The 179,126-nt window shown below is 57.8% G+C and carries 153 protein-coding genes, 2 tRNA genes and 4 pseudogenes; 73 read left to right on the top strand and 86 right to left on the bottom strand.

The window, feature by feature from the left end:
• The 8 genes from ALO80_RS09875 to ALO80_RS09840 all read right to left on the bottom strand — a co-directional run.
• A partial coding sequence (locus tag ALO80_RS09875) for an efflux RND transporter permease subunit (protein ID WP_144434213.1) occupies positions 1-1,651 on the bottom strand: 1,651 nt, incomplete at its 3' end.
• Complete coding sequence (locus tag ALO80_RS09870) at positions 1,648-4,758, bottom strand: MdtB/MuxB family multidrug efflux RND transporter permease subunit (protein ID WP_055008867.1); 3,111 nt, start codon at positions 4,756-4,758, stop codon at positions 1,648-1,650. The genes ALO80_RS09870 and ALO80_RS09875, both read right to left, overlap by 4 nt.
• Positions 4,755-6,056 (bottom strand): MdtA/MuxA family multidrug efflux RND transporter periplasmic adaptor subunit, encoded by a 1,302-nt coding sequence (locus ALO80_RS09865; protein ID WP_055008866.1) that lies wholly within the window; start codon positions 6,054-6,056, stop codon positions 4,755-4,757. Before ALO80_RS09865 ends, ALO80_RS09870 begins: the two co-directional genes overlap by 4 nt.
• 152 nt (positions 6,057-6,208) lie before the next feature.
• Positions 6,209-6,709, bottom strand: coding sequence for a thiol peroxidase (gene tpx, locus ALO80_RS09860; protein WP_054988700.1), 501 nt, complete (start codon positions 6,707-6,709; stop codon positions 6,209-6,211).
• 91 nt (positions 6,710-6,800) lie between these two features.
• Positions 6,801-7,718 (bottom strand): LysR family transcriptional regulator, encoded by a 918-nt coding sequence (locus tag ALO80_RS09855; protein WP_055008865.1) that lies wholly within the window; start codon positions 7,716-7,718, stop codon positions 6,801-6,803.
• 106 nt (positions 7,719-7,824) lie between these two features.
• Positions 7,825-11,505 (bottom strand): translocation/assembly module TamB domain-containing protein, encoded by a 3,681-nt coding sequence (locus tag ALO80_RS09850; protein WP_055008864.1) that lies wholly within the window; start codon positions 11,503-11,505, stop codon positions 7,825-7,827.
• Between the two features lie 5 nt (positions 11,506-11,510).
• Positions 11,511-13,235 (bottom strand): autotransporter assembly complex protein TamA, encoded by a 1,725-nt coding sequence (locus ALO80_RS09845; protein WP_055008863.1) that lies wholly within the window; start codon positions 13,233-13,235, stop codon positions 11,511-11,513.
• A 59-nt stretch (positions 13,236-13,294) separates the two neighbouring features.
• A complete protein-coding gene (locus ALO80_RS09840) occupies positions 13,295-13,966 on the bottom strand; it encodes a GNAT family N-acetyltransferase (RefSeq protein ID WP_054988704.1) in 672 nt (223 codons plus the stop codon).
• A 191-nt stretch (positions 13,967-14,157) separates the two neighbouring features.
• On the opposite strand from ALO80_RS09840, the gene xthA reads away from it, so the two are divergent.
• Together xthA and ALO80_RS09830 are read left to right on the top strand one after the other, a co-directional pair.
• Positions 14,158-14,970 carry an exodeoxyribonuclease III gene (xthA, locus tag ALO80_RS09835; protein WP_055008862.1) on the top strand — a complete coding sequence of 271 codons (813 nt, stop codon included), beginning with the start codon at positions 14,158-14,160 and terminating at the stop codon, positions 14,968-14,970.
• A gap of 119 nt (positions 14,971-15,089) precedes the next feature.
• The gene (locus ALO80_RS09830; protein WP_055008861.1) at positions 15,090-16,433 is read left to right on the top strand and encodes a substrate-binding domain-containing protein; all 1,344 of its coding nucleotides are present in this window, start codon (positions 15,090-15,092) and stop codon (positions 16,431-16,433) included.
• A 12-nt stretch (positions 16,434-16,445) separates the two neighbouring features.
• Here ALO80_RS09830 and ALO80_RS09825 read toward each other — a convergent pair whose 3' ends face one another.
• On the bottom strand, positions 16,446-17,675 hold the full coding sequence (locus ALO80_RS09825; RefSeq protein WP_055008860.1) for an acyl-CoA dehydrogenase: 1,230 nt from the start codon (positions 17,673-17,675) through the stop codon (positions 16,446-16,448).
• A 182-nt stretch (positions 17,676-17,857) separates the two neighbouring features.
• Here ALO80_RS09825 and ALO80_RS09820 point away from each other — a divergent pair, with 182 nt between their 5' ends.
• The 3 genes from ALO80_RS09820 (at position 17,858) to ALO80_RS09810 (ending at position 20,279) form a co-directional block, all read left to right on the top strand.
• Complete coding sequence (locus ALO80_RS09820; RefSeq protein ID WP_055008859.1) at positions 17,858-18,787, top strand: LysR family transcriptional regulator; 930 nt, start codon at positions 17,858-17,860, stop codon at positions 18,785-18,787.
• 165 nt (positions 18,788-18,952) lie between these two features.
• Positions 18,953-19,345: a MerR family transcriptional regulator gene (locus ALO80_RS09815; protein ID WP_055008858.1), complete on the top strand. Its 393-nt coding sequence runs from the start codon at positions 18,953-18,955 to the stop codon at positions 19,343-19,345.
• A 34-nt stretch (positions 19,346-19,379) separates the two neighbouring features.
• Entirely contained in the window at positions 19,380-20,279 is a 900-nt protein-coding gene (locus ALO80_RS09810; protein ID WP_055008857.1) for a hydroxymethylglutaryl-CoA lyase, read from the top strand.
• 284 nt (positions 20,280-20,563) lie between these two features.
• Here ALO80_RS09810 and ALO80_RS31590 read toward each other — a convergent pair.
• Positions 20,564-20,826 (bottom strand): annotated as a pseudogene (locus tag ALO80_RS31590) (hypothetical protein).
• Between the two features lie 230 nt (positions 20,827-21,056).
• Here ALO80_RS31590 and ALO80_RS09805 point away from each other — a divergent pair.
• From ALO80_RS09805 to ALO80_RS09790, 4 genes are read left to right on the top strand one after another with little or no spacing between them, the layout of a single operon-like run.
• Positions 21,057-22,220, top strand: a complete 1,164-nt coding sequence (locus ALO80_RS09805; RefSeq protein WP_054988711.1) for an isovaleryl-CoA dehydrogenase — start codon at positions 21,057-21,059, stop codon at positions 22,218-22,220.
• Positions 22,221-22,233: 13 nt separating this feature from the next.
• Complete coding sequence (locus ALO80_RS09800) at positions 22,234-23,841, top strand: carboxyl transferase domain-containing protein (protein WP_055008856.1); 1,608 nt, start codon at positions 22,234-22,236, stop codon at positions 23,839-23,841.
• Positions 23,842-23,855: 14 nt separating this feature from the next.
• Positions 23,856-24,716, top strand: a complete 861-nt coding sequence (locus tag ALO80_RS09795; protein ID WP_055008875.1) for a gamma-carboxygeranoyl-CoA hydratase — start codon at positions 23,856-23,858, stop codon at positions 24,714-24,716.
• Positions 24,713-26,662 carry an acetyl/propionyl/methylcrotonyl-CoA carboxylase subunit alpha gene (locus tag ALO80_RS09790; protein ID WP_055008855.1) on the top strand — a complete coding sequence of 650 codons (1,950 nt, stop codon included), beginning with the start codon at positions 24,713-24,715 and terminating at the stop codon, positions 26,660-26,662. The genes ALO80_RS09795 and ALO80_RS09790 overlap by 4 nt, the downstream gene beginning before the upstream one ends.
• Before the next feature lie 69 nt (positions 26,663-26,731).
• On the opposite strand, the gene nfuA is transcribed toward ALO80_RS09790, so the two are convergent.
• The 3 genes from nfuA to ALO80_RS09775 form a co-directional block, all read right to left on the bottom strand.
• Positions 26,732-27,325 (bottom strand): Fe-S biogenesis protein NfuA, encoded by a 594-nt coding sequence (nfuA, locus tag ALO80_RS09785; RefSeq protein WP_054988714.1) that lies wholly within the window; start codon positions 27,323-27,325, stop codon positions 26,732-26,734.
• Positions 27,326-27,395: 70 nt separating this feature from the next.
• Positions 27,396-28,418 carry an acyltransferase family protein gene (locus ALO80_RS09780; protein WP_054988715.1) on the bottom strand — a complete coding sequence of 341 codons (1,023 nt, stop codon included), beginning with the start codon at positions 28,416-28,418 and terminating at the stop codon, positions 27,396-27,398.
• A gap of 180 nt (positions 28,419-28,598) precedes the next feature.
• A complete protein-coding gene (locus ALO80_RS09775; RefSeq protein ID WP_055008854.1) occupies positions 28,599-30,905 on the bottom strand; it encodes a fatty acid cis/trans isomerase in 2,307 nt (768 codons plus the stop codon).
• A 157-nt stretch (positions 30,906-31,062) separates the two neighbouring features.
• Between ALO80_RS09775 and metH the strand changes: the two genes are divergently transcribed.
• Positions 31,063-34,782, top strand: a complete 3,720-nt coding sequence (gene metH / locus ALO80_RS09770; protein WP_055008853.1) for a methionine synthase — start codon at positions 31,063-31,065, stop codon at positions 34,780-34,782.
• Between the two features lie 11 nt (positions 34,783-34,793).
• Here metH and ALO80_RS09765 read toward each other — a convergent pair whose 3' ends face one another.
• On the bottom strand, positions 34,794-35,894 hold the full coding sequence (locus ALO80_RS09765) for an ABC transporter substrate-binding protein (protein WP_055008852.1): 1,101 nt from the start codon (positions 35,892-35,894) through the stop codon (positions 34,794-34,796).
• Between the two features lie 547 nt (positions 35,895-36,441).
• On the opposite strand from ALO80_RS09765, the gene ALO80_RS09760 reads away from it, so the two are divergent.
• Together ALO80_RS09760 and ALO80_RS09755 are read left to right on the top strand one after the other, a co-directional pair.
• Entirely contained in the window at positions 36,442-38,100 is a 1,659-nt protein-coding gene (locus ALO80_RS09760; RefSeq protein ID WP_055008851.1) for a nitrite/sulfite reductase, read from the top strand.
• The gene (locus tag ALO80_RS09755; protein WP_054988720.1) at positions 38,084-38,578 is read left to right on the top strand and encodes a DUF934 domain-containing protein; all 495 of its coding nucleotides are present in this window, start codon (positions 38,084-38,086) and stop codon (positions 38,576-38,578) included. Before ALO80_RS09760 ends, ALO80_RS09755 begins: the two co-directional genes overlap by 17 nt.
• 165 nt (positions 38,579-38,743) lie before the next feature.
• Here the strand turns inward: ALO80_RS09755 and sohB are convergent, their stop codons facing one another.
• The gene (gene sohB, locus ALO80_RS09750) at positions 38,744-39,766 is read right to left on the bottom strand and encodes a protease SohB (RefSeq protein ID WP_055008850.1); all 1,023 of its coding nucleotides are present in this window, start codon (positions 39,764-39,766) and stop codon (positions 38,744-38,746) included.
• 205 nt (positions 39,767-39,971) lie between these two features.
• Here sohB and ALO80_RS09745 point away from each other — a divergent pair, with 205 nt between their 5' ends.
• The 6 genes from ALO80_RS09745 (at position 39,972) to ALO80_RS09720 (ending at position 45,244) form a co-directional block, all read left to right on the top strand.
• Positions 39,972-40,682 carry a histidine phosphatase family protein gene (locus ALO80_RS09745; protein WP_055008849.1) on the top strand — a complete coding sequence of 237 codons (711 nt, stop codon included), beginning with the start codon at positions 39,972-39,974 and terminating at the stop codon, positions 40,680-40,682.
• 55 nt (positions 40,683-40,737) lie between these two features.
• Complete coding sequence (locus tag ALO80_RS09740; protein WP_055008848.1) at positions 40,738-41,055, top strand: SCP2 sterol-binding domain-containing protein; 318 nt, start codon at positions 40,738-40,740, stop codon at positions 41,053-41,055.
• Positions 41,056-41,258: 203 nt separating this feature from the next.
• Complete coding sequence (locus ALO80_RS09735) at positions 41,259-42,326, top strand: phosphotransferase family protein (RefSeq protein ID WP_055008847.1); 1,068 nt, start codon at positions 41,259-41,261, stop codon at positions 42,324-42,326.
• Positions 42,327-42,353: 27 nt separating this feature from the next.
• On the top strand, positions 42,354-43,121 hold the full coding sequence (locus ALO80_RS09730) for an SDR family oxidoreductase (protein WP_055008846.1): 768 nt from the start codon (positions 42,354-42,356) through the stop codon (positions 43,119-43,121).
• Positions 43,122-43,224: 103 nt separating this feature from the next.
• Positions 43,225-44,373 carry a Gfo/Idh/MocA family protein gene (locus ALO80_RS09725; RefSeq protein ID WP_055008845.1) on the top strand — a complete coding sequence of 383 codons (1,149 nt, stop codon included), beginning with the start codon at positions 43,225-43,227 and terminating at the stop codon, positions 44,371-44,373.
• A 91-nt stretch (positions 44,374-44,464) separates the two neighbouring features.
• Positions 44,465-45,244 (top strand): TSUP family transporter, encoded by a 780-nt coding sequence (locus tag ALO80_RS09720; protein WP_055008844.1) that lies wholly within the window; start codon positions 44,465-44,467, stop codon positions 45,242-45,244.
• On the opposite strand, the gene nudC is transcribed toward ALO80_RS09720, so the two are convergent.
• Both nudC and ALO80_RS09710 read right to left on the bottom strand, forming a co-directional pair.
• The gene (nudC, locus tag ALO80_RS09715; protein WP_055006334.1) at positions 45,212-46,048 is read right to left on the bottom strand and encodes an NAD(+) diphosphatase; all 837 of its coding nucleotides are present in this window, start codon (positions 46,046-46,048) and stop codon (positions 45,212-45,214) included. The genes ALO80_RS09720 and nudC overlap by 33 nt on opposite strands.
• 39 nt (positions 46,049-46,087) lie before the next feature.
• Positions 46,088-46,900, bottom strand: coding sequence for a crotonase/enoyl-CoA hydratase family protein (locus tag ALO80_RS09710; RefSeq protein WP_055008843.1), 813 nt, complete (start codon positions 46,898-46,900; stop codon positions 46,088-46,090).
• A 219-nt stretch (positions 46,901-47,119) separates the two neighbouring features.
• On the opposite strand from ALO80_RS09710, the gene ALO80_RS09705 reads away from it, so the two are divergent.
• The gene (locus ALO80_RS09705; protein ID WP_055008842.1) at positions 47,120-48,604 is read left to right on the top strand and encodes an ATPase domain-containing protein; all 1,485 of its coding nucleotides are present in this window, start codon (positions 47,120-47,122) and stop codon (positions 48,602-48,604) included.
• Positions 48,601-50,631, top strand: a complete 2,031-nt coding sequence (locus ALO80_RS09700; protein ID WP_055008841.1) for a response regulator — start codon at positions 48,601-48,603, stop codon at positions 50,629-50,631. The genes ALO80_RS09705 and ALO80_RS09700 overlap by 4 nt, the downstream gene beginning before the upstream one ends.
• Positions 50,632-50,699: 68 nt before the next feature.
• Here ALO80_RS09700 and ALO80_RS09695 read toward each other — a convergent pair whose 3' ends face one another.
• The 5 genes from ALO80_RS09695 to ALO80_RS09675 all read right to left on the bottom strand — a co-directional run bounded on the left by ALO80_RS09695 (position 50,700) and on the right by ALO80_RS09675 (position 57,372).
• Positions 50,700-51,077 (bottom strand): response regulator, encoded by a 378-nt coding sequence (locus ALO80_RS09695; protein ID WP_055008840.1) that lies wholly within the window; start codon positions 51,075-51,077, stop codon positions 50,700-50,702.
• A gap of 122 nt (positions 51,078-51,199) precedes the next feature.
• Positions 51,200-52,381 carry a hybrid sensor histidine kinase/response regulator gene (locus ALO80_RS09690; RefSeq protein ID WP_055008839.1) on the bottom strand — a complete coding sequence of 394 codons (1,182 nt, stop codon included), beginning with the start codon at positions 52,379-52,381 and terminating at the stop codon, positions 51,200-51,202.
• Positions 52,375-52,989 (bottom strand): chemotaxis protein CheB, encoded by a 615-nt coding sequence (locus ALO80_RS09685; protein WP_055008838.1) that lies wholly within the window; start codon positions 52,987-52,989, stop codon positions 52,375-52,377. The genes ALO80_RS09690 and ALO80_RS09685 overlap by 7 nt, the downstream gene beginning before the upstream one ends.
• Positions 52,986-53,807 (bottom strand): CheR family methyltransferase, encoded by an 822-nt coding sequence (locus tag ALO80_RS09680; RefSeq protein ID WP_055008837.1) that lies wholly within the window; start codon positions 53,805-53,807, stop codon positions 52,986-52,988. Before ALO80_RS09680 ends, ALO80_RS09685 begins: the two co-directional genes overlap by 4 nt.
• 49 nt (positions 53,808-53,856) lie before the next feature.
• A complete protein-coding gene (locus ALO80_RS09675; RefSeq protein WP_055008836.1) occupies positions 53,857-57,372 on the bottom strand; it encodes a response regulator in 3,516 nt (1,171 codons plus the stop codon).
• A 332-nt stretch (positions 57,373-57,704) separates the two neighbouring features.
• On the opposite strand from ALO80_RS09675, the gene ALO80_RS09670 reads away from it, so the two are divergent.
• Both ALO80_RS09670 and ALO80_RS09665 read left to right on the top strand, forming a co-directional pair.
• The gene (locus tag ALO80_RS09670) at positions 57,705-58,076 is read left to right on the top strand and encodes a response regulator (RefSeq protein WP_054986015.1); all 372 of its coding nucleotides are present in this window, start codon (positions 57,705-57,707) and stop codon (positions 58,074-58,076) included.
• On the top strand, positions 58,069-59,403 hold the full coding sequence (locus tag ALO80_RS09665; RefSeq protein ID WP_055008874.1) for a glycosyltransferase: 1,335 nt from the start codon (positions 58,069-58,071) through the stop codon (positions 59,401-59,403). The genes ALO80_RS09670 and ALO80_RS09665 overlap by 8 nt, the downstream gene beginning before the upstream one ends.
• Here the strand turns inward: ALO80_RS09665 and cobF are convergent.
• The gene (cobF, locus tag ALO80_RS09660; protein WP_055008835.1) at positions 59,400-60,158 is read right to left on the bottom strand and encodes a precorrin-6A synthase (deacetylating); all 759 of its coding nucleotides are present in this window, start codon (positions 60,156-60,158) and stop codon (positions 59,400-59,402) included. The genes ALO80_RS09665 and cobF overlap by 4 nt on opposite strands.
• Positions 60,159-60,285: 127 nt before the next feature.
• Here cobF and ALO80_RS09655 point away from each other — a divergent pair, with 127 nt between their 5' ends.
• The 8 genes from ALO80_RS09655 (at position 60,286) to ALO80_RS09620 (ending at position 69,705) form a co-directional block, all read left to right on the top strand.
• Positions 60,286-61,191, top strand: coding sequence for an AraC family transcriptional regulator (locus ALO80_RS09655; protein ID WP_055008873.1), 906 nt, complete (start codon positions 60,286-60,288; stop codon positions 61,189-61,191).
• Positions 61,192-61,431: 240 nt separating this feature from the next.
• Positions 61,432-62,754: an ABC transporter substrate-binding protein gene (locus ALO80_RS09650; protein WP_055008834.1), complete on the top strand. Its 1,323-nt coding sequence runs from the start codon at positions 61,432-61,434 to the stop codon at positions 62,752-62,754.
• A 75-nt stretch (positions 62,755-62,829) separates the two neighbouring features.
• On the top strand, positions 62,830-63,762 hold the full coding sequence (locus ALO80_RS09645; protein ID WP_055008833.1) for a carbohydrate ABC transporter permease: 933 nt from the start codon (positions 62,830-62,832) through the stop codon (positions 63,760-63,762).
• 10 nt (positions 63,763-63,772) lie between these two features.
• Entirely contained in the window at positions 63,773-64,606 is an 834-nt protein-coding gene (locus ALO80_RS09640; protein ID WP_055008832.1) for a carbohydrate ABC transporter permease, read from the top strand.
• Positions 64,607-64,637: 31 nt separating this feature from the next.
• Positions 64,638-65,744, top strand: coding sequence for an ABC transporter ATP-binding protein (locus ALO80_RS09635; protein ID WP_054986011.1), 1,107 nt, complete (start codon positions 64,638-64,640; stop codon positions 65,742-65,744).
• Between the two features lie 17 nt (positions 65,745-65,761).
• A complete protein-coding gene (locus tag ALO80_RS09630; protein WP_055008831.1) occupies positions 65,762-67,243 on the top strand; it encodes a mannitol dehydrogenase family protein in 1,482 nt (493 codons plus the stop codon).
• 9 nt (positions 67,244-67,252) lie between these two features.
• A complete protein-coding gene (xylB, locus tag ALO80_RS09625) occupies positions 67,253-68,734 on the top strand; it encodes a xylulokinase (RefSeq protein WP_055008830.1) in 1,482 nt (493 codons plus the stop codon).
• Positions 68,735-68,757: 23 nt separating this feature from the next.
• Positions 68,758-69,705 (top strand): carbohydrate kinase family protein, encoded by a 948-nt coding sequence (locus tag ALO80_RS09620; RefSeq protein ID WP_055008829.1) that lies wholly within the window; start codon positions 68,758-68,760, stop codon positions 69,703-69,705.
• Between the two features lie 203 nt (positions 69,706-69,908).
• Here ALO80_RS09620 and ALO80_RS09615 read toward each other — a convergent pair whose 3' ends face one another.
• On the bottom strand, positions 69,909-70,463 hold the full coding sequence (locus tag ALO80_RS09615; RefSeq protein ID WP_055008828.1) for a hypothetical protein: 555 nt from the start codon (positions 70,461-70,463) through the stop codon (positions 69,909-69,911).
• Between the two features lie 178 nt (positions 70,464-70,641).
• Positions 70,642-73,524: a bifunctional diguanylate cyclase/phosphodiesterase gene (locus tag ALO80_RS09610; RefSeq protein ID WP_055008827.1), complete on the bottom strand. Its 2,883-nt coding sequence runs from the start codon at positions 73,522-73,524 to the stop codon at positions 70,642-70,644.
• A 502-nt stretch (positions 73,525-74,026) separates the two neighbouring features.
• Between ALO80_RS09610 and tspO the strand changes: the two genes are divergently transcribed.
• A complete protein-coding gene (gene tspO / locus ALO80_RS09605; RefSeq protein WP_055008826.1) occupies positions 74,027-74,467 on the top strand; it encodes a tryptophan-rich sensory protein TspO in 441 nt (146 codons plus the stop codon).
• Between the two features lie 40 nt (positions 74,468-74,507).
• Here the strand turns inward: tspO and ALO80_RS09600 are convergent, their stop codons facing one another.
• From ALO80_RS09600 to ALO80_RS09590, 3 genes are all read right to left on the bottom strand, one after another.
• Positions 74,508-75,686, bottom strand: coding sequence for a DUF2252 domain-containing protein (locus ALO80_RS09600; protein ID WP_055008825.1), 1,179 nt, complete (start codon positions 75,684-75,686; stop codon positions 74,508-74,510).
• 99 nt (positions 75,687-75,785) lie between these two features.
• Positions 75,786-76,634: an SDR family oxidoreductase gene (locus ALO80_RS09595; protein ID WP_055008824.1), complete on the bottom strand. Its 849-nt coding sequence runs from the start codon at positions 76,632-76,634 to the stop codon at positions 75,786-75,788.
• Positions 76,631-78,043, bottom strand: a complete 1,413-nt coding sequence (locus ALO80_RS09590) for a flavin-containing monooxygenase (protein ID WP_055008823.1) — start codon at positions 78,041-78,043, stop codon at positions 76,631-76,633. The genes ALO80_RS09595 and ALO80_RS09590 overlap by 4 nt, the downstream gene beginning before the upstream one ends.
• Positions 78,044-78,263: 220 nt before the next feature.
• On the opposite strand from ALO80_RS09590, the gene ALO80_RS09585 reads away from it, so the two are divergent.
• From ALO80_RS09585 to ALO80_RS09575, 3 genes are all read left to right on the top strand, one after another.
• A complete protein-coding gene (locus ALO80_RS09585) occupies positions 78,264-79,331 on the top strand; it encodes an AraC family transcriptional regulator (RefSeq protein WP_055008822.1) in 1,068 nt (355 codons plus the stop codon).
• 146 nt (positions 79,332-79,477) lie between these two features.
• Positions 79,478-80,551 carry an NAD-dependent epimerase/dehydratase family protein gene (locus tag ALO80_RS09580; protein WP_055008821.1) on the top strand — a complete coding sequence of 358 codons (1,074 nt, stop codon included), beginning with the start codon at positions 79,478-79,480 and terminating at the stop codon, positions 80,549-80,551.
• A gap of 80 nt (positions 80,552-80,631) precedes the next feature.
• Positions 80,632-81,525: a LysR substrate-binding domain-containing protein gene (locus ALO80_RS09575; RefSeq protein ID WP_054986002.1), complete on the top strand. Its 894-nt coding sequence runs from the start codon at positions 80,632-80,634 to the stop codon at positions 81,523-81,525.
• On the opposite strand, the gene ALO80_RS09570 is transcribed toward ALO80_RS09575, so the two are convergent.
• From ALO80_RS09570 to ALO80_RS09555, 4 genes are read right to left on the bottom strand one after another with little or no spacing between them, the layout of a single operon-like run.
• Entirely contained in the window at positions 81,498-82,724 is a 1,227-nt protein-coding gene (locus ALO80_RS09570; protein WP_055008820.1) for an aminotransferase class III-fold pyridoxal phosphate-dependent enzyme, read from the bottom strand. The genes ALO80_RS09575 and ALO80_RS09570 overlap by 28 nt on opposite strands.
• Before the next feature lie 25 nt (positions 82,725-82,749).
• Positions 82,750-84,036: a TRAP transporter large permease gene (locus tag ALO80_RS09565; RefSeq protein WP_055008819.1), complete on the bottom strand. Its 1,287-nt coding sequence runs from the start codon at positions 84,034-84,036 to the stop codon at positions 82,750-82,752.
• A complete protein-coding gene (locus ALO80_RS09560; RefSeq protein ID WP_055008818.1) occupies positions 84,033-84,527 on the bottom strand; it encodes a TRAP transporter small permease in 495 nt (164 codons plus the stop codon). The genes ALO80_RS09565 and ALO80_RS09560 overlap by 4 nt, the downstream gene beginning before the upstream one ends.
• Positions 84,528-84,532: 5 nt before the next feature.
• Complete coding sequence (locus tag ALO80_RS09555) at positions 84,533-85,525, bottom strand: TRAP transporter substrate-binding protein (RefSeq protein ID WP_055008817.1); 993 nt, start codon at positions 85,523-85,525, stop codon at positions 84,533-84,535.
• Positions 85,526-86,107: 582 nt separating this feature from the next.
• On the opposite strand from ALO80_RS09555, the gene ALO80_RS09550 reads away from it, so the two are divergent.
• Positions 86,108-86,470 (top strand): NUDIX hydrolase, encoded by a 363-nt coding sequence (locus ALO80_RS09550; RefSeq protein WP_054985997.1) that lies wholly within the window; start codon positions 86,108-86,110, stop codon positions 86,468-86,470.
• Between the two features lie 125 nt (positions 86,471-86,595).
• A complete protein-coding gene (locus ALO80_RS09545; protein WP_055008816.1) occupies positions 86,596-87,657 on the top strand; it encodes an SDR family oxidoreductase in 1,062 nt (353 codons plus the stop codon).
• A 135-nt stretch (positions 87,658-87,792) separates the two neighbouring features.
• Here ALO80_RS09545 and ALO80_RS09540 read toward each other — a convergent pair.
• Both ALO80_RS09540 and ALO80_RS09535 read right to left on the bottom strand, forming a co-directional pair.
• A tRNA-Val gene (locus tag ALO80_RS09540) sits at positions 87,793-87,869 on the bottom strand.
• 167 nt (positions 87,870-88,036) lie between these two features.
• Positions 88,037-88,113 (bottom strand) — tRNA-Val (locus ALO80_RS09535).
• A gap of 181 nt (positions 88,114-88,294) precedes the next feature.
• Here ALO80_RS09535 and ALO80_RS09530 point away from each other — a divergent pair.
• A complete protein-coding gene (locus ALO80_RS09530; protein ID WP_054985994.1) occupies positions 88,295-89,578 on the top strand; it encodes an NAD(P)/FAD-dependent oxidoreductase in 1,284 nt (427 codons plus the stop codon).
• A 56-nt stretch (positions 89,579-89,634) separates the two neighbouring features.
• Here the strand turns inward: ALO80_RS09530 and ALO80_RS09525 are convergent, their stop codons facing one another.
• Complete coding sequence (locus tag ALO80_RS09525) at positions 89,635-90,330, bottom strand: hypothetical protein (protein WP_055008815.1); 696 nt, start codon at positions 90,328-90,330, stop codon at positions 89,635-89,637.
• Positions 90,331-90,550: 220 nt separating this feature from the next.
• Here ALO80_RS09525 and ALO80_RS31585 point away from each other — a divergent pair, with 220 nt between their 5' ends.
• Positions 90,551-90,718 (top strand): hypothetical protein, encoded by a 168-nt coding sequence (locus tag ALO80_RS31585; protein WP_162839039.1) that lies wholly within the window; start codon positions 90,551-90,553, stop codon positions 90,716-90,718.
• 120 nt (positions 90,719-90,838) lie between these two features.
• Here ALO80_RS31585 and ALO80_RS09520 read toward each other — a convergent pair whose 3' ends face one another.
• Both ALO80_RS09520 and ALO80_RS09515 read right to left on the bottom strand, forming a co-directional pair.
• Positions 90,839-91,597, bottom strand: coding sequence for a TerC family protein (locus tag ALO80_RS09520; RefSeq protein ID WP_055008814.1), 759 nt, complete (start codon positions 91,595-91,597; stop codon positions 90,839-90,841).
• Positions 91,598-91,631: 34 nt separating this feature from the next.
• Positions 91,632-91,874, bottom strand: coding sequence for a hypothetical protein (locus tag ALO80_RS09515; protein ID WP_055008813.1), 243 nt, complete (start codon positions 91,872-91,874; stop codon positions 91,632-91,634).
• A 132-nt stretch (positions 91,875-92,006) separates the two neighbouring features.
• Here ALO80_RS09515 and nhaR point away from each other — a divergent pair, with 132 nt between their 5' ends.
• Entirely contained in the window at positions 92,007-92,915 is a 909-nt protein-coding gene (gene nhaR, locus ALO80_RS09510; protein WP_055008812.1) for a transcriptional activator NhaR, read from the top strand.
• A 3-nt stretch (positions 92,916-92,918) separates the two neighbouring features.
• Here the strand turns inward: nhaR and ALO80_RS09505 are convergent, their stop codons facing one another.
• Positions 92,919-94,073 carry an MFS transporter gene (locus ALO80_RS09505; protein ID WP_055008811.1) on the bottom strand — a complete coding sequence of 385 codons (1,155 nt, stop codon included), beginning with the start codon at positions 94,071-94,073 and terminating at the stop codon, positions 92,919-92,921.
• A 300-nt stretch (positions 94,074-94,373) separates the two neighbouring features.
• On the bottom strand, positions 94,374-94,883 hold the full coding sequence (locus ALO80_RS09500; protein ID WP_054985987.1) for a DUF1993 domain-containing protein: 510 nt from the start codon (positions 94,881-94,883) through the stop codon (positions 94,374-94,376).
• A 154-nt stretch (positions 94,884-95,037) separates the two neighbouring features.
• Between ALO80_RS09500 and ALO80_RS09495 the strand changes: the two genes are divergently transcribed.
• Positions 95,038-95,703, top strand: coding sequence for a YceH family protein (locus ALO80_RS09495; RefSeq protein WP_055008810.1), 666 nt, complete (start codon positions 95,038-95,040; stop codon positions 95,701-95,703).
• Positions 95,704-95,748: 45 nt separating this feature from the next.
• On the opposite strand, the gene ALO80_RS09490 is transcribed toward ALO80_RS09495, so the two are convergent.
• Positions 95,749-96,564 (bottom strand): shikimate 5-dehydrogenase, encoded by an 816-nt coding sequence (locus ALO80_RS09490; protein WP_054985985.1) that lies wholly within the window; start codon positions 96,562-96,564, stop codon positions 95,749-95,751.
• Positions 96,565-96,785: 221 nt separating this feature from the next.
• On the opposite strand from ALO80_RS09490, the gene ALO80_RS09485 reads away from it, so the two are divergent.
• Together ALO80_RS09485 and ALO80_RS09480 are read left to right on the top strand one after the other, a co-directional pair.
• Positions 96,786-97,142 (top strand): hypothetical protein, encoded by a 357-nt coding sequence (locus ALO80_RS09485; protein WP_003410180.1) that lies wholly within the window; start codon positions 96,786-96,788, stop codon positions 97,140-97,142.
• A 172-nt stretch (positions 97,143-97,314) separates the two neighbouring features.
• A complete protein-coding gene (locus ALO80_RS09480; RefSeq protein ID WP_055008809.1) occupies positions 97,315-97,497 on the top strand; it encodes a hypothetical protein in 183 nt (60 codons plus the stop codon).
• Between the two features lie 97 nt (positions 97,498-97,594).
• On the opposite strand, the gene ALO80_RS09475 is transcribed toward ALO80_RS09480, so the two are convergent.
• Complete coding sequence (locus tag ALO80_RS09475; RefSeq protein ID WP_055008808.1) at positions 97,595-98,155, bottom strand: hypothetical protein; 561 nt, start codon at positions 98,153-98,155, stop codon at positions 97,595-97,597.
• A gap of 267 nt (positions 98,156-98,422) precedes the next feature.
• Here ALO80_RS09475 and pbpG point away from each other — a divergent pair, with 267 nt between their 5' ends.
• Positions 98,423-99,358, top strand: coding sequence for a D-alanyl-D-alanine endopeptidase (gene pbpG, locus ALO80_RS09470; RefSeq protein ID WP_162491471.1), 936 nt, complete (start codon positions 98,423-98,425; stop codon positions 99,356-99,358).
• A 68-nt stretch (positions 99,359-99,426) separates the two neighbouring features.
• Here pbpG and ALO80_RS09465 read toward each other — a convergent pair whose 3' ends face one another.
• From ALO80_RS09465 to ALO80_RS09445, 5 genes are all read right to left on the bottom strand, one after another.
• On the bottom strand, positions 99,427-100,857 hold the full coding sequence (locus tag ALO80_RS09465; protein WP_055008807.1) for an NAD-dependent succinate-semialdehyde dehydrogenase: 1,431 nt from the start codon (positions 100,855-100,857) through the stop codon (positions 99,427-99,429).
• A gap of 38 nt (positions 100,858-100,895) precedes the next feature.
• Positions 100,896-101,291 carry a low affinity iron permease family protein gene (locus ALO80_RS09460; protein WP_055008806.1) on the bottom strand — a complete coding sequence of 132 codons (396 nt, stop codon included), beginning with the start codon at positions 101,289-101,291 and terminating at the stop codon, positions 100,896-100,898.
• A 159-nt stretch (positions 101,292-101,450) separates the two neighbouring features.
• Complete coding sequence (locus ALO80_RS09455) at positions 101,451-102,404, bottom strand: lytic transglycosylase domain-containing protein (protein ID WP_083493218.1); 954 nt, start codon at positions 102,402-102,404, stop codon at positions 101,451-101,453.
• A gap of 201 nt (positions 102,405-102,605) precedes the next feature.
• Positions 102,606-103,466, bottom strand: coding sequence for a glucose 1-dehydrogenase (locus ALO80_RS09450; RefSeq protein WP_055008804.1), 861 nt, complete (start codon positions 103,464-103,466; stop codon positions 102,606-102,608).
• A 119-nt stretch (positions 103,467-103,585) separates the two neighbouring features.
• Positions 103,586-104,725 carry a glutathione-independent formaldehyde dehydrogenase gene (locus tag ALO80_RS09445; RefSeq protein WP_055008803.1) on the bottom strand — a complete coding sequence of 380 codons (1,140 nt, stop codon included), beginning with the start codon at positions 104,723-104,725 and terminating at the stop codon, positions 103,586-103,588.
• Positions 104,726-104,996: 271 nt separating this feature from the next.
• Here ALO80_RS09445 and ALO80_RS09440 point away from each other — a divergent pair, with 271 nt between their 5' ends.
• The 6 genes from ALO80_RS09440 to ALO80_RS09415 all read left to right on the top strand — a co-directional run bounded on the left by ALO80_RS09440 (position 104,997) and on the right by ALO80_RS09415 (position 109,958).
• Complete coding sequence (locus ALO80_RS09440) at positions 104,997-105,587, top strand: amino acid synthesis family protein (protein ID WP_054984826.1); 591 nt, start codon at positions 104,997-104,999, stop codon at positions 105,585-105,587.
• Positions 105,588-105,639: 52 nt separating this feature from the next.
• Complete coding sequence (locus tag ALO80_RS09435; protein WP_055008802.1) at positions 105,640-106,488, top strand: alpha/beta fold hydrolase; 849 nt, start codon at positions 105,640-105,642, stop codon at positions 106,486-106,488.
• On the top strand, positions 106,485-107,966 hold the full coding sequence (locus tag ALO80_RS09430) for an aldehyde dehydrogenase (protein WP_055008801.1): 1,482 nt from the start codon (positions 106,485-106,487) through the stop codon (positions 107,964-107,966). The genes ALO80_RS09435 and ALO80_RS09430 overlap by 4 nt, the downstream gene beginning before the upstream one ends.
• Before the next feature lie 13 nt (positions 107,967-107,979).
• Positions 107,980-108,465: a flavin reductase family protein gene (locus ALO80_RS09425; protein WP_054984829.1), complete on the top strand. Its 486-nt coding sequence runs from the start codon at positions 107,980-107,982 to the stop codon at positions 108,463-108,465.
• A 175-nt stretch (positions 108,466-108,640) separates the two neighbouring features.
• Complete coding sequence (locus tag ALO80_RS09420) at positions 108,641-109,393, top strand: GntR family transcriptional regulator (protein ID WP_054984830.1); 753 nt, start codon at positions 108,641-108,643, stop codon at positions 109,391-109,393.
• A gap of 1 nt (position 109,394) precedes the next feature.
• On the top strand, positions 109,395-109,958 hold the full coding sequence (locus ALO80_RS09415) for an NUDIX hydrolase (RefSeq protein ID WP_055008800.1): 564 nt from the start codon (positions 109,395-109,397) through the stop codon (positions 109,956-109,958).
• 70 nt (positions 109,959-110,028) lie between these two features.
• Here the strand turns inward: ALO80_RS09415 and ALO80_RS09410 are convergent, their stop codons facing one another.
• Positions 110,029-110,319 carry a DUF1330 domain-containing protein gene (locus tag ALO80_RS09410; RefSeq protein ID WP_055006822.1) on the bottom strand — a complete coding sequence of 97 codons (291 nt, stop codon included), beginning with the start codon at positions 110,317-110,319 and terminating at the stop codon, positions 110,029-110,031.
• Between the two features lie 94 nt (positions 110,320-110,413).
• Between ALO80_RS09410 and ribBA the strand changes: the two genes are divergently transcribed.
• The 5 genes from ribBA to ALO80_RS09385 all read left to right on the top strand — a co-directional run bounded on the left by ribBA (position 110,414) and on the right by ALO80_RS09385 (position 115,753).
• Positions 110,414-111,523: a bifunctional 3,4-dihydroxy-2-butanone-4-phosphate synthase/GTP cyclohydrolase II gene (ribBA, locus tag ALO80_RS09405; protein ID WP_055008799.1), complete on the top strand. Its 1,110-nt coding sequence runs from the start codon at positions 110,414-110,416 to the stop codon at positions 111,521-111,523.
• 290 nt (positions 111,524-111,813) lie between these two features.
• Positions 111,814-112,839, top strand: coding sequence for an ABC transporter substrate-binding protein (locus tag ALO80_RS09400; protein ID WP_055008798.1), 1,026 nt, complete (start codon positions 111,814-111,816; stop codon positions 112,837-112,839).
• Positions 112,824-113,780 carry an ABC transporter permease gene (locus ALO80_RS09395; RefSeq protein WP_083493217.1) on the top strand — a complete coding sequence of 319 codons (957 nt, stop codon included), beginning with the start codon at positions 112,824-112,826 and terminating at the stop codon, positions 113,778-113,780. Before ALO80_RS09400 ends, ALO80_RS09395 begins: the two co-directional genes overlap by 16 nt.
• A gap of 6 nt (positions 113,781-113,786) precedes the next feature.
• The gene (locus ALO80_RS09390; protein WP_055006819.1) at positions 113,787-114,602 is read left to right on the top strand and encodes an ABC transporter permease; all 816 of its coding nucleotides are present in this window, start codon (positions 113,787-113,789) and stop codon (positions 114,600-114,602) included.
• Positions 114,599-115,753 (top strand): ABC transporter ATP-binding protein, encoded by a 1,155-nt coding sequence (locus ALO80_RS09385; RefSeq protein ID WP_055008796.1) that lies wholly within the window; start codon positions 114,599-114,601, stop codon positions 115,751-115,753. The genes ALO80_RS09390 and ALO80_RS09385 overlap by 4 nt, the downstream gene beginning before the upstream one ends.
• 16 nt (positions 115,754-115,769) lie before the next feature.
• Here the strand turns inward: ALO80_RS09385 and ALO80_RS09380 are convergent, their stop codons facing one another.
• Complete coding sequence (locus ALO80_RS09380) at positions 115,770-116,684, bottom strand: LysR substrate-binding domain-containing protein (protein WP_055006817.1); 915 nt, start codon at positions 116,682-116,684, stop codon at positions 115,770-115,772.
• A 97-nt stretch (positions 116,685-116,781) separates the two neighbouring features.
• Here ALO80_RS09380 and ALO80_RS09375 point away from each other — a divergent pair, with 97 nt between their 5' ends.
• Entirely contained in the window at positions 116,782-117,876 is a 1,095-nt protein-coding gene (locus ALO80_RS09375; RefSeq protein ID WP_055008795.1) for a tartrate dehydrogenase, read from the top strand.
• Between the two features lie 16 nt (positions 117,877-117,892).
• Here the strand turns inward: ALO80_RS09375 and ptrR are convergent, their stop codons facing one another.
• Entirely contained in the window at positions 117,893-118,768 is an 876-nt protein-coding gene (gene ptrR, locus ALO80_RS09370) for a putrescine utilization regulator PtrR (RefSeq protein WP_055008794.1), read from the bottom strand.
• A gap of 102 nt (positions 118,769-118,870) precedes the next feature.
• On the opposite strand from ptrR, the gene ALO80_RS09365 reads away from it, so the two are divergent.
• The gene (locus ALO80_RS09365) at positions 118,871-120,262 is read left to right on the top strand and encodes an aldehyde dehydrogenase family protein (protein ID WP_055008793.1); all 1,392 of its coding nucleotides are present in this window, start codon (positions 118,871-118,873) and stop codon (positions 120,260-120,262) included.
• A gap of 143 nt (positions 120,263-120,405) precedes the next feature.
• Here ALO80_RS09365 and ALO80_RS09360 read toward each other — a convergent pair whose 3' ends face one another.
• Positions 120,406-120,990, bottom strand: coding sequence for a flavin reductase family protein (locus ALO80_RS09360; RefSeq protein WP_054984842.1), 585 nt, complete (start codon positions 120,988-120,990; stop codon positions 120,406-120,408).
• Between the two features lie 126 nt (positions 120,991-121,116).
• Here ALO80_RS09360 and ALO80_RS09355 point away from each other — a divergent pair, with 126 nt between their 5' ends.
• Positions 121,117-121,740: a nucleotidyltransferase family protein gene (locus tag ALO80_RS09355; RefSeq protein ID WP_055008792.1), complete on the top strand. Its 624-nt coding sequence runs from the start codon at positions 121,117-121,119 to the stop codon at positions 121,738-121,740.
• On the opposite strand, the gene ALO80_RS09350 is transcribed toward ALO80_RS09355, so the two are convergent.
• From ALO80_RS09350 to ALO80_RS09335, 4 genes are read right to left on the bottom strand one after another with little or no spacing between them, the layout of a single operon-like run.
• The gene (locus ALO80_RS09350; protein WP_055008791.1) at positions 121,721-122,689 is read right to left on the bottom strand and encodes an XdhC family protein; all 969 of its coding nucleotides are present in this window, start codon (positions 122,687-122,689) and stop codon (positions 121,721-121,723) included. The two genes, ALO80_RS09355 and ALO80_RS09350, sit on opposite strands and share 20 nt — an antisense overlap.
• A gap of 2 nt (positions 122,690-122,691) precedes the next feature.
• Positions 122,692-124,908: a xanthine dehydrogenase family protein molybdopterin-binding subunit gene (locus tag ALO80_RS09345; RefSeq protein WP_055008790.1), complete on the bottom strand. Its 2,217-nt coding sequence runs from the start codon at positions 124,906-124,908 to the stop codon at positions 122,692-122,694.
• 9 nt (positions 124,909-124,917) lie between these two features.
• On the bottom strand, positions 124,918-125,901 hold the full coding sequence (locus tag ALO80_RS09340; protein WP_055008789.1) for an FAD binding domain-containing protein: 984 nt from the start codon (positions 125,899-125,901) through the stop codon (positions 124,918-124,920).
• On the bottom strand, positions 125,901-126,572 hold the full coding sequence (locus ALO80_RS09335) for a (2Fe-2S)-binding protein (RefSeq protein ID WP_055008788.1): 672 nt from the start codon (positions 126,570-126,572) through the stop codon (positions 125,901-125,903). The genes ALO80_RS09340 and ALO80_RS09335 overlap by 1 nt, the downstream gene beginning before the upstream one ends.
• Before the next feature lie 901 nt (positions 126,573-127,473).
• Between ALO80_RS09335 and mqo the strand changes: the two genes are divergently transcribed.
• Positions 127,474-129,111: a malate dehydrogenase (quinone) gene (mqo, locus tag ALO80_RS09330; protein WP_055008872.1), complete on the top strand. Its 1,638-nt coding sequence runs from the start codon at positions 127,474-127,476 to the stop codon at positions 129,109-129,111.
• Between the two features lie 159 nt (positions 129,112-129,270).
• On the opposite strand, the gene ALO80_RS09325 is transcribed toward mqo, so the two are convergent.
• Positions 129,271-130,131, bottom strand: coding sequence for a CAP domain-containing protein (locus ALO80_RS09325; protein ID WP_055008787.1), 861 nt, complete (start codon positions 130,129-130,131; stop codon positions 129,271-129,273).
• A 111-nt stretch (positions 130,132-130,242) separates the two neighbouring features.
• Positions 130,243-130,485, bottom strand: coding sequence for a hypothetical protein (locus ALO80_RS09320; protein WP_055008786.1), 243 nt, complete (start codon positions 130,483-130,485; stop codon positions 130,243-130,245).
• Positions 130,486-130,688: 203 nt separating this feature from the next.
• Here ALO80_RS09320 and ALO80_RS09315 point away from each other — a divergent pair, with 203 nt between their 5' ends.
• Positions 130,689-132,005, top strand: a complete 1,317-nt coding sequence (locus ALO80_RS09315) for an APC family permease (RefSeq protein WP_055008785.1) — start codon at positions 130,689-130,691, stop codon at positions 132,003-132,005.
• A 236-nt stretch (positions 132,006-132,241) separates the two neighbouring features.
• Positions 132,242-132,484, top strand: coding sequence for a hypothetical protein (locus tag ALO80_RS09310; RefSeq protein WP_055008871.1), 243 nt, complete (start codon positions 132,242-132,244; stop codon positions 132,482-132,484).
• A gap of 126 nt (positions 132,485-132,610) precedes the next feature.
• On the opposite strand, the gene dctA is transcribed toward ALO80_RS09310, so the two are convergent.
• The gene (gene dctA / locus ALO80_RS09305; RefSeq protein WP_055008870.1) at positions 132,611-133,912 is read right to left on the bottom strand and encodes a C4-dicarboxylate transporter DctA; all 1,302 of its coding nucleotides are present in this window, start codon (positions 133,910-133,912) and stop codon (positions 132,611-132,613) included.
• A gap of 75 nt (positions 133,913-133,987) precedes the next feature.
• Positions 133,988-135,343 (bottom strand): class-II fumarase/aspartase family protein, encoded by a 1,356-nt coding sequence (locus ALO80_RS09300; RefSeq protein WP_055008784.1) that lies wholly within the window; start codon positions 135,341-135,343, stop codon positions 133,988-133,990.
• Positions 135,344-135,460: 117 nt separating this feature from the next.
• Here ALO80_RS09300 and ALO80_RS09295 point away from each other — a divergent pair, with 117 nt between their 5' ends.
• Complete coding sequence (locus ALO80_RS09295) at positions 135,461-136,204, top strand: GntR family transcriptional regulator (protein ID WP_054984852.1); 744 nt, start codon at positions 135,461-135,463, stop codon at positions 136,202-136,204.
• 38 nt (positions 136,205-136,242) lie between these two features.
• Here ALO80_RS09295 and araH read toward each other — a convergent pair whose 3' ends face one another.
• The 4 genes from araH to ALO80_RS09275 all read right to left on the bottom strand — a co-directional run bounded on the left by araH (position 136,243) and on the right by ALO80_RS09275 (position 140,902).
• A complete protein-coding gene (gene araH / locus ALO80_RS09290) occupies positions 136,243-137,208 on the bottom strand; it encodes an L-arabinose ABC transporter permease AraH (protein WP_055008783.1) in 966 nt (321 codons plus the stop codon).
• Positions 137,209-137,249: 41 nt separating this feature from the next.
• Positions 137,250-138,773 (bottom strand): L-arabinose ABC transporter ATP-binding protein AraG, encoded by a 1,524-nt coding sequence (araG, locus tag ALO80_RS09285; protein WP_055008782.1) that lies wholly within the window; start codon positions 138,771-138,773, stop codon positions 137,250-137,252.
• 55 nt (positions 138,774-138,828) lie between these two features.
• A complete protein-coding gene (locus tag ALO80_RS09280; RefSeq protein ID WP_055008781.1) occupies positions 138,829-139,842 on the bottom strand; it encodes a substrate-binding domain-containing protein in 1,014 nt (337 codons plus the stop codon).
• A gap of 187 nt (positions 139,843-140,029) precedes the next feature.
• Entirely contained in the window at positions 140,030-140,902 is an 873-nt protein-coding gene (locus tag ALO80_RS09275; RefSeq protein ID WP_055008780.1) for an SMP-30/gluconolactonase/LRE family protein, read from the bottom strand.
• A 260-nt stretch (positions 140,903-141,162) separates the two neighbouring features.
• Here ALO80_RS09275 and ALO80_RS09270 point away from each other — a divergent pair, with 260 nt between their 5' ends.
• A complete protein-coding gene (locus tag ALO80_RS09270; RefSeq protein WP_055008779.1) occupies positions 141,163-142,311 on the top strand; it encodes an aldose epimerase family protein in 1,149 nt (382 codons plus the stop codon).
• A gap of 51 nt (positions 142,312-142,362) precedes the next feature.
• Here ALO80_RS09270 and ALO80_RS09265 read toward each other — a convergent pair whose 3' ends face one another.
• From ALO80_RS09265 to ALO80_RS31285, 4 genes are read right to left on the bottom strand one after another with little or no spacing between them, the layout of a single operon-like run.
• A complete protein-coding gene (locus ALO80_RS09265) occupies positions 142,363-143,259 on the bottom strand; it encodes a metal ABC transporter substrate-binding protein (RefSeq protein ID WP_055008778.1) in 897 nt (298 codons plus the stop codon).
• A gap of 11 nt (positions 143,260-143,270) precedes the next feature.
• Positions 143,271-144,140: a metal ABC transporter permease gene (locus ALO80_RS09260; RefSeq protein ID WP_055008777.1), complete on the bottom strand. Its 870-nt coding sequence runs from the start codon at positions 144,138-144,140 to the stop codon at positions 143,271-143,273.
• Entirely contained in the window at positions 144,140-144,886 is a 747-nt protein-coding gene (gene aztA, locus ALO80_RS09255; protein WP_055008776.1) for a zinc ABC transporter ATP-binding protein AztA, read from the bottom strand. Before aztA ends, ALO80_RS09260 begins: the two co-directional genes overlap by 1 nt.
• Positions 144,883-145,029, bottom strand: coding sequence for a hypothetical protein (locus ALO80_RS31285; protein WP_159420668.1), 147 nt, complete (start codon positions 145,027-145,029; stop codon positions 144,883-144,885). Before ALO80_RS31285 ends, aztA begins: the two co-directional genes overlap by 4 nt.
• A gap of 144 nt (positions 145,030-145,173) precedes the next feature.
• Between ALO80_RS31285 and ALO80_RS31980 the strand changes: the two are divergent.
• From ALO80_RS31980 to ALO80_RS09245, 3 genes and pseudogenes are all read left to right on the top strand, one after another.
• Positions 145,174-145,368 (top strand): annotated as a pseudogene (locus tag ALO80_RS31980) (hypothetical protein); the annotation flags it as partial.
• Between the two features lie 71 nt (positions 145,369-145,439).
• Positions 145,440-146,660, top strand: coding sequence for a putative DNA modification/repair radical SAM protein (locus ALO80_RS09250; RefSeq protein ID WP_055006804.1), 1,221 nt, complete (start codon positions 145,440-145,442; stop codon positions 146,658-146,660).
• Complete coding sequence (locus tag ALO80_RS09245; protein WP_055008775.1) at positions 146,657-147,496, top strand: TIGR03915 family putative DNA repair protein; 840 nt, start codon at positions 146,657-146,659, stop codon at positions 147,494-147,496. Before ALO80_RS09250 ends, ALO80_RS09245 begins: the two co-directional genes overlap by 4 nt.
• 54 nt (positions 147,497-147,550) lie before the next feature.
• Here ALO80_RS09245 and ALO80_RS09240 read toward each other — a convergent pair whose 3' ends face one another.
• Positions 147,551-148,393: a PhzF family phenazine biosynthesis protein gene (locus ALO80_RS09240; RefSeq protein ID WP_055008774.1), complete on the bottom strand. Its 843-nt coding sequence runs from the start codon at positions 148,391-148,393 to the stop codon at positions 147,551-147,553.
• Between the two features lie 178 nt (positions 148,394-148,571).
• Here ALO80_RS09240 and ALO80_RS09235 point away from each other — a divergent pair, with 178 nt between their 5' ends.
• Positions 148,572-149,417: an NAD-dependent protein deacetylase gene (locus ALO80_RS09235; protein WP_055008773.1), complete on the top strand. Its 846-nt coding sequence runs from the start codon at positions 148,572-148,574 to the stop codon at positions 149,415-149,417.
• Here ALO80_RS09235 and ALO80_RS09230 read toward each other — a convergent pair.
• Positions 149,414-151,777 carry a DNA polymerase II gene (locus ALO80_RS09230; protein WP_055008772.1) on the bottom strand — a complete coding sequence of 788 codons (2,364 nt, stop codon included), beginning with the start codon at positions 151,775-151,777 and terminating at the stop codon, positions 149,414-149,416. The genes ALO80_RS09235 and ALO80_RS09230 overlap by 4 nt on opposite strands.
• A gap of 223 nt (positions 151,778-152,000) precedes the next feature.
• Here ALO80_RS09230 and ALO80_RS09225 point away from each other — a divergent pair, with 223 nt between their 5' ends.
• Positions 152,001-152,441, top strand: a complete 441-nt coding sequence (locus ALO80_RS09225; RefSeq protein WP_054984870.1) for a CBS domain-containing protein — start codon at positions 152,001-152,003, stop codon at positions 152,439-152,441.
• A 53-nt stretch (positions 152,442-152,494) separates the two neighbouring features.
• Here ALO80_RS09225 and ALO80_RS09220 read toward each other — a convergent pair whose 3' ends face one another.
• Both ALO80_RS09220 and ALO80_RS09215 read right to left on the bottom strand, forming a co-directional pair.
• Positions 152,495-153,040 carry a DUF4174 domain-containing protein gene (locus ALO80_RS09220; protein WP_054984871.1) on the bottom strand — a complete coding sequence of 182 codons (546 nt, stop codon included), beginning with the start codon at positions 153,038-153,040 and terminating at the stop codon, positions 152,495-152,497.
• A gap of 124 nt (positions 153,041-153,164) precedes the next feature.
• Positions 153,165-154,367, bottom strand: coding sequence for an aspartate aminotransferase family protein (locus ALO80_RS09215; protein ID WP_055008771.1), 1,203 nt, complete (start codon positions 154,365-154,367; stop codon positions 153,165-153,167).
• A gap of 103 nt (positions 154,368-154,470) precedes the next feature.
• Between ALO80_RS09215 and ALO80_RS09210 the strand changes: the two genes are divergently transcribed.
• On the top strand, positions 154,471-155,376 hold the full coding sequence (locus tag ALO80_RS09210) for a LysR family transcriptional regulator (protein WP_055008770.1): 906 nt from the start codon (positions 154,471-154,473) through the stop codon (positions 155,374-155,376).
• Positions 155,377-155,457: 81 nt separating this feature from the next.
• On the opposite strand, the pseudogene ALO80_RS32505 reads toward ALO80_RS09210, so the two are convergent.
• Together ALO80_RS32505 and ALO80_RS32500 are read right to left on the bottom strand one after the other, a co-directional pair.
• Positions 155,458-156,057, bottom strand: a pseudogene (locus ALO80_RS32505) (methyl-accepting chemotaxis protein); the annotation flags it as partial.
• Positions 156,058-156,312: 255 nt separating this feature from the next.
• Positions 156,313-157,350: pseudogene (locus tag ALO80_RS32500) on the bottom strand (methyl-accepting chemotaxis protein); the annotation flags it as partial.
• A gap of 232 nt (positions 157,351-157,582) precedes the next feature.
• On the opposite strand from ALO80_RS32500, the gene ALO80_RS09200 reads away from it, so the two are divergent.
• Positions 157,583-158,086 (top strand): GAF domain-containing protein, encoded by a 504-nt coding sequence (locus tag ALO80_RS09200; RefSeq protein ID WP_055008768.1) that lies wholly within the window; start codon positions 157,583-157,585, stop codon positions 158,084-158,086.
• Positions 158,087-158,479: 393 nt separating this feature from the next.
• Entirely contained in the window at positions 158,480-159,019 is a 540-nt protein-coding gene (locus tag ALO80_RS09195; protein WP_055008767.1) for a BRO-N domain-containing protein, read from the top strand.
• Positions 159,020-159,084: 65 nt separating this feature from the next.
• Here the strand turns inward: ALO80_RS09195 and ALO80_RS09190 are convergent, their stop codons facing one another.
• Positions 159,085-159,321: a hypothetical protein gene (locus tag ALO80_RS09190; protein ID WP_055008766.1), complete on the bottom strand. Its 237-nt coding sequence runs from the start codon at positions 159,319-159,321 to the stop codon at positions 159,085-159,087.
• A 92-nt stretch (positions 159,322-159,413) separates the two neighbouring features.
• Positions 159,414-160,253, bottom strand: a complete 840-nt coding sequence (locus ALO80_RS09185) for a TauD/TfdA dioxygenase family protein (protein WP_055008869.1) — start codon at positions 160,251-160,253, stop codon at positions 159,414-159,416.
• Positions 160,254-160,444: 191 nt separating this feature from the next.
• Between ALO80_RS09185 and ALO80_RS09180 the strand changes: the two genes are divergently transcribed.
• The 3 genes from ALO80_RS09180 to ALO80_RS09170 all read left to right on the top strand — a co-directional run bounded on the left by ALO80_RS09180 (position 160,445) and on the right by ALO80_RS09170 (position 162,355).
• Entirely contained in the window at positions 160,445-160,948 is a 504-nt protein-coding gene (locus ALO80_RS09180) for a GNAT family N-acetyltransferase (RefSeq protein ID WP_055008868.1), read from the top strand.
• Positions 160,949-161,237: 289 nt separating this feature from the next.
• The gene (locus ALO80_RS09175) at positions 161,238-161,819 is read left to right on the top strand and encodes an ATP phosphoribosyltransferase regulatory subunit (protein WP_055008765.1); all 582 of its coding nucleotides are present in this window, start codon (positions 161,238-161,240) and stop codon (positions 161,817-161,819) included.
• A gap of 77 nt (positions 161,820-161,896) precedes the next feature.
• Positions 161,897-162,355 carry a metallophosphoesterase family protein gene (locus ALO80_RS09170; protein WP_055008764.1) on the top strand — a complete coding sequence of 153 codons (459 nt, stop codon included), beginning with the start codon at positions 161,897-161,899 and terminating at the stop codon, positions 162,353-162,355.
• A gap of 43 nt (positions 162,356-162,398) precedes the next feature.
• On the opposite strand, the gene tssM is transcribed toward ALO80_RS09170, so the two are convergent.
• The 12 genes from tssM to ALO80_RS09110 form a co-directional block, all read right to left on the bottom strand.
• Positions 162,399-165,893 carry a type VI secretion system membrane subunit TssM gene (gene tssM / locus ALO80_RS09165; RefSeq protein ID WP_055008763.1) on the bottom strand — a complete coding sequence of 1,165 codons (3,495 nt, stop codon included), beginning with the start codon at positions 165,891-165,893 and terminating at the stop codon, positions 162,399-162,401.
• Between the two features lie 13 nt (positions 165,894-165,906).
• On the bottom strand, positions 165,907-166,770 hold the full coding sequence (icmH, locus tag ALO80_RS09160) for a type IVB secretion system protein IcmH/DotU (protein ID WP_055008762.1): 864 nt from the start codon (positions 166,768-166,770) through the stop codon (positions 165,907-165,909).
• An 8-nt stretch (positions 166,771-166,778) separates the two neighbouring features.
• Positions 166,779-168,110: a type VI secretion system baseplate subunit TssK gene (tssK, locus tag ALO80_RS09155; protein WP_055008761.1), complete on the bottom strand. Its 1,332-nt coding sequence runs from the start codon at positions 168,108-168,110 to the stop codon at positions 166,779-166,781.
• Entirely contained in the window at positions 168,107-168,616 is a 510-nt protein-coding gene (gene tssJ, locus ALO80_RS09150; RefSeq protein WP_055008760.1) for a type VI secretion system lipoprotein TssJ, read from the bottom strand. Before tssJ ends, tssK begins: the two co-directional genes overlap by 4 nt.
• 344 nt (positions 168,617-168,960) lie before the next feature.
• Positions 168,961-170,490 (bottom strand): sigma 54-interacting transcriptional regulator, encoded by a 1,530-nt coding sequence (locus tag ALO80_RS09145; protein WP_055008759.1) that lies wholly within the window; start codon positions 170,488-170,490, stop codon positions 168,961-168,963.
• 1 nt (position 170,491) lies between these two features.
• Entirely contained in the window at positions 170,492-173,086 is a 2,595-nt protein-coding gene (tssH, locus tag ALO80_RS09140) for a type VI secretion system ATPase TssH (protein WP_055008758.1), read from the bottom strand.
• On the bottom strand, positions 173,083-174,102 hold the full coding sequence (gene tssG / locus ALO80_RS09135) for a type VI secretion system baseplate subunit TssG (RefSeq protein WP_055008757.1): 1,020 nt from the start codon (positions 174,100-174,102) through the stop codon (positions 173,083-173,085). Before tssG ends, tssH begins: the two co-directional genes overlap by 4 nt.
• Positions 174,066-175,853 carry a type VI secretion system baseplate subunit TssF gene (tssF, locus tag ALO80_RS09130; RefSeq protein ID WP_055008756.1) on the bottom strand — a complete coding sequence of 596 codons (1,788 nt, stop codon included), beginning with the start codon at positions 175,851-175,853 and terminating at the stop codon, positions 174,066-174,068. Before tssF ends, tssG begins: the two co-directional genes overlap by 37 nt.
• A gap of 87 nt (positions 175,854-175,940) precedes the next feature.
• Positions 175,941-176,348 (bottom strand): type VI secretion system baseplate subunit TssE, encoded by a 408-nt coding sequence (gene tssE, locus ALO80_RS09125; protein WP_055008755.1) that lies wholly within the window; start codon positions 176,346-176,348, stop codon positions 175,941-175,943.
• A gap of 8 nt (positions 176,349-176,356) precedes the next feature.
• Entirely contained in the window at positions 176,357-177,832 is a 1,476-nt protein-coding gene (gene tssC, locus ALO80_RS09120; protein WP_055008754.1) for a type VI secretion system contractile sheath large subunit, read from the bottom strand.
• Positions 177,833-177,855: 23 nt separating this feature from the next.
• Complete coding sequence (gene tssB / locus ALO80_RS09115; RefSeq protein WP_055008753.1) at positions 177,856-178,362, bottom strand: type VI secretion system contractile sheath small subunit; 507 nt, start codon at positions 178,360-178,362, stop codon at positions 177,856-177,858.
• 36 nt (positions 178,363-178,398) lie between these two features.
• Positions 178,399-179,126 (bottom strand): type VI secretion system domain-containing protein (locus ALO80_RS09110; protein ID WP_174518945.1); only part of this gene is annotated, 728 nt, incomplete at its 5' end.

Below are 179,126 nucleotides of genomic sequence, written 5' to 3'. Positions count from 1 at the left end.
TCTTGGGCACGACCACATACAGCGCAATATTCACTACAACGGTGATCAGCAGGCTGAGCAGCGTCAGCCGCCGGTGCCGCATGACCCAGCCAAGCGAGCGGTCATAACCGGCGACCATGCGATCATTGATCCGCTCGCTCCAGCGCTGAAAGGCGTTCTCCCCGCTGGCTTCGCGTGGTTTCAGCCAGCGCGCGCACAACATAGGGGTCAGGGTCAGGGATACGATCAGCGAAACGACGATCGCCACCGACAAGGTAATGGAGAACTCGCGAAACAGGCTTTCGACCAACCCTCCCATGAACAGGATGGAAATGAACACCGCTACCAGCGAGACGTTCATCGACAACAGCGTGAACCCCACCTCTTTGGCACCAAGAAAGGCTGCCTTCATTGGGTCCAGACCGTTGTGAATATGCCGGGAGATGTTTTCCAGCACCACGATCGCATCGTCCACCACCAGCCCGGTGGCAAGAATCAGTGCCATCAGCGACAAATTGTTCAGGGAAAAGCCGAACAGGTGCATGATCGCAAATGTGCCTACCAGCGAGACAGGAACCGCCAGCGTGGGGATCAGCGACGCGCGAAAACTGCCGAGAAACAGGAACACCACCATCACCACCAGCACCACGGCAATCAGCAGGGTCATTTCTGCTTCGTGCAGCGTTGCCTTGATCACCGGGGAACGGTCCATCGCAACATTAAGGCTAACGCTGGCGGGCAGCACCGCTCGCAGCGCCGGCAACTGCGCCTTGATCTGCGCCACGGTTTCAATGATGTTAGCGCCCGCCTGCCGGTTGACGACCAGCAAGACCGCACGATCATTGTTGTAAAAGCCACTGTTGTAGCGGTCCTCTACGGCATCACTGACTTTCGCGACATCCTTGAGGCGCAAGGTCGCCCCGTCCTTGTAGCGAATGATCAGTGGCGCATAATCCTTGGCCGTTTCCAGCTGGTCGTTGGCCTGAACCTGCCAGTTATGCTGATCGTCCTCGACGAAGCCCTTCGGTCGTCGAACGTTCGCACCCGTGATCGCGGTACGCACATCGTCAAGCGATACGCCGTACTGCGACAGCATCTGTGGTTCCAGCTCGATACGCACCGCAGGCAGCGAGCTGCCGCCGATCTGCACTTCACCGACCCCGGAAACCTGTGAAAGGCTTTGCGACAGAATGGTGGACGCCAGATCGTAAAGCTGACCTTTTTCCAGCACCGTCGAGGTCATCGACAGCACCATGATCGGTGCCTGGGACGGGTTGACCTTCTTGTAGGTCGGCATGCTGCGCATGCCGCTGGGCAACAGGTTGCGCGAGGCATTGATGGCCGCCTGCACTTCCCGCGCCGCGCCATTGATATCGCGATCCAGATCGAACTGCAGAATGATCCGCGTCGTACCCTGGCTTGAATTGCTGGTCATGGTGTTGATACCGGCGATACTGCCCAGAGATCGCTCCAGTGGCGTTGCCACAGTGGAGGCCATGACCTCGGGGCTGGCCCCCGCCAGACTGGCGGACACCACAATTACCGGAAAATCCATGTTCGGCAGGGGCGCGACCGGTAATAAACGGAAGCTGACAGCGCCCAGCAGCATGATCGCCAGACTCAGCAGAACGGTCGCAACCGGGCGACGGATAAAAGGCGCCGACAGATTCATGCGTCAGCCCGCTCCAGTCGGTCCGGGTCGGCAGGCTTGCGCCTCCAGCGACGGCCAAGCCGGTCGAAATACAGGTAGATGACCGGTGTGGTGAACAGCGTAAGGACCTGACTGACCAGCAAGCCGCCGACCATTACCAGCCCGAGAGGTTGCCGTAGTTCAGCGCCGGAGCCGCTGGCGAGCATCAGCGGGATGGCACCAAACAGTGCCGCCAGGGTGGTCATCAGAATCGGCCGGAAGCGCAGCAGAGCCGCTTCGTAGATCGCCGTTTCCGGCGCTACACCCCGGTTGCGCTCGGCATCCAGCGCAAAATCGATCATCATGATCGCGTTCTTCTTGACGATGCCGATCAGCAGAATAATGCCGATGATCGCAATCATGCCCAGATCGTTGCCGCTGATCAGCAAGGCCAGCAATGCGCCTACCGCCGCCGACGGCAGCGTCGAGAGAATGGTGATCGGGTGGATATAGCTCTCATAGAGCACGCCCAGGACGATGTACATGGTCACCACGGCCGCCAGAATCAGCAGCAGCGTGCTGGACAACGATGCCTGAAATGCCTCGGCAGCGCCCTGGAACTGGGTTTGCACGCCAATCGGCATGCCGATCTCCTGCTCAACCTGCTCGATCACCTGCACGGCGTTGCCCAACGCGATCCCGGGCGCGAGGTTGAACGACATCATTACCGCCGGAAACTGCCCGAGATGAGCAATGGCCAGCTGTGCCTGGCGCTGTTCGACGCGCGCCAGACTCGACAGTTTTACCTGCGCGCCGTCGGTGGTCTTGACATGAATCTGGTCGAGCGCGGCAGGACCGAGTTCACTGCCGGACGCTGCCTGCAGGACTACACGATACTGGCTGGCCTGCGTATAGATAGTGGAGATCTGCCGTTGCCCGAAAGCGTCGTACAGAGCATCGGTAATATTCGCAACCGTGACCCCTACCCGACTGGCCGCATCACGATCAATGTTCAGATAGACCTGTAAGCCCTTGTCCTGCAGGTCGCTGGCGACATCCGTCAATTCGGGCCGTTTGCCGAGCGCTTCCACCAATCTCTCGCTCCACAGCGCCAGCAACTCGGCATCAGGCGAGGACATGCTGAACTGATACTGAGTGCGACTGACCCGGTCTTCAATGGTCAGGTCCTGCACCGGCTGCATGAACAGACGGATCCCCGAGAGTTTGTCGACCTCGGGCTGCAGGCGCTGGATCACCTCGGGCGCGGTGATATCGCGCTCCCCGTGAGGCTTGAGATTAATCAGAAGACGCCCGCTATTGAGCGTTGCATTATCGCCGTCGACGCCGATATAGGAAGACAGGCTGACCACCGCAGGGTCCTTGAGAATGATATCGGCAAGCGCTTGCTGACGCTGGCTCATGGCAGCAAACGAAACTGACTGTGGCGCTTCCGAAATACCCTGGATCACACCGGTGTCCTGCACAGGAAAGAAGCCCTTGGGTACAACGATGTACAGCAGCACAGTCAACGCCAGAGTGGCCAGTGCGACCAGCAGGGTCAGAGGCTGATGCTTGAGCACCCAGCGCAACCTGCCTGCGTAGATATCGATCAGCCAGTCAATCCAGGCACCGCTGGCACGGTAGAAACGGCTCTGCTCTTCTTCCTTCGGCTCGCGCTTGAGCAACCGCGCGCACATCATCGGCGTCAGGGTCAGCGATACCACCAGCGATATCAGTATCGCGACCGCCAGAGTGATGGCGAACTCACGAAACAGCCGTCCGACCACATCAGCCATGAACAGCAGCGGGATCAGTACCGCAATCAGGGACAAGGTAAGGGAAATCAGGGTGAAACCGATCTGTTTTGCGCCCTTGAGTGCCGCCTGCAAGGGGGTTTCGCCCTCCTCGATATGCCGGGAGATATTTTCCAGCATCACGATGGCGTCATCGACGACGAAGCCGGTCGCGATGGTCATGGCCATCAGCGTCAGGTTGTTCACCGAGAAGCCCGCCAGGTACATGATGCCAAACGTGCCTACCAGCGACAGTGGAACGGCAATCGAAGGAATGATCGTTGCACTGAAGCGACGCAGGAACAGAAACGTGACCAGCACCACCAGAACGATCGCGATCAGCAACTCGTGCTGAACATCGGTCACCGAGGCGCGGATCGTCTGCGTGCGATCCGTCAGCACCACCACATCAAGACCGGCCGGGAGGTTTTCGGTGATCCCCGGCAGCAGAGCCTTGATCCGGTCGACCACATCAATCACGTTGGCACCCGGCTGACGCTGAATATTCAGCAGCACAGCCTGACTGCGGTTGGCCCACGCCGCCAGCCGCTCGTTTTCAGCCCCGTCGACGATTTCGGCCACATCCTTCAGGCGCAAGGGGGCCCCGTCCTTGTAGGCCAGAATCAGGTTGGCGTATTCCTCCGGAGACTTCAGTTGATCGTTGGCATCCAGCATGGAAACCCGGGTCGGCCCGTCGAAGTTGCCCTTGGGCTGGTTGACGTTGGACGCGCCGATCAGCGTTCGTACATCGGACAGATTAAGGCTGTTGGCGGCCAGCGCCTCCGGATTGACCTTGATACGGACCGCCTGACGCTGCCCGCCGGCAATGCTGACCATGCCGACGCCGCTGATCTGCGAGATCTTCTGCGCCATGCGCGTATCGACCAGATCATTGAGCTTGGGCAACAACATTGTTTTCGAGGTGATGGCGAGGGTCAGAACCGGTGTATCGGCGGGGTTGACCTTGTTGTAGACCGGTGGCGCCGGGAGGTCGGTCGGCAGCAGATTGGTGGCGGCGTTGATCGCCGCCTGCACCTGCTGTTCAGCCACATCCATATTGATATCGAGGCTGAGACGCAGCGTAATGACCGATGCGCCGCCCGAGCTGGTCGAAGCCATCTGGGTCAGGCCGGGCATCTGTCCGAATTGACGCTCGAGAGGGGCAGTGACGGAGCTGGTCATGACCTGCGGGCTGGCACCGGGGTAAAGCGTCATCACACGGATGGTCGGATAATCGACCTGAGGCAGCGCCGAGACCGGCAGCAAGGTGTAGGCAATCAGACCCGCCAGGACAATTGCCAGCATACTCAGTGTGGTGGCAACCGGACGCAGGATGAACAGACGCGACATGTTCATACGTTTGGTTTTTCCACCTTGCCGAGTGCTGCCGACTTGTCGGTCTTGCTGTCAGGCTTGCCTTGCAGTTTCTGAACCGGGCCTGCCGGCACATCCTTGCTGTCGTTGACGACCTCGACTTCAGCACCGTCGCGCAGGCGATCGGTGCCTTCAAGCACCACCCGCTCGCCTGCTGCGAGCCCTTCGGTGATGACTGTTGACGTCTCGTCGCTCGGACCGGTCTTCAACAGCTTGAGCTTGACCTTCTTGTCCCCGTCCAGCACATAGACAAAGGTCCCGTCGGTGCCGAACTGAACTGCGGCGGTAGGTACCAGCGTCGCCTGTTTCAGCGTATCGGCGCGCAGACGCACATTGACGAACTGGTTGGGGAACAGGATCTCGTCACCGTTATCGAAACGAGCCTTGAACTTCAGGGTGCCGGTCGTCACGTCGATCTGGTTATCGAGACTGGCAAGTACACCGGCAGCCTGCATTTTCGTATCGCCACGGTCCCAGGCTTCGACCGGCAGCTTGTCGCCGGTGCGATAGCGGGAAATGACTTTGGACAGGTCTTTCTCCGGCAGCGTGAAGGCGACCGAAATGGGTTGGGTCTGGGTGATCACCACCAAGGCGGTTGTGTCGTTGGCGGCAACCAGATTGCCGACGTCCAGCTGTTTGAGGCCGACACGACCGGCAATCGGGGCGCGGATGCGGGTGAAATCCAGACTCAGCCGGGCATCAGCCACGGCCGCCTGATTGGTCTTGATCGTGCCCTTGTACTGATTGACCAGCGATTCGGCCGTGTCGAGGGTCTGTTTTGCAATACTGTCCTCTGCATACAATCCACGGTAGCGCTGCACGTCGAGCTGGGCATTCTTGAGCAGCGCCTGATTGGTGGCCAGCGTACCTTCGGCCTGCTGCAATGCCACCTGATAGCTGCGCGGATCGATTTCAGCCAGCAGATCACCGGCCTTGACCATCTGCCCTTCCTGGAAATAAAGCTTGACCAGCTCTCCCGCCACCCGGCTGCGCACATTGATGGTGTTCATCGCCGTCACAGTGCCAAGCGCCTTGTAATAGATCGGAAAATCGCCTTCGGTTGCCGGGGCCACTCGCACCGGGACAGCGACAGCCGATCCACCGAAGCCTGGCCGCGCCATGCCGCCCGCGCCAGGCTTCCTGCCCTCGGAGCCTTTCCCAGGGGTGGACGCAGGCCAGAGCCACCAGCACAGGGCAACAATGACCAACAGGATCAACAAACTGATCAACCAGCGACGGGATTTACGAGAGCCAGACGATTGCATGAATAAATCAACCATTACAGGTGGGGGCTTGTTCAGAAGGCTGAACAATAAGCACAGATGCGTTACAAGCAAAGCGCCTTTACCAAGCGCTTACTTTTGATAAACGTATGAAGCACAGACAAAAAAACGGCCTGAGCGGACTCAGGCCGTCGAAGTGTTGCGGGAAGTTACTTCAACACAGCCAATGCCGCGTCGTAGTCGGGTTCTTGAGCGATCTCTGCGACCAGTTCGCTGTGCAGCACATTGTCGTTTTCGTCCAGAACAACCACTGCACGGGCAGTCAGACCTTTCAGCGGACCGTCTGCAATTGCAACCCCATAATTCTTACTGAAGTCGGCACTGCGGAAAGAAGAAAGGTTCTTGACGTTCTCAAGACCTTCGGAGCCGCAGAAGCGCGCCTGGGCAAACGGCAGGTCAGCGGAGATGCACAGCACGACGGCATTGCTCAGCTCGTTTGCCTGGGCGTTGAATTTACGTACCGACGTTGCACAGGTCGGCGTGTCGACGCTAGGGAAAATGTTCAGTACCTTGCGCTTGCCAGCGAAATCCGCCAGGGTCTTGTCGGCAAGACCTTCGCCCACCAGCGTGAAGGCGTGTGCCTTGCTGCCGACTTCAGGCAGGTTGCCATCGACCTGAACGGGGCCGCCTTTGAGGGTCACTTGAGCCATGAAACACGTTCCTTTTTGAAATGAATAAAAGAGTTCGGAAGTTAAACACGAAAGTGTGCCGGAGCCTATATCGGATAATTCCGAATTTTTCTCAGGAAACCAGTCTGTCCCTGATATCAGGGTGGGCACATAATTCCACCAGCCAATCGACGAATACCCTGACCCGCCGCGACAACTGTCGATGAGGCGGGTAAAGCGCCGTCAGCGGTAAAGGCGGCGGACGATGCGCGCGTAATACTTCGATCAGTACTCCGCTGCGCAATTGCGCGGCGACATGATAACGCGGCACCTGTATCAGGCCGAAACCTGCCTCGCAAGCCGCCACATAACCATCGGCACTGTTGACGGAAATAGAACAGGCCAACGCGTGATCAACCTGAACGCCGTCGGCCATGAACTCCAGACCATAACGTTTGCCGGTACTGGTCGAAAAATATTCGATTACCTGATGTTGCGTCAGGTCCGGCAGGTTCAGCGGCGTCCCATATTGCTGCAGATATTCGCGACTGGCACAGGTGATCTGGGTCAGATTGCCCAACGGTCTTGCGACCAGCATTTCGTCCAGAGCTGCTCCAGCGCGCAATACACAGTCCACGCCCTCGCGGATCAGATCGACAGGCCTGTCACTCATGCCGATTTCCAGCCTGATTTGTGGGTAGCGCCGGGCAAATTCGGGCAAGGCAGGAATCACGATCATGCGCCCCAGACTGACCGGCAGGTCGATGCGCAACAACCCCCTGGGCTCAGCGCCCGCCGCAGAGAAGGAGGCTTCGGCGTCATCCAGATCGGCCAGCAGGCTTACGCAACGCTGATAGTAGGCACGGCCGTCAGGCGTGGTATTCACCTGGCGCGTGGTGCGTTGCAAGAGTTGCACACCCAAATGAGCTTCCAGCTGTTTGATCAGCATCGTCACTGATGCACGGGGCATGTGCAGGCTTTCGGCCGCTTTGGCGAAACCGCCCAGCTCGACGATACGGGTGAAGACGCGCATGGCGTTGAATCGGTCCATGATTACCGGCAGCCTGATAGAGAGGGTAGCGTGTGAAGGGTCACACTGTTTTGGCAGGGTAAACCGGTTGACACAGGCCAGTGCCATGACAGCGGCTGGCCCGTGCTCAGAAGTCCCTTTTATAGAAAATATCCAGCGAACTGGCAACACCGCTTGCCGCCTCAAGGTACACACGCTTGCTGAGCAGATAGCGCAACGCAATGGTATTGGCCGGTTCAAATACACCGACACCATAGCGCAGACTGAGCTTCTCGGTGATCTTGCCGCTGGCAACCACATTGGTCTTGTCACCGGTGCCCGAGGTGTCCAGTTCGAAGTCCTTAATACCCAGATTGTCCGCGAGCTTTCCGGTTGTGGAAGAGCTGCCTGCAACGCCCAGCGCCAGCGCGGCCTGGGCGACCATGTTATTGTCTTCGCCCGAAGTGCTCAGCGGCCTGCCCATGACCAGATAGGACAGCGCCTGCTCCTGGCTCATCGCGGGCTCGGAAAACACTTCGGTGGCAGGCTGCTCGGCACTGCCGGTCAGACGAATACCCGCGATTACGTCATCTGTCTGCCGAATCGCTTCAATATCCAGATAGGGCTGGTCAACCGGGCCTGCAAACAGCAGGCGTGCCTTGCGGATGGTAAGCCGTTGGCCATAGGCACGGTAACGCCCGTCATTGAGGTTCAGCTCGCCACGGGTGTCCAGATTGTCACCAATGTGTACGCGACCCACCAGGTTGGCGGTGAGCCCGAAACCGCTGAAAGCAAGTTTTTCCTGGCCGACTTCAACATTTACATCCATCGCCACGGCCAGCGGTGGTGCGCCCTCCTCGGTCTGCTGCCCGACGATCACCGTATCGCCTGACAACTTGACGGTGGAAGGCGGCAGCTCACGTACGGTGATTGTGCCCTTGGGCACCAGCACTTTGCCGGACACGGCCAATCGTTCTCCCTGCATGGAGATTTTCAGATCAGGTGCAATTTCCACAGCAACATAGGGCTCGACATTGATGGGCAGTCGCGCGCCCTTGAGGCTCACGTCGACGCTCGGACTCTGCCCCCAGGCCGCTTGGCCGCCTATGCTTCCCTGCCCGTTATCGCCACTTTTCCAGCCACCGTTGAGTTGTACGCTCTCTCCGGCGATAAGCGCCTGAACCTTGAGGTCATGCAGCTCCATCGGCAACTCGGCCCCTGCCACTTCACCGCCTTCCAGCGTCACGCTGCCGTTGACCAGAGGCGCGAGCAGGCTGCCTGACAATCGACCGTTACCGTTCAGGCGTCCGTTGAGTTTCTGCACCATTGGTGCAAATGGCCGGGCTGCCGAGATGTCCAGCCCGGAAAGGCTGAAGTCGCCTGAAAGGGGCTTGTCTTTGCCCAAAGGATCGATCTGCGCGTTGAGCAGCAACCGCCCCAACTTGCCACCCTCGAAGTTCAGACGCGTGTCGATACGTCTTGGTGTCAGAGAGGTGTCGAGCTTGAACGTCTGGTACGGGAAGTCCAGCCACTGCGCGTTATTGCGTACGCGCAGAGTGCCGCCTCCGGCATCGATCGTGACCTTGCCACTGGGGCCTGCTGCCGGAATGTCGAGCTGAACATCGGCGTTCAGCGCACCTTTCCAGGCAAAATCCCTGGGCATCCATTGCCCCAGACTGTCGAGCGGGAAATTCTTCAGTTGATAACGCAGGCGTGGTTCTGGCATCAGCCGCTGATCGCCACCGCACAAGCTGGCCGAACCGGACAGCCAGCAATGTGCGCCGAAGTCGAGCCTGCCGTCAGCCAGGCGCTCGATCTTCGCTGGTTGCTGCAAGCGCCAGTTCTGCCCGCCGCTCTGCACCGAACCACTGGCCAGCCGACCCCGCCAGTCGCCTTTGTCCAGCCCCCCGTCCAGCCCGATGGCAAGCTTGAGCAGCGGTCCTTGCAGGTCCAGTTTCAACTGTTGCGTCTTGAGCGTCCCCTGGCCGTCCACCAGCAAGGTCCCAAGCCCGGTGTCGCCGACTTGAATACTGACGCCCTTGAGGTTGACGGTGGCACGTTGCGATTGATCCAGCCGGGCATTGAGCGACAGGGTTTGCAGGCGATTATCCTGCAACGCGAGCTGACTGCCCTGTAACGCCAGTTGCCCTTGAGGTGCCTGCAGCGTTCCGTTCAGATCCAGGCGACCTTTGACCTGTCCCTGCAAACGTGGCCAGAGTTGAGCCAGACGCGGCAGATCGAGATCCAGCTGCCCTTTGAGACGCTCCTGCAAATTGCCAGCGCCCTGAATCCGGTTGTCGCCCAAACGCATGTTCAGGTTGCTGAGGCTCCATTGCTGATCACCACCCTCGGCCTTGGCTTGCAGCAGCGCAGGCTGTCCACGCAGACGCCCTTTAAGGTCGAGGTCAGCAGTGAGTTCGAGCCGCTCGTTGATGAGTTGCCCCCTGCTGCGCAAGGGTCCCGCGAGTGTACCGGGCAATTCAGCGACCCAGAATGAGGGGTCCAGCGCGCTCAGATCCAGGGCCGTGTCCCAGCCAATGCCGTTGGCGAATTGCAGATTCAGAAAACCGCTGGCCTTGCCCTGCCCTGCAACCAGTTCCAATTGCGGCAGGTGGATTTCCTGCAGGTTGCCGCTGAAGGGGCTGACCAGCGTGAATGCACCGGCGGGCCCTTCGAGGCTGGCGTTGAAATTGCCGAGGTAATGACCGTCGGTATAGGAAATTTCGCCCTTGAATGCATGCAACGAGACCTGCGGTTCGGATTCCACGGGATAAAGACGCTGCCAGGGAAAATCCAGCCAGTCGATGCTTGCATCAGCCGAGAAGCCATTCTGCCAATTCAACGTGCCATTTACCGCCAGACGCTGTTGGTCATTGGCGCTGAGATCAAGCGCAGCGATGCTCGCACCATTGGCGTCGGCGCTGCCCCGCAAGGACAACGCCACGGGGCCTTTCTCTGCAGGCAGGCTGGCGGAGCCGTTGATCCGGTAACCCGAGTCGAGATTGCCCTCGGCAGTCAGCAGCAAGTGATCGAGTTGCAAGGTGTCGGGCAATGCAGCGCTGGGCTTGAAGCGTTCGGCAGTCAGTTTCAGTCGCGCGGGCACATGCTCAGCCAGCGGTTGCAGCTCGCCAGTCAGCAGCCCGGGCAGGTAGCCGCTACTGTCAGCCTTGAGTTGCAGGGTCTTGAGCACATCCCCCTGAATATCCAGCGCCAGCGTCCAGGGCTGGCCGTCCTGTGGCGGAAGTTGCAGTTGCCCGCCAATGCTCAGCGGCCAGTCGCCTTCGGGCTTCAGCAGGCCCTTGAGGTCCAGCACCAGCGCATCGCGCTGCAGGTGCGCGCTATCGATCTGCAAGCCTTCCGAGGTCCAGTGCGCCGTCAGCTTGAGATCGCGCAACTGTTCAACGCCGTCCAGTTGCAAACTGCCCAGCTGTATATCACCCAGTTGCAGAGCCAGCGGCAGTTTGAGGGCTGGCAAATTGACAGGGCCGCTATCGCTTGGCGCATCGCTCGGAGGGAAACGCAGCAGTACCTGTGCCGCATGCAAGCGATCGATACACAGGGCCATTTTCAGCAGGCAGGCGGGGGTCCAGGCGAAATCGACAGATTGCATCTCCACACGGTCTGCGCCTTGCTGCCATACCAGCCGCTCTGCACTCCACTGCCCGCCCAGACGTCCCTGAAAGTTTTCCAGGTGTACGCCTGGCACACGTGCCAGCGCCCACTGGCTGCCAGCCTGGGTTCCCAGCACCAGGCTGACGCCGACAAGCGCCAGCAGCAGTAATGCGATCAGGCTCGATCCGGCAACCTTCAGGCTGCGCTTGATGTTCATCCTGTTCACAGCTCCGGCCCCATCGAGAAATGCAGGCGAATCCCGCCGTCGTCGTCCAGCGCGTGCGCCAGATCAAGACGCAAGGGGCCTACGGGAGAAACCCAACGTACCCCGAACCCGACTCCGGTCTTCAGATCCGGCTTGTCCAGATTGTTGAACGAGTTGCCCTGATCAATAAAAGTCGCCAGACGCCATTTGTCCGCGATGGAATACTGGTACTCGACACTCCCGGCAAACATGTAACGTCCACCGATGCGGTCGCCGTCGGAATTGGTCGGTGACAGCTTCTGATAGTCGTAGCCGCGAACGCTTTGATCGCCACCGGCAAAAAAACGCAGCGATGGGGGGATCGCGGTGTAACCGTCAGTAAGGTTGCCACCAAACTGCACGCGGCCCAGAAGACGGTGGTTCTGCGCGACTGTCGTCAGCCCCTTGAGCAACACGTTGGCATGCACCAGGTTGGCGTCCGATAACATGCCTTCCTTTGCCACTTGGGTGTCGAACTGCAAGCGGTAGCCCTGGTGGGGGTCGATACGGTTATCGCTGCGCAGGTACGAGTAACTGATACCGGGCATCAGCAGGGTACTGAGGCCCGAATCGTCACCCAGCCGGTATTCTTCGCGTTGCCATTTCAAGGATATGACCCGTTCCCACCCGCTGGGCAGCTTGCTGTGCCATTCAGGCCCGGCAGTCAGCAGCTTGCTGAGGCTGTCGGTGCCGGCAATCTCTTCATATTGATAGCCCCCGGCATAACGCAATTTATCGGTCAGGGGCGGATCGAGCGGCACGTCGTACCACAATCCGATGTTCTGCCGTGGCGCGGATATCTCCGATTCGAATCCATAGCTGTGACCCTGCGGATTGGCCCAGTGGCGGGTCCAGTTGGCCTTGCCACGCGGGCCGACATCGGTCGAATAGCCCAGCCCCAGCCCCATGGTGCGCGGTTTGCGGGTCTCAAGCTGGACGGTCACCGGAATAATCCGGTTTTCGGCTGCCGTAGGGGCGGCATCGACCCGTACACCTTCGAAATAACCACTGCCCTGCATGGCCTGGGTCAGTTCGGCGATGAGCTGTGAATCGTAAGGTGTATTTTCCTTGAACGGCACCATGCGCTTGAGCAGGTCATCATCGAAGGGGGCATCGCCGCTGAACATGACCTTGCCCAGTGAGTAGCGCGGGCCGCTGTCATACACGAGCTCAATGTCGGCAACCCCGGCCCTGGGGTCGATCGCCAGGCGCAGGCTGGTGAAGTGGCCACTGAAGAAACCGTAGCGTGATGCCTGATTCTGGATCAGCCGCTTGGCATCTTCATAATTGCCGTGATTGAGCACCGCGCCGGTTTTCAGCGCATCGCTCCTGGGCACACGGAAAGCCTTCAGCGACGCTGCAGGTCCTTCGACCCGAATCACCACGTTACGCAAATGGACGGGCTCGCCCGGCTGGATATTGATCACCAGACGTAGCGGGTCTCCGTCTTTTATTTCGCTGTCGATCTGCGCCTGATAATAGCCGAGCGCCTGAGCTGCCTTTTCCGCTTGCTGCTCGGCACCCAGGCTGTAGTTGCGCAATGCCTGAACGTCACGCTCACCCAAATCCCCCACATACCCTTCGACGTTGGTTTTGAGTTCCGGGTTGGCGGGCTTGATCCTGACGTCAAGGAGAGCCTGCGCAAGCGCCGCTGCACTCATCGTCATCAGGAACAGGCTGCTGAATAGTCTGAAAAGCTTCATGGGCGTAGATGCTAACACGATCGACGGGCTGCACTGGAAGCCCACGAATTGTCGAATATTCAGACCGTTACATCAGGCACCGGCAGTGAAACCTGAGGGTTCGGATGAAAAAACACATGCTCTCGGACCGGGCCTACGGCAATCTCGCCGATTTCCTCGTAACCCTGTCGCTTATAGAACTCAAGATAGCGAGGATTACCCGTGTCTACGACGATGCCTTGGGACTGTTCGTCTACTGCGCACCAATCGTGCAGAGCCCCCAGCAGTTGCTCACTCAAATCCTGCCCCAGCTTCTGTCCCTGAAATTCCGGGTCGAGCCCTATCAATGGCAGCACATGCACGGTTTCGGAAGGTACACAGGCGAGCACCGCGTTGTAATAAGCAAGGTAGCGCTGAGTGCAGCCCAGACCGGTATCCATCACCATGCGCAGGCGCCAGGCCCAGCTTTCTGTGACCCCAAGGCGACGCTGAGGTGGCGCGATCAGTGCCACGCCAACCAGCCGATCATCCAGAAACAGACCAAGCGCCGGTTGATTTTGCAGGAAGTGTTGTTTGACCAGTTGGCGAATGGTCGCCAATACGCGTTGCTCATATCCCTCGCGCTCGGCATTGAACAGATAGGCGAAGGTCGGATCGTGCCGATAGGCCCTGAACAGCAAGGAGCGGGTTTCACGGGAATAACCACTGTCGAGTTGGCGAATTTCACCCGTGATGGCAGCAGGTAGGGACATAAAGGGCCTCGTGTTAACGGAACTGCGTCTGGCGCAGCAGTTTTGGCAAGCAGGCTTTCGAGTGATGGCACTTGATAACAGTTCCAACGATTTGTGCGGGCACGCAGCCGGGCAGTGTCGGACATGGTGCTGGTCCTGAAACGACAGGTCAGCTAGCATCGCTGTTTGTTTTTGCTCAGGACCGCTGTTTTATGAAAATCGTCTCGTTCAACATCAATGGTCTGCGCGCTCGACCTCATCAGTTGGCGGCATTGATCGACAAACACCAGCCGGACGTGATCGGTCTTCAGGAAACCAAGGTTTCGGACGAGCAATTTCCACTCGCGGACGTCGAAGCGCTGGGCTATCACGTGCACTTTCATGGCCAGAAAGGCCATTACGGCGTTGCCCTGCTGTCGCGCAATCCGCCAATAACCCTGCACAAGGGGTTCGAGGGCGACGACGAGGAATCCCAGAAACGCTTCATATGGGGTACTTACGCTGACAGCAATGGCCAGCCGGTAACCATCATGAATGGCTACTTTCCGCAGGGCGAGAGCCGCGATCACCCCACCAAATTCCCGGCAAAACAGCGTTTTTACGAGAACCTGCAAACGCTGCTCGAAAGCCGCTTCAGCAACGACCAGCCGCTGATCGTCATGGGCGACGTGAACATCTCACCGCAGGACTGCGATATCGCCATCGGTGCCGACAATGCCAAACGCTGGCTGAAAACCGGCAAGTGCAGCTTCCTCCCGGAAGAGCGCGAGTGGATGGAGCGCTTGAAAAACTGGGGCCTTGTCGACAGCTTTCGTTACCTTTACCCGGAGGTCATCGACAGGTTCAGCTGGTTCGACTACCGCAGCCGGGGCTTTGAAGACGAGCCCAAACGCGGGCTGCGCATTGATTTGATCATGACTTCTACCGGTCTGCAGCCGCGCATCAAGGCGGCCGGCGTGGACTACGACTTGCGCGGTATGGAAAAGCCATCGGACCATGCGCCGATCTGGCTGGAGTTGAACTGAGCAGGCACCCTGTCGCGCGATCCAGAATCGGGTCGCACGCAGCGGTCGAGCAATCGTCATGTTCCTGCAACCTTTCTGTCTTATTCTCCCGCAACCTCCCGTGACTCATGGTGACGCCGATGTTGCGCGCTTTGCTAACGGCGCTGACCCTGTCGAGCGCTACCCTGCCCGCCATTGTACTGGCGGCACTGCCAGTGCCTGCTGGCGAGATACCTGCCTTGCGCATTCAAGGCTCCAACACCATCAATGCCCGGTTAGGTCCCGCGCTGGTTGAAGGATTGATGCGTCAGCAAGGCCTGCAATCGGTACAGACTCTTGCTGGCAACGTCATCAATGAACAGCGTGTCGTGGGCACAACTGCAGCCGGGCAAACGGTCAGCGTCGAGATCGCCGCACACGGATCAGGTACCGGATTTGCTGCATTGAAAGCAGGCAACGCCGATATCGCGGCCTCTTCCAGACCGATCAAGGATCAGGAAGCCAAGGATTTGGCAGACCTTGGCGATCTGAAAAGCGCAGCAAGCGAGCAGACCATTGCCATTGATGGCGTTGCCGTGATTCTGCATCCCGGCAATTCCGTGAGACAGCTGGATACACTTCAACTGGCGCGTATTTTCAGCGGGGAAGTCAGGAACTGGAGCGAAGTGGGCGGCAATCCGGGTGTGATTCATCTTTATGTGCGTGATGAAAAGTCTGGCACCTACGAAACGTTCAAGGAGCTGGTACTGACCAAGTACGGCAAGATTCTGTCTGGCGCAGCCGCGCGCTTCGAATCCAGCGAACAGCTCTCTGACGAGGTGAGCAAGGATATCAATGGCATTGGCTTCACCGGACTGCCTTCCGTCAGGCATGCCAGAGCGGTGGCCATTGCCGATGGCGATTCCAGGCCCATGCTGCCGACCGTGAGCCTGATTGCCACCGAGGACTACCCGCTGTCGCGACGACTGTATTTTTATGTGCCCGCCTCGGCTCATCAGCGCTGGGCCCAGGCGCTTGTGCGTTTCGCGCAGAGCGCCGGGGGTCAGGACATCGTGGCGCAGAGTGGTTTCGTCGCACAGACTGTGCAGGCACTCAAGGTGCAGCCTACCGCACAAATGCCCGCGGATTATCAGGCGCTGGCGCGCAAGGCCGAACGCCTGTCAGTCAACTTTCGCTTTGCCCAAGGCAGTGCGAGGCTGGACAACAAGGCGCAGCAGGACCTCAAACGGGTAGCGGAGTACCTCAAGGCCAGCGACAAGCTCAATCAGCATGTGACGCTGGTCGGCTTTGGCGACGCCAAGAGTGACCCGGCACGCGCAGCCCTGCTCTCAAGGCTGCGCGCCATGGCCGTGCGTCGAGAACTGCTGAAAAGCGGCGTCACGTTCCGCGACATCGTTGGCATGGGTGACGAAATGCCAGTAGCCACCAATGATATCGACGACGGGCGCATCAAGAACCGCCGGGTCGAGGTCTGGGTGCAGTGACCGGCTAGCAGTTCAGGTCCGGCTACGCACCCCGTCAGCTGGCAGGTACTTGCCCAGCTCATACTTGCCGACTGCAGCCCGATGCACTTCATCGGGGCCATCTGCCAGGCGCAGTGTGCGTTGCATGGCGTACATATAGGCCAAGGGGAAGTCATTGGAAACACCCGCCCCGCCGTGTATCTGAATCGCCCGGTCTATGACCTTCAACGCCACGTTCGGCGCGACGACCTTGATCTGCGCGATTTCACTCCGGGCGACCTTGTTGCCAGCCGTGTCCATCATGTAAGCCGCTTTCAAAGTCAGCAGGCGGGCCATGTCGATCTCCATGCGGGAGTCGGCAATCCTGTCGATGTTGCCGCCCAGCTGCGCCAGCGGTTTGCCAAAAGCAACCCGGTCGACAGAGCGTCTGCACATCAACTCGAGCGCCCGCTCGGCCATGCCGATGGAGCGCATGCAGTGATGGATGCGGCCTGGGCCCAGCCGCCCTTGAGCGATTTCAAAGCCCCGCCCCTCACCCAGCAATACGTTTTCAAAAGGTACCCTGACGTTATCGAACAGCACTTCTGCATGCCCGTGTGGTGCGTCGTCGTAGCCGAACACCGGTAGCGGTCTGACGATCTTCACACCCGGCGTGTCGACCGGGACCAGAATCATCGAGTGCTGCTGATGACGCGGCGCATCGGGATTGGTCAGGCCCATGAAAATCAGGATTTTACAGCGCGGGTCGCAGGCACCGGATGTCCACCATTTGCGCCCGTTGATCACCCATTCGTCGCTTTCACGCTCGGCACGTGCAGCCATATTGGTGGCGTCCGATGAAGCGACTTCAGGTTCGGTCATGGCAAAGGCGGAACGAATCTCGCCGCGCAACAGCGGCTCCAGCCATCGCGCTTTCTGCTCCTCACTGGCGTAGCGAACCAATACCTCCATGTTTCCGGTGTCCGGCGCCGAGCAATTGAACGGCTCGGGACCGAGCAGCGAACGCCCCATGATCTCCGCCAGCGGCGCATATTCCAGATTGCTCAGCCCGGCGCCAAGGCCGGACTCCGGCAAAAACAGATTCCACAGACCCTCCGCTCTGGCACGCGCCTTGAGTTCTTCCATGATCGCAGTGGGCTGCCAGCGGTCCCCTTCGGCCACTTGCTGATCGAAAATCGGCTCGGCTGGGTACACGTAGGCGTCCATGAACGCTGTAACGCGCTCACGCAGGGCCTGCACCTTCGGGGAATACGCAAAATCCATGGGCCACTACCTTCTCGATCAGGGTGTCGAATTCATCAGCCTGATGCTAGAGAAACACCGTACATTTATCTAATCTATTCTCGGCGTGTATAAACATTCATAACCGATATATGATCCACCATCGTTGCGGCATCCCAGCCTGCCGAACAGCGAATCACAATAACAGCACGAGGCGCCCATCAATGAACCTGAGCAAGGTCGATCTCAATCTTTTCATTGTCTTCGACGCCATCTACACCGAAGCCAATCTGACCCGCGCCGGGCAGATCGTCGGCATTACCCAGCCTGCGGTATCCAACGCTCTGGCGCGGTTGCGAGAAACCTTCAATGACCCGCTGTTTGTGCGCACAGCACAGGGCATGGTGCCGACACCCATGGCGCAAAACATTATTGGCCCGGTGCGCAACGCGCTTTCGTTGCTCAGGGTGTCGGTGCAGGAAAGCCGTATATTCAACCCGCTGCAGGCCAACAAGAACTACCGCATCAGCATGACCGATCTGACCGAAGCGGTAATCCTGCCGGTGCTTTTCCAGCGGCTGCGACGCCTTGCGCCCGCCGTCACTATCGAGAGTTTTCTGTCCAAACGCAGGGAAACCACCAAGGAGCTGGCGGCCGGTCGCCTCGACTTCGCCGTGGATGCGCCGCTCAATACCGACCCGCAGGTCCGGCATGTCAAGCTGATGGAAGATCGCTATGTGTGCGGCATGCGCAAGGCTCATCCTCTGGCCAACAAAGTCACCCTGACACTGGATGATTATCTGAGCCAGGCGCACATTCATATTTCCAGTCGCCGCAGCGGGCTCGGCCACGTGGACCTGGCGCTCGGCAAAATGGGCATCCAGCGCAGAATCGCGTTGCGCTCGCAGCATTACCTGATGGCCACGCAAGTATTGCAGCAAACCGACATGGTCATGACAGTGCCGGAACGCTTCGCCCGGCGTAACGACTTGCACTATGTCTACCTGCCGGTCAACGATGTTCCTTCGGTCGAAACCCACCTGTACTGGCATGAAAGCACTGATCAGGATCCGGCCAATCGCTGGATGCGCGAGCAGATCATCGAGCTCTCACAACGGGTAGTAGCACAGGAACACAACCTTGAAAAAGCATGAAATAAAGACCACAAGATTATGTTTTTAAAGTAGTTATTTCTAAATATTAAAGTGCTTTCGAGCCGCATGGGCGCGACCAGACGCGCCCCTTCACCATGACTTCTGCTTGACGCTTACGTAAAGCAACCTTTAGGTTTAGTGCCATGTACTCCGCCGAGCGATGCCATGAGCAGTCAGACCTACAGTATCTCCGAGCTCGCCCGAGAGCTGGACATCACCACACGCGCGATCCGCTTTTACGAGGAGCAAGGCATGCTCAGCCCTGAGCGCAAGGGAATGGAGCGTATCTACACCGCCCGTGACAAAGTCACTCTGAAATTGATCCTGCGCGGCAAGCGCATCGGCTTTTCACTGGCTGAATGCAAGGAACTGATCTCGCTTTATGACCCTGCCGGCGGCAACCAGAAACAGTTGCAGACCATGCTCGGCAAGATCGCGGAGCGACGCGAGCAGCTTGAACAGCAGTTGCTGGATATCCGGCAGATGCAACTGGAGCTGGACACCGCTGAAGAGCGCTGTCGGGCTGAACTGGATAAGACTATTGCCACTGCTCACTGACCTCGTCCGCACTGACTGACTATAAGGCGCTGCCATGGTTTTTCCGCAAAAGGTGAATATCGTTGAGGTCGGTCCGCGTGACGGCCTGCAGAATGAAGCGCAACCCATCAGTGTCGACGACAAGGTGCGGCTGGTGGATGACCTCACATCTGCCGGCATGGGCCACATAGAAGTCGGCAGCTTTGTTTCGCCCAGATGGGTGCCACAGATGGCTGGCTCCGCCCAGGTTTTTGAACGGATCCAGCGCCGTGAACGCGTGATCTACTCGGCCCTGACACCTAATCTGCGCGGGTTCGAGGATGCACTGGCGGCGGGTGTGAGAGAGGTCGCAGTGTTTGCGGCGGCGACCGAAGGGTTCTCCCAACGTAATCTCAACTGTTCGATCAGCGAAAGTCTGGAGCGCTTTGCGCCCATCATGGCCGCGGCGCAGATGCATGGCGTGCAGGTCAGGGGTTACGTGTCGTGTGTGCTGGGCTGCCCTTACGAAGGCAATGTCTCGCCTCGACAAGTCGCTGTCGTCGCCAACGAGCTGCACGCAATGGGTTGCTATGAAGTCTCGCTGGGCGACACCATCGGTACCGGTACGCCGCAAGCGACCCGGGCACTGTTCGACGCTGTCGCTGCGCAGATCCCGCGCGGCAGGCTTGCCGGACACTTCCACGATACCTATGGCCAGGCGTTGGTGAACATCTACGCAAGCCTTGAGGAAGGCATCCAGGTCTTCGACAGTTCCGTCGCGGGCCTCGGCGGCTGTCCTTACGCCAAGGGTGCGAGCGGCAACGTTGCCACGGAGGATGTGCTGTACATGTTGCACGGTATGGGCATCGAAACCGGTGTTGATCTGGAACAGGTCATTGCGGCGGGCCAGCGCATCTGCGACGTGCTGCAACGCGACAATGGCTCGCGCGTGGCCAGGGCTCGGCTGTCAGCGTAAGGAATGTCACCTGTCGGTAACAGGGTGCGACAACTTGTCACAGAGTGTTACCCTGCCGCGCAGCACATCGAGACAAACGGGTAACACAGAAACACTCGACGACAGAATCAAATGGCCCGCTGCACTGGAAAAACGCTCAGCCCCCCGGCTTTACGGGAGGATTTAAAAACTGGCACGGGTCCTGCTATATCCCTTGTACAACAAAAATAAAAACACGCAGCAACCCAATAAAAACAACACGTACCGGCTCTGACATAACAAGAACAACACGGACAGAGACGTAGCTAACAGATTTTTTTGGAGTGGACAGCTTTTCAGAATTACGTGCAGTGATTGCAGGTCGTTCGCAGCCAGACAGAGAACAATAAAACTGCCCTCAGGCAGCTCCAGAACTGGCTGGATCAATACGATGAAAGTCTGATCAGCGCTCAAAAAAATACGTTTGCTCTTGGTCCCGCCTGCGGACCGCTCGAGAAAAGAGGTAAAGGGTCAGGTCGCCAAAAACAACAACAGGCCTCCCGAAAAACAATAAAGAGCATAGCAAGATACCTTGAAGGGGAGCCCAGGCTCCCCTTCGTGCTTTCCGCCAGCCAGACGCTCCCTGATTCCTTCGCCCCTCCCCCTGCCAGGCAGTCCTCGATCGTTTTGCGCATGCCTTGGCGTCAACGTTGACAGCTTAATCCGACAGGTTTACGTTAACGTAAAGGTCATGGCTTGTTCGCCCTCTATGCGCCTTCAAGAACAAACGCCACCCAAGAACAAAAAAAGGAACGCTCCATGAGTTACCCCAGCCTGAACTTCGCCTTGGGCGAAACCATCGACATGTTGCGCGACCAGCTGCAATCCTTCGTTGCCGCAGAACTTGCCCCACGTGCTGCGCAAATCGACAAGGACAACTTGTTCCCCGTCGACATGTGGCGCAAATTCGGCGAATTGGGCGTTTTGGGGATCACCGTCAGCGAGGAATACGGTGGCGCGGGTCTGGGTTATCTTGCGCACGTCGTGGCAATGGAAGAAATCAGCCGCGGCTCTGCATCCGTAGCGCTTTCCTACGGTGCCCACTCAAACCTGTGCGTGAACCAGATCAACCGTAACGGCACCCCGGCTCAGAAAGCCAGATACCTGCCGAAACTGATCAGCGGCGAGCACATCGGCGCACTGGCCATGAGCGAACCCAATGCAGGCTCGGATGTGGTGTCGATGAAGCTGCGCGCCGACAAGCGCGGTGATCGCTACCTGCTCAACGGCAGCAAGACCTGGATCACCAACGGGCCCGACGCCAATACCTATGTGATCTACGCCAAGACCGACCTGGAAAAGGCTGCGCATGGTATCAGTGCGTTCATCGTCGAGCGGGACTGGAAAGGTTTCTCGCGCGGAAACAAGTTCGACAAGCTGGGCATGCGCGGCTCTAACACCTGTGAGCTGTTTTTCGACGATGTCGAGGTACCCGAAGAAAATCTGCTCGGCGTACTCGATGGTGGTGTCCGAGTCCTGATGAGCGGTCTCGACTACGAACGTGTCGTGCTCTCCGGCGGGCCGACCGGGATCATGCAGGCCTGCATGGACGTGGTGGTGCCCTACATCCATGACCGCAAACAGTTCGGCCAGAGCATCGGCGAGTTTCAGTTGATTCAGGGCAAGGTCGCCGACATGTACACCCAGCTCAATGCCAGTCGGGCCTACCTGTACGCAGTCGCCCAGGCCTGCGATCGTGGCGAGACCACACGCAAGGACGCAGCGGGCGTTATCCTCTACAGCGCTGAACGCGCTACGCAGATGGCGCTGGATACCATCCAGATTCTGGGCGGCAATGGCTACATCAATGAGTTCCCGGCGGGACGGCTGTTGCGTGACGCCAAACTCTACGAGATCGGCGCAGGCACCAGCGAAATCCGGCGCATGCTCATCGGTCGCGAACTGTTCAACGAAACCCGCTGATTGTGGAGCTGCCATGACTATTCTGCAGACCCGAATCAACGCCCGCTCGCCGGAATTTGCCCTTAACCGCGCTACGCTGCTCAAGCAGGTCGAAGAGCTCCGCACGCTGCTGAGCAAAGTCCGGCAAGGCGGCGGCCTCAAGGCCCAAGAGCGTCACACGTCACGTGGCAAGTTGCTGCCCCGCGAGCGTATCAACCAACTGCTGGATACCGGATCACCGTTTCTGGAAATAGGCCAGCTCGCCGCGCATGAGGTGTATGGCGAAGAGGTTCCGGCGGCCGGAGTGATTGCCGGTATTGGCCGTGTCGAAGGCGTCGAGTGCATGATCATCGCCAATGACGCAACGGTCAAAGGTGGCTCCTATTACCCACTCACTGTCAAAAAGCATCTGCGCGCGCAAACCATTGCCCAGCAAAACCGCTTGCCCTGCATCTACCTGGTTGACTCCGGTGGCGCCAACCTGCCCCGCCAGGACGAAGTTTTTCCGGATCGCGAGCACTTCGGGCGAATTTTCTTCAATCAGGCCAACATGAGCGCGCTAGGCATTCCGCAGATCGCTGTGGTCATGGGCTCCTGCACTGCGGGCGGTGCCTATGTTCCGGCGATGGCCGACGAGGCGATCATGGTGCGTCAGCAGGCGACCATCTTTCTGGCAGGTCCGCCACTGGTGAAAGCGGCGACCGGAGAAGTTGTCAGCGCTGAAGATTTGGGCGGTGCCGATGTGCATTGCCGCACCTCTGGCGTTGCCGACCACTATGCCGACAACGATGCGCATGCACTGGCGTTGGCACGCCGCAGCATTGCCAACCTCAACTGGCACAAGCAGGGTCGGTTGAACGCCGCGCCCTGCACAGCGCCGCTGTACGAGGCTGAGGAGCTTTATGGCATCATTCCGGCCGACACAAAACAGCCGTTTGACGTGAGGGAAGTCATCGCGCGTCTTGTGGACGGTTCAGTGCTGGATGAGTTCAAGGCGCTATTCGGCACCACGCTGGTCTGTGGCTTCGCCCGCCTGCATGGCTACCCGATCGCGATTCTGGCAAACAATGGCATTCTATTCGCAGAGGCGGCGCAGAAAGGTGCGCACTTCATCGAACTGGCCTGCCAAAGGGGAGTTCCGCTGCTGTTTCTGCAGAACATCACCGGCTTCATGGTCGGCCAGAAGTATGAAGCCGGCGGTATCGCCAAGCATGGAGCCAAGCTGGTGACGGCGGTGGCCTGCGCGAAAGTGCCGAAATTCACGGTGATCATCGGGGGCAGTTTCGGCGCAGGCAATTACGGCATGTGTGGCCGCGCCTATGATCCGCGCTTTCTGTGGATGTGGCCCAATGCGCGAATCGGCGTGATGGGCGGCGAGCAGGCGGCCGGCGTGCTGGTGCAGGTCAAATGCGAGCAGGCAGAACGTGCCGGCCAGGCGTTCAGCGCCGAACAGCAGGCCGGGTTGAAGCAGCCGATTCTCGATCAGTACGAGCATCAGGGACACCCTTATTACTCCAGTGCCCGCCTGTGGGACGACGGGGTCATCGACCCGGCACAAACCCGCGACGTTCTCGCGCTTGCCCTCTCCGCCTCGCTCAATGCGCCTATCGAACCTACCACTTTCGGCCTGTTCCGGATGTGAGCCGGGAAATGACCATGACTTCGACTTCATTCGCGACCCTTGAACTGATCATCGACCCGCGCGGCTTTGCCACGTTGTGGCTGAACCGACCGGACAAAAACAATGCCTTCAACGCGCAGATGATCCGCGAGCTGATTCTTGCGCTGGAGCGGGTACAAGCGGATGTCAGCCTGCGCTTCCTGCTGTTGCGTGGGCATGGCAGGCATTTCAGTGCCGGTGCCGATCTGGCGTGGATGCAGCAGGCAGCAGACCTGGACTACAACACCAACCTGGACGATGCACGCGAACTGGCAGAACTGATGTACAGCCTCGCCAGGCTGAAAATTCCGACGCTTGCGGTGGTACAAGGCGCGGCATTCGGCGGCGCACTGGGCCTGATCAGTTGCTGCGACATGGCTATCGCTGCGGTGGATGCGCAGTTCTGCCTGTCGGAAGTGCGCATTGGCCTGGCACCAGCGGTTATCAGTCCGTTTGTGGTGCAGGCCATCGGCGAGCGTGCGACGCGACGCTATGCCCTGACTGCAGAGCGTTTCGACGGTCAGCGAGCACAGCAGATAGGTCTGATCGCCGAGTGCTACCCGGCCGCCGAATTGCAAGCCCGCGCCCAGGACTGGATCGACAATCTGCTGCTCAACAGCCCGCAGGCCATGCAGGTCAGCAAGGAGCTGTTGCGTGAAGTCGGCAGCGGCGAACTGACACCCGCATTGCGTCGCTACTGTGAAAGCGCCATCGCCCGTATCCGCACCAGTGCCGAAGGTCAGGAAGGCCTGCGTGCGTTCCTGCAGAAACGCACGCCCGGCTGGCAGGCAGGCGACGATCAACCTGTCGCAGAGCCCGCAGCCCGAAAAGCCTCCCAGAAGGACTCGCAATCATGAGCACGCCCGAGCTGACTTCATTACTGATCGCCAATCGTGGTGAAATTGCCTGTCGCATCATGCGGACCGCGAAAAACATGGGGCTGACCACGGTCGCCGTGCACAGCGCCATCGACCGGAACGCGCGTCATAGCCGCGAAGCCGACATTTGCGTCAACCTGGGGGGCAGCAAGGCTGCAGAGAGCTACCTGGCGATCGACAAGCTTATCGACGCCGCCAAGGCTAGCGGCGCGCAAGCGATCCACCCTGGCTATGGTTTTTTGTCCGAAAATGCCGACTTCGCGCGCGCTATTGAAGAGGCCGGGTTGATCTTCCTCGGGCCGCCCGCCTCTGCCATTGACGCCATGGGCAGCAAATCCGCAGCCAAGTCGTTGATGGAACAGGCAGGTGTGCCGTTGGTGCCTGGCTATCACGGGGATGAACAAGACATCGAGACGTTCCGCGCCGCCGCCGAGCGCATCGGTTACCCGGTGCTGTTGAAAGCCACGGCAGGTGGCGGTGGCAAAGGCATGAAGGTGGTTGAACACACCGGCGAACTGGCCGAAGCGCTGGCCTCCGCTCAGCGGGAGGCGCTCTCCTCGTTCGGTGATGGGCGGATGCTGGTAGAGAAATACGTACTCACTCCACGTCATGTCGAGATTCAGGTATTTGCCGACCGCCACGGTCACTGTCTCTACCTGAATGAACGCGACTGCTCGATTCAGCGTCGACACCAGAAAGTCGTTGAAGAAGCGCCAGCACCCGGTCTGACACCGCAATTGCGCAAGGCAATGGGTGACGCGGCGGTCAAGGCTGCTCAGGCCATCGGCTATGTAGGTGCAGGCACGGTAGAGTTCCTGCTGGATGCACGCGGCGAGTTTTTCTTCATGGAGATGAATACGCGCCTGCAAGTGGAACACCCGGTGACCGAGTACATCACCGGACTGGACCTGGTCGAATGGCAGATCAGAGTCGCCAGAGGTGAGCCGCTGCCCATTACCCAAGAGCAAGTGCCGCTGATTGGTCACGCCATCGAAGTCCGGCTGTATGCCGAAGACCCGGCCAATGACTTTCTGCCAGCAACCGGCACGCTGACGCTCTACAAAGAGCCTGTACCCGGCCTCGGCAGGCGTGTGGACAGCGGCGTTGCCGAGGGCGATAGCATTTCACCCTTCTATGATCCTATGCTCGGCAAGCTGATTGCGTGGGGCGAAAACCGTGAACAAGCGCGCCTTCGCCTGTTGGGCATGCTGGATGAGTTCGCTGTGGGTGGTGTCAGGACCAACCTGGCGTTCCTGCGCAGAATCATCGCCGATCCAGCGTTTGCTGCCGCCGAACTGGATACCGGCTTCATCCCTCGCCATCAGACTGCATTGTTGCCGCCAGCCAGCGAGCTGTGCGCAACGTTCTGGCAGGCCGCTGCCGAGGCCTATCGCCAGAGTGAACCGGCACGAATCGATCAGGCCGATGTGCACTCGCCCTGGGCCGTTGCCACAGGCTTTCGTGCCGGACTGCCTGCGGAAACAGATCTGCAACTGAACTGCAACGGCCAGACGCGAAGCGTCTGCTTGCGCGACAGTAGCGCCCCGCTGTTCAAGCTCGTCGGCGAGCATCTGCATGTCGAGCACGACGGAACGCGCCGCACACATCTGGCGATACGTCGTGGCGATACGCTTTATCTAGCCTGGCAAGGCGATCTGTACACCGTCAGCAGGCTGGACTCCATTGCTCAGACAGATGCCGCTGAGGGTCAGCACGGCGGTCTGAAAGCGCCGATGAATGGCGGCATCGTGCGTGTGCTGGTTGAAGTGGGCCAGGCGGTCGAGTGCGGAGCGCAACTGGTGGTGCTGGAAGCCATGAAGATGGAACACAGCATCCGCGCAGCCAGGGCCGGCGTGATTTCAGCGCTCTACTGCCGCGAGGGTGAAATGGTCACAGAAGGCGCAGTGCTGGTGGAGATGGACTGACATCCGCTGGCTGCCGAACATGAAAACGCCCTGAACAATCAGGGCGCTTTTTATGCAACAGGGACCCGCTTAGTAATAAGCGTTTTCTTTCTGCGTGTGGTCTGTGACATCGCGAACGCCGGACAGCTCGGGAATGCGCTCAAGCAACGTGCGCTCGATGCCTTCCTTCAGCGTGACGTCAGCCTGACCGCAGCCCTGGCAACCGCCACCGAACTGCAGGACGGCAATATTCCTGGTTTCTTCTTCAACCACATCGATCAGTGTCACCTGACCACCATGGCTGGCAAGGCCCGGATTGATCTCGGTTTGCAGATAATAGTTGATGCGCTCATTGATCGGGCTGTCGGCATTGACCATAGGCACTTTGGCATTGGGTGCCTTGATGGTCAGCTGGCCGCCCATGCGATCAGTGGCATAGTCAACCACGGCATCATCCAGAAAGGCTTCACTGAAACCATCGATCCAGGCAGTGAAGCTTTTCAGGCCGATGGCCTTGTCTTCCGGCTTTTCTTCACCCGGCTTGCAGTAAGCGATGCAGGTTTCGGCGTACTGAGTGCCGGGCTGGGTGATAAATACCCGGATGCCTATGCCCGGGGTATTCTGCTTTTCCAGCAGATCGGCCAGATAATCGTGGGCGGCATCGGTAATAGTGATAGCGGTCATGAAAATTCCTCGCAGACGTGCCAGCAGTTTACGCCAATCGGCCGCGTCACACAAAGTCCCAGTATTTTTGTCAGGTTAATGCTTGCGCGCGACTGAGCGTTCGACGTCCATCCAGCCAGCCCTTCATCCGACGATAGAGGCCTTTCTCGATCCACTCATAACTGACCCAGGCACCGATGGCGATGATCGGAACGCAGAACGCGAAGACCACATAGGGGCTGAGCCCAAAGCGTTGCGCCATCAGCAAGCCGCCGTACAGCACCAGCACGTGCAGCAGGTAGACAGAATAAGAACAGTCCCCCAGCACCTTGAGCAGACGATTGCCCTGGAAATAAGGCTCCAGCGAGATACACGACAACACAATCAAGGCGCTGGGCAGGCCCCAGTTGAGCAGGCGCTGCTCGTTGGTCAGGTGGTTGATCGCATACAGCCCTACCGCAATACCCGCCAGCGGCAGCCATCGCGCCTGCCTGATCCAGCCACGGCGATAGAGAATGCCAATGCCGATACCCAGCAGGAATTCGTAAATGATGTCATTGCCGTAGAACCGGCTGATCAATCCGGCACGGGCCAGAACCTCGCTGACGGCAAACAGTGCGGCAGCAATGATCAGTGGTCGATGACGTTGCCGAAAAAGAAACACCATCGAGAACAGAAGGTAGAAAAACATTTCATAATTGAGCGTCCAGCCGACGTTGAGCGTCGGATACAGCCCGTAGCCTCCGGGATTTTCGGACGGAATAAACACCAGTGACAGGAGGAAGTTCTGCCAGCCGATCACCTGGTGCGGGAGCATCGGTGCAGCGATCAGCAACAGCAACGCCATGGCGGCGGTGTACAGCCAGTAAGCGGGAACAATGCGAATCAGGCGATGCAGAATGAACCGCCGTGCAGGCATATCACTGTTCTGCGTAGACAAAAAGATAACCAGACCGCTGATGACAAAAAAGATATCGACCCCGACCGCGCCTTTTGACACAAAGAACTGGCCCACCGGGCCACTGGCCTTGAAATCGAAAAAAATCTGCATGAAGTGATGGCACACCACGACCCACGCTGCGAACGCCCGTAGGGCCTGAACTGAAATCAACATCACAAGAAACCTCTACTGCCTGACTTTCAATCATCGACGGTTCGACGGACCGGTCGATGACGCGCACCATTTCGGACCACTGTTTCAAAAAAAAGGTCGCCCAAGATACGTTTCGTTCAGGAAGTAACGATGGCTGCAGGCCATGTTCCACGTGGGGTCTGCGGCGCAAGCCCCCTGTTTTCAGAGGTTTTCGTAGCGATTCATATCCAGTACACCTGCTTCGCGTGGTTCAGTTTCCTGAATATAGCGGTTCAGATCGTGAAAATAGGTCCAGAACAGCGGATGAGTCCGGCGCACGCCCCAGCGCTGCACGATTTGCTCGAAGCTCGTCTGATCCTTGCTTTGCTCCATGGCATCGACAAAAGCAGACACCTGGGCGACCGGAATGTTGAATATGAAGTTCGGGTAGCTGCTGAGTACCCCAGGATAGACAGTCAGTGTGTCCAGACCCGGTATATAGCGATACGACTCGCCCAGCAGAAACGCCACGTTGCTGTGCGCGCGGTTACGCAGCATGCTGTAGATCAAACGCTTGCCGTTACTGCCCTCGATGCGCAACATGCTCGCTTCCGGCAATTGATCGATGACTTTCAGGCCCGCCGCCGGGCGTGACGTCAAACGGCTAAGCACCTGCTCAGCCTGGGCAAAGCCGCGGTCGAGGTCCGGACGCGAGCAATACGCCCCGCTACAGCGATTGATCGGATCCGGCGCGGCGTTCAGGCTGCCCGCACGCTCGATCAGTTTGAACGCAAAGTCGCGCTGCGGTGCCTTTTCATCGAGCTTGATACCGCTCGGCGTATCGTCATCGATCTTCTGGTAATCCAGCCACATCTTGATCTTGCCGCCATCCTGGTAAAGATCGTCGAGCATGCCTTCACGCAGATCGGCAGGCATCAGGCGCAGGAAGTTGATTTCAGCACCGTTGCGAATCAGGTCGAAATACAACCGCGTCTGGGCTTGATGCGACACGTTGCCATAGACGTCGAAGTTCACTGCCAACTGGTAATAGGTGCGCTCCAGCAGCGGGAAGTCGAACAACCACATGGAGTGCGGCACATCGCCAATCAGGCCTTTATTGACAGACGCACTGTCGAAATGACGGAAAACAGTCAGCAAGGCGTTGTCATTGCCAGCCCACAGCGTACTCCACCCCGGCGCGGGCATTTTCGCGTAGTTATCGCGACGCAGGTCTTCATACTGGTTGCGCCGGTCCCGATAAGACAGCCACAGGCTGAGCACGCTGCCAACGTCGTCGTTCTGACCTGGCATGGCCAGCAAAGGCGTCGCCTGCCCACGATAGCTAGCATCGGTGATATACCGGTCGCGCGACGGGTCCTGAAACAACACCCAGAACTGATCACGAATCACATCGGTCGCAATCTGCCCGCGACAGACCGGCCCGCGAATGAAGGTGCGGACAAAGTACTCAGCGTTATCGAGCATGAACTGATAACGCGCCGCTGCTGGAATCGCTTCGAAGGTCAGAAACGGATTGGCCCGATGACCCGGCCCGTAGCCCGGCAAGGCGTTGACTTTCCAGTCGCTGCCATAGAACAACTGCCTGACCCTCCCCAGCTTCTGCGGGCTCATGGCATAGGTAATGTGAGTCTTGTGAACGATCACACCCTGTACGGGGACGAGTCGGTAATAGACGTCACTGCCCGGATCGTCGTCGGGACGCCGGGTCGCGATCAGATCGACAGGTTTGCCGCTTGGAGTACGCGAGCGTACCCACTGGAAAAAATGCCCCGCTTCACCGTCTTCGAAATAGATATGCGCCAGAAACAGGTGCTCGAACAGCCAGCGGCCGACCAGTGCCTGGTTCGCGCCTGGCTGATTGAGCAGCGCCTCCCAGGCATTGATTTGCGCCGTCTCGGCAACGCTCGGAGTAATGGCCTGTTGCTCGACTGGCGCACCGGCAGCCAGCCAGCGCTGCAGCGCCTGGTATTCGGCGTCGGTAAGGCCGGCCACGGCCAGCGGCATGCCTTGTTGCGCATGAGCAGCAGCATAGGCGTCGAATTCGCCGGGCAACGGACAGACATTTTCGCGATTGATACCCAGTGCAATCTCATTCGGGATTTTGCTGTTGGCAGGCAACGGCGCGCTACGCCCGAGATCAATCATGCGCGCCATCAGTGCTGCCTGGCTGCCCTGAGCCTCCAGCACTGAGTAGAAGCCCTTACCGCGCCATGCATCGGTATCACGTGCGTCGTAAAACAGCCGGGTCGGCGCCACCGCCTCACTGCGTTCGCCCTGATACACCGGGGTTTTGCTCGCACCACGGCTCACGCCCTCTCCACTGCCCAGATTCAGTTGGCAGGGAGCATCGTTGCAGGCATGGCAAGCTACGCATTTCTGGGTGAGGATCGGCTGAATATCCTTTACATAGGAGATGGCCGGGGGTGCAGGTGTAGCGGAGGGTGTCTGGGCCTGGGCAGCACAGCAGATAAAAAGCAAGATGACACTTGCCAACAAACGGTGCGGCATATCCCGTAGGCCCTGATATTAAAATGGCACAATTCTACTCGGGCCTCATCGCGATCAACATGAATGATTTTCATGCAAAAGGCGCAACACCACCAAAACCTTTCCGGTTTGCTATCATCCCGTCCTTTAAAGTATCGACCTTCTCAAGGTAGCCCCCATGTCTGACCGCAGCGCCCGCCATCAAGCCTTTCTCACTGCTCTGAAACAGAGGATCCTGATCCTCGATGGCGGCATGGGCACCATGATCCAGAGCTACAGGCTCGAAGAGCAAGACTACCGCGGCAAGCGCTTTGCTGACTGGCCGAGCGATGTCAAAGGCAACAACGACCTGTTGATCCTGACTCGCCCCGACGTGATAGGCGCCATTGAGAAGGCTTACCTGGATGCCGGTGCCGACATCCTCGAAACCAACACTTTCAACGCTACTCAGGTGTCTCAGGCCGACTACGGAATGGAGTCGATCGTCTATGAGCTGAACGTCGAAGGCGCACGCCTGGCACGCAGGGTCGCCGACGCCAAGACCCTGGAGACACCGGACAAGCCTCGCTTCGTCGCCGGCGTGCTCGGCCCTACCAGTCGCACGTGCTCACTGTCGCCGGACGTCAATAACCCTGGGTATCGCAACGTCACGTTCGACGAACTGGTCGAAAACTACACCGAAGCCACCAAAGGACTGATCGAGGGCGGTGCCGACCTGATCCTGATCGAAACCATTTTCGACACCCTCAACGCCAAGGCGGCGATCTTCGCCGTGCAAGGAGTGTTCGAAGAGCTGGGCTTCGAACTGCCGATCATGATTTCCGGCACCATTACCGACGCCTCGGGGCGGACCCTCTCGGGACAGACCACCGAAGCCTTCTGGAACTCGATCAGCCACGCCAAACCGGTTTCAGTCGGTCTTAACTGCGCATTGGGGGCCAGTGAGCTGCGCCCTTACCTGCAGGAACTGGCCAACAAGGCCAATACACATGTTTCCGCACACCCCAACGCCGGCCTGCCGAACGCCTTCGGCGAATACGACGAACTGCCGAGCCAGACGGCCAAGATCATCGAAGAGTTCGCTCAGAGCGGTTTTCTGAACATTGTCGGCGGTTGCTGCGGCACGACTCCGGCGCATATCAAGGCGATTGCCGAAGCGGTCTCGGGCTATGCACCGCGCGAAATTCCTGACATTCCCAAGGCATGCCGCCTGTCAGGCCTTGAGCCGTTTACGATTGATCGCCAGTCGCTGTTCGTCAACGTCGGCGAGCGGACCAATATCACCGGTTCTGCGCGCTTTGCCCGCCTGATCCGTGAAGACAACTACACCGAGGCGCTGGAAGTCGCCCTGCAGCAGGTCGAAGCCGGGGCTCAGGTGATCGACATCAACATGGATGAAGGGATGCTCGACTCGAAGAAGGCCATGGTGACCTTCCTCAACCTGATCGCAGGCGAGCCGGATATTTCCCGCGTACCGATCATGATCGACTCCTCGAAGTGGGAAGTAATCGAAGCAGGCCTCAAGTGCATCCAGGGCAAAGGCATCGTCAACTCCATCAGCATGAAGGAAGGCGTCGAGCAGTTCATACATCACGCCCGCCTGTGCAAGCGTTATGGAGCCGCCGTGGTGGTGATGGCCTTTGATGAGCAGGGTCAGGCCGACACTGAAGCGCGCAAAAAGGAAATCTGCAAGCACTCCTACGACATACTGGTCAACGAAGTGGGTTTCCCGCCGGAAGACATTATCTTCGACCCGAACATCTTCGCCATTGCCACAGGGATCGAAGAACACAACAACTATGCCGTGGACTTCATCAACGCCTGCGCTTACATCCGTGACGAGCTGCCGTATGCCCTGACCTCGGGCGGCGTGTCCAACGTTTCGTTCTCGTTCCGCGGTAACAACCCGGTGCGCGAGGCGATCCACTCGGTATTCCTGCTGCACGCGATCCGCAATGGCCTGAGCATGGGTATCGTCAACGCCGGACAGCTGGAAATCTATGACCAGATCCCTGCCGAGCTGCGTGACTGCGTCGAAGACGTGGTGCTCAACCGCAATGCCGAAGGCACGGATGCGTTACTGGCGATTGCCGACAAGTTCAAAGGCGATGGCAGCATCAAGGAAGCCGAAACCGAAGAATGGCGCAGCTGGCCGGTGAATCAGCGGCTGGAACATGCGCTGGTCAAGGGCATCACCACACACATCGTTCAGGACACCGAAGAGTCGCGCCTGGCATTCAGCCGCCCCATCGAGGTGATTGAGGGCCCGCTGATGTCGGGTATGAACGTGGTCGGCGACCTGTTCGGCGCAGGCAAGATGTTCCTGCCCCAGGTAGTGAAATCCGCGCGGGTCATGAAGCAGGCGGTCGCGCACCTGATTCCGTTCATCGAACTGGAAAAAGGCGACAAACCCGAAGCCAAGGGCAAGATCCTTATGGCGACGGTCAAGGGCGACGTGCACGACATCGGCAAGAACATCGTCGGTGTGGTGCTGGGCTGTAACGGTTATGACATCGTCGACCTTGGCGTGATGGTTCCTGCCGAGAAGATCCTCCAGGTGGCTCGCGACGAAAAGTGCGACATCATCGGGCTGTCCGGTCTGATCACACCGTCGCTGGACGAAATGGTTCATGTCGCCCGGGAAATGCAGCGTCAGGACTTCCATCTGCCCCTGATGATCGGCGGCGCAACGACTTCAAAGGCACACACGGCGGTCAAGATCGAGCCTAAATACAGCAACGATGCGGTCATTTACGTCACCGATGCGTCGCGTGCGGTAGGCGTCGCGACCCAGTTGCTATCGAAAGAACTGAAGCCGGCCTTCATCGAAAAGACCCGCCTGGAATACGTCGAAGTACGTGAGCGTACCTCGGCACGCAGTGCGCGCACCGAGCGCTTGAGCTACGGCGCAGCGGTGGCGAAAAAGCCCCGGTTCGACTGGGAAAACTACACCCCTGCCCGACCGACGTTCACCGGAACCCGCGTTCTGCAGGACATCGACCTGAACGTCCTGGCGCACTACATCGACTGGACACCGTTCTTCATCTCCTGGGACCTGGCCGGCAAATACCCGCGCATTCTCACCGACGAAGTGGTCGGAGAAGCAGCCACCGCACTTTATGCAGACGCCACGCAGATGCTGCGCAAGCTGATCGACGAGAAACTGATCAGCGCCCGCGCGGTGTTTGGCTTCTGGCCAGCCAACCAGGTGAACGACGATGACCTGGAAGTCTACGACGACGAGGGCAAGCCGCTGGCGAAGCTGCATCACTTGCGCCAGCAAACCATCAAGCCCGACGGCAAACCGAATTTCTCCCTGGCCGACTTTGTCGCCCCGAAAGACAGTGGCCTGACCGACTACATCGGAGGCTTCATCACCACGGCCGGCATTGGCGCCGAAGAAGTTGCCAAGGCATATCAGGACAAGGGCGACGACTATAACTCGATCATGGTCAAGGCACTTGCCGACCGTCTTGCCGAAGCCTGCGCCGAGTGGCTGCACGAGCAAGTGCGCAAGGAGTACTGGGGTTACGCGAAAGACGAGGCGCTGGACAACGAGGCCTTGATCAAGGAGCAATACATGGGCATTCGACCGGCTCCCGGTTACCCGGCGTGCCCGGACCACACTGAAAAAGGCACCCTTTTCGCCTTGCTCGATCCACTGCCTGAAGGGACGCCCGAGCACACGCCCGGCAAAAGCGGCGTATTCCTTACCGAGCACTACGCAATGTTCCCGGCTGCGGCGGTCAGTGGCTGGTACTTCGCCCATCCTCAAGCGCAGTATTTTGCGGTGGGCAAGGTCGACAAGGATCAGGTCGAAAGCTACACCGCCCGAAAGGGCCAGGATCTGAGCATCACCGAGCGCTGGCTGGCACCCAATCTTGGCTACGACGAATAAGCGCTGACCGGTTATCTGCCGCCCGAGCGATCAGGCGGCAGCATGCTTTTCAAGGAAAACGGTGATTCTTCGCCAAAAGCCCCCACATTGAACGCTTGGGTGTCGAGCCGATAGCGCTCGTCGCGAGTCGCGTTCAGAAAGCGTTGCGTGTCCTGTGGCTCGACCAGATGCAGTACGTCAATCGTGCGTGCGCCCACGTGTTGCCAGGTTTGTCGATAGGCCGTCTCATAGCGATGCAGCAGGATGATGGCCCATCCACCCAGGGTGAAATGCCCGGTAGCCACTACGCTCAGACTGCCAGTCAGTTGTGCCTGCAGGGAAAGCGATGTGCCGTTGATTGCACTGAACAGCACTTCATTGCCCGGCTTTCCTCCTTTTTCCCGCAGTGCGTCCATCGCACCGAACGCCATCTGCTCGTTGGCAGCCCACACCAGCCGGGTGTTCGGGTAGCGCTTGAACAATACACGCGCTTGTTCAAGCGCGCGGTCACGCCGCCATCCCCCCAGCGCGATTTGCCGCAAGTGCACTTCGGGGTGCTCTGAAAGGGCGCGCAGCATGCCCTTTTCACGCAAAAGGGAAACCGGCGTAGTGTTGGTCCCGGAGAACGCGAGCATTTCGATTACCTGACCGTCTGCGGGCGGGTGAGCCAGACTGATAAGCCTCTTCGCGGTCAGGTAGCCGCCATCTTCATCATTGCCCACAAGACTGCCGATAAAATCCGGATAGCGTGACGGCAAGTCACCCAGGATACGAATCTGATCCGCCGTCAGCGTGTTGTTGACCGCAAACAGCTTTACCCCGCTGCCGGTAGACATACGCAGGATCTCGGGGGCGACATTCAGCTCGTTGGAAAACATCAGGTAATCCGGACGCACGTACCCTTGCAGCACCTCTCGCGCCATGGCGAGCAGCTTTCGGGTGTCGCGATCGGTATAGAGAATTTTCAGCGACATACCGGTGGTATCGGCTGCCGTCTGCATCACTCGGGCATGGCTCTGCCAATAGCCATCGGTTTCCGAACCGGGACTGAGAAATATCACCGAGGCGGCAGGTGCAGACGCAGCCCAAAAAAAGCTGCACAGCAGCAGACACCGCGCAAATAGCGCCTTCATATCAACGAACCTTGAAGTAGCACGAATTTGTCGCTACACGCGGGTTATCGGCTGCTACAGCAAGGTTCTGGAGACTCCGGCAGATTGTTTATTCAGCTTGTCACTGACTACTGGCCCAGAACATTGCGGCGCCCACTGCCAGAATGACAATGAATAGAATGGCCCAGGTGTCCACGGATCTGCCCGGCTTGGTTACTTTGGGGTGCTTGCTCATCGCATCGCCTCTTGTCGGTCTTGTGGGTGATTGCATATGAAATGTAGGGTTACGACACTCATTCGGCATCGGTCAATGCATAGTTAAGTCGAGTCTTGCCCACACGGCAAGCAGGGACATGAGCAGGCACTTTTTGCTTATCGCTTTTAGTGATTTGCATATATATAAACATCACTTTTATCGATATCTGCAAACTGCTATCGTCGCCTTCGCTCCCCGGGGAGTGCGCGGCCGTGCGCGCAGAATTGACCAGATGAAGCAGGCAACAGCGGGCTTGTGTCCGCACTGACGCCACCGCCCTGCTTCATGACGAAGCCTGAGAACAGGATCTATATGTACGTATACGACGATTACGATCAGAAGATCATCGAGGACCGCGTCAAGCAGTTCCGGGATCAGACCCGACGCTATCTGGCCGGGGAGCTGAGCGAGGAAGAGTTTCGACCGTTGCGCCTGCAAAACGGCCTTTATGTCCAGCGCTTCGCGCCGATGTTGCGCGTCGCTGTTCCATACGGCCAGCTGACATCGCGTCAGGCCCGCATGATGGCAAAAATTGCGCGTGACTACGACAAGGGCTATGCGCACATCAGTACCCGCCAGAACGTGCAGTTCAACTGGCCTGCGCTTGAAGATGTGCCAGACATTCTTGCTGAACTCGCGACCGTCCAGATGCACGCCATCCAGACCAGCGGCAATTGCCTGCGCAACGTGACCACCGATCAGTTTGCCGGCGTCGCCGCAGACGAACTGGTGGACCCACGGCCATGGTGTGAAATCGTCCGTCAGTGGACCACTTTCCACCCGGAATTTGCCTACCTGCCGCGCAAGTTCAAAATCGCAATCAACGGTTCGACCAGTGATCGCGCGGCCATCGAAGTGCATGACATCGGCCTTGAGCCGTTGCGCAACGAAGCCGGCGAGCTGGGCTTCCGCGTTCTGGTGGGTGGCGGCCTTGGCCGTACGCCGGTTGTCGGCGCGTTCATCAATGAGTTCCTGCCCTGGCAGGACCTGTTGAGCTATCTCGATGCCATTCTGCGGGTCTATAACCGTTATGGCCGTCGTGACAACAAGTACAAGGCGCGGATCAAGATTCTGGTCAAGGCACTGACGCCTGAAGTGTTCGCCGCCAAGGTAGAGGCCGAAATGGCTCACCTGCGTGGCGGTCAGACCACCCTGACCGAGGCAGAAGTGCAGCGCGTTTCCCGGCACTTTGTCGATCCTGACTATAAAACCCTGAGCGACCAGCACACCGAACTGGCTGCGCTGGACGCTCAACACCCCGGTTTCGCTCGCTGGCGGCAACGCAATGTGCTGGCTCACAAGAAGCCGGGCTACATCGCGGTGACCCTTTCGCTCAAGCCAACCGGCGTTGCACCAGGCGATGTGACCGACAAGCAGCTGGATGCCATCGCCGATCTGGCCGACCGTTACAGCTTCGGTCAGTTGCGCACTTCCCATGAGCAGAACATCATCCTTGCCGACGTCGAGCAGGCCGAGCTGTTCACATTGTGGAACGAACTGCGCGATAACGGCTTCGCCACACCCAACATTGGTCTTCTGACCGATATCATCTGCTGCCCAGGCGGCGATTTCTGCTCGCTGGCCAACGCCAAATCGATTCCGATTGCAGAATCGATCCAGCGCCGCTTCGACGATCTGGATTACCTGTTCGATATCGGTGAGCTGGACCTGAACATTTCCGGTTGCATGAATGCCTGTGGTCACCATCATGTCGGCCATATCGGCGTGCTGGGCGTGGACAAGAAAGGTGAAGAGTTCTATCAGGTCTCATTGGGCGGCAGCGCGAGCCGCGATGCGAGCCTGGGCAAGATCCTCGGCCCTTCCTTTGCTCAGGAGGCAATGCCGGACGTGATCGAGAAGTTGATCGATGTCTACGTTGAAAAACGTACCGAAGACGAGCGCTTTATCGACACTTATCAACGTATTGGCATTGACCCTTTCAAGGAGCGCGTCTATGCAGCGAATCATTAAGAACAACGAAGTCATTGATGAAACCTGGCATCTGCTGCCCAAGGAAACCACCTTTGACAGCCTGTCGAACGCTGATGACCTGATCGTGCCCCTGGCACTGTGGCGTGAACACGCTCATGCGCTCAAGGCCCGCGACGGGGGCCTGGGCGTATGGCTGGACAGCGATGAAGAAGCCGAAGAGATCGGAGCGGACGTCGACCAGTTTCAGGTCATCGCTCTCAATTTCCCGGCCTTCACGGACGGTCGCAGCTTCTCGAATGCGCGCCTGTTGCGTGATCGTTTCGGCTACAAAGGTGAGTTGCGTGCCATCGGTGATGTGCTGCGCGACCAGCTGTTCTATATGCGCCGTTGTGGCTTCGACGCGTTTGCGGTGCGTGCCGACAAGGATCCGTACGAAGCACTGGAAGGCCTGAAAGATTTTTCGGTCACCTATCAGGCCGCGACCGACGAGCCACTGCCGCTGTTTCGCCGCCGCTGAGTCAGGCACCTGATACTTGGTCGACGTGCTCATGGCTGGGCACGAGACTTTGATTATCGTGCCGACGCTGCGCATCGGAATGCAGTCCTGACGCTCTGCGTCACACGGCGGTTCTGTGGTGTCGGGTGGATTAGGAGTCGACTCAGGTCAGTCTTTCGCCCGCACCTACCAGAAACGCTGCTGGGTCAAACGCCCCCACCACTTCGCAGCCATCTGATCCGCTGATATAGCCGCAGCCATGCCCATGCGCTCCGGCAGGCTCTTGCGTTGCACGTAGTGCAGGTGGAACACGTCTGCCTCCCTGGCTCGCTCGGCCAGGTATTCGTCACTGGTCTTGAGTTCGTCGACCAACAGTTTGTCTAACGCTGCCATACCCAACCACACCTCGCCCGTCGCTACTTCGTCGATGGACAATTGCGGGCGGTAGCTGGCAACGAAGTTCTTGAACAGATCATGGGTGATGTCCAGGTCCTGCTGGAATTTCTCACGGCCCTTCTCGGTGTTTTCGCCAAAAACGGTCAGGGTGCGCTTGTATTCGCCGGCGGTCAGCACTTCGAAATCGATGTCATGCTTTTTCAGCAGGCGATTGACATTGGGCAACTGCGCCACAACGCCAATGGACCCGAGGACGGCGAACGGTGCGCTGATAATCTTGTTGCCGATGCAGGCCATCATGTACCCGCCGCTGGCGGCTACCTTGTCGATGCATACGGTAAGCGGAATACCCGCCTGCCTGATGCGCGCCAGCTGCGAAGATGCCAGACCGTAGCTGTGCACCATGCCGCCGCCGCTTTCCAGACGCAGGACCACTTCGTCCTTGTCGGTGGCCAGCGTCAGCAGTGCGGTGATTTCATGACGCATGCTTTCAGTCGCCGAAGCCTTGATGTCGCCGTCGAAATCCAGCACGTAGACTCGGGCCTTGTGCTCGGCCTGCTTTTTGTCTTTCTTCAGAGCTTTGCCCTGCTCCTTGCGCAGCGTCTTAAGGCGATCCTTGTCGAGCAACGACTGCTCGAGCCGCTCGCGCAGCCCCTTGTAGAAATCATTGAGCCGGGTGACCTGCAACTGCCCGGCCGACTTGCGACGCCCCTTGCCACGCATGGAGGCAATTGCAACCAGCACCACCACAATGGCGATTACCAGCGTCACGGTTTTAGCCAGAAAACTTGCGTAATCGACAACGAAATCCACGAATATCCCTCATGTGCTTCAGGCCCTTACCAACCAAGGGCCGCGATGAATGCAGCATACCGACGCCCGGTGCGGTGCACCAGCGACCGAGCCGTTACAAACCATTAAAACGATGATTTCAAACGAGCGTATGTTTTTTCATTGACAGTTCCCCGGCATCCCTCATAACCTCGACGAACCTTCAGCGTACCGAGAAGATACGGACGTGGGCAGCATCTACCTCATACGACATGGCCAGGCCTCATTTGGTGCAGACAATTACGACGTCCTGTCGCCTGTTGGCATTCGTCAGTCTCAAGTGCTGGGTGCCCACCTTGCCCAACTGGGCCTGACGTTCGACCGCTGCATATCCGGTGAACTCCTGCGCCAGAAAGACACCGCACAGCATGTGCTGGGCCAGTACACCGAAGCCGGTCTTGAAGCGCCACCCCTGCAACTGGACAGCGCTTTCGACGAATTCGACGCCGAAGGGGTGATCCGTGCTCTGATCCCGGCGATGCTCGGCGACGAACCCCAAGCGCTGGACATTCTGCGCGACGTTGTCGGCAACCCCGCAGGGTTTCAACGGCTGTTCAACCTGATAACCACGCGCTGGCTCAGTGGCAGCCATGACACGCCGGGGCTGCAAAGCTGGCAGGGTTTTGTCGCCGGCGTTGAAGCAGGTCTGAAGAGAATCCTCCAGACCGCCGGCCCTCATGAGCGCATTGCTGTATTCACATCCGGCGGCACCATTACCGCCCTGCTGCACCTTGTTACCGGAATGCCCGCATTGAACGCATTGGCGCTTCACTGGCATATCGTCAACACTTCGCTGCATCGGCTTAAATTCAAAGGCAACGACGTTACCCTGGCTTCCTTCAACGGTTACACGCATTTGCAACTGCTGAAGACGCCGGAGCTCATTACCTATCGCTGAGCCCGGCCAATCGCGTCCCTACGGACGCAAGCACTCACCACAAAAGGATCAAGACATGACCTCAGTAGCAGACGCCGTACAGACCATGAAAAACAAGTTCAACCCGGCTGCGGCTGCCGGGCTGGATCTGGTCTTCGGCTTCAACATCACCGACGAAGACAAACACTACGCGCTGATCGTCAAAGACAGCACCTGCGAATTGCAGGAAGGCGAAAACCCGGACGCCAACGTGACTCTGGTCATGGACAGCGAAACCCTCAAGGGCATCGTCAGCGGCGAGACCGATGGCATGCAGGCGTTCATGGGCGGCAAACTGCGCGCCGAGGGCGACATGATGCTGGCCATGAAGCTCAGCGAACTGTTCCCGGTTTAAACGCCTGGCGGTTCAGATGCTGCACCCCTGAAAACCGAAGCCCGCCAGCTTCGGTTTTTTTGTCCGTAACATTTAGCAATCAGAGCCACTGATTGCCCGGCAATACGCTAGCCTATAAAGCTGTCACCAGCTTGCTCAGGGCCTGGACGCTCATTAGATTAGTCAATAGTTTGAGCTGACCATAATAAACACTAGGGATACGTATGGCACTGACTGACCAGTCCACCGAGATTCGCGCCGGCGAAGAACTGGACGCTTCCCTGATAGATCCGTACCTGAAGATGCATATGCCGGATCTGCAGGGCGCTCCGGCAATCAGCCAGTTCCCGGGTGGAGCATCGAATCTGACCTATCTGATTCAGTACCCTGAGCGAGAGTTGGTACTGCGTCGCCCCCCTTTCGGACACAAGGCACGATCGGCGCACGACATGGGTCGTGAATACCGCATTCTCAACCAGCTCAAGCGTGCATTCCCGTATTGCCCCGAAGCTTACCTGTACTGCACGGACGAGTCGGTGATCGGCTCGGAGTTTTACGTAATGCAGCGCGTCAGAGGGGTCATCCTGCGCTCCGACCTCCCACCCGGGCTGGCTCTGGAAGCACAGCAGACCGAAGACTTGTGCAAGAGCTTCATCGACAAGCTGGTAGACCTGCACCGCGTCGATTATCAAGCCTGCGGGTTGGGTGATCTTGGCAAGCCGCAGGGCTATGTTCAGCGGCAGATCTCCGGCTGGTCCGAGCGCTATGAAAAAGCACTGACGCCGGATGCCCCGGCATGGGACCAGGTCAAACGCTGGCTGGTCGACAAAATGCCCGCCGACTCGCCTGTTTCCAGCATCGTGCATAACGACTATCGCTTCGACAATGTGATCCTCGATCCTGCCAACCCGATGCGCATCATCGGCGTGCTGGACTGGGAGCTGACCACGCTCGGCGATCCGTTGATGGACCTCGGCAACACGCTCGCCTACTGGGTCCAGGCTGACGATCCGCTACCGGTTCAGTTGACACGTCGCCAGCCGAGCAATGCCCCAGGCATGCTGACACGCCAGGCATTCGTCGACTATTACGCCGAACGCTCGGGCATCCGTATCGACAATTTCGATTTCTATTACACCTACGGCCTGTTTCGTCTGGCCGGTATCGTGCAACAGATTTACTACCGCTTTTTTCACGGCCAGACTCAGGACAAGCGCTTTGCCCGGTTCATCGACATGAACAGGCTGCTGGAGCAAATGAGCCTGAACGTTATCGCCAGATCCAGCTTGTAACAAACCGCACCAAGACAAGGAAATGACATGTCCAGAACCCAGCTTTTCGACCTTGATGGCAAGGTTGCATTCGTTTCAGGTGCCAGCCGGGGAATCGGCGAAGCCATTGCCCGACTGCTTGCCCTACAGGGCGCACATGTCGTTGTGTCAAGCCGCAGGCTCGACGGCTGCCAGGCGGTCGCCGACGCCATTGTCAATGAGGGTGGCAAGGCGACGGCGATTGCCTGCCACATCGGTGAGATGGAGCAGATAACCGCCGTCTTTGCCCAGATTCGTCAGCAATTCGGGCGCCTGGATGTGCTGGTCAACAATGCGGCCACCAACCCGCAGTTCTGCAATGTACTGGACACTGACCCCGGTGCCTTCCAGAAGACAGTCGACGTCAACATCCGTGGTTACTTTTTCATGTCAGTGGAGGCCGGCAAGCTGATGCGCGAAGGTGGTGGCGGCAGCATCATCAACGTTGCATCCATCAATGCGGTGTCGCCTGGTGCCTATCAGGGTGTCTATTCAATGACCAAGGCAGCGGTGGTCAACATGACCAAGGTGTTTGCCAAGGAATGCGCAGAGTTCGGTATCCGCTGCAACGCATTGCTCCCCGGGTTGACAGACACCAAGTTCGCCTCAGCGCTGGTCAAGAATGATGCGATCCTCAACATGGCGCTGTCGCAGATCCCGTTGAAACGCGTCGCAGCCCCCAGCGAAATGGCTGGTGCCGTCCTTTATCTGGCGAGTGAGGCATCCAGCTACACCACTGGCGTAGCGCTGAACGTAGATGGCGGCTTCCTGTCCTGAGGGCTTGATCTGAACGTCGCACCAAAAAAATGAATTAATTTTCCATATTTTATCTATATGGAATATATTTTCCGCATAACAACAATCCTCTCTGGAGAATGTCATGCGGGAATCCTCTTTTACATCTCAGCCGCAATTGGGCGTCGGGCTGATCGGCACCGGCTTCATGGGCCGCGCCCATGCCTTGGCGTTTGGCAATGCCAACGCCGCCCTTGAGCTGCCAGCACGCATCCGGCTGGTCGCCGTCGCAGATGCCGACAGCGCCAGGGCTGAACAATGTGCGAACGCCTGGGGCTTTGATCGCAGCCATGCGGACTGGCAGCAATTGATCCATGATCCGCACGTACAGATCGTGGCGATCACCACGCCCAATCATTTGCACTTCCCCATGGCAATGTCCGCCATCGCTGCGGGCAAGGCAGTTTATTGCGAAAAGCCATTGGCGGTGAGTCTCGCCCAGGCTGATGAGATGCGCCAAAGCGCCAAAGCCGCCGGAGTCATCACTCAAGTCGGCTACAACTACCAGCACAACCCGATGATCGGCCTCGCCAGAGAAATGATCGAAGCGGGAGAGCTGGGCGATATCGTCAGTTTTCAGGGCGAGTTCAGTGAAGACTTCATGGGCAATCCGTCTTCGCCATGGTCCTGGCGTTGTGAAGCCGCGCATGCGGGCGGCGCGCTCGCCGATCTGGGCAGTCACTTGCTGGCCATGGCTCGCCATCTGCTGGGCGATGTGCAAGCGGTCTGCGCCGACGCCAGCACCGTCCACCGCCAACGGCCTGCCAGCACCGGCAGTCATGAGATGCGTGCCATCGCCGTGGATGATCAGACCCATGCACTGCTGCGCTTCGCCAACGGTGCGCGCGGTACCTTCAGCAGCAGTTGGCTCAAACACGGCTACAAAAACCACCTGAGCTTCGAAATCAGTGGCACCAAGGGCACACTGGCGTTTGATCAGGAGCGCCTGAACGAGTTGCGTATCTACCGCACAGGTGCAACCGGGCGCGATGGTTTCCAGCGTCTGCTGGCGGGCCCTGCGCAACCCGGTTATGCGGCATTCTGCCCTGCTCCCGGCCATCAGTTGGGTTACAACGAACTCAAGGCCCTTGAAGTACAGGCGCTCGTCCAGGCGGTATGCGGTCAGGGCTGCCGTGGTCCGGACTTCGAAGAAGCCTGGCAGATCGAGCGTCTGGCGACAGCCATTCGCCTTGCCGCCGCAGAGCAACGCTGGGTCGCACTCAGCGATATCTGACTTCCTGCAACGCTTGCCAAGGGGGTAGAATGCGCCACATTCCGGCAGCCATTCTGCCCTCTCGCCTCTCCCTGCAAGCACGCCTGCCACCATGCCTTTTGAACTCAGCGTCGACCTGACCACCCTCGCCATCCTTGCTGCTGTCGCCTTCATCGCGGGATTTATCGACGCCATTGCCGGTGGCGGCGGACTGCTTACCACGCCGGCCTTGATGACGGCAGGCCTGCCGCCGCATCTGGTGCTGGGGACCAACAAGCTCAGCTCGACGTTTGGTTCGGCAACCGCCAGCTTCACGTTCTACCGCCGCAAGCTTTTCCATCCGCAGCAGTGGATACACGCGGTGGTCGGCACTGCGGTGGGTGCAGCAGCAGGTGCAGTCATCGCCCATTATCTGCCAGCGGAATGGTTGAACCAGATGTTGCCGGTGATCGTGTTTGGTTGCGGGCTTTACTTGCTGTTTGGCGGCACGCCCAAGGCACCGCTGGACAGCAATGCGCCAATCAAAAAGAAATGGCAATTGCCGCAAGGGCTGGGGCTAGGTTTCTATGATGGCGTTGCAGGGCCGGGCACCGGTGCCTTCTGGACGGTCAGCACGTTGCTTCTCTACCCGGTCGACCTGGTCAAGGCGAGCGGTGTTGCACGCAGCATGAACTTTGTCAGCAATGCCGTGGCGCTGTCGGTATTCATCTTTTCCGGCCAGGTGGATTACATCATCGGCCTGAGCATGGGGCTTGCGGTGATGCTAGGTGCCTACTTCGGCGCAGGCACCGCGATCAAAGGCGGTGCAAAATTCATCCGTCCGGTGTTCATTACCGTCGTATTGGGCCTGACTGTGCGCCTAGCCTGGCAACACTGGTTCGGGGGCGCCTGAGCGCTCGGCCAGATAAGCCTCGATGAGGTAGCGAGCGATGGAACGGTTGGCCGGCAACGGCGGCAAGTCATCGACATGAAACCAGCGTGCATCTTCGATTTCTTCAGCCTGAGGCACGATTTCTCCGCTGTCATACTCAGCATGGAACCCGAGCATCATTGAATGCGGAAACGGCCAGCACTGACTGCCCATGTACTTCAGGTTCTTGATGCGTACCTGCACCTCTTCCATCACTTCGCGATGCACACAATCTTCAGCAGACTCTCCTGGCTCCACAAACCCGGCCAGCGCGCTGTACATGCCGGTGACAAAACGTGGCGAGCGGGCCAGTAGGATTTCATCGCCACGGGTGACCAGCACGATCATGCTTGGGGAGATACGCGGATAAAGACGCAGGTTGTCATGCTCGCAGAACATTGCCCGCTCTCCGCGAATCTGCACCGTCGCACGACCACAGGCCCCGCAAAAGCGATGTTCCCTGGCCCACGTGCTCACCTGAGCGGCGTACCCCAGCATCTGGAAGACCGCAAAATCGCCCTCAAGCATGAACTGACGCAAGCCTTGCCATGAGCAGCCCTCGACCGTAACCGAACGATCAAGCACCAGCAAATATACCGGCTCACCTTCAAAATAGCCGATGCCGTGCTCGCTCTGTACCGGCAGGTCCAGGCCCGCCAACCAGCCTCTGGGGAACATTGCCCCGTTGGCATCCAGTAAAAAACCCTGTTCGCTCTGAACCACGGCCAAACCACCATCGGCCTCGACATCCAGAACTGCAGTTGTCCAACGCTCCGGGCGTGCCATGGAAAAACTCCTCTGCTCAGACTTGAGCGCAGTCATGTATCAGTTATCGAAGACCGGCTTCTGCTTGCTCATCTGCGCAACCATTGCCAGTTTCAGGTCAGGTGATTGCAGCATGGCTGCGTTCCAGATGGCAACGTGTTCGAGGCCATCTTCCACTCGGTGATCGCGCATGTAGCTGATCATCTGCTTGGTGCCCTCAATGGCAACAGGGGATTTATCGGCTATTTCCCGAGCCACTGCGAAGACGCCCTGCAACAGACCTTCCAGGTCATCGAAGGTGCGATTGACCAGCCCGATCCTCTGCGCCTCCTCAGCACCCACAGTACGGCCGGTATAAGCCAGTTCACGCAGCATGCCGTCCCCAATGATCCTGGGCAGACGTTGCAGCGTTCCCACATCCGCCGCCATGCCCATGTCGATCTCACGAATGGCAAACTGAGCGTCGGCGGCCGCATAACGCATATCGCAAGCCGAAATCAGATCAATTGCGCCCCCCAGACAATAGCCCTGAATCGCCGCCAACACTGGTTTTCGGCAATTGGCCACTGCCGTAAAAGAAGCCTGCATATCCCGAATCTTGCGCCTCAACAGCCGGGCATTGCGACCTGCGTCCTTGCCCAACTGGCCGGCGACCGAGGCCAGTAATGCCAGATCTATACCTGAAGAAAAATGCTTGCCCGCTCCGCTGAGAACGACCACCCGAACTTCATCATTGCGTTCGATCCAGTCGAATATCGCAATTATTTCAGTCCAGAACGCTTCGTTCATTGCATTGAGCTTTTCAGGCCGGTTGATCTGCACGCGAGCAATGCTGTCAACCAGCTCGACCCGGAAACTTTGATAATCGGTCACGACTTGATCCTCAGGCAGATTGCGTGTTCAGGCGCTGGACTATAACAACAGCAGCGCAGACATCGTAACCGGACTGAAGTGACATTTGCCGGACCGCCCACCCACTAACTGTCTATTCTGGGCGTACCGGCTACCGTTAAATACTGTGAACGGTCAGAATGCCGGGAGGTCCAGTAATGAGCGACAGCAAAACCTATATGGGTGACTAGAGGGCGATACTTGAATACGTCAAAAGCGGCAACCGGGATTGAAGGTCTGGATGACATCCTTTCGGGTGGTCTTTCACGCAGTCATGTTTTTCTTCTAGAAGGAGAACCCGGAACCGGCAAGACAACCGTGGCACTGCATTTCCTGCAGGCAGGTGCGGCAGCGGGCGAAATCTCGCTGTATATCACCTTGTCAGAGACCGAGAGCGAGCTGCGCTCAGGGGCTGCCTCACACGGCTGGGAACTTGACGATAAAATCAATATCTTCGAGTTGACGCCACCTGAAAGCCTCCTTGATGCGGATCATCATCAAAGCCTGCTGTATTCCTCGGACCTGGAGCTGGGGGAAGCAACGCGACAGATATTCGAGGTGGTTGAACGGGTCAAACCTTCTCGCGTGGTGATCGACAGCCTTTCGGAAATCCGCCTTCTTGCGCAAAGTTCATTGCGCTACAGGCGTCAGATTCTGGCCATCAAGCATTACTTCACTCGGTATAACGCGACGGTACTCCTGCTGGATGACCTGACGACCGAAGCGCTGGACAAAACCGTACACAGCGTCGCTCATGGCGTTATCCGGCTCGAAGCGTTGACGCCTACCTACGGTGCAGAGCGCAGGCGTCTGAAGATCGTCAAGTACCGCGGCCAGAAGTACCGCGGCGGTTTCCACGACTTCACCATCGTCGAGAACGGCATTCATGTGTTCCCGCGCCTGGTTGCCGCCGAGCATCGCTCCAATTACGCCCGCACCCAGGTCAGCAGTGGCATCAAGGAGCTGGATAACCTGCTGGGCGGTGGCATAGAGGGCGGCTCCAGCACCCTGATTCTGGGCCCTGCCGGTACCGGTAAATCCCTCATCTCACTGGTGTTCGCCGTGCAGGCGGTGGCCCGTGGCGAACGCGTGGGCCTGTTCATATTCGATGAAGAAATGGGTTTGCTTTTCGAACGCATGCTCAAGCTCGGGATCGACCTGCGCGCGCTTCAGGAAACCGGCAATCTTGTAGTGGAGCAGATTGATGCGGCGGAGCTTTCTCCTGGCGAGTTTGCGCATCGCGTAAGGCGCGCCGTGGACCGCAAGCAGATAAAGACAGTGATCATCGACAGCATCAATGGTTATCAGGCTGCCATGCCGGAAGAAAGCGCTTTGGTTCTGCACATGCATGAGCTGCTGCTCTATCTCAATCGCCAGGGCGCATCGACCTTCATGACCGTCGCGCAGCACGGACTGGTCGGTGACATGCGCTCTCCGGTCGACATAACCTATCTGGCCGACAGCGTGATTCTGCTGCGTTACTTCGAAGCGTTGGGCCAGGTACGACGTGCGATATCCATCATCAAAAAGCGTACGGGCACGCATGAGTCGACTATTCGTGAATACCGCATCAGCTCCAACGGACTGAAGATAGGTGAGCCGCTCGAGGCCTTTCAGGGTGTACTGCGCGGCGTGCCTTCCTACCTTGGCGACAAGAAACCGCTGCTGGAGGATGACGACCTGTGAGTATTCCAGGTCTGTTGTCAGAGCGTGCAGTCATTCTGGCACCCAGAGGGCGAGACAGCCAGATTGCCACACGCATTCTCAATGAAGCCGGTTATCCCGCGACGGTAGCCCGTGATCTGTTCGAACTGGTAAGAGAACTGGACACGGGCGCAGGCCTGGCGATCATTGCCGATGAGGCTCTGCGCAACGGGGACATCACGCCCTTGCTGGAGCTTCTGGGTCGCCAGCCGGCGTGGTCGGATTTGCCGATCGTCCTGCTCACCCATCACGGTGGCCCGGATCACAATCCGTCTGCACACATGGGCAACCTGCTGGGCAATGTGACCTTTCTCGAACGTCCTTTCCACCCTGTAACGCTGGTCAGCCTGGTGGTTACGGCAGTGCGCGGTCGCAGACGTCAATATGAAGCCCGGGCTCGCATGGAAGACCTGCATGAAAGTGAAGGCAGACTGCAAAACGCGCTGAAGGCCGGCAGGCTGGGTTCGTGGTTGCTGGAAGCGGAATATCTCACGCTGACCTGCTCGGCGATCACCAAAAGCCACTACGGCCGCGACGAGCAGGACACGTTCAGTTACGACGACTGGCTCGCGGCTGTCTATTTCGAAGATCAACCCAGAATGCAGTCGGCGCTCCAGCGCAGTCTGGATACCGGTGTCGACCTGATCATCGAGTACCGCAACGTCTGGCCGGATGGCTCGCTCAGTTGGGTGGATGTGCGCGCTCGCGCCATTCGCGCCAAGAACGGTTTGATCAGTTCTCTGGCCGGCGTCACCTCCGACATCACCGAGCGCAAGCAAGCCGAGTCGCAGTTACGCCGACTCAACGAAACACTGGAGCAGCAGGTCGAAGAGCGCACCTCCCAGTTGCGACACAAGGAAGACATTCTTCGCCAATCGCAAAAAATGGAAGCGGTCGGTCAGTTGACAGGCGGAATCGCCCATGACTTCAACAACATGCTGACAGGCATCATCGGCAGCCTGGAGTTGATAAGAAGGCGTCTGGCACGCGGCCATACAGAAGACCTGAACACCCTTATCGATCTTGGCGTGACCTCGGCGAATCGTGCTGCGGCACTTACCCACCGCTTGCTGGCATTCTCAAGGCGTCAGTCGCTGGACTCCAAAGCGGTGGAGATGAACCATCTGGTCAACGCCATGGACGAACTGCTGCAGCGCAGCGTCAACGAAAGCATTCATTTGCAGTTGCGCCTGGCAAACGATCTATGGACGGCGGAAGCAGACCCCAATCAGCTGGAAAGTGCCCTGCTCAATCTGGTGCTGAACGCCCGCGACGCCATGCCAGACGGCGGCACACTGGTAGTTGAGACCTTCAATCAGCAACTGGACAGGTCGTTCACCAATGCCCACGAAAACCTGCTGCCCGGCGACTACGTGGTGCTGAGCGTCAGCGACAACGGCTGCGGTATGCCTGATAACGTCATCAGCCGGGCCTTCGATCCGTTTTTCACCACTAAACCTATCGGCCAGGGCACCGGCCTGGGTCTTTCAATGATTTACGGGTTCAGCAAACAATCTCACGGCCATGTGTCGATCAAGAGTGAAGTGGGCCTGGGCACCACTGTGCAACTGTTCCTGCCGCGGTTCAAGGGGCTTGCAGACGAAGTCGAGCAAAGCTTCCAGAGCAATGCCGTTTACGCCGAAAATGGCGAAACGGTGCTGATCGTCGAAGACGATCCGGCTGTCCGGGCGCTGGTCAGTGAGGTATTGAGCGAATTGGGTTATACCTTCATCGAGGCGGGCGAAGCGCTGGATGCCGTGCCTATCCTGGAGTCGGGTCAGCGCATCGATCTGCTGATCAGCGATGTAGGGCTGCCGGGCATGAATGGCCGACAGCTTGCAGAAATCGCAAGGCAACTGCGACCGGGGCTCAAAGTGCTGTTTATCACCGGTTATGCGGAACACGCCGCTGTCCGCGGAGGCTTCCTCGACACCGGCATGCAACTGATCACCAAACCCTTTGCATTCGACCACCTGACTTCGAAAGTGCGGGAAATGATAGAAGCCTGAGAATGCTCAGGCTTCGGGCAGCGTGGTCCTGCGAAGCGACCTGCTCGTCCGGCTGGCGACTTACATTCTCAGGCCAGCAATTGCTGAATCCGCGATTGCAGCGTTTCCATGGTGAACGGCTTGGCGAGAATAGGTGCCTTGAGCGCAATAGGGCTGCCTGAATCAAGGATTTCGGCGGGGTATCCACTGATGAAGATCACTTTCAATTCAGGTCGAAGCATCACCGCAGGCTCGGCAATCTGTACTCCCGAAATGCCCCCTGGCAGCCGATAATCCGTGATCATCAGATCCAGGTGAGGTTTTGTCGCCAGAATCTCGAAGGCCTGCTCGCCGTTCTCGGCTTTCAGGACACGATAACCCTCACCCGACAGATAATCTGCCAGAAGCATCAGGATCAGGGGTTCGTCTTCGACGATTAGTACGACGTTTTCTGCATCAGCGCTCATTGAACTGCCTTTGATCTTATAAATAGCTGCCATTACGACCACGGCATACGTGGGAGGTTGCGCCAATGTGTGATTAAACTTGATTGCCAGTGGCTACCCTATGTATCGCCCCCGGCTGTCATTTATAAAGGCAGACAAATACGGAACACAGAACCCTTGCCCTCTTCGCTTTCCACCTCGATACGGCCGCCATGAGCCATGACGATCTGGTCGGAAATGAACAGCCCCAGGCCAAGCCCGGCAACGGCATGGCTGCTCGATACCCGCTCGAATTGCTGAAAGATGCGCTTCTGGTTCTCGATCGTGATACCTATACCCTGATCCCGGACTTCAATGAAGGCCTCGCCGTCCTTGCTGTACACATGCACTTCAATCGGCTTGCGCGCACCGTAGCGAAGAGCATTGGTCAACAGATTGGCAACCACCTGCTCGATACGGAACTCGTCCCAGACACCGATGACAGGTGCATCGGCAAACAGCGTAATCGTGGAATCGGCGGCGGCGATCTGTGCGGCAAAACTTTCCAGCAACTGGCTGACGAGCTCGCTCAAGTCAAACGGACTCGGCCTGATCGACAGCTTGCCGGTACGGATTCTCGATACATCCAGCATGTCTTCGATCAGGCGGATAAGACTCTGTATCTGTCGCTCGTCACGGTCGACCATCGCGCGTAACTTTTCCATGGTAAACGCCGATGCGTTGTCCTTGGCCAGGTGAAGCTTGCGTAACTGGGTTTCCAGAATCAGGCCGTTGAGCGGCGTACGCACCTCGTGGGAAACGATGGACATGAAGTCGTCACGCATGCGGATCGCGTGTTCCAGCTCCCCCTGCGTCGACTGCAGACGCTTGAGCAAGGCTTCCTGTTCCTGGCGGCTGCGCTCCAGCTCCTCAACCTGTATTTTCATGGCCTTGCGCTGTCGATACAGATCGACGAACACATTGACCTTGCTTTTGACCGCATGGATATCCAGTGGCTTGTGCAGGAAGTCCACGGCGCCGCTTTCATAGCCCTTGAAGGCATAATTGAGCTCGCGGCCGGCAGCGCTGACGAAAACAATCGGAATGCTCTTGGTTTTCTCGGTGCTGCGCATCATCTCGGCCAGCTCGAACCCGTTCAGTCCGGGCATCTGAACATCGAGAATGGCCAGCGCGAATTCGTGCTGCAACAGCAGTGACAGCGCTTCGTCCGCCGAGAGCGCCTTGTAGACGATTCGATCGCCGCGCTTGATCAGCGCTTCAAGGGCCAGCAGGTTTTCCGGCAAATCATCGACGATGAGCAGTTTTGCCTGAATTTCACTTAACATGCGGTTCGTTCCAGCTCGACCAGCAAGCGGCCAATATCGTTCAGGGAAAGAAGGTAATCCGGCGAGTGCAGCGCCAGGCCAGCCTCGGGCATGGTCGACGCCTGGGCCTGCGAGGGGTCCTGTATCACCGTGAAACCACCATACTTCTTGATCTGCAGCAAACCCCGGGCACCATCACTATTGGCTCCGGTCAACAATACGCCAGCCAGTCGCGGGCCATAGGCATCGGCGGCCGAACCGAACAGAATGTCGATACTGGGCCTTGAGTAAAACACCCTGTCCTCCTGGCTCAATGACAGGGAAAAATCAGACTCCACCGAAACGTGATAACCCGCCGGCGCGACATACAAAGTACCGGGCACAATGTCTTCCTTGTCGTCGGCTTCCTTGACCGGAATCGCAAGACGGTTCTGAAACACGTGGGCCAGTTGGCTACGCCGGTCATCCGGCAAATGCAAAACCATCAGGATCGGCAAGCGGAAACCCGGGCGCAGGTTGCCGAATATTCTAAGCAGGGCCTCTACCCCGCCTGCCGATGCGCCCACGACAATAGCATCGACCTCAGGCAACGGGGTGCCGGACACGTCGGCATCGAACGTGGTTTTCATAATTTCCGGTAGATCCGCTCAGGTTTGACCAGCGCTTCGAAAGCACCGCCGTACGCAGAAAAGTCCAGGGTCTCCTTACTGCCCAGCGCCAGAAAGCCACGATGACACAGCGAGTCGTGGAACAATCCAAAAGCGCGATCCTGAAGCTTTTTATTGAAGTAAATCAGCACGTTACGACAGGAAATAAACTGCGTTTCGGAGAATACACTATCCGTGGCCAGACTGTGATCGGCAAACGTGACTTTTTCGCACAGCGTCTTGTCGAAAATCGCGTAATCGTAGGCGGACGTGTAGTAATCGGCAAAATTGCGTTGCCCGCCCGAGTTACGGTAGTTCTCGGTATAGGTGCGCAGATTGTCCATTGAGAAGATGCCTTGCTTGGCTTTTTCCAGCGAGCTGGGATTGATGTCGGTGGCATAAATGATGGTCCGCTCCAGCAACCCCTCTTCGCGCAGCAGAATAGCCGTGGAATAGACCTCCTCACCCGTGCTGCATCCGGCAATCCACACCTTTATCGAGGGGTAGGTGCGCAGCATCGGCACGACTTCGTTGCGGATCGCCAAAAAGTGCGAGGGATCACGAAACATCTCGCTCACCGGGATCGTGAGAATCTGCAACAGCTGCATGAACGCAGCTGGATCGTGAAGCACACGCTCCTGCAGCGCCGAGATGGTCGCACAATCGAACTGACGCAGCGCATGGATCACACGCCGCTTGATCGATGCACCGGAATAGTCGCGAAAATCGTAGCTGTACTTGAGGTAAATCGCCTCGATCAACAGGCGCAGCTCGATCTCGATGCCTGGATCAAGGTGCATGATGCCATCCGGTTTTGCGTTCCAGGGCACGCCGCCATTGAGTCGTCATTCAAATACGCTCCATCTTCGGCAGCCAGACACGAATAAGTGAAAACAGTCGATCAAGGTCAATGGGCTTGGCCAGATAGTCGTTGGAACCTGCCTGCAGACAACGCTCCTGGTCATCCTTCATGGCCTTGGCCGTGACGGCGATGATAGGCAGTTTGCGCCAGCGCGGGTCTTTACGGATTTCGATGGTCGCTTCATAACCGTCCATTTCCGGCATCATCACATCCATCAGGACCAGATCGATGTCTTCGACCTCATTGAGCTTGGCAATCGCCTCAAGACCGTTGCGGGCAATTTCAACCACCGCGCCCTTGTGCTCCAGCGCACTGGTCAGGGCAAAGATGTTACGGACATCATCATCAACCACGAGGATCTTGCGCGCCTCGAAGACTTTGTCACGACTGCGCGCAGTCTTGAGCATCTTCTGCCGTTCGTTGGACAGCTGCGACTCGACCTTGTGCAGGAAAAGTGTGACTTCATCGAGCAGGCGTTCAGGTGAGCGCGCTCCCTTGATGATGATCGAGCGCGAATATTTCATCAGTTCGGCTTCTTCATCGCGGGTCATGTTGCGCCCGGTATAGACAATAACCGGCGGGAAGGCACAGATGTCTTCCGTGGACATGCGCTTGAGCAACTCATTACCGAGCATGTCCGGCAGTTTCAGGTCGATGATCATGCAGTCGTAGACATGATCGCGCAGCAGATCCAGTGCTTCCTGGGCGAAGCCCACCGCCGTGATTTCGATATCATCGTCGCCGATCAGACGCGCGATGCTGTCACGTTGCAGCGCATCGTCTTCGACCAGCAGGATACGCTTGACCTTCTGGGTCAGCTTGGCTTCCAGTTTGGCAAAAACGTCCTTGAGCTCCTCACGCGTGGTCGGCTTGACGGCGTAACCGATGGCACCCATATGCAGCGCAGCTTCCTGGCGATCCTCGACCGAGATCACATGCACCGGGATGTGCCGCGTGGGTGCCAGCTCCTTGAGACGCTGCAGCACTGTCAGACCTGAGTGATCCGGCAGGCGCATATCCAGCAGAATCGCATCGGGCGTGAAGCGCGACGCCAGGTTGAAACCATCGTCAGCAGCATGCGCGACCAGGCAGTCATAGCCCAGCTCATGGGCCAGATCGAAGAGAATCTGAGCAAATCGCACTTCATCTTCGATAACCAGAATGCAACGTCGCGTGAAAGGTGCCTTGTCCCGATCGTCGGCAAATACTGCGACGGGGATTTCCATCGGCGTCGGTTGCTCGATGACCGGTGCGGCCAGCACCGGCATGTGCGGTGCTGGCGGCAAAGAAGGCGCGAGCACGACCGAAGGATCGCTGTCTGGCACCTGAGAACCTGACTCGACGTAGCTCTCTGGCAGTACCAGGCTGAAAATACTCCCCTGCCCGGGCGCACTGGTGACGCTGATGGACCCGCCCAGCAACGCTGCCAGGTCACGGGAAATCGACAACCCCAGCCCGGTACCGCCATAACGCCGATTGGTGGTGCCATCTGCCTGACGGAACGCCTCGAAAATACCCTGCTGATGCTCCTCGGCGATGCCGATGCCCGAATCGCGGACAATGAACACAATGCCTGCGCCTGGCTGGCGTGAGACAACCATGCTGACAGCGCCGGCTTCGGTGAACTTGATCGCGTTGGACAGCAGATTCTTGAGGATCTGTTCCAGGCGCTGGCGATCCGTGAACAGCATGGTCGGTGCGCCTGCCTGTATGTCGACCGTGAACGCCAGCTTCTTCTCGGCAGCCAGCGGTTGAAACAGGCTGCGCAGGCCTTCGACAAGACGGGACACGCTGCAGTTTTCCGGGCGCATTTCAAGCTTACCGGCTTCGACCTTGGAAATGTCCAGAATATCGTTGATCAGATTCAACAGGTCATTGCCCGCCGAATAGATCGACTCGGCAAACTTGACCTGCTCGGCGGTCAGGTTTTCACCCGGATTTTCGGCCAGAAGCTTGGCGAGGATCAACGAACTGTTGAGCGGCGTGCGCAGCTCATGTGACATGTTGGCGAGGAATTCGGACTTGTATTTGCTGGCGCGCTGCAGCTCGTCCGCTCGCGCCTGCAACTCGGCCTGAGCGATGCTCAACTCCTCGTTGTTGCGGTCCAGTGCATCGCGCTGATCGGCCAGTGCCTGACTCTGATCGGCAAGTTGCTCGTTGGTCTGCTCCAGCTCCGCTTGCTGAGTCTCCAGATGCGCCTGGGACTCCTTGAGAATGCGCGACTGCTCTTCCAGCTCTTCGTTGGCCGTGCGCAACTCTTCTTGCTGAACCTGTAGCTCTTCATTGAGCTGCTGGGTCTCGGCCAGCACTTCCTGCAGACGCTGGCGATAGCGCGCGGCTTCAATGGAGGTGCCGATGTTGTCCGCCACCAGTTCAAGAAACTCAACATCCCGCTCAGTCAGGGGACGCAGGAAGCCCAGCTCGATCACGCCGTTGACCTGATCGTCATTGCTGGTCGGCACCACGACCACGCTGCGCGGCGAGCCATCTCCCAGGCCGGAAGCGACCTTGAAGTAGTTTTCCGGCAGATCGTCCAGCGTGATGATCCGGTCTTGCTGTGCGGCCTGCCCTACAATGCCTTCATCGCTGTGAATGGTCTGTTCCTGCTGCTCTTGCTCGCGGGAAAAGCCGAAGGATGCAGCACGCGTCAAGCCGCCGTGATCCTGGCGAATGTAGACAGCCGCCACCGAAGCCCCCAGGTACTGGGTCAGAAATTGAAGGATGTTTCGACCCAGCATGTTGAGTGTCAACTGGCCCAGTACCTGTTCGGCCAGTTCGCTCTGACCGTTGCGCAGCCACGCAACCTTCTGCAGGCGCTCGGAATTGACTTCCTGCAGCCTGAGGTTTTCGCTATAGGTCGTCGAAAGCGACAGCAAGTCCCGTCGGCCGATATAGGCCAGAATGGCGCTGACAATCACCACGAAGATCAGATACAGGGTGACAGAGAGAATGGTGCTGCGCGTGACCTCGGCATTGCGGGTCAGACGAAGTTGCTGCTCCATTTCCACGGCCTGATCATATTCGGTACGAATCTGGTCGGTGATTCGCTTGCCACGTCCGGCCATGACGGGCGTCTGAAAGTCGCCATTATCGCGCCGCAGGTTAATCATCTGCTGGGCAAATTCATTCCACTCCTGCTGCAGAGTGGCCAGACGTCTGAACCGGTCCAATTGCGTCGGATTGTCGTCTACCAGCGCCTTTATACCTTCCAGTTCGGCCAGCAGCAGGGGCTTGGCGACCTCGTAAGGGTCAAGAAAATGCTGATCACCGGTGAGCAGAAAACCGCGCATGCCGGTTTCCATGTCTATCGACAGTTTCATCGAGCGGTTGGTGTTATTAATGACCCGGTCGGTGTGCTCGACCCACTGTATGGCCGTGAGCAGGTAACTGATCAGAAGAATGAAGAAAACTGCGCTCAGTACACCGACACCCAGTGGCAAGCCAACGTTACGCCCCAGCAGTTTTCGAAAGCGTTGTTCATCGACAACAGACGTCCGATTCATGAAATATCCCTGACGAGTGGATCAAAACCATAGAGTTTGCCGCAAAGTCGCGAAAAACACTCTTATTTCTGACATAGAGGATTGAAATTTCACACATAAATCGGCGATAAGCTCACGCGCATATTGCGTTCATGACGCAAAGTCCCGAATCGCTTTCACGATTTACGGTATTTGTGCGTCGATTGAACTTCCACCCGGTTTTTATTTACTGATACAGGGACAGTATTGAAAGTGGACAGGCCTGCGCTCGGTTACCCTGAGCTGCCGGAAAAGGATGCATGGCATTCCATGCTGTCTGCGCTATCACCATTTTTCAGGTTAAGGAGTCAACCATGCCGGACACAGCCCGCACCATTCTCGTGGTCGAAGACGACGCCATTGTGCGCATGCTGATTGTCGACGTGCTCGAAGAGCTGGAATACAAGGTACTCGAAGCCGAGGACGCCACCTCTGCCCTGACCTTCGTTACAGACGATTCCCATCACATCGACCTGTTGATGACTGACCAGGGATTGCCCGATATGAAGGGCACCGCACTGGCCAAAAAGGTCATCGAACATCGCCCTCAATTGCCGGTGTTGTTCGCCAGCGGCTACTCGGAAAATATCGACGTGCCGCCAGGCATGCACTCGATCGGCAAGCCGTTTTCCATCGATCAGTTGCGGGACAAGGTAAAAAGCATTCTTGGAAGCAGCCTTGACTGACATCGACACTGTTTTGCGTAGCACTGACACGCCCGCCAGTACACGCTTGCTGATCATCGGTTACGTATGGCCCGAGCCTCGCTCTTCGGCCGCCAGCGGGCACATGATGCAACTGATTCAATGTTTTCTTGAGCAAGACTGGCAGATCACTTTTGCCAGTCCGGCGACAGAAGGCGAGCACCGGGCGGATCTGCTCAGTCTGGGTATCAAAGAAGTCCACATCGCGCTGAACGACAGCAGTTTTGACGTGTTTGTCAGCGAAATGCAGCCAGACGTGGTGCTGTTCGATCAATTCATGATTGAAGAGCAGTTCGGCTGGCGCGTCGAGCAGCAGTGCCCCGGGGCCTTGCGCATTCTGGAAACATCGGACTTCCAGAGCCTGCGCCACGCGCGTCAGCAACTGTTGAAGGACTCGCTGAACAGTGATCCGGCAAACGATCTGCAGGGCGTTTTCGACGAAGCGGCGCCCCGCCTATTCAAGCAGATCGCGTCCAGTGACCTGGCGCAGCGCGAGGTTGCATCGCTGTATCGCTGCGACCTGAACCTGATGACATCCGACGTTGAAATGGCGCTGCTGACCAGCTCGTTCGGGCTGCCTGCCTCGCTGCTGCACTGGTGTCCGCTGATGATCGATGGCGTCCCGGACAGCTTTCGGCCTTTTGCGGAGCGCTTACACTTCCTCAGCATCGGCAACTTTCGTCATGCGCCCAACTGGGATGCAGTGCTGTGGATGAAAACCGCCATCTGGCCGCTGATCCGCCAGCAACTGCCTGAAGCACAGCTGCACATCTACGGAGCCTATACGCCCCCCAAGGCAACAGCGATGCACAACGCGGCCCAGGGGTTTCTTGTAAAACACTGGGCCGAAGACGCACTGGAAGTGATGTCAACTGCGCGTATCTGTCTCGCTCCGCTGCGTTTCGGTGCCGGTATCAAAGGCAAGCTGATGGATGCGATGCTCTGCGGCACGCCGTCGGTCACCACCCCGGTCGGCGCAGAAGCCATGAGCGGCGGGCAGGCCTGGCCAGGGATAATTGCCAGTAATCCGAAGGATATCGCAGACGCTGCGGTCAGACTTCATCAAGACCAGAGTCTCTGGCTTGATGCGCAAAACGCTGGCCTGGCGCTGCTGCGCTCGCGCTATCAGCATCGGCAGCACTGTGCGAGCCTCGTCGAGCGTATCCAGACCCTGCGCGACAACCTGGCAGAGCATCGCCTGGCGAATTTCACAGGGGCCATGCTGCGGCATCATCACCACAAGAGCACCAAATACATGGCGCAGTGGATCGAAGCGAAGAATCGCAACAAGGATGAAAAACCGGCCTAAGCCGGTTTTCGCAGCAGATACGTATCCATGATCCACCCCTTGCGCTCGCGGGCCTCGCTGCGCAGCCGCATGATCTGCGCACAGACATCATCGAGCCTGCCCGCCACCAGCACCTCGTCCGGTGTGCCCAGGTACGCGCCCCAGTAGATGTCCAGCCCCTGTCCGATATAGCGTTCGAATGTGCACTGCGCATCCAGCATCACCACGACGTTGCGCGGCTGCTCCAGCGGGGCAGTCGCCAGGCGTCTGCCGGTGGTGATATGGATCGACTCGCCGATGCGATTGAGCGGTATGCGGTGCCGGGCGACCAGGCTCTGGACGCTGGTGATGCCGGGAATCACCTGATACTCGAAGACCGCCCTGCCCCGCGCCAGCACGCGATCAAGGATGCGCATGGTGCTGTCGTAAAGCGCCGGATCTCCCCAGACCAGAAATGCCCCGACCTGATCTGCGCACAGCTCGTCGTTCAATAATTGCTCGAACAACACCGCGCGCTGTTCGTGCCACCCCTCGATACCCCGCTCGTAAATGTCCGGGTCGTTTTCGCGTCGTGGGTCCTGAACCTGCACCAGACGGTAGCCCTGATGACTGATATAGCGCTGGCAAAGCTCTTTGCGCAGGCGTAGCAGCTCATCGTCGACATAGCCCTTGTCGAGGATGAAAACCACATCGGTACGGTTTAGCGCAGCAATGGCCTGCAGGGTAATCTGCTCCGGATCTCCGGCCCCCATGCCGATCAGCAGGATCTGTTTCATCTGATGACTACTCCGCGGCGGCACTCGATACCAGGCGCTGATCGTAGTCGATTTTTTAAGCAACCGGGCATTGAAGGAAAAAATCAGGCACATTATCGTTCTGGCAACTGCTGAATACGACATAGCCATGAGTAAAACAACAAGAATCGCCGACCCTTCCTACGAGCTGATGGACGACCATAACGGTCTGTCGATCATCTATCGCGAGCATGGATTTCCCTGCCCGCTGGTACGTTGGCATTTTCACAAGGAATACGAGCTGCACCTGATTGTTGCCAGCTCCGGCAAAGTCTTTGTCGGCGACTACATCGGCAATTTCAACCCTGCCAGCCTGTTTCTGACCGGCCCGAACCTGCCACATAACTGGATAAGCCAGATCGACGAAGGTGAAGTGGTGCCCAAGCGCGACATGCTGGTCAACTTTACCGATGAACTGTTGGAAAGCGGCAATCAGGTGTTTGCCGAGCTCAGGACCCTGACGCCATTGCTGGAGCGCGCCCGCTACGGCATTGAATTCCGTTGCAAGCGCACGATTCGTCAGGCCATGAAACAGATGCAGAAGATCGCCGATTCAAGCGGCATCACCCGCCTCGGCCATTTTTTCATTCTTCTCGAGTTGCTGGCAGCCAGCGAAGATTATCAATTGCTGTCCGGTACGGCGGTTGCCCATACAGCTGACGAGCACAGCATCGATCGCACCAACCGGGCGGTGGATTACATTTTTGCCCACTATGGCCGAGAGCTGCCGCTGGAGGAAGTCGCCGAGTATCTGGGCATGAAGCCGACCTACTTTTCCAGAGTGTTCAAGCAGGCCACCGGACGCTGCTTTGTGGAGTTCGTCAATCGGCTGCGCATCAGCAAGTCGTGCGAATTGCTGGCCGACGGCGACAAACCGGTCACTGACGTGTGCTTTGAATCGGGCTTCAACAACATATCCAACTTCAATCGGCGCTTCCAGAAACTCAAGGGTATGACGCCTTCGCACTATCGCCGCCTCGCCGTTCAGCGTCTGACCGAACAAAACCTGTACTGATTCGCCTTGCTTGCGCGCCCATCGTCTACGCTGGAATTGCGGTGATGCCAGCCTATGGGCGGCTCGGCGCTGTGGCCTGCTCATGCGCTAGTGCAAAAAAGTATCAGTCACAGTGCTGTGCAGGATTTGTCTTTCAGATCGAACGCCGGTGTAATCAATCCACATCTTCCTCACCTCCGGAAGAGAAAAAAACAATAACCATCCTTCTACAGCTCATTGGGCGTGGAAGAGGAGTGATCAATGAAGAACTCAGCAAAACTTCTGCTCGCCAGTTCCGTCCTCAGCAGCTGTTTCGTGTTCAGTGGCAGCGCCACCGCCGGGACCGTGACCATCGCCACGGTCAACAACAGCGACATGATTCGCATGCAGCGCCTCTCCAAGACTTTCGAAGAAAAACACCCGGACATCAAACTCAACTGGGTGGTGCTTGAAGAGAATGTCCTGCGTCAGCGCCTGACCACCGACATCGCCACTAAAGGCGGTCAGTTCGATGTGCTGACCATTGGCATGTACGAAGCGTCACTCTGGGGACAGAAAGGCTGGTTGCAGGAAATGAAGGACCTGCCTGCCAGTTACGAGCTGGACGATGTATTCCCCTCGGTGCGCGACGGCCTTTCAGTGGATGGCAAACTGTTCGCCCTGCCTTTTTACGCTGAAGCGTCGATCACTTATTACCGTACCGATCTGTTCAAGGCTGCTGGGCTGACCATGCCCGAGCGCCCTACCTGGACGCAGATCGCCGAGTTCGCAGGCAAACTGACTGACAAGTCCAAGGAACAGTACGGCATCTGTCTGCGTGGCAAGGCGGGCTGGGGCGAGAACATGGCGCTGATTACCACTCTGGCCAACGCCTTTGGCGGACGCTGGTTCGATGAGCAGTGGAAGCCGCAGTTCGATCAGCCAGAGTGGAAGAACGCCCTGAACTTCTACGTCAACACCATGAAGCAGTCCGGCCCGCCGGGCGCATCCAGCAACGGTTTCAACGAGAACCTTGCGCTGTTCAACAGCGGCAAATGCGCCATCTGGGTAGATGCGAGCGTTGCCGGTTCGTTCGTGACCGACAAGAAGCAGAGCAAAGTGGCTGACAGCGTCGGCTTCACCTACGCCCCGCATGAAGCAACCGACAAGGGCTCGTCGTGGCTTTATTCGTGGTCGCTGGCGATCCCGACCAGCGCCAAAAATACCAAGGATGCTGCCGAATTCACCCAGTGGGCCACCTCGAAAGAGTACGCCAAACTGGTTGCCGATACCGACGGTGTGTCCAACGTACCGCCTGGCACCCGCGCTTCGACTTACACCGATGAGTACAAGAAGGCAGCACCGTTCGCCAGCATCACGCTGGAATCACTGAAAGCAGCTGATCCCAAGTCGCCGACGGAGAAAAAAGTGCCTTATGTCGGCATCCAGCTGGTCACCATTCCTGAGTTCCAGGCCATCGGTACCAGTGTCGGTCAGCAATTCTCGGCGGCGCTCATAGGCCAGTCGACTGTTGAGCAGGCTTTGAGCAACGCGCAAACCGCCACCGAGCGGGATATGAAACGGGCGGGTTACCCGAAAAAGTAATCGCAATGCGGCAGGGTTGAACGCCCTGCCGCCCCTCTGCGCAACAACTCTGGTGCAACCGGTTCGGAGCTCCCCATGAACACCTCAGCCTCCCCTGAACGCACGGACCTGTCCGGCGAACAGCCACCGCTCAAAAGCCGTCGATTCAAGCCGGGCTGGTTTCTGGTCAGTCCTTCAGTGGCGCTTCTGCTGGTGTGGATGATCGTGCCGCTGGGCATGACCATCTATTTCTCGCTGATCCGCTACAACCTGCTGTCACCTGGCGAAAACGAGTTCGTCGGGCTGGAAAACTTCCAGTATTTTGTAACCGACAGCGGCTTTCTGCCCGGTGCCGGCAATACCTTGCTGTTGGTGGGCAGTGTGCTGGCTATCAGTGTGATATTCGGCGTGCTGATCTCAGCGCTGCTGGAAGCCAGCGAGTTTTTTGGACGAGGCATCGTCCGCGTCCTATTGATCTCACCCTTTTTCATCATGCCCACAGTCAGTGCGCTGATCTGGAAAAACCTGATTTTCCACCCGGTGTCCGGCGTACTCGCCGCGGTCTGGAAGTTTTTCGGCGCACAGCCCATCGACTGGTTTGCCCATTACCCCATGCTGTCGATCATTATCATTGTGTCCTGGCAATGGCTGCCGTTCGCGATCCTGATCCTGATGACCGCCATGCAGTCGCTCGACCAGGAGCAAAAAGAAGCGGCGCGTCTGGATGGCGCCGGCCCCATCGCGATCTTCTGGCACCTGACCCTGCCACATCTTGCACGTCCGATTGCCGTGGTGGTGATGATCGAAACCATCTTCCTGCTTTCGATGTTCGCTGAAATCTTTACCACGACCAATGGCGGACCGGGCTTTGCCTCGACCAACCTGGCCTACCTGATCTACATCCAGGCGCTGCTGCAATTCGACGTCGGCATGGCCTCGGCGGGCGGCCTGATCGCGGTCGTAATCGCCAATATCGCGGCGATCATCCTGATCCGGATGATCGGCAAAAACCTCACCGACAAGTCATGAGGACCTTGCCATGATGACCCTCAAACAATCACGCCGCCTGCAAAGCCTGCTGCTCGGGGCTCTGTCCTGGATCATCGCCGCGCTGGTGTTCTTCCCGATCTTCTGGATGGTCCTGACCAGCTTCAAGACCGAGATCGATGCGTTCGCGACACCGCCACAGCTGTTCTTCACCCCGACCCTGGAAAACTACCTGCACATTCAGGAGCGCAGCGACTACTTTCACTTTGCCTGGAACTCGGTGCTGATTTCCTTCAGTGCTACCGCCCTGGCCATGCTGATCGCGATTCCTGCGGCGTATTCCATGGCATTTTTCGAGACAAAGCGCACCAAAGGCACGCTGCTGTGGATGCTCTCGACCAAGATGCTGCCGCCAGTGGGCGTGCTGATGCCGATCTATCTGCTGGCCAAGACTTTTGGCCTGCTGGATTCGCGACTGGCGCTGATCATTATTTACACGCTGATCAATCTGCCCATCGTGGTCTGGATGATTTACACCTATTTCAAGGACATCCCCGGCGAGATCCTTGAGGCGTCCAGACTGGACGGTGCCAGTACACGTCAGGAGATCTTCCGCGTGCTGATGCCGATCTGCAAGGGCGGGCTGGCTTCCACAGCCTTGCTGTCGCTGATTCTGTGCTGGAACGAAGCGTTCTGGTCGCTGAACCTGACCTCGTCCGCCGCAGCGCCACTGACAGCCTTGATCGCGTCGTATTCCAGCCCCGAAGGGCTGTTCTGGGCCAAGCTGTCGGCGGTCTCGACACTGGCGTGTGCGCCCATCCTGATTTTCGGCTGGATCAGTCAGAAGCAACTGGTTCGCGGCCTGTCGTTCGGAGCTGTCAAATAGCCCCGGCCCAAAGAACAAGAAGGAGTCAAACATGGCTAACCTGAGCATCCGCAACCTGCAAAAAGGCTTTGATGGTCACCAGATCATCAAAGGTATCGATCTGGACGTGAAAGACCGCGAGTTCGTGGTCTTCGTCGGGCCTTCGGGCTGCGGCAAATCCACGCTGCTGCGACTTATCGCGGGCCTGGAAGAAGTTACCTCGGGCACCATCGAACTCGATGGCCGCGACATTACTCAGGTCACTCCGGCCAAGCGGGACCTGGCAATGGTGTTCCAGACCTACGCGCTGTATCCACACATGACGGTGGGCAAGAATCTGTCGTTCGCGCTGGACCTTGCAGGTGGCGACAAGGCCGAAATCAAGAAGAAGGTCGATGAGGCTGCCCGTATTCTGGAGCTCGGACCGTTGCTGGAGCGCAAGCCCAAGCAGCTTTCCGGTGGTCAACGCCAGCGTGTTGCGATTGGCCGGGCCATCGTTCGCAACCCGAAGATTTTCCTGTTCGACGAACCGCTGTCCAACCTCGACGCTGCGCTGCGCGTGCAGACTCGCCTGGAGTTGTCGCGCCTGCACAAAGAACTGCAGGCCACGATGATCTACGTGACCCATGACCAGGTCGAAGCCATGACCCTTGCTGACAAGGTGGTGGTGCTCAATGGCGGCAAGGTCGAGCAGGTCGGCTCGCCACTGGAGCTGTACCACCATCCGGCCAACCTGTTCGTCGCAGGTTTTCTCGGCACACCTAAAATGGGCTTCCTCAAGGGCAGGATCAGCCAGGTGGACAGCGCCCGTTGTGAAGTCGAACTGGATGCAGGTACGCGCATAAGTCTGCCGGTCAACGGCGCAGGACTGAGTGCCGGTGCACCCGTGACGCTGGGCATCCGCCCGGAGCACCTGAATCTTGCCCAGAACAGCGATTGCCAGTTGCAGGTCATCGCCGATGTCAGCGAACGCCTGGGCAGCGACACCTATTGCCACGTGCGCACCCGCTCGGGCGAAGCGCTGACCATGCGGATCCGCGGTGATCTGGCCAGTCAGTATGGCGAGACGCTGAACCTGCATCTCGATAGCGCCCAATGCCACCTGTTCGACGCGCAAGGCCTGGTGATTGCCAAAGCCTTGCAGACTGCCGCCGCCTGAGTTCCGGAGAGCCCGTCATGAAACTGAACAAAAACAATTTGTCACAGCTGGGCGCCGACATTGCCCTGCCCGCCTACACCGTCGATAACCCCCGTCAGGGCATTGCCCACATCGGCGTCGGCGGCTTCCATAGGGCGCACCAGGCGTTTTACACCGATGCGCTTATGAACAGCGGCGAAGGCTTTGAATGGAGCATCTGCGGCGTAGGCCTGCGCCCTGAAGACAAAGCCGTCTGCGACGCACTGGCACAGCAGGATTATCTGTACACGCTCTACGAACTGGGCGACACGCCTGACACCAAAACCCGCATCATTGCCTCGATCAGCGGCATGCTGCTGGCCGATGACAGTCCGCAGGCGCTGATCGACAAGCTGGCCAGCCCGGACATCCGCATCGTCTCGCTGACCATCACCGAAGGCGGCTATTGCATCGATGACAGCAACGGTCAGTTCATGGCGCATCTGCCACAGATCCAGCACGACCTGGCCAATCCTGACCAGCCCGGGACGGTATTCGGCTTCCTTTGCGCCGCACTGGCTCGCCGTCGCGCCGAAGGTACACCAGCCTTTACCTTGATGTCCTGCGATAACCTGCCCCACAACGGCGCAGTCACCCGCAAGGCGCTGCTGGCTTTTGCAGCCTTGCGCGATGCCGATCTGCATGAGTGGATCAAAGACAACGTGAGCTTCCCCAACGCAATGGTCGATCGCATCACACCGATGACCAGTGCCGCTCACCGCCTGCAGCTGGCGGACGAAAAGCACATCGACGACGCCTGGCCGGTGGTCTGCGAACCTTTCGTGCAATGGGTACTGGAAGACAAGTTCGTCAACGGACGCCCGGCGTGGGAGAAAGTCGGCGTACAGTTCACCGACGATGTAACACCCTACGAGGAAATGAAGATCAAGCTGCTCAACGGCAGTCACCTTGCCCTGACATATCTGGGTTTTCTCAAGGGTTACCGTTTTGTGCACGAAACCATGAATGACCCACTGTTCGTGCGTTACATCCGTACTTACATGGACCTGGACGTCACCCCACAGCTGGCGTCTGTGCCGGGTATCGATCTGGAAGGTTACAAGGACACACTGATCGAGCGCTTTTCCAATCAGGCAATTGCCGATCAGCTGGAACGGGTCTGCTCGGACGGTTCATCCAAATTCCCCAAGTTCACCATTCCGACGATCAATCGTCTGATCGTCGATCAGGGCAATCTCGAACGCGCCTCTCTGGTGGTCGCTGCATGGGCGCTGTACCTGAAGGGTGTTGACGAAAATGGCACCACTTACAAGATTCCCGACCCGCGTGCGGACTTCTGCCAGGCGCTGGTGGCTGATAACACGCTGATTACCCAGCGCCTGTTGCAGGTGGAGGAAATATTTGGCGTGGCCATTCCGAAATCCGCCGAATTCGTCGCCGCTTTCGAGCAGAACCTCAATAACCTGCGCGAACTGGGCGTCAGCGCCACGCTGGAAAAAATTCTGGCCAAAAGCCTGTGAGGTGCGTCCATGTTTCTTGGAATTGACTGCGGCACACAAGGCACCAAGGTGCTGGTGCTGGATACCGGGAACGGCACTGTACTGGGCGAAGGTTCTGCCCCGCACAGTTTGATCAGCGACCATAACGGTCGCCGCGAGCAGGACGTGCAGCAGTGGCTGAGCGCCCTGCAGCAGGCTACCCGTGAAGCGTTGGCACAGTCAGGGGTGTCAGGGCAGCAGATTCTCGGCATCGGCGTCTCCGGCCAGCAACATGGTCTGGTGTTGCTCGACGCTCAGGGTGAGGTGCTGCGCCCGGCCAAGCTGTGGTGCGACACCGAATCGGCCCCGGAAAACCAGCGTCTGCTGGATTATCTGGGCGGCGCACAGGGATCGCTACAGCGCCTTGGACTGGTCATCGCGCCAGGCTATACCGTATCCAAACTGCTCTGGACCAAGGAACAGTACCCACAGTTGTTCGAGCGTATCGACAAGGTGCTGCTGCCCCACGATTACCTCAACTATTGGCTGACCGGTCGCTGCTGTACCGAGTTCGGCGACGCCTCGGGCACCGGCTATTTCGATGTGCGCACGCGCCAGTGGGACCTGCCGTTGCTGGCGCACATCGAGCCTGGAGGCCATCTTGCCAAGGCACTGCCGGAATTGCTAGAAGCTCGCGAAGCGGTAGGTGTATTACGCCCTGAAATCGCCCGACTGCTGGATCTGAACCCTGAGGCGCTGGTGTCCAGTGGTGGCGGCGATAACATGATGGGGGCTATCGGCACGGGCAATATCCAGCCGGGGCTGATCACCATGAGCCTCGGTTCGTCAGGCACTGTCTACGCCTATGCCGATGAGGCGAGAGTCAGCGAGCACGAGTCGGTCGCTACCTTCTGCTCATCCTCCGGCGGCTGGCTGCCACTGATCTGCACCATGAACCTGACCAATGCGACCACGGCGATTCGTGAGCTGTTTGCACTCGACGTCGCCGGATTCAACGAAGCCGTTGCCCAGGCACCGATCGGTGCCGAAGGCGTGTTGATGTTGCCTTTTCTGAACGGCGAACGTGTGCCCGCCCTGCCCGATGCCACCGGCAGCCTTGCAGGACTGGACAGTAACAATCTGACCCAGGCCAACCTGTCCCGCGCCGTGGTCGAGGGCACCACCTTCGGCCTTCGCTACGGCCTTGACTTGCTGCGCGACAGCGGCATCAAAAGCGAGAACATTCGCCTGATTGGCGGAGGCTCCAAAAGCGCGGTATGGCGACAGATCGTGGCCGACATCATGGACACTCCGGTGATCTGCACGGATCACGCTGAAGCCGCCGCGCTGGGTGCTGCCATTCAGGCCGCATGGTGCTGGTCGCATGCCAATGGCAAGGCTCAGGATTTGCAAGCGTTGTGCGAGCGCTGTGTAAGTCTCGATCAGCGCAGCGAGACGCATCCGGTCGCGCAGAATGTGATCGCTTACGAGCAGGTCTATCAGCGTTATCAGGCACAATTACGCAAAATCTGACCCCTGTTTTTCATGGAGCACTTATGTTTCTGGTTTGCGGTGAAGCACTGTTCGATATATTTACCCGCGCCGACAACGGCGGGGCCCTGAACAGACTGGGGTTTGATGCCATTGCCGGTGGCTCGCCGTTCAATGTGGCCATCGGTTTGCGTCGTCAGGGGGTTGAGGCGGCATTTTTTACCGGGCTGTCCACCGATTATCTGGGGCGACGTCTGCGCGCAGTGCTCGAGCAGGAAACCGTCAATACCGGGCACCTGATCGAATTCGATGCGCCCACGACCCTGGCCATGGTTGCGGTAGGCAGCGACGGCTCGCCGACTTACAGTTTTCGCGGCGATGGCTGCGCGGACCGGCAGTTGCGCCTGGAACATCTCCCGGAGCTGGATGAGCAGGTACGCGGCATTCACGTTGGCTCGTTTTCACTGGTGGTCCAGCCGATAGCCGACACACTGCTGGCACTGGTTGCCCGTGAAAGCGCTACCCGCCTGATCTCGCTGGACCCTAACGTGCGCCTCAACCCGGCACCGGACATTCAGCGCTGGCGCACGCAGATTGCCTCGTTCGCCGAGCATGCGCACCTGATCAAGGTCAGTGATGAAGACCTGCACCTGTTGTACCCGGACAGCAACCCGCAAACCATCGCCGAGGGCTGGCTGGGCAAGCGAACCCAGTTGGTAATCGTCACCCGAGGTACTCAAGGTGCCAGCGTCTTTACCCGCCAGCACGGCACCTGGTCGGTGCCCGCCAAAACCGTGGTGACGGCCGATACTGTGGGGGCCGGAGACACGTTTCAGGCTGCGCTGCTGACCTTCCTGAGTGAGCGTCGGCTGGACACGCCACAAGGCTTGTCGATGCTTTCGAAAGAAACGCTGAACGACATGCTGAATTTTGCCGTCGGCGCAGCCGCTTTGACCTGCACGAAGGTCGGGCCGGATTTGCCGTATCGACATCAGCTGGGTGACAAGGCTTAAACGCTACCGCCATACATCCGCATTCTCAGCGGTGTACGGACGATAGTCTCGGTGAGCAAGCTCAAGCCCACCCTGGCAGCGCACTGCAGTGGCAAGTGGGCCTGAGCCCTCTTGCCACTGGCTGTACGCTCCGATCGTGGGAACAGACTTGCCCTGAAAGGGTCGTTAAAGCCGCTGGACAAGCCACTGAGTAGAGTGACTGATCAAGCCACCATCCCGGCCTTGATGCCTCTGATGCGGGTGTTGATGTCATCCGCAACATTGTTCTGCTTGTCCTTGAGCGCGTCCTGGACTTTCTGGTCGATGGCCAGTTGGTCCTGAGGTGCCATGGCGTCGTAGTCTTTCTGGGTGACGCCCGTCAGTTTCTCGCGCACTTTCTCTTCGGCTGTCTGCTTCAGAGAATCCATGAATTTCTGTTCTACCGAATCCGTCGACGAGGTGTCAGCGGTGCTGGTGGCGCTTGCCACTGAACCGATGAAACCGTTGTCCCGATCAGCCGTTTTTTCCGACAGTGACGTATCACCGGCAGATTTGAGGTTGATCATCATCCGCGCAAAGGATTCGTTGTAACCACCACTGTCCTGCTTACTGTCCTGCGATGTCGAACTGCTGACCTGCGTGGTAACCGGTGCCGAACCTGATGTCAGGCCAGCGGCAGCGACCGAGCTGAAAGCGTCCTGAGACACCTCGTCTACGGTCTTGCGCCCAACGACAGCCCGGGAAACAAGCTGCTCAAGCGCACTTGTGCCAATAATCATCTTTCACCTCCTGATGAACGTGTTGCGCAGGTTCAACAGCAAGTCCAGTGCCAAGTGTGCAATAAACTCATAACACCTTGATTTGAAACAGTTACGCTCAGATCAATCCAGCCTGCACCGTCAAAGAAACAGATACGCCCTGCCGTTTACGGCAAACATTTACCGCAAGAAACCGTCTTCAGCCTGCCGCACGCCCGGCATTAATGCCCAACAGCTCGACCGGCAACGGTTCGGAGAAGTAGTAACCCTGAGCCTGTGTCGCGCCGATTTCACGCAGCAGCTCCAGGGTCTCGAGATCCTCCACCCCTTCGGCAACGACGGTCAGGTCGAGAGACTCGGCCATGCGCACGATTGCACGCACGATAGCCCGGCTGCGAATGCTGGAGGCCAGGCCGAAGATAAACGACTTGTCGATTTTCAAACCGCTGAAATGGTACTGATGCACGTAGCTGAGCGAAGAGAAACCCGCGCCAAAATCGTCCAGCATGACCGACATACCCTGCTCGGCGAGCTGCTTCATTGACAGACGTGCCTGTTCGGGGTCGGCAACCAGTGCGCCCTCCGTGAGTTCCAGGCACAAACGCTGAGGCGCAACATTCTGCTCGGCAAGCATCGCCAGCACTTCAGCGGCAAAAGCCGGGCGGGTAATGCTGTAGCTGGAACAGTTCACATGCACAGGCGGCCAATGGCTGTTTTCTGGTTGCGCCAGAATGTTCACCACACATTTGAGCATGTAGAGGTCCAGACGGCCTATTAGCCGCAACCCTTCCAGCGCAGGTAGAAAACTCTCTGGCGCAACGATCCGCCCATCCGGCAGGCGCCAGCGGATCAGCGCCTCGAACGCCAGCAACTGCCCGCTCTTCACACAAATCACTGGCTGGAAATAAGGAATCAGCTGATCCGTGCGCTTCAGCGCCGCGCGCAACGCACCTTCTTGCTCAACCTGGTCAGACACTTCCCGGCGCAGTGCCTGATTGAACACCGCGAAACTGTCACGTCCCCCATTCTTGACCCGGTACATAGCGGTGTCGGCATCGCGCAGGAGGTCGGCCGGCTCCTGATGGAAGCGGCTGTCCGCACCTACCACACCAATGCTGCAAGAAGAAAAGACGCTGTGATCGTCGATCACGAACGGCTGCTCGAACGCTGCGAGGATCCGCTGGGCGATGTCGGTGCCGGTATGCAGCGGCGTATCGATGCTCAGCACCGCAAACTCGTCCCCTCCAAGTCTGGCCAGCAGGTCCCCTTCACGCATGCAACTGCGCAGTCGCTCGGCGGCCTGCACCAACAGGATATCGCCGCAATGGTGACCAAGGCTGTCATTGATCATCTTGAAACGATCCAGATCGATGAACATGACAATCAACTGCCGGCCGTCCAGACAGAAGTTCTGCCAGGCCTGTTTCAGACGATGTTGCAGGTGACTGCGATTGGGCAGCCCGGTCAGGGAGTCGTGGGAGTTTTCATGCTGAAGTCTGGCATTGGCCTGATCCAGCTCCCGGGTGCGGTCCCGAACCCTGGCTTCCAGAAGAACATTGGCGGTATGAATCGCCTCAGCCGCGGTGCGTCGGGACAGCGCCGTATCGATATGGCGTGAGACAAAGGTCAGCAGTTCCTGATCACGCAAGGTATAGCTGACATCCTTCGAATAACTCTGCACTACCAGCACGCCGCGTACCTGATCGCCATCGAACAACGGAATGCCCAGCCAGGAAGAAGAGCGACCGGTGTTTTTCTGCATTTCGATTTCGCCAAGGCTTTCCAGCCTGCGCGCATCGTCGTAATCGATCAGGCACGGTCGCCGCTGGCCTATCACGTATTCGGTGAAGCCACGTTGCCCACGCCGTGAGCGCGGCGGTGTGGGCTGATATTCATCTATGTAGTACGGAAATGTCACTTCGCCCGTGGTGCTGTCATAGAGGGCAATGTAGAAATTGAGTGCCACCAGGAGCTCGCCGACAATCATGTGCAGGCTGCGAAAAATCTCATTCATATCGCCAGGCTGGCTGGAAAGCTCGGCAATCTGGAACAGCGCGCTCTGCAAATGCTCGGCGCGCTCGCGATCCCTCACTTCCTGGCGCAGCGCGTCATTGGCTGCAGAAAGCTGTTGGGTGCGCAGCGCCACGATCTGCTCAAGGTCGGTACGGCGCAGCAACCGGTCCAGCGCCATCGCCACATGCCGCGACACCACGGAGAACAACGCACGATCCTGGGCACTGTAGACGCGAGCGACGTCATAGACCTGCATCGCAACCATCCCGAATACTTCGTCCGACGCATTTTTCAAAGGCGCGCCCATCCAGAACTCCGGCAGACGTCCGACCCAGAAAAAACGCCCTTCGGCTTTTGCCTGCTCAATACAGGAAGCATCGAGAAACAAAGGCTGCCCGGTGCTCAAGACATAGCCGGTGAGCGACATTCGATCAGCGTCGAGGAATTCGAATGTCTCATGCCCCATCGCTTCGTCATCGAAACGGTCGATGTAATACGGATACGTGATCTTGCCGCTCTGTCGATCATAAAGCGCGACATAAAAATTCTCGGCGTCGATCAGCGCACCCAGCTGTTCATGAATGCCCTGCAGAAAAGCACCGCGATCCAGTGTCGAACTGGCCAGCAGGCTGATCTCGTACAAAACCCGCTGGGTATTCTGCGCGCGTATCAATGCCGCAGTCTGTAACAGGGAGCCTAGCCTGGCAGCCAGATCCACCAGCACCGGGTGGTCCTTGTCGGCCATTGGCGCCAGCACCCAGCCAAGCACACCCTCGCCTTGCCCGGCGACTCTGCAGTGAAGCTGCAATTGAGCACAGTACGTGTCGAAGTCCTCGGCAGCGATGTGGGCAGGCCAGACGACTGCTGCGTCTCCCTGTCCCAGCAGACATTTCAGCTCGCCCGCGGCGTATGCGGCCCATGCGATATCCGGCAATTGCTCCCGAGCCGCGCTGAGCAGGGCATCGATGGGGGCATGACTGGAAAATCTGTCATGGTTGGCAGCCAACGTGGTGTCTGGGCTGGAAGCTACGCTCGGGCACAGGCCCGTGGCCAGGTGTGAGACTGTCATGGAAACACCAGATACATGAGCCGACGGCGGTCATCCTTAAAAACCATGACCAAAGGTTACAAGCATGTAGTGACATTGTTGCAAAGTTCATACCTTTTTGGCAGACCCTTTGAATCTTTGGTGAGACCTGCATGAGACGGCTCAGAACCAGGCATGTCGCAATACCGGCACGGTAAGTGAGCGAAAGGCTTACTGTGCTGATATGCAGCAGTACACCTATCCCCCACAACTGCCAGCAATGTACACCCTATGCAGAGGGTGCCGCGCACTATCGTATTCCTGACCTTGGTCAGGTATCCCGACCAGCTCTCGCTGCTGCGTACGAGGCAGGGCAAGTAGAGGCGCTTGAAGCAAGCGGACCACACGTGACTGCATCACGGCCGCGCAGGCCTCGCTGAGTGCAGGTTTAAGCCCTCAGCTCCATAAAAACAGACCTTTTCTGTTGCACAGGCGTCCAAACCCGGGATAGCCATTCCCCTATTGCTGACGCTCAGGACACTCCATGACCTTCTTGATCTTTCTTCTGGCATGCTGCGCCGCCGGCGCAACCGGCATTATCTTCAAACCAGGTGCATGGTACGAATCGCTTCAAAAACCGAGCTTCACTCCGCCAGACTGGGCATTTCCGGTGGCCTGGACAACGATCTACCTGCTCCTCGCCTGGGCAGGCTATCGCTTGACCCTGATCCCCGGCAGCGAGACCGTGCTCGCCTTGTGGTCAGCCCAAATCGCGCTGAACACCTTGTGGACACCGGTGTTTTTCGGGGCAAACCGGATCGGCGCTGCGATGGTGATTCTTGCGATCCTGTGGATTGTCGTCGCCACGATGATCGTGATGGCATTGCAGCTGGATATCATTACGGGGCTGATTTTATTCCCCTATCTGGTATGGCTCTCGGTAGCAGCGGCGCTGAACGTTTCCATTCTGCGCCACAATAGATAAACGCCCTGGTTTATCGTCTGTCGGCGTCGTGCATAAAGCGCTACAGCGCGTAACGTCGACAATGCTCCAGATAGCCCTGCTCGTGGCTGCCCACCAGTTGCACGACGCTTGACCACAGCCAGGACGGAGCATCCAGGGTCTGGGACCGATTCGATTGCAGATCCCGAATCCATGCTGCCCGTGTCGCCAGATCCATCTGCCTTGCATGGGCATTGCCAACGACCTTAGCGAGATACGCTGCTGCTTGCATGGCCTCTGGCTGCGTTAGTTCATCCAGTTCCAGCTTCATATCCTGGGGAAGCAGTTCACGTATGAAGAATGAGTGATCCAGCATCCTGACGGCCACCATCCGGCTACCGAGGCCGGGCGATAGATGCCGGGCACCTTCCACGACCCTTTTGCCGTTATCTCTGGGCATGGCAGCTCGGGCGGTACGGGGTGCCGCTGCAGCTATTGCTTCCTTTACATCCAGCAGACAGAACTCTTGATCATCTTCATCGCCAACGCCCATCAGCACCGCGTAACGAAGCAGTCCCAGAGAACTGCATCCCTTTACCCAATAGGCAGAGTCGAGTAATTGCACCCGGTCATCCTGGGATCTACCTTTGAGCGATGTCACCAACGCGTGAATCTCAGGCGTCGCACACAGCGCTTTAATGGCGTCGCGTTCGGCACGGGACAGTGCCCAGAAATGCTTGCCCAGTGGAATGCTGGGCTGGATATCTTCGAAACGCTCTTTGGCAAGATGCTTCCACGTACGTTGCACGGCGCTGCGCATCCCGGCTTTTACCTGGGCCGGGCGAACAGGCTCTTCATCGTCGTTGCTCAGAAAAGCCTCTTCGTAGCCTTGCATCATCTCTTCCAGCATACGTGCGGTCGTGACCCCAGGCAGATCCGAGCCACGAGCGGCCGTTGCCAACGACAATCCCAGCCTTACCAGGTCGTGTGCGGGATTACCGATAACGGCTTGATCAAGATCGCGTATGTGCATGTCGATGCGTCCTTTCGAATCCCCCGTTGGACCCAGGTTGCCGGCATGGCAATCTCCGCAGATCCAGACCGGCGGGCCGCTGGGCAGACGCCTGCCGGACTGGCTGTGGAGCCATTCGTAAAACTGAGCGGTGTTGCCCCGAACGAATGCGTGTGCAGATCGCGCCATCTTTAGATTGCGCAGGTTTGTAAGGGATTTAAGCCGTGCATCGGGGCGAGGCGTTTTCATTGGAAAACCTTGAAGAGAGTTATTCCATTGACTCGCGGTGCTGCATGAATGTTTCAAGATATTTCAATATTACCAATCGCCCGCTGGCTCATCGGGACGCTATTTCAAACGCCAGATGCCCTCCACTTTATGCGCCAGCCCGCGCTCGCCGAGCGACTCGATGTACTTCTTCATGCCCTTTTCGCCCCGTTTCTGCAGTAGACGAGTGGTGCGCGGCAAGAGGTTGGGAAAAAGCATGGCCAGGCTGGATGCCCACGATTCACTGGGTTTTGGTGTGCGTTCCAGGCAAGGCTTGTCGAGCATCAGTAACACCTGACGTGCAACATCTTCCGGTGATTGTGGCGGCGCGATGAACTGTAAGGCGTTACCGCCTTCGATCGCTTCCTTGCGCAGCATTTGTGTGTCTGTGGCGGTTGGCAGAATGGAGCCGACCTTGATGCCTTTGTCTGCCAGGTCCAGCCCGATCGACAGCATCGCGCCGCGCAGGCCAAACTTGCTGGCGCAGTAGATGGGTGACTCCGGCGTCGGGAATACGCCCCCCAGCGAAACAGTGGATATGATCCGCGCATCCGTCGAGCGCTTGAGCAGCGGAATGGCGAGACGGGTAAGAATCAGTGGGGCAACCAGATTGATATTAAGCTCTCGGCCGATACTTTCCACCGAGCGTGTATCAAATGCTTCAACCACTGCAATGGCCGCATTGTTGATCAACACGTCGAGCCGGCCAAACGCAGACTCTATATAAGTCATCAAACCTGCCAGGCTGTCCTGGTCGGTCAGATCAACCACATAAGGGTGCGCGTCTTCACCCAGTTTTTCTGCCAGCGACTTCAGTGGCTTCTCATCAATATCAGCCAGTACCAGTTGCATCCCCCTTTGGATCAACTGCGCACAGATCGCCTGGCCGATGCCGCCGGCCGCGCCGGTGATCAGGACGACAGCTTTCATGAACAGGTCTCCTGAAGGGCGACTGTCTGTTGTTGCAGGGGCGCCGGAATGTAACCAGCGCCGTTGCGCAGGCTTTTGTAATACCCGTCGTCGACCGCTGGCCAATCCATGTTATTGAACAGCTTGCGCAAGTATTTCTTGAGCGCATGCGCCTCCAGATAGACCTCATGTCGCTGGGATTTGACGAACTTGATGCCGCCGGACAGATCAGGATTGTCAGAAGCGATCAACTGATCAAATTGATGGGCCCGGGTCTTTTGATGCAGTTGGTCGCGCAAGTAGCAGGCCACTGCATGCGCCTCGCTATCAAACAACTTATAGGCGCTGGAGTTGGTCTCGACGTACCCGATGCCGAACAGGTTGTGATGCGCTCGGCTAAAAATAGACAGGTACAACCGTGGCCGCCCGCCCTCCCACTCGAAATACGGTGCGGCGTATGAGCAGCTCCATTTATACCCGGTGGCGTACAGCACCAGATCCAGCGGCTCACGGGTACCGTCCTTGAACACCGCATACTGTCCTTCGTAATGCGACACATCCGGTTTGACCTGAATATCGCCGTGCTGCAAGTAGTGCAGCAACTTTGTGTTGAGCAACGGGTGGCTTTCGAAGAGTTTGTGGTCCGGCCTGGGCAAACCGAAGCGACGGGTATCTCCATTCATGACGCGCAGGATTGTCTGGAAAATCGGCCTCGCCAGCCACATTGGCAACTGCGGTCCTTTTTCACCGAACTCATCAACCGGCATGCCGAATAGATGTTTGGGAATGAAGTGGTAACCACGACGCATACTGATAAAAGCTTTGTCCGCCTGTTTGGCCGCATCACAGGCGATGTCGGCACCGGAATTGCCCGCGCCGATGACCATCACGCGTTTGCCCCTGAATTCGTCGGCGTTCTTATACGTTACCGAGTGTCGAATGGTGCCTTCAAAAAGGCCCTTCACTTCGGGCATGTTCGGGTCCCAGTTACAGCCGGTGGCGCATACCACCGCGCGATAGCGGCGTCTTTCGCCGTTCGCCAGCGTTACCAGCCAGCGCCCGCTGTCTTCCTTCTCAACGTGTGTGACTGCCGTATTGAAACGGATCTTGCCGTACAGATCGAACGCCACCGCAAAAGAGCGAACATACTCGAAAATCTGTCGGTTGCTCGGATAATCGGGAAAATGCGCGGGCATGGGGTAGTCGATAAAACCTGACTGATCACGGGAAGAGATGAAGTGCGCCGATTGGTACATCGGGGTTCCGGGGTTATTGATGTCCCAGACGCCACCCACTTCGCTGTGTCGCTCGAACTGCTCATAATCCAGGCCCTGACGCTTGAGCGCCCTTGCCATGCAAAGCCCGCCGGGGCCGCTTCCGATAATGCAGACTGCATCGGCACACTCATGGATTTTATTGTCGTTGTTCACGTTGCGTTCCTCGGGCTCTACAGCGAGAAGCCTAAGTTAGCCAAGGAGCCGCCAGGCACGCAGGGGGTCAATGGACGTAAAAGGGGGTGGTAACGGACTTGTTCGACGAACATTTCGGATCACTGAACCCTTTGCCAAATCAGAGGATGTTTCGGCTGTTTTTTCAGGCATACTGTGGTTCGATAAAACAAAAAACCTGATATGAAAGGTCTGGATCAACATGAAACCCATTGCTGACCCACTGTTCTCTGAAGCCTCTGCTCCACCGCAGGTATCGCGCATGCTCCTGCACTATGCAATGGAACGTGGCGTCAATGCCCAGTGGCTGTGCCGGGGCCTGGGATTTGCGCCGGATGACCTGAAAAAGCCTGGTTATCTTCTGTCGCACAGGCAAAGTAACCTGTTGGTACGCCGGACAATCACGGTATTGGGTGATGATGGCCTGGGCCTATCGGTCGGCGAGCGCCAGACAGCGGTGTCGTGGGGTATTGTCGGGTTGGGCATGCAGGCCAGCCCCACGCTAGGTGATGCACTGGATCTGGCTATCCGTTATCAGAAACACACCGGCGCCCTGCTTTGCCATCGAATGGAGTTTCATGAAGATCGCTGCCTGACTTATCTGGTGCCGCAGTTCTTTGACCCCGACGTCATCAGTTTTTATCTGGAAGAGGCATTCGCCAGCGCGATGGCCATCGCCCGGCATCTGAGCGGGCGTCATGATCTGGTCCCCAGCCGGGTCGAGCTTGAGTATCCAGAACCCCCGCACGGTCAGCGATACACCGAGATATTCCGTTGTCCGGTAGTGTTTGCCGGTGCTCATAATCTGATCGAGTTTGATGCCCGATGGCTGGAAATCCCGTTGTCGACGCGCGACGACTTTGTGGCTGCCGAAGTGGCAGAGTTATTGGACAGTGCAAACTGGGAAGATAAAGGCACGTCTGATCTTGTTGAAACGGTTCATCGGGAAATACGCAAGCAGCTCTGCGCTCCTCCGTCGCTCAATGATCTTGCCCAACAGCTCAATATCGGCGAGCGCACGTTAAGGCGTCGCCTGGAAGCAGCAGGACAGTCTTATCAGGGGGTCATTGATTCTCTGCGCAGAGCCAAGGCTTTGTCACTCCTGAGTCATAGAGAAACGAAGCTTATCGACGTGGCGACAGAGACCGGATTCAGCGATATCCGTGACTTTCGGCGCGCATTCAAGCGCTGGACCGGGGTAACACCTCGACAGGCCAGGTGTGAAATTCAACAGTTCCGAAAAGACATCCAGCGCCCGTCACCCTCCTGAGCTTTTATGCAGTGGCGAGAAACCATTGAGTTATCGAATGGCCGCTGCCGCCCCCGTTTACGTCCGATCTGCCCCTGATCGTTCTGCGACCGCTTGTTTAACGTAGCCTCTGCTCTCCATCAATAATCAAACAAGAGATGGCCGTCATGACAGATCGAGTGCTTGTTACCGGGGGCGGAGGCTTTGTGGCGTGCCACTTGATTCAGCAGTTGCTCGTCAGCGGCATGACCGTCAATACCACCGTTCGTAACCTTGCCCATACGGCAAAAGTGCTTCCTTTGTTTGCCTTGCAGAAGCAATACCCGGGTCATCTGAATCTATTTGAGGCGGACCTGCTGGTGGACGGTGCATTCGACACGCCCATGCGCGATTGCACAACCGTTCATCATGTTGCCTCACCTTTTCTGCTGCCTGAAAAAATCAAGGACGGCCGGCGGGAAATGCTTGAGCCGGCACTGAGGGGCACTCGGAATGTGTTGAGCAGTGTCGATAAAACGCCCAGCGTCAGCCGCGTCGTCATGACCTCCACTGTCGGCGCAATATTCGGCGATTACAGTGATGTCCTGCACATGAAGAACAAGACCCTGACCGAAGACTATTTCAACACCAGCAGCACACTTGAAACCAACCCCTATCACTACGCCAAGGTGGAAGCCGAGAAAGAGGCATGGCGTATCTGTGAGGCACAGTCCCGCTGGAGTCTTGTCACTATCAATCCCGGCATGATCCTTGGCCCTTCTCTGACGCCCGCTTCGGATTCCGGAAGCCTCTTCCTTCTGGATGAAATGTTCCGGGGTTACTTTTTTTATGGAATGCCTGATCTAAGCCTGACGACGGTCGACGTCCGGGACGTCGCGGCCGCTCACATCATTGCGGCAAACAAGCCTGATGCACATGGACGTTACATCCTTGCCGAAAAACGGATGATTTCTTTTGTGGAAATCGCCAGCATTGTGCGCCGCCTGCACCGACGTCCGTGGCTATTGCCCCGCTATCAGATCCCTGACGCTATTGTCAGGCTGATCGGGCCGTTCTTCGGGCTCACTCAGGATTACCTGAGCAAGCATCTCGGCATTCGTTTTACCGTGGACAACCAGCGCAGTGTGGACGATCTGGGCATTCGCTATCGATCAATCGCACAAACGCTGACCGATCATTATCATTGCTGGGATATACAGCGCCAACGCAAAGGCCAGGCAACTGAATATCCTCGGTACTGATCTTTCCAGTTGCGCCATCTCCAGTAACGGAATGGAACGTGCATGGGCCTCGTTTACAACGTTTCATACGAGGTATTCCCATGCGCCATCTCGATACCGATTGTCTTGCCGCTTTTGTTGCTGTCATCGATTGCGGCGGGTTCACTACTGCTGGCGAACGCATCGGCAAGACTCAGGCAGCTGTAAGCCTGATGCTGGGACGACTGGAAGCCAGGGTCGGGCGCAAGCTGCTGGAACGTTCTCGCCGTGGCGTCACGCTGACCGAGCACGGTGAAAGGCTGATCGGCTATGCCAGGCGCATCCAGATGCTTGAAGACGAGGCGCTTGCCGCACTGGAGTGTGGTCAGGAAGCGACTCGCGTTCGCATAGGCATGCCGGATGACTACCTTGAGTCTCTGGGTTGCGAACTCATGCAGGCGTTTACCCTGCGCCACCCCCATTTGCAGGTGGAAATCATCTGTGATTTTTCTTCTCGCCTTGAAGCCATGATTACGGAAGGTAGCATCGACCTGGCGATAATCACGCGCTCCAACGCCAAGGTACGAGGTGAATTACTTAGGTGCGAACCCATGCTGTGGTGCGCAGCGCCGGGGCATTTTCCCGAACAACAGAAGGTGCTTCCATTGTCGTTGTTTACCGAGAGCTGCCGTGCCCGTCCGCAAATAATCGAGGCTCTCGATCTGCTTGGCACCCCGTGGCGGGTGATCAGCTCTTCATCTCACCTGCCGGGCGTGATGCATTCTGTCCGGCTGGGCACCTCGGTGACAGTATTGCCAGCGTCAGTCGTGCCCTCTGACTGGCGCATCCTGGAATGCGAGCAGTTGCCCGGATTGCCAAGCATCGAGCTGGAGCTGCTGGTGCCCGAGCATGCCCTGCTTAACACCCGACGCCTGGCGCATTTCGTTCGCGATTGCTTTCAGGCCGAGAACCGCTCTAAAAGCGAGTCTCAAAGCGAAGCGATGGCGGCCTTGTAGCCGTCAAGCAGCGCTTGCAGCGCGTGCTCCTGATGGGCAAAGGTCAGGTAAGTGCGGCCAAAGGCAAATGGCATGCTCATGACCCGCTCACGGCGCAGCGCCTTGTGCAGTGCGAGCGTCCAGTCGCTGTCTGCCATTTGCGCCGCATCGGCATAGGTCCTGGGTGGCACTGCCGAAGGCCATAACGTGAACACTGACCCATAGCCGGTGCTGCTGACCGCCATGCCTTTGCTGGCAAAGGCCGCAACCAGTTGGGCGCGTAACCGGTCCCCTCGCGTCAGCAGTGCAGCATAGTTGGCTGTTGCCAATTGCTTGAGGGTCGCCAGCACTGCCGCGCACGCCGGCGGCGCTCCGCTGTAGGTGCCGGCGCGTACGATTTTTCCTTGCTCGAAAAGACTCATGTACTCGGGTTTACCGACCAGAGCCGCGACCGGAATCCCACTGCCGATTGCCTTGCCGACTGTCGCCAGATCAGGCTCGGCACCCAGCAGCGTACCGGACAGCCCGGGGCACAGGCGCAACCCCATCAACACTTCATCCAGGATAACCAGTGCACCATTGCGATGAGCCAGATCGCTGAGGTGCTTCAAATACCCTGGTGCAGGCTCGATGCAGCCGGCGTTGGCCAGCACGGGCTCCACCACCAGCGCTGCAATGTCGCTGTAATCGCGAAACAGCTGTTCGGCATCCTCAAAATCGTTGTAACGCAATAGCAGCACGCCATCCTTTTCAGGACGCAGCGAAGCGTTCATCAATGCCGAGGCGTGTCCGGCATTGCCAAAGGCTACAGAGTCGTACCAGCCGTCATAGCCGGCGGCGAACTTGACGATGCGCTGCCGTCCCGTTGCGATGCGGGCCGTCCGGCAGGCCAGGTGTACGGCTTCGCTGCCGGTGTTGAGGAATATGACTTGGCTGAGATCTCCCGTGAATGTTGCCAATGCAGCCGCCGCCTGCTCCTCGTTGACGTGAGCGAAGGAAGGCATCGGGCCATTGAGCATTGCAGCGCTGGCCGCCGCCACGACGTCCACCTGAGCGTGCCCGAGCATGGTTGCACCAAACCCCATCGCTGTATCCACGTAACGCACACCGTGGCTGTCCCAGAGCCACGGCCCACTGGAACGCACGACACTGAAGGCTTCACCATCGATTTCGGGCAAAGCGCGGCCACCGCTGGAAATTCCACCGATCAAATGTTTCATCTTTTTTCTCAGGAAATGGGAAGGATCAATAGCCCATGACGCGGGGCAACCATTGCGTCAGGTTCGGGAAAAACACGAGCAAGGCGATGGCAAACGCCGTTGCAATCCAGAACGGTATCAATCGTCGTGAAACGGCACCGATGTCGATACGACCGACGTTGCACACCACAAAGATGTTGGTACCGATGGGCGGAGTGAACAGCCCCCAACCCAGGGTCATGGTGAAGATCAGGCCTATCTGGAAAGGCTCGAAGCCTGCTGCCTTGGCGACGGGGACCAGAATGGGTGCCAGGATGATCATTGCCGGTCCCAGGTCCAGCCAGAACCCGACCACTTTGAGTACCAGAATCACCAGCAATATGGTGACTAGCGGACCGGTATGCAGCCCCACGATCCAGGTAGCCACGGTATGCGGCACCAATTCAAACGTCAGGATCCAGCCAAACGGCATGGCCACCGCCATGATGATCATGACTGACCCGGTGGTGGTCACCGCTTCGGTCACGGCCGGGAAAACGTCGCGCCAGCCCAGTTGCCGATAAATCACAGTGCCGACGAACATCGCGTAGAGTACCGACAGGGAAGCCGCCTCGGTGGCCGTGGCAAAGCCGGTGACTATCGAGCCGAGTACCATGAACGGCATCAGCATTGCGGGTAACGCGCCACAGGTGTCGCGCAGGAAAAGGCCCCAGTCCATCTTTCCCTCGGCCTTTGGAAAACCCTCGCGAACGCCTACTACGTAGGCAGTAACCATAAACACCGCCGCCAGCATCAGGCCCGGGATCACGCCAGCCATGAACAGGCCGCCGATGGACGTATTGGTGAGTACACCAAACATGATCAGAATAACGCTTGGCGGAACGATGATGCCCAGCGTGCCAGAGGCTGCGGTGACAGCGGCGGCAAAGGCTCGTGGGTAGCCGCGCGCTTCCATCACCGGAATCATGACCTTGGCGACAGTACCGGTATCGGCGGTGGCTGATCCGGTCAGACCGCCATAGACGAACGCGGTAGCCACGTTGACCAGCCCGAGACCTCCACGCAAACGCCCGAAGCAGTGTTCTGCTACCCGCATGATGCGCAACGTAAGGCCGCCACGGTTCATCAGCTCGCCCGCCAGCAGAAACAGCGGTATCGAGGCCAGGGTAGACGAGTCGGCACCGCGTAGTGTTTGCTGGGCAAGCCAGGCCAGCGGCATGTGCAGATCGCCCCATAACAAGGCCGCGATGCTGCCACCAGCCATTGCCCAGACGACGGGCAAACCCGCCATCAACAAACAGAAGAACGCCAGAAAAAGAATCAGCACGGTCATGGGCGTACTCCCTTGCGAATCAGGCGTGCCAGACGAACCACGGCCAGTAACGCAAGCATCGCGGCAGCGCTGATCAGCGCCAGTGAACTCAGCCCGGCAGGCCAGCGCAAGACCGGGGTCGGCATCCAGCCGGAACGAGAAATGAACGCGGCACCGCTGCTCAACAGCCATACGCTGATACCCAGCAAGGCAACGCTGGCGAAGGCATCGAGTGCTCTTTGCAGGGGCGCGGGCAACATGCTCACCAACCCCTGGAATCGCACGTTTTCGTGCCTGAGTTCGGCGATGACTGCACCGATGAATGTCACCCAGATAAAGCCGATGGTGGCTATTTCAAATGACCACTCAAAGCCATGCAGATTGAAGTAACGGGAGAACACTCCTGCGAGTATGGCCAGGAAGGTGACGCCAAACATCAGCGAGCCGAACACGGCAAGGCAACGCTCAGCCCGACTGCTGGGCGGTTGATCCGGATGTGGGCTGATAGACATGGCCGTCACTCGCCTTGAGCGTCGCGTCGCAACTGGTTGACGAAATCCTCACCCCATACCTTGCCGAACTGCGCGTACACCGGATTGCTCAACTCGCGGAATGGCCGGGGATTGACGTCGTTGAACTTCACGCCTTTGCCCTGCATTTCCTGCTGAATCTTGCTGTACACCGCCTCCAGTTGAGATCGATACCAGGCAGTGGTAGTCACGACAGCCTTGTCCAGGGCAGCCCGGTCCGTTTCACTCAGGCTTTCATACTTGTCCTTGTTGATGAACCAGAAGTTTGCCGACCACACGTAATTCGACAGCGAAACGTACCTGGCGACCTCGTACCACTTCTGATCGTAAAAATCGCGCAGTTCGGGCTCTACTCCGTCCACTACACCGGATTGCAGTGAGGTGTAGACCTCTCCGAATGGAATCGATTGCCCCAGGCCACCCAGTTGCTTGATGGTAGCGAGGATCACCGGATTGGGCGGCGTGCGTATTTTCAGGCCACTGAGGTCCGCTGGCTGAAGTATCGGGTGCTTGCTGTTGGCGAACTGGCGAAAGCCCGAGTCCAGTGCTGAAAGCATGACGAAGCCATGATCCTGGCCCATGCTCAGGAATTTCTTGCCCGCCTCGCTATCGAGGTAGGCATGCACGGCGACCGAGTCTTCGAACAGAAACGGTAGCGACAAGGCATTGAGCCTTGGGTCGATACCGTCCGTTGATCCGCCCAGGCCGATATCGATCGCACCGGCACCGACCGAGTCGACAATAGGCGCTTCATCACCCAATTGGCCGTCGGGGTAGATCTGTACGTTCAATTCGCCTTTGGTCTCGGCGCTGACCTCTGCCGCAAAACGCGTCATCGCCTGGTTGATCAGGCTGCTGGAGCTGGAAGCATGAGCCAGACGCAGGGTCTGCCCAGCCATCGCCAGGTGGCTGCCGAGGAGCAAAGCCAGCCCGGCACAGGCCTGGAGAACAGCGGTTTTACGAGACAGGAATCTGAGCATGGCGGCGAACTCTCGTGGATAGCGTTGAAGCTATTAATCACGACGCGTTGGCTTAGCGTCAATCGAGAGATGGCGTTTTGCGATTAGGATGCGTAATGCATCTATACATTTATTTATAGGTACCACTTGCGCCCTCTTGCGCCTGGTCTGCCGGTCACGGATCAAAGGCATCAGGAGACTCAGGACCTGCCGGATTTCTGCGCCGAATACAGCATCGGTTTCGTCGTGGAAATGACGATTACCTGCTGGCCCAAACACTGCACGATGCAGCCTGAATGCGTCTGGCCTGCCTGGTGGCAGCGGAGCGCTGTACCTACGAAAACACGCCGTACGTCGTAATACCTGAACCGATGACTGGCAATCGCCCACTGATGTCCATACTCACTCGAAGCGTCGGCCCCAACACGACGTCTGCATTTGCGACTCGCTCATGCCGCTTCACGGCGCTGCCTGATTGTCGCGGTCGCAAAAATGAACTATTTATTACATTTTAGTGACTATTGCTGACTGCCCCTGAGTCTCAAGTTCACGAAGTCCTTGCAGATACTCATGTCAACGGACGTTTTAACAGGTGAACGAATCATGAAACAACGAGCGACAGTCATCTGCAAACGTGACGGCCAGGTCCTCTACGTGCGCAAACCCAAGTCCCGCTGGGCGCTGCCAGGAGGCAAGATCGAAGCCGGGGAAACTCCTGCGCAGGCTGCAATGCGTGAACTCTGCGAGGAGACGGGGCTGGAGAACCTCGATCTGCTATACCTCGCGGTGTACGAAAAGGATCAGGTCGCCCATTACGTGTTTACAACGCAGGTTCCGGATTCAAGCGAGCCGTCGCCACAAAACGAGATTGCCGCTTGCAAGTGGATTGCGCCGGAAAAGCTCGCCGACCTTAAAGCCAGCAGCGCGACCAAGACCATCGTCAAGTCATACGCCCAAAGGTCCTGAGAAATGCCAGGCGCAGGGAGTCATGCAACAACGTGATCAGGACGATCGGGTTGAACGGTATGGCCTGATGCTGTTCTGAAACAGCAGACGGTTCATTACTTTCACCCCCGTCTCAGGAGATCCCCATGACTCAGACCGCCCTGGTTGTTGGCGCAAGTGGCATTGTCGGCAGTGCAATCACACAGTTGTTACTGGAAAACGATTGGCAGGTTGCCGCTCTCTCCCGCAGCCCATCAGCGCGGCCCGGCGTGATCCCGGTGGCTGCAGACCTGCAGAACCGGGAGTCCGTCAGTGCGGCCCTGGCTGATTTGAAACCCACCCACGTTTTCATCACCACATGGTCGCGTCAGGCCACTGAGGCGGAAAATATCCGCGTCAATGCTGCGATGGTGCGCAATGTGCTGGACGCCGTGCGCCCCGCTGGCAGCGTGCAGCATGTAGCGCTGGTTACAGGGCTGAAGCATTACCTCGGCCCGTTCGAGGCCTACGGCAAAGGCACCCTGCCCCAGACGCCGTTCCGGGAGACGCAAGCGCGCCTGGACATCGAGAACTTCTACTATGCGCAGGAAGACGAGGTCTTCGCTGCCGCTGACAAGGACGGTTTTACCTGGAGCGTTCATCGTCCGCACACTGTAACCGGTGTAGCGGTCGGCAACGCAATGAACATGGCGACCACCCTCGCCGTGTACGCCTCGATCTGCAAGGCAACCGGACGGCCTTTCGTATTCCCTGGCTCGCGTGTGCAGTGGGACAGCCTTACCGACATGACCGATGCACGCCAGTTGGCCCATCAGCAACTGTGGGCTGCGACAACACCTGCAGCGGCCAATCAGGCGTTCAACATTACCAATGGCGACGTCTTCCGCTGGAGCTGGATGTGGGGGCAGATTGCTGAATACTTCGGCCTGCAACCAGCCGCCTTCCCGGACCAGCCTGCTCCGCTGGAAACGCAGATGGCCAACGATCAGGCTGTCTGGACTGATATTGTCCGCGAGCATCAGCTCAAGGAAAGTGATATCAACCGCCTGATTTCGCCGTGGCACAGCGATGCCGATCTTGGGCGTCCCATTGAGGTGGTCACCGACATGTCGAAAAGCCGCAAGCTGGGCTTTACTGCGTTTCAGGCCAGTGACGATGCGTTCTTCGACGTGTTTGACAAGCTGCGCAGGGATCGCCTGATCCCCTGAAGCTGCCTGCCCTCTCATGCCAACGCTCGCATTGGCATGAGAGCTGGCACTGGCGAAGGGTAAGGCAGGCACAACAAAAAAGGGTCAACCTCTCGGTTGACCCTTTTCTTACCGCCCAGCAGAGCGGATTTTGTCTGGTAGGCGCGATTGGACTCGAACCAACGACCCCCACCATGTCAAGGTGGTGCTCTAACCAACTGAGCTACGTGCCTGCTGTGGGTCGGCATTCTACGGATATTCGAATACCTGTCAAATTCTTTTTTGCAGTAACTCTCTGAATACGTGAATTTTTTGCCGCAATGACGTCACTGAAAACAACAAAAAAGGGCCAACCTTTCGGCTGACCCTTTTCTTACCGCCCAGCAGAGCGGATTTTTTCTGGTAGGCGCGATTGGACTCGAACCAACGACCCCCACCATGTCAAGGTGGTGCTCTAACCAACTGAGCTACGTGCCTGCTGTGGGTCGGCATTCTACGGATATCCACCTACGTGTCAATCGGTTTTTTTGCTAACCCTATGAATTAAAGCGTTTTTTGCCAGCTTGCAAGGAATGACTCTTTTGTCTGTTGCTGGCAGAGCCTTTGTATCTCGGGTAGGATCGGCGCAATCGTCAAGAATATTAAACGGAGTCTCAGGATGGCTAACACGCCCTACCCTCAATCCTATTACGCAGCTTCGGCCAATCCCGCCCCGCAGCGTCCGGCGTTGCAGGGTGAAGTCGAAACCGACGTGTGTGTCATCGGGGCTGGCTATACAGGCCTGTCCAGCGCTCTGTTCCTGCTGGAGAACGGATTTCGGGTCACGGTGCTGGAAGCCGCCAGAGTCGGCTTTGGCGCGTCGGGGCGCAATGGCGGGCAGATCGTCAACAGCTACAGTCGTGACATTGATGTAATCGAGCGCACCGTAGGGCCACGCCAGGCACAATTACTGGGACAGATGGCTTTTGAGGGTGCATCGATCATCCGCGACCGGGTTTCCCGTTATGGCATTCAGTGCGATCTGAAGGATGGAGGCGTGTTCGCCGCGTTGACCGGCAAGCAACTGGCGCATCTCGAAGCCCAGCAGCGGTTGTGGGAGCGTTACGGCCACACCAGCCTTGAACTGATGGACAAACGGCGGATAAATGAGGTCGTCGCCTGCGATCAATACATCGGCGGATTGCTGGACATGACCGGCGGCCACATTCACCCGCTCAATCTGGCACTGGGTGAAGCGGCCGCAGTCGAAACCCTGGGCGGCACGATTTACGAACAGTCGGCGGCCATTCGCATCGAGCGTGGTGCCAATCCTGTGGTCCATACGGCGCAAGGCAAGGTCCGCGCGAAATTCATCATTGTGGCCGGCAATGCCTATCTGGGTAATCTGGTCCCGGAGCTGGCAGCGAAGTCTATGCCTTGCGGGACTCAGGTCATCACCACAGAGCCGCTGAGCGATGAGCTGGCCAAGGCACTTCTGCCTCAGGATTACTGTGTCGAGGATTGCAATTACCTGCTGGACTACTACCGCCTCAGCGCCGACAAGCGCCTGATCTTTGGCGGCGGCGTGGTCTACGGTGCCAGAGATCCGGCCAACATCGAAGCCATCATTCGACCGAAGATGCTCAAGGCCTTTCCCCAGCTCAAGGATGTCAAGATCGATTACGCGTGGACCGGCAACTTCCTGCTGACCCTGTCCCGTCTGCCTCAGGTAGGAAGACTCGGCGATAACATCTATTACTCGCAAGGCTGCAGCGGACATGGTGTGACCTACACCCACCTGGCGGGCAAAGTGCTGGCTGAAGCGCTGCGCGGTCAGGCAGAGCGTTTCGATGCCTTTGCCGACCTGCCGCACTACCCGTTCCCTGGCGGGCAAATGCTGCGCACGCCCCTGACTGCGTTGGGCGCCTGGTATTACAGCCTGCGTGACCGACTGGGTTTTTGAGTTCGCCAGCAGTTAAACGGCACCTCATGGGTGCCGTTTCGTTGACCGCGTTGATTTCATTTAACGCTGCGTGCCAACGTTCGCTTCGCCTCGCCCGCCGCTTGCTCCTGTCCCGAACGGGACAGGTTGTCGGCTGCCTGCAACCAACGCTGCCGGTCGACATTGGCCGGCAATTGTCGGGGCGACTGGATCAGCACCGCCCAACTGCCCGCGTCTTTCCAGGCCGACGCAAAGCTGCTGAAACTCATTGAGTAACGACGATCCATTCCTGCGTTGAGCAGAACGGTCTCTTTGATGCGGTTGTAGCCGATCAGCACGGCATAACGCGGTCCTTTCCAAAGCGCAGAGCCTTGGGCAAAACGCAGCATGACCGGATAGCCCGCCGAGACCTGAGTCAGCAGGTCCTGTAACTGGCTGTCGAGCGGATACACCATGAAACCGTATTCACGCGCCACTTTCTGCATGTTCTGCTCGAGTCGATCCTCGGCGCCCGGCAGTTGCAACGGCTTATCGAGCAAACCAGGCGTCGTCTGTACCTGCTGGTTGGCCAGCATGCTTGCCAACACCATCGGCCCGCTCTGATACGCGTTACCCCGGAAGAAAGGCACCGATGTCAACTCGACCCGGTCCGGAAGGCGCTTGATTTCGGGGGTGACCATTGACGAACAACCAGCAAGACCCACCAGCAAGGCAGCGATCAGCCATGAACGCAGCGCACTGGCTTTACCGGAAAAGAAAGAAACCGACAACATGCTCACTCACTTCAACTGTTTCGGGCAACCCGCGACCCAACCTGAGCAGCGATGATAGAGCCGACAGCGTTCCGGGTATAGCAGCGCGCGAGCCCCCCGCCCAGCGAAATGGCAAAAATAGTTCTCAGCGCGAGGCCACTGGTCAATTAACCGAAACATGCCCCGCACTAGACTGTCAGTTATCAAGACCGTGACAAAAAGCAGGAATGTGGAGGCACTTATGAGCCTGGAATTGACAATAGTGATGCTGATCGCTTCGTGGCTTGCCGTCGCCAGCGCGATGCTGTGGGGAGTGATGCGCATATCCCGTCGCCATCATCAGCCACGCGTGGCCAAGCGGCCTGTCCTTGCAAAACACGTCAAGGTCCCCGTTGTAGCAGCCAACTGACTTGTAAGGGCATGAGCAGCGTATTGCTGATCTGCCCTCTTCAGCGTATTTGTCAGCTCCTTGAATGCAAAAAGTCGACCCTGTTACCGGGGCCGACCTTTTTTACACCTTCGCCAGTAATCAGTGCGTAGACACCTGAGAGGCGGCTTTCTTACGTCTTGCCCTGCGTACCAGCATGTTCAGGCCCTCAATAGCCGCTGAGAACGTCATTGCCGCGTAGATATAGCCCTTGGGTACATGAGCGCCAAAGCCTTCAGCGATCAGCGTCATACCGATCATGATCAGGAAGCCAAGAGCCAGCATGACCACCGTCGGGTTGTCATTGATGAACTTCGCCAGCGGGTTGGCCGCGACAAGCATCACGACGACGGCAGTGATGACAGCGATGACCATGATCGGCAAGTGTTCGGTCATGCCCACGGCAGTGATGATACTGTCGATGGAGAACACCAGGTCCAGCATCAGGATCTGTACGATAGCCGCGCTCATGCTCAAGGCCACGACCGACCCCATGGCTTTCTCTTCCTCGGTCTTGACGTCCATGCTGTGATGAATTTCCGTCGTCGCTTTCCAGACCAGGAACAGGCCACCGGCAATCAGGATCATGTCCTTCCATGAAAACGCCTGGCCGAATACCTCGAATACCGGCTCTGTCAGTTGCACGATGTACGCCACGGTACTGAGCAAGCCCAAGCGCATTACCAGGGCCATACCGATACCCAGTTTGCGCGCCTTCTCGCGTTGATGTTCAGGGAGCTTGTTGGTAATGATCGAGATGAAGATCAGGTTATCGATGCCCAATACGACTTCCATCACGACCAGTGTCGCCAGCGCGATCCAGGCTGCCGGACTTGTTACGAGTTCCAATAGGTATTCCATAGATCACTGCCCTGCCTGAGCCAATAGTTGTCAGTTAGATTTCTTTATCGGACGTGTTTTCGGTTTCAGCCGAGCTTGGTGGTGGCTCTTGCACCGAAAGTTCCTGTCTGGCCTGATCAAGCGCCTTGGTAGCGGCTTGATGGGTCTCGTCGATGGCCTGTCTGGCAGTGTCAGCGGCAGCATTGACCACCTGTTTGGTAGAAGACTCTATCTGATCGCATCCTGCCAGCACCAGTAGCGAACAGCTCAACAATGCGGCGTAAAAGGTTTTAGTCATGGCTTCCTCGGTGAGCAAGGCCCGGCGACATGTTCAGCCCGGCGTTGGAAGCGAATTCTAGACATCTTGAAACATAAGGAAAATTCGATTTTATAAGGCTTATACTTCGGCTTTAACGAATCGGCAGTGCCCATGCTCAATTATCGTCAACTTCATTACTTCTGGGTCGTGGCCAAAACCGGGAGCATCGTGCGCGCGTGCGAGCAGTTGAACCTGACCGCACAGACTGTCAGCGGTCAGATCAGCCTGCTCGAGGCATCGCTGGGTGTCGATCTGTTTCGGCGCGCAGGACGGCAACTGGAAATGACCGAAGCGGGTCGTCTGGCCCTGCCCTACGCCGAACAGATGTTCCAGTTGGGCAATGACCTCGAAAACCTGCTGCGCTCTCAACCGGATGAACAACAATTGCTGTTGCGCATTGGTGTGGCGGATGTCGTACCCAAGTCAATTGTGTATCGGCTGATCGCCCCGATCATGGGCCTGGATGAGCCTATTCGCATCACTTGCCGGGAAGACAAGCTGGAAAGGCTGCTGGCAGACCTGGCAATCCAGCGCCTGGACCTGGTGATTTCGGACAGCCCTATGCCACCGCATCTGGATATCAAGGGCTACAGCCAGAAACTGGGAGAATGCGGGGTCAGTTTTTTTGCGACCCGCGAAATGGCAGAACGTATCGGGACCGGCTTTCCGCAGTGCATGCACGCGGCACCGCTGCTGATTCCGGGTCAGGAAACGGTTGTTCGAGGCAGGTTGATGCGCTGGTTTGCCGAGCAGAAAATCCAGCCGCGTATCATTGGCGAGTTCGATGACAGCGCGCTGATGAAGGCATTTGGCAAATCCGGCAGCGGGGTCTTCGTCGCGCCCAGCGTGATTGCCGATGAGGTGCAGAGCCAGTACGGCGTGCAGGTGATCGGCCACACCGACGCGGTAACCGAATCGTTCTACGCCATTACCGTGGAGCGCAAGGTCAGGCACCCAGGCGTTGTCGCCATCGCCGAAAGTGCCCGAAACCAGCTGTTTACCGATGCAGGCCAGAGTTGATGCTCAGGCCGCGAGCGGACCAGGATCACGCCTCATCAATAGCAACGCCAGCACAATTGCAAGGACGATAATGCCAGCGGCGGCAAAACCCACGTTACCCAGGCCCAGATGATCGATGACCCTGCCGCCAATAACGGCTCCTATTCCGATGCCAAGGTTCGCTCCTGCAATATTCAGCGAAGCCGCGAACGCGGGCGCTTGCGGCGCAGCCTTGATCAATCGGACATGACTGACCAGAAACAGGGCTGCCTGGGTGATCCCCCATAGGGCCAACGCGAATGGCAAGGCAAATACCGAGTGGATGCTGGGCACCACCGCGACCATGCCGACAACCATGAATGCGCAGAACACCAGGCTGGCAATCAAGGGATGGCGGTCGACCATACGTCCGCCCAGCGAGTTGCCCAGCAGCCCGACCGCGCCGAACCCCATCAGGCACCAGCCGACCAGACTGCCGTCGAAACCGGCGAGACGCTCCAGCATGTCTGCCAGATAGGTATAAGCAGTGAACATACCGCTGAATACCAGCACCGACAGCAGTACATGCCCCTGCATCATCCGGCTGCGCAAAATACCGAATTGTTTGAGAATCGACACCGGGTTTTGCTTCGCGACCGTCCGTGGCAGGTAGACCGCCAGCAGCAGTGCCTTGGCAAACGCCAGGCAGGCCAACGCCAGAAACGCAGTGCGCCAGCCAAAGGCATCGGAAATCAGGGTGCCTATGGGTATGCCGAACACGGTGGCACAAACGATCCCGAAACCGATTCTGGCAATCGCCCGGCCGGCAAACTCCGGCCCGACGATGTCCACAGCGGTTTCGCTGGCCAGCGCCCAGAACACCGGCAGCCCCAAGGCGGGGATCAGCCGTGCCAGGCCCATCACGGCAATATTGGGTGCCAGCGCTGCGAGGGCATTTGAAAAGCCGAACAGCACCAGAATGCTGATAAACAGACGCTTGCGCTCGAAGCGTGAAAAATAGGCGGTCAGAAAAGGACCAAAAGCCGCAACGGTGAACGCGAATAGCGTGACCAGCAGCCCTGCCTGCGAAACCGTGACATGCAGATCGCGGGCAACGGCAGGCAGAAGACCGACAATGACGAATTCTGTGGTCAGCACGGTAAACCCGGCGGCTGACAGCAGAAGTATGGGCAACAACATGAACACTCCAGAACAACGGTACAGACCGCTGCAACGGCGCGGCCTCTGGGAGGGGGTTAAAGCGGCTTGAAGATGACTGTCACGCCAATGCTGCGCACTGGCATGCATTTCGTGAGGCAGAGCCCGAAAAACAGGGCTGACACCCCGACAATTCTCGTTCCCACGCTCCGCGTGGTAATGCATTTCGTGACGCTCTGCGTCACCCACTACATGCCAATGCGAGCATTGGCACGATAGTCAGTGGGCTTGTGCATAACGCCGAGAGACAAGAACACTAGCGAGGCTTAAGCCCCGCACTGCTTAGAACTTGCCCATGAAGTCACGTTTGCCGATTTCAACGCCGTTATGGCGCAGCAGGTCGTAAGCGGTGGTGACATGGAAGAAGAACTGCGGCAAGGCGTAGCTGAGCAAATAAGCCTGACCGTTCAGGCGCTTTTCCTTTTCAGTGCCGGGGCGCAGGACGATTTCGATGCCTTCCTTGCCGTCGACCTGCTCGGGCGTGATGCTGCCGATGAACGCCAGGGTTTTGGCAAGCAGTGCCTGCAACTCGGCAAAGGTGGTTTCGGTGTCTTCGTACTGCGGGATCTCGACGCCTGCCAGGCGGGCCGAAGCACCCTTGGCAAAATCGACGGCAATCTGCACCTGCCGGGTAAATGGCAGCATGTCCGGGAACAGACGCGCCTGCAGCAGCGCTGGCGGCTGGATTTTCTTCTCGGTCGCGTAGGCTTCAGCCTTGGTCAGGACGTCACTCAGCGCATTGAGCATTTGCTGAAAGACAGGAATGGAAGCGGCGTACAGGGAAATAGACATGTCATATCCTGATTGAGAAAGGCGCAATTATAGACCCACCTGACGTCAATCACCGTGACACTTTTCAGCGCCGATGCAGATGAGTGCAACTGAGACTGGCAATAATGACCGCCACGCCCTACGCTGATCCACCGCCATCACTCAGGGAAGCGTCATGTCCATCGAATCGTCCTCCTCCTCCGAATCGTCCCCGACAGCCGAGGCGCTACAACTCAACAGTTCTGAGGCACGCGTTCTGGGTTGCCTGATCGAAAAACAGGCGAGCCATCCGGAAACCTATCCGCTGACCCTCAATGCACTGGTGATAGCCTGCAATCAGAAAACCAGCCGCGATCCGGTCATGAACCTGACTCAGGGCCAGGTCGGCCAGAGCCTGCGCGCGCTCGAGGGCCGTGGTTTGACACGTCTGGTGATGGGCAGTCGCGCCGATCGCTGGGAGCACAGGGCTGACAAAAGCCTCGAACTGGTCCCTGCGCAGGTAATACTGACCGGCCTTTTGCTGCTGCGCGGACCGCAGACCGTCAGCGAACTGCTGACTCGCAGCCAGCGCATGCACGATTTCGAGGACAGCGAACAGGTCATCCACCAGTTGGAGCGCCTTATCGCCCGAGGCCTGGCGATGCTCGTGCCGCGCCAGTCCGGTCAGCGGGAAGATCGTTACATGCACCTGCTGGGCGATCGCGAAGAACTGCAGGCCCTTCTTGCAGCGCGCCAGCAGACAACGGAACGTCACTCGGCAACTCCGGTTGCCAATCAGCGTCTCGATGAACTGGAGGCGCGCGTTGCGGCCCTTGAAGAACGCCTGGCCAGACTGGAGTAGCGCGAGAATTCGTCCCTGCCCGCCCGACCGTGCGGTAGGCCACCATTAGCCGGCTCTGGCGAACGCCGCAGCCTGTTGATACTGCTCATCGGTCGGGCGAACGCCGGTATAGAGCACAAATTGCTCCAGCGCCTGGATGGCTGCAACCTCATCACCACTCACCAGACGCTTGCCCAGCCGGCGTGCAGCCTGGATCAGGGGCGTTTCGGCCGGGGTAGCCACCACGTCGAAAATCGTCTCGGCCGCACCGATGGCCTGCAGGTCAAACGCCAGTTCGTCAGCTTGCGCACCTTGCATGCCTAGCGGCGTGACGTTGACCAGCAAGGGTGGTCGTGCGCTGCCCAGTGTCGCCTGCCAGCGAAAGCCGCACGCGTCGGCCAGACGCCGGCCTGTCTGTTCGTTGCGAGCGACGATCAGCCCATCGGTAAAGCCTGCATCGCGCAGCGCAAACGCAACCGCCTTGGCCATGCCACCGCTTCCGCGCAAGGCAAATGCGCTGCGCGGGACGGCGTGACTCTCCATCAGCTGGGCTACGGCAATGTAATCGGTATTGAACGCCTTCAGATGTCCATGGGTATTGACGATGGTATTGATCGACTGAATAGCGGCGGCTGAAGCGTCAAGCTCGTCGACCAGTTCAATGCAGGCCTCCTTGAACGGCATCGAAACCGCGCTGCCACGTATGCCCAGGGAACGTATACCCGCGACAGCAGCGCCAAGATCGTTAGGCGAGAATGTCTTGTAATAAAAGTTGAGGCCCAACTGCTGAAAAAGATGGTTATGAAAACGCACACCGAAGTTTCCAGGACGTGCAGCCATGGACATACACAGCTGCGTATCTCTGTTGGCGGTGACAGGCATTTAATTTCCTCCGGACGGTAATGGCTTGGCTCTTCAGTAAAAGCGTATGCTACGCCGCATCGAATGCGAGTACAGGTGCAACGCCGTTGCCAGCGCACCTTACATAAAATTTACTCAGCACTTTCGCAGATTCTTACAATTTCGATGTCATAGTGTTATCCCGTGGCAGTGCTTGAGAGTGATGCAGGCGCGCGACAACGGGTTGAGAGCGAGGAACAGTCATGATTCGTCAAATCCCCAAGATCGCCTTGTTTGTAGGTGCCCTGGCCCTTGCTGGCCAGGCGAATGCTGACCGTGGCTGGGGTGGCCCTGCCGTGGTAGGTGCTATCGTAGGCGCTGCCGTTGTCGGGGCGGCGGTGTCTTCAGGTCGCGACAGAACGGTGTACGTCGAGCGCGAGCCGGTGTATGTGCAACAGCAACCGGTCTACTATGCGCCACCACCGGTCTATTACCAGCCGGCCCCGGTTTATCAGGTTGTCGAGCGCTACCCACCGCCTCCACCGCCAGGCTATTACCATCGTTACGGGCCACCACCCGGCCCTGGCTACTACTACGGTCCGCCACGCGGCCGCTGGTAACAGTACAAAAAACCCGCCTCTCCAGGCGGGTTTTTCATGGGTGTGCTCACACTATCGCCTGCCAATGCAATGTGCCCGACCCTCGTTGTTATCAATGACCACTATTGAGACTGTCGATTTCTACCGTGCCCGATCGGCCTCTACAGTAGCGGCATGGATTGAGGAGGCAGTTATGACCAATGTACACATCATGTCCGTCGTCGGTAGTGCAGTTCCAGCGCCGCTTAGAGAGCGGGGCCTGCTGGCCTGCTGGTACCTGATTCAAGACGGCGAGCCGGTCAGCGGCCCTCTGGCGTCTTTGCCTGTGGCGCAAGCGTTGTCGCGGCAAATGCAGTGCCAGCCCCTCAACAGTTGATTTTCCCTGCGAACCTCGTGCGTTGCTCCGCACATCCCCCTTGCCCGCCTCGTTGAAGGCGGGTTTTTTTTGAGCTCGGGAAAGCAGGCGATCCGCCTCAGCTGCGCTCTGCCATAGCGGCATTGACCTGACAGCGATGCGCAAGCTTCTGCAGGCGCTTTTCCAGTGCCATGAACACCACACGATCGGTACGACCGCTGTCCAGTTCGTCGATCAGGTCATTGGCGACCTGACGCAACTCGTGAGCAAGCACCACGCGATCATCGTTCAGGTCTTGTTTATGAGACTCGAAGAGGCGATGCAGATAGTCCTGCAAGGTGTATTTCAGACTGTGCCGGTCACTGGCGCGCAAATGCGTCAGGTTGAGACTGATACGCCCCTGCAACTCACTCAGTTCGCCACACAGATACTGCATGCGCCGAGCATAGCCAACTTCGCGGTCGCGCAGCTGCTTGCGAGCCAGTTCAGCCTCCTGCCTGCGTTGAATGGCCGGGACAGCCACAGCGGCCATCAACCCGACGATCAAGCCAATTGCCTGCATCCAGCCAGCCCAGTCACTGGGACGTGATGTAAAGCCGACACCGAGCAGCAAAATGACAACCAGTGAAGCGACAATCACCAGCACCGCATAATGCTTGCTGACAAACCCCTTGAGCATTACGTGACTCCTTGAATCGCTGACCTGAATGGCATGGAATGCTAATCGGTGCGGACCTTTCACACCACGACTATTCAATGGTGCTCCGGTTTTAGGCAGGCTCAGTAGCAAAAAGCCACTTAACAGCAACTTAACGAAATCCCGATTCCTGCATTTATTGATGAATCGTCCTGCGCCCCCATCGACATACCACAAAGTCTGCTCATAAAATGCAGCGTTTTGACGCGATCCCTTCCATTACCACCCTTTATCGAGTGAGCCTTGCTCTTGAAAATTCGTCTGTCTCTTCTGGGCCTATTATTTGTACTTACCGGCCCGGCGCTTTCCACCACTACGCTGGCAAACGAATCCGCTGTCCTGAATCGTGATCCTTCCAACCTGCACCTTGCCTCAGGCAGCGCAATGGTTATCGACCTGCAGACCGACAAGGTGCTGTACTCCAGCAACCCGGACGTGATTGTGCCTATAGCCTCGGTCACCAAGTTGATGACCGCAATGGTTGTCCTGGACGCCAGGCAATCGATGGATGAAGTCATTCCGGTCAATATTTCTCAGACGCCGGAAATGAAAGGCGTTTTCTCACGGGTCAAGCTCGGCAGCGAAATGAACCGCCGGGACATGTTGCTGATCACCCTGATGTCCTCGGAAAACCGTGCTGCCGCGAGCCTGGCGCATAGCTATCCCGGTGGTTATCCGGCGTTCATCCTGGCAATGAACGCCAAAGCCAAGGCGCTGGGCATGAAACATACGGCCTATGTCGAACCTACCGGGCTGTCGGTATACAACGTGTCGACCGCACGCGACCTCACCAAACTGGTGATGGCCGCGCGCAAATACCCGATGCTCAGTGAATTGAGCACCACCGAGCAGAAGACGGTAACGTTTCGCAAGCCGACCTACACCCTCGGCTTCAGCAACACCGACCATCTGGTGCGCAAGGACAACTGGGATATCAAGCTGACCAAAACCGGCTTTACCAACCAGGCCGGCCACTGCCTGGTGCTGCTGACCAGCATGGCCAACCGTCCGGTTTCCGTGGTGATTCTGGATGCGTTCGGCAAGTACACCCATTTCGCCGACGCCAGCCGGATACGCAAATGGATGGAAACCGGTCAAAGCGGCCCGGCCCCTGAAGTTGCACTGCAATACAAGAAAGAAAAGAATCTGGTCATGAGACAGACCGGTATTCAAGCCAAGGACTGATGGGCAGGCGCAAAAAAACGGTCGCGATGCTTGCACATCGCGACCGTTTTTATTTACCCGAACCGCACTCAGCTGTACTGAGTGACCAGTTTGGTATTCAGGTAAGCCTCGATGGCCTCGGTACCGCCTTCGGAGCCGTAGCCCGAGTCCTTGATCCCGCCAAATGGAACCTCAGGCAAACCGATGCCCTGATGATTGATCGACAGCATGCCTGCTTCGATATGCGTACTCAGTGCCTGAGCCGTCTTCATTGAGGTCGTGAACGCATAGGAAGCCAATCCGAACGGCACGCGGTTCGATTCGGCAATTGCCTCTTCAACCGTGTCGAACGGCACCAGCAGGGCGACGGGCCCGAACGGCTCCTCGTTCATGATGCGCATTTGCGGTTTGAGGCCACTCAAGACGGTTGGCTGGAAGAAATAACCAGGCCCCTCGACAGCCTTGCCCCCGGCGGACAGCGTTGCACCGCTGCGCACGGCGTCCTCGATCAAATCCACCAGCGCAGGAATGCGCCGATCGTTGGCCACCGGCCCCATGGTCGTGCCCGCTTCCAGACCGTTGCCAACCTTGATTTCGTGCGTCAGGCCCACGAACTTCTCGGTGAACGCGTCCAGTACCTTGCGCTGAACCAGAATCCGCGTTGGCGATACGCAGACTTGCCCGGCGTTACGGAACTTGGCGGTCGCCAGCACGCGAGCTGCGAGGTCGATGTCGGCATCGTCGAACACCAGTGCTGGCGCGTGCCCGCCCAACTCCATGGTCGCGCGCTTCATGTGCTTGCCGGCCAACGCAGCGAGCTGCTTGCCGACTGGCGTAGAGCCGGTGAAGGTTACTTTGCGAATGACCGGATGCGGGATCAGATAACCGGAAATCTCCGCCGGGTCGCCGTAAACCAACCCAATGACGCCCGCAGGAACACCTGCATCAGCAAAGGCCCGAATCAATTCGGCAGGTGACCCTGGCGTTTCTTCCGGGGCCTTGACGATGATCGAGCAACCGGCTGCCAGCGCCGATGAGAGCTTGCGCACCACCTGATTGATCGGGAAGTTCCAAGGCGTAAACGCAGCGACCGGGCCAACAGGCTCCTTGATGACCTTTTGCTCTATGGAAACCCCGCGCGACGGCACGATACGGCCATAACTGCGGCGTCCCTCTTCAGCCAGCCAGTCGATAACATCAGCAGCAGACAGGGTTTCCATGCGCGCTTCGGCCAATGGCTTGCCTTGTTCCTGAGTCATGATGCGGGCAATGCTGTCGGCCCGCTCACGGACCAGGTTGGCAGCTTTCTGCATCAGTTTGTAACGGTCATACGCTGAGGTCGCTCGCCAAGTGGCAAAGCCACGCTCGGCTGCCTTTAGCGCCTCGTCCAGATCGGCAATACCCGCATGCGCCACGTTGCCCAGCGACTGGCCGGTAGCAGGGTCGATCACCGGAATGGAACGGCCATCACGGCTCGCGCGCCATTGGCCATCAATGTAAAGCTGTACGTCTGGATACATGAAAAATCTCCATAGGTGTTGAACGGAATGGCGACAAGTCAGATGCGCTGATCGGCACCCGCCATCGGTAAAGGAGCATGGACATCATGCTCGCCGCCCATGGCCTCGTATTTCTTGCGCAAGGCCCTGAGGTCTTTCTGAGTGAGATCGTCAAGGTTCAACAGCGAATTCTGCGCATCCTTGGTCACACGCAACAACTCGTCCACCTTCAGGTGCAGGACATCATTGTCGCGGTTCTGCGTGTTCTGGATCAGAAACACCATAAGGAACGTAATGATGGTAGTCGAGGTATTGATGATCAACTGCCAGGTATCGTTATAGTGAAACCACGGACCGGTAATTGCCCAGAGGCAGATCAGCACGACGGCTGATGCAAACGTGGCCGGGCTGCCGGCCCATTTCGAAAGGGACTGCGAAAATCTGGAAAACTTCATCAACGGCTGCCTGAACACGGGGGTCTTGAATGGACACCTGCAAGCCTTGAAATGTCCTGCTGTCAGTCAGCCGTTCAGGTTATCGACAGCTTTGATTGATCAATGGCGCTTGCCTCATGAGGAAGCCGCCCGCTTTGCGCAAGCTGTTTACACAACGTATCAGGACGGCAAATTACCTTGCCCACTTTCGATAATTTTCGCGAAATTCAGCACATCGGCAGGGTAACTGCTGCCACCCACGCCTCCTGTGTCGCTGAGATCGGCTTTATTGACCTTGTCAGGTCCGGAGTTATACGCGCGTAGCGCTGCGCCGATGTCGCCGAACGCCTTGTTCTGGTCACGCAGATACAGCGCGCCCGCCATGATGTTGGTGTGCGAGTCATTGACATCGTTACCCAGTAACCCGGGGTTTTGTTGCTGCAATGATTTGAACGTATCAGCGTTGACCTGCATCAGGCCCGCATCGGCCTTGCCGTTGACGTTAGTGGTGGCGGCATTCAACTGACCACGCGACTCTGCCCATATCTGCCCGGCTATCACACTGGGCGGCATACCGGTGGCGTTGGCAGCGTCCATGATATCGCCTCGATATTGCTCAAGCTGCTGGGGCAAATGCAGCCCACCGCTACCACGGAGCGAAGTATCCGGGGACACGCCATCAAGCGCGCTGGCGTTCGACGTACTGCCCTCGCCACCCAGACCACCCTCACCACTGCCGATACCTGCCCCATCGTCGCCAGTGCTGCCGTCTGCAACGCTGTTTCCAGCACCGCTGCCTTGCGGTGACGGATTATTCTGAGGGTTGCTGGAAACATCCTTGTTTTTCGTAAGCATCTGCATCAATTGTTGCAACAGGCTCATGATTTGCTCGACCAACCCGGACACGCTGGTGCCTGACGCTGCGTTAACACCGCTGGGCGAGGAGTCCGTGCTATTGGGCGGAGCAAAATTGACCTGCGTCTGCCCTTGATTGGCAAATAACAATGTGCTCGGATCGATAGTCGAGTTGCCTCCACTTCCCAGCCCGTTATATTCGCCATTCTTTGCGCTCAACGACGAAAAGTCGAGGGGTACGGAGCTTGAGTTACCAACAGGCGTAATACCCATAGTCATAGTCAATTACCTCACTCATGCGACAGATCAATACCTCCTGGCATGTGCCTTGGCGCGATAGAGGCATAATCGGGATAAAACAGACACAACTGGGTGGTTCAATGAGCGACTCGGTTCCCACATAATTGCGAACTTTCTGATACTGGATAAAAAACGGTGCCTGCTCAGGCACCGTTTCAACTGCGCTGACTTTCGTTGCAACTACAGAATCGGCTTGCCGCCCGTCACCGCATAACGCGAACCGGAGATGTAGCTGGCTTCGTCCGAGGCCAGCAGCACATAGATCGGCGACACTTCTACCGGCTGCCCTGGGCGACCCAGCGGCGTCTCGCTGCCGAAGCTTTTCACGTCTTCGTCGGTCATGGTCGCGGGGATCAGTGGCGTCCAGATCGGGCCGGGGGCCACGCTGTTCACGCGGATGCCCTTCTCGCCCAGCAACTGCGCCAGGCCACCGGTGAAGTTGGCAATTGCGCCTTTGGTGGTCGCGTAGGCCAACAGCGTCGGCTTGGGCATATCCGAATTCACCGAACTGGTGTTGATGATCGAACCGCCCTTTGGCATGTGCGGCACCGCAGCCTTGCAGATACGAAACATCGCAGTGATGTTGATATCGAACGTCTTGACCCATTCCTCATCGGAAATTTCGTCGAGGGTTTCGTGGGTCATCTGGAATGCCGCGTTATTGACCAGCACATCGATGCGGCCGAACTCTGCAACGGTCTTGCTTACAATGTCTTCGCATTGCTGCTTCTGCGCCAGATCACCGGGCAGGAGAAGGCATTTTCTGCCAGCCTCCTCGACCCATCGCCGGGTTTCTTCGGCGTCCTCATGCTCATCCAGATACGAGATTGCAACCTGGGCGCCCTCGCGTGCAAACGCTATGGCGACGGCACGACCGATGCCACTGTCAGCACCGGTAATCAGCGCAATCTTGCCCTGTAGACGCCCGGAACCCTTGTAGCTTTTTTCACCGCAATCAGGGTACGGGTCCATTCTGCCCTGCACGCCCGGAACCTCTTGCGGCTGACTGGCAAACGGCGGCTTTGGGTATTCTTCGTTCATCTGAATAAATCTCCCTGACTCAATAAAAGCGAAATCAATAAAAACTGGTTAAATACACATAGCGCCCCCTGTCGCCGGACTCGGCCGGACGCGACAGGGGGATTGATCACAGGCAGCGATCAGGCACCTGGCTTGAGCACCACTTTGGTCCAGCCGTCATCACGTGCATCGAAGTGCTGATAGGCCGCAGGACCTTCTTCAAGCTTCAGACGGTGGGAAATAATCTGCGATGGTTTGGCGCGGTCGTGGTGAATCAGTTCGGCGAGGCGGCGGTTGTAAGCCTTGACGTTGGCCTGGCCGGTGCGGATCTGCTGGCCCTTGAACCAGAACGACCCGAAGTCGAAGGCCATCTTGCCTTCTTTCGCCAGGTCGTTATGGGCCCCTGGATCCTGCGGGACGAACACGCCGACGACACCAATTCCGCCAGTCGCCTTGGTCGAGGCTACAAGGTTGTTCATGGTCACGTGATTGGCCTCATGACCATGACGGTCACAGCACTGATAGCCCACACATTCGCAACCGCGGTCGGTGCCTTTGCCATGGGTCAGATTGAGAATCTGATCCACTGCGCCCTGCTCCAGCGAGTTGATCGGCGTCGCACCCATTTTCGCCGCGAGCGCCAGACGGTCCGGGTGATTATCGACCACGAAAACCTGCGACGCCCCCTTGATCATTGCCGAGTGCGCAGCCATAAGGCCGACCGGGCCAGCGCCATAAATGGCTATGCTTTCGCCAGGCAGCAGACCCGCCAGCTCTGTGGCATGCCAGCCGGTAGGAAAGATATCCGAGAGCATGACGTAGTCGTCTTCGCGCTCGGCGGCGTCTTCCGGCAACAGCAGGCAGTTGAAATCGGCATAAGGCACGCGCAACAGCTCGGCCTGTCCGCCTTCGTGGTCACCCATGTCGGCAAACCCATAGGCTGCCCCTGCACTGCCGGGGTTGGCGGTCAGGCAATAACCGGTCAGGCCCTTTTCGCAATTTTCGCAAAAGCCGCATCCAATGTTGAACGGCAGGCACACCCAGTCACCAACCTTTATGCGGTCGACGCCCGCGCCGACCTCAATGACCTGGCCCAGATTCTCGTGGCCGAAAATACGCCCGGTCTCGAACGACGTACGACCTTCGTACATGTGCAAGTCCGAGCCACAGATGTTTGTGGAGGTCACTCTGACAAGAGCGTCTGTCGGCTTCTCTATTTTCGCATCCGGCACGTTTTTGACGCTGACGTCACGCGGACCGCTATAGACGATGGCTTTCATATTGGGACTCTCCTGAAGTGAAAATTCGGTGGAGCTTTTCATGACTCACCGAATGTCTGTCACAACGAGAACAGTCATGTTCAAAGCGATTGCCCTTGTACCTGACGAGTGGTCACCACCAGACGCTGCGCAGAGCGACGCGCACTCGACGATTCAAGCCCGATCAGCCGTTTCACTGCCCTGCGGCGCACAGCAAATAAAGCATTTGCACGCACAATCTTATGGTATACCATCATACGAAATACAATAGCGCTCGCCTCAGGAGTCGTTCATGAGCTTTGAAATTCGCAAGATCGTTACGTACACCGAAGAAACCTTCATCGAAGGCGCAAAGGCTACTGACAAACCAGTCACCATGACCGGGCTCGCGGCAGTCATCAAAAACCCGTGGTCGGGCCGCGGGTTTGTCGAAGACCTGAAGCCGGAAATTCGCGCCAATTGCTCCGAACTCGGCGAGCTGATGGTCAAGCGTCTTACTGATGCGATTGGCGGAGCGGACAAGATCGAGGCCTACGGCAAGGCTGCGGTCGTCGGCGCGGACGGTGAAATCGAACATGCGTCGGCAGTGATCCATACCTTGCGCTTTGGCAATCACTACCGTGAAGCCGTAAAAGCCAAGAGCTACCTGAGTTTTACCAACAAACGCGGTGGCCCCGGCACGTCCATTCAGATTCCGATGATGCACAAGGACGATGAAGGATTGCGCTCGCACTACATCACCCTGGAAATGCATATCGAGGACTCACCGCGCGCAGATGAAATTGTCGTCGTCCTCGGCGCGGCCAATGGTGGACGCTTGCACCCGCGCATCGGCAATCGCTACATCGACCTGGAAGAACTGGCCGCCGAAAAGGCTCAGTAATCCATAACGGCTCATTGATCCATTCCTCTGAATGTCTGTGCAGGAGCGATCCATGATTCAGCTCACCGCTGAACACACCCCGGCGGGTACCAGCTATCTGGCGACCGGCCAAGGCCACCCCGTGGTGTTGATTCACGGAGTGGGCCTGAACAAGGAAATGTGGGGGGGCCAGATCGTCGGGCTGGCCTCGCATTACCAGGTCATTGCCTATGACATGCTCGGCCACGGTGCCAGCCCCCGTCCTGATCCTGACACCGGCCTGCCGGGCTATGCCGAACAATTGCGTGAGCTTCTGGAGCATTTGCAATTGCCCGGGGCGGCGGTCATCGGTTTTTCGATGGGCGGGCTGGTGGCACGCGCGTTTGCGCTGGAGTTCCCACAGCATCTGTCGGCGCTGGTGATCCTCAATAGCGTGTTCAATCGCAGTCCGGAACAGCGTGCAGGCGTCATTGCCCGTACCAGCCAGGCCGCGGAGCACGGTCCGGACGCCAACGCAGGCGAGGCGCTGTCGCGCTGGTTCAGCCGTGAATATCAGGCGGCCAACCCGGCGCAAATCGCTGCCATTCGACAGAATCTGGCCAGCAACGATCCGCAAGGCTACCTGACCACGTACAAACTGTTCGCCACTCAGGACATGTACCGCGCCGAGGATCTGGGCGATATTCGCGTACCGACGTTGATCGCCACAGGCGAACTTGACCCTGGGTCAACTCCTGAAATGGCCCGCGAACTGGCCATGCGCATCCAGGGTGCCGAGGTCGCGATACTGCCCGATCAACGCCACATGATGCCGGTTGAATCACCGCGCCTGGTCAATCAGGTGTTACTCGATTTCTTCGAGAAAATCGGTCTCGACAAGTCGGCGACTGTCCAAAACTCGATCAAGGGGATTGTTGCATGAGCCTTACCCGCTTTCAGATGTGCATTGACGGTCAATGGGTCGATGCACTGTCCGGCAAGACGTTCGACAGCCTCAACCCGGCACTGGCCGAACCGTGGGCTCAGTTGCCCGACGCCGACGAAGCCGATGTCGACCGGGCTGTGCAGGCTGCGCAGAAAGCGTTCGAGAGCGTAGCGTGGCGCAGCCTGACCGCGACCGCACGGGGCAAGCTGCTACGCCGGTTGGGCGATCTGATCGCTGAAAACAAAGAGCAACTGGCGCAGTTGGAAAGCCGTGACAACGGCAAACTGATTCGCGAAACACGAGGCCAGGTCAGCTACCTGCCGGAGTTCTTTCATTACACCGCAGGGCTGGCGGACAAGCTCGAAGGCGGCACCCTGCCCCTCGACAAGCCGGACCTGTTCGCCTACACCGTGCACGAAGCAATGGGCGTGGTGGCCGGGATCATTCCGTGGAACAGCCCGCTTTATCTGACCGCCATCAAGCTGGCCCCGGCGCTGGCTGCCGGCAACACCATCGTGCTGAAGCCGTCGGAACACGCCTCGGCCACGGTGCTGGAGCTGGCACGTCTGGCACTTGAAGCAGGCATACCGCCCGGCGTGGTCAACGTCATCACCGGTTTCGGACCGACCACTGGAGCTGCCCTGACCCGCCATCCGCTGGTGCGTAAAATCGCCTTCACCGGGGGCGCGGCCACTGCACGCCACGTGGTACGCAGCAGCGCAGAGAATTTCGCCAGACTGTCACTGGAACTGGGCGGAAAATCACCGAATATCATCTTCGCCGATGCCGATCTGGACAGCGCCATCAACGGTGCCGTCGCAGGCATCTATGCCGCTTCCGGACAAAGTTGCGTTTCCGGCTCGCGGCTGCTGGTGCAGGAAGAAATCTACGATGAGTTCGTCGAGCGACTGGCAGAGCGCGCCAGCCGCATTCGTATTGGCAATCCGCAGGATGAAACGACTGAAATGGGACCGATGGCCACGGCCCAGCAACTGGCCGTCGTGGAAGGTCTGGTGGCTGATGCGCTGGCCGAAGGTGCACGCCTGCGTCTGGGCGGCAAGCGCCCGGAGCTGGACAACAACGGCTGGTTCTACGAACCTACGCTGTTCGAGTGCGACCATAACTCGATGAAAATCATGCAGGAAGAGGTGTTTGGTCCCGTTGCATCGGTGATTCGTTTCAAGGATGAAGCCGAAGCGCTGGCCATTGCCAACGACTCCCGGTTCGGACTCGCCGCAGGAATCTGGACACGCGACCTGGGTCGCGCACACCGATTGGCGCGCGATATTCGCTCGGGGATCGTCTGGGTCAATACCTATCGTGCCGTATCGGCCATGGCGCCAATCGGAGGTTTCAAAAACAGCGGCTACGGCCGTGAGAGCGGGATAGACTCTGTACTGGCCTACACCGAACTGAAAACGGTGTGGATCAACCTTTCGCAGGCCCCCATGCCTGATCCATTTGTCATGCGTTAACGAGGCCGCTGCGATGATCGAACCCGGTATTTACAAAGAAGTCATGGCGTCATTCCCTTCGGGCGTGACCATCGTCACCACGCTGGACCCACAGGGCAATCTGGTCGGTATCACTGCCAGCGCGTTCAGTGCGCTGTCCATCGACCCGGCACTGGTGCTGTTTTGCCCCAACTACGCATCGGACACTTACCCGGTGCTGCGTGACAGCAAAAAGTTCGCCATTCACCTGTTGTCTGCCGATCAACAGGTTGAAGCCTATGCATTCGCCAGCAAGGGCAAGGACAAGACCAAGGGCATCGAGTGGCACCTGAGCGAGCTGGGCAATCCGCTGCTGGGCAAGGCGACGGCCATCATTGAGTGCGAGCTGTGGCGCGAATACGACGGCGGCGATCACGCAATCATTGTCGGCGCGGTTAAAAACCTGATATTGCCTGCAATACCGGTCACCCCGATGGTGTATCACCGCGGCAAGATGGGCGCACTGCCAGCCATCGTCTGATGACTGCGCGGGGCTGTTTTGGTGGTTGCAGGCATCGGCGTGATAAACTCCGCCGCGATCCCGGTTCACACCTCCGGGCCATGCAGCAGTCTCGTGATTCCCGGGCTGCCGACATGAGCGAGACATTGTTTTCAGTCACGTTTTTACTTTGACAGCCCCATTCCGAGCACACCCGATGAAACGCCTGCCTCTCGACGACACCTTCAAGGTCAACCGCAACCCCGTCACCCTGCGGGAGATCGTGCTGGACAAGCTGCGCAGCGCGATCATGAACTTTCAGCTGCTGCCGGGAGATCGTCTGGTCGAGCGTGATCTGTGTGACCGTCTGGGTGTCAGCCGCACCTCGGTACGCGAGGCGCTGCGTCATCTGGAATCGGAAGGACTGGTCGAATTCGCCGATGCCAAAGGTCCGCGTGTGGCCATCATCACATTGGCAGACGCATGCGATATCTATGAGCTGCGGTGCGTACTGGAGGGGCTGATCGTTCAACTGTTCACCCTGCGTGCCAGACCCAAGGACATCCGCGCGCTCGAAAAAGCCCTGGAGGAGAATCGCCAGGCGCTCAAGGAAGGCGAACTGCAGCAAGTCATCGATTCGGTCCAGGGCTTCTACGATGTACTGCTGGAAGGCTCGGGCAATCACGTTGCCGCTACCCAGTTGCGCCAGTTGCAGGCGCGCATCAGCTACCTGCGCGCCACCTCGGTCTCACAGGAAAACCGTCGCGGTGCCAGCAACAAGGAAATGGAACTCATGGTCGAGGCCATCAAGAGCGGCGACCCTCTGGCCGCGCATCAGGCCTCGGTCGACCATGTCCGCAATGCTGCACGCGTCGCGCTGGAATACTTGAAATCCAAGCAGGACGAAGACACCAAAGTCCGCGACATCGTCGCGCCCGTCGCACTCAAAGAACCCCGCATAGGGCGCTGACATGGCCTCACCGCGCTTCTGCCCTCAGTGCGGTTGCGCTGACCTGATTCAGCGCGTCCCCGAGGGCGATACCCACACGCGGTTGGTATGCAGTGCATGCCAGTACATTCATTACGTGAACCCGAAGATCATTGCCGGCTGCATCATCGAGCAGGAAGGCAAGTATCTGCTCTGCCAGCGCGCCATACCGCCGCGCCCCGGCACCTGGACTCTGCCGGCCGGGTTCATGGAAAGCGGCGAAACGACCGAGCAGGCAGCGTTACGCGAAGTCTGGGAAGAAACCGGAGTGCGCGCCGAAATCCTCTCGCCCTATTCCATATTCAGCGTGCCGCAAATCAGCGAAGTCTACATCGTGTTCCGCGCCATCGCGCTGGAAGTCACCGGCCATTTCGGCCCGGAAACCCGCGACTGCACATTCTTCGCCGCCGAAGACATCCCTTGGGACAGCATCTATTACCCCGCCATCCGCCAGATACTGGAACGTTACATCGAAGAGCGCCAGGCGGGGGTCTACGGCATCTACATCGGCAACGATGACACCGGCAAAGTCCACTTTATCAGGTAAAAGCGCAGCGCCACGGTAGCTAAAAGCGAAGCCGTCCGATGCTTGCCTGGATTGTGCTTCCGGCTCGTGATCAAGGCTGCCCTTCTACTATCACGATCTCGGCTTTTGCCGCGCCTTGCCGGTGGCTCATTGCATTCTGATACTCGGGCGACTGATAACAGGCCACTGCCTTTTCATACGACTCGAATTCGATGATCACCGTGCGCTGCGGTGTGTTGCGCCCTTCCGCCGCCTCGGAACGCCCGCCTCTTGCCAGAAACCTGCCACCAAACAGCTCGAACGCTGCTGGGGCACGCCGGGTGTATTCGCTGTACTGCAGAGGGTCGGTTACATCGACGTGTGCAATCCAATAAGCCTTCATCGCGATCTCACTGTTTCAATGATGGGGAATCTGTGAAATATTCTGTCTTATGGTATACCACGATCCATCCAATCATAAAACCGGGATACTGAACATGGCATTTGATCGTATCGAAGACATCATTGAAGACTACCGCCAGGGCAGGATGGTGTTGCTGGTCGACGATGAGGACCGGGAAAACGAAGGCGACCTGCTGCTCGCCGCCGATTGCTGTTCGGCACAGGCGATCAGCTTCATGGCCCGGGAAGCACGTGGGCTGATCTGCCTGACACTGACCGACGAGCATTGTCAGCGTCTGGGCCTGGAACAGATGGTGCCAAGCAACGGCAGTGTATTCGCCACTGCGTTCACAGTGTCCATCGAAGCCACAACGGGCGTCACGACCGGCATCAGCGCGGCAGATCGCGCACGCACCGTCCAGGCCGCAGTCAATCCGGATGCAGTGCCTGAAGACCTGGTGCAGCCAGGCCATATCTTCCCTTTACGCGCGCGCGACGGCGGTGTGCTGACCCGCGCCGGACATACTGAAGCCGGTTGCGACCTGGCCAGGCTGGCCGGTTTTACGCCCGCGTCGGTCATCGTCGAAGTCATGAATGACGACGGCAGCATGGCAAGAAGGCCGGACCTGGAACTGTTCGCCGAGAAGCACGGCATTCGTATCGGCACCATCGCCGACTTGATCCATTACCGACTGAGCACCGAACACACCATCGTGAGGATCGGCGAGCGCGAACTGCCGACAGTCCACGGCATCTTCCGCCTGTTCAGCTATGAAGACCGCATTGAAGGCGGCGTGCACATGGCGATGGTGATGGGCGATATACGCCGCGACGAAACGACCCTGGTGCGCGTGCATGTAGTCGACCCGCTGCGCGACCTGGTCGGTGCCGAATACACCGGTCCGGCCAACTGGACACTCTGGGCCGCACTGCAACGCGTCGCAGAAGAAGGTCACGGGGTGGTCGTCGTGCTCGCCAATCACGAGTCATCCCAAGCGCTGCTTGAGCGCATTCCGCATCTTACCCAGCCGCCTCGCCAATACACCCGCTCGCAATCACGCATCTACTCCGAGGTCGGCACCGGCGCACAGATCTTGCAGGATCTGGGTGTCGGCAAGCTGCGCCATCTCGGTCCGCCACTGAAATACGCAGGCTTGACCGGCTACGATCTGGAAGTGATTGAAAGTATTCCGTTTCCCGGCTGACCTGAAAAAACTCCGCAGACAGCCCCTGTTACCTATCGTCAGCAGCTGCATGTATTTGCCATAAAAACACTCAGTGAAGGCATTTTGGCGGGGCAAAATGCTTGCAGAAAGTTTGGAATACCATAATATGACATTCCATAAATACAAGATTCGGTCAGACGCGCCCTGCAAGGGACAGCACTAATAACAGCACCTGACCCGTACCAGGCTTCAAGGCCCACTGGACCTACTGCTCCCGATTACGCGGGCAAGAAAAGCCCGCTCAAAACACAACAAATGAGGGCGTGAAAATGGTGTTGAACAAACGTGCAACAGCAGTCCTGGCGGCTAGCGTGCTGGCTTTTTCGAGCTGCGCCGCCGTCGCCGCCGAGAGCGTCAACTTCGTGAGCTGGGGCGGTTCCACTCAGGACTTCCAGAAAGAAGCCTGGGCGACTCCATTCAGCAAGGCCAGCGGCATCACGGTGGTGCTGGACGGCCCCACCGACTACGGCAAACTCAAGGCCATGGTCGAAAGCGGCAACGTTCAATGGGACGTGGTCGACGTCGAAGCAGACTTTGCCTTGCGCGCCGCCAGCGAGGGCCTGCTTGAGCCTCTGGACTTCAACACCATCAAGCGTGATGAGATCGACAAGCGCTTTGTAAACGATCACGGTGCCGGTTCGTTCTTCTTCTCCTTCGTGCTCGGCTACAACGAAAGCAAAGTGGGCACCAAGCCACCGGTCGACTGGTCCGCCATGTTTGACACAAAAACCTACCCCGGCAAGCGCTCGCTGTATAAATGGCCTAGCCCCGGTGTACTTGAACTGGCTCTGCTGGCCGACGGTGTGGCACCCGATAAGCTGTATCCGCTGGACCTCGACCGTGCCTTCAAAAAACTCGACACCATCAAGAAAGACATCGTCTGGTGGGGCGGCGGCGCGCAGTCTCAACAATTGCTGGCCTCCGGTGAAGTGTCGATGGGGCAGATGTGGAACGGTCGGGTCTATGCCCTGCAACAGGACGGCGCCCCCGTGGGTGTGAGCTGGAAGCAGAACCTGGTCATGGCTGATTTTCTGGTCGTGCCAAAAGGCGCAAAAAACAAGGATGCTGCGATGAAATTCATTGCCAACGCAACCAGCGCCAAGGGCCAGGCCGACTTCTCCAACCTCAGTGCCTATGCCCCGGTAAACACTCAGAGCGTTGCGCGCCTGGACTCTACGCTGGCACCAAACCTGCCAACCGCTCATGTTGCCGATCAAATCACTCTCGACTTCGCATACTGGGCCAAGAATGGCGCTGACATTGCGACACGGTGGAACGAATGGCTGGTCAAGTAAAGATGACAGCGGCTGCTTCTCGTCCATCCTTACCGGCCAGTGGTGCGTCCGGCACCCCTGGCGCGGCGAGTCAAAAGGCGACGAGCATGCAGCGCCCCCCTTCCCTTGCTCAGCGCTGGCGGGGCAGCCGCAACCTGCTTCCGGCGCTGATCTTTCTCGGCCTGTTCTTCTTCGCCCCGCTTATCGGACTGCTGCTGCGAGGTGTTCTTGAGCCGGTGCCGGGCCTTGGTAACTATGAACAACTGTTTGCCAACTCGGCCTACTCGCGGGTGCTGCTCAATACCTTTTCCGTGGCCGGTCTGGTGACGCTGTTCAGCCTGCTTCTGGGCTTCCCGCTGGCCTGGGTGATCACGCTGGTGCCGCGCGGCTGGGGACGCTGGATTCTCAACATTGTGCTGTTGTCGATGTGGACCAGCCTGCTGGCCCGCACCTACTCCTGGCTGGTGTTGCTGCAGGCGTCCGGGGTCGTCAACAAAGCGCTGATGGCGATGGGCATCATCGATCAGCCTCTGGAAATGGTGCATAACCTGACCGGCGTAGTGATCGGCATGAGCTACATCATGATCCCGTTCATTGTCCTGCCCTTGCAGGCAACCATGCAGACCATTGATCCGATGGTGTTGCAGGCAGGCTCGATCTGCGGCGCAAGCCCATGGACCAATTTCTTCAGGGTGTTTCTGCCGCTGTGCCGTCCGGGGCTGTTTTCCGGGGGGCTTATGGTGTTTGTGATGTCGCTTGGTTACTACGTCACCCCGGCGCTGCTTGGCGGTGCGCAGAACATGATGCTGCCCGAATTCATCGTCCAGCAGGTGCAGTCGTTCCTCAACTGGGGGCTGGCCAGTGCCGCCGCTGCGTTGCTGGTCCTGATCACGCTGGTGCTGTTCTACTTCTACCTGAAGCTCCAGCCGGAATCCCCGGTCGGTGCCAGCAACGCGAGGTAAACCGCCATGCTCCTGACTCCCAATGCCATGAGCCCCGGCCTGCGGACGGGCTTGTACCTCACTACTGCTCTGATCGCGCTGTTCCTGCTACTGCCGATCCTGTTCATCGTTCTGCTGTCATTCGGTTCATCGCAGTGGCTGGTGTTTCCGCCGCCAGGCTGGACGCTGAAGTGGTACCAGCAGTTCTTCTCCAACCCCGACTGGATGTCGGCTGCCATGTCCAGCTTCAAGGTCGCGATCCTGACCACCCTTGTGTCGGTAGCGCTTGGGCTGCCCACCGCGTTCGCACTGGTACGCGGCCGTTTTCCGGGTCGCGACTTCCTGTATGGCGTCTTTACGTTGCCAATGATCGTGCCGCTGGTAATTATCGCCGTGGCGGTCTACGCACTGTTTCTCAAGCTCGGTTACACCGGCACGCTGTTTTCCTTCGTCGTCAGCCATGTGATCGTCGCTTTGCCGTTCACCATCATCTCGATCATCAACTCACTGAAGCTGTTCGACCAGTCCATTGAAGATGCCGCAGTAATCTGTGGCGCCTCGCGCCTGCAGGCGATTTACAAAGTGACCTTTCCTGGCATCCGTCCGGGCATGATGGCCGGCGCACTGTTTGCGTTTCTGGTCTCGTGGGACGAAGTGGTCTTGAGCGTGATGATGGCCAGTCCGACCTTGCAAACCCTTCCCGTAAAAATGTGGACCACGCTGCGTCAGGACCTGACGCCGGTCATCGCTGTCGCCTCGACGCTGCTGATCGCCCTCTCGGTGCTGATCATGTTCATCGCCGCGACCCTGCGTCGTCGCAACGAAGCCAGGAGTACATCATGAGTGCCGTGATCAAAAACCCTCCTCATCAGGAGCAGAAAACGCTGGTCAGCCTGTGCAATCTGGACAAGCATTACGGGAATTTCGCCGCGGTAGACAACATTTCCCTGGACATCCAGAACGGTGAATTCCTGACCTTCCTGGGCTCCAGTGGCTCGGGAAAAAGCACCACGCTGTCGATGCTTGCCGGTTTCGAAACACCCAGCTCGGGCGAGATACTGGTGGGCGGCCAGTCACTGGTGAACGTCCCGCCGCACAAGCGCGACATCGGCATGGTGTTTCAGCGTTACTCGCTGTTCCCGCACCTGTCGGTACGCGACAACATTGCGTTCCCGCTGGCGATCCGCAAGTTGCCTGCCGCCGAACGCGAGAAGAAAGTCGATGCGATGCTCAAACTGGTCCAGCTGGAAGCATTTGCCCATCGCCGCCCTTCGCAGCTGTCCGGTGGCCAGCAACAACGGGTAGCCATTGCCAGAGCGCTGGTCTACGAGCCTCGCATCCTGCTGATGGACGAGCCGCTGGGCGCACTGGACAAGAAGCTGCGCGAAGACCTGCAGGACGAACTGCGGCAATTGCATCGTCGACTGGGCATTACCATTGTCTATGTGACCCACGATCAGGAAGAAGCCATGCGCCTGTCTCAGCGCATCGCCATTTTCAGTCATGGCAAAATCGTTGGCCTGGGATCGGGTTATGACCTGTATCAGGACCCGCCGAATGCGTTCGTTGCCTCGTTTCTGGGCAACTCCAACTTCCTCAGGCTTAAAGCCCAGGGCAACGCCGTGGCCACGTTTGAGGGCAGCCCGCTGGCGATTCGCCTGACCTCGGGCCTCAAGACCGATCAGGACGTGCTGCTCATGGTCCGCCCCGAGAAAGCTCAGGCGCTGAGCGTTTCCCAGGCAGCGGCCACGCCACTGGAAGCAGGCTGGAACGAAGTCAATGCCAGCGTCACCGAAGTGCTTTTCCTCGGTGAAAGCCAGACGTGTTCAGTGCTGACCACTGGCGGCACCGCCATGACTGTCAAAGCGCTTTCAGCGACCGGCATGCTGCTCAGGGCCGGCGATCCGGTGCGGGTACGCTGGGCTGCTGCTGACGCGTGTATCTACACTGAATGGACAGACAGCGATCTGAACAAGGCGGCTGGTGCCCACTGACATTGATCTGCGCAGGTCAGCGGTTTGCCGGGGACGGATGCAGAGCAAGGTAATCGCGCAGAAACTCCACTGTTACACGGACCTTGGCCGAACTCATCAACGGCGAAGTATGCACCGCCCAGATGTCCGCATCTTGCCGGTATTCCGGCAGGACCTGTACCAACCGGCCTTCAGCCAGATCAGTGCGCACATCCCACAGCGAACGCAGCAGTACTCCACGCCCGTCCAGACACCACTGGCGGGCGATTTCACCATGATTGCTGGAAAGGCTGCCCGTTACCTTGACGGTTTCAGCACCCTGTGGCCCATTGAGATGCCAGATGCCGAACGGCCGGTCGCGCTCCTTGATCACCAGACAATCGTGATTGGACAGCTCTCCAAGGTTCAGCGGCGTACCGTACTGTTTCAGATAAGCCGGGCTCGCACACAGAACCCGCCAATTACTGGCCAGATGCCTGGCACGCAGATGCGGCGAAATTTCGTTGCCCACGCGGATGTCCAGATCGACGCCTTCCTCGATCAGGTCGACCAGGCGGTCCTGAATATCCAGGCGTATATCGAGCTTGGGATAACGCGCCGCCAGTTCTGACAAGGCAGGTGCCACGAAGCGGCGACCGAACCCCTGACTGCTGACCACGCGTAGCAGACCGCTGGGCTCGCCGTGCAACGCGGCGACCTCCTCGCCCATCTGCTGTACCGACTCCAGCAAGCCTCGGGCCCACTCGTAAACCCGCTCGCCGTCTTCGGTGATCGACACCTGTCGGGTCGAGCGGTGCAGCAGTACGACGCCCATGCCCTGCTCCAGGACCCTGATGCGCTTGCTGACATAGGCAGCAGACATGCCCAGCTCGTCAGCCGCTCCGATGAAACTTGAACGTCGCGCCACATGGATGAACACATTCAAGTCATCAAGGCTGGGATAATTATTCACAATTCGTGTTTTCTCAATCAATTAATTCGCTGATTATCTTTATATCGTGTGCTTATAACATGGGCCGTCCCAAACAGCCCATGGATCGACTCAGCATATGAACAACAAGAAACTGCGTATTGCGGCCATTGCCGGTGACGGCATCGGCCTTGAAGTGCTGCCGGAAGGTGTACGTGTGGTACAAGCCACTGCCGCGAAATACGGACTGGAACTGGAATTCGAATACTTCGAATGGGCCAGCTGCGACTACTACCTGAAACACGGCAAGATGATGCCGGACGACTGGTTCGAACGACTCAAAGGCTTCGATTCGATCTTCTTCGGTGCCGTGGGCTGGCCGGAAAAGGTCCCGGACCACATCTCCCTGTGGGGCTCGTTGCTCAAGTTTCGCCGCGAATTCGACCAGTACGCCAATATCCGTCCGGTGCGGCTGTTCCCCGGCGTACCCTGCCCGCTGGCCAATCGCGCACCGGGCGATATCGATTTCATCGTGGTCCGGGAAAATACCGAAGGTGAATACTCGTCGCTGGGCGGGATCATGTTCGAAAACACCGAAAACGAATTCGTCCTGCAAGAATCGGTATTCACCCGTCGTGGTGTGGACCGTATTCTCAAGTTCGCCTTCGAGATGGCCAGCAAGCGCGAGCGCAAACATGTCACTTCCGCGACCAAATCCAATGGCATGGCAATCAGCATGCCTTACTGGGACAAGCGCACCGAGGCCATGGCCAGCCAGTATCCTGGCATCAGTTGGGACAAGCAGCACATCGATATTCTGTGCGCGCGCTTTGTGCTGCAACCCGAGCGCTTCGATGTGGTGGTGGCGTCCAATCTGTTCGGCGACATCCTCAGCGACCTCGGCCCGGCGTGCGCGGGCACCATCGGCATTGCGCCGTCAGCCAACCTCAACCCGGAGCGAACATTTCCTTCACTGTTCGAGCCGGTGCATGGCTCAGCACCGGATATCTTCGGCAAGAACATCGCCAACCCGATTGCCATGATCTGGTCAGGCGCGCTGATGCTTGAATTCCTCGGTCAGGGCGATGAGCGCTTTACGGCCGCTCATGACGAGATCATCACCGCCATCGAGCAGGCTATCGCCAATGGCGAAGTCACGCCGGATCTGGGCGGCAAATGCTCGACACAGGAAGCAGGCGCAGCGATTGTCGGGCGGCTGTCTGCGGCCCGGTGAGGCCGGCACTGCCTCATCAGGATTTCGACGGCCTGGCCTGCGCTTCCAGTAACTCTACAAAGCGGGTCAGGCTGCGCGATACGGTGCCTCGTCGCCAGATCAGCCAGGTGTGCAGGTAACGAAATTTTTCGCGCAACGGCCAGACACTGACCGTGGCACAACCGGGCATGCTTTCCAGCATGCTGCGTGGCATCAGCGCCAGGCCGGCTCCGGCACTGACGCAGGCCAGCATGCCGTGGTAAGACTCCATTTCGTGGATCTTGCCCGGCACTGCGGCGTCCTCGGTAAACCAGCGTTCGAAATGGTGCCGGTATGAGCAGTTGGCACGAAACGCGTAGATACTTTCCCCGCTCACATCCCGCCCGCGCTTGACCGGGGCGTGGTTGAGAGGCGCGATGATGACCATTTCCTCTTCGAACACGGGCACGCCGTCGAGCGATGGATGCAGGACAGGGCCGTCGACGAACGCCGCCACCAGGCGTCCGGCGAGCACACCGTCAATCATGGTTCCGGACGGCCCGGTGGACAGGTCCAGCTCGACCTTCGCGTTTTGCTGGTTGTAAGCCGCCAGGAGCGCAGGAATCCTCACAGCAGCCGTGCTTTCCAGCGAGCCCAGTGAAAACGGTCCTTGCGGCTCTTCACCCGAGACTGCAAGCCGTGCCTCGTGTACCAGATCCAGAATGCGCCGCGTGTAATCGAGAAAATTCCAGCCCGCAGGTGACAGTCGTAAACGATGTTTCTCGCGAATGAACAGGTCCACGCCCAGGTCTTGCTCCAACTGCTTGATGCGCGTAGTCAGGTTCGAGGGCACGCGATGAATATGCTGCGCGGCGGCGCTGATGCTGCCGTGCTCAGCCACCGCTTTGAATATCTCCAGTTGAACCAGATCCATTTCATTCTCCAAACATGAACAATACGGTCATTATTATTCAGTTTTGCAAAGCATTGCACACCTATATTCTGGTCCCACTTCCCACCTCAACAGGATGGCGCAATGACTACTGTCAACAGCAATACCCATGCAATTTCGATCAACCCTGCCTCAGGCGAACAGATCGGCCACTATGCCTTCGAGTCCGATGCAGCTCTGGACGCCAGCCTTTCGCGAGCGGCTGCCGGCTTTGCGGGCTGGAAGCGCACGCCGGTTCAGGAGCGTGCACAACTGATCGTTGCCATGGGCCAGGCTCTGCGCGACGACGTCGAAAACATTGCCCGGATGATCAGTCGGGAAATGGGCAAGCCCGTGGCGCAGGCCAGAGGCGAAGTCGAGAAATGCGCACAGTTGTGCGACTGGTATGCAGCCCAGGGCCCGGCGATGCTGGTGGCTGAGCCGACTCAGGTCGAAGATGACAAGGCACGCATCGAGTACCGCCCGCTAGGCCCGACTCTCGCCGTAATGCCATGGAATTTTCCGGTCTGGCAAGTGCTGCGCGGTGCGATTCCGACGTTGCTGGCCGGTAATACCTACGTGCTCAAACATGCCCCTAATGTAATGGGCTGCGCTTATCTGATGCTGGACGCTTTCAAGCGCGCCGGTTTCCCGGACGGTGTGTTTGAAGTGATCAATGTGACCGCACAATGCGTCTCAAAGGCCATTGCCGACCCGCGCATCGCCGCCGTCACCCTGACCGGCAGTGTTCGCGCTGGCCAGGCCATTGGTGCTCAGGCCGGTGCGGCGCTCAAGAAGTGCGTGCTGGAGCTGGGAGGTTCCGACCCCTTCATCGTGCTCAATGACGCCGACCTGGATCAGGCGGTAAAGGCTGCGGTCATCGGCCGTTTCCAGAACACTGGCCAGGTATGTGCTGCTGCAAAGCGGCTGATCATCGAGCAAGGTGTGGTCGAGGAGTTCACCCGCCGGTTCGTCGAGCAAACGCGTCAACTGGTTACCGGCGATCCTCTTTCCAGCGAGACCTACATCGGTCCCATGGCCCGCTTCGATTTACGTGACGAGCTTGATGCCCAGGTTCAGGACACCCTGGCCGAGGGGGCAACGCTGTTGATGGGTGGCAAAAAGGCAGAGGGCCAGGGCAATTACTACGAGCCAACGGTGCTGGGCGATGTCAGCGACCAGATGACCTCGTTCAGGCAGGAACTGTTCGGACCGGTCGCGTCGATCATTACCGCCCGAGATGCCCGGCACGCACTGGAACTGGCCAACGACAGCGACTTCGGCCTGACCGCAACGGTTTACACCCGCGACCTGCAAATGGCAGAGCGTATGACCGAGGAACTGGAAACCGGCGGTGTGTTCATCAACGGTTACAGCGCTTCAGACCCGCGCGTGACCTTCGGCGGCGTGAAGAAAAGCGGCTTTGGCCGTGAGCTTTCGCACTTTGGCGTACGTGAGTTCTGCAATGCACAGACCGTGTGGCGGGATCGTCACTGAGGGTCAAAAACGTTTGATCACAGCAGTCTGCATTCGCAAGCAAGCTCGCTGCCACGAAATCCATTTCGTGCTTGTGCGGGAGTGAGCTTGCTTGCGAAGAGGCCTTTATGGCCGGTGACGATATCCAGCGCTAGACACCGCAATCAATCCTCGCCAACGTCCACCACTGCCGGGTCGCCAATCGTGTAGAAATGCCCGCCCGCGACATAATGCAGGCTGCGCCATTTCGGGTCGGCTTTTTCAAACTCCCAGTGCCCGTCGTTGAACACACGGTCGTCGGCCCAGGCCCCCACCACTTCGCCAATGAACAGGTCGTAGGTCTGCTGGTTGTGCGGCTCGGGAATAACCTTGCAGACCAGCCAGGCCGAGCATCCTGCGACCAGCGGCGAGTCGTGACCGTCGATGCGGAACAGGTCTACATTCGCCTTGTCCAGCTTGTCCGGAGTGAAGACCTTGCTCTGGGTGCCGACGTCGAAGGTCATCTGCAATTGATCCAGATTGGGCACCTGTAATGCAAAGTAGCCACTCTTCTCCACCAGCCCGCGGGTCTTGGTCATCTTGTCGATTACCAGCGTGACCTTCGGCGGCGAAAAGTCCAGCGCACAGGCCCAGGCCGCAGCCATGACGTTGTGCGTACCCTCGTAGCTGGATGACACCAACACGGTCGGACCGTGGTTAAGCAGACGGTAGGCTTTTTCCAGCTCGACAGGACGAATGTGATTGTCCACTTGAAACCCTCGGAAACATGATTCGTACCGCTACCAGCAGAGCAGCGAAATAAGGCATTCTGCGTGCGCCAGCCGCACTGAACCGCACGGCCGCAAGCATCCTTTCACCCACTTGGAGGCATCGGATTGAGCAGCATAGACAGCCAGAACCCCAAAGTGTTCGCCCTGGTCCTCGCGGCAGGCAGCAGCAGACGTTTTGAGGGGGATAAACGACAGGCGCTACTGCCCTGCGGTCGTACTTTGCTGACGGCAAGTCTTGATAACGCCAGAAAAGCATTCGTTCATGTAGCGGTGATACTGCGTCCGGACGATGACACCGAATCACTCGGTATTCCCGCAGATGTAGCAATCATCCGCAGTGAACACGCAGCCCTGGGCATGGGCCACAGCCTGGCCAGCGGGACCGCCGCCGTGTTGGAGTCGTCAGCCGACGCAGTGGCGGTACTGCTCGCAGATATGCCGTGGATACACCCGCAGACCCTGCAAGACCTGGCCGGAATAGCCAATCCTCAGCGCATCGTCTTGCCGATGCATGAAGGCCAGCGCGGCCACCCGGTAATCATCGGCCGACAGTTCTGGCCAGCGCTGCTGAAGCTGCAAGGCGATCAAGGCGCGAAGGCCCTGATCATGAACAACCCCGAAGCCTGTGACGTACTGCACTGCAATGACCGTGGCATCCTGTGCGACGCCGACACCCGGTCAGCGCTGGCAGAAGCCTGCCGGCATCACCTTACACCTCGGCACGACTGACACCGTTGGCCACCCGCAGGATGTCAGCCATCACCGCAACGGCGATTTCAGCAGGCGTCTTGCTGCCCAGGTTCAGGCCGATGGGGGCATGGATCCGGTCAAGAACCTCGGCGTCCAGCCCGCCGATCCGGCCCAGACGTTCCAGGCGCTTGCTACTGGTGCGCATCGACCCCATCGCCCCGATGTAGAACGCCTCGGTACGCACTGCCTCAAGCATGCTCAGATCGTCCAGTTTCGGATCATGCGTCAACGCCAGTACCGCCGTCGAACTGTGACAGCCCCCTTCGGCAATGAACACGGCAGGCAAGACACCACGCACTTCCACGCCCGGCATCGAGAACCCGGACGTCACCTCGACACGCGGGTCACAGACAATGACTTCATAGCCCATCGCGACGGCAAAGCTGGCGCAGAACTCCGCCACCGGCGACAGCCCGGCGAGCAGTACGCGATACACTGCGCCCATGCGAATACTGATGCGCTCGCCGCCCACGTGTATACGCGCTTCGCGCATAGTGGCCGGCCCGATCTCTCTCAGGCCAGTGCCCAATTGCACCTGCCTGCTGACCAACTCACGTCCGGCGAGCGCTTGCTCGATAGCCCCCAGATGTGCATCTGCTTCAGGGCTCGGGGCGATAGACTCGATCAGCACATCCAGCACACCGCCGCATGGCAAGGCTCGCGTTGGCGCGAACCCGCCGTCGCCGTAGCGAACCACCTGATTGATCGGCTGAAACTGTCCTGCAGCGACCCGTTCGAGAAAGTCCTCCTCCACGCAGCCACCCGACAGCGAACCACGATGCTCACCCGAGTTCAGGGCCACCAGCATCGCGCCCGGCCCTCGCGGTGCCGAGCCAAATGTGGAGAGAACCGTGCACAGCCAGACGGCCTTGCCGCTGGCCAGCCAGTCACGTGCCTGTTGTACGACCTGCAAATCAAGCTGTTTCATTGCTACAACCCTGCCATCAGTTTTTCCTTGCTGATCGGCAGGCTGCGCACCCGTTTGCCAGTCGCGTGATACACGGCGTTGGCGACCGCCGCTGCAAGCCCGGTCACACCGATCTCGCCAATGCCCCGCGCTCCGAACTCGCCCAGGTTATAGTCCGGGTAATCGAGCAACATGACGTCGATGTCGGGCTGATCCGCATGCACTGGCACCACGTACTCTGCATAGTTGTTATTGACCGGCATGCCGCTGCGCGGGTCGTATTCACCGGCTTCGAACAACGCCATGCCGATGCCCATCACAATGGCCCCCTCCACCTGATTGCGCGCTGCCAGCGGGTTGACGACCTTGCCCACGTCGATGGCGCTGACGACCCGTGATACACGCAAGCTGGAGATGCCCGGATCCCAGCGCACTTCGACAAAGTGCACACCAAAAGAGCGGAATGAATACTTGCCCGCTTCGGGCATGCCGCTCTGGAAGTTGCCCTCGGCGCGCGACAGACGCTGGCGATTCAAAACATCGGCGAAACCGGCGCGCTGCTCGCCCATCACCAGTTGCCCGTTCTCGACCTTGATCGATTCGGCGTCCTGTCCGGCAAATACGGCGTCCTTGCTCACAGCGTACTGGCGAAGCTTGTGCAACGCTTCGCGCGTAGCCCCGGCAATTGCGGGCATCACGCTGGCGGTGACCCACGAACCACCGGACACAGGGCCCGCGGGGAAAGATGAGCTGCCCAGCTCCACCTCGACACGCTCCACGGGAATGCCGGTCAGTTGACTGACCGTCTGCGCGACGATCGTGTACGTTCCGGTGCCGATATCCTGCAAACCACACTGAGCAAGGGCAGTACCGTCGGAACGCAGAATGACTCGCGCATCAGTGGGCACCTGATAGGCCTCCCAGTTGCATGCGCCCATGCCGTAACCAATGATTTCGTCGCCTTCACGCATCGAGCCGATATCGGCCTTGCGTGCGTGCCAGCCAAATCGCTCGGCGGCTTTGTCGATGGCTTCCGGCAAGTGGTTACTGGACCACGGCAAGCCGACGCTTTGATCCTTGTCGGCCAGGTTCAGCTTGCGAAATGCCAACGGGTCCATACCGCTGGCAAGGGCCATTTCGTCAATGGCCGATTCCAGCGCAAACAGCCCCGGTGCCGCCCCCGGTGCACGCATGGAAGTCGGTGTCCCGCGGTTGATCGGGCTGATCTTGTGACTGACCATCACGTTATCGCAGGCATACAGGCTTTTGGTCACGCCACCGCAGTTTTCAGTGTAGTCATCGAGCATCGAGGTGTTGTTGAACGACTCATGACGAATCGACACCAGCTTGCCGCTGGCATCGGTGGCCAGACGCAGGCGCTGGCGTGTTTCAGGACGATGGCCCACGGTGGTAAACATCTGCGCTCTGGGCAACACCAGTTGCACCGGCCGACCGGTGACTCTGGCAGCGGCACAAGCCGCCACAGAATGCGGCCATGGCCAAAGTTTGCCGCCAAAACCGGAGCCTATGAACGGTGCGCGCACTTCGACGCGGTCGGGTGAAAGGTCGAAAACGTTGGCCAGCAGGTTGCGATGGTTGACCACACCCTGGGTGCTTTCATAGACAAACAGCTTGCCGTCCTGCCACCACGCGGTACTGGCATGCATCTCCATCGGGTTATGCACTTCGACCGGTGTGGTGTAGGTCTGATCGACCTTAACTTGTGCGCCGTCAAATGCGCTGTCCGGTTTACCCCGGTTATGCCCGGCGCCACCGTCGCGAGCACCATTGACACGCATGCCTTCGTCGAGGTCCTTGACCGCCGGGCGCTCGTCATACTCGACCTTCACGCGGCAGGCAGCCGCCCTCGCCTGCTCGAAGCTCTCGGCAACCACCAGCGCCACAAACTGGCCAGGGTAATAAACCCGGTCATCCTCGAATGGCAGGCGATGCTCGTCTGCCTTGCTCGCCGAAAGCATTTTCGCAAAGTTCAGCTTGGTATTCGGGGTGCGGTGCAGCACGGGAAAGTTGCCATGATGAAAGATGTCGACCACGCCAGGCATCACCTTGGCCTGCTGATCCTTTATGGCCACCACACGCCCGTTGGCGATGGTGCTGTAGACGCCATAGGCATAAAGCATTTTGCCCATCGGGTGATCGGCGGCATAGCGCGCCTCACCACTGACTTTCTTGCCGCCGTCGATGCGACGCTGCGGCACACCAATAATGTTTTCACTCATGAGAATGTCCTAGGCCGTGAGGTCGCGAAGATTGCGGACAATGACCTGCTGACCCAGCGGGATCTTGAAGGCGTTGTGCTCATAGGCGCGTGCGCCCTTCATTGCCAGCTCTGCGACCTGCACAAAAGTGTTCATGTCGGCACGCTGACCGATCAACGCGCGTTCGGCCTCCACGGCACGCCAGGGTTTGGTCCCCACACCACCTAAGGCGATGCGTGCATCGGCAATACGCTTGCCGTCCATCACCACAATCACTGCACTGGAGGCCAGGGCAAACTGGTAAGACGTGCGATCGCGCAGCTTGAGGTAAGAGGAACGAGCGCCTGACAGTGGCGCGTCAAGGGTCACGTGAGTGATCAGCTCGTGAGCTGCCAACGCATGTTCGCGCTGCGGCGTGTCACCGGGCAGCAGATGAAAGTCGGCATACGGGATGTCCCGAGAACCGTTGGCCCCCTGCACAGTGACCTGTGCGCCAATGGCCGCGATGCCGACACACATGTCCGACGGATGCGTTGCGATGCAGTGATCACTGGTGCCCAGCACCGCATGCACGCTGCGGTTCATGCCACCTATTGCCGCGCAACCGGAGCCCGGCTGGCGCTTGTTACAAGCTGAAATACCGTCACGAAAATACGGGCAGCGTACCCGCTGCATCACATTGCCGGCAGTGGTGGCTTTGTTACGCAGTTGTGTTGAAGCGCCCGCGAGAATGGCTTCGGACAAGACCGGGTAGCGCTGCTGTACCAAGGAGTGGCTGGCCAGATCGGTATTACTGACCAGCGCGCCGATGCGCAAGCGGCCATCGGGCAGAGACTCGACCTGCTTAAGTGCAAGATGGTTGATGTCCACCAGTTGCTGCGGCTGCATCACATCCAGTTTGACGAGGTCTAGCAGCGTGGTGCCACCCGCCAGATAAAAGCGTTGCCCGTCAGCCGACGCGGTGCTGAATGCCTGCGCGGGCGACGCCGCCCGGGCGTAATCGAAGGTTCGCATCAGGCAGCCCCTCCCATCTTCGAACGTGCAGATTGCACAGCCGAGAGAATATTTTTATAGGCACCGCAGCGGCAGATATTGCCACTCATGGCTTCCCTGACACTGGCGTCATCGGAGGGAATGTTCGGATCCTTGAGAATCGCGACTGCGCTCATGATCTGTCCGGAAGTGCAATAACCGCACTGGTAGGCGTCGTGCTCCCAGAACGCTTCCTGAACCGGATGCAGCGTGCCGTTCTCGGCCAGGCCTTCGATAGTAGTGATGCTGTCACCCTGATGCTGGACAGCAATGGACAGGCAGGAGTTGATCGCAATGCCATTGACCAGCAGCGTGCAGGCACCGCACTGGCCGTGGTCGCAGCCCTTCTTGGTGCCAGTCAGTTGCAGGCGGTCACGCAGTACATCAAGCAGAACCGCATTGGCCGGAACGTTCAGGGTATGCACCTGACCATTGACCTTCAACTGAATGCGCTGCTCACCCGCTGCAGGCGCGTCACTGTCTTCGACCACGGGTGCCACAGGAGCCGCCTGCAGCATGCCGTCGGAGGGTATCCAGGTAGACAGCGTGGCGGCAGCAATGCCGGAAGCACCGAATTTCAGAAAGTTTCGGCGCGAGGGCTGCACGGCACTGCTGTCCACAGCAGATTCCTTGTGCTTCTTGGGTTCATTCATCAGGATCACTCGGTAATAGCCGACGCAGCTGTAGAGCGACGGGCGTTATTGTGTGGTCGGCGGCCTGGGCGTATTCCTGCTCACAGGTGCGCTGCCTTCATCTTTTTTCATCGGTCTTTCAGGGGTGATCAAAGCCAAAACGCTATCACCAGTTAAGTGTTTAACTGGTCAGCGCTTCTAAAGTTCCAACTGTTTGACGGGCGTCTGTATCCAGAGATTGCAGCCACTGCACACTAAAGCCGTGTGTCGACCCTAGCAGGTGGCCGGGGCGCTGATTAGCCACGCAAATTGAAACGCCCTTATGAAAGCTGCTCATGAATGCACGCGCAGCGCGTGCAAATGCTCGCACGCGAAGGGCTTAGGCCGACTGGGTTCCCCTGATTCGAGCAGCGGTTAAAGACGCGGACAAACGGGACGATATAGACAGAGGCTGGTGGTGAAGCGTCTAAATCAAGGCATTCGCGCCCGATTTGATGATGGCATCTCGCAACTGACGCACACATTATGCGAAAATGCTGCGTCTTTGCCGGTGTGCCACCGTGGGTGTGACGCAGCACGCGTGTAAAAAAATGCGCGTCAGGCGTGCCTCCATGCCCCGATGCGGCGTCTCAGACTCCGTGAACAGGCTGACCAGGTGTGTCTTCAGAATGTACCCAGGGCAAGACTCCCGGGCTTCGCAGTACACCAACAGAGCAAATGTCACTCATGACGCTGAATCCAATGATGATAAGAAGTCAGCGCAGCAGGACATAAATTGAGGTCTCGAGCGGTATTATATTGGCCTTGTATGTCCACCTCTAGTCCCTGTGGGTGCGAGCGTTTGTCGCAGGCTTCGATGCATGTGACAGGCCCTTTTCTTCAGGAGTAGTCGGCGGATGGCGTTTATCAGATGGATGACAGAATGTTTAAAAAAGTGAACACGGCCCTCCTGGGTCTGGCCATTTCCATGGGCTTGATGCCTGTGCAGGCGGCTGAAACCAAGAAAGTCGACGTCCTGCTCGTCGGCGGCGGCATCATGAGCGCAACCCTGGCGGTCTGGCTCAATGAGCTGGAGCCAAGCTGGTCGATGGAAATGGTCGAGCGCCTCGATGGCGTGGCCGAAGAAAGCTCCAACGGCTGGAACAACGCCGGTACCGGCCACTCGGCTCTGGCCGAACTGAACTACACACCGGAAGACAAGAACGGCAACGTCGACATCTCCAAGGCCATCGAGATCAACGAAGCGTTCCAGATTTCCCGTCAGTTCTGGTCGTGGCAGGTCAAGACCGGCGTCCTGAAAAACCCGCGTTCGTTCATCAACTCCACGCCGCACATGAGCTTTGTGTGGGGCGACAACAACATCCAGTTCCTGCGCAAGCGTTACGCTGCATTGCAGGCCAGCCCGCTGTTCAGCGGCATGCAGTACTCCGAAGACCACGAGCAGATCAAGAAGTGGGTACCGTTGATGATGGAAGGTCGTGACCCGGCGCAAAAGCTGGCCGTGACCTGGAGCCCGATCGGCACAGACGTCAACTTCGGCGAGATCACTCGCCAGTTCGTCGCCACCCTGAAAGCCAAGCCTAACTTCAACCTGCAGCTGTCGAGTGAAGTCAATGACATCACTCACAACGACGATGGCACCTGGCGCGTCAAGTACAAGAACCTGAAAGACGGTACGGTCACCGAAACCGACACCAAGTTCCTGTTCATCGGCGCCGGCGGTGCTGCCCTGCACCTGCTGCAAGAGTCCGGTATCCCTGAAGCCAAGGAATACGGCGGCTTCCCGGTCGGCGGTTCGTGGCTCGTTACCGACAACCAGACCCTGGCCATGCAGCACATGGGCAAAGCCTATGGTATCGCGTCGACTGGCGCGCCACCCATGTCGGTTCCTCACCTGGACACCCGTGTCCTGGACGGCAAGCGCGTGATCCTGTTTGGCCCGTTCGCGACCTTCTCGACGAAGTTCCTGAAAAACGGTTCTTACCTGGACCTGCTGACCAGCACCACGACTCACAACGTCTGGCCGATGACCCGCGTTGGTATCGAACAGTACCCGCTGATCGAATACCTAGCGGGCCAGGTCATGATGTCTGACGACGATCGCTTCGCTGCTTTGCAGCAGTACTTCCCGAACGCCAAGAAAGAAGACTGGCGCCTGATGCAAGCCGGTCAGCGCGTACAGATCATCAAGCGTGACGAAGAGAAAGGCGGCGTTCTGAAGCTCGGTACCGAAATCGTAGCGTCCAAGGACGGCAGCATTGCCGGCCTGCTGGGTGCTTCGCCAGGTGCCTCGACTGCAGCACCGATCATGCTGGGCGTGCTTGAGAAAGTATTCAAGGACAAGGTAGCGACTCCGGAATGGCAGGCAAAACTGCACCAGATCGTACCTAGCTACGGCACCAAGCTGAACAACAACCCGGATCGCGTTGCCGAGGAATGGGCTTATACAGCCGAAGTCCTGCAACTGACTCCACCACCGCCGGTGAACAAGACAGGCAATGCTCCAACGCCTGCTGCACAGCCAGCGAAAAGCAATCCAGCCAGTGACATGGCGCTCTAAGGCTTTCACAGCTTGAAGCGAAGCCCCGCCAGGCTCTGCCTGGCGGGGTTTTTTTGTGCCTGTTGAATGCCGGCCATAAAACACTTAAAGCCACGCATCTGACTGGCACTTGTCACGTTGACCGGGCCAAACGATTTCTGCAGTCGGCTTTTCGGCTAATCAGGGAGCGCCAAAGAGCATGGTCCAGTACACGCCGTAATCAGTGTTCGTGCCCGTCGCATAGGCCGCGCCGACTTCGGTGAACATCGGGTTCATCAGGTTGGCGCAATGTCCCGGGCTGGCCAGCCAGCTCGCCATCGCTTTGCTTGCAGTGCTCTGCCCTGCGGCGATGTTTTCACCGATCTGTCGCCCGCCGTAACCTGCGGCCCGAGCGCGATCGGCCGGTGAATCGTTATCGAAACCGCGATGCGTAAAGTAATTCTCGCTGGCCATCGACTGACTGTGCCCCTGCGCGGCCATTTCCAGGGTTGGGTTCCAGCTCAACGGTCTGGCCGAAGGGAAAGGTCGCTTGCCACACAGACGCGGTTTGGCTCGGGCAGCATTCACTTGTGCCAGGAGCAATCGACCCGTTGATCGTGCATCTTCAAGGTTTTCGTCAATCAACGGCTTAGCCAGCACCACACGCCAGTTGTTACGCGCTTGAGTAACGCCGATGTCGGCGTATTGCGGATCAAGCAGAGCACCGCAGTAACGGTTTTTGAGCATGTCGAACGCTTCATTGCCGCTCTGTGCGCCGACCAGCCTTATGGTGCGGACGGTCACCGCTTGATAGCCGGATGCCTTGAGCGCATCACGTGAATTGCCGGCGAAATCGATCGGCAGCGCTACAGCGGCATTGAGCGTCAGAGCTCTGGAGATTTTGCTTGTACGTGCGTCGCAACGCTGAGGCTGACCGCGAAAATCATTGATGGCCTGGACCAGTTGTCGCTCGTCACCGGCACTGGCATGGCTGACATACAGGGGCAACAAAGCCATGAAGTACAACGAGGTGCGCCAGGCAAAACGGGGTATTTCAGGCATAAGGGCGGACTCGATCAGGATAAGACACGCCATGAATTTCAGGGCCGGGATAGGACCCTGAAAAGCTCTTATGGTTCCTGCTGAACTGTTCAAGACCGTCGCAGGGCAGGCTCAGAACTTGCCTGTTTCACCCGTCGCTTCACCAATACTGGCAAGTGTGATCTCTATCTCATTGATGGACTGTTCAAGGGCGTCGAACGACTGTTGAATGACCTCCCTGTCATCTACCGTCTGATGGCAGCGCAGGCTCTCGACACGTTCCAGTTCGCTGAGCTGCAGATCACCAATCCCTTTGCGCAGCGATTGCAATGTTGCCCACACTGATCTGAATTGCTGCTGACTACTGTCCGTCATGCTCTGCTCTCCTGACAAGTCGTCGAATGTGTTACTGAGACCCTTCGCGCGCAACACGTGCTCCACGCGAAGCAACGTGTTTATTCCAGCGTCGACCAAACAAAAAACCGCTGGTCCAGGCCATTTTCGATCACGTTGAATTTACCTGCGCAGCGATGATCTTTGTTTGACACCTGTATCTGCACAGAAAGGATTCTTTCGACATGACCACCGTTCCCGAAACTCCATCGCTGCGCCGGGCAATCACGGCGCCCATGCTGACATTGTTTATCCTCGGCGACGTGCTCGGTGCCGGTGTCTACGCATTGGCAGGCACAATAGCCGGACGGGTCGGCGGAGCCATCTGGGCTCCCCTGCTGATTGCCCTTTGCTTTGCCCTGCTGACCGCAGCGTCGTATGCCGAACTGGTGACCAAGTACCCGCGTGCAGGCGGTGCAGCGGTGTATGCCGAAAAAGCCTTCGGTAAGCCGTTGCTGTCATTTCTGGTGGGCTTTTGCATGGTCGCGGCAGGCGTCACCAGCGCTGCCGGGCTGGCGGTAGCCTTTGCAGGCGACTATTTCCAGGCCCTGGTAAACTGGCCCGCGCAATGGGTATGTGTCGGTTTTCTCATCGTCGTCGCGCTGCTGAACGCGCGCGGTATCAAGGAGTCGCTGTCGGCCAATCTGGTGATGACCTTGATTGAGTTGAGCGGGCTGGCGATGGTGATTGCCGCCGCAGCCTGGTTCGTCAGCCAGGGCAATGGTGTACCACAGCGCGTATTCGAACTGGACACAGGCTCACCGGCCTCGGCGATTCTCGCCGCATCGTTGCTGGCGTTTTATTCTTTTGTGGGCTTTGAGACATCCGCCAACCTGGCCGAAGAGATCAAGGATGTGCGCAGGGTTTATCCACGCGCACTGTTCGGCGCATTGCTCATTGCCGGTGCGGTTTACATGCTGGTCGGCGCAGGCGCGGCAATGGTGTTGCCTGTCGAACAGCTGAAGGTTTCGCAAGCTCCCTTGATGGATGTCGTCAGCGCGTCCGGGCTGGGAATACCCGCGCCTTGGTTCGCGGTGATCGCACTGATTGCAGTTGCCAATGGTGCGCTGCTGACCATGATCATGGCCAGCAGACTGACCTTCGGGATGGCACGTGAAGGGCTGCTGCCTTCTGTCATGGGCTCGGTTCTGCCTCGACGGCGCACACCGGGCGTGGCCATTCTCGCGACCACAGCGGTAGCCATCGCGCTGTCGTTTACCAGCACCCTGACAACGCTTGCGGAAACCGTGGTGCTACTGCTGCTGTTCGTCTTTCTCAGCGTCAATATTGCGGTGCTGGTGCTCAAACGCGACAAGGTCGAGGCTGGCCATTTTCAGGTTCACTGGGTGATTCCGGTATTGGCAATCCTCTCCTGCCTGCTTTTGCTGACGCAGCAAGGCCCGGAAACCTGGCTACGTGCTGCAATGATGCTTGCTGTGGGAGCCGCGCTTTATGGCCTGACACGACTGGGCAGTTCCACGCTCGTTTCACACCCTCATTGAGGTGCGCAAAGGCCATGTCCGGCTCGTCGACGACAGGTGAAAAGAGCAGCAGGCAACTTCGCCCATGAGGGAGCACGCACACTGAGTGAAACTTTATTCACGTGCGGTACAACCCCCCTTACTGTCATAAAACAGAGCCAGGATTCATCGGGCAGACACGCTGCCGCCCGGCAACCTAGGGCGCAGTTTATTTGCAGGCATTCACTCACCCAGAGGAACCTCCCATGAAGTCAGTACTGAAAAGTGCCGTTGTGACTACTGTTGCATTCATAGGCCTGCAGGGCATGGCGTTTGCGGCTGACCACACGCAAAGCGCGCCTGCTGCGGATGGAAAAAATGCGTTTGTACAGGAGTCGGGGAAAACCGCTGTTCCTGACACCCATACTGCCCAGACTCAGTTGGCCTCCAGGTTGAGCAGTGGCTTTCGCATCAACAACGCTTGTGACGACGACGGTCTTCCCTGCCCGCCTCGCGGCTGAGATAACCTGCCTCAAACGGCAACCGCAAGGTAACGACCTTGCGGTTGCATTGATCTTTACTCGCTCATTCGCAACTGCACCTGAGTGAGACACCTGCTTGTTTCATAACGGCCACGCTGTTCAGGATCAAAGTGCAGCCTCTCGATGACGCCCCAGCACTCGATGGTATTCGCTGCGCGCGGTCTGCTCGGCGAACTCACCCGACCATTTGGAAACCACCACCGTTGCCACGCTGTTACCGATGGTATTGCACGTCGCGATGGCCATGGACATAAACCGGTAGACCCCGAACAGCAGCGCCAGGCCCTCGGCGGGCAGCACACCGATGGCAGTCACTGTGGCGGCAAATACCACAAAGCTGCCACCGGACACTGCCGCTGCGCCCTTGGAGGTCACCAGCATGATGGCGATGATACCCAGCTGTTGCTCCCAGCTCAGCGGTACGCCGTAAGCGTTGGCGATAAACAGCACACACAACGACATGTAGATCGACGTGCCGTCCAGATTGAACGCATAACCGGTGGGCAGCACCAGACCGACGCTCTGTTTCGAGCAGCCGAACCTCTCCAGTTTTTGCAACAGACGCGGCAAGGCGCTTTCCGAAGACGCAGTACCCAGCACAATGAAGATTTCATCCTTGATGTACTTGAGGAAACGCCACAGGCTGAACCCCGAAAGACGGCAGACAATCCCCAGTACGACAAAGATAAAAAATGCGATGCACAGGTAAAACATCAACACCAGATTGGCCAGCGACATGAGTACCGCAGTGCCGTTGCTGCCGACTGCATAGGCCACCGAACCGAACGCACCCAGTGGTGCAAACTTCATGATCAGGTTGATGAACTCGAAAAAGCACTCGGAAATCCGGTTCAGGCCATCTTCGATCACCGCTCGACGCTCCTCCTTGAGTGCCAGCAAGGCAAAGCCGAAGAGTACGGAAATCACCAATACCTGTAACAGTTGCCCACCTGCGAACGCACCGACAAAATTGTCGGGAAAAATGCCGTAAATGAAGTCCATGGTCGACGCAGGCGCATGCCCTTTGGCAACCGCCGCAGCCGATGCCGCAGCGGTTGCGCTGCTGGGGTGTGCGTCATGCATGCCCGAGCCGATCTGCAGCAGATTGCCCCACAGCAGACCGATTGCCAGAGCGATGGTCGACACCACTTCGAAATAGATCAATGCGCGCAACCCGACCTTGCCGACACGCTTGATATCACCCGCCGAGGCGATACCGTGCACCACGGTGAAAAACACCAGCGGCGCAACGGCGGTCTTGATCAACTTGAGAAAGATATCGCCAAGGATCTTGAACTTGGCGGCCAGCTCAGGCGCGATAAAGCCAAAGGCGATACCCAACAGCATGGCGGCGACTACCTGAAAAGTCAGGTCCCTGTAGAAAGGTTTTTTGCTGGATGAAGACATGTCTGCGATCTCGTTGTTGTTATTAAGAGCGGCTGCAGGACTGTTGGCCCCGGGCATGACCCGGAGCCAGATGACTCAACGCTGCACAGCACCCGGACGAGCCAGAGCGATGTCCACCATTTGCGGAGCAAGGCCAAGGTAATTGGCCGGGTCGGTCAGGCGCTTGAGCTCTTCGATGTCCAGTTGCGCAGTGGCCTCGCCTTGCGCGAGCAGCGCATCCAGCAGACTGACGCGTTGATCGTTGGCCATGCGGCAGGCGGCATACACCACGTCGTGGGCAACCTGGCGGCCGAGCGCTGGGGCCAGCCCCATCATCACGGCTTCGGCGACGATCAGGCCCTGTGTCATGCCCAGATTTTCACGCATCCGCTCAGTACGCACTTCCAGCCCGGCCAACATGAATTTCGCCTGCCCCAAAGAAGCTGCGCTGAGGGCGAAGGCCTCGGGGATGGCAATCCACTCGGCCTGCCACGGGCCTGTGGAACGCTCGAAATCCTGGATCATGGCATCCAGCATCAGCCCTGCGTGCTGGCGTACCCCCTTGGCGGCGGCATACATCAGTTCACAGGAAATAGGGTTGCGTTTCTGCGGCATGGTGCTGCTGGCACCACGCCCCTTGACGAAAGGCTCATACACTTCACCCAGCTCGCTGGTCATCATCATCATGACGTCCAGCGCGACCTTGCCGAGTGAGCCGGTGACCAGTCCGAGAAAGTTGAGTGTTTCCGCAAGGCCGTCACGCGCCACGTGCCAGGTCGCCTGCGGCACGCCAAGCTGCAATTCGTCCATCAACGCTTCCTGCACGTCCAGCCCCCTGTCGCCCAATGAAGCGAGCGTGCCCGCCGCCCCGGCAAACTGACCCACTTCAACACGCGGGCGTAATTGCACCAGACGTTCGGCATGGCGATCGAACATGCTCAGCCATACGGCGCACTTGTAACCGAAAGTGATCGGCAGCGCATGCTGCAGGTGGGTGCGCCCCGCCATCGGTGTGTCGCGATAACGCAATGCAAGGTCGGCAAGCAGGCCGCGCACGGCCTGAATATCACGTTCGACAATGATCAACGCAGCACGCACCTGCAACGCAACGGCGGTGTCCATGATGTCCTGAGTGGTCGCGCCCCAATGCACATAACGGCCAGCCTCGCCGCAGGTTTTTGACAACTGCTCGACCAGCGGCAGGATGGGGTAACCGACGATCTCGGTTTCGTGCTGCATCAGCGCCAGATCAAGCGATTCATAGGTGGCCAGTGCAGCGATCTGTTCGGCGGCGGCAGCCGGAATTACCCCGCAACGGGCTTCGGCACGAGCCAGCGCCACCTCGACTTCGATGTAACGTTCAATGAGGGATTTATCGGAAAACACAGCGCGCATTTCGGCAGTGCCGAACATGTCGCGAAACATCGCGGAGTCAAAAACGGTGCTGGACATGGGCGTAGTCCTGAATATGTTGTTATTGATCGTACATATTTAATATGTACGTACATAATTTTTACGCCCGCACTGATACACTGTCAACTCGCTTAATCGACAGAGCTGACAGAAGGCATGAACGAAACACGTTACGCAGTGGTTGCCAAAGATCTGATCGAGGCCATTGCCAGCGGTCGCTACCCGGTTGGCTCACTGCTGCCGACCGAGTTCGAGCTGTGCGAGCTGTATGCCGTCAGTCGCCACACCGTGCGTGCCGCAATCACCCAGTTACAGACTCAGGGCCTGGTATCGCGACGCAAGCGTGTCGGCACCCGGGTCGAGTCCGCGTCGCCCAGAGGCGGATATTCACAATCGCTGGCGACCGTCGCAGATCTGGCGCATCTGGCTGAAACCCAGGTGCGCAGCATCCGCAATGTCCGCCACTTCGTCGCGGACATTGCCGAAGCTCGTCGGCTGGGGTTGATACCGGGAGAGCATTACTTTTGCGTATCAAGCATTCGGGTCGACTGCGAGAACGTGCTCGCGCCCCTGTGCTGGACGGACGTGTACGCCCAGGATAGCTATAGCGAGGTCATTGAGCTGGCGCGCGAGCAACCCGGTGAGCTGATCGCCGCGCTGATCGAACAGCATTTCGGTCGCCATATCGAGGTGATCGACCAACAAGTGCGCGCCGTACTGTTGACGAGCGAAATCGCCAAAAGCCTGAACGCCGAAACAGGTTCGCCGGGGCTGAAAATTCTGCGTCAGTATCGTGATGACACTGGCGGGGTGATGGTTGTGTCAGAAACGGTTCATCCCGAGGACCGCTTTACACTGGTCACACAGATGAAACGCGAGAAGGCCGTGAATCCAGTATGAAGTCAAGGCGCTGGTGGGTGGGGCCAGCGCCTCGTCGGTCAGCGACGTTTCAGCCGGTCGATGATCACCGCCAGCAACAGGATCGTGCCGCGAATCACGTACTGGTAGAAGGTGTCGATGTTCTTCAGATTCATCGCATTCTCGATAATCGCGAGGATCAGGACCCCTGCGATCACATGGCGGATCATGCCGATGCCGCCGCTGAGCGAAACGCCACCCAATACGCAGGCTGAAATAATAGTCAGTTCGAACCCCTGACCAATCATCGGCTGACCCGAGGTCATGCGTGAAGCCAGAACCACGCCAGCCAGTGCACCTACGAGGCCGTGGACGGCGAAGATGATGATCTTGGTGCGATCAACATGCACACCGGCCAGCAACGCAGCTTCCTGGTTGCCGCCGATGGCCATGGTGTTACGCCCATAGGTGGTGTAGTTGAGCAGCCAGCCAAAGAACATGAAGCAGACAATGGTGATCAGGATCGGCACTGGCACACCGTATATCTGGCCATTGCCGAAGACGAAGAAGTCCTCGTTGTATACACCGACCGCCTTGCCGTTGGAGAAGATGTACGCCAGACCACGCACGATCTGCATCGTCGCAAGGGTGGTGATCAACGCATTGATACGCAATTTGGCAATCACGATGCCGTTAATCAGACCAACCACCAGCCCCAGCGCCAAGGCGGCGGAAACCCCCAGAAACACGCTGTCGGTATCGCGGATGACGATACCGGCGATGACTCCGGAGCAGGCCAGTACCGAACCGACCGACAGGTCGAAGTGCCCGGACGCCAGGCAAAACAGCATGGTGCAGGCGGCAATACCCACGGTGGAAATCGCAAGGCCGAGACCCCGCATGTTCAGCGGTGACATGAAGTTGTCGATGAACACGGCACACAGCAGGAAGATTCCCACGGCGGCCAGTAGCATCACCCAGTCATCGGCAAAACGACGCAGGTTCATGCCCTGACGGGGAGCCTGCAGGCTGGATTCGGTAGACATACGTACCTCTTTTTTATTGTTCATGGTCAGGGGACCGGTTATCAGCCGCGCGTGCGTGGCAGAGCCAATTGCAGGAGTCGCGACTCGTCAGCCTCGTCGCGGTTGAGTTCACCGGTGATCGCACCTTCGCTCATCACCAGAATGCGGTCGGAAATACCCATGACTTCCATCAGATCACTGGACACCACGATGACCGCAATTCCGTCGGCAGCCAGGTTGTGAATGATCTCGTAGATTTCGGACTTGGCACCGACGTCAATCCCGCGGGTGGGCTCGTCCAGCAACAGGACTTTCATCGGCATCGACAGCCAGCGACCGAGAATCGCCTTCTGCTGATTGCCGCCGGACAGGAACATGATTTGCTGCTCGGGCGATGGGGTCTTGACGTTCATCGACTTGATCTGGCTGCGCGCGTTATCGCGCTCCCAGCGCCCCTGAATCAGGCAACCGAGGTTCACATGCCGGGGGCGTGCGCCGATGTTGATATTCTCCGCGACGCTGGACAGCGGCACGATACCTTCCTTCTTGCGGTCCTCTGGACACAACAGAATGCCTGCCTCGATCGAATCGCGCGGCGACTTGAGCGTCAGCGGTTTGCCGTCCAGTTGCAGAGTGCCCGCAGTGCTGCGGGTCAGCCCTGAAAGCAGGCGGAACAGCTCGGTACGTCCCGCACCGACCAGACCGAAGAAGCCCAGTACCTCGCCCTTCTGCACGGCAAAGGTGACAGGCTCGTGCAGACCTGGCCCCAACAGGCCGGTTACACGCAGGCTCGGCCCTTGATGCTGACGCGGTCGATAGTTGTAGATGTCCTGAATATCGCGGCCGACCATGCAGGTCACCAGCCGGTCATGATCGAGATCGGCCATCTGCTCGAAAGTTTTTACAAAGCGACCGTCCTTGAACACCGTCACGGCATCGCAGACGCGAAAGATTTCTTCCATGCGATGGGACACGTAGAGAATCACCCGTCCCTCATCGCGCAACCGCACAATGATCGCCATCAGGCGGTCAATCTCGCGCGCCGACAGGCTGCTGGTGGGCTCGTCAAAAGCGATGACGTGTGCATTGCGGGACATGGCCTTGGCAATTTCCACCAATTGTCGCTGGCCCAGTGAAAGGTCGCCCAGACGAGTGCGCGGATCGATTTCGTCAGCCAGCCCTTTGAGCAGCTCGCCGGCCCGACGATACATCGCGCCGCGATTGATCAGGCCAAAACGATTGGGCATGTGCCCAAGCAGAAGGTTCTCGGCGACCGTCATCTCAGGCACCAGATGCAGCTCCTGATGAATCACCGCCACACCCGCCGCAATGCTCTCCGCGGTGGATTTGAACTGGTAGCTGTGCTCTCCGATCTGCAAGGTGCCACTGTTGGGCTGATAAGAGCCGCCGAGGATTTTCAGCAGCGTGGATTTACCGGCACCGTTCTCGCCCATCAAGGCGTGAACACTGCCGGGGCGCGCTTCGAAGCTGATGTCCGAAAGCGCCTTTACGCCGGGAAAGACCTTGCCGATGCCGTTGAAGCGCAAGGCACCGTTTATGGATGTTTGCTCGATAGCCTGTTGCATGAAACCAACCTCCTCGCACGTGCGAGGGGCCTGAAAATCAGGCCCCTCAGTCAACTCACTTCCACAGACCGATCTTGGTCAATACTTCCTGGAAGTTGGCGCGGGTGATCAGTGTCACGTCGTCCATAGCGGTATATTTAGGCGGTTCAACGCCCTCGGTGACCCACTTATACATATACAGCGCGGTGTTGTAGCCTTCCTTGTCCGGGCTTGGCAGCATCGAGCCAAAGAAGCCACTCTCTTTTTTCTTCAGCTCATCAATGGCATCGGTGCCGTTGATACCGATCCCGATGACGTTTTTCGCGCTGAAACCATTGCTCGCCGTCGCGCGTACGCCCCCCAGCACGGTGTTGTCGTTCATGCCCCCGATGATCAGGTTTTTGGCATCGCCCGGCAGTTTTGGCAGCGCCGAGTTGGTGGCGTCCATGCTGCCTGGTACATCAAGGGTTTTCTGCGCGGTGAACAGGATGTGATCTTTCGGCAAACCGGCCTCTTCCAGCGCTTTCACAGAACCATCAGTGCGTTTCTTACCGGTGTCCAGCTCGTTGTAAGTGTTGATGATCGCGTAGGTGCCTTTCCACCCGCCCTCATCCCACTTGCGATTCTTCGCTTCGGTGGCCATCGCGGCACCTTGCTTCTGGCCCACTTCAAAGGCTGCCATGCCAAGATATGGCACGTCCTCCATGAAGTTGCCTTTGGCGTCGACAAAACGATCGTCCACGGCCATGACCTTCAGGTTGTTAGCTTTGGCCTTGGCCACAATCGCAGGGCCGAGAGACACGTCAGGCGGGCAGATCACAAAGCCCTTGGCACCGTTGGCGGCCAGGCTGTCGATAGCGGAAAGGGTTTTTTCACCGTCTGGCACGGCGATCTTGAGCACAGTAAAACCATGCTCCTTGCCTGCCTTTTCAGCAAACGCCCACTCGGTCTGGAACCATGGTTCTTCAGCCTGCTTGACCAGAAAGCCGATTTTGACTTCTTCAGCAGCGGAGGTGATGCCACTCATGCCCAGGATGGCGGTAGTGACGGCGGCACAGCACAGGGAACGAATCCCGTGACGACTCAACATAGCTAACTCCTTATTTTTATTGAATAGCTACAGCGACCAGCGAGGTGGCGGTTGCAAACGCGAAAGCGTCCGAAAACCGATTAAATAGTCATACCATATAATGAATGACCGCTATGTAACCGAATGTCACTCTGGATCTGCCGCCGCCCTATCCGCTTCCGTAAAGCACGTCGACACTCTGATTTTCTCAACCGGCAAAGCGCCGACAAGGCATTCCAGTCACGCCGACGTGCGCCATCAGTAGCGAGCCGTCGAACTGACCATGGGCATCGGCAGGTGCGGCACTGGTGACGTACAGCGTCTCCAGGTCAGGACCGCCGAACACACAACTGGTGGGATGGCTGACGGGCAGTTCGACAATCCGGTCAACGCCGCCGTCGGGGGCAAAACGGATCAGGCAGCTGCCGTCCCAGCGTGCGTTCCAGACATACCCTTCGGCATCCATCGCCGAGCCGTCAGGCGAGCCTCGATCGTGTTTTGCCGCCCATACCTTGCGTGCCCCCAAAGCACCGTCTGCGAGCACCGGATAACGATAAATGACGTCGTCGAGAGTGTCGGCGCTGTACAGCACGCTACCGTCCGTGTTCCAGAGCAGTGTGTTGACGATGCCCTGCCCGTCCAGCAAGCGCGTCACGCGAGCATCAGGGTCGACGCGGAACAGCCCACCCGAACGGCGAACCAGGGGCACGTCGTCACCTTCGGCATCGATATTGTTCTGCATGCTGCCCAGCCACAGTCGACCACTTGCATCACAACGAGCCTCATTGGCTCGATTGCCGGGGGTCGGGTCTGCCACACAGAACAGCGCCAACGAAGTCTTTTCGGATTGCAGATCAAGACGATAGACACCGCTGGCCAGTGTCACCAGCGCGTCGCCCTTCCCGGTTGGAATGAAAGCAGAGACCGGCTCGGGCATGCGCCATTGGCGATACGCTCCGGCAACCAGCCGACAGACCAGAAAACCGGCAATATCGACCCAATACAGACCCTGCGTCTCGGCATCCCAGAAGGAGCCCTCGGCCAGCTTGAAACGGTGCTCGGAAACGGGCAGCCAGTTCATGAAAAATGTCCTTTGTTATTGTTGTAAAGGCACTTTCGGATATTTGTGTCACCGTCTTGTCCAACCTGCGTGCCCGATCGACGTGCCACACAGGCATCCGTCGGATCAAACAGCGCTGAAGCCGGACGGCAGTGACGCTGCCACTACTAAATAGTATTACAATTTATTTTTCAAGTGGCATTTTATAGGCTATAAATCCATGCATCGGCTTGAATCCGACCAAATAGTCTTACCAATAAAAATAAAAGCAGGCAGATCAGATGAAAACACATGCTCTCCTCAGCACCCTCGGACTGTCCTTGATGATCAGCACCTTGACTGCACAGGCCGCTGCGCTCTCCAGCGAACACAGCCACTTCGGCCAACTGCCCGACGGCACCGCCGTCGAGAAATACACCCTGCGCAATAGCCATGGCGTGCAGGCCAGCATCATCACCTATGGCGCAACGTTGCAATCGCTGCTGGTGCCTGACAAGGCCGGCAAGGTCGAGGACATCGTGCTGGGCTTCGACGATGTTCAGGGCTACCAGAATAACGGCACAGTTTATTTCGGCGCGACCATCGGCCATTTCGGCAACCGGTTGGCGGGCGGCAAATTCAGTCTGGATGGCAAGACCTATCAGGTCCCGCTCAATGACAAGACCAACGCCCTGCACGGCGGTACTCAGGGTTTCGACAAGAGATTGTGGAAGGCCGAAGAAACCAAAACCGGCGATTCGGTCGGCGTAAAACTGACCTACCTGTCGCCGGATGGAGAGATGGGTTTTCCGGGTACATTGAAGACCGAAGTCACTTACAGCCTGAACGAGAAAAACGAGCTGAAGATCGACTACCGCGCCACCACCGACAAGCCGACGGTGTTAAACCTGACCAACCACAGTTACTTCAATCTGGCAGGTGCAGGCAGTGGCGATGTTCTCGAGCAGGTCGCTACGCTGCACGCTTCGCACTACACCCCGGTGAACGACAAGCTGATACCAACCGGTGAACTGCCTGCCGTCGCGGGCACACCGATGGACTTCCTCAAGCCCACTGCATTCGGCAAGCACATCAAGGACGATCATCAGCAATTGAAATATGCCGAACCCAAACAGGGCGGCTTTGACTTCAACTGGGTACTCGACAGCAAGGGTGATCTGAAGAAGCTGGCTGCGGAGGTCAGCGATCCGCAATCGGGCCGCAAACTGCAGTTATTCACCACAGAGCCAGGCGTACAGCTGTACACCGGCAATTTCCTGGATGGCAGCATTCACGGCAAAGCGGGCAAGGTCTACCCGCACTGGGGTGCGTTCACCCTGGAAACCCAGCACTATCCCGATGCGCCCAACCAGCCGAAATTCCCCAGCACACGGCTGGATCCCGGCAAGGTCTACACCCAGACAACCGTGTTCAAGTTCCTCAACAACTGATGCGTAGTGCCGCCCGGCCTCGGATACTCAAGAGCCGGGCGACTCACAAGCTTACTGGTTGCGCTTCATTGCCGTCGTCAACGTATCCACGTTGTAGCGGAACATCTTCGCGTAGGTTGGCGCAGGGCCGTCTGCTGGCGACAAGGATTCTACGTACAACTCACCACCCGGCTGCGCGCCACTGGCTTCGGCAATCTGCTTGACCAGTCGCGGGTCACTGGAGTTCTCGAAAAAGTAGGCACTGACATGCTCGGCCTTGATCTGACGGATCAGTTTCGAGACATCGGCTGCCGACGCTTCCGATTCGGTAGACAGGCCCAACGGCGACAGGAACGTCACACCGTAGGCATCGCCGAAGTAACCGAATGCGTCATGAGAGGTGAGGATCTTGCGCTTGGCGCTCGGAATCGAATGAATCTGATCGCGGGCGTAAATGTCCAGCTGCTGCAGCTCGACAATGTAGCGATCGCCGTTGGCCTGATACACGCTGGCGCCTTCGGGGTCGGCTTTCTTCAGCGCAGCAATAATGTTGCGCACGTAAATCACCCCATTGGCGGCGCTGTTCCAGGCGTGCGGGTCGACAATGCGCTTGCCATCCTCATCCATACTGCGGGTCTTGACGCCCTCAGAGAGCACCACCGGCTTGCCCTTGTAGCCTGACGCCTTGATGAGACGATCCATCCAGCCTTCCAGATGCAGGCCGCTGACAAACGCCAGATCGGCGTTTTTCAACGCCTGGGCGTCACTGGGCGTCGGCTCGTAGACATGCGGGTCGCCGTTCGGACCGATCAGCGATTTGACGTGAACACGGTCACCGCCGACGGTACTGACCATGTCGGCAATGACCGTGAACGACGCGACGGCTTCCAGCGGTTTGGCCTGGGCCAGGGTGGCAAATGCAGACAGCGCCAGTGCAGCTATGGAACTCAACACCATCAATCGTTTCATGACGTACCTTTTCAGTGAGCCAGGTGAGGTTTGGGAAACAGCCGACGCACGATGCCCGTGCGTCCGAACAACAGGGACAGGCCATAGAACGCGCTGGCGGTGAGCACGATGGCCGGCCCGGAGGCAACGCCAAGGTGGTAGGAAACGATCAGGCCAATCAGGCCCGACAACGTCGCCAGCAGCGTCGAAATCACCATCAGCCCACCTAACGAGTTGGTCCAGAAACGTGCGGCGGTTGCCGGCAGCATCATCATGCCCACCGCCATCAGGGTGCCCAGCGCCTGAAAACCTGCAACCAGGTTCAACACCACCAGCAGCAGAAATAAAACGTGGTACAGCGAACCACGACCGCCAACCGCCCGCAGGAAGCCCGGATCGAAGCACTCCAGCACCAGCGGTCGATAAATCACCGCCAATAGAATCAGCGTGAAGGACGCGATGCTGCCGACCATATAAATAGCCGTGTCATCAATGGCCAGGATCGTGCCGAACAGCACATGCAGCAGATCGACGCTGGAGCCGTGCAGCGAGACGATCATGACCCCGGCCGCCAGCGAGGTCAGGTAAAAGCTGGCAAAGCTGGCGTCTTCACGCAACGCGGTCAGTCGACTCACCAGTCCGGACAGCAAGGCCACTGCCAGACCGGCGATCAGTCCGCCAAACCCCATTGCGGGCAACGACAGACCGGCGAGCATAAACCCCACCGCAGCCCCCGGCAGCACCGCATGGCTCATGGCATCCCCGACCAGACTCATGCGCCGCAGCATCAACAACACGCCCACCGGCCCCGAACCAACGCCCAACGCCAGGCACGCGACCAGTGCGCGGCGCATGAAGCCGAATTCGATAAACGGCTCGACGACCAGGCTGTAGAGCATCATCAGCGCACGTCCTCGGCATCGCACAGCATGGCATCAGGGCTCCAGTACTCGGCCATATTGCGTGCCTTGCGCAGGTTGGCGACGCTGAGCACCTGCGATGTCTCACCCCAGGCAATGGCCTCGCGGGCCATCAGCAGCGTCTGCGGAAAGTGCTGACGAACCTGTTCGATATCGTGCAGAACGGCAATTACCGTGCGCCCCTGCCCGTGCCAGGCGCGCACCAGTTCCAGAAGATCACGCGTAGTGCGTGCGTCGATGGCGGTGAACGGCTCGTCCAGCAGGATCACCGAAGCGTCCTGCAGCAACAGCCGGGCAAACAGCACCCGCTGGAACTGGCCGGATGACAACGATCCGACACTGCGTCCTTCAAACCCGTCCAGACCGACCGTGTGCAGTGCCTCTGCGGTGAGTCGCGCATGATTGCGTGTCAGGCTGCGAAACGGCCCGATGCTATGCCACGCCCCCATCGAAACAGTGTCGGCGACACTCAGCGGAAAGCTGCGATCAATTTCTGCAGCCTGAGGCAGATAGCCAATCGTCCGGGTTGCCAGGCGGCCCCGGTCGACATGCCCCTGAGCAGGCTTCATGGTGCCGGCGATGGCCTTGATCAGGGTCGATTTGCCCGCCCCGTTCGGCCCTACGATGGCCGTCAGGCTGCCCGCCTCAAAACGCCCGCTGATGTGATGCACCGCCGGCCGGCGCTCATACGCCACGGTGAGGTTTTCCAGAGCGATGGCGGCACTCATGGGATAGCCACCGACCAGCCGATGGCCAGCCAGAGCAATATCAGCATCGCCAGAGAAAACAGGACCCGTTTCCAGGCCGATTGGGCCAGCACGGAGCCTGCTATGGAAGCGCTTGCTCTTGAAGAGGTGGAAGAAGTCTTCACGCGAAAGTAACCTGCAACTATTTGTTACAGTATTACATACCAAGCCGATGAGTGTTATTAAATAACATTCATCCGTGAGCGCGCTTGTCCAGACAAGCCTTGAACCCGTGTTGCAGGTCGTTGATCAGTGCGCCGGCCCAGTGAATCTGTCCGGCGCACGACCTCCATGCTCCCGGCGAGCCGCTGCCGCTGATTGCGGTGAAAATGCCTGGCCCGAATAGGCGCGTGCCGGGTGAAAACGATGGTCTGCCACGCCTGCTGGATGTGACCTATTCCTTATGGATCAGGCCTAATACCCTGAAGGCCCATGAGCCGACAAGGACAAGCCCGGACTTATAACTCCGCCGTGCGGTACTTGTAGAGCTGCACCCGACTCTATACTGTACATGCAAACAGTAAAGGGGCACTTCATGCAGCTTATCGACAAGCTCAGCATTCTGGCGGACGCCGCCAAGTACGATGCGTCGTGCGCCAGCAGTGGAGCACCCAAACGCAGTTCGCAGGACAAGTCCGGGCTGGGCTCCACCAACGGCATGGGCATCTGCCATAGCTACACGCCCGATGGGCGTTGCGTGTCGCTGCTGAAAATCCTGCTGACCAATTTCTGTCTTTACGACTGCCAGTATTGCGTCAACCGCCGCTCCAGCGATGTGCCCCGCGCGCGCTTCACACCCGAAGAAGTGGTCACCCTCACCCTGGACTTCTATCGTCGAAATTGCGTGAGCGGGCTGTTTTTGAGTTCCGGAATCATTCGCTCTGCGGATTACACCATGGAGCAATTGGTCGAGGTCGCCCGGCTATTGCGCGAAGTGCATGAGTTTCGCGGCTATATCCACCTCAAGACTATTCCCGACGCCGATCCGGCGTTGATCGAAAAAGCCGGCCGCTATGCCGATCGTCTCAGCGTCAACATCGAGCTGCCGACCGACCTGAGTCTGCAGACCCTCGCCCCCGAAAAAGACGTGGCATCCATCAAGCAGGCCATGCAGACGATCTATACCGGCGAGCAGACAGTGCGCAACGAGCCGCGCTCGCCGCGCTTTGCCCCGGCCGGGCAAAGTACCCAAATGATTGTCGGTGCCGACGCGACCGACGACAGCACCATCCTGCACAGCGCACAATCGCTGTACAGCAATTTCAAACTGCGCCGGGTCTATTATTCGGCCTTCAGCCCGATTCCCAACAGTCCCGACAGCGTACCGCTGGCAGCGCCGCCTTTGATGCGCGAGCACCGGCTGTATCAAGCCGACTTCCTGCTGCGCGGCTATGGCTTTACCGCAGGTGAACTGCTCAGCGGCCCGGGCGATCTGGCGCTGGACATCGACCCCAAGCTGGCCTGGGCACTGGGCAACCGGCAGGTGTTCCCGCTGGACCTGAACAAGGCAGACGCGGCACTCATTGCCCGAGTGCCGGGCATCGGAATCCGAACCACTCAGCGGCTGGTCGAGTTGCGCAGACAGCGACGCATCCGCTACGAAGACCTTACCCGTATGCGCTGCATACTCGCCAAGGCGAAACCGTTCATCATTACCAGCGACTACCACCCGCCGCATGCGGAAACCACCAGTGAGTTTCTGCACCACCAACTGCGGGATCGGCCGCAGCCTCAACAAATGGGGCTGTGGGGATGATCTGCCTGGATTGCGACGACCTGTTCGGCACATGGCGGCAACAGGCACGCTGGCTGTTGAGCCATGAAATAGACCCCAGCCAGGTGAGCTGGAAATCACCGGACGCTGCCGACCTGTTTGGCAGCGAAGAAGAATACCCCAGCGAATCAGGGCCCTTTCAGGCGCGGGTTCCGCTGGAGTTGTTGCAGTTGCTGGAAAGCGCCTCGCGTTATAGAGGTGATCAGCGCTGGAGCCTGCTCTACGAGGTGCTGTGGCGCGTGACCCACGGTGACCGTACCGCCATGATGGCTGGCGACAAGCTTGGCAGTGAGCTGCATCGTCGCCTCAAGTCCGTCAGGCGCGAGGCGCATCACCTGCACGCGTTTCTGCGTTTTGTCGCGTTGCCGCCTGTCGATGAAGACGCAGCGATCATGCGTCCGCAATACGTGGCATGGCATGAGCCTGCTCACGATATTCTGCTCAGTGCCAGCGAGCACTTCATCGGCCGCATGGGCCAGCACCGCTGGATGATCGCCACGCCCCATGATGGCGTGTACTACGACGGCAAACAGTTGATTCACGAACGCCGCTGCCCCGAAGCGTGGCAAACCATGGCCCGGCAGGTCGAAGATCCGCACGGCGAATTATGGCTCACGTATTACAGCCACATCTTCAACCCGGCCCGCCTGAACCCCAAGGTCATGGAAGGCCACTTTCCTTCGCGCTTCTGGAAGAACCTGCCCGAAGGCCCTTTGATTCCTGCGCTCATTACCCAGGCGCGCACCGGCAAACAGCGGGATGGCCAGGCCAGCAATATCGCCGCCCGCCCTGGCAAAAAGATTGCCTTCAAGGATTGAGGGCACAAAAAGCTGGCCCGCAGCAGAGCGTCAAGAACGGTGGTGCTAGGCTTTCTAAATCGTCACCCGCCCCTCGATACAGGTGAGGGTCGATCCACCTACCCAGATATCCTCACCGGTTCGGTGGATGAATACTCGCCCCTTGCGCCCAAGCGCAGCGCCCTGACTGACGATGTAATGGTCCGGGGCCAGCCCCTCCTCCAGAAACCAGTGGGCAATACCAGCGTTCAGGCTGCCGGTCACCGGGTCTTCAGCCATGCCGTCGCCCGGTATAAATGCCCGTACTTCAAAGTGGGCTTCTTCGCCATCTACCGCAGGATCCCATGGCCCTATGACACCGATCTTGAGGCCGCTCAATTGCGCATAATCGGGTTGCAAAGCCAGAACACTGGCGCGATCTGCCAGCCTGAACGCAACCCAGCCAGGACCGTTGTCCACCCAGCGGGCACCGATAATATCGTCTGCGCCAAGCCCCATACCCAGACGAACCCGCTCGACAAGTTCAGCGTCTACAGCACCCGAACGCAGCAACGGCGGCGCAGTGAACGCCAGACCGGAGCCCTCACGGCGGATACGTACCAGACCGATGCCGCACTCCTGAATGATTTCTTCGCCGCCTGCCACACCGCCACTTTCCAGCCAGGCATGGCAGCTGCCCAGCGTTGGATGGCCAGCGAAAGGCAGTTCTCCCAGCGTGGTGAAAATACGCACGCGGTAGTCAGCTCGCGGGTCTGTCGGCTTGAGCAAAAATGTGGTTTCACTCAGGTTGGTCCAGCGTGCAAAAGCGGCCATCTGCTCATCGCTCAGGCCCTCCGCGCCAAGTACCACAGCCAGCGGGTTGCCGAGCAAAGGCTGATCGGTGAAGACGTCCAGTTGTTTGAAATCAAACGAGCGCATCAGGGCTTCCTGTCCGGGAATAAAAACCAAGATTGACACGCACCCTGCGGGGTGGACAACGGGAAATTGAACCATCGTCCGCGCTGGCCGCTCACAGCTGTTGCAGGCACAAGCAATATTCACACAGCACCTGCTGCCAATGTTCACACACCAGAGGCAGGCTACCCGAGGTTCATCCATGCTCGACAGTCCAACCCGACATGTGCTCGGCACGTTATGCCAGACAATGGCCGACAAGCCGTTTCTGGTTGTGACCGGTGCAGGCATCAGTACCGCATCCGGTATTCCGGACTACCGCGATAAGCAAGGCGTGCGGCGTGGCAAGCAGCCGATGATGTATCAGGAATTTGTCGGCAACCCCGCTGCACGTCAGCGCTACTGGGCGCGGGCGATGCTGGGCTGGCCGCGCATCTGCGCAGCTCAGCCCAATGCAGCACATCAGGCACTGGCTGCGCTTCAGGCCGATGATGTCATTACCGGCCTGATCACCCAGAACGTCGATGCGCTGCATACCAAGGCCGGAAGCCGGGACGTCGTCGAACTGCACGGCAGCCTGCACCGCGTGCTCTGCCTGGATTGCCAGCAGGGTAGCGACCGGGCAGCTATTCAGGAGCAGATGCTGGAGCACAATCCTTCTCTGGTCGGCGTTCATGCCATTCAGGCCCCCGATGGCGACACCCTGCTGGACCCGACGTTCGAGGCGGGTTTCAAGGTGCCGCGCTGTGCCTATTGTCATGGCGACAGGCTCAAGCCGGACGTCGTGTTTTTCGGTGAAAACGTCGCTGCACAGACCGCAGCCAAAGCAACGCTGAGCGTCGAGCAGGCTGAAGGCCTGCTGGTAGTCGGCACCTCACTGATGGCCTGGTCGGCGTTCCGCCTGTGCAAAGCGGTGGTCGAACAGGGCAAACCGGTCATCGCCATCAACCATGGCAAGACCCGGGCGGACGAACTGCTTGAAATGAAGATCGAGGCCTCCTGCGAGCAGGCACTGCCATGGATTGCCGAGCAGCTGGATGCCCGTTAAAACAACCCCAGTTGCCCGCCGATCAGCGTGCTGAAATCATCATCCACAAACGGCAGGATTGCGTCGGCCAGCGGTTGTAGCTGACGAGTCACGTAGTGATCGTAGTCGATCGGCGCATGACGGATCTCCAGAGGTTCCGGCCCGGCAGTGGTTACCACGTAGCTGATCCAGCCACCACTCTGATATTGCCGCGGACGCCCCTGCTGGTCGTTGTACTCGTCGGCAAGTCGTGCAGCGCGGACATGCGGCGGCACGTTGCGCTGGTAGTCATCCAGCTTGCGGCGCAAGCGCTTGCGGTAGATCAACAGATCATCCAGTTCGCCTGCAAGGGTGCGCTGCACGTAGTCACGCACATAATCCTGATAAGGCTGACGCTTGAAAATGCGCAGGTACAGTTCCTGCTGAAACTGCTGAGCCAGTGGCGACCAGTCGGTGCGGACGGTTTCCAGCCCCTTGTAAATCATCTCTTCGGAGCCGTCAGCGCGTGTTACCAAACCGGCATAACGCTTTTTGCTGCCCTCCTCCGCGCCGCGCACAGTGGGCATCAGAAACCGGCGAAAATGGGTTTCATATTGCAGTTCAAGGGCACTGTTCAAGCCATATTCAGTGTGCAGATGCTCGCGCCACCACTGGTTGACCTGCTGCACCAGCGTTTTGCCAATGTTTGCCGCCTCTTCCTGCCAGTGAGGACGGCCCAGCCAGACAAATGTCGAGTCGGTATCGCCGTAGATCACGGTATGCCCCTGCGCCTGGATAAGGTCGCGGGTCTTGAGCATGATTTCGTGCCCGCGCAAGGTGATCGACGAGGCCAGCCGCGGATCGAAAAATCGGCAACCGCTCGACCCCAGCACACCATAGAAGGCATTCATGATGATCTTCAGCGCCTGCGACAATGGCGCATTCCGCTCGCGCTTGGCGGCCTCCCGACCTTGCCATACGCGCTCGACAATCGCCGGCAGGCTATGGCGAGTGCGGGAAAAGCGTGCGCCGCGAAAGCCTGGTACCGACGTGCTGTCCTCCGGATGGCGCATGCCTTCGATCAATCCCACCGGATCAATCAGAAAGGTGCGAATGATCGAGGGGTAAAGGCTTTTGTAGTCCAGCACCAGCACTGATTCATACAGCCCCGGCCGAGAATCCATCACAAAACCGCCGGGACTGGCCTCCGGCAAGCGCTCGCCCAGATTGGGCGCAACGAAGCCCTGACGATGCATCAGCGGGATATACAGGTGACAGAAGGCCGCGACCGAACCACCGCTACGGTCGGCGGGAAGGCCCGTTACGGTGGCACGCTCGAGCAGAAAAGTCAGTAACTGGGTCTTGGCGAAGATCCGCGTCACCAGCTCGCAGTCCTTGATGTTGTAACGCGCCAGCGCAGGCTTGTCCTCAGCGAACATGCGGTTGATTTCGTCCATGCGCTGATAAGGCGTATCAATGGCCTTGCCCTCACCCTGCAGCGTCTGCGACACGTATTCGAGGCTGAACGACGGAAAGCTCCAGGTCGCCGAACGTAATGCCTCGATGCCGTCGATGATCAGCCGCCCGCTGACCTCGGCAAAAAAGTGGTTGTTGCGGCTGCCATGCTCACGCCAGCCCATCGTTTCACCGCCACGCCCGAGCCGCAACGGCACGTTCAGGCGCTGTGCATGCTCATGCAGCACGCGCAGATCGAACTGCACAACGTTCCAGCCGATTATCGCGTCAGGATCGTGCCGCGCCAGCCAGTCATTCAGACGTTCCAGCAACTGTGCGCGGGTTTCGCAATAATCCAGCTGAAAATCCAGCGCCCCGTCGCCGCCGTTAGCGGGGCCCAGCATGTAGACCTGACGCTGACCACAGCCTTCCAGCGCAATGGAATACAGCTCGCCACGCGCGGTGGTTTCGATATCCAGAGACACCAGCTTGAGGCTGGGACGGTACTCGGGAGCTGGTCTGATCTGGGCATCGCAGATCAAGCCCACGGCATCTGGCGTGCCACTGAACTGCACCGGCGCAGTGATGAAGCGCTCCATCAGGTAGCGTTCGGGCGGTCGAATGTCTGCTTCGTAAACGTCTACATTGCCTCGGCGCAAAAGTTTCTCGACGTTCATCAGCTGGCGGTGCTGCTGGCAATACACCCCGAGCACCGGGCGATGGCGAAAGTCGCAAAGCTCCAGCGGGCGCAACTCCACACCACGCTCGGCACGCAGCAACGACCGGGCGCGCTCGCCCTGCTCGGCGGGAATAAAGGCGACAGAGGGCTGACAAGGCAGGCGGATATGGCGAGGCCCCTGATCGGTGGCCAACCAGAAGTCGACCTCGGTCCCGGCAGGCGTATCTTGCCAGTGCCGACTCAGGATAAAGCCCTGCTGTACATCCAACGCTGTTACCTCGACCGCATGGTTAAACGGATGATTCTACTTGGCTATGGGGTTAAAGGCGCGCATGGGCGACGAATTCGAGGCATATTCCGGGCACGGATAATTGATTCCTCCTATTCCCTTGATCTTTATTTACTTCTTGATCGATTCTGCGCGCTGCACGATTCTGTAGTGCCCCTGAAAATGCACTACAGTCTTTCAGGTCCCGATCACGGAGAGCACCATGAAAACCGTCGCCCAGCTATTGAAGTTGAAAGACCTGCAAAACCAGCATGTGCATACCATCGGCCCGGATCAGATGGTCCTCGATGCGCTCAGGCTGATGGCGGAAAAGAACATCGGTGCATTACCGGTGGTCGAGGGCAACCTGGTGGTCGGTGTCGTCAGCGAACGCGACTATGCGCGCAAGGTCATCCTCAAGGGGCGCTCGTCGGTGGGCACGCCGGTGAGGGACATCATGAGCAGTAAAGTCATTACCGTCGACTCGCAACAGAGCGTTGAAGCCTGTATGGGGATCATGACCGACAGCCATCTGCGCCACCTGCCGGTCGTAGAAGGCGGCCAGCTGCTGGGCCTGCTGTCGATTGGCGACCTGGTCAAGGAAGCCATTGCCGAACAGGCCAGCCTGATACAGCAGCTCGAGCAGTATATTCGCGGCGAGTGACCTGAACGATGCGTCGGGCGCAGCGCGCGATTGCCGCACGCTGCGCAGGTCATTCAGTCATCCAGCGTCTTGCCAGGTGCCCCACCCTTGACCGGCTTGCCCGGTTTCTCGGCTGGCGCAGGCTTGGCCTCCGGCTCCGGTGGTGGCGCAGATGCCTCTTTCTCGCGCATCGGCATCTGGTCAATAGTGGCAAAGATCTCTTTGGGGTCTATTGACTCTGACTTGCCGATGGTCTTATCAATCTTCTTCTCACCGTCCTTGCCCACCAGAATGACCTTGGTGCCTACCCCGGCACCCAGTTTCAACTCACGAATCAAGGCCATGGTCGACTGGGGGTCCATGCTCTTGCCGTTTCGTTCGCCGATAGTGTTGACCACCGTGAAAAGCACCATATTGCGCTGCGCAAAGGCTTCGCGATTGGCAGGCTCGTCCAGCGCTTTCTTGAGGCTGACCAAAGCCGGATCGACCGGGCTGGGCGCTATGACGATCAAGGGGCGCGACTTTCCGCGCTCCTGCGCCAGAGGGTTGTCGCTGTCAGCGGCAAGCGCTGTACCGGCAGCGACAAGCAGGGTGGCAAGGGTCAGGGACCGGATTAACATGGTGGGCTCCTTTCAAATCCATTGGGTAGCCATCGCGTGCAGACAGACACGATGCTGCTCTGTTCTACCGCATATGGGTCATCCCGGTACAGCCCGATGTAGTCCTTTTCCTTAATCCCTTGCTTCAGCCAGCCCGTTCAAGCGACTGGTAACAGGCACTGTCGAGGCTTGCCAGCAGGCGTTCAACGATCTGTTCTGCCTCTGCAGCGTCGAGCACCAGAGGTGGCAAAAGGCGGATGACCTTGCCCCGGGTGACGTTGATCAGCAAGCCGTGCTCTTCAGCCGCAATGCGGGTCAACGCGGGTATCGCCTGGCGCAATTCGATACCGATCATCAGCCCCAGACCACGAATCTCCAGCACCTGCGGGTGAGCGCCAAGCACCTCGCGCAGCCTGTCAAGCAAGTGCCTGCCTTGCAAGGCTGCGTTTTCTACCAACGCCTGCCGCTCGATGATATCGACCACCGTACAACCGACCCGGCAGGCCAGCGGGTTGCCGCCGAAGGTGCTGCCGTGACTGCCGGGAGTGAACAGCTCCGCGGCTCTGCCGCGCGCCAGACAGGCACCGATCGGTATACCGTTGCCAAGCCCTTTGGCCAGGGTCATGACATCCGGCACGATACCTTCATGCTGAAAGGCAAACCACTTTCCGGTGCGCCCCATGCCGGTCTGAATTTCATCCAGCATCAGTAGCCAGTCGCGCCGCGTGCAGCGCTCTCTCAGTGCCTTGAGGTAGCCGCCTGGTGCCATCTGCGCGCCGCCCTCGCCCTGAATCGGCTCAACCAGTACGGCGGCGATCCGATGCCCGTGAGTCAGACAAACCTTATCGAACGCTGCCAGATCGCCAAATGGGACTTTGACGTAATCCCCCGGCAAGCTGCTGAAACCCAGGCGTACGGCCGGTCCGTCGCTGGCCGACAGCGTGCCCAGCGTGCGGCCGTGAAAGGCGTTTTCCATAACCACCACCAGCGGCCGCTCGATGTACTTGTGCCAGCCATGCAGGCGCGCCAGCTTGAGTGCAGTCTCGTTGGCCTCGGCACCTGAATTGTTGAAGAACACCCGGTCCAGCCCCGACAAACGGGTCAGCTTCTGCGCCAGGCGCTGCTGCCAGTCAATGGTGTAGAGATTGGAGGTGTGCAGCAGCAGACCCGCCTGATCACGAATTGCCTCGACCAGCAACGGATGCGAATGGCCGACGTTGGTCACCGCCACGCCCGCCACGGCATCCAGGTATTCGCGCCCGCTTTCATCCCACAGACGCGTACCCAGGCCACGCGTAAAACTCAGGGCCAGAGGTTGGTAAGTGCTCATCAGGCAGGCAGTGGTCATAGCGTGAAGCTCCTTGGGTATGTTTCGGTTTTTGCAGTATCGTTAACCACCCTTTATGGATAAACAGCAAAATACTTCAATCATTTTAAAGCAGGGCTTGATAATGGATCTGTTTCAGGCGATGCGTGTGTACGTAAAGGTCGTCGAGTCAGGCAGCCTGACGGCAGCGGCGCAGGCGTGTTCGATTTCCACCACTATGGTCGGTAACCACTTGCGGGCGCTGGAGCAGCGCCTGGGCGTCAGCCTCTTGCAGCGCACAACCCGGCGCCAGCGCCTGACAGAATTCGGCACTGCGTATTACGAGCGTTGTCTGGAGGTGCTGGGGCTGGTGGCCGAGTCCGAACAGCTGGCTGAACAGGCACATGGCGATCCCACCGGCACGCTGCGCATCACTGCACCGCTGACCTTCGGTTCCGAGGTGCTGGCCCCTGCCCTGGTCGAGTTCTCGCAACGCTTTCCCGACGTCAGGCTCGATCTGGTGCTGACCAACCAGCGACTGGACATGATCGATAATGGTTTCGACGTCGCCATTCGCCTGGGCAACATTCCCGAGTCCTCGCCACTCATTGCACGCCCCCTGCAGGACTACACCCTGACCATCTGCGCCGCGCCGGATTATCTGGCTCGCCACGGAGCACCGGCGCACCCCGAGGATCTTTGCGCACACAATTGCCTGGCATTTGCTTACCCGGCAGGAGACGAGTGGCGCACAGCGGGTACCCAATGGCGTATGACCGGGCCGAAAGGTGAAGTACTGGTGGACGTAAGTGGTTCGATGGTTGCCAACACGTCGGCCGGTCTTTATCAGGCGGCTCGTGCCGGAATGGGCGTCGTGATGCTCCCGGACGCGTTGGTTCAGAGAGACTTGCAGGAGGGCCGGCTGGTTGCACTGCTCCCGGACTACCATTTGCCCAGACGACCGATGAACCTGCTGTACGTGCAGGATCGTTATCGATTGCCCAAACTGAGAAGTTTCGTGGAGTTCGCGACGGGGCGCTGGGGACGGTAAAAGGTTTACCGCCGGGATGCGGTCAAAATCCACTCCGGTGCGCAGCGTTGGCCGCTGCACCGGAGTCTACCGGGGCTGATATCAGACCTTGAATCGGCTGACCAGACTTTGCAGATGCACGCCCAGACGAGCAAGCTCTACGCTCGACGCGGCAGTTTCTTCACTGGCAGATGCAGTCTGCTCGGAAATGTCACGCACATTCAACACACTGCGATTGATTTCTTCGGCGACCGCGCTCTGCTCTTCAGCGGCAGCGGCAATCTGGTGGTTCATCGTCTCGATCGTCGAAATCGCCTGGGTCATGTTATTGATCGAAGCGCCAGCATTGCGTGTCAGTTCTACACTGTTTTCAGTCAGCGCCTGACTGTTGTCCAGAATCGTGGCCACCTGCGTTGTACGGGTGTGCAAGCCGCTGATCAATGCCGCAATCTCTTCTGTAGACGTCTGCGTGCGCTGGGCAAGGCTTCTTACTTCGTCGGCCACCACCGCAAAGCCTCGGCCCGCCTCGCCCGCCCGCGCCGCTTCAATGGCCGCATTGAGCGCCAACAGGTTGGTCTGCTCGGCAACGGCCTTGATCACGTCGAGCACGCCACCGATCTTGTTGCTTTCGCTCTTGAGCTCGTCCATTGCAGACTTGGAGTGCTTGACTTCAGTGGCGAGCTTCTCGATCTGGGCAACTGCCTTGGAAACCACGCCGTCACCTTCGCGAGCTTCCTTCGAAGCATTGACTGCAGCATGCGACGCCTGCTCTGCATTGCGGGCAACCTCCTGAACCGTCGCAGACATCTCGTGCATTGCCGTGGCGACCTGATCGGTTTCGTTCTTCTGGCTGTTGACGCCGGCGCTGGTCTGTTCGGTGACGGCAGACAACTGTTCGGCGGCACTGGCGATTTGTGTCACGCCGTCGCGCAAACCGCCAATCAGCTCGCGCAGGTTGCCGGTCATGCGCAGCATGCTGCCTTGCAGCAGGCCCAGTTCATCCCTGCGAGTGACCGCCTGGTTGTGCGTCAAGTCACCGTCGGCGACACGCTCGGCCAGCTTCAGTGTTTCAAGCAGCGGGCCGACGATAAGGCGAGTAATGACCCACGCAGCCAAGGCGCTCATGATCAACGCTGCAACCAGCCAAACGGAGAGCAGGGTCTGCGCCTGGCCCACGTCTTCTATCCTCAGGTTGACCTGATTCGCGGACAGCTTGTCGGCGCTGTCGAACAGAATAGCGATATTTTTATTGATGCCCGCCTGAGCCTGCTCGATCTTTTCCTGTGCTGCCGAGAATTGATTCAAGGTGTTCTGATAACTGATCAGAGCGTCCACAAGGTGCTTGATCGTTGCTGACTGGCTATCGAAACCCTGCAGGTTTCTGGCGAAATTGATAACCGTATTCATCGAGGCCTCGGCCGGCGCACGGTTCTCTGCTTTCAAGGAATAGGTATAACCGCGCAGGTCGAAGCGCATTTTCTGAAACAACGTCATTGCCTGAATAATGGCGTCGCGCTGAGCGGCACTGCCGTCCTCGGACCTGGCAAAGGCGTTCAGCTTTTGCAAATCGTCAGCGGCTGCATCGGCATACTGACCAAACACTGCACGGGTCGCCTCGCGAGCGGCAGTTGCCTGCAGCAGGTTGTCGTAGTGGACACGGTAATCCTTCAAAGCTTCGGCAGACGCGTTTACCAACGGTGTATTCAGTGGCGAGTCGAAGACCTTCTGCGCGTACTTCACATGATTTTCGAGACTTTCAAGGGCTTTCAGCCAGTTGCTGGCTCGCTCGGCATCATAGTTGATCGTGTAGGCAAGACGGGCTATACGGACATCCCGGGTCAGCGTGCTCAGCTTGCCGATATCGGCAATCCGCTCGCTACGTTCGCTCAACGAACTGATACCCATCCAGCCTGTCAGTGCAATCAGCACTGTCAGCACAATGACCAAGGCAAACCCGAGCACAAGCTTGGACCTGACAGAAATATTGCTCAGCATAGTGTTCACCGTAAGTCGCTCTCGTCGGGCCGTCGTGGGAGGTTAATAAGAGGCTTATCCTTGCCATTGATACAACTCAGAGATGTCGGCAGCGCCACGTCAAACTTTAAAAGTTGGCGTCAATATTTATGCTCAAAAATAATCCGCGACCGGCCTGATAACCCCTGTGGCCTTTCAGGCGAGTCGGTTAGCATGGGCCGCTGCACACACATTGAGTATTTCGGAGAATTGCATGAGTTTGGAATTGACAGTTTCCAGCGGCGGCCTGACCACCGAGGAACGCTCTGCGATTGCCGAGATCGAGGCAACTACCAACGTTTTAAGGCTGGTCACCCGACTGACAGGCATGCGCTTCGCCGGTATTGCGAAGTTCACTGACGCAGACTGGATCGCCTGTTCTGTGTACGACCCGACTAATCTGGGTATCGAGGACGGGGACGTGTTCGAGCTGGAGACCACGCTCTGCAATGAGTTTTGCGTCAATCCGCACGCCTTGTTTGTACCGCAGATCAGTAAAAACGGCAGGTACGCGAATCTGCCGGTCGTGAAGCGGTACGCCATCGAGAGTTATGCGGGTGTACCGATCTATCTTCCGGACGGTCAGCTGTATGGCGCACTGTGCGCCCTGGATTCGAGCATGACGTTGTTTGACGACCCCGATCTGGCGGAAACGCTGACCCTGTTTGCCAGACTGATCGGGTGTATTTTCTTCGCCAACATTAGCGAGACCGATTAGCCAACGACATTGCTTGAAGCCGTTGAACAGCAGGCTTTATGCATGAAAAACGTTGCTTTTGCAGGAAAGCATGAAGCCGCTTGACTGATAATTCTCTTCTATCTGTGTGAAATTTCCGAGAAGGCTCAAGTCGGTTGCGTGAGGTGTATCGAGGATCTAAGGTGCGCCGTCGCTGCCCAATCAGCGGCCGGATTTAGCGATCCGAATCTCTATTCTCGACATCGCGTTTCATGCTGAACATGAACATCGCGTTATGGCGGCTGTGCGTCGGAGACCTTCGGGTCTGCCGGTGTGCGAAAGATTAGAGGCCGGTTCGCTAACCTTCGCACAGCTGCCACCTTCTCGTTTAGCGACTTGATCGGGGCTCTATGTTCGCTATGGAGCATTTAATCAATGGATCTGCCGTTCCCCCTTCTTCCCTGTACCGAAAAACACGAACCCGCCATATTTCTGCGCCACCGTTGCCTGTTGCGTGCCGTCGTCATGCACGCAGAAGCGTGGTTTCCGCTGGAAGACATTGCCCGCCTGATGGGCAAACGCCTGGACGAGCGCAACACTCGCAAGCTCGACGCCGACCAGCGCCGCACCGCGTGGTTACTGACCTACGGCGAATGGCAAAAATGCCTGCTGATCAGCGAGTCTGCAGTCTTCGCCCTGCTGATTCACCATTACATTCCGGAAAACCGCGCGTTGCGACGCTGGCTGACCCAAGACGTACTGCCTGCCCTGTGCGCTCGTCCGGTTGATACCCATATCGACTGTCCCGTTCACTGCCAGATGAACTGGCAGGGCACCACACTGGGCACCTTGAAATGGCGCGGAAATATCTGGGTGAAGTTGCGCGACATGCCGGAAATCGTCCAGGTACAGGTGCCAGACAAAAAAGAAGGCTGGCTGAAACGTTTGGGGTTGCTGCGCAAATGGGCCGCCTGAGCGCACCAAGCAGGCGCTGTACCAAAAGTGTCTGCGCTGGCAGACCTTTCGTACAGAGCCTTCGATTACTCTACGGTCGCATACATATGCACGGGCTCAAGCATCGCGCTGCTGAACTGGCTTTCATCGATTTGCGTACGCTGTCGCGGTGACACAGGTTTGGCCGGGCGCTCGCCGTCCAGTAAAACCTCGGCAGGCAGATCAATCCCGAAATGAGGGAAAGGCTCCTGGGCGACCCAGCCCCCGGCAGCCAGAACCAACAATAGAAACACACCCGCAATGGGCTCTTTAGGTCTGCACATTCTCGTTTCTCCAATCCGGCAAAACGATTTGGCTCACAATGAGCAACTCAGTATAAAAGCCAGGATGTCGTCCTTTTGTCGCGGCCGGCGGGCTACTCGAAAGGCTCTTCGCCCTGCAACTTGGTGCGGTGCATCATCCGTCCGCACTCAGGGTCGTAGGCTTCCGCACGGTGCATGGTGCCGGTGTTGTCCCATATCACCAGATCACCGACCTGCCACGCGTGGCTGTAACTGAACGCTTCGGCCGTGGCCCACTCGCGAAGGCCGACCAGAATCTGCGCGCTTTGCGCCAGGCCAACGCCGACGACTTGCTGCGCAGTGCATCCCAGAATCAGCGACTTGCGACCGGAGCGATGCCGCCAGACCAGCGGCAACTCCTTCTCGCCGATAGCCTGCATGGCCTTGAGCATCGCAAGGCCAGGCTCCGGATTGTAATAGAGTAACGATGCCCATGGCGCGTGAATTACTCTTAAGCTTTCGTAACGTTGTTTATCAGCGCTCGATAACGCCTCGTAAGCCGCATAGGTATTACAAAACCCGGTATTGCCGCCCCAACTGGCGGCCACCTTGCAGGACAGCAGCGACGCCAGGATGGGTGAATCGCTACTCGTGCCGTCGATATGCCAATAGAGCGAGCCTTTGAGAAACTCGGCACCTGCAGGGTTCTCTTTCACATCGAGGCTGATCTTGGTGATGTTCTGCCCATCGCTGGCTTCCGGGCAGAACGTGCCCAGCGTACGAGTAAAGGCAATCTGCTCCGTATCGGAAAAATGGATCTGCGGGAACACCAGCACACCCCGCTGCTCCAGCAGTTCTCGGATTTCCCCGGCGAATTGACCCGACAGCAGCTCTTGCTTGCTGTTGAAAACGCGCGCGCCAATACCTGGCTTTATGGATTCCTGTGACAGCTGGGCGACCGAAGTGGCTAACATGATGCGACCCTCTTCATAAGTGAACACAACGGTACACTTATGAAGAGGCGGAAGCAATAGCCTGTTTTGCAGAATGGCAAGCGGTGGGCAAAACCGAATATATTGTCTGACCCGTATGACGCGGGGCAGCTATGCCACAAGAATGCCCCTTTAACCTGAACGCCAAAACGCAATTCAAGGAACGAATCAACGTGCACGCCCCTGCCCCGCAAATTCTCATCCAGCGCATGGCCGAAATTCACCTCGAAGGTGTCACTGCACTCTATAACGAACCTGCGGTGTGCCGTCAGGTACTGCAAATGCCGTATCAGTCCATCGAAGTCTGGCGCAAACGCCTGGCTGCCAGTACCGAGCGACACGTGAAACTGGTCGCGCTCAATGGTAACGAAGTGATTGGCAGCATTGGTCTGGAGCAATATTCGCGCAGTCGGCAAAGCCATGTCGGCGCTATCGGCATGGGCGTCGCATCGGCCTGGCAGAGCAAAGGCATCGGCTCGAAGTTGCTGACCACAGCATTGGACATCGCAGACAACTGGATGAACCTGCGCCGGGTGGAATTGACCGTGTATGTCGACAACGAAGCAGCCCAGGGTCTGTACCGAAAATTCGGCTTCGAAACAGAGGGCCGGCTGCGCAACTACGCCGTGCGCGATGGCCTGTTCGTCGATGCCTTGAGCATGGCGCGGCTCAGATAAAACGTGTCCGTCAACACCGCTACTTGAGCGATGCGTTAAAGCGTGCAAGGATCAGGCATGAATCAATTTTCCCGAAACAACCGTCATCACCACCACAGCCCGCTTCAAGGTGCTGCGGTTGCTTGTGCTCATCGATTGGCCAGATATAGATCCACCTTCTGACCCATCAGTGAAACCGACCAAGGCGCTTATGGCGCCTTTTTTATTGCCTGAAAAAACCGGAGATCATCACCCATGACCATGCTACGCGGAACACGCATCGTGACCGGAACAGAAGCTGCAATCCTGCGTGACACAGAAAACCGTTTCCGGAGCTATCTTCATCGAAGCCGGAGCTGAGGAAGCGATAGTGCCGGCCTTATGGGGCCAGGACACTTTTATCGAAAAAGCCGGCGGCAGCGAAATCATCGGCCAGATGTGGGCTTTCGAGGACAAGGCCGGGCGCGCCTGTTGCCTGATACCCGAAGCCACGGCGCTGTTTCAGGAACGCAGCGAAGCACTACTGGACGGTCGTCGTGAGGCGCTGTTTTTCTACGTGGCACGCTGTTATCGCTACGAGCGCCCACAAGCCGGACGCTACCGCGAATTCACCCAGCTGGGGCTGGAAATCCTCGGCCCGTCACCGCAGCAGGCCTTGCAACGCAGCCAGGCCATCTGCACGGGTTTTCTTGACTCGCTAGGGCTGGACTATGAACTCAATACTGCCGTCAAACGCGGCCTGAGTTACTACCTGAACGGCAACGGCTTCGAGGTACGCTGCTCACGCCTGGGCGCACAGCAACAGGTGGTCGGCGGCGGAGCCTATCGAGAGGGGGCCGGGTTTGGCATCGGACTGGAGCGGCTGGTATTGGCGCTTGGATGCAGCCAATAACGACCATCCTGTAACTGGCCGTAGAGGCGCAGCGCGTTACACTGCGCTTCTAACTGCCCCAGACCCGAGGCCACCATATGAAAGTTGGCGTGATTTCCGACACCCACGGACTGCTCCGTCCTGAAGCCATCGCTGCGCTACAGGGCTGCGCACAGATCATCCATGCCGGTGACATCGGCAGCCAGGACATCGTCGAGCAACTGACCGCCATCGCCCCACTGCACATCGTGCGCGGCAACAACGACATGGATGCCGAGTGGGCAAAAAACATCGCCGATCACCTGCGTTTCGACATCGAGGGCTGGCAAGTCCTGCTGGTCCACGACATCGCCGACGTTCCAGCGCTGCTGGATGACAGCGTGAAACTGGTCGTGACCGGCCACTCGCACAAACCCCTCATCGATTGGCGCGGCGATACGCTGTATCTGAATCCAGGCAGCGCCGGACGGCGGCGTTTCAAGCTGCCGGTAACGCTGGCGCTGCTTGAGGTGGGTCCAGATGCGATTGAGCCGAGTCTGGTTAAGCTGCTTGGTTGAAAGGTCAGGCCGGCGTCGAGCGCAAATGCCAACCTGAACGGCATCAAAGCTGCGCAGGCATGCGAAAATCGCGCAACGCACTCATATCGAACGGATTGGGTGCCCGCTGCCCCGACAGCAAATAGTTGGCGCGCATCCCCCCCACATCGGCTTTGAGCATTAGAACATCACGCCCCTTCACAGGCTCGGTCTGCATCAGGTCAATGAGGCGGAACAGCGACCATGGGCCGTTATTCTTTTCAATGCCTAAAGGCCGACCGACCATGCCTTCCATTACCAGACTTGCACGTCCATCTTCAGTATCGGCAGGCCATTTGAACAGCGTCGGCACGATGGGCCCGTGACGATACTCCAGGGACTGATCTCCCAACCGGAACTCGGCGCGACGCACACCTGGGTCGAGGGTGTGGGGTTCGAGGGTGAATTGAACCTGCGGCTCTGTCGTGCCGTGGCCAAAAAAACCTCTGCGAATTTTATAGACACCCGCCATTTGATCCAGATAGGCGCGACTCATCGGCAGACTATAGCCATCAATGGTGCGCAGTCGGTAACGACCGGGATCACCGCTGACAAAGGCCTTCAGGCAGCTATCGAAGAAGCGCTCTGCTACACCCTGAACACCGAAGAACTCACGAAAATCATTGAGCGCCACGTCACTGCTGCTATGCGCATGGAATGGATAACGTTTGGCGAGAGACTGTTCGTAGAAACTGTAAAGTTCGGCCTTGTAGCGTTGGTTGAGGTACTGGTGAGACTGATACAGCACAAAGCTCCACGTATCTTCAGCCAAACCGTTGAACCAGCCACCCAGAGGCTGTGGCAGAACCGCTGCGGCGTTGCGCAGGTTGCTCAGCGCGTCTCGCTGTCCGGACATACGTCCCATTGCCATCTCGTAGGCAGCCAGGTCAGGCTGACCGGAGCGGCCCAGAGCAGCCATCTGCATCTGTAACTCATTGATGGCGTTCAATGCCGTAACCAGATCAGCGGCAGGGCCTTTGTCGTCATCCAGCAAGCGGTGTAAAGGATCGAAGCGACGCTGTAGTGACTGCTTTGCGGTGGCGGGCAGATTGTCGGTAACCGCCTGCTGCAACGTCTCGCCAATCGCAGCAACCCGGGCGAGCGCTACAGGGTTCGATGCTGCCTCGTCAGCCTCGGCTCTCATAGTACCGAGACCGTCGGCGAGGACCGGGAAAAGAGTGTTGTCACGCACCTCGATCAGCAGCTGCAGCAAAGGCGAATGGGCTGCCGTCAGACCAGCCATCTGCACTGCGGCCTGACTGGGTCCTTCAAAGGGTTGCAACGAAACCCGGCCGATCGCTTCGGCCCAATGATCAGCGTAATCACGAAAGTACAACTTTTCCAGTTCGACCATCAGTGCGCGCAGATGATGTGCACTGTACTGTGCACGTTCACCCAGAACCCAGTTGTCACGCATGATTTCAGTCACCACGCCTGTGCCACGGGCAATGAAATATTGCTCGTAGCCTTGGCGAGTATAGAGTCCGGGAATTCGGTAGTCAGTACCGGCCAACTGTTTTACCTGAGGCCCGGTATGATGGGCCAGACTGTAGTCCGGAAGTACACGCGCTTTTTCACGCAGTACGCGATAAACCACATTGGCGAAGGATTCGTTACGCAGCACCTGCCGAGCCTGCGCCACTAATGCCTCGTTTACCGGGTAGGCAAAAGGCTGTGCAAGCAAACGCCCAAAATGCTGATTCAGTTGCTGCTGAGCCTGAGCATGACCTACATAACGAATTGACCAGTCAGCCGCAACCCGCTCCTGCAACGCAGACGTTACCCGATGTTCACGCTGAACCAGCATCAGGTAAGCGCGCAGGTTGTCCAGCAATTGCTCGCGATCCTGCAGACTGTCCATTATGCGGGCTTCGAACATCCGCGCCACTCGTGGCAGCAACTGGCCCTGCAACTCGGCATGATAAACGCGCAAAAGGACGTCGTTGGCAGGCTCGCCCTGATAAATGCCGCTGCGCTCATACGCAGCAACGTCATTAGTGTCCGGAAATACCTGAGAGGCCTGGTGAAGAGTGTTCAGGCTGTCGAGGATTGTCAGCAGATCATTCTCGGCGTTGAGCGATGAGCGTTGTTGCACCCACTGCTCACCCAGAAGACGAAGTTTTTCCAGCCTGTCGTGGTTGGCATTGAAACCGGTCGCCCATAACACACCGAATACAGATAAAACCAACAGCGCAGTACAATACACTGCCCTCTGACGCCACATAATCGTTCTGCGCGCTTCTTTATTGAGAACAGCAAGATCGGATTCAGGGAAAATCACATGTCGCAACAGATCATGAATGAACCTTGCGTTTCCAACCTGGAATTCAGTATCGCCCTCCCCGCCACTATATGCATTGTGCTGAGCAAGTTGCGGCGCCCGGGTCAGGTAGAACCCACGAAACTGACTGGCGCGCTGATAGCGATTTCCGGAGAAGGCGAGCTCTACAAATACACCCAGTCGGTGTGCGATGCCTCCAAGCAGATTAGGGAATTCAAGCATTTTGCCGCGCCGCTGGCTGTCTCGTTCCTGGTGAATGCGAGTGATGACCTGACTGCCAAGCCGTTGCAACAACGCCTCAAATTCCTGAAACAGAATATCGCTATCAGTGCCGCTTTGACCTTTTTGAAACGTGACTCCAAGGACCTGCTCACTGTCCTCACGGGACAGTTGATCAAAGAATTCATCGAAACCTGCTATCGAGTCAGCCTTGGTCAGCACGAGATAAATCGGCACATCAACGTGCAATTGCTGAAATGCTTCGTCCAGGCGCGCGCGCACATCTTCAGCAACTTTTTCCAGACGCCTGTCACGCTCGTCAAACAGGAATTCCACTGGCAATGTGACCAGCACGCCACTGAGCGGATGTGCGCGTTGACGGCCTCGTAATAATCCCAGAAGGGTCATCCAGGCGCCGCCGTCCACTTCTGGTACAGGCTGATCAAGATAACGGCCCGATGTGTCCAGTAAAATGGCCTGCTCGGTAAAATACCAGCCACAACTGAGAGTGCTGCGCGTATCGTGCGTCAACTTGCGCCCGCGCCTGTCGAGAGGGAAGTCGAGCCCGGAAAAATTCAGCAGGCTGGTCTTGCCGCTGTCCTGCGGGCCGATCAGTGCATACCAGGGCAGCTCGGTTCGGCTCCGGGCACTCAATTCGCCATACAGAGCAGAATCCTTGAGCACGCGCAAGGCATCCTTGAAACGACTGACCAGTTCCAGACGCTCTTTTTCTACGGCAACGGACTTACGCAAACGCTCTTGACCTTCCGGGCTGTCTTGGATCTTTTTTTTCTGTAAACCACTGCGCCAGTTGGTGAATACAACGCCCAGGCCCCAGATCAGAAACAACGCACTGATCGATACCAGGCGCGCAATCGGACTTGCCCAAAATCTTTTATCCGCCACCGCCAACAATGGACCGAGTACCCAGATACACGTGGCCAGTACACCTATCAACAACAGCGACCAGGCCCAAGTGCTGCACAGCAGCGTTATGAGTTTTTTGAACAGGATTTTCATTGCATCTCTCATTTCAGGACCGCAGCTCAAGCACTGCCCGACCCGCTGACTGATAGGGATTGAGCACGGCCTCACGCTGCTCGCCGAGCACCCAGGAAAATCCGGAATACAGCACGGCCAGGCTGATAACAGTGAACAGCACAACGAGCGACACAGGCACGATCCGCAGTCGCTCGGAAGCCGTGGATTGCTGACCCTGCCAGCGAGGCGAGAGTCTGTGGGACACGTCGCCTCTCACATGCCGTATCTGTCGATAGAGGCTGTCGCGGATGTCCTCCAGCTCATGGCCGTTAAGCCGATGAGAGCGGTATTTCCCTTCAAAACCGAGCGCCAGACACAGGTACATCAGCTCGAGCATTGGCAGATGCCTGAAGGGGTTGGCGGAAAGCTTTTCGAGGAGCTGAAAGAATTTTTCGCCGCCAAATGTTTCCTTGTGAAAGCGGCTCAGCAGACTGATCTTCGACCAGTCACTCGCACTGCCCCAAGGCGTGTTCAATACAGCTTCATCCACGACCGTACACAGCACGTAGCGTGCAGTCAGCAGCTGATCATTTTCTATTGCGTGGTGCCGCCCCTTGGCCTCGAACAGCTTGACCTGGTCCGATAGCTGTACGTTCAGCAGCGCAATATCGCCAACCTCTTCTGCTGCAGACAGCCTTGCCACCTGAGCCAGCAATTCGCTCGCAGCAGCAACCAGCGGATTGACATGGGTACTGACCCGCTTTTCGGATACCCGCCGGGTGTTGTTGATCAACCGCTCTTGCAGACCTTCGAAAAGATTCGCATCGTGGGTGCTTGTGAACGCGCTATGGACCGACCAGACACTGTCCGGGCCATCGGTCACGGCATGGTCTTCGCGACTGCTTTGTATGCCCATCACACTTCTCAATTTCGGATCGCCCAAAACTGCAACTCAAGTCCAGGAAACTCACCTGATACATGGAAAGCAAATCCCCCGGACTTATTGATTCCGGTCTGCTCCCGGTCATCGACATCAAGAATGAAATAGGTCTTTGCGGCATGAAACGGTATCTGCCGCGGAGCCGCAGCCAGCGGTCTCAGCCGCATACCAGGCAAATGCAGACCCACCAGTTCGCGAATACTTTCCACAGAACCCACCTTGAGGTGCGACGGCAATCGCAGACGCAACTCTTCGGCATCGCAATCTGCGCGAGCGGCAATGACAAATGAGGCATCGCACAGCAACTCACGATCAACCCGAGGCGACACCAGAACGCCATATTGCCTGGGCTGCAACTCGAGCTCTTGCGCGTGCTGCTCGATAACCATCGACAGCATCTGTCGAATGGCGAGCATTAAACGTTTGAACGTTGCGCCCTGATCACTGTGCTGATAATTACCCGCCAGTCGAGGTCGCCTGCTGTCATCACCGAACGTCGACAGCTCGCCCAAAAGAGACAACAGCGCACGGTACAGCTCCTCGGGGTGCACATGCGGGATATCGAGATAGTGTTGAAGCACCAACGCATTGCGATTGACCAGTTGCAGCATCATGAAATCCCCCATCTCAGCACCGCTCGCCTGGCCGTATGCGCCGATACGCTCTGCGATCACATCTCCTCGATGCTGTAGCAGACCCACAATTTCCTTGAGACACGACATCAAGTAGCGCGAACCACTGGCGCTGATGAAAGCAGGTGAAAATCCAGCGTCCAGCGTTATTGTCTTGTCAGGGCTGCAGATAAGGACACGACCCAGCTTGAGCAGGGTGTAGGCATGTTCTCCCTGCGGCTCTCCGAGCAACAGACGGAACTCCGGACGCGCGCAAAACACCGAGGTAGAACAGTCTGTTCCAGCATTCGAATCCAGGACATCAGCTGCGTAGGCTGTAAAGCGTGCGACCACCTCGGGCTGTTCGGGACTGCGTGCCTCGATGCAATTGCCCACCATTGCCGGGAGTGCTATGTAAACCGGCATATCTGAAGTGTTTGCAGGAATATCCAGTGCCAATGGAGTGTGACGCTCACGTATGTCGAACACGCTGCCATCCGGGAGAATGCCCGAGGCCTGAGCAAGTACGATCTGCCCCGAACCCAGAAATTGCGGATCAATTTCAAGGGTTGTAAACCCCCAGTTATAGGCTCCCGCCAACTGAGTACGAGTCCGTAATTGATGGTCGTAGTAACGATCATTATGTTGAAAGTGCTGCGGACGCAGCAGCATGCCTTCCTGCCAGATAACCTTGTGCGAATTCATGTCGGATTTCCTGCGTCATGCGGGGTGTCTGCCTGGTAAAAACCGGATTCACCCAGTACGAGAACGGCTCGATTCTGCTGTTTGGGGTGCACCTGAATCACCTGCCGCCATTGGGTTTCCGGCAGATTTCGATAGGCAGCCAGTACACCGATGTAATGACTGCTGTGATCCAGCTTCAGCTTCAGTTCAATACTGTCTCCGGGGAGAAGTTCAAACTCTTCGCTTGCAACCAGGTCCGGCCCGAGTACCCGATCAGTCCGCTGGTAAAGCGAAAAGAAATCCATATTCGCAAAGGTGACCGGACGCCTGAGCTCCAGCACCTTGAGAACAATGGGCGAGGGTCTGCCATTGACATCAGGATTAAGCTGATTGTCTGCATTCAGCCTGATATCCAGACGGGTTTGCGTTGAGTAAGGCGAAAGTGATGAACAACCGTTGAGCATGAGCAACAGTAGTAACAGCAGTGACCGATTGACTTGGCTCACGCAGATACTCATTGAAGTCATTCTTGTGAATCCTGATGGAGACCGCGACAGAACAGAACTGCTACTCATAGCTGCTCACGACCATCGAGTGGGGTGGCAGATGCGCGGCAACGCCCGAGATATCAGCGCGTAATGAGTCTGTTATCTCGCTTCGGTTGCGCAAGCTTTGTTGCAATCCATCCATTAATCTGGTGGGTTCCGGGCTGCCCAAGGCGCGATATTGGTCATCGCTGAACCTGAAATGGCCATTGCATCCCCCCACGCAAATCGCCGCAGCAAACATAAAAGGCACAGTGCGCCAACAATGAACGTTCATTGGAAAAAGTCTCCAGACAAGAAGTTAAGCAACGATGGTGATTCGGCGATTAATCAGGCCGTCCATGAGCGGCACCGATCTTCAGATGCGCCAGGCGATAAAGCAGGGTGCGCCGAGACACGCCTAGAGTGCGTGCCGCAAGACTCCGGTTGCCGTTGCTGTCGCGTAAACACTCAAGCAGGACGCCGCGCTCGAACTGCTCGATGCGTTCGCGTAACGAGAGGCCAGCCGAATGGCTTATTGATTGAGCCGGGATGGGAAAGTGTTCAGGTTTCAACTCTCCGTCTTCGCACAGCAATACTGCACGTTCGACGAACCCCTTCAACTGCCGAACGTTACCCGGGAAGGTGTATTCCGATAATGCACTCAACGCGGTTTGAGACCACTGCACCGGATCTCGCTGTGACTGCTGACAAGCGTTTTCGGAAAAATGCCGGGCCAATATTTCGATATCACCCACGCGTTGACGTAGCGGAGGGAGCTCAATAGGAAATTGCGCCAGACGATAGTAAAGGTCTTCACGAAAGCGTCCTTCTACAATCAGTTTCGGCAAATCACGATGAGTCGCCGCAATGATTCGCACATTTACCTTGCGAACCTTGTTGGCACCCAGCGGACGAATCTCGCCCTCCTGCAACACCCGCAAAAGCTTTGCTTGCAGCAGCATCGGCATATCGCCGATTTCGTCGAGTAACAGCGTGCCGCCATGAGCAACTTCGAACAGACCGGGCCGATCTCGATCAGCGCCGGTAAAGGCACCCTTGCAATAGCCAAACAGCTCGCTTTCCAGTAAAGCCTCGGGAAATGCAGCGCAATTCTGTACAACAAATGCGTTGGACCCACGAGGTCCGTGCTCGTGGATAGCACGAGACACAACCTCTTTGCCCGTTCCGGTCTCGCCAGTGAGCAATACTGTGCACGTGCTGTCGAGGATCTTGCTCAGAAGATGGATTGTTCGGCCCAAGGCAGCACTGCGCCCTGTAAGCCCATAGCGCTCTGACTGTGCGGAGCGTCTGCGCGAATGATGAATCGCGCCCGCAGGCTTGGCAGACAACTCCATGAGGGACAGTTGTGAAATGACGAATGAGCCCAGTGCCGCTAGTGATTCTGTGTAACCTTCCAGCTCTCCAGGATGACTGCTCACACATACCAACAGCCCAACGGGCACCTGTCCGCGATTGTGCAGCGGAATGCACAACAGTGATCTCCACTCCATCGCCCGGACAGGTAGAAAGCTGGTGACGTAAGGACTGCTGCTGATTTCCGGTACGCTGACCGCCCTGTTCTGAAGTAGACAGAATTGCAGCAACGGCTGATCCTGGTAGTCATCCGCAGGTGCTTTTCCCTCGCTTTGCTGGATAACGCTGTCAACGACTTCCGCTACCAGACAGAGGCTTTTGTGGTTAGCGTCGAACAGAAATAACTGACTTGCCTCGCAGTTGCTGAGTCTGACAGCAGACAGTGCGAAATCATGCCGCAGCGACTGGCTGTCGGCAGACTGCGCGAGAACCGAATAATGCGAAATCAAGGTTTGCGCATAATCTTGCGAGTTCTGTAGAGAATTGAACGACGAGGTCATTTTATTCGAACTCACAGACAATTGCGCCCGAGCTGCCGAGCGTCGCATGAACCCTGTAGACGGGATCACCACTGTTTATGGTGCTGAGCAATCGATCTGCTATCAACGGGGTCAATCGGGACTCGAGTAACTGATCGATAAGTCGGGCACCGCTGTCGCCTTGAGTGCAATGCTCAGCCAGATGACAAGCCAGATCAGGCGAGTAGCTGAAAGTCAGGCCCCTGGATTCAAGTTTCTCTCCGAGACGAATCAGCTTCAGCTCGACCAGTTCGCGAAGCGCTACTCCAGTGACGGGGTAATAGGGCACCACGCGCATCCTTGCCAGCAATGCCGGTTTGAAATGTGCGCTCAATATCGGCTTGAGTTGCATTGCCAGTTCTCTGGCATCCAGACACCTGTTCTCGTGGCAACTGGCATGGATCAAATCAGCGCCAAGGTTGGAGGTCATCAGAATGAGCGTGTTGCGAAAATTGATTTCCCGGCCCTCTCCGTCGTTGGCTACACCTTTATCGAAGATTTGATAAAAAAGGTTCATTACATCCGGGTCCGCCTTCTCCACTTCATCAAGCAGAATCACCGAGTAGGGCTTCTGTCGAACAGCATCAGTCAACATGCCTCCCTCGCCATAACCGACGTAGCCCGGCGGTGCTCCGATCAAACGGGAGACGGTGTGTTTTTCCTGAAACTCGGACATGTTGATCGTGGTCAGAAACCGCTCGCCGCCGTACAGCAGATCAGCCAGAACAATGGCCGTTTCAGTCTTGCCGACACCACTAGGGCCAACCAGAAGAAAGACTCCGGTGGGAGCACCCGGTGTGTTCAGACCGGCAGCCGATGCCCTTACCGATTGTTCAATGGTCTGCATCGCCTGCTCCTGTCCTCTGATGCGCAAACGCAGCGCTGAGGAGAAGCAGTCAATTCCTTCACTGTGCTCCTGAGCCAACCGCGACACCGGTATCCCCGTCCAGGCACTTACCACTTCTGCGATCAGCCTGGGACAGACTTCAAAACTCACCAGACGGTCATTGATCTTAGTATCGAACAGGGCCTTTCGAACCGTGGTCAACTCGAGCTCCAACGCGTGCGTGGATTGGGTGTCACTGCCCTCGCCGGCCTGCTGCACTGCCCTATCAGCCAGTTGACTGCGCAGACCAAGAAGCCGCTCGACAGCGACCCGTTCATCAGTCCACTTGCACTCCAGCGCAACTGTCTCGCTCTGAATCCGTGTCAGGTCAGAAGCAAGTGAATCCACTACATTGCTATCAACCGTGAGTCCGGCATCGGCATCACGCCGTATTGCCTCAAAATGCCTTCGTTGCCGAGCAAGCTCACCTCGCAAATGCTCAAGACGTTCAGGCACGGCAGCCAGACCGATTCGCACACGAGCGCAGGCTGTATCAAGCAGATCGACTGCCTTGTCCGGCAACTGACGCCCGGAGAGATAACGTGCCGAAAGGCGGGCTGCGGCAACTACAGCGTCATCGCGCAAATAGACACCATGGCTGCGTTCGTATAACGGGGCTATCCCGCGCAGAATGGTGATGGCCTGCTCTACTGTAGGTTCCAGTACGCGTATGGGTTGAAAACGACGCGCAAGCGCCGGATCTTTTTCAAAGTATCTTCTGTACTCGGCCCATGTCGTCGCAGCAATGGTTCGCAGCTCCCCTCGAGCCAATGCCGGCTTTAATAGATTGGCTGCATCTGATCCTCCAGCCTGCACACCGGCTCCGATGAGTGTATGGGCCTCATCAATGAACAGAATGACGGATCTGGACGAAGAACGTACCTCCTCAATGACACCCTTCAGGCGACGCTCGAATTCTCCTTTGATACTGGCGCCTGCCTGAAGCAACCCCATATCCAGAGACAGCAACTCGACATTCTTCAAAAGATCGGGGACTTCACCCTGCGCGATTTTCAGCGCCAGGCCTTCGACAACTGCGGTTTTGCCGACACCCGCCTCCCCCACCACAATCGGATTGTTCTTGCGTCTGCGAGCCAGGATATCGACCATCTGGCGCAGACAGTCATCACGGCACAGCACCGGATCAATCAGGCCTTCTCTGGCCTGCTGTGTCAGATTATGAGTGAAGCGTTCGAGAAACGAATCACCTTGATTCACCACTGGCTTCGCTACGTCCGTCACCTGCTCGGCGAGGGCGTAATCGCGGAAGCGTTCAATATTGATCTTTCTCAATAACGGCTGGTATGGACGGTCCGCATAGCGCAAAGGGTTACGCAGCAAGGCGAGAATCAGCGCAGCCTGGTCAATAATGTTTTTGCCCAAATCCAGATTGGAGATCAACAGCGCATCCTGGAGCCACTGCACAAGCTCGGCAGAAAAGACCGGGTTAAGGAGCGCATGGTGCTCGACTGGCGGACGGAGAAAGCCTGCAAATTCGTCAGGCGCAACATTGGCGTCCAGTAGCGCACATGCAAGCATTCCATCGGGCCGCTCCAACAGAGCAAGCAACAGATCCTCAACCAGAATCTTGCTGCTGCCTCTGTAAACGCAGCGCTCGGCGGTTCCCTCAAGTTCTTTGTGTGTTGGGCCATCAAGGGCTTTGACAAGTTGCTGCAGGTCTACATCGATCATGAATAGTCCTTATGAATCGGTCTGTTGAGCATCATCAGACCCAGGGCATGCTCTCGCCCGAGCCAACTGGTCCAGCCCAGGTGACAGGTGTTCAACTCACCAATGCGTAGATCCCGGATATCCGCTTTCAGAAGCTCAAGGCAAACGTCATAATCCAGAGGGTCGCGTAACGCGAAGCGGACAAGTGCACCTAGCGCCCGGTAACTCGAGCCGGAGGGTAGAAACTCGTGGAAGCGCGCCCAATCGAGCTGTTTTATATGAATGCGAAACTTGCCGCCCCGGTCGGGAACCCGAAGCCCCAACACCACATTCCGTCCTAGCTGGTGATTGGCTTTTCCGAGGCTACAACGCTGAGCGCTGCTGACCTCAATCGTTCGCTCGACACATTGTTCGATGAACAACTGAGCATGCTTGAAGTAGTAACGAAGCACCGACTCGATCAGCGCGGCAGAATGGGCACGCAGGCTCAACAGTCCCAGATAGGGCAATAGCCGCTTCCAGTTCAATTCGGTGGTCTCGCGAATACGCTCGCCGTGTAACCCGATCAATGCAAAAAGATGTTCGGAAAAAGGATCTGTAGCGCCACTGGCGAACACAGCGTGATAGCGATACTTACGCCAGACAGGCAGCATCAGTTTTTGCAGACGCTGATTAAAAATATCCAGGAAATCCCGTGTGGTATTAGGCTTGTCCCGCTCCCCCAAAGCCTGCTCGGCATAAAAGGCCGGTAGCGGTGAGGCAGACCCGACCAGGCCCATCACGTTGAGATACAGCCGGACATACAGCTCAGCGTGCTCATAAAAAAAATCCAGGCCATCAATGTCGCTACACGGAAATCCAAGACTTGGATGTGCCCGTAGTTCAAGAAAGGCGTGCAGTTGCTCATCGCTGGCATTCGGGTGAACTTCACGTAAAACCCCGAGGATTAGAGGTATCGCCTGATAAACCGAATACTCGCGTATGTGCTGGCTGAGTGTGGTCAGAGCAGCGGCTGCTGTCCCATACGTGGCGTCCATTCGTAGCCACCTCCCTGAGCGGTTTTCACGTGCAGTTCATGGAAAGAATTCAAGCTGGCATATAGCGCAAAAAATTCGTTGAGGACTGAAGCAAAAAGAAACAGACCGGCTTCGTCTGCGAGACCGTCGGGTGAAATAAGAAGCTCGGTATTGACCCCTCGCACAGGGCGCCCATGATGTAACCGATCTACAGGCTGGTGCCGGATGGACTTGAGCCCATTCAACAAACGCTGGCTGACCTTCTCTGCGCGCTTGTCGTAATACCGCGGCAGATCATAAGTCTCGAGAATGACCTTTAACGCTTCAATACTCGCCAGGGAAAGATAATTCAAAGACATGTTACTGATGACACGCCATAGAAAGTCTTTGCCAATGGGAGGCGAATAGCTTTTCGTCGCAGGTGTAATATTTCTGAATCGCAGCAAGTCAGGGGTGCCCTCGCACGGCTTGCATATCCCACCTGCGCGAATCTGTTGCGGGAGGTTATTGTTGGTGCAGGTCAATACAATCGAAATCGTTTCATCGTCACGATCGCCACGCGTATCGAAACTCAGAAATGTATCAAGACCATCGTGCGCGATGGCGTCACGATGACGCACACTATAGTAAGGGGAGCTGCTTTGAACATCGACAGCCGGGTCGTGTTCAAACGATTCAAAGGGCACATAATTCTGATAGCCCCTGCCGCCTGGCTGCCATCCGCTGACGTCATCAACCGAATATACCCCACAGCCCTCATGACCATAGTGCGCAGGTATCAGTAGATATTCATCCTGTCGTCCATCGGCCAAAATGGGCAGCGCATCCTGTTTGAACAGATTGACCACGGGCGTGCAATATAACTTTATATGCTCGACCGTCGGCCTAAGGTGCTGCATATCCTCGCCGTGCATTTCAAAGACAAGTTGAAAGCCGCGAGATTTTTTCAGCTGAGCTTCGTTCACTGACCTGATAATCTGCAGGCCACTGATATCAGAAAAAAGGAATTTATCCGGAAAACAAAAGTATTCTTGCAGGTAGCGGTAACCCCGAAAAGTGTTCAGCGGATAAGGAATCAATGATTCTTCTTCTGCAAAACCCACTGGCTGCACCTGATCTGCCGAAATACTCAATTCGTGCAATGTGCCATCACGTTTCAAAAGCGGGGAGCCCTGCTCATCCAGCAGTAATACCTTGACGCTTTTCAATTTACGCATGAGGCCGAGATACAGCAGCTGGCTGATAGCGCGATCACCTGCAAAGTGCAGACGTAGTGTGTTCAGCTCGAGCGCCCCCAAGTGCCCCTCACCTGTCATTTCGAGAGACAACACCAATGTCGCCGCCTCCCCGCTAACCGGGCAAGAAACACGTGCTAGCCTCAGTGGTAGGATGTCCGTTGAGAAACAGGTGCGAAATTGACACGCCAGCCCGTTGACAGGCTCACTTTCTACCGGCGTATGACGCTTCACCGTTATACCCTCCCCCGAAGCCAACAGCGGATCGAATTGCAACATACTCACCGCAGGCATCGGCCTCATGTAGTTGGGCCATAACAATTGCATAAGCGAATGAGTCAGTTCAGGTAAACCGTCGTCGAGCTTTTGACGCAAACGTCCTGTCAGGAAAGCAAATCCTTCAAGTAAGCGCTCAACATCGGGATCCTGACCTGTCTGTCCTAAAAAGGACGCTAATGCCGGATTGCGCTCAGAGAACTGTCGTCCCGACTGACGAAGCGCCATCAGCTCCTCATGATAATAATGATTAAATGACACGCTTCACCTACCAGAACTTTTTCATGAATGGCAAACCGTTTTCAGGTAGAACCCGAAAACGGCTGATTCGAGATAACATTTACGACCTCAACTCACACTCACCTTTCCAGCGCCGCTGACAACAGCAGTGAACCGGGCAGCTTTTTTAATTTCGCCAGACTTTACAATTGCGCGAATAGAAAACTGCAGACTTAATATGTTCTCCGAGTGCTCGTCAGACATAACATAAACCTCTGACAAACGAGGTTCATAGGCCCTGATAGTTTTCTCGATGGCAGCCCGCGACTGCTTCAATGTCTCGTGAGCGCTCATATTCATATTATTCAAGTCAGGCAAGCCATAATCAGGCAGCATTTTCACACTTCCTGCACGGGTAGCCAGCACGTTCGATAAATGTGTCGCTATCGACGTCATTAACTGTTCTTCCTCAGTACATCCTGGCAACCGTACCGTCTCCCCGACAAGGCGTTGAAAAAGGCTTTCTAGGGGTCTCATAGGGCTGTTTATTCCTTCTCCATCTTCCCGACCAGAGACAGCGTAAAATCAGCACCCATGTATTTGAAATGGGGGCGGACATTCAAACTGACGCGGTACCAGCCTGGATCACCTTCCACGTCACTGACGACGATCTGCGCTGAACGTAACGGGCGCCTTCCTCGCACTTCTGAGCTTGGATTTTCCTGGTCCGCAATATATTGACGGATCCATTTATTAAGTTGATTTTCCAGATCCGCTCGCTCTTTCCAGGACCCGATCTGCTCTCGCTGCAGCACCTTGAGGTAGTGGGCGAGGCGGTTGACAATCATCATGTAGGGCAGTTGGGTTCCCAGCTTGTAATTCAGCTCGGCTAGCTTACCCTCCGGATGGTTGCCAAATAACTTGGGCTTTTGCACCGAGCTGGCGGAAAAGAAGGCGGCGTTATCGCTTCCTTTGCGCATGCTCAACGCAATAAATCCCTCCTCTGCGAGTTCGTATTCACGGCGATCAGAGACCAGAACCTCCGTCGGAATCTTGGTCTCGACTTCACCCATGCTCTGAAAGCGGTGTAGAGGAAGGTCTTCAACTGCTCCGCCGCTCAATGGTCCGATAACGTTGGGACACCAACGAAACTTGGCGAAACTGTCTGTCAGCTTCGTCGCGAACGCATAGGCCGTGTTACCCCATAGATAGCACTCATGGCTATTCGTGACGTTTTCTTTGTAGGCAAACGTTTTTACGGGGTTTTCCTCTGGCTCGTAAGGGCTGCGCAAGAGAAAGCGTGGCACCGTCAATGCAAGATATCGAGCGTCTTCTTGCTGCCGAAAGCTTTGCCATTTGGCGAACTGAGGTCCCTCGAAATGATCTCTCAGGTCCTTGAGGTCAGGCATGCCGGTGAAATGCTCAAGACCGAAAAAATCGGCACCCGCAGCGGCGATAAAGGGGGCATGCGCCATGCAGGCAACGCTTGAAACGTATTGCATGGTTTTGACATCTGGGGCACTTGGCGAAAAGAAATAGTTGGCGATGATTGCGCCAACGGGATTGCCGCCAAACTGACCGTATTCAGCGGTGTAGACGTGTTTATAGAGGCCAGACTGAACGACTTCGGGGGAGTCCTCGAAGTCGTCCAGGAGATCTCGTTTGGAGACGCTCAATAACTCGATTTTGATATTTTCTCGAAAATCGGTTCGATCAATCAGTAGCTGTAACCCACGCCAGGACGCCTCCAACGCTTGAAATTCTGCGTGATGGATAATCTCGTCCATCTGACGACCCAGTTTGGTGTCAATTTCCGTAATCATCCGATCAACCAAAGCTTTCTTTACCGGCTCGTTGCGATTGTGCGGTTTAAGCAGCTCTTCGATAAAAGCGGCAACTCCACGCTTGGCGATATCGTAGGCCTCGTCATCCGGGCTCAATCTGGTCTCTGCGATGATCTGGTCAAGTATCCCGTGTTGAGCTTCGCTGACACTGCCTTGTTGTATAGCATGGGTGGTCATACACTAACTTCCTGAAAGTACGATCAACGTAACGGTTGTTCTACTGCGCCGAGACCCAACTCATCCAGTACCCGGCTATGCGAATCCTTGTCGACAAGGACTTTTTCGATTGCCTTGCGAAAGGCAGGCGTATTACCGAGAGGGCCCTTGAGCGCTATCAGTGCATTGCGCAGCTCCATCAACTTTTTCAGCTCAGGAATTTGCTCGACAAGACTGGCCGGATTGAAGTCTTTCATTGAGGCCACCTTGATGCTGACAGTCAGGTCGTCGACCTCGCTGTCAACCTGCAAACGATTAGGCACTGCCAATGAAAGTTTCAGCTCTTGCTTGGCCATCACGTCATCGAAATTATGCTTGTCGATATTGATCGACTTACGGTTTTCCAGTTTTCGTTCATCAGCGCGCTGTATAAAGTCGCCTAAAACCAGAAGCTTCAGCGGTAATTCTATCTCCTCCTGCACGCCTCCGATGGCTGGTTTGAATGTGACATTTATCCGTTCTTTAGGCGCAACAGAGCCTTCTCTGGCCATCTTATTTCCTCTCGATTAATTCGGACGTTAAACTGACTAGGCAATCAAACCTTCAAGATCGTAGTGACACAACCTTTGATACACCTCCTCTTTACGCAGCGCTGACCTGCTGTTTTGAGGAATCTGTTCGTAGCAGTTATGCAGCAAGCGTAATACATCAAGAAAAATCAAAGGTTCCCACGCATTCAAACCTGACGTTTGAAGTTCCCGATCAAGGAACTCGAGTTGAATACTGGCAAGCTCGTATTTTTTTGCCTGATGACACATCCGTGCCAGACACAATTTCCAGAAAAACATCTCCCGACCGCCCTTGGCATTGCTCATTCGCTGCGTCAGTACCTGGACGACGGCCTTTAAACCATTGTCCTGCAACGTCGGAAGGAGTTCTTCATAGGCAGAATCCCACTCCGGCGAAGTTTGCCGTGAGCCAATATCAAAAGTGCGCTGGACAGGCGGTGCAGGCGGAACGATCTGCGCCGAGATCCACTGAAGCGTTTGAGCATTGGCAAAAGGTGTACCGTCGTTAAAATAAAGTTGAACGACCTCTGGAATTCTTTTAAGGAGCACAGCAAATTGCGCTTCCACTTCCTGCTTTGCAGCGTCGTCCCCCAGAGCATTAAGACAACTCCATATCAGGTATTGACCATCGAACCAAAAAGGTGAGGTGGCGAGGCTTGCCTCCACATCCACGATCAAGTCTGCGAAGAGTCCCTGCTCGAATCGCGCCTGATAATTTTTCAGTCTGTCTACAGGCAGGCCTTTTT

The organism is Pseudomonas caricapapayae (assembly GCF_001400735.1).
GTDB classification, from domain to species: domain Bacteria; phylum Pseudomonadota; class Gammaproteobacteria; order Pseudomonadales; family Pseudomonadaceae; genus Aquipseudomonas; species Aquipseudomonas caricapapayae.
Note: the sequence above shows the minus strand (reverse complement) of the source record. Positions and strands in the feature narration are given on the sequence as shown.

Excerpts from the sequence above, each read along its gene's own strand:
- ALO80_RS09870 (WP_055008867.1), bottom strand. The coding sequence starts at position 4,758 with ATGAACATGTCGCGTCTGTTCATCCTGCGTCCGGTTGCCACCACACTG.
- ALO80_RS09865 (WP_055008866.1), bottom strand. The coding sequence starts at position 6,056 with ATGGTTGATTTATTCATGCAATCGTCTGGCTCTCGTAAATCCCGTCGC.
- tpx (WP_054988700.1), bottom strand. The coding sequence starts at position 6,709 with ATGGCTCAAGTGACCCTCAAAGGCGGCCCCGTTCAGGTCGATGGCAAC.
- ALO80_RS09855 (WP_055008865.1), bottom strand. The coding sequence starts at position 7,718 with ATGGACCGATTCAACGCCATGCGCGTCTTCACCCGTATCGTCGAGCTG.
- ALO80_RS09850 (WP_055008864.1), bottom strand. The coding sequence starts at position 11,505 with ATGAACATCAAGCGCAGCCTGAAGGTTGCCGGATCGAGCCTGATCGCA.
- ALO80_RS09845 (WP_055008863.1), bottom strand. The coding sequence starts at position 13,235 with ATGAAGCTTTTCAGACTATTCAGCAGCCTGTTCCTGATGACGATGAGT.
- ALO80_RS09840 (WP_054988704.1), bottom strand. The coding sequence starts at position 13,966 with ATGTCCCTACCTGCTGCCATCACGGGTGAAATTCGCCAACTCGACAGT.
- xthA (WP_055008862.1), top strand. The coding sequence starts at position 14,158 with ATGAAAATCGTCTCGTTCAACATCAATGGTCTGCGCGCTCGACCTCAT.
- ALO80_RS09830 (WP_055008861.1), top strand. The coding sequence starts at position 15,090 with ATGTTGCGCGCTTTGCTAACGGCGCTGACCCTGTCGAGCGCTACCCTG.
- ALO80_RS09825 (WP_055008860.1), bottom strand. The coding sequence starts at position 17,675 with ATGGATTTTGCGTATTCCCCGAAGGTGCAGGCCCTGCGTGAGCGCGTT.
- ALO80_RS09820 (WP_055008859.1), top strand. The coding sequence starts at position 17,858 with ATGAACCTGAGCAAGGTCGATCTCAATCTTTTCATTGTCTTCGACGCC.
- ALO80_RS09815 (WP_055008858.1), top strand. The coding sequence starts at position 18,953 with ATGAGCAGTCAGACCTACAGTATCTCCGAGCTCGCCCGAGAGCTGGAC.
- ALO80_RS09810 (WP_055008857.1), top strand. The coding sequence starts at position 19,380 with ATGGTTTTTCCGCAAAAGGTGAATATCGTTGAGGTCGGTCCGCGTGAC.
- ALO80_RS09805 (WP_054988711.1), top strand. The coding sequence starts at position 21,057 with ATGAGTTACCCCAGCCTGAACTTCGCCTTGGGCGAAACCATCGACATG.
- ALO80_RS09800 (WP_055008856.1), top strand. The coding sequence starts at position 22,234 with ATGACTATTCTGCAGACCCGAATCAACGCCCGCTCGCCGGAATTTGCC.
- ALO80_RS09795 (WP_055008875.1), top strand. The coding sequence starts at position 23,856 with ATGACTTCGACTTCATTCGCGACCCTTGAACTGATCATCGACCCGCGC.
- ALO80_RS09790 (WP_055008855.1), top strand. The coding sequence starts at position 24,713 with ATGAGCACGCCCGAGCTGACTTCATTACTGATCGCCAATCGTGGTGAA.
- nfuA (WP_054988714.1), bottom strand. The coding sequence starts at position 27,325 with ATGACCGCTATCACTATTACCGATGCCGCCCACGATTATCTGGCCGAT.
- ALO80_RS09780 (WP_054988715.1), bottom strand. The coding sequence starts at position 28,418 with ATGTTGATTTCAGTTCAGGCCCTACGGGCGTTCGCAGCGTGGGTCGTG.
- ALO80_RS09775 (WP_055008854.1), bottom strand. The coding sequence starts at position 30,905 with ATGCCGCACCGTTTGTTGGCAAGTGTCATCTTGCTTTTTATCTGCTGT.
- metH (WP_055008853.1), top strand. The coding sequence starts at position 31,063 with ATGTCTGACCGCAGCGCCCGCCATCAAGCCTTTCTCACTGCTCTGAAA.
- ALO80_RS09765 (WP_055008852.1), bottom strand. The coding sequence starts at position 35,894 with ATGAAGGCGCTATTTGCGCGGTGTCTGCTGCTGTGCAGCTTTTTTTGG.
- ALO80_RS09760 (WP_055008851.1), top strand. The coding sequence starts at position 36,442 with ATGTACGTATACGACGATTACGATCAGAAGATCATCGAGGACCGCGTC.
- ALO80_RS09755 (WP_054988720.1), top strand. The coding sequence starts at position 38,084 with ATGCAGCGAATCATTAAGAACAACGAAGTCATTGATGAAACCTGGCAT.
- ALO80_RS09740 (WP_055008848.1), top strand. The coding sequence starts at position 40,738 with ATGACCTCAGTAGCAGACGCCGTACAGACCATGAAAAACAAGTTCAAC.
- ALO80_RS09735 (WP_055008847.1), top strand. The coding sequence starts at position 41,259 with ATGGCACTGACTGACCAGTCCACCGAGATTCGCGCCGGCGAAGAACTG.
- ALO80_RS09730 (WP_055008846.1), top strand. The coding sequence starts at position 42,354 with ATGTCCAGAACCCAGCTTTTCGACCTTGATGGCAAGGTTGCATTCGTT.
- ALO80_RS09725 (WP_055008845.1), top strand. The coding sequence starts at position 43,225 with ATGCGGGAATCCTCTTTTACATCTCAGCCGCAATTGGGCGTCGGGCTG.
- ALO80_RS09720 (WP_055008844.1), top strand. The coding sequence starts at position 44,465 with ATGCCTTTTGAACTCAGCGTCGACCTGACCACCCTCGCCATCCTTGCT.
- nudC (WP_055006334.1), bottom strand. The coding sequence starts at position 46,048 with ATGGCACGCCCGGAGCGTTGGACAACTGCAGTTCTGGATGTCGAGGCC.
- ALO80_RS09695 (WP_055008840.1), bottom strand. The coding sequence starts at position 51,077 with ATGAGCGCTGATGCAGAAAACGTCGTACTAATCGTCGAAGACGAACCC.
- ALO80_RS09690 (WP_055008839.1), bottom strand. The coding sequence starts at position 52,381 with ATGTTAAGTGAAATTCAGGCAAAACTGCTCATCGTCGATGATTTGCCG.
- ALO80_RS09685 (WP_055008838.1), bottom strand. The coding sequence starts at position 52,989 with ATGAAAACCACGTTCGATGCCGACGTGTCCGGCACCCCGTTGCCTGAG.
- ALO80_RS09680 (WP_055008837.1), bottom strand. The coding sequence starts at position 53,807 with ATGCACCTTGATCCAGGCATCGAGATCGAGCTGCGCCTGTTGATCGAG.
- ALO80_RS09675 (WP_055008836.1), bottom strand. The coding sequence starts at position 57,372 with ATGAATCGGACGTCTGTTGTCGATGAACAACGCTTTCGAAAACTGCTG.
- ALO80_RS09670 (WP_054986015.1), top strand. The coding sequence starts at position 57,705 with ATGCCGGACACAGCCCGCACCATTCTCGTGGTCGAAGACGACGCCATT.
- cobF (WP_055008835.1), bottom strand. The coding sequence starts at position 60,158 with ATGAAACAGATCCTGCTGATCGGCATGGGGGCCGGAGATCCGGAGCAG.
- ALO80_RS09655 (WP_055008873.1), top strand. The coding sequence starts at position 60,286 with ATGAGTAAAACAACAAGAATCGCCGACCCTTCCTACGAGCTGATGGAC.
- ALO80_RS09650 (WP_055008834.1), top strand. The coding sequence starts at position 61,432 with ATGAAGAACTCAGCAAAACTTCTGCTCGCCAGTTCCGTCCTCAGCAGC.
- ALO80_RS09645 (WP_055008833.1), top strand. The coding sequence starts at position 62,830 with ATGAACACCTCAGCCTCCCCTGAACGCACGGACCTGTCCGGCGAACAG.
- ALO80_RS09640 (WP_055008832.1), top strand. The coding sequence starts at position 63,773 with ATGATGACCCTCAAACAATCACGCCGCCTGCAAAGCCTGCTGCTCGGG.
- ALO80_RS09635 (WP_054986011.1), top strand. The coding sequence starts at position 64,638 with ATGGCTAACCTGAGCATCCGCAACCTGCAAAAAGGCTTTGATGGTCAC.
- ALO80_RS09630 (WP_055008831.1), top strand. The coding sequence starts at position 65,762 with ATGAAACTGAACAAAAACAATTTGTCACAGCTGGGCGCCGACATTGCC.
- xylB (WP_055008830.1), top strand. The coding sequence starts at position 67,253 with ATGTTTCTTGGAATTGACTGCGGCACACAAGGCACCAAGGTGCTGGTG.
- ALO80_RS09620 (WP_055008829.1), top strand. The coding sequence starts at position 68,758 with ATGTTTCTGGTTTGCGGTGAAGCACTGTTCGATATATTTACCCGCGCC.
- ALO80_RS09615 (WP_055008828.1), bottom strand. The coding sequence starts at position 70,463 with ATGATTATTGGCACAAGTGCGCTTGAGCAGCTTGTTTCCCGGGCTGTC.
- ALO80_RS09610 (WP_055008827.1), bottom strand. The coding sequence starts at position 73,524 with ATGACAGTCTCACACCTGGCCACGGGCCTGTGCCCGAGCGTAGCTTCC.
- tspO (WP_055008826.1), top strand. The coding sequence starts at position 74,027 with ATGACCTTCTTGATCTTTCTTCTGGCATGCTGCGCCGCCGGCGCAACC.
- ALO80_RS09600 (WP_055008825.1), bottom strand. The coding sequence starts at position 75,686 with ATGAAAACGCCTCGCCCCGATGCACGGCTTAAATCCCTTACAAACCTG.
- ALO80_RS09595 (WP_055008824.1), bottom strand. The coding sequence starts at position 76,634 with ATGAAAGCTGTCGTCCTGATCACCGGCGCGGCCGGCGGCATCGGCCAG.
- ALO80_RS09585 (WP_055008822.1), top strand. The coding sequence starts at position 78,264 with ATGAAACCCATTGCTGACCCACTGTTCTCTGAAGCCTCTGCTCCACCG.
- ALO80_RS09580 (WP_055008821.1), top strand. The coding sequence starts at position 79,478 with ATGACAGATCGAGTGCTTGTTACCGGGGGCGGAGGCTTTGTGGCGTGC.
- ALO80_RS09575 (WP_054986002.1), top strand. The coding sequence starts at position 80,632 with ATGCGCCATCTCGATACCGATTGTCTTGCCGCTTTTGTTGCTGTCATC.
- ALO80_RS09570 (WP_055008820.1), bottom strand. The coding sequence starts at position 82,724 with ATGAAACATTTGATCGGTGGAATTTCCAGCGGTGGCCGCGCTTTGCCC.
- ALO80_RS09565 (WP_055008819.1), bottom strand. The coding sequence starts at position 84,036 with ATGACCGTGCTGATTCTTTTTCTGGCGTTCTTCTGTTTGTTGATGGCG.
- ALO80_RS09560 (WP_055008818.1), bottom strand. The coding sequence starts at position 84,527 with ATGTCTATCAGCCCACATCCGGATCAACCGCCCAGCAGTCGGGCTGAG.
- ALO80_RS09555 (WP_055008817.1), bottom strand. The coding sequence starts at position 85,525 with ATGCTCAGATTCCTGTCTCGTAAAACCGCTGTTCTCCAGGCCTGTGCC.
- ALO80_RS09550 (WP_054985997.1), top strand. The coding sequence starts at position 86,108 with ATGAAACAACGAGCGACAGTCATCTGCAAACGTGACGGCCAGGTCCTC.
- ALO80_RS09545 (WP_055008816.1), top strand. The coding sequence starts at position 86,596 with ATGACTCAGACCGCCCTGGTTGTTGGCGCAAGTGGCATTGTCGGCAGT.
- ALO80_RS09530 (WP_054985994.1), top strand. The coding sequence starts at position 88,295 with ATGGCTAACACGCCCTACCCTCAATCCTATTACGCAGCTTCGGCCAAT.
- ALO80_RS09525 (WP_055008815.1), bottom strand. The coding sequence starts at position 90,330 with ATGTTGTCGGTTTCTTTCTTTTCCGGTAAAGCCAGTGCGCTGCGTTCA.
- ALO80_RS31585 (WP_162839039.1), top strand. The coding sequence starts at position 90,551 with ATGAGCCTGGAATTGACAATAGTGATGCTGATCGCTTCGTGGCTTGCC.
- ALO80_RS09520 (WP_055008814.1), bottom strand. The coding sequence starts at position 91,597 with ATGGAATACCTATTGGAACTCGTAACAAGTCCGGCAGCCTGGATCGCG.
- ALO80_RS09515 (WP_055008813.1), bottom strand. The coding sequence starts at position 91,874 with ATGACTAAAACCTTTTACGCCGCATTGTTGAGCTGTTCGCTACTGGTG.
- nhaR (WP_055008812.1), top strand. The coding sequence starts at position 92,007 with ATGCTCAATTATCGTCAACTTCATTACTTCTGGGTCGTGGCCAAAACC.
- ALO80_RS09505 (WP_055008811.1), bottom strand. The coding sequence starts at position 94,073 with ATGTTGTTGCCCATACTTCTGCTGTCAGCCGCCGGGTTTACCGTGCTG.
- ALO80_RS09500 (WP_054985987.1), bottom strand. The coding sequence starts at position 94,883 with ATGTCTATTTCCCTGTACGCCGCTTCCATTCCTGTCTTTCAGCAAATG.
- ALO80_RS09495 (WP_055008810.1), top strand. The coding sequence starts at position 95,038 with ATGTCCATCGAATCGTCCTCCTCCTCCGAATCGTCCCCGACAGCCGAG.
- ALO80_RS09490 (WP_054985985.1), bottom strand. The coding sequence starts at position 96,564 with ATGCCTGTCACCGCCAACAGAGATACGCAGCTGTGTATGTCCATGGCT.
- ALO80_RS09485 (WP_003410180.1), top strand. The coding sequence starts at position 96,786 with ATGATTCGTCAAATCCCCAAGATCGCCTTGTTTGTAGGTGCCCTGGCC.
- ALO80_RS09480 (WP_055008809.1), top strand. The coding sequence starts at position 97,315 with ATGACCAATGTACACATCATGTCCGTCGTCGGTAGTGCAGTTCCAGCG.
- ALO80_RS09475 (WP_055008808.1), bottom strand. The coding sequence starts at position 98,155 with ATGCTCAAGGGGTTTGTCAGCAAGCATTATGCGGTGCTGGTGATTGTC.
- ALO80_RS09465 (WP_055008807.1), bottom strand. The coding sequence starts at position 100,857 with ATGTATCCAGACGTACAGCTTTACATTGATGGCCAATGGCGCGCGAGC.
- ALO80_RS09460 (WP_055008806.1), bottom strand. The coding sequence starts at position 101,291 with ATGAAGTTTTCCAGATTTTCGCAGTCCCTTTCGAAATGGGCCGGCAGC.
- ALO80_RS09455 (WP_083493218.1), bottom strand. The coding sequence starts at position 102,404 with ATGACTATGGGTATTACGCCTGTTGGTAACTCAAGCTCCGTACCCCTC.
- ALO80_RS09450 (WP_055008804.1), bottom strand. The coding sequence starts at position 103,466 with ATGAACGAAGAATACCCAAAGCCGCCGTTTGCCAGTCAGCCGCAAGAG.
- ALO80_RS09445 (WP_055008803.1), bottom strand. The coding sequence starts at position 104,725 with ATGAAAGCCATCGTCTATAGCGGTCCGCGTGACGTCAGCGTCAAAAAC.
- ALO80_RS09440 (WP_054984826.1), top strand. The coding sequence starts at position 104,997 with ATGAGCTTTGAAATTCGCAAGATCGTTACGTACACCGAAGAAACCTTC.
- ALO80_RS09435 (WP_055008802.1), top strand. The coding sequence starts at position 105,640 with ATGATTCAGCTCACCGCTGAACACACCCCGGCGGGTACCAGCTATCTG.
- ALO80_RS09430 (WP_055008801.1), top strand. The coding sequence starts at position 106,485 with ATGAGCCTTACCCGCTTTCAGATGTGCATTGACGGTCAATGGGTCGAT.
- ALO80_RS09425 (WP_054984829.1), top strand. The coding sequence starts at position 107,980 with ATGATCGAACCCGGTATTTACAAAGAAGTCATGGCGTCATTCCCTTCG.
- ALO80_RS09420 (WP_054984830.1), top strand. The coding sequence starts at position 108,641 with ATGAAACGCCTGCCTCTCGACGACACCTTCAAGGTCAACCGCAACCCC.
- ALO80_RS09415 (WP_055008800.1), top strand. The coding sequence starts at position 109,395 with ATGGCCTCACCGCGCTTCTGCCCTCAGTGCGGTTGCGCTGACCTGATT.
- ALO80_RS09410 (WP_055006822.1), bottom strand. The coding sequence starts at position 110,319 with ATGAAGGCTTATTGGATTGCACACGTCGATGTAACCGACCCTCTGCAG.
- ribBA (WP_055008799.1), top strand. The coding sequence starts at position 110,414 with ATGGCATTTGATCGTATCGAAGACATCATTGAAGACTACCGCCAGGGC.
- ALO80_RS09400 (WP_055008798.1), top strand. The coding sequence starts at position 111,814 with ATGGTGTTGAACAAACGTGCAACAGCAGTCCTGGCGGCTAGCGTGCTG.
- ALO80_RS09395 (WP_083493217.1), top strand. The coding sequence starts at position 112,824 with ATGGCTGGTCAAGTAAAGATGACAGCGGCTGCTTCTCGTCCATCCTTA.
- ALO80_RS09390 (WP_055006819.1), top strand. The coding sequence starts at position 113,787 with ATGCTCCTGACTCCCAATGCCATGAGCCCCGGCCTGCGGACGGGCTTG.
- ALO80_RS09385 (WP_055008796.1), top strand. The coding sequence starts at position 114,599 with ATGAGTGCCGTGATCAAAAACCCTCCTCATCAGGAGCAGAAAACGCTG.
- ALO80_RS09375 (WP_055008795.1), top strand. The coding sequence starts at position 116,782 with ATGAACAACAAGAAACTGCGTATTGCGGCCATTGCCGGTGACGGCATC.
- ptrR (WP_055008794.1), bottom strand. The coding sequence starts at position 118,768 with ATGGATCTGGTTCAACTGGAGATATTCAAAGCGGTGGCTGAGCACGGC.
- ALO80_RS09365 (WP_055008793.1), top strand. The coding sequence starts at position 118,871 with ATGACTACTGTCAACAGCAATACCCATGCAATTTCGATCAACCCTGCC.
- ALO80_RS09350 (WP_055008791.1), bottom strand. The coding sequence starts at position 122,689 with ATGAAACAGCTTGATTTGCAGGTCGTACAACAGGCACGTGACTGGCTG.
- ALO80_RS09345 (WP_055008790.1), bottom strand. The coding sequence starts at position 124,908 with ATGAGTGAAAACATTATTGGTGTGCCGCAGCGTCGCATCGACGGCGGC.
- ALO80_RS09340 (WP_055008789.1), bottom strand. The coding sequence starts at position 125,901 with ATGCGAACCTTCGATTACGCCCGGGCGGCGTCGCCCGCGCAGGCATTC.
- ALO80_RS09335 (WP_055008788.1), bottom strand. The coding sequence starts at position 126,572 with ATGAATGAACCCAAGAAGCACAAGGAATCTGCTGTGGACAGCAGTGCC.
- mqo (WP_055008872.1), top strand. The coding sequence starts at position 127,474 with ATGTTTAAAAAAGTGAACACGGCCCTCCTGGGTCTGGCCATTTCCATG.
- ALO80_RS09325 (WP_055008787.1), bottom strand. The coding sequence starts at position 130,131 with ATGCCTGAAATACCCCGTTTTGCCTGGCGCACCTCGTTGTACTTCATG.
- ALO80_RS09320 (WP_055008786.1), bottom strand. The coding sequence starts at position 130,485 with ATGACGGACAGTAGTCAGCAGCAATTCAGATCAGTGTGGGCAACATTG.
- ALO80_RS09315 (WP_055008785.1), top strand. The coding sequence starts at position 130,689 with ATGACCACCGTTCCCGAAACTCCATCGCTGCGCCGGGCAATCACGGCG.
- dctA (WP_055008870.1), bottom strand. The coding sequence starts at position 133,912 with ATGTCTTCATCCAGCAAAAAACCTTTCTACAGGGACCTGACTTTTCAG.
- ALO80_RS09300 (WP_055008784.1), bottom strand. The coding sequence starts at position 135,343 with ATGTCCAGCACCGTTTTTGACTCCGCGATGTTTCGCGACATGTTCGGC.
- ALO80_RS09295 (WP_054984852.1), top strand. The coding sequence starts at position 135,461 with ATGAACGAAACACGTTACGCAGTGGTTGCCAAAGATCTGATCGAGGCC.
- araH (WP_055008783.1), bottom strand. The coding sequence starts at position 137,208 with ATGTCTACCGAATCCAGCCTGCAGGCTCCCCGTCAGGGCATGAACCTG.
- araG (WP_055008782.1), bottom strand. The coding sequence starts at position 138,773 with ATGCAACAGGCTATCGAGCAAACATCCATAAACGGTGCCTTGCGCTTC.
- ALO80_RS09280 (WP_055008781.1), bottom strand. The coding sequence starts at position 139,842 with ATGTTGAGTCGTCACGGGATTCGTTCCCTGTGCTGTGCCGCCGTCACT.
- ALO80_RS09275 (WP_055008780.1), bottom strand. The coding sequence starts at position 140,902 with ATGAACTGGCTGCCCGTTTCCGAGCACCGTTTCAAGCTGGCCGAGGGC.
- ALO80_RS09270 (WP_055008779.1), top strand. The coding sequence starts at position 141,163 with ATGAAAACACATGCTCTCCTCAGCACCCTCGGACTGTCCTTGATGATC.
- ALO80_RS09265 (WP_055008778.1), bottom strand. The coding sequence starts at position 143,259 with ATGAAACGATTGATGGTGTTGAGTTCCATAGCTGCACTGGCGCTGTCT.
- ALO80_RS09260 (WP_055008777.1), bottom strand. The coding sequence starts at position 144,140 with ATGATGCTCTACAGCCTGGTCGTCGAGCCGTTTATCGAATTCGGCTTC.
- aztA (WP_055008776.1), bottom strand. The coding sequence starts at position 144,886 with ATGAGTGCCGCCATCGCTCTGGAAAACCTCACCGTGGCGTATGAGCGC.
- ALO80_RS09250 (WP_055006804.1), top strand. The coding sequence starts at position 145,440 with ATGCAGCTTATCGACAAGCTCAGCATTCTGGCGGACGCCGCCAAGTAC.
- ALO80_RS09245 (WP_055008775.1), top strand. The coding sequence starts at position 146,657 with ATGATCTGCCTGGATTGCGACGACCTGTTCGGCACATGGCGGCAACAG.
- ALO80_RS09240 (WP_055008774.1), bottom strand. The coding sequence starts at position 148,393 with ATGCGCTCGTTTGATTTCAAACAACTGGACGTCTTCACCGATCAGCCT.
- ALO80_RS09235 (WP_055008773.1), top strand. The coding sequence starts at position 148,572 with ATGCTCGACAGTCCAACCCGACATGTGCTCGGCACGTTATGCCAGACA.
- ALO80_RS09225 (WP_054984870.1), top strand. The coding sequence starts at position 152,001 with ATGAAAACCGTCGCCCAGCTATTGAAGTTGAAAGACCTGCAAAACCAG.
- ALO80_RS09220 (WP_054984871.1), bottom strand. The coding sequence starts at position 153,040 with ATGTTAATCCGGTCCCTGACCCTTGCCACCCTGCTTGTCGCTGCCGGT.
- ALO80_RS09215 (WP_055008771.1), bottom strand. The coding sequence starts at position 154,367 with ATGACCACTGCCTGCCTGATGAGCACTTACCAACCTCTGGCCCTGAGT.
- ALO80_RS09210 (WP_055008770.1), top strand. The coding sequence starts at position 154,471 with ATGGATCTGTTTCAGGCGATGCGTGTGTACGTAAAGGTCGTCGAGTCA.
- ALO80_RS09200 (WP_055008768.1), top strand. The coding sequence starts at position 157,583 with ATGAGTTTGGAATTGACAGTTTCCAGCGGCGGCCTGACCACCGAGGAA.
- ALO80_RS09195 (WP_055008767.1), top strand. The coding sequence starts at position 158,480 with ATGGATCTGCCGTTCCCCCTTCTTCCCTGTACCGAAAAACACGAACCC.
- ALO80_RS09190 (WP_055008766.1), bottom strand. The coding sequence starts at position 159,321 with ATGTGCAGACCTAAAGAGCCCATTGCGGGTGTGTTTCTATTGTTGGTT.
- ALO80_RS09185 (WP_055008869.1), bottom strand. The coding sequence starts at position 160,253 with ATGTTAGCCACTTCGGTCGCCCAGCTGTCACAGGAATCCATAAAGCCA.
- ALO80_RS09170 (WP_055008764.1), top strand. The coding sequence starts at position 161,897 with ATGAAAGTTGGCGTGATTTCCGACACCCACGGACTGCTCCGTCCTGAA.
- tssM (WP_055008763.1), bottom strand. The coding sequence starts at position 165,893 with ATGAAAATCCTGTTCAAAAAACTCATAACGCTGCTGTGCAGCACTTGG.
- icmH (WP_055008762.1), bottom strand. The coding sequence starts at position 166,770 with ATGGGCATACAAAGCAGTCGCGAAGACCATGCCGTGACCGATGGCCCG.
- tssK (WP_055008761.1), bottom strand. The coding sequence starts at position 168,110 with ATGAATTCGCACAAGGTTATCTGGCAGGAAGGCATGCTGCTGCGTCCG.
- tssJ (WP_055008760.1), bottom strand. The coding sequence starts at position 168,616 with ATGACTTCAATGAGTATCTGCGTGAGCCAAGTCAATCGGTCACTGCTG.
- ALO80_RS09145 (WP_055008759.1), bottom strand. The coding sequence starts at position 170,490 with ATGACCTCGTCGTTCAATTCTCTACAGAACTCGCAAGATTATGCGCAA.
- tssH (WP_055008758.1), bottom strand. The coding sequence starts at position 173,086 with ATGATCGATGTAGACCTGCAGCAACTTGTCAAAGCCCTTGATGGCCCA.
- tssG (WP_055008757.1), bottom strand. The coding sequence starts at position 174,102 with ATGGACGCCACGTATGGGACAGCAGCCGCTGCTCTGACCACACTCAGC.
- tssE (WP_055008755.1), bottom strand. The coding sequence starts at position 176,348 with ATGAGACCCCTAGAAAGCCTTTTTCAACGCCTTGTCGGGGAGACGGTA.
- tssC (WP_055008754.1), bottom strand. The coding sequence starts at position 177,832 with ATGACCACCCATGCTATACAACAAGGCAGTGTCAGCGAAGCTCAACAC.
- tssB (WP_055008753.1), bottom strand. The coding sequence starts at position 178,362 with ATGGCCAGAGAAGGCTCTGTTGCGCCTAAAGAACGGATAAATGTCACA.